Here is a 220,871-nt window from a genome sequence, read left to right on the forward strand (position 1 = left end):
CGCGCTGGCGAATCGCAGCGCGCGCTGCGCAAAGCCGGCGTGCGGTACCGCTACCCGTACCAGATGCGCCACACCTTCGCCTCCCAAGCGCTCAGCGCCGGTGAGAACGTGATGTGGGTGGCTCGACAGATGGGACACCGCGACTGGACGATCACTGCGAAGAAGTACGGCCGCTGGATTCCATCAATGGTTCCGGATGCTGGTGCTAAGACTGCCGAAGTGTGGTTGACCGCTTCTGCAGCAGCCAACCCAGTGTGAGAGGTCCAGCCCCCGGCGGCATTCTTCCGATCTAGTCCAGGTGGAGGCGATTAGCCCTTAGGCCGAAATTGCACCACATTCTCCAGCCGCGGAGGAAGCAACTCTGCAGGAGTCGTTTCCAAAGCACTTGCCAGGATTGGCAGAGGAAGCCGAGCTTCTGCAGCGAACTGATGAAGGGGGATACCCGCCTCAGCTGACAAATAGTCAGCAGCACGACGGAACAGCCGCGAGGTTTCCCTCTGAACATCGTCGCCCGGCTCTGCGCGACTCCAGTTCCTCTGGCGCTTCTGGATGTTCAGATACTTAACCTGATCTTGGTTAAGAATGCCGAGCACCTGAAGCCTTTTAATGATTGCGGCGACGGAGACACCCCACCTCTTCTTCAACAACAGGAGGGCATCCAAAGAGGTGCTATAGACATCCTTTAGAAACGACTCAGCCGGCAGCATCAAGGCACCCGCAAACCGCCAAGCCTGGTCTTCAACCAACCGGAATGTCTCAATGTCGAGCTCACCTTCGACAGAGATCGACTCATGGAGGACTAGATGACCAAATTCATGCGCCACGTTCAAGCGCGAGCGATCCCGCGTCGCATCGGACGAAACTACGATGAAAGGCCTCTCACCATAGTAGGCCGACAGCCCATCCATTCCGTCGGGCAATGGAAAATGCATCACAGGTATCGAGCGGTTCTCCACCAACAGCGTTACATCGGAGATTGGCCCCAATCCCAAGCCAAGCTCTTTGCGGACCGCATTAGCAACCTCTTCAACCTCATCGCCGCTCAGCGATAACGGGTCGACATCCGGCGAGATCTTCGGAATGTCTGCGTCAGCGTAATCCACATGCTCTTGCATCGCATCCATAACCGCAGCAGCCATATCCAAGACCGCAGCTGCACGCTGCTGATCCAGGATTGTGTCACGCGTCCGGCGAAGTGAACGATAGTGAACCAACGAGCGCGGGCTGCGCTCGACAGGCCCCACACCCCTCCAGAAGAACTCGATCGGAAAATCCAGTTCTGCGGCGATTCGCAGCAAGGTCTCAGGCGCGGGCACGCGATCCCCGTTCTCAAACTGGCTCAACCCCTGGCGCGTCACATCCGTGCGCGCGCCCAGATCAGCCAGCGTCATGCGACGCAGCGCGCGGGCCTGCTTCAGACGCCGTGGTTCAAACTTAGCTTGCACGATTGCCCTGCTCTGCGCGCTCTACGGCCTTGCGCTTGAATGCCTCATTCAGCCTATCTTGCACCTCTTCAACAGCTCCCTTCAGAGGGGACTGCATATCCAAAATCAGAGGCGCCAGTCTTGATGCATGCTGATCACGGTTCGGGATCTGCAGCAACACAAATTTTGGCTTGGTCACGCCTGCGTGCACAAGCTGCACGTAGGCACTCTTCTCCACAAGACTCATGTCGGGCTCTTCCCCGGTAGCCGCGAACAGATCAGGCGTGCGCATCACAAGCTCGGCACGCGACGCGGCCTTGCGGACCGCTCGGCTCCCGTTGGCACCTGCGTAATGGGTGGTGAAGATGGTCTGCCCAACTTGGAGTTGCAAGAAGCAGTAGTTGCGATGCCGATTCCACGCAGTAGATGTGAAGAAGAGCCTCGTCTCCGCTGCCTTCGCCTCCAATGCGTGCTGGACTGAGATGTCTCTCAAATAGCTAAGACCTCTTCGACCTTGAACAAAGCCGCCGAGCATCGGAGTGGAGGCAGCCAATTTAGCCAGGGCCGCGTAGGCTTCAGGGACCGCTTGCCCCAGCGCTTCACAGTGACGCTCGGTAACGCCACAGTGCTCCAGAATCTGAACAGTATCCATCAGTTGACAAAACCTCTGGTTTGGAAGGGACTGGTTGACACTCCTAGTGTCCGCAAATTTCCACCAAAGACCCGACTTTGTCAACAAGAACCTTCTGCGATTCTCTTGGAAGCGGCTTTGGTGGGTGTGAGAACTGCGGTCGAAAACTGAATACGCTCACCCCCTGGCCCGTGACTGTTCAGGAAGATTGCCGTACTATCCGTTCCGTTGGGCAGGGTTAGTGCCAGCTTTTTGCCAGCATTGACCCCAAAAGCCTTGCAGCACTTGAAGAAACCGGGGGTGCATTGGTTTCGACGGGGGTTGTGAAGTCGCCTGGCGCATGCCGAGGGGGTAGCTTTCCTCGTAAATCCAGCTGCAAAACTCTAGTTGCCAACGACGACAACTACGCTCTGGCCGCTTAAGGCCTAAGCCTCGAAACCGCTTGTGTCCATGCTCGCGGTGTAGAGTCACTATCATGGAATCGCGCTGGATGGCTGCCTGTCAGTCCGGCACTAGAACACAACAGGCTGGTTCCCGGATGCGCTTTGCGCACCGTGCTGTTCGGGGACGAGATCCAACGGTGAGCTAAGCATGTAGTGCTGGGGATGGAGTGCCTTCGGACGGCGGTTCAATTCCGCCCACCTCCACCATCTGTATGGCCTGTCGAGGCCGCAAGAAGCCGGATCTCCCGTCGAGGGGGTTCCGGCTTTTTTGTGCCTGCTCGTCGTGCGGGAAGCGTGGGGCATAATCGGGATGGAGCTTTCGCTCCATCGCTGCATTGCCCCGGCCTGCTGCCGCCAGAAGGATCTGCAATGAAAACCGCCACAACCACGCTCGTCCTGCTCCTCACCACCCTCGCCGCAGCCTCAGCCACGCACGCTGCGGCGCCGGCCATCTCGCCCCCCGGCACCGCCACGCTGGAAGCGCTGCTGGCCTGCAAGGCCGGCTCGAACTTCAGTGCGGCCGACGCCATCGATGCGCTGCAGGCCGCCGGCCTGGCCAAGAAACCGGGCGGCACCTTCGAGCCGGAGGACAAGCCGGTCGCGCTGTTTGGCGGCACGGTCACCAGTGCCGATGTAAACGTGGCCGAAGGCGAGAAGAGCCTCTTCGTGTACTTGAACGGCGTCGATTCCAAGCGCCTGGCCAAGGCCTGGTCGGTGACCGAGGTCAACGAGCATGCCAACACCGAAGAGCCGTCGTACGTGAAGCGCATCGACAAGCGCCACACCCTGCACGTGATCGCGGGCGACGACTACGAGGGTTATTCGGCTGCGGTGAAGTGCCAGATCAGCCGCTGATGGCGTAGCCGACGCTACAGCCAGCGCGGCACGCGATGACGGTATTGCGCGTACGCCTCGGGAAAGCGGGCCATCAGTGCCCGCTCCTCCGGCAGGATCTGCAGCCGGGTGATGTACACCAGGAACAGCGGCACCACCAGCAGCGCGATCAGGTTCTGCAGGTACACCATGGCGCCAAGCAGGACCAACGCCTGGCCCAGATACATCGGATTGCGCGTGCGGCGGTAGATTCCGCTGGTAACCAGCGCGCTCGACGCCGAAGGTCGCAGAGGATTGACGGTGGTACCGGCGCGCTGGAAAGACAGCTTGGGCAGCAGATTGAGCACGACACCCAGCGTCACCGTCACGCCTGCGAGCAGAACCGGCACCGGCACCCGAAGGTGGAAACCGGGCCACAGCCAGCGTGCTGCAAAGCCCGCAGCGGCGCACAGCAGCATCACCACGGGCGGGGGAATGCGGGTTTCCAGCCAGGCCATCGCGATCACCGTGTCCCTTCCATTCGCCGCAGTGTCACACGGGAATGGCTGAATCGCCCACGGCGGCCAGGCCCAAACCGACCGTTCGGTCTATTCCGCTTTGACAGGCCGGCCGCTAGAGTGACGCCACCGCGCAGGAGCATCGTATGGCTACCACGGGCATGGGCTTCATCGGCCGCACGACCCTCATCATCACCGTGCTGCTCACCCTGGGGGGCTGCGCGACGCTGCGCCAGTTCGGACCGTCGGTGCAGGTCGCCTCGGTCACGCCCGGCCAGTACATCGCGCTCAAGCGCGGTGACATCCTCACCTCCGGCAAGCTCAGCGCGGCGACCACCGAGACCCTGCGCGTGGCCGGGCTCGATGAGGGCGTCTGTGCCAAGCCCGGCCTGCCCTGCATCGAGGCCATGGAAAGCAGCATCGTGGTGCGCGAGGAAGACAAGCGCTCCAGCCTGGCCGAGTTGTGGCTGCAGCATGCGATGACCCTGCCGGCACCGAAGCGCGAGTACTCGGCATCCGGCCGCGCCAAGACCGCGATCACCGAACTGGATGCCGACTTCCAGCCGCGCCTCGATGCGTGGATGCAGGTCGCGCGCCAGGCCTATGCCTATCTGTTCTTCACCGAGCGCACCGCCAATCAGCGTGGTTTCGAGGACCGCCAGACCCAGGTGCGCGACTACTACAACCTGGCTGTGCAGGAAGCCTCGGTGCAGCTGTACAACGCGTACGCCACCGGGCGCGTGCACAGCCAGGCCAGCCATTTCCAGCTGGGCCGCTGGACCTTCGTGCTGGCCCCTTCAGGCGAAGCATCGCCGCTGGACACGCGCACCCCCACCGAGCTGGTACCGGCGGCCTCGCTGTCGTTCACCGGTACGCTGCGCAGCGTGCATCGCCGCGATGGCTTCGGTGCCGAGCTGGTGGCGGTGATGGACGATCCGGCTGGCAGCACGGCCACCCCGCCTTCGGCAGCGACGCCCGCCGCGCAGGCAAGCACCCCGGCCGCGCAGAGCTGGAGCGAGATGCCCTCGCCTTCGATGACGGTGCTGCTGCGCTTCTCGGGAAAGAACCTGTGGGAAGTGCTGCACGACGACGAGCCGGAACTGGAAATCCACGATCCCTACCAGGTCTCGGAAGTAACCCTGCACGGCCAGCAGGTGCCGTTGGCGGCCAACTTCACTGCGGGCTACGCACTGTGGCTGGCGCGCTCCAACTTCAGCCACCAGTCGCTGCGCTCGCTGTTTGGTGGCAAGGGCGGCATCGACGCGCCGCATCTGTACATGATGCAGCCCTACGACCCGAACCGCCGCGTGCTGTTGATGATCCATGGCCTGGCCAGCAGTCCCGAGGCCTGGGTGAACGTGGCCAACGAACTGATGCGCGACGACGAGATCCGCCAGGACTTCCAGGTCTGGCAGTTCTACTACCCGACCAACATGCCCATCGCGATGAGCCACGATGCGATGCGCCACACGCTGGCCGAAGTGCTCAAGCACTTCGACCCCAGCGGCAAGGCGCAGGCCTCGCATGACATGGTGCTGGTCGGGCACAGCATGGGCGGGGTGATCGCGCGGTTGATGGTCTCTTCCTCCGGCGACCACCTGGTCGACACCCTGCTGGCCACCGCGCAGATGACGCCCGCCCAGCGCGAGCTGCTGCGCACCAAGGGCGCGCCAGTACTGACCTTCCTGCCGGAACCGGAAGTATCGCGGGTGGTTTTCATCGCCACACCGCATCGCGGCACCGACGTGGCCGGTACCCGCCTCGGCCGCTGGATCGGCCGCCTGGTACGGCTGCCGCTGACCGTGCTGGAGGACGTGGCGACGCTGGCCAACGACGGCCAGATCGATCGCAACGATGGCAAGCACGGCTACCAGATGAACAGCATCCAGAACCTGGACAAGGACGACCCGTTCGTCCGCGCCGTGGCCGACCTGCCGATGTCACCGAAGGTCCACTACCACTCGATCATCGCCCGCGCCAAGGCCGATGGCCCACTGGAAAAAACCGATGACGGGCTGGTGCCCTACTGGAGCTCGCACCTGCCACACGCCGTTTCGGAGAAGGTGATCGTGTCCGGTCACAGCGTGCAGGAAGCCACGCCGGCCATCGTCGAGCTGCGGCGGATCCTGCATGAGGACATGCAGGAACACGGGCGTACGGCAAAGTAAGCCGCCCGCCCCTGCAGATCAGGCACCGGCCTTATGGCGCGAGAACGTGCCGTGCAGCGCCGCGGGAATCGCGAAGCCTTCCATGCGCACCTCGGGCCGGTAGTCGGCGCTGGGGGTGAAACGGAATTCGCGCGCCAGCAGCGCACACAGCAGTAACAGTTGCGCGTTGCCCACCGCCGATCCCACGCACGAGCGCGTGGGGAAGCCATAAGGCACATAGATGCCGGCGGTGCGCTTGCGCCGCTCAGGCAGCCAGCGATCGGGATCGAACTGCAGCGGGTCATCCCAGTATTTCGCCGAGCGATGCTGGATGAACGAGCTCAGCTCGAACACCGTGCCCTCGGCGATGGCCTGCCCTTCCACCTGCAGATCGCAGGCGGCCACCCGACGGTTGTTGAAGGGCGTGGAATACAGCCGCATCACTTCCTTCAGGAAGCGCATCGTGCAGGGAATCCTGGCCATCGGCAGCGCATGGATCTCCGCATCCGAGAGCGGCGCGAATTCCTCCTCGATGCGCTGGCGCCAGTGTGGATGCATCTGCATCGCCAGCAGCAGGCAGGCGGCCATCATGCCGGGCACCCCGGAAATGGCGATCAGCTGCACGGTGACCAGGTAGGTGACCTTGTCCAGGCCGATGCGCTCGCGAAGGGTCAACAATGACTGCGCGTAGTCCAGCGGCGAACGTCCGCTGCGGACCCGGCGCCTGAGTTCGGCGGCGATCGCCCGCGATTCGCCACGACCGATGAGGAAGTTGCGCAGCAGATGACGCCGATGGATGACCTGCTCGACCTGGGTGGTGTAGCGCAGATGCAGGGCGCGTTCGATGGCCTCGGTACCGCGCGCGTCGAGCCCGTCGATCACCAGTGGCACCAGCGGATGCGCCATCACCTTCCACACGGCTGGCGTGGCATCCAGCTCGCGCCCGCACAGTGCGTCCAACGCCTGCCGCATGCGCGACTGCAGCGCCTCCAGGGTCTGCGCTCCGGTAAGCTCAGCACTGCGGGTCGCGATCAGGCTGCGCACTTCGGTCCAGCGCACGCGTTCGTGCCGGCGGAACAGGTCGGCCAGCGACTCGACCACGAACAGGTGCTCGGAATTCTCCTTGTCGAGCTTGCCGGCCAGTTCTGGGCAGAACACCCCGATACCGCCGGTTTCCAGTTTCAGCACCGGTCCTTCGCGCTCCACCCGCGCAGCCAGGCGCTCGGCAGCAATGGCGCTGCCTTCATTCGACATCCCTTGCATGCAGTGCGTCTCCGGCAGGAAGGGACTCGAAAGACGAGTCCCTTCGTCTTGCTACCGCTCAATCGCGGGGTTGCCCCGCAGGATCAGAACTCGACCCAGAGCGGCCAGGTATTCCACACACTGCTCTTCTCGTTCGGATGGATATTCAGAGTGACGCGCAATGCTCGGGCGAATCTTTTCATTTTCATTCCTTTGCTTGCTGTGTGGTTATGCCGGGATTATCCCGGCACCGGCTAGATAACACGACATAATCCCGCTGTCCAACCGGGCCGGTGGCGCGATGCAGCATCCGGGTGGTGGTCCATTGAGGGGAATCCCTCATCGCGCCTGCGCACGCGGCCTCCTATGCTGGGCTCACTTTCCCCCAACGGAGGTCCGCATGAACACGCAAGAGCCCAGCCGCCAGCCCAGCCCCGATCCGGCCGAGCGCGATGCCTTCTTCCCGTCGCCGTACTCGCTGTCGCAGTTCACCTCGCCCCAGAGCGACCTGTCCGGGGCCGACTATCCGGATGCACGCCGCGACGGCCGCTGGAAGGTGCTGATGATCGCCGCCGACGAGCGTTATCTGCCGACCGCCAATGGCCACCTGTTCTCCACCGGCAACCATCCGGTGGAAACCCTGCTGCCGATGTACCACCTGGACAAGGCCGGCTTCGACATCGACGTGGCGACGCTGTCCGGCAACGCCGTCAAGTTCGAATGGTGGGCCTTCCCGCGCGAGGACCGCGAGATCGGCGCCCTGTACGAACGCTATGAGGCGCGCTTCCGCCAGCCGTTGCAGCTGGATGAGGTGGTGGCCGGCCTGGGAGCCGATTCGGACTATGCCGCCATCTTCATTCCCGGTGGCCACGGCGCACTGATCGGCCTGCCGGAGAGCGCGGCGGTGAAGGCCACGCTGCAGTGGGCCATGGCCGGGCAGCGCCACATCATCACGCTCTGCCATGGCCCGGCGGCGCTGCTGGCGGCGGGCGTCGACGAAGCCGACGGTGGCTCGCTGTTCCGTGGTTACCGCATCTGCGCCTTCCCCGACGCAATGGACCGGCAGACACCGGAGATCGGCTACATGCCGGGGCAGCTGCGTTGGTTCTTCGGTGAACGACTGGCCCAGCAGGGCGTGCAGATCGTCAATGAGGGCATCGATGGCAGCGTGCTGCAGGATCGCCTGCTGCTGACCGGCGACAGTCCGCTGGCCGGCAACGCGTTGGGCAAGCTGGCCGCGCGTACGCTGCTCGATGCACTGGCGGGGCGCTGAGCTAATGCCTGCGCTGGTGCCCGCGGGCTGGAACGCGACGCGCAGCGCGTGTACTGGATCGAGGGTGACTGGTTCGGCGACGGCAGCGATACCGGACTGGCCCGCTACCTGCATGCCTGCCCGGTCAACCGCCATGTACTGGACAGCAATGCGCCGTTCTTCTGGAGCAAGCGCCAGGGCGTGCGCGGCGAACGCTATCAGGTGGTGAAGCAGCCGCGCGGCGATGGCCTGCATGGGTTGCAGGTGCCGGTGTTCGGCCCGACCGGCCTGGAGGGTGCGGTCAGTTTCGCCGGCACCTCGATTGATGCATCCGCCAGCGCGCGCCTGCTGCTGGAAATGGTCGGAACGTCAGCCTTCCGTGCGGCGCGCCAGCTTGCCGAGGCGCCCGCGGATGTTCGCGCAGGCGCGTTGAGCGCACGCGAACGCGAGGTGCTGCGCTGGGTCGCCGCTGGACGGCGCCAGGCGGAGATCGCGGCCACGCTGGGGCTGTCTGCACGCACGGTGGAGAACCACCTGCGGCGAGCGCGACAACGGCTCGGCGTGGCCACCACCGCGCAGGCGGTGCGCGCGGCAGGCCGCCGTGGCGAGATTGAAGACTGAGCCAGGCAGTACAGATGCTGTCAGGCGTGCCGCGGCGTCAGCGTACCGATGAAATCGACCGGAATGGCAAAGCCTTCCAGCTGCATCCACGGTGTGGGCTCATCCTGTACCGTCAACTCGAAATCGCGGGTCACCAATGCGCAGAACAGCAGCAGCTGCGCGTGGCCGACCGCACTGCCGATGCAGGCCCGCGAGGAAAATCCGAAGGGCACGTAGGCCCCCTTGTTGGCCTGGCGTCGCTCCGGCAACCAGCGATCAGGATCGAAGCTGTCCGGGTTCTGCCAGTACTCCGGCGAATGATGCTGGAAGTAGGACGACAACTCGTACGCCCCGCCCTTGCGGATGCACACGCCCTCGATATCGATATCGTGCGAGGCCGGACGATGCAGGGCGAACAGTCCCGGCCACAGCCGCAGGGTTTCCTTGACGAAACGCGACGTGCACGGCAGCGACTTGATCGGCAGCGCATACAACTGCTCCAGGCTCAGCGCCGAGGTTTCCTCGCGGATGCGCGCCTGCCAGTGCGGAAATCGATGCATCGCGTACAGCAGGCTGGCCGCCGTGATGCCCGGCAGGCCCGACATGCCGGCCAGCACCATCGACACCAGATAGGCCACGCGGTCCACCCCGACCCGCTGCACCAGCGGCAGCAGGGATTGCAGGAAGTCCTCGCGTGGCACGGTCTGGCGCGCACGACGCCGGATGTGCCGCGACACCGTGCGCGCCGCGCGGCGGGAAAGATGGAAGTCGATGATCCGCCGCCAGAACGAGAAGTTCTGCAGCACGATGGCGTTGTATCGGGTCTTCTGCTCACCGATGAGCGCATCGACGTCGGATCGACTGAGGCCGTCGATCAGCATCGGCAACAGCGACTGCGAGATCGTCCACCAGCTCAGTTCGCTGAGGTCATGCGGCCTGTCCGCGCGCTGAGCAAGGAAGCCGTGCATGCGCGTGTAGAGGTCGCGCATGTGGCCGGGACTGGCCAGCCGCCCGGCCTGCTCGCTCAGCAACGCCCGCACCTCGCGCCACGCAACAGGGTCCCTGCCACTGCGCAGCCCGAGAAAATCAATCAGTGAATCCGGTACGGTGTGCTGGTCGGTGTTGGCCTTGTCGATCCTGACCGCCAGGGCCGGATCAAAGATGCCGACAACATCATTGTTGAAGCGCAGTACCGGCCCTTCGCGACGCACGCGTTCGAGCAGGTCGTCGATGGAAACCACTTCCGCATCCGCTGCACGCTCATCCATGCCCTGCCTCCAATGCCAGGGAAGATCATCGACCCTCCCTGGCGATGTCATCGAATACGTGGAGTCCTTCCGGTCAGAAGATATTCCAGTAGCGATACTTGGAACGGATGCACTGCGTGGAATTGTCCGAACGCAGGTTCAGCGACACCTGCAGGGCGCGAATCAATCGTGTCATGGCACAGCTCCTTGTGGTTCCGTTGATGGTTGCTGCGGTGCCGGGTTCAGTGGCCGGCAGCGCCGTTCTAGCACGCAGGCCCGCGCGGGCGGGTCAATGCGCTGTCAAGGCCCTGCTGAATACGCCGCGGCGACCGGCGGATACCGCCAGCGCGCGCACAGCCATGAACAGGCAATCCGTGCGATGCTCCATGAAACCGTTTTCATGGAATGGAGGGATTCCACGATGTTGTCGCGTTTCCGTCGCCCTGTACTGTCTGCGCTGCTGGCGCTTGCCCTGCCTGCGACCAGCGCCTGGGCCGCAGCCCCCGCGCCGTTGAAGGTGATGTCGTTCAATGTGCGCACCCCGGCCGATACCGAGCCGGGCAAGCGCTGGCCCGACCGTCGCGACGCGATGGTGAAGGTCATCCTCGATGCGCACCCGGCGGTGATCGGCACCCAGGAACTGGTGCAGGAGCAGGCCGAGTACCTGGCAGGACACCTCCCCGGCTACCGTTGGTTCGGCGAGGGCCGCCGCGGCGGCAGCGGCGACGAGCACATGGGCGTGTTCTACGACAGCAAGGTGCTGGCGATCGAGGAATCAGGCAACTTCTGGTTGTCCGATACGCCCGATGTGCCCGGCAGCATCACCTGGGGCAACCTGTATCCACGCATGGTCACCTGGGCGCTGTTCCGCCGCATCGACGACGGCCGCCGCTTCTACTTCATGAACACCCACCTGCCCTACCGCGACGAAGACGAGCCGCGGCGGGTCAAGGGTGCCGAACTGATCGGCAAGCGCGTGGCCAACCTGCCGGCCGATCTGCCCGTCGTGCTGACCGGCGACTTCAACAGCGAACCCGGCGGCGGCACCTACAAGGCATTCACCCGCGTGCTGCAGGACACCCGTACCCAGGTGAAGGCTCCGCAGGGCCCGCGGCTGACCTTCCACGATTTCACCGGCAAGGCCACCGTGCAGCTGGACTGGGTCCTGGTGCGCGGCTTCCATGCGCGCAGCTTCCTGACCGATGACCGCCGCATCGGTGGCGTGCTGCCATCGGATCATTTCCCGCTGGTGGTCGAACTGGACTGGCCCAGGCACTGAGCAGCCACGGCAGCCGCCGCTACGGCGGTGGCTGCCGCGACAGCAGGCGATACAGCGCCTGATGCTGGTCGCGCGCCTGGCAGATGCGGGCCCCGATCGCCAGGAACACGGCCACGCCAATCAGGCCCAGCCCCAACATCGAATCCTGCAGGCGCAGGAAACCGACCGCCGCCGCCATCGTCGCCAGCACCAGCAGCACCACGACCGCCACTGACAGACCCGCACCGGGTGGACCCGGATCGCCGAACAACATCCGTTGGGTATCCCGCCTTCCATCCGCCATCGCCTGTCCTCCCGAGTGCCTGACCCACTTGTTACACGTCGGGCCGGCATTCCGGCAGAGTCAGAAACGTCACGAAGGTGAAGATGTACGCGGAACGCATCGCGTTACCCTGCCTCCTCCCCCGAACTGCGGAGCAGGACATGGCCCACCAGAGCCGGCTGGCTGGATTCATCATCGACTGCCAGGACCTTCCCGCCGACGCAGGTGCCGGCTTCTGGGCCGCCGCGCTCGGCCTGCAGGCACAGGCGGCGCGTGTCGAAGGGGGCGCCGAGTATGCCGACCTGCTGGGTGCACCGGCGGGCTTGAACGTGGAAGTCCAGCGGGTCGATCACCCGTCACGGGTGCACCTGGACATCGAGAGCGACGACATCGATGCCGAGGCCGATCGCCTGGAGAAGCTCGGCGCGCGCCGGATAGGCTTCGTCAAACGCTGGTGGGTGATGGAAGCACCGACCGGCCATCGCTTCTGCATCGTGCGCATGCGCGAGCGCGAGGTGCCGGCCAATCAGTGGCCCTGAAAGCAGGAGGGGACGGAAGCCACTGCCTCCGTCCCCTGCGGTTACTGCACCTGCGCCACGCTCGGTTGCTGCGGTGATTGCCCCCAGCCGCCCAGCGCCTTGTACACGCCCACCACGCTGACATTGACTTCGGACTCGGCCGCCGCCAGGGCGTCATCGGCCGCCAACTGCGTGCGCTGCGCATCCAGCAGGGTCAGGAAGTCTTCCGAGCCTTCGCGATAGCGGATCTGTGCCAGTGATTCGGCACGCCGTGCGGCCTGTGCCTGCTCGACCACGATCGCCAGCCGTGCCTGCTGCTTGGAATAGCGGGTCAGCGCGTTCTCGGTATCTTCCAGCGCCAGCAGCACGGCCTGCTCGTACTGCGCGGCCACGCCTTCGGCTTCAGCCTTGCTGGCACGCAGGCGTGCACGCACGGTACCGAAGTCGAATGCTGCCCAGCTCAGCGACGGGGTCAGCGACCAGGCCTTGTTGTTGCCATTGACCAGGCCACTGGCATCGCCGCCGAGGAACCCGACGAAGCCGGACAGCGACAACCGCGGGAACAGGTCCGCGGTGGCCACGCCCACGCGTGCGGTCGCAGCCGCCAGGCGACGCTCGGCCGCGCGCACGTCGGCGCGCTGGCGCAGCAGTTCGCGGGTATCGCCCAGCGGCAGCGCCTTGGCGAAGGCCGGCACGTCGTGCGGCGCGAGCATGTCGGTCAGCACTTCCGGGCGCTGGCCGAGCAGCACGGCCAGCCGGTTGCGCGACTGCGCCTCGGCCACTTCCAGCAACGGGATGTCGGCCTCGATCGCCTTCAGGCGGGCGCGGCTGCTCTGCACATCCAGCTCGCTTCCCGCGCCCAGTTCCCAGCGCGCCTCGGTCAGCTTCTGCGTATCGCGCAGGTTTTCCAGCGTGTGCTGGGCCACCGCGATGCGCTTCTGCGTTCCGCGCAGCTCGAAGTAATTGCGTGCCACTTCGGCGGCGACCAGTACCTGCGCATCGGCCAGGTTGGCCTGCTCGGCACCGAGGTCGGCGCGTGCGGCCTCAGCGGCACGGCGCTTGCGGCCGAACAGATCCAGCTCCCAGCCGGCGTCGAAGCCGAGCTGGTAGCTTTCACTGAACACCCGCTGCCCACCCAGCTGCGGATCGGGTTGCTTGCGGCGGTCGTAGCTGCCGCCAGCGGTGATGTGCGGCGCCTGGTCGAAACGGCTTTCGACGAACACTGCGCGGGCCTGGCTGACGCGGGCCACGGCCACGCGGAGGTCCAGGTTGTCCGACAGGGCGCCATGCACCAGCTGTTCCAGCACCGGATCATCGAACTGCGCCCACCAGCTGGCCACCGGCGAAACGCTGCTGAAGACCGGCTGCTGTGCGCTCTGCAGGACCACCGGTTCCTGCACCGGGGCCTTGTAGTTCGGGCCGACGCTGACACAGCCTGCCAGCACCAGGCTGGAGACGGCCATCGCCAACGTGCGGATCACCATGGCAGCACCTCGCCCAGGTAGGTGAAGCTGCCGCTGGCACCGGATTCGCCGATCAGCGCCATCTGCACGCTGGAGCGCGCGCCTTCGGCGATTTCGATTTCGCCGTTGCCGCCGTTCATGTCGGTCTTCACGTAACCCGGATGCACGGTATTGACCTTGATCGGGGTGTTGCGTAGCTCGTAGGCCAGGCTCAGGGTCCAACTGTTCACCGCGGCCTTGGACGCGTTGTAGGCGGGAATCTTGAAGTGGTAGATGCCCGATGAGGGATCCGCGTGCAGGGTCTGCGAGCCGAGCATGCTCGACACGTTGACGATGCGCCCGGACTTGGCCTGCTTGACCAGCGGCAGGAATGCCTGGGTTACTGCGACCAGCGCATACACGTTGGTGTCGAAGGTGCGCTTCCAGGTGTCGAGCGACTGCTCCGACGGCGCCTGCGCCGGGTTCTCGATCATGATGCCGGCATTGTTGACCAGGATGTCGAGGCGGCCGTGACGCTGGCGCACCTGCTCGACCGCTTCGGCGATGCTGGCCGCGTCGGTCACGTCCAGTTGCAGGGCTTCGACCGGCAGGCCTTCAGCCTGCAGCTTCAGTGCCAGCTCCACCGCCGTATCGCGCTTGCGACCGGCCAGCAGCGTATGCACACCTGCCTGGGCCAGCTGGCGCACGGTTTCCAGGCCGATGCCACGGGTGGCGCCGGTGACCAGCGCGATCTTGTTCTGATGGGTATTCATGGATGCATGCCTTGTGGGTGGAAAGCCGCCGCCGGCCAGTGACCGGCGGCGACGGGGTTCCATGTCAGTGGTGGATGGTCGGCTCGCCGTGCTGCACCAGCTGGCCACCGCCGTTGCGGGTGACGAACTTGCGCAGGGCCACGTAGAACACCGGGGTGAGGAACAGGCCGAACAGGGTCACGCCCAGCATGCCGGCGAACACGGTGATACCGGTCACCGAGCGCACCTCGGCACCCGCGCCGTGCGACAGCACCAGCGGCACGGTACCGGCGATGAAGGCGATGGAGGTCATCACGATCGGGCGCAGACGCAGGCGGCAGGCTTCCAGCGCGGCTTCAACGATGCCCTTGCCGCCCATCTCCAGCTCTCTGGCGAATTCGACGATCAGGATCGCGTTCTTGCACGCCAGGCCCATCAGCACCACCAGGCCGACCTGCACGAACACGTTGTTGTCGCCACCGGTCAGCCACACGCCGAACAGCGCGGACAGCAGGGTCATCGGCACGATCAGGATCACCGCCAGCGGCAGCGACCAGCTCTCGTACAGCGCGGCCAGCACCAGGAAGGCCAGCATGATCGCCACCGGGAACACGATGAAGGCCGCCTTGCCCTGGGTCGCCTGCTGGTAGCTCAGGTCGGTCCATTCGGTGGTCATGCCCACCGGCAGCACCTTGCCGGCGATCTCGGTCAGCTTGTTCATCGCCTCGGCCGAGGACAGCAGGCGCGGGTCGGCCTCACCGGCCAGGTCTGCTGCCGGATAGCCATTGAAGCGCAGCACCGGGTCCGGGCCGAAGGTCTGCTTGATGGTGACCATCGAACCGATCGGCACCATCTCGCCGCGGTCGTTGCGGGTACGCAGCTTGCCGATGTCCTCGACCGTCTCGCGGAACGGACCGTCGGCCTGGGCGATCACCTGCCAGGTACGGCCGAACTGGTTGAAGTCGTTGACGTAGGCCGAACCGAGGTAGGTCTGCAGGGTGTCGAACAGCTCGGTGAGCTGCACGCCCTGCGCCTTGGCCTTGACGCGGTCCACTTCGGCATCCAGCTGCGGCACGTTGGCCTGGTAGCTGCTGATCGGGAAGGCCATGCCCGGCGTCTGCGCAACGGTGCCCTGCATTGCCTGCACCGCATTCTGCAGCGCGCCGTAACCCAGGTTGCCACGGTCCTCGATGAACATCTGGTAGCCGTTGCCGTTGCCCAGGCCGAGGATCGGCGGCGGCATCATCGCGAACGCGAAGCCTTCCTGCAGGCCGGCGATCTTCTGGTTGATCTCGGCATTGATCTGTGCGGCGGTGCGGCCATGGCGCTCGGCAAACGGCTTGAGCGGGATGAACGCCACACCGGTGTTCGGCGTGTTGGTGAACTGCAGCGCGTTCAGACCCGGGAACGAGATGGTGTGGGCCACGCCATCGGTTTCCTGGGCGATCTTGGCGACCTTGCGCAGCATTTCATCGGTGCGCGCGATCGACGAACCTTCCGGCAGCTTTACACCGGCGATCAGGTACAGCTTGTCCTGGGTCGGGATGAAGCCCGGCGGCACCAGCTTGAAGATCACGCCGGTACCGACCAGCAGGATCGCGTAGACCACGAACACCGCGCCACGACGGCCGAGGATGCGGGCCACGCCACGCTCGTACTTCTCCGAGCTGGACTTGAAGAAGCGGTTGAACGGACGGAACACCCAGCCGAACAGGCGGTCGATCAGGCGGCTCGGCGCATCCTTCGGAGCACCATGGGCTTTCAGCAGACGCGCGGCCAGGGCCGGCGACAGGGTCAGCGAGTTGATCGCCGAGATCACCGTGGAGATGGCGATGGTGACTGCGAACTGCTTGTAGAACTGGCCGGTGACGCCGGACAGGAAGGCCATCGGCACAAACACGGCACACAGCACCAGCGCGATCGCCACGATCGGGCCGGACACTTCACGCATGGCCTGGTGGGCCGCAGCGGTGGGTGACAGGCCTTCCTCGATGTTGCGCTCGACGTTCTCCACCACCACGATCGCGTCGTCGACCACGATGCCGATCGCCAGCACCAGGCCGAACAGGCTCAGCGTGTTGATCGAGAAGCCCAGCAGGTACAGCGCGGCGAAGGTACCCACCACCGACACCGGCACCGCGATCAACGGGATGATCGACGCACGCCAGGTCTGCAGGAACAGGATCACCACCAGCACCACCAGGGCGATGGCTTCCAGCAGCGTGGAGACCACGGCCTTGATCGAGTCGCGCACGAAGATGGTGGTGTCATACACCGCTTCGTACTTCACGTCGGCCGGCATGGTCTTCTGCATCTCGTCCATCGTCGAGATGACCTGGTCACGAATCTCCAGCGCATTCGCACCGGGCGACTGGAAGATACCGATACCGACCGCGTTCTTGCCGTCCAGCTGCGAGCGCAGGGTGTAGTCACCGGCACCCAGTTCAAGGCGGGCCACGTCGGCCAGGCGCACGATCTCGCCATCGGTGCCGCTCTTGAGCACGATGTCGCCGAATTCCTTTTCGGTCTTCAGGCGGCCCTGGGCGTTGATCAGGGTCAGGAACTGGCTGTTCGGCAACGGTTCGGCACCGAGCTGGCCGGCCGACACCTGCACGTTCTGCTCGCGCATGGCACGCACCACATCGCTGGCGGTCAGGCCGCGCGAAGCCACCTTGTCCGGATCCAGCCAGGCACGCATGGCGTAGTCGCCGCCGCCGAAGATCTGCGCGTCACCCACGCCCGGAATACGCGCCAGCGCATCCTTGACGTGCAGGCGGGCGTAGTTGCGCAGGTACAGGGTGTCGTACTTGCCTTGCGGCGAGGTCAGGTGCACCACCATCAGGAAGGTCGGCGACTGCTTCTGCGTAGTCACGCCCTGCCGGCGCACGTCCTCGGGCAGGCGCGCCTGCGCCTGCGCCACGCGGTTCTGCACCTTCACCGCCGCCGCGTCCGGATCGGTACCGGGGCGGAAGGTGACGGTCATCTGCAGCACGCCGTCCGAGCCGGCAACCGACTTCAGGTACATCATGCCTTCGACGCCGTTGATCGCTTCTTCAAGCGGCGTGGCGACGGTCTCGGCAATGACCTTGGGGTTGGCGCCCGGATACACCGTGCGCACGACCACCGACGGCGGCACCACTTCGGGGTACTCGCTGATCGGCAGGATTGGAATCGTGATCAGGCCTGCGGCGAAGATCACGATCGACAGCACCGCCGCGAAGATCGGCCTGTCGATGAAGAAACGGGAAAAGTCCATGGAGGAATTCCTGGGAAAGGCGTCCGGCGGGCAACAGCCACCCTGCCCCTCGCCGGGATGACGAAGGCAGGGAAGGCTGCCGCTGGCGCCGGCAGCTAAGCGGGGACGCGGATCAGGAGCCGGCGGATCAGTGGTTCAGGGCGGCGGTGGCATCGCGGCCTGGTGCCGGCGCAGCCTGCGGCTGCATCGCCACGGCCTTGGCCTGCACCGGCATGCCCGGCATGAAGACCTTCTGCACGCCGTCGATGATCACCTTGTCGCCGGCGGCAAGGCCGTGCTCGACAATGCGCAGGCCGTCGGCGGTGCGGCCGAGCTGGATGTCGCGGCGCTGGGCCTTGCCATCCTTGTCGACCACGTAGACGTACTTGCGGTCCTGGTCGGTCAGCACGGCCTTGTCATCGATCAGCATGGCCTGGAACTGGCCGCTGCCAAGCAGCTGCACGCGGGCGAACAGGCCCGGCGTGAACTGGCGGTCGGCGTTGTCCAGCAGCGCACGGACGCGGATGGTGCCGGTGCTGCGGGCCACCTGGTTGTCGAGGAAGTCGACCTTGCCCGCATGCGGGTAGCCCTCTTCGCCGGACAGGCCGACCTTCACCGGCAGCGCGCTGTCACGCTCGCTGGGGCGCTCGCCCTTGCGTGCCATCTGTGCATAGCGCAGGAAGGTGCTTTCGTCGGCATCGAAGTAGACGAACACGGTATCCAGCGAGACCAGCGTGGTCAGCACGCTGGCGCTGTCGCCGGCGGTGACCAGGTTGCCGGCGGTGACCATCGCGCGGCCGGCACGGCCATCGATCGGTGCACGCACCTTGGTGAACTCCAGGTTGAGGCGGGCTGCATCCAGCGCCGCCTGCGCGGCCTGCACGGCGGCGCCGGACTGGTCGGCCGCGGCACGACGCTGCTCGGCGGTCTCGGTGGAGATCGCCTGCTGCTCGGACAGCCGCTTGGCACGCTCGGACTCGCTGCGGGCCAGCGTGGCCTGGGTGCGGGCGCGGGCCAGCTCGGCGGCCGCGCGATCGTACTCGGCCTGGTAGCTGCGCGCGTCGATGGTGAAGAGCACTTCGCCCTTCTTCACTTCCTGGCCTTCGACGTAGTTGACCTTGTCGATGTAGCCGGACACGCGCGGGCGCAGTTCAACGCTCTGCACCGCTTCGACGCGGCCGCTGAACTCGTCCCACTGGCTGACCTGCTTGACCAGCACCGGCGCGGCGCTGACCTGCGGCGGCGGCGGAGCACCGGCCTCTTCGGCATGGCCGCCGCTGCAGGCCGCAAGCACGGCCGCGGCGAGGATCGACACGCCGACCATCGCGATGCGATGGCCGAAACGATGTGGGGTGGTATTGGGGGAAGTCATGGCATGCATCCGTACGGAGGGGTGGTACAGCTATATGAGAACGTGTTGCAAAAATCGGCGGCGCATACTGCGACCTCAACCATGGTCGAGGTCAAGCGATGCCCGCGGTATCGCGCCACAGTGGAGGGACATCCAGGTGCAGCAGGCCGCGCGGCAGTTCGGCATCGCTGCTGTCGCAGCGGACGATGGCGCGGTTGTCGCGGCAGCCGTCCAGCAGGGAGACCACACGACGACCGACCAGCAACGAGCTTGGCCACTCGATGCACGCATTGGCCGCGTTGGCCGGGGTGCACACCGGACTGCAGACTTCCAGCATCTGCGCGCGCACACCCAGTGCCTGCGCTTCCTGGTGCACCACCTGCGCGTACATGCGCAGCGCGGCGGTGGTGATCGAGGTCTCGCCGTAGCCCGCCCAGGGCTTGGCGTTGGCGGGGCTGCCGATCATCACGTAGCGGCGTGCATGCACGTTGTCCTGCAGCAGTGGCAGCAGGTGACGCACCGCGTGCACGTGCGGCATCAGGTCGGCCTGCATCGCCCCCAACAGCTCATCGCCATTGCGGTCGGTCACCCGGCCGCGACGGTAGGGGCCACCCATTGCGGCGATGACCGCCGCCAGCGGACGCGGGCGCTGCGCGATGCGTTCGGCCAAGGCACGTGCCGAGCCGTCATCGCTGAGCGAGCCCAGCAGCGTCTCCAGGCCGGGCTCGTCGGCGAACTGCTCATGCAGCGCCGCCAGCCGACCCGGATCGCGGCCAACCACCAGCACCGGGCTGCCGGCTTCCAGCAATGCGCCGACCACGCCCTGGCCGACGGCACCGGTGCCGCCGAGGACCAGGACTTCGGGCGTCAGTATCCCATTCACGGGACATTTCCTCCCAAATCCGGGATAGTCCCGATCCGGCGCAGCCGGTCACCCTTGTGCGGGGCCAGGCGGATGGCACCGCCACGCTGCTGACGCATGGGCGCGGTAAACTCACGAAAGTCCTTGTGTACCAAGGAACTCGGACGGGCTTCGACGGTCATCGCCAGGTCCAGGGTGTTCTGGCCGACATGCCGGAAGCGGGCAAGAATGTTGCGCAGGCTCATGGCGAGGGGGCTCCATTTCACGAATGGCGCCACGATAGACCTCAAACCTTTACTTGATTAGTCCTGATTAAGGGGAATAATCATCCCGCTCCCGGTCCAATCGTTCTGTCACGATTGTCCCATCCCCGACGTCCAGGATCCCCGACCATGTCCCACGATCTCAACGAGACGCTGATCTTCGTCAAGGTGGTCGAGCAAGGCAGTTTCATTGCCGCTGCCAAATCGCTCGGCCTGCCCAAGACCACGGTCAGCCGCAAAGTGCAGGAGCTGGAAACGCGCCTGGGCGCGCGGCTGCTGCACCGGACCACCCGCCGCCTCGGCCTGACCGAAGCCGGCTCGATCTACCACGAGCATTGCCAGCGCATCGCGCGCGAGCTGGAAGAAGCCGAAAGCGCGGTGAGCCAGTTGCAGTCCGGCCCGCGCGGCTGGCTGCGCTTCACCGTGCCCTATTCGATCGGCATCACCTGGATCGCCCCGCTGCTGGGCCAGTTCCATGCGCAGTATCCGGAAATCCGCCTGGACATGCACATGGGCAACGAGAAGCTGGACCTGATTGCCGGCGAAGCGGATCTGGCGCTGCGTGTGGGCGCCCTGCCCGATTCCAACCTGGTCGCGCGCAAGCTGGGCAGCCTGCGCACGCAGGTGTTCGCCAGCCCGGCCTACATCGAGCGCTATGGTGAGCCGCTGCATCCGGAAGAACTGCAGTTCCATCGCATCCTGGCGATGCGCAAGCCGTATCACACTGGCAATTCACCGCGCTTCACCTGGCAGCTGGGCGAGAACGGCGGCGAGCTGCGTGACTTCCCGGTCACCCCGCTGATGACCGCCAACGACATGTCTGCGCTGAACGGTGCACTGGTCTGTGGCGAAGGCCTGCTGCTGACCGGTGATGTGATGGCCAAGCCGTTCGTCGAGTCCGGCATGGTACGGCGTGTGCTGGCCGGCTGGACCGGCCCGGAAGTGGACTTCAACGCCGTGTTCGCCGGTGGCCGCCTGGTCTCGCCGAAGGTGCGGGCGTTCGTCGATTTCCTGGTGGAAAAGCTCAACTTCGACGCCAACTACATGCTGGCGCAGTGCCCGGGTGCGAAGCTGGCACAGCAGCAGAAGGCCCAGGAAGACGCGGCGTTGGAGAGCAGCGGCAAGCGAATCCTGGAGAAGGTCGCCGCCTCGGCGGTGTAACCGGCTTCTGTAGAGTCGAGCCATGCTCGACTGCGGTTGGAACAGCGCCGACCAAGGTCGGCATCTACCAGGAGATGAGTTGCGGCATTTCCTTCCGACTGCGCCGGGCGTCCGGTAGATGCCGACCTTGGTCGGCGCCGTTCGGAGAAGCCGCGAACGGGAACGCTGTCGGCGTGCCGAGCAAGCTCGGCACCCACAAAATGCCGCCTGCAAGGGCGGCATTTTCGTTCCGGCTGCGTGGCTCTCGGTAGATGCCGACCTTGGTCGGCGCCGTTCGGAGAAGCCGCAACCGGAAGCGCTATCGGCGTGCCGAGCAAGCTCGGCACCTACAGAAAATGCCGCCTGCAAGGGCGGCATTTTCGTTCCGGCCAGGCCGGAACAGCAACAACGCTACGCGTTATTGCTTGAGCGGAATCACGCGGATTTCAACGCGACGGTTTTTGGCACGGCCGACATCGGTGCTGTTGTCGGCAATCGGATACGACTTGCCAGCCCCCAGCGTTTCGATGCGCACGCTCTGCACGCCTTGGCCGATCAGGTACTGCGCCACCGAATCGGCGCGTTCCTTCGACAGGCGGTTGTTGACCGCGTCGCTGCCGATGCTGTCGGTGTGGCCCACCACTTCGATCATGGTCTGGTTGTACTCGCGCAGCGTACCGGCCACACCGTTGAGCGAGCCGTAGAACTGCGGCTTCAGGGTGGCCTTGCCGAAGTCGAAGGTGATGCCGTCCGGCAGGTTCAGCATGATGTTGTCGCCCTGGCGCTGCACATCGATGCCGGTGTTGGCGGTGCGCTCGCGCAGCGCGCGTTCCTGGCGATCCTGGTACTGGCCGACGGCGGCGCCGCTGAGCGCACCGATACCGGCACCGATCAGTGCGTGCTGACGACGCTCGGTGGCGCTGTCGCCGGTCAGCAGGCCGGCAGCCACACCGATGGCGGTACCGATCAGCGCGTTGCGGCCGGTACGGTTCTGCTGTTCGGTCGGGTTGCCGTACTGGTCGCTCTGCACATAGGAGCCGCCGGTGGCGCAGGCCGACAGGACGGCCGCACTCATCAGGGCCAGTGCGACGTTGCGGGTGGTGTTGCGGATCATGTGGTTCTCCTTGTTTTCCGGTCGGGTCGGCGGCTTACGGGCGCAGAGAGAATAAACAGCCCGATGCGATGTCGGGATGATGATCGGTCGCGGCAACAGGGCCGCGTTCAGCTAACTGACTGGAACGCTCAGCCCGCGCTTTACCCAGCCCCCGTCTGCCGGTAGGCGGCCAGCGCAGCATCGCGGCCGGCGGCCAGATCCACCAGCGGCGTACGCGGATAGCCCGGGGCATGCGCCGCCAGCAGCAGCGGATGCTGCCACGGCGCGAAGCGCGCCTTCACCGGCAGCGCCGCCAGTTCGGGCACCCAGCGGCTGATGTAGCGCGCCTGCGGGTCGAACTTCTCGGCCTGGGTGACCGGGTTGAACACCCGGAAGTACGGGGCCGCGTCGGCGCCGGTGCCTGCCACCCACTGCCAGCCCATCGTGTTGTTGGCCAGGTCGGCATCGACCAGGGTGTCCCAGAACCAGCGCGCGCCCTGCAGCCAGTGCGCACGCAGGTGCTTGCACAGGTAGCTGGCAACAATCATCCGTACCCGGTTGTGCATGTAACCGGTGTGCCACAGCTCGCGCAGGCCCGCATCGACGATCGGCACGCCGGTGTTGCCGCGCTGCCAGTCATGCAGTTGCGCTGCAGTGGGCGTGGCCCAAGGGAAGCGGTCGAAACGCGGATTGAGGTTGTCGGTCGGCGTCTTCGGGAAGTGATGCAACAGGTGGTAGGCGAAATCGCGCCAGCCCAGTTGCCGCAGATAGCCGTCGATGTCGGCGTCAGTGCCGGCACTGCGCAATCTCTCCAGCGCATGCGCGATGCGCCACGGTGCGATCTCGCCGAAATGCAGATGCGGCGACAGCCGCGAGGTGCCGACCCGGTCCGGCAGGTCACGCTGCTCGCGGTAACCGCGCAACGCGCCGTCCTCGAACACGGACAACGCCTCCAGCGCGCCGGCCTCGCCCGGCTGCCAGTGCTCCCAGAAGCCGGAATCCCAGTCCAGCGTGGGCGCCAGCCGCAGCTCGTCCAATGCGAGGCCGTCGACCGAGTGCGCGGTCAGTGCCTTCGGCGCGGCACTCAGCGTCGGCAGGCGCCAATGACTGAGTACGTTGCGCCAGTACGGAGTGAACACCTTGTACGGCTGACCCTGCTGTGTCGCGATGTCCCAGGGCTCGAACAACAGGCTGCCATTGCAGCTCTGTGCGTCGATGCCCTGCTCGCGCAGCGTGCGTTTGATGGTGGCGTCGCGCGCCTGCGTAGCCGGCTCGTACTTGCGGTTCCAGTACACCGCCTCGGCGCCGGTCTGCCCGATCAGCAACTGCAGGGCCGGCAGGCTGTCACCACTACGCAGCACCAGCGACGAACCGCGCGTGCGCAGGTCGGCGTCCAAGGCACCCAGTGAACGGTGGCGCCACGCATCGGAGGCCGCGCCAGGCACCCACTCGCCTTCCTCGTGCGGCGCGTGGAGATAGACCGGCACCACGTCGTGACCCGCATCCAGCGCGGCCTGCAGGGCCGGATTGTCCTGCAGCCGCAGATCACGGCGGAACCATACCAACGCTACCGACACATGCACCGCCTTCGATGTGGAAGGCGGACATGATAGCCAGGGGCGGTGAAGGTGATGCGCGCGTCCGGCCACCCACCCACGGCGGGGTTCTAGCGCTTGAACCGCTGCATGGCCTCGCGGATCACTGACCGTGCCTCGGCGGCGTTGCCCCAGCCATTTAGCTGCACCGGGTTGCGCCCGGCCGGCAGGTCCTTGTAGACGCGGAAGAACGCTTCGATCCGCTGCCGTTCGGCCTCCGGCAGGTCCGCCAGGTCCCGGATACTGGCGTAGGTCGGGTCGACCTTGTCGGTCGGCACCCCGATGATCTTCTCGTCGTGCTCGCCGCCATCGATCATCTTCAGGTAACCGATCGGCCGGAAACGCACGATCACGCCCGGATGCAGCGGTTCGCGGGTCAACACCAGTGCATCCAGCGGATCGTTGTCGCCGGCCAGGGTGCGCGGCATCGAGCCGTAGTTGGCCGGATAGGCGACCGGCATCGACTGGAAGCGGTCCACGTGCACCAGGCCGTCTTCCTTGATCTCGTACTTGGTGAAGCTGCCGGCCGGGATCTCCACCGCCAGGTTCACCTCCTGCGGGGCCTGCGCCGGCTGGGCGACCAGGAAGGGATGCAGCACGGTATCGGCGGCGGTTACCGCACTGGCCAGCAACAGCAGGGACGCGCCGATGGCAGCCAATGGAATGATGCGGCGGGGTGTGGTCATCGGCGTCTCCTCATTCCCAGCAGCGGTCGGCGCGACCCTTGGCGGTCTGCGCGCGCGGGCAGTCGCGCGGAGCAATGCGGCCTTCGGTCAGCTCCGTGCGCTGCTTTCCACCCTTGGCATCACGACGCAATTCGAAGGCATCGTAAAGACGGCCGGTCACGGTGCGTGCTTCATAGCGCAGGTGCTGCGGGTCGATGTTCAGCACCTGGAACAGCTGGGTGTCCTCGGCCACCGGGTCCATCGTCCTGCGCGCTTCGTCGGAAAGGCGGTACTGCTTCGGTCCGGCCACGGTCACCACATACTGCGGCGTCGCGGCCTGCCCTTCGCCACGGCGGCCATAGGTGTGGTCATGGCCCTGCAGCACCAGATCTACGTTGTGGCGGCGTACCACCGGCAGCAGCACGTCACGCAACGCGGCGTTCTCGCGCCCTTCGCGCGGCGAGTAGAACGGCTGGTGCAGCAGCACGATGGTCCACGCCTGCCGATTGCCGGTCAGCACCTTGTCCAGCCACTGTGCCTGCGCCTTGGCGGTGCCGAGGTCGAGTGCCGATGTGCCATCGACCACGGCCACGCGCACGCCCTGCGCATCGAACCAGTAGCTGGTCTGCTGCGCGGCGGTGGCACCATTGCCCGGCAGCGCGAACGTCACCGGCCAGTGGCGGCCCAGCACGCGGCGCTCCTGCGGGGTGTCCTCGAATTCCTCGAAGTACTCGTGGTTGCCGATGGCCGGCGCCACCAGCGTTTCCTGCGCCAGCCAACTGGTCGCAGCGAACCACTCACCCCACTCGCTGTCATCCATGTTGTCGCCTCCGCTGACCAGGTCACCGGCAAACAGACTCATGCGCGCCTGCGGCGCAGCCTTCTGCGCGGCACGCACCACGCGGCTGACATGGCTGACGTTCTTGTTCTGGGTATCGCCGAAGTACAGCAGGGTCAGCGGCTGATCGGCGCTGGCCAGCGTGCGCAGCTGGTTCCAGGCGCTCCAGCTGCCATTGCCCTGCACACGGTAGACGTACTGGGTATCCGGCTGCAGGCCATCGATATCTGCCCGATGGTGGTGCGACAGACCGTTCTCGGTCTGCAGCGCGCGGGTCGTCGCACGCACCTGGCGGATGCCTTCAATGGCCGGCGAATCTGCGGCCAGCGCGATTTCCAGCAGCGGCGCCTGCACGCTGTCGTCGGTACGCCAGGCCACGGCGAACCCATGGCTGGAATCAACCGCCGGCGAGGCGACGATGCGGTCCGGCACCGTCGTCGCCGCGTAGTGGCGGCTACCTGCCGGCACCTGGGTATTCGGTTCGGCCGCCGCGAACGACAGCGACGGCAGCGCCAGCAGCAGGCCCAGCGCCAGCGCGCGCATTACGCACTGCCCGCTCATGCGCCACACTCCAGCGGCAACGCCAGCTGCTTGGCGATGCTCTCCCAATCGAAGGCCACCACGCCCTGGTCGTCATGTACTGCATACAGCGCACCGTGTGGGAAGCGCGCGCTGGGCTGCTGCATCATCCAGATGCCATCGGTGTTGGCCACGGTATTGCCCTGGAACGCGCCGACCGGCTTCAGCGTGTGCCGGTCGAACAGGTGGAACACGCTGCGCTGCTTGCCCTGTTCGGTGGTGATCCACCAGCCGTCCTTGCCGCAGGTGCGCAGGGTCACGCCTTCGGCCTGGGCCTTGAACACGTCGCGGCCAAAGGTGGTGCCAGTGAAGCGGCCCGCCAGGGTGTAGACCTTGAACTCGCTGGCGTAGCGCTCGTCCTCTTCGGCAATCAGCAGCCGGTCGTTCTCGGGGTCGCCCCAGATCGACTCGACCACGCGCAGTGCACCGGCCTCGGTGGTATCGCCGATGCTGGCCACCAGCTTCGCCTCGACCTTCGCGCCGTCGCGGGTCACATGGTACTGGCGCACTCGCTTGTCCAGCTCGGCCAGCGGCGGCAGGATGTCACGCCCCTGCGCATCCTCGCCGTTGTCCCAGGAATCGGTGACGTAGACGCTGTAGCCATCGGCACGGCGGTCGACCCACAGACCGTACGGCTTGCGCAGGTCGTCCGCAGCGAAGGTCGCCAGCGGCGCGAAGTCCGGCAGGCTCAGCACCTGCACGCGGTGATTGTCGCGCTCGACGATCCACAGCAGGTCGTCGGTCACCGCGATGCCGTTTGGGCGGTCGAACTGCCCCGGTGCGGTGCCGCTGCTGCCGACGTCACGCAGGTGCTGGCCGGTGCTGCCGTCGTAGACCACCAGCTTGTCGGTGGCCTTGGCGGTGGCGATCAGCCACAGCGCGCCGTCCGGCGCGCGCCAGGCCGCCGGCGAGTCGATGTTGTCGGCCGGGGTCATCGGTGACAGGAATGCTTCGGCGATGGTGCTCACCACGCGCTCGCCATTGGCGGCCGGCGCGGCCGCTCCCGCAACCGGATCGTTGCCGGTGGCCGGCGTGCAGCCGGCGACCAGCGTAGCCGCCAGCGCGGCGGCCAGGACAGTGACGCCACGCCCCATCACAGCGCCACCTTCAGGCCCAGCGCATAGGTGCGGCCGTACTCTTCCATCTGCAGGGTGCGCGAGCGGGTGCCCTGGTACAGCTCCAGCGGCTTGTCCAGCAGGTTCTGCGCTTCGAAGTACATGCTCACGCGCGGGGTGAACTTGTAGTCCAGCGAGAAATCGAGCTGGGTGTTGGGTGCCACGTAGATGTCGAATGCACGCCCCTTGCCGATGCTGTCCAGATACTCGCTGCGGTACACGGCCGCCAGACGCGTGCTTACACCGTACTTTTCATAGCCGATGTGTGCGCTGTAGACATGCTTGGAAGCGCGCGGCAGGGTGAAGTCCTCGCCCTCACGTCCCTTGATGCCGGCATCGAACGTGGTGTCCAGCCAGGTGCCACTGGCACCGATCAGCAGGCCATCCAGGCCCTCCGGCAGGAAGGCCAGCTGCTGCTGCCAGTTGAATTCCGCGCCACGCACGGTGGCCTTGCGACCATTGATCGGCTGGGTCACGTCGAATCCGCCGTAGGCCGGATCATTGGTCCGCACGGTCTCCACGATGTAGCCATCGATCGACTTGTGGAACAGGCCCAGCGAAACGATGCCGCTGCTGCCGATGTACTTCTCCACCGACAGGTCGATGTTCTTCGACTCGTACGGATCCAGTTCCGGGTTGCCCAGGCGCACTTCCTCGTCACCGCGGCTGTAACCCACGCGCGGCGAGACGTCGCCGAAGGACGGGCGCGATACGGTCTTGTTGGCCGAGGCGCGCAGCACCCAGTCATCGGCCGCGTCATAGCGCAGATGCAGGCCCGGCAGCACGTTGGTGTAGCTGCTGTTGGCCACGCGCGGGGTGACGGTGAAGCTGCGGCCGTTGGCGGCCACGTCCACCTGGTTGCCGACTGCCTTGAAGCGGGTGTTCTCCACGCGCACGCCGCCGATGATGCGCAGCGCGCCCACATCCCAGGTACCCATGGCATAGCTGGCGAAGATGTCCTCGCTGGCCACGTAATCCTCTTCCAGCGACGTCATCGCATTGCCGCCGACATCCTGCGGGCGGGCGCTGTACTGGCCACCATTGGCGGCCCAGAACGCGCGCATCGCAGCCGAGTCCATGCCATCCCCCATGTTGCCGTGGCGATGCTCCGGCGAAGAGGTGGTCCAGCTCGACAGCACCACCTTCGGGCCGACGCGCAGTTCGCGCTCATCGACATTCACGTCGCGGTCGCGCCAGCGGCCGAGCAGGCCGAACTTGATGCTGCTGCTGTCGCCGTCGAAGCGCACGTTGACCTGCGCGCTGTGTTCCTTGTCGTTCACCTGCTTGGGCGAAAGCACGACGCGGTCGAACGCGTAGTTGCCGTTGTCCAGCCACTGCGGATTGTCGAAGCTGTAGCTGGGCAGGCGGCTGCTCTGGTCCAGGGTGCCATTGAAGGCCTTGCCGTTGAGCTTGAAGCGCGCCTCCATCTCGTCGTTCACGCGCTCTTCGGTACGGGTGTAGCCGATCCGGTAATCGACCACGGCGTTGGTCAGCTTGTTCTCGCCACCAAGACTGGCCGCAAAGGTGTTCTCCTTCTTGGTGCGGTAGCGCATGCGCTTGTCGATCGAGTCCTTCGGCATGCCATCGAGCCGGTACTGGTCGGTGCCGGTCTTGACCATCTTCGCGTCGTCGAAGTTGAAGATCACGCGCTGGCGGGTCTCCGCATCGTCGAACTGGCTGTACAGCGTGCGCAGGTAGTACGTGCTGTCTTCGTTGGGGCGCCAGTCGAGGTTGAGGTTGGCACCGATGCGCTTGCGCTCGATCTCGTACTTGCGGTGCTGCAGGTTGATCGCGGTCACGTCACCGGGGGCGGCATCGTCCTCGCCGTCGTACTCCACTTCGGTGTTGTCCGACTCGAACCGGCGCTTCTGGTAATTCACGCCCAGCGCCACGCCGAACGTGTCGTTGAACACTTCGCTGTAGTTGAAGGCGGCCTTGGGGCTGGTCTCGCCGGACAGCTGCTGGTGGCTGCCCTCGATCTTGCCGCGCAGGCTGCGGCCGTCGCGGTCGAAGGCCGACGCCGATTCCACCAGCACGGCGCCGCCGATGGCATCACCGGGCATGTCCGGGGTCGGCGACTTGACCACGCGCAGGCGCTCGGTGGAGTCCGATGGGATCACGTCCAGCGGCGCGGCGCGGCTGGAATCTTCCGGCGTACCGATGGCGATGCCATCCACGCTGACGCTGTTGAGATTGGCATCCAGGCCGCGAATGACCACGAAGCGGCCTTCGCCCTGGTCGCGGGTCACGCTGACGCCCGGCAGGCGCTGCAGTGATTCGGCCACGTTCTTGTCCGGATACTGGCCCAGGGCATCGGAGGACACCGCGTCCTCGATGGCGTCGCTGCTGCGCTTGAGGTCGACCGCGCGGATCTGCGATTCGAGCTGGGCGCGCACTTCGATACGGTCCAGGTCGACCGCGTCGGCCGCCACGGCGCCGGTAGCGGCTACCGCCTGTTGCCCGGCAGCCTGCAGCGGTGCCGCGGCCCCCATCGCCAGGGTCAGGGTGATGGCAACGGCCAACGGAGTCTTGATATGCACTGGGAATCCCCATTCCTGTTAAGAATGGGTCTGCACGGTATGTCCGCAAGGTTGCATGGCCGTGACATGCGCCTGCACATTTCATGTACATCAGATCCAGGCCCGGTTTGGGGTTCGACACGCCAATCCGGCAAAATGGCCTCCTCTCTCCTTTTCCCCCTTCCCGACCATGAAGATCGTCGAAGTGCGCCACCCGCTGGTGCAGCACAAGATCGGCCTGATGCGCAACGCTGCGCTCAGCACCAAGGATTTCCGCGAACTGGCCAACGAGCTGGGTACGCTGCTGGCCTACGAGGCCACCGCCGACCTGGACACCGAGCCGCACACCCTGCCCGGCTGGGCCGGCCCGGTGACGGTGCAGCGTATTGCCGGCGCCAAGATCACCGTGGTGCCGATCCTGCGTGCCGGCCTGGGCATGCTCAGCGGCGTGCTGTCGCTGATCCCGGCGGCCCGTGTCAGCGTGGTCGGCCTGCAGCGCGACGAGGAAACCCTGCAGCCGGTGCCCTACTTCGAGCGCCTGACCGGCCGCCTGGAAGAGCGCGACGCGCTGATCCTGGACCCGATGCTGGCCACCGGCGGCACCCTGATCGCCACCATCGACATGCTCAAGCGTGCCGGTGCCCGCCGCATCAAGGGCATCTTCCTGGTGGCCGCGCCGGAAGGCATCGAAGCGGTCAAGGCCGTGCACCCGGACGTGGAGATCTACACCGCAGCCATCGATGCCCAGCTCAACGACAAGGGCTACATCCTGCCGGGCCTGGGCGACGCCGGCGACCGCATCTTCGGTACCCGCGTCGGTTGATCCGGTGAACCGGGGTCAGAGCCCTTTCACAGCGAAAGGGATCCCACCCCAACATCGCGGGGGTCGGACCCCTTTCGCAGAAAGGGCCCTGACCCCACCACCCCGCATTCCGGCCTACAGCCCGGCGGCGAAGGCTTCCAGCTGGTCGATGGCGGTGTTCCAGCCGTCGAAGAAGCCCAGCTGCTCATGCTGGTCACGCAGCGCCTTGTCCGGGTGCATCACCCGCGCGGTGTAGCGGCAGCCCTGCCCCTCGTCCTCCATCGTGATCACGGCGGTAAAGCCCAGCCAGGGTGACTGCGGTCGCCAGCCCGCACCCAGCATCGAGGTGAACACCAGGCGCTGCTGCGGCACGATCTCCAGGAAACTGCCCGGATTGTCACTGCTGCCGCCATCGGGGCCCTGCATGAAGGTGTGGAAGGCCCCGCCGGGGCGCAGGTCGAATCCGCGTACCTCGGTGGTCCACGGCTTCGGGCACCACCACTGGCGCAGCAGTTCCGGGTCGGTCCACGCCCGCCACAAGGCGGCGCGCGGTGCGTTCAGCACACGGCTGATCACCAGATCGGTGTCGGGGTTGTTACCTGCGTCTACGGCCATGGGCCTGCTCCTGTCGGTGAAGGGTTTCGACGAAATCGACCATGCGGTCGGAACGCGCTTCCCAAGCCGCACGCTGTTCTGCGAGCCATTGTTCGGCCTGGCCCAGCCGCGCCGGCACCAGTTCGCAGGTGCGTGTGCGCCCCTGCTTGTGGCTGCGCACCACGCCGCTGCGCTCCAGCACGGCCAGGTGTTTCATCAGTGAGGGCAAGGCCATCTCGAAGGGTTCGGCCAGCATCGACACCGTGCGCGGCCCCTGCCCCAGCGCCGCTACGATCGCGCAACGGGTCGGGTCGGCCAGTGCCTGGAAGACATCTTCAATGGCAGGATAATACTTACCCATATAGCTAAGTAATACGCCGGTCTGAACGTTGCCGCAAGCAGGCGCGGCACTGGCGTGATTCTTCACGTGGCCTTGCCGGCCTGAAGCGAATGCTCCGCGCACCCGCCACCCTTGGAGCTCCCGATGAAAGCCTCTTTCCTGCTGGCCGCCGTCCTGCTGGTCGGCCTGCCCCTGGCTGCCAACGCCACAACCCCGCAGCAGCAGCGCATGGCCGAATGCTCGGCCAAGAACAAGGGCTTGAAGGGTGATGCCTACAAGACCGCGCAGAGCTCCTGCCTCAGCGGCCACGCTGCCGAGACCAAGGCGGTCAATCCGCAGCAGGAACGGATGCGCAAGTGCAACGCTGACGCGGGCGCGAAGAAGCTGGCCGGTGATGCGCGCAAGACCTTCATGAGCAGCTGCCTGAAGTCGTCATAATCGTCGCGTCCGGATCGAACGCCATCCACGCATGGCGTGGATCTACCACCGTCAGTGAAAGGCCGGGCATTGCCCGGCCTTTTCATTACCCCAGGGCGCGCGCCTTCAGCTCGCCCTGTTCGTGCAGGGTCACGAAACGTCCCTTGTCATCACGGCCCAGCTGCGCCAGCGCCACCTGCGGGTCGTGGGTGAAGAACAGCCGCACGTTGCGCGCCAGCTTGTCTTCAAGGAACTGCCGCTTCTCGTCGATCAGCAGCTCGGCGTTGCGGTCGTAGCCCATGGTGATCGGCACGTGTACCCATGAGCGCCCCGGGATCAGGTCGGCACAGAACACCACGCCACCATGCGCACTTTCGCCGGCATGCGCGTGACCGACGATCTCGGCCAGCATCAGTCCCGGCGTATGCCCGTCGCTGTAGCTGAAGCGCACGCTGCGGCCAAGTGCCTTCGAGTACTCCCCGTCCACCACTTCCAGCCGGCCACTGGCCTGCAGCAGGCCCGGCAGTTCCGGAATGAAGCTGGCACGGTCGCGCGGATGCGGCTGCACGGCGCGCTGCCAATGCTGCGCACCGACCACATAAGTCGCATTGGGGAACAGCAGTTCCGGCTCTCGCCCTTCGCTCCATGCCGCCAGCAGGCCACCGGCATGATCGAAGTGCAGGTGGCTGAGCACCACCACGTCGATATCCTCGTGCTCGAAGCCGGCTTCGCGCAACGAATCGATCAGTACGTGCTGGCTTTCCTGCACGCCGTAGCGCTCGCGCATGCGCGGATCGAAGAACGCCCCGATACCCGTTTCAAACAGCACGGTCTTGCCTTCCAGCGGACTGGCAAGCAGTGCGCGGCAGGCCAGCTCGATGCGATTGAGCTCGTCCGGCGCCGCCCATTTTTCCCACAACGCACGCGGTGCGTTGCCGAACATCGCGCCGCCATCGAGGCGCTGCGAGTTTCCACGAATAGACCAGAGTTTCATGCGTCGATTATCGGCGCCGGCCCGTTAAATAATCGCTAGAAAGGAAACAGAAAACCCCGCCGGCAAAGGCGGGGTTTCGGTAATCTGCCGGATTGCCGGCCAGCAGCCGGCGCTACCGGATCAGCGTGCCGGCACGACCTGGGCGCTGCCCACCGGGTTGCGGGGGTCGCTGCCGCCGAACAGCTTGTTCGCCTTGCGGTCCCATTCCACGGTCTGCAGGTTGCCCCACACGTGACTGGAACCGCGGCCGCCTGCGGCGACGTCACCCGGCAGGTCGATCTTGTGGCCCATCGCCTGCAACTGCTTCACCGTCGCCGCGTCGAACGCATCGTCCTCGGCTTCGATCAGGTCCGGCAGCCACTGGTGGTGGTAGCGCGGCAGCGCGGCAACCTGCTGTGCATCCAGGCCGTCGTCGTAGCCGAGGATGCCCAGCAGCACCATGGTGATGATGCGGCTGCCACCCGGGGTGCCCAGCACCACGACCTTGTCGGCGTTCTCCATGAAGGTCGGCGTCATCGAGCTGAGCATGCGCTTGCCGGCCTTCGGCGCATTGGCCTCATAGCCCATCACGCCGAACGCATTGGGCGTGCCCGGCTTCAGCGCGAAGTCGTCCATCTCGTTGTTCAGCAGCACGCCGGTGCCCTTGGGAATCAGCCCCGAGCCATACAGCAGGTTGACGGTCTGGGTGGCGCCGACGCGGTTGCCGTCGCGGTCGATGATCGAGAAGTGCGTGGTCTCGTCATCTTCCAGCGGCGTCGGGTTGCCCGACAGCAGGTCGCTGGGCGTGGCCTTCTCCGGATGGATGGTCGCCCGCAGGCCCTGTGCGTAGTCCTTGCTGGTCAGCACTTTCTGCGGGATCTGCACGAAGTCCGGATCGCCGAGGAAGAAGGTGCGGTCGCGGTAGGCGCGGCGCATCGACTCCACCACCAGGTGGGTGCGGTGGGCCGGGTCCATCTTCCTGATGTCCCAGCCTTCCAGGATCTGCAGCATGCTGGCCAGCGCGATGCCACCGGACGACGGCGGCGGCGCGGTGGTGATCTTCCAGCCGTTGTAGTTGAACACGATCGGCTCGCGCTGCTTGACGCGGTAACCGGCCAGTTCTTCAGCGGTCCACTTGCCGCCAGCCTGCTTCACGCCCGCCAGCAACAGCTTTCCGGTCTGGCCCTTGTAGAAGCCATCAAAGCCACCCGCGGCCAGGCGCTCCAGCGTCTGCGCCAGTTCCGGCTGCTTGAACAGGTCACCGCTGGCGATCGGCTTGCCATTGCGCAGGTAGACCTCGCGCGTGCCGGGATAGCGCTCCATCACTTCACGCCGCGACGCGTAGCCCTTGGCCATGCGGTCGTACACCGGGAAACCTTCGCGCGCGATGCGGATCGCCGGCTGCAGCGAGGCCGACAACGGCAGCTTGCCATGCTTGGCCGACAGCTCGACCAGCGCTGCGGGCAGGCCGGGAATACCCGCCGACCAGGCACCGTTGACCGAACGATCACGGTCCAGGTTGCCCTGCTTGTCGAGGAAGGCCTGCGGGGTCGCCGCAGCCGGGGCGGTCTCGCGCGCATCCAGCATCACATCCTTGCCGGTGGCCGCGTCGTGCAGCAGGAAGAAGCCGCCGCCGCCCAACCCGGAACTGATCGGCTCGACCACCGCCAGCGTGGACGACACCGCCACTGCAGCGTCGAAGGCGTTGCCGCCCTGCGCCAGGATGTCGATGCCGGCCTGGGTGGCCAGTGCGTGGCCGCTGGCAATGGCCGCGCCATCAGGGCGATCGGCACGGGCCGGGCTGTCAGCCCAGGCCATGGGGCTCAGCAGCAGGCCGAGCAGCAACAGGGGGCGGACGATCAGCGTCTTCATTCGGATGGGGGCTCCGCGTAGAGTTCGGGGTGATCGTGCTGCAGCTGGCGCAGCTTGGCCAGCAGCTGGTCTTCCGTTTCCACGATCTCCGGGTCCGGGTCGATGCACTCGACCGGGCAGACGACCACGCACTGTGGCTCGTCGAAATGACCCACGCATTCGGTGCAGCGCGCAGGGTCGATCACGTAGATGGTTTCACCCATCGCAATGGCCTGGTTGGGGCAGGCCGGCTCGCATACGTCGCAGTTGACGCAGAGCTCGTTGATTTTCAGCGACACGGCGATACTCCTCGCCCGCGCCCTGGGACAAAGGACCGGCCAGCGCGGGCGCGCGGGCCGGTCAGGTCATCAGCGGCGCCCTTGCAGGATGCCGCCCGGGCCATGCCGGAGCATGGCCGCCATGGCTCGGTATTACTTGGCTTCGACGAAAATGTACTCGGCACCGGTCGGCTGGATCGCAGCCTGCACGCGGGCGTTGTCGGCCGACTGGCCGATGAAGACGACGCGCACGCCCTTCATCGAATCCGGCGACACGTCCTTGAACACGGCCTGGATCATGTCCGCCATCTTGCCCGAGGCCGACGAACCGAAGGCCAGCATGTTGCCCGGCTGCACGCCACGGGCCACGGCCTGGGTCGCGCTCTCGGTCTGGCGCTCGTACTTGGCCTGGAAGTCCGGGTCCGATTCCGGCGAGAGGTAGTACAGGAACGGGCTGTTGGTGATGTTGCCCATGTTCTGGATCGCCACTTCCTGCAGGTACTTCTTCCAGCCTGCATCGTCGTCCTTGGCCGGGGCGACCAGGGCCTGCTTGGCCTCGTCGACCGGAGCGGCCTCTTCCTTCTTGCAGGCGGTGAAGGCCAGGGCCAACGAAGCGATCAGCATCGCGCGCATGGTGGTGTTCATGGGTTTCCTCCCGGAATGGTGCGTGGTGGTGTACGTAATGGGGTGCGGGTACAGCGGGGCTTACGACTGTGCCGACTTCGCTTCGCGGACCTTGCGCAGGGCTTCGAGCACCGCGGCCGGCACGAAACCGGACACGTCGCCGCCCAGGCGCGCGATCTCGCGGACCAGCGAGGACGAAATGAAGCTGTGCTGCTCGGCCGGGGTCAGGAACAGGGTCTCGACCTCGGGGATCAGGTGGCGATTCATGCTGGCCATCTGGAATTCGTACTCGAAGTCGGACACCGCGCGCAGGCCGCGCAGCAGCACCCCGCCCTGCACCGAACGTACGAAATGGGCCAGCAGGGTATCGAAGCCGATGACCTCGACGTTGCCGTGGTGGGCCAGCGCGCCACGCGCCAGCTGCACGCGCTGCTCCAGCGGCAGCGCCGGGCCCTTGGACGGGCTCTGCGCCACGCCGACCACGACCTTTTCGAACAGCGGCGCGGCCCGGCTCACAAGGTCGATATGACCGTTGGTGATGGGGTCGAACGTGCCGGGGTAGACGGCAATGCGGCGATTGGCCACGGTCATGGGCGGATGCAGATGTTCAGATGAGGTCAAAGTGTAGCAGTGGCACGGCGGTACAGGGCAAAGCGCACCTCGCGGGTGCCACCCTCGCGGTGCAGCAGCCAGTCCGGCGGCAGCACCGGCACGTGGCCGGCCGGCGATTCCAGGTACAGCCAGGCGTCGGCGGCCAGGTGCCGCGGCAGCTGGGCCAGCACGTCCTGCCACAGGCCATCGGCAAACGGCGGGTCGATGAAGACCAGGTCGGCCTGCTGCGCCTGCGCCCCTTGCAGCCAGCGCAGGGCATCGGCCTGCACGACGGTGATCTGGTCGCTGGCCTGCAGCCTGGCGACGGCGGCGGTCAGGTTGCGTCCCAGCTGCGCATCGCGCTCGACCAGGGTGGCGTGGGCAGCGCCACGCGAGACCGCCTCCAGGCCCAGCGCGCCACTGCCAGCGAACAGGTCCAGCACGCGGGCCCCGCCGAGCTTGGGCATCAGCCAGTTGAACAGGGTCTCGCGCACGCGGTCGCTGCTGGGGCGAAGGCCCGGCAGGGTCGGCACCGGCAGCCGGGTATTGCGCCAGCGCCCGCCGATGATGCGGACCTGGCCGTCATTGCCACCGCGGCCGCTCATCGGCGCCCCCGGCGGGAGGAATTCGAGAAATTCAGCATGAGCGGGATTGTAGTTCGGCCGGGCGGCGCCCGGCACCCGCAGAAGCCGAAGCAACAGCAACAGCGGGCATCCCCGCGGGATGGCGGGGTGGGTCCGGTTGAGGGGGACGCTGCAAGTACGTCCATGTAAGCTCGGTCGCCGCATCCATGCGGCTCACGCCCCCTCAACCGGACCCACCCCGCCTTCGACAGTTTCCTGCGATCTGTCGGAACGGCTCTTGGGGTCAGATCCGTTTTCCTGCAGAAAACGGATCTGACCCCATTGGATGCACCCCGCCTTCGACAGTTCCCTGCGATCTGTCGGAACGGCTCTTGGGGTCAGATCCGTTTTCCTGCGGAAAACGGATCTGACCCCATTGGATGTATCGATATCTGACAGATGTGTCGACCAAGGTCGACACCTACCAACAGCCGCGGGAAATCTGTCAGAGGCGGGGCGGTGTGGGGTGGCAGGACCGTTGGCGCCATGGATGGCGCCATCGAGCCCCCATGGGTGAGGGCGCTTTGCTTGCGAAGCACTGCTTCGCGAGCGCCCGAACGCACAGCCGCCAGCGGCTGGGCCGGCCCCCGGAGGGGGGTTTACGGCGTGTCCTGCCAACCCACACCGCCCCGCCATCCCACGGATAGCCCGCTGTTGCTGTTGCTGTTGCTTCGGCCTCTGCAGGTGCCGGGCGCCGCCCGGCCGACCAACCCCTTGATTTCGGGACAATCAGCCATACCCCTTGGCGAGGCCGCACGCGCTGGCGCGGCATTGCACATGGAGCCCTATCGATGACCGAGACCACCCAGACCGAAACCCTTGGCTTCCAGACCGAAGTCAAGCAGCTGCTGCAGCTGATGATCCACTCGCTGTACTCCAACAAGGAGATCTTCCTGCGCGAGCTGGTCTCCAACGCCGCCGACGCCGCCGACAAGCTGCGCTTCGAGGCCCTGACCCAGCCGGCCCTGCTGGAAGGCGACAGCGAACTGCGCGTGCGCGTCAGCTTCGACCCCGCCGCCCACACCATCACCATCGAAGACAACGGCATCGGCATGAGTCGCGCCGAGGCGATTGCCCATCTCGGCACGATCGCCAAGTCCGGCACCGGCGATTTCCTGCGCCAGCTGTCCGGCGACCAGAAGAAGGATTCGCAGCTGATCGGCCAGTTCGGCGTCGGCTTCTACAGCGCCTTCATCGTTGCCGACGAGGTCGAAGTGACCTCGCGCCGCGCCGGCCTGGCCGCAGGTGAAGGCGTGCGCTGGACCTCGCGCGGCGAAGGCGATTTCAACGTCGCCACCGTCGACAAGGCCGAGCGCGGCACCCGCATCGTCCTGCATCTGAAGGATGGCGAGCATGATTTCGCCGACGGCTGGCGTCTGCGCAGCATCCTCAAGAAGTACTCGGACCACATCGGCCTGCCGATCCAGATGCCGAAGGAAGGCGAGGAAGGCGCCACCGTCGAGTGGGAGACCGTCAACCGCGCCAGCGCGCTGTGGACCCGTCCGCGCACCGAGATCGGCGACGCCGAGTACACCGAGTTCTACAAGCACATGGCGCACGACCACAGCGATCCGCTGGCGTGGAGCCACAACAAGGTCGAAGGCAAGCTGGAGTACACCTCGCTGCTGTACGTGCCCGGCCGCGCGCCGTTCGACCTGTACCACCGCGATGCGCCCAAGGGCCTGAAGCTCTATGTGCAGCGCGTGTTCGTGATGGACCAGGCCGAGCAGTTCCTGCCGCTGTACCTGCGCTTCATCAAGGGCGTGGTCGACTCCAACGACCTGTCGCTGAACGTCTCGCGCGAGATCCTGCAGTCCGGCCCGGTCATCGATTCGATGAAGGCGGCGCTGACCAAACGCTCGCTGGACATGCTGGACAAGCTGGCCGCCGACAAGCCGGAGCAATACGCCACGTTCTGGAAGGAATTCGGCCAAGTGCTGAAGGAAGGCCCGGCCGAGGACTACAACAACCGCGAGAAGGTGGCCGGGCTGCTGCGCTTCGCCTCCACCCGCGGCGACAGCGATGCGCAGACGGTGTCGCTGGCCGATTACCTCGGCCGCATGACCGAAGGCCAGGACAAGATCTACTACCTGACCGGCGAGAGCTACAGCCAGGTGCGCAACAGCCCCCACCTGGAAGTGTTCCGCAAGAAGGGCGTGGAAGTGCTGCTGCTGACCGACCGCATCGACGAGTGGCTGATGGGCTACCTGACCGATTTCGACGGCAAGGGCTTCGTCGACATCGCTCGTGGCGATCTCGACCTGGGCGCGCTGGAAACCGAAGCGGACAAGCAGGAACAGGAAGCCGCGGCGAAGGACAAGCAGGGCCTGGTCGAGCGCCTGAAGACCGTGCTGGGCGATGACGTGGCCGAAGTGCGCGTGTCACACCGCCTGACCGATTCGCCGGCGGTACTGGCCATCGGCGAACAGGACCTGGGCCTGCAGATGCGCCAGATCCTGGAAGCCAGCGGGCAGAAGGTGCCGGACAGCAAGCCGGTGCTGGAAATCAACCCGGGCCACCCACTGATTGCCAAGCTGGATGCCGAAGCCGATGGCGCGCGTTTCGACGACCTCGGCCGGGTGCTGTTCGACCAGGCCGCGCTGGCCGCCGGTGACAGCCTGAAGGACCCGGGTGCCTACGTGGCGAGGCTGAACAAGCTGCTGCTGGAGCTGTCGGCCTGATCGACAGGGTGGTCGCCGGGCATGGCCCGGCTTACCCGGCGGTGCTCTGGTAGAGGCCGACCTTGGTTGGCGCCCCAAAAGCGTGCCAACCAAGGTTGGCACCTACCGGCGCGGGTGGAGAGTGCCAACCAAGGTTGGCACCCACCAGGGGCGGCGGTTGGCGCCTGCCGAAGGGGTTCAGGCGTCGCGATCCAGCAGCGAACCCAGCATCTGGTCCTGGCGGCGGATCACCGCGGCATTGGCGGCGAAGGCCACCACCTCGGCTTTCGCGGCCAGCAGGTCACCCAGCGGCGCGCCGGCATCGGCGCCGACGGGAATCACCGCGGCCTGCACCCCACCCTGCCCGGCAGCACTGCGCTGCAGCTGCAGGCGCTGGGCATCCGGGGTCGCCAGGTTGGCCACGTTGTGCGCAGCCACCTGCACGCCCTGCTGGGACGCACGCATCCCGCCGAGGGCAATTCCCATCACGTTGTCCATGGCGGTCTCCGGGCCGCACGACGCAGCCCTCCGGACCGGTTAACGGCCGGCGGGCCGCGACCTTGAGTCCACATCGGCCCGACAGGCCCGAGTGGTAGCATATCCCCCTGATTTCAGCGCCTTTTGCCAATGCTCAGTTTTTTCCGCCGCAAGAAGCCCCAGGATGCCCCCGCAGCGGAGGCACCCAAGACCCAGCACTACTCGGCTGAAGAGCTGGCGGCGGCGTTCCCGTCGGCCGCGCCGGTCGAGGACAAAGAGCCAGCACCGGTAGCCGTACCGGCCGCGCCTGCGCCGGCCGAGCCGCCGCCGGCAGCCGTCGTTCCGGTCGCTTTCGAGCCCACCCCGGTGGTTCCGGCTCCGGTGGTTCCGGCTCCGGTCGTTCCCGCTCCGAGCGCTCCGCAATCGGCCGCCCGGATCGACGTCGCCCCGGTGGCGGCCCCGGCCATCGAACCGGCACCCGCACCACTGCCTCAGCCCACCCCGGCACCGGTCACCGACGACCTGCCTGCCGCCGCCTCGATCGATGCCGTTCCGGCGCCTGCCGGCAAGCCCGGCTGGCGCGAACGCCTGCGCAACAGCGTCATCGCGCGCAGCTTCGGTGGACTGTTCTCGCGCAACCCCAAGCTCGACGACGATCTGCTGGACGAACTGGAAACCGCACTGATCACCGCCGACGTCGGCGTGGGCGCCACCACCGATCTGGTCGAGGGCCTGCGCAAGCGCATGAAGTCGCGCGAGTTCGCCGACGCCAATGCGCTGCTGGCCGCGTTGCGCGCCGAGCTGATCGCGATCCTGCAGCCGGTGGCCAAGCCGCTGGTGATCGATCGCAACGCCAAGCCCTTCGTGGTGCTCACCGTCGGCGTCAACGGCGTCGGCAAGACCACCACCATCGGCAAGCTGGCCAAGCGCTTCAAGGACGACGGCCACAGCCTGATGCTGGCTGCCGGCGATACCTTCCGCGCCGCCGCCGTGGCCCAGTTGCAGGCCTGGGGCGAGCGCAACGGCGTAGCCGTGGTCGCGCAGGGGCAGAACGCCGATGCCGCTTCGGTGGCATTCGACGCGCTGCAGGCCGGCAAGGCCCGCGGCACCTCGGTGCTGATCGCCGATACCGCCGGCCGCCTGCACACCCAGTCCGGCCTGATGAACGAGCTGGGCAAGATCCGCCGCGTGCTCGGCAAGATCGACCCCACCGCCCCGCACGAAGTGCTGATGGTGATCGACGGCACCACCGGCCAGAACGCGCTGTCGCAGTTGCGCCAGTTCAATGCCGCAGTGAACGTGACCGGCCTGGTGGTGACCAAGCTGGACGGCACTGCCAAGGGCGGCGTGGTGTTCGCGCTGGCCCGCGAGTTCGGCATCCCGATCCGCTTTGCCGGTATCGGCGAGCGCCCGGAAGACCTGCGCGTGTTCGATCCGGAAGCGTTCGTCGACGCCCTGCTGCCCGAAGCGCTGGGCGCCTGATACACCGCGCAGCCACGCATGGCGTGGCTCTACCGCAGCCTGGTAGAGCCACCCCACGGGTGGCTGCCTCTCTGGAACTCCAATGCCCCGCCAGCCGCACGCCAGCGCCGAAACTGCAGAACGGGACGGTTTCGTCGCCCGCCTGCTGCACTGGTTCGACGACCATGGTCGCCACGACCTGCCCTGGCAGCACCCACGCAGCCCCTATCGGGTCTGGCTGTCGGAAATCATGCTGCAGCAGACCCAGGTAGCCACGGTCATCCCGTACTTCCAGCGGTTCCTGCAGCATTTCCCGACGCTGCCCGACCTCGCCGCCGCCAGCAATGACGCGGTGATGGCGCAGTGGGCCGGGCTCGGCTACTACGCCCGCGCACGCAACCTGCATGCCGCCGCGAAGCGCTGCGTGGAACTGCACGACGGCGACCTGCCGCGCGATTTCGATGCATTGCATGCCCTGCCCGGCATCGGCCGCAGCACCGCAGGTGCGATCCTCAGCCAGGCCTGGAACGATCCGTTCGCGATCCTCGATGGTAACGTCAAGCGCGTGCTCAGCCGTTACCACGGCATCGACGGCTTTCCCGGCCTGCCGGCCATCGAGAAACAGTTGTGGTCGATTGCCGAGGCGCACGTGGCGCAGGTGCCGGCCGGGCGAATGGCTGATTACACCCAGGCGCAGATGGACCTGGGTGCGACGGTGTGCAGCCGCGCCAAGCCAGCCTGCGTGATCTGCCCGCTGCAGTACGCGTGCGTGGCGCGCCGCGAAGGCCGCACCGCCGAACTGCCCACGCCCAAGCCCAGCAGGACCCTGCCCGAGCGCGAAGCCGTGGCCCTGCTGCTGCGCGACGCCCAGCAGCGCGTGCTGCTGCAGAAGCGGCCGGACACCGGCATCTGGGCACAGTTGTGGACGCTGCCGCAGGCCGAGGCCGGCAGCGAACTGCAGGACTGGTTCGACGCGCACGTCGAAGGTTCGCTGGAAGACGCCGAGGAGCTGCCCGTGCTGCAGCACACCTTCAGCCATTACAAGCTGTACCTGCAGGTACTGTCGCGGCAGGTGCACGGCCTGCGCGTGGAAGAACCCACGCTGCGCTGGGTCGCCAACGACGAGCTGCCCGCGCTGGGCCTGCCAGCGCCGATCCGCAAGCTGCTCGACGGCGCCACGACCAAGGCGCCGAAACGAAATTCCAAGAAACCCCGCAACCACGAGTGAGTGCCATGTCCCGAACCGTCTTCTGCCAGTACGAACAACGCGATGCCGAGGGCCTGGACTTCGTGCCCTACCCCGGCGAACTGGGCCAGCGCATCTTCAACAACATCGGCAAGCAGGCCTGGGCCGCGTGGCTCGCGCACCAGACCATGCTGATCAACGAAAACCGCCTGTCGCCGCGCACCCCGGAGCATCGCGCATTCCTTGAGGGCGAACTGGTCAAGTTCCTGTTCGAGAAGGACGCGGAAAAGCCTGCCGGCTTCACCCCGGAAGCCTGACCCAAAGGTAGTGCCGGCCGCTGGCCGGCATCGCGCAGATGCCAGGTTGCCGGCCAGCGGCCGGCACTACCGCGCTATTTCGTATTTTCCTCGCGCTCCTGCACCTGCGCCTGGCGCAGCTCCTGCTCGGAGGCACGCAGTGCCTTCACGTCCAGCTTGCGGATGCTGTTGATGAAGCACGGCATGCGCGGGCCACCGGTCGGGTCGCGCACCAGCACCTTGTCGAAACGCGATGACACGCGGCCCATGCTGCTGGTCAACCCGATGGCGGTGGCGTACGACAGGTCCGGGCACGGACCACTCAGTTCCAGCAGGTAAGCCTCGCTCGGCCGGGTCCACACCGCCAGCGCGCTGTCACCCAGTTCGGTCCAGCCATTGAGGCTGCCGAAGAACTGCATGTCGTTCTGCGGCGCGCCGGCGTGGGCGCGGTACAGATCCAGTTTCTCGGTACTGCTGAGCCGGCCGGTGGTCGCGCAGGCGGCCAGCGCCAGGCAGAGTCCGGCGATCAGGATCGGGGTCTTCATGGCGATCTCCTCGGGGAACCTGCTGCGATCATGCGCCGGCCGATGTGCGACCGGCGCGAGGGCAGGTAAACCCGTTCAGGCGCCGGGAGGCGGCCGTTGCCGGCCGCTCAGACGTCGGCGTGGGCCAGTGCGTGCAGGCGCCCTTCGCGCAGCTCCAGCACCCGGTCCAGGCGCCGCGCCAGGCTGCGGTCGTGGGTAACCAGCACCAGGCTGGTATGACGCGCGCGGTTGAGTTCCAGCATCAGCTCGAACACGGTGCCCGCGGTGCGGTCATCCAGGTTGCCGGTCGGCTCGTCACCGAGCACGCAGGCCGGATGATTGACCAGCGCACGTGCCACCGCGGCACGTTGGCGTTCGCCGCCGGACAGCTCGCCGGGCTTGTGGTCCAGGCGATGGCCGAGGCCGACCGCTTCCAGCAGCGTGGTGGCCCGGCTGCTCGCTTCGGCCACGGCGGTGCCGGCCAGCAGCACCGGCATCATCACGTTTTCCAGCGCGGTGAACTCAGGCAACAGGTGGTGGAACTGGTAGACGAAGCCCAGCGCCTGGTTGCGCAGCAGGCCACGCGCGGTGTCCGACAGCGCGGACATGCGCTGGCCGGTCACGTAGACCTCGCCTGCGGTCGGAATATCCAACCCGCCCAGCAGGTGCAGCAGCGTGCTCTTGCCGGCACCGGAGGCACCGATGATCGCCACGGTTTCGCCGGCGGTCACGGTCAGGTCCAGTCCATCGAACACCGGGGTCTGCATGCGCCCTTCGGCATAGGTCTTGCCCAGTGCTTCGGCGCGGATCACTTCATCGCCGCGGTTGAAGACCTTATTCATAACGCAGGGCCTCCGCCGGCTGGGTGCGTGCTGCCCGCCAGGCGGGATACAGGGTGGCCAGGAAGCTCATCAGCAGCGCGACCACGGTGATCGCCACCACGTCGCCGGTCTGCATGTCGGTCGGCAGGCCGGTGATGTAGTACACATCCTCCGGCAGCAGCTTGACGTTGAACACGCTCTCGATGGCACCGAGGATGCGTTCCAGGTTGAGGGTCAGGGTGATGCCGCCGATCAGGCCGGCCAGCGTGCCGAAGATGCCGATCAGCGAACCCTGCACCATGAACACCTGCATCACCCCGCCCGGGGTCAGGCCGAGGGTGCGCAGGATGGCGATGTCGGCCTGCTTGTCGGTCACCAGCATCACCTGCGAGGACACCAGGTTGAACGCACCCATGGCGATGATCAGCGACAGCAGGATGCCCATCACCACCTTCTCCATGCGCAGCGAGTGGTAGAGGTTGGCGTTCTGCTGGGTCCAGTCACTTACCCGGTACGCACCACCCAGGCTCTGCGCCAGGTCCACGCCCACTTCCAGCGAGCGGTCCATGTCGTGCAGTTTCAGCCGCACGCCGGTGGCGCCGTCGCTGCGCAGCACGCGCTCCAGGTCCTGCATGTTGGCGAAGCCGACGCCCCGGTCGACCTCGTTGTAGCCGGCCTCGAAGATGCCGCTGACGGTGAAGCGTTTCATCCGCGGCACGGCACCGGCAGGCGTGCCCTGCACTTCGGCGAAGGTCACCAGCACCTGGTCACCGACGTCGACGCCGAGCCAGATCGCCAGTTCCTTGCCCAGCAGCAGGTTGAAGCTGCCCGGCGTCAGGCTGGCATAGCTGCCCTTGGTGACCTTCTTGTCGATCACCGATACCTTCGGCTCCAGCGCCGGATCGATGCCCTGGATGATCGCACCCTGCACGCGCGGGCCGCTGATCATCGACTGGATCTCGATGTACGGCGCGGCACCGGCCACGCGCGGATCCTTGCGGGCTACGTCGACCACGCGCATCCAGTCCGGCATCGGCTCGCCGTCGCGGCTGATGGTGGTGTGCGCGGTCATCTGCAGCAGGCGGCTGCGGATTTCCTTCTGGAATCCGCTCATCACCGCCAACGTGGTGATCAGCACCGTAACGCCGAGCGCGATGCCCAGGATCGATGCCATCGAGATGAAGGAGATGAAGCCGTTGCGGCGCTTGGCGCGCAGGTAGCGCAGGCCAATGGCCACGGGAATGGGTTTGAACATGCAGGCACGCCGGTCAATTCAGCTTATGGTGCCATCGTCCGGGGCTGACGGGAAACGGCGCGTGCGGCCACGGCCAGTCGCAGTTCACGTCGCTGCCCGGAATCGAGCACATCCGGCCAGAACAGCAGGCACCGGCGGCGCTGGTCCTGATGCCAACGCAACAGCAGCCACGGCCCGCGCACCACCAGCCGGGGTGCCTCGACGTCCTGCCCGGCCACCCGAATCGGCTCGGGAAGCGGAGGCAGAAGCACCTGCACGCGCGGCCTGCGCTGGCGCCAGGCCAGTTCGGCCAGGCCCGTGCACCAGGCCAGCACCACTGCGGGCATCAGCAGCCGTGAAGGCAGATCCGATGCGCGCAGCAGCCACGGCGCAGCCAGCAGCACCGCCAACTGGGCGGCGGCCTGCAGCCGCGAGGCGCGCCACTCAAGGCTTGAGGGCGAGGATCTTCTGCATGAGGGGGATCGCGTGCGCATGCGGGCAGGCCTCGTAGCCCATGAACCAGCGCCACAACTTATCGTCCTCGCAGTCGAGCAGGAACAGGAAAACCTCGCGCTCTTCGGTCGGCGCAGTGCTCCACTCGTGGTCCAGGTAGCGGCCGAACAGCTGGTCCAGCTCACGCATGCCGCGGCGACAGCGCCAGCGCAGCTTCTTCAGCAGAACGTCTTCTTCCATCGTGTTTCTCCAGATACAGCAAAGCCACGCATGGCGTGGCTCTACTGGGGTCATGCAACTACCCTGCGCCGTGTATCAGGCGCGGCGTTCCATCATCAGCTTCTTGATCTCGGCGATCGCCAGTGCCGGGTTCAGGCCCTTCGGGCAGGTCCGGGCACAGTTCATGATGGTGTGGCAGCGGTACAGCTTGAACGGATCTTCCAGATCGTCCAGGCGCGCACCGGTGTCCTCATCGCGCGAGTCGATGATCCAGCGGTAGGCCTGCAGCAGGATCGCCGGGCCCAGGTAACGCTCGCCGTTCCACCAGTAGCTCGGGCAGCTGGTCGAGCAGCAGGCGCACAGGATGCACTCGTACAGGCCGTCCAGCTTCTTGCGGTCTTCCGGCGACTGCAGGCGCTCGCGGTCCGGAGGTGCCGGGGTCTGGGTGCGGATCCACGGCTTGATCGACGCGTACTGCGCGTAGAAGTGGGTCAGGTCCGGAACCAGGTCCTTGACCACGTTCATGTGCGGCAGCGGGTAGATCGGCACTTCCTTCTTGCCGCAGTCCGAGATGGCTCGGGTGCAGGCCAGGGTGTTGGTGCCGTCGATGTTCATGGCGCACGAACCACAGATACCTTCGCGGCACGAGCGGCGGAAGGTCAGGGTCGGGTCGATCTCGTTCTTGATCTTGATCAGGGCGTCCAGGACCATCGGGCCACAGGCGTCCAGATCGACTTCATAGGTATCGGTGCGCGGGTTGCTGTCGTCGTCCGGACTCCAGCGGTAGATCTTGAAGGTGCGCACATTCTTGCCGCCGTTCTTGACGGGGAAATGCTTGCCCTTCGTGATCTTGGAATTCTTGGGGAGTGAAAACTCGGCCATGGCTGCTCTCGTTGGCTCAGGCGGCCCGCGCCCGTGGGCGCGGATTGCATGGTAGGCGGGGTCGGATCAGTACACGCGCGGCTTCGGCGGCACCACGGACACGTCGTCGGTCAACGTGTACATGTGCACCGGACGGTAGTCGAAGCTGCACTTGCCCTTCTCGTCGACGCTGACCAGGGTGTGCTTCTGCCAGTTGACGTCGTCGCGGTCCGGGAAGTCCTCGTGCGCATGCGCGCCGCGGCTTTCCTTGCGCTGTTCGGCCGAGTTGATCGTCGCCACCGCATTGAGCAGCAGGTTGTTCAGCTCGTAGGTCTCGATCAGGTCCGAGTTCCACACCAGCGAACGGTCGGAGACCTTCACGTCCTGGAACGAGTCGAAGATCTTGTCCATCTTCTCGCAGCCTTCCTTCAGCGTCTGGCTGGTGCGGAAGACCGCCGCGTCGGCCTGCATGGTGCGCTGCATGCGATCGCGGATGACCGAGGTCGGGGTATCGCCGTTGGCGTGGCGCAGCTTGTCCAGCAGGCCCAGCGCCTTGTCGCAGGCATCGGCCGGCAGCGGCTTGTGCGCAGCGCCCGGCTTGATGGTCTCGGCACAGCGGTTGGCCACGGCACGGCCGAACACCACCAGGTCCAGCAGCGAGTTCGAGCCCAGGCGGTTGGCGCCGTGCACGGACACGCAGGCCGCTTCGCCGATGGCGTACAGGCCCGGCACCACGGCATTGTCGTTGTCGCCGACCTTCTGCACCACTTCGCCGTGGTAATTGGTCGGAATGCCGCCCATGTTGTAGTGCACGGTCGGGATGACCGGAATCGGCTGCTTGTGCACGTCGACGCCGGCGAAGATGCGGGCGCTCTCGGCGATGCCCGGCAGCTTCTCGTCGATCACGCCCGGGCCGAGGTGGGTCAGGTCGAGCAGGATGTGGTCCTTGTGCTCGCCGACGCCGCGGCCTTCGCGGATCTCGATGGTCATCGAACGGCTGACCACGTCGCGCGAGGCCAGGTCCTTGTAGTGCGGCGCGTAGCGCTCCATGAAGCGCTCGCCGCTGCTGTTGCGCAGGATGCCACCTTCACCGCGGACACCCTCGGTGATCAGGCAGCCGGCGCCGTAGATGCCGGTCGGGTGGAACTGCACGAACTCCATGTCCTGCATGGCGATGCCGGCACGCATGGCCAGGCCGCCACCGTCGCCGGTGCAGGTGTGCGCCGAGGTGGCGCTGAAGTAGGCACGGCCGTAGCCGCCGGTGGCCAGCACCACGCCCTGGGCGCGGAACAGGTGCAGGGTGCCGTCGGACATGTCCAGGGCCAGCACGCCGCGGCAGGCGCCTTCCTCGTCGAAGATCAGGTCGAGCGCGAAGTACTCGATCATGAAGCGCGCGTCGTGCTTCAGCGACTGCTGGTACAGCGTGTGCAGCATCGCGTGGCCGGTACGGTCGGCCGCCGCGCAGGTACGCTGCGCCGCCGGGCCTTCGCCATACTTGGTGGTCATGCCACCGAACGGACGCTGGTAGATCTTGCCTTCGGCGGTGCGCGAGAACGGCACGCCGTAATGTTCGAGCTCGATGATGGCCGGGATGGCCTCACGGCACATGTACTCGATGGCGTCCTGGTCGCCCAGCCAGTCCGACCCCTTGATGGTGTCGAAGAAGTGGTAGCGCCAGTCGTCCTCGCCCATGTTGCCGAGCGCCGCCGAGATACCGCCCTGGGCGGCAACGGTGTGAGAACGGGTCGGGAAGACCTTGGTCAGGCACACGGTCTGCAGGCCCTTGGCGGCCAGGCCGAACGTGGCGCGCAGGCCGGCACCGCCGGCGCCGACCACGACCATGTCGTACTTGTGTTCGGTGATCTTGTAAGCGGACATCTAATCTGGATTCCTGTGTAGGTGCCTGGGCTCAGGCAACGCCGAGGGCGATGCGGCCCACCGCAAACACACTGACGATCATGCCGAGCACGGCGACGAACTTCACCGCGGTCTGCAGCACCAGGGCCAGCAGCGATTCGTGGATGTAGTCTTCCAGCACGACCTGCATGCCGAGCTGCGCGTGCCAGAACATGGCGATCAGCAGGCCGATCAGCGGCACCGCGTTCCACGGCTTGGCCACGGCGGCGGCGGCGGTGGCGTAGTCCGAGCCCAGCAGGCCCAGCACGAAGACCAGGAACCAGATGCCCAGCACCACCAGTGCGGCGGCGGTCAGGCGCTGGTGCACGAAGTGCTCGGTGCCGGTCTTGGCCGAGCCAAGGCCGCGCACGTTCTTCAACGGGGTACGGAACTTGCTCACGCGGCACCTCCGAACATCACATAGGCCCACACCAGCAGGGTGATCACCAGGCTGCCGATGACCGACAGCCAGCTGCTGCGGATGAAGGCGGGGATGCTGAAGCCGATGGCGAAGTCCTGCACGACGTGGCGGATGCCATTGCACAGGTGATAGGCGAACGACCATGTCCACGCGAACAGGAACACGCGGCCATACCAGGCCCCGGCATGGCCGGTGAAGCAGTTCCAGGACTCGGGCCCCATCATCAGGGCCAGCAGGCCGGCGGCGATGATGAGGGCACCAACAGACAGAAAGACGCCAGTGGCTCGATGCAGGATCGAGGTGGCCATCTGAATCTGCCAGCGATACACCTGAAGGTGCGGGGAAAGTGGGCGTTGTCTGGTCGCCATTCGCTGGGCTCGTTGTCTCGGCTGGGCGGCACACGGCCGCGTTGGCTCAATGCTGATCAGAAATCGATGCAGCGTCCGTTTTTCTCCCAATCGCCATACCGCACCGGATCAAGTCCGCCGCGGCCGCCGAATTCTTCCGCTTTTTCCTGTTCCACGGGCACGGGTGCCGCGGGGACCAGCGGGGCTTCAGATTCGTCGTCGGGAGTGGGGGTTGTTTGGCCTATCATGTTCGGTCTCGCAACGCACAAATTTTAGACCTCGTTCACGTGCCTGACAACCTGCCCCCTGCTTTCGTCGGATATCCGCGCCTGCCCGGCCACCAGCTGCTGAGCCTGCAGGGCCCGGATGCGGCTGTCTTTGCCCACGCCCAGTTCAGCAGCGATGTCACCGCCCTGCCCCTGCAGCACTGGCAGTGGAGTGCCTGGCTGAGCGCCAAGGGCCGTACCCTGGCGGTGTTCCAGCTGCTTCGGCTGGCCGACGACCACGTGATGCTGGTGCTGGCTGACGGCGATGCCGATGCGATTGCGTCGCAACTGCAGCGCTTCGTGTTCCGCCGCAAGGTGAAGGTGCAGGTGCGCAGCGATCTGGCGGCGGCTGGCGCGTTCACCGCGCCCGAGGCCGCCAGCGGCGGGGCGATTGCGCAGACCGCAGGCGACGGCTGGGAGCTGGACCTGGGCAGCGATGCCCTGCCGCGCACCCTGCGCGTTGGCAGCGCCGACGCGTTCGCTGCCGGCAATGAAGCCGATGAGGCCGCTTTCGCCCTGGCCTGGCGCCAGGCCGACCTGCGCTACGGCCTGCCGCGGCTGGAAGAAGGCCAGCGCGAAGTGTGGACCCCCCAACAGCTGGGCCTGGACCGCCTGAACGGCTACAGCGTGAAGAAGGGCTGCTATCCCGGCCAGGAAATCGTCGCCCGCACCCACTTCCTCGGCAAGGCCAAGCGTGCGGTGCAGTTGCTGCATACCGCAGCACCGGCACAGGCCGGCGATGGCGTGCAGCAGGATGGCGCGGGGCTGGGCACGATTGCCAGCGTGGCCGGCGACCTGGCACTGGCGGTACTGCCACTGGAGGCCAGCGACGCTGACCTGCAGGTGGGCGATGCCATTGCGCAGCGCGTGCCGTTGCTGGATGGCCTGGCCCGCTGAAGCAGGCGGGGACCTGCACGGGTGGGTGCAGGAATGGTAGTGCCGGCCGCTGGCCGGCAACCATGCAGGGTTGAGGTTGCCGGCCAGCGGCCGGCACTACCCCTTACAGGCGCGCGCCGGTTTCCGGATTGAAGAAATGCAGGCCCTGCGGGTGGATCGCCACGCGGATCTGCTCGCCCACCTCGGGCAGCGCCTGCGGCGCCACGCGCATGGTCAGCGCGTGCTGGCCACTGCTCAGGTTGACGAAGATCTCGTTACCGACCGGTTCGATGCCTTCAATGCGTGCGACGAACGCATGCGCATCGTCGGCGGCCGCCGGCTGCAGGTGCTCCGGACGCACGCCCACCGCGATCGGCTTCTGCAGCCAGGCCGGATCGATGGTGGCCTGGCCCAGCGGTGCACGCCACTCACCATCGACCACGGTCACGCCACCGGCATCGCCCTGCAGCGTGCCGCGCAGCACGTTCATCGCCGGGCTGCCGAGGAAGCCCGCCACGAACAGGTTGGCCGGGCGGTCGTACAGCGCCATCGGCGTATCGATCTGCTGGATGATGCCGTCCTTCAGCACCACGATGCGCTGGCCGAGGGTCATCGCTTCCACCTGATCGTGCGTCACGTAGATCATGGTGGTGCCCAGCTTGCGGTGCAGCTGCGCGATCTCGGTACGCACGCTGTGGCGCAGCTTGGCATCCAGGTTGGACAGCGGTTCGTCGAGCAGGAACACCGCCGGCTCGCGCACCAGCGCACGGCCCAGCGCGACACGCTGGCGCTGGCCACCGGACATCGCCTTGGGCAGCTTGTCCATCATCTCGGTCAGGCCCAGCGTCTGCGCCGCCTCGGCGATGCGCTTGTCGATGGTCGCCTTGTCGTGACCGCGCAGCTTCAGGCCAAAGGCCAGGTTCTCGGCCACGGTCATGTGCGGGTACAGCGCATAACTCTGGAACACCATCGCGATGTCGCGATCCTTCGGCGCCACGTCGTTGACCACGCGATCACCGATGGTCAGCGTGCCGCCGCTGATCTCCTCCAGGCCAGCCACCATCCGCAGCAGGGTCGACTTGCCACAGCCGGACGGGCCGACCAGCACCATCAGCTCGCCATCGGCGACCTCGAAGCTGGCGTCCTTCACCGCGACCTGGCCGTTGTCATAGACCTTGCGCACACCCTGCAACTGCACTTTTGCCATATCACCTATCCGGTCCGCCCGAAGCCGGGCTGTCTTTTGGGACTGCCTCGGCCCTCCCGATGGCAGTGATGATTGCGCGCTTGCCGCATGACGGCGAGCACTGCAATCGAATACAGTTGCCCATTCTGCCATGTAAACGTTTTCACGTGGCACTATCCGATGATCGGTGCGCACCGATCTGCGTCGGCGGTTGAACGAAGGTTCCGCCGAGGCAGTGGTTTCGAATGGAACGGTCTTCCGCCCCCCCGGAGAACGCCCCTGACGAACCTCGGACAGGCAGTTGCGCGGATGTCCCCCGAACCCAGCCATGAAGCGATTGACAACGATGTCACCCGGATCTGAAACTCGAGCGATGCACGACACCCTCTTCCTGTTCGGTGCCACAGGTGATCTGGCCCAGCGCTACCTGTTCCCTTCGCTGCTTCGCCTGCTTGGCGACGGCCTGCTGCCGGAGGACTTCCGCATCCGTGCGCTGGCCCTGTCCGGGCATGACACCGAAGCCTTCCATGACATCCTGCGGCCGCGCCTGCAGCAGGCCATGCCGATGGCCACGCAGGACGACATCAGCGCCCTGCTGCGTCGCATCGACTACCGCTCTGTGGACCTGCGCGACGTCGACTCGGTTGCCGCCGCGGTCGCCGACCTCGTGCACCGCAAGTGCGTCAGCTACCTCGCCATCCCGCCGGGCCTGTACATCTCCACCTGCGAAGGCCTGGCCAAGGGCGGCGCCCTCGCCGCGCCGGCACGCCTGATGCTGGAAAAGCCGATCGGCAGCGACAGCGAGAGCGCCGAGGAAATCATCAGCACCATCGGCCAGTGGATCGACGAGGACCGCGTGTTCCGCCTCGACCACTACCTGGGCAAGGCCGCGGTGCAGAACCTGATCGCACTGCGCTTCGGCAACACGCTGCTGGAAGCGGTGTGGAACCGCAACTACATCGAATCGGTGCACATCCTGGTGGCCGAAAGCGAAGGCGTGGATGGCCGCGATGCCTATTACGCCCGCTCCGGCGCGCTGCGCGACATGGTGCAGAGCCACATCCTGCAGCTGCTGTGCATGGTGGCGATGGAACCGCCGGCATCGCTGGAAGCCGATCGCATCCGCGACGAGAAGGTCAAGGTGCTGCGCGCCCTGCGCCCGCTCGATGCCAGGCACGCCGCGCGTGACAGCATCCGTGGCCGCTACACCGCCGGCACCATCAATGGCCAGCCGGCACAGGCCTACCAGCCGCCGGAAGGCAGCGACGTGGAAACCTTCGCCGGTGTCACCGCGCATATCGACAACTGGCGCTGGAGCGGCGTGCCGTTCCACCTGGTCACCGGCAAGCGCCTGCCCGAGCGCACCACCCGCGTGGTGGTCACGCTGAAGCCGGTCACCCACTGGCTGTTCGAGCGCCCGCAGCGCGCGCAGGCCGCACCGAACCGCCTGGTGTTCCAGCTGCAGCCGCAGGAAAACATCGAACTGGGCCTGATGAGCAGCCTGGCAGGCCCGGAATGGGGCGCGCTGGAGCTGCATCCGCTGGAGCTGGAACTGTCGGTGCCGACCGGCCTGCACCGCCGTATCGCTTACGAACGCTTGTTCCTGGATGCCTTCAACGGCAACCACACGCTGTTCGTGCGCGATGACGAAGTGCGTGCGGCCTGGGCCTGGATCGACAGCGTCGCCGACGCCTGGAAGGACGCCAAGCTGCCGCTGGAGCCCTACCCCGCCGGCCAATGGGGCCCGGGCAATGCGGGCGGGTTCCTGCCGCAGGACCTGGACGCGCCCGACAGCGGAGCGTCGGCATGAGTGCCAGCTCGCAGCCAGTGCTGGTCGCCGACATCGGTGGCACCAACGCGCGCTTCGCCCTGGCCGACACCTCGCTGGACGCACCGCTGCAGAAGGACAGCATCCGCGAGTACGCGGTGGCGGAGTTCCCGTCGCTGGGTGATGCCGCGCGCCACCATCTGGAACAGATCGGCGCCACGGCAAGCCGCGGCGTGTTCGCCGTGGCCGGTCGCGTGGATGGTGACGAAGCACGCATCACCAACCATCCGTGGGTGATCTCGCGCAGCCGCACCGCTGCCATGCTCGGGTTCGACGAACTGCACCTGATCAACGACTTCGCCGCGCAGGCGATGGCGATTTCACTGCTGCAGCCCGATGACGTGGTCCAGGTCGGCGGGGCTGCCTGGGTACCGGGCAAGCCCGGCCAGCCACGCAACTACGCGGTGATCGGGCCCGGTACCGGGCTCGGCGTCGGCGGCCTGATCATGCGCCACGGCCGTTGCTATCCGCTGGAAACCGAAGGCGGCCATGTGAGCTTCCCGCCGGGAACCCCGGAAGAGATCCGCATCCTGGAGATCCTGTCCGAGCAGTTCGGCCGCGTCTCCAACGAGCGCCTGATCTGCGGCCCCGGCCTGGTCAACATCCATCGCGCCGTGTGCGAGATGGCCGGCATCGATCCGGGCCAGCTGCAGCCGGTGGACGTGACCGCCCGCGCCCTGCACGGCGATCCGCAGGCGATGCGCACCGTGGATGTGTTCTGCGCCGTGTTCGGCGCCATTGCTGGCGATCTGGTGCTGACCCAGGGCGCCTGGGACGGCGTGTTCCTGACCGGCGGGCTGACCCCGAAGATGCTCGATTCGCTGCAGCACTCCGGTTTCCGCCAGCGCTTCGAGCACAAGGGCCGGTTCTCTTCCATCATGGCGCGCGTGCCCTCGTTGGCGGTGATGCATCCCCACGCCGGACTGCTGGGCGCCGCCGCCTATGCCGCCGACGCCGAACGTGACACACCTGGAGTTGCCGCATGAGCCCCACCACCTTCCACGACGACCGCATCGAGTTCATCAACCATGGCGATGCCGATGGCTGGATCGAAGCCGTTGCCGCCGAGATGGCGCACACCCTCAACCACGACATCAACGAAGTGGGCCGCGCCCGCATCCTGCTGTCTGGCGGCACTACACCGGCGCCGGTCTACCAGGCGCTGGCCGAGTTGGACGTGCACTGGGACCGGGTGGAAGTGAGCCTGGCCGACGAGCGCTGGCTGTCGCCGCAGGATCGCGACAGCAATGCCTGGCTGGTGCGCGAGCACCTGCTGAAACGCGCCGAGGGTGCGCATTTCGATCCACTGGTGCGGATCGGCAAGCCCCTGCCCGAATGCGTGTACACCGCCAACCTGCAGGCACAGCACAGCCAGCCGCCGAGCCTGGTGGCACTGGGCATGGGCAACGACGGCCACACCGCCTCGCTGTTCCCGGGCTCGAAGGACCTCGCCCGCGCACTGGAAAGCACCCTGCCCTATGCCGCGCTGGATGCCACCGGCTGCCCGGGTGCGAACCAGTGGCCGCTGCGCATCACGCTGACCCCGCATGGGCTGCGCCAGTGCCGACAGCGCCTGCTGCTGCTGCGCGGCAAGCAGAAGCTGCAGGTGCTGCGCCAAGCGTTGGACAGCAACGACGCCCAGCAGTATCCGATCCTCAACGCGATCAACCTGGAAGGCGCGCGCCTGCGCGTCCACTGGGCTGATTGATGTCGGCGGCGGCGCCCCGCCGCCGCTTGCCTCTCGCCACCTTGAACGCCGGTAGCCAATGAGCCTCCATCCGCAACTGCAAGCCATCACTGAGCGTGTCATCCGCCGCAGCGCCGCCTCGCGTGCCGCCTACCTGGCCGCGATCGACGCCTCCCTGCGCGAAGGCCCGTTCCGCAGCCGCCTGAGCTGCGGCAACCTCGCCCATGGATTCGCCGCCTGTGGCGGTACCGACAAGAGCCGCCTGCGCGGCGGCGTGACGCCGAACCTGGGCATCATCACCGCCTACAACGACATGCTCTCGGCGCACCAGCCGTTCGAGACCTATCCCGAGCAGATCCGCGAGATCGCCCGCGAGCTGGGTGCCACCGCACAGGTGGCCGGCGGCGTGCCGGCGATGTGCGACGGCGTCACCCAGGGCCGCGGCGGCATGGAACTGTCGCTGTTCTCGCGCGATGTGATCGCCCAGGCCACTGCGATCGGCCTCAGCCATGACATGTTCGATACCACCGTCTACCTCGGCGTGTGCGACAAGATCGTGCCGGGCCTGCTGATCGGCGCGCTGGCCTTCGGCCACCTGCCGGCGGTGTTCGTGCCGGCCGGCCCGATGACCCCGGGCATCCCCAACAAGCAGAAGGCGGAAGTGCGCGAGCGCTATGCCGCCGGCGAAGCCACCCGCGAAGAGCTGCTGGAAGCCGAGTCCGCCTCGTACCACGGCGCCGGCACCTGCACCTTCTACGGCACCGCCAATTCCAATCAGGTGCTGCTGGAAGCGATGGGCGTGCAGCTGCCGGGCGCATCGTTCGTCAATCCGGGCACGCCGCTGCGCGATGCGCTGACCCGCGAAGCGACCGAACGTGCACTGGACATCACCGCGCTCGGTGACGACTTCCGTCCGCTGGGCCGGATCATCGATGAGCGCGCGATCATCAACGCGGTCATCGCGCTGATGGCCACCGGCGGTTCGACCAACCACACCATCCACTGGATCGCAGTGGCGCGTGCCGCCGGCATCGTGCTGACCTGGGACGACTTCGACGAACTGTCGCAGCTGATTCCGCTGCTGGCCCGCGTCTATCCGAACGGCGAGGCCGACGTGAACCGCTTCGCGGCCGCTGGCGGACCGGCCTTCGTGTTCGGCGAGCTGATCAGGGCGGGCCTGATGCACGGTGACCTGGTCAGCGTGGCGCGCGGCGGCATGGCCGACTACGCGCGCGAGCCGCAGCTGCGCGACGGCCAGCTGGTCTACCTGCCGGGCCTGCAACACAGCGCCGATGACGAAGTGGTGCGTGGCGTCGACAACCCGTTCGAGCACCAGGGCGGCCTGCGCCTGCTGCGCGGCAACCTGGGCAAGTCGCTGATCAAGCTGTCGGCGGTGAAGCCGCAGTACCGCACGATCGAAGCACCGGCCGTGGTTGTCGATGCGCCGCAGGTGCTGAACAAGCTGCATGCCGGCGGCCTGCTGCCCGAGCACTTCGTGGCGGTGGTGCGTTACCAGGGCCCGCGTGCCAACGGCATGCCGGAACTGCATTCGCTCGCGCCGCTGCTGGGGCTGCTGCAGAACCAGGGCCGGCGCGTGGCACTGGTCACCGACGGCCGCCTGTCCGGCGCCTCGGGCAAGATTCCGGCGGCGATCCATGTGACGCCGGAAGCGGCGCGCGGTGGTCCGCTGGCCAAGGTCCGCGAGGGCGACATGATCCGCCTCGATGGTGAGGCCGGCACGCTGGAAGTGCTGGTGGACGCGGCCGAGTGGGCCGCGCGTCCGCTGGCCCCGAACACGGCGCCTGCCGCGCATGACCTGGGCCGCAACCTGTTCGCGATCAACCGACGCGTGGTGGGGCCGGCTGATCAGGGCGCGATTTCGATTTCGTGCGGGCCGGCGGCGGCCGATGGCGGGCCGTGGGAATACGACGCGGAGTACGAGCTGGGGCACGATGCCGCAGCGGCGGCGGCGCCGCATGAGGCAAAAGACGCCTGAAGCGAAAAGCCGCGGCAGGCTTCCCGGCCTGGGCAGTAGAGCGCCCTGGACAATTCCCGGCGCGTCATTTGCGCTGCGGCCACTGAATCAAGAAGAGCAAAGGCAAGGGCAAAAGCATGGGTATCGAACAACATCAGGTGAAGGCGGCGGAGCTGTTGCGTGCGGCGGGCATCCTGCCGGTGGTGACGATTCATACGCTGGACCAGGCGCGTGCGGTCAGTGCGGCGTTGCTGGAAGGTGGCCTGCCGGCGATCGAGTTGACGCTGCGTACGCCAGTGGCGATGGAAGCATTGGCGATGCTCAAGCGCGAGCTGCCGGACGTGGTGGTGGGCGCCGGCACGGTGCTGACCGTGGAGCAGATGCAGCAGTCGATCGATGCGGGCGCGGACTTCCTGGTGACCCCGGGTACGCCACCGGCGCTGGCCGATGCGCTGGCGGCGGCACCGCTGCCGGTAGTGCCGGGTGCGGCCACGCCGACCGAACTGCTGTCGCTGTATGCGCGCGGCTTCCGCGTGTGCAAGCTGTTCCCTGCCACCGCCGTGGGGGGGCTGGCGATGATCAAGGGTCTGGCCGGCCCGGTTGCCGACCTCAAGCTGTGCCCGACCGGCGGCATCACCGAAAACACCGCCGCCGAGTACCTCGAGCAGAAGAACGTGGTCTGCATCGGCGGTTCGTGGATGGTGCCGGGCAGCTGGATCGCCGACGGTCAGTGGGACAAGGTGCGCGCCAGCGCCGCCGACGCCGCGAAGATCATCAAGCGCGTACGCGGCCACTGAGCCCGACACAGCTGTAGAGCCGAGCCCATGCTCGGCTCCGCGCCCGCAGGCCGGAAAGCAGCCGAGCATAGGCTCGGCTCTACATTTCCTCTATCGGCAGTGACGGCGCACGGAACCTGTCGGTGGCCCTGCGGAGGGCTCAGCCGTTGGCCGAATCCCTTACAGCGGCCGTGCCGGATCCACCAGCCCGTACTGGCTGGCCATGCGCGCCAGCGCGATGTTGTCGTGGATCCCCATCTTCTCGAACAGCCGCGCCTTGTGCGTGTTCACCGTCTTCGCACTCAGGCTCAGGCGCCGCGCGATGTCTTCCTGGCGCAGGCCCTGGGTCAGCAGCAACGCCACTTCCAGCTCGCGCGGCGACAGGCTGTCGAATGGAGAGCCGTTGCCTTCAACGGTCGACAAGGCCAGGTTCTGCGCGATGCTGGTGCCCAGGTAGCGACGGCCCATGGCCACATCGCGCACCGCACGCAGCAGCTCCTGTGCATCGCAGCCCTTGCCGATGTAGCCCGCAGCCCCGGCTTCCAGCAAGCGCTTCGGCAGCGGACCGTCTTCCAGCACCGACACGATCACCACGCGGGTGTTGCGATGGCTGCGGACGATGCGCTCGGTCACCTCCATGCCACTCACGCCGGGCAGGTGCAGGTCGCACAGCACCACGTCCGGCAGCAGCTGGCGGACGTCGCGCAGCGCATCTTCGCCGGTCTCGGCTTCGCCCACCACCTCGATGTCGGTCTCCCCCGACAGGATCATCTTCATCCCGGTGCGGACCAGTGCGTGGTCATCCACCAGGTAGACTCGAATCGTCATTCACGTACCTCTTCGAATGCGGCCATTGCAGGTCAAGCTAGGCAGGGCGCCGATACCCCTGCAAGCGCGTTCGAGATGCGACCCGGGCATTCTGCCTTGCGCATCACAGTACCGCGCGTTGTGCTTGCCCCCTGTCTTGCAGAACCTGCTGCAACGAAACAACTGATCTATTACGTAGACGCCCCGGAGGGGCCATCCACGTCAATCCCCCTGTGATGATGCTTCGCTGGCCGTCGCTGGCGGCGAATCCTGACGTCGCCAAGGATGCCGGCGACTGAACATGACCAGATAGCACCCTACCACCCAAACCAGCGCGGCACACCATCCGGCCAGGATATCGGAGGGGTAATGCACGCCCAGATAGACCCGGGAGACGCTGACCAGCAGGCTGAACGCGGGCGCCAGCAGCAGCACCGGCCAGCGCCAGCGGGTGTTCCAGGCCAGCAGCACCAGGGTCACGGCCAGGGTCATCGAGCCCATCGCGTGGCCGCTGGGAAAGCTGAACGTCGATTCCGGCGCGATCGATTCCCACAGGCTGGGGCGCTGGCGCTGGAAGAAATGCTTGCTGCCCATGTTCAGCAGCGCCGAGCCGACGAAGCTGACCGCCACGAACGTGGCCTCACGCCAACGCCGGTAGCCCAGCAGCACGCCGATGATCAGCACGTCGGCGGGAATCAGGAACCATTCGTAGCCCAGCCTGGAAATGAGCACGAAGAAACGGTCCAGCAGCGGTGAGTGCAGGCCATGCATCTGCCACAGCAGCGGCGCATCGAAATGGAACGATTCAAACTCGTGCACTTCGTCGGCCAGGGCGACGAATCCCGCCAACGGCAGCAGCAGGCCACCGAACAGCAGCACCAGGCGCCAGGCATTGTGCGCCATCCAGTGGCGGAAACCGGAGGCGGACTCCGGCGCAGCGAGGATCGCAGGCTTATCCGGCGCTTCGGACATATTTGTGTTCGACGTAATCGTCGATCAGGGCGACGAACTCCTGGGCGATGTTCTCGCCACGCAGGGTCACCTTCTTCTCGCCATCGACGAACACGGGCGCGGCCGGGGTTTCACCGGTGCCCGGCAGGGAAATACCGATGTTGGCGTGCCGCGACTCACCCGGCCCATTGACGATGCAGCCCATCACCGCCAGGGTCATGTTCTCCGCACCCGGATGGTGGATCTTCCACAGCGGCATCTTCTCGCGCACGTGGTTCTGCACCACCTTGGCCAGTTCCTGGAAGAACTCGGAGGTGGTGCGGCCGCAGCCCGGACAAGCCGTGACCAGCGGCGTGAAGGCACGCTGGCCGGTGGTCTGCAGCAGTTCCTGGGCGACGATCACTTCCTGCGTGCGCGACTGGCCCGGTTCCGGGGTCAGCGAGATGCGGATGGTGTCACCGATGCCTTCCTGCAGCAGCACGCCCAGCGCCGCCGACGAGGCGACGATGCCCTTGCTGCCGATACCGGCCTCGGTCAGGCCCAGGTGCAGGGCAAAATCGGAGCGCTGGGCCAGGTCGCGGTACACCGCGATCAGCTCCTGCACGCCACTGACCTTGGCCGACAGCACGATGCGATCGCGCGGCAGGCCGAGCTCCACCGCCTGCTCGGCCGAATCCAGCGCCGAACGGATCAGCGCCTCGCGCAGCACGCGACCGGCATCCCAGGGCTGCTCGCGCAGGTTGTTCTCGTCCATCAACTTCGCCGCCAGGGCCTGGTCCAGCGAGCCCCAGTTGGCACCGATGCGCACCGGCTTGTTGTAGCGGATCGCGAACTCGATCAACTGAGCGAACTGCAGATCCTTCTTCTTGCCGAAGCCGACGTTGCCCGGATTGATGCGGTACTTGGCCAGCGCTTCGGCACATGCCGGCTCGGCGGTCAGCAGCTGGTGGCCGTTGTAGTGGAAATCACCGATCAGCGGCACGTCGATGCCCATCATCGCCAGCTTGTCGACGATGCGCGGGATCGCCGCAGCGGCTTCCACGGTATTGACGGTCAAACGCACCATTTCCGAACCGGCCCGCCACAGCTCGGCCACCTGCTTCACGCTGGAGGCCACGTCGGACGTGTCGGTGTTGGTCATCGACTGCACCACGACCGGCTTGCCTCCGCCTACGGTGACCCCGCCGATCTGCACGGCATGGGTCTGGCGGCGGGGCCAGGAGGTGGCATCGGAGGGAGGAGTCGGGCGGGTGACGGCGTCGTGCATGGGCGCATTCTACCGCCCGCCCCCGCATTCCGGGTGACTCGCATTCAGCCGGTGGCACGGCTGCGGCCGATTGTCGCAGGCACAGCCGCCCGTGAACGCATACGATGAGCGTGAATGACCGGTCCCGACGCCCCGTTTCTCCGTACCCTGTGCAGCCTGCGCTGGCTTGCCGTAGGCGGCCAGGCCGCCACCATCCTGGTTGCCACCTGGGTGCTGGGCCTGCCGTTGCCGCAGCTGCCGCTATGGGCCGGCGTGGCGGTGCTGGCCCTGTTCAACATCTATACCCAGTTGCGTCCGGACGCGGCTGACACCGCACCGCTGACCGCGTTCGGCCACATCCTGGTGGACGTGATCATCCTGACCTGGATGGTCGGCTGGAGCGGCGGCATGGCCAACCCGTTCAGCTCGCTGTTCCTGATCCTGATCGCGCTGGCCGCGTTCGCCCTGCCCCTGCGCTGGGCATTGGCGGTCGCACTGGCCTGCCTGCTCGGCTACGCCGCCAGCGGCATCTTCGGCCAGCCATTGCCGGACGGTTATTTCCGCGCGCAGGACCTGAATCGCTGGGGCGTGGTCGCCAACTTCCTGATCTCCGCCGCGGTGGTACTGGCCTTCTCCACCCGGCTGGCGCTGGCCCTGCGGGAGCGCGAACTGGAACTGTCGGCACTGCGCGAGCGCTTCGCCCGCAACGAGGGCATCGTCGCGCTGGCCACCCATGCCGCCTCGGTGGCGCATGAACTGAACACGCCGCTGGCGACCATGACCCTGCTCGCCGACGATGTGGCCGAGCGCAGCGAAGAGCCGGAAGTGCGCGAGGACATGGAAACCCTGCGCGAGCTGCTGGTGCAGTGCCGGGAGCGCGTGCTGGCGCTGGCTGCTCCGGCCTCGGCCGACGCACCGGGCCGCAGCCATTCCAGCGCACAGCAGGTGCTGGAGCAATGGCGCCTGGTGCGGCCGACCATCGACCTGCACCGCAACGATGATGCGCCGCTGCGGCTGCCGCTGGACCCGGGCGTAGGCCATCTGCTGATGGTCCTGCTCAACAACGCCGCCGATGCCGGCGAGAAAGCCGGCCGGCCACGCGTGGACCTGGACCTGCGCATCGAAGGCGACGACCTGATCGGCGAAGTCCGCGACTACGGCCATGGCTTCGACGCCCGTGCCGCCGTGCTGCCGGGCAAGCTGTTCGGCAGCAGCAAGAGCGAGGGCATGGGCGTCGGCCTGGCCCTGTCCCATGCCACCATCGAACGCCTCGACGGCGAGATGTGGATGCGCCCGGCCCAGGGGGCCGGCAGCCGCGTCGGCTTCCGCCTGCCGCTGGCCCCACGCGAGGACACCCCATGAGCCTTCACCATTCCACCCTGGGCCTGCTGGTCGACGACGACGAGCTGTACCTGCGTACCCTGCAACGCAGCCTGGCCCGCAAGGGGCTTGAAACGCAGACCGCACAGGATGCCGCCAGTGCGCTGGCGCTGGCCCGGCAGCATCCACCGGCGTTCGCGCTGATCGACCTGAAGCTGGGCAGCGATTCCGGCCTGGCACTGATCCAGCCGCTGCGCGCGCTGCGCGCGGACATGCGGATCCTGCTGGTGACCGGCTACGCCAGCATCGCCACCGCGGTGGAGGCGATCAAGCTGGGTGCGGATGATTACCTGCCGAAGCCGGCCACGGTGCCGATGATCCTGCGCGCCCTCGGCGAGGAAGACGACGGCCCGGCCGACGATGGCGAAATGGAAGTGCCCGATGCGATGACGCCGATCAGCCGCCTGCAGTGGGAACACATCCAGCAGGCGATGCACGAGACCGGCGGCAACGTGTCAGCGGCCGCGCGCCTGCTCGGCATGCACCGGCGCTCGCTGCAGCGCAAACTGGCCAAGCGGCCAAGCCCGGAGCGCGACCCGAGCCGGTGATGCGGTAGTGCCGGCCGCTGGCCGGCAACCCATCTGCTGCGGTAGTGCCGGCCGCTGGCCGGCAACCCATCCGCTGCGGTAGTGCCGGCCGCTGGCCGGCAACCCATCTGCTGCGGTAGTGCCGGCCGCTGGCCGGCAACCTCATGAACGATTGAAGCATCACCTGGATGCCGGCCAGCGGCCGGCACTACCAGAGCATCAGCGCTTCAGCTGCGCCAGGATCTCGCGGGTCATCGGATCGGCAACCGCCACATCCTCGCCCTGCAGCGCCGGCAGCAGGCCACTGGCCAGTTGCTTGCCGAGCTCGACACCGAACTGGTCGAACGCGTTGATGTTCCAGATCACCGACTGCACGTACACGGCGTGTTCGTACATGGCGATCAGCGCACCCAGTGCCTGCGGGGTCAGCGCGTCGAGCAGGATCAGCGTGCTCGGCCGCCCGCCCGGGTAATCACGGTGCGGATCGTCGCTGCTCTGGCCATTGGCCAGCGCCTCGGTCTGTGCCAACAGGTTGGCCAGCAGGGCCTGGTGATTGATCGTGTAGGGATCATCGTTGTGCACACAGCCGATGAAGTCGGCCGGAACGACGCTGGTGCCCTGGTGCAGCGCCTGGAAGAAGCTGTGCTGCACATCGGTGCCTGCCCCACCCCACCACACCGGCACGGTGTCGGTGGTGACCGGCGCACCATCACGCTGCACGCGCTTGCCCAGGCTTTCCATCACCAGCTGCTGCAGGTAGGCCGGCAGCAGCGCCAGACGCTGGTCGTAGGTCATCACCGCATGCGTGGCATGGCCCAGCAGGTTGCGGTTCCAGATGTCGGTCAGGCCATGCAGCACCGGCAGGTTGCGCTCCAGCGGTGCATCCAGCGCATGCGCATCCATCTGTGCGGCGCCTTCCAGCAGCTGCTCAAAGCGCTCGAAGCCGATCGCCAACGCGATCGGGAAACCGACCGCCGACCACAGCGAATAGCGGCCACCCACCCAGTCCCACATCGGCAGTACGCGATCGGCGGCGATCGCGAAGGCCTTGGCGGCGCGATCCGGATTGGCGCTGACTGCATACAGGCGCTCGCTGCCGCCCAGCCAGTCGTGCAGGATCTGGCCGTTGAGCAGCGTTTCCTGCGTACCGAAGGTCTTGGAGATGAGGATGCCGGCGGTCTTGGCCGGATCCAGCGTGGCCAGCGTGCGCTGCATGGCGGCGCCGTCCACGTTCGAGACGAAATGCACGCGCAGGCGCGCACCGCTGACCGGACGCAGCGCGTCGGCGACCAGGCGCGGGCCAAGGTCGGAACCACCGATGCCGACGCTGACCACATCGGTCACGCCACTGTCTTCCAGCGCGCGCACCAGCACGCCCATGCGCTGGCGGATCGCGCGCGCGGTGGCATAGGCCTCGGCCGCCACCGGCGCATCGACCACATCGCCGCGCAGCGCGGTATGCAGCGCGGCGCGCCCTTCGGTCAGGTTGACCTGTTCGCCGCGGAACAGGCGCGTGATGGCACCACCGACATCACGCTCGGCAGCCAGCGCCAACAGCGCCTGCAACGCCGCGGCATCGTATTTCTGCCGGGCGAAATTGACGTACAACGGACCGACCCGCAGCGCCAGCTCCTGTACACGGCCGGGTTCGGCGGCGAGCAGGCTGGGAATGCTTGCGCCCTTCAGGCGCTGGGCGTGGGAATGCAGCGAGTCGAATCCGTTGTTCGTTGTCATGCGGCCTGGGTCGGGATCGTGTCGTTGGTGTGGGTGATCTGGTTGTTGCCATCAACGTACACCAGCTTCGGCCTGAAGCTGTCAGCTTCCTGCTCGGTCATGCTGGCGAACGCGGCGATGATGATGATGTCACCGACCTGCACGTGGCGCGCGGCGCCACCGTTGAGCGAGACAACGCCGCTGCCGGCTTCGGCGCGGATGGCATAGGTCGAGAAACGCGCACCATTGGTCACGTCCCAGATGTGCACCTGCTCGAACTCGCGGATGCCGGTGGCAGCCAGCAGGTTGTCATCGATGGCGATCGAGCCTTCGTAGTTCAGCTCGGAATGGGTGACGGTGGCGCGATGGATCTTGGTCTTGAGCAGGGACAGGTGCATGGGGGCGCTGCAACGGCAAAGGAAAGAGCGGATTCTAGCACCCGCGCAGCGCGGGGCATCACGGCCGGCAACCTGTTCAGGTAGCCGGTGAAACCGGGGTCAGAACCCTTTTCCCCTGGAAAAGGGATCTGACCCCATGCATCGCGCGGCGCCGCCGGAACTCAGAACTCCAGGTTGTCGATCAACCGGGTGGTTCCCAGGCGCGCGGCAATCAGCGCCACGCGGCCACCGCCGTCGAAGGTCGGCTCGGCCAGCTCCGGGGTGCGCAGCACCGCGTAGTCGACCTGGAACCCGGCTGCCTGCAATGTGGCCGTGGCGTCGGCTTCGATGCGATCACGTGCCTGCCCCGCCACGTAGCCCTCGCGCATGCCCAGCAGGGTGCGGTGGATGGTGGTCGCGACCGGGCGCTGTTCGTCGCTCAGGTACTGGTTGCGCGAACTCTTGGCCAGGCCATCCTCGTCGCGCACGATCTCAGCACCGACGATCTGGATCGGGAACGACAGCTCGGCCACCATCTGCCTGATCACGGCAAGCTGCTGGTAGTCCTTGCGGCCGAACACGGCCACGTCCGGCTGCACCTGCAGGAACAGGCGCGCCACCACCGTGCAGACGCCATCGAAGTGCCCCGGGCGGCTGGCGCCTTCCAGCACTTCACTGACACCCGGCGCGTGCATGCGCGTGGTCCTGTCCACGCCCAGCGGATACATCGTCTCCACGCTGGGCAGCCACACGGCATCGCAGCCGACCTGCTCCAGCCCGGCCACGTCGGCCTCGGGCGTGCGCGGGTAGCGACTGAAATCCTCGTTGGGGCCGAACTGGGTCGGATTGACGAAGATGCTCGCCACCACCTTGTCGGCGTACTGGCGGGCCAGGGTCACCAGCGAATGGTGCCCCCCATGCAGGTTGCCCATGGTCGGCACCAGCGCCACGCGCAGGCCCTCACGCTTCCACTGGGCGATCTGCTCGCGCAACGCGCCGAGCTCGTTGAAGGTCTGGATCATTGGGCGTAGGCGTGCTGTTCGTCGGGGAAGCTGCCGTCGCGCACCGCGTCGGCAAAGGCGCGGGTGGCACCGGCCACCGAGCCACCTTCGGCAAGGAAATCCTTGACGAACTTGGGACGGCGATGGCCACTGTCCAGGCCGAGGAAATCGTGCAGCACCAGCACCTGGCCATCGCACTGCGGGCCCGCGCCAATGCCGATGGTCGGCACATCCACCGCAGCGGTCACTTCGGCAGCGACCGGGGTCGGCACGCATTCGAGCACCATGATGCTGGCGCCTGCGGCGGCCACGGCCCTGGCGTCCTCCACCAGCTGGCGCGCAGCATCGCCGCGGCCCTGGATCTTGAAGCCGCCCAGTCGCAGCACCGACTGCGGGGTCAGGCCGAGGTGCGCGCAGACCGGAATCTCGCGCTCGACCAGGTAGCGGATGATGTCGACCTTGAAGCCGGCACCTTCGATCTTGACCATCTCGGCACCGGCCTGCAGCAGCTGCAGCGAGGCATCCAGCGCGCGTTCCGGGGTGGCATCGGCGCCGAACGGCAGGTCGGCCACCAGCAGCGCACGCTGCAGCACGCGGGCCACGGCCCGGGTGTGGTAGACCATGTCGGCCACGGTCACCGGCAGGGTCGAATCATGACCCTGCACGACCATGCCCAGCGAATCGCCGATCAGGATCAGATCGACGCCGTTGGCATCGAAGGTGCGGGCGAAGCCGGCGTCGTAGGCGGTCAACATGACCAGCTTCTGGCCATTGCGCTTGGCCTCGGCCAGGGCGGGAACGGTCCAGGGCTTGCTGTCTGCGTGGGTGCTCATGTGCTGATAACCGGGGGAGATAACCCGGGCATTATCACCCTATCGGCGCGATCCCGCAGGCATCGACCCGCATCACTGCATCCTGCACGCGTCCATGGCCAGGAATTGTAAGTTCCGGCGCGATTTCGGCCAGCGGCACCAGCACGAAGGCACGCTCGTGCAGGTACGGATGCGGCACCTTCAGCCCAGGCTGGTCGAGCGCTTGCGCGCCATACAGCAGCAGGTCCAGGTCCAGCGCGCGCGGGCCCCAGTGCACTGCCGGATCACGCGTGCGACCGAAGCGCTGCTCCAGCGCCAGCATGGCCTGCAGCAGCTCATCGGCCGGCAAGGTGGTTTCGACCGAGGCCACCGCATTGACGAACGGCGGCTGGTCTTCATTGCCCCAGGCCGGCGTTGCGTAAAGCCGCGAGGCCTGGCGCAGCCGGGTCCCGGGCAGGCCGTCCAGCGCGGCAATCGCCGCGCCGACGGTGGCGGCCGCGTCGCCGAGGTTGGCGCCGAGGCCGATCCAGGCGAGGGTCATCGCTTACTCGCCCGCTGCACCGGCCGCGGCACCCGGACGACGGCGGCGACGGCGGCGCTTGCGCGGCGCTCCGCTCTCGTCATCGCCATCTTCGCTGTGCATCGCATCTAGCGACGACTCCAGCTCACGACCGGACTGCGCCTGCGCTTCGCGCCAGAACTCGACATCGGCGGCGTGCTCGGACGACGCCACCTGGCGCAGGCTGAGGAAATCGAACGCGGCACGGAAGCGCGGATGGGTCAGGGTGCGGAACACGCGCTTGCGCTGGCGCGAGCTGAAGCGCGACTGCAGCAGCCAGATTTCCTGCATCGGCAGCGAGAAGCGGCGCGGCAGCGCGATGGTGCTCAATTGCTGCACGGTGACGCGGTCGGCGGCGCGGCGCTGCGCCTCTTCCGGTGCCACGCCCTGCTTGAGCAGGGTCGCCTGTGCACGGCAGAACGCCGGCCACAGCAGCAGCGCGAACAGGAACGCCGGCGAGACCGGTTCGTCGTTGGCCACCCGCGCATCGGTATTGGCCAGGCCCTCGACCAGCATGCGGCGCAGCGCGCCGGTGCGGTTGGCTTTCAGCGCCTTGGCGCTTTCCGGGAACAGCACGTCGAGCAGGCCGTAACGCTCAAGGCCTTCGAAGCTGGCCACGCCGTGTCCGGACAGGAACAGCTTGAGCACTTCCTCGAACAGGCGCGCTGGCGCGGCTTCGTTGAGCAGGCCGGCCAGGTGCGGGATCGGCGCGGCAGTACCCTCTTCGATCTGGAAGCCGAGCTTGGCCGCCAGGCGCACCGCTCGCAGCATGCGTACCGGGTCTTCCTGGTAGCGCTGCACCGGGTCGCCGATCAGCTTCATCAGGCGCGCCTGCACGTCCTCGAAACCACCGGTGTAGTCGCGCACCGAGAAGTCCTCGATGGCGTAGTACAGGGCGTTGCAGGTGAAGTCGCGGCGGATGGCGTCGTCTTCGATGGTGCCGTACACGTTGTCGCGCACGAGCATGCCGTTTTCCATCTCGCGGTCGCCGCTGCCGTCATCGCTGTTGGCACGGAAGGTGGCGACTTCGATGATTTCGCGACCGAACACTACGTGGGCGAGGCGGAACCGGCGGCCGATCAGGCGGCAGTTGCGGAACAGCTGCTTGACCTGCTCGGGCGTGGCGTCGGTGGCCACGTCGAAATCCTTGGGTTGGCCATTGACCAGCAGATCGCGCACCGCGCCGCCGACAAGGTAGGCGCCGAAGCCGGCATCGCGCAGGCGGTAAAGCACGCGCAGGGCGTTCGGGCTGATGTCCTTGCGGGAGATCGTGTGCTGGTCGCGCGGGATGACGCGCAGGCTGAACGGTGATGTAGCAGAGGAAATGATGTTGGCGCTTCCGGTTGAAGTTTCGGGATTGCCCAATGGCATCGAGGTGCATATACTAGCGCTCCTGCCTCGGCAGCGACACAGTTACGCTCCCTTCGTCTAGTGGTTAGGACGTGGCCCTCTCAAGGCTAAAACAGGGGTTCGAGTCCCCTAGGGAGCGCCAGTCGCCGCAGCAGGAACCGAAAAAGCCCGCCTTGTGCGGGCTTTTCTGTTTTTCGGGATTGCAGTGATTGCGGTCGGGTTGGTCGCTTTGGCGCCTCCCTGCAATCGGCTCGAGCCGGTGGGGTCACCCAGGGCAGGACACGCCGTGAACCCATCCATGGGGGCTCGATGGCGCCATCCTTGGCGCCAACGGTCCTGCCCTGGGTGACCCCACCGACTCTGGACGGTTTCCCGCCAGCTGCGGCAACAACCGACCAGCGCTTCGCCGCATCCGCACGCACCATGAAACTGTCAGGAGGGGGCAGGCCGCCCTCTCCAGGACCGTTGGCGCGATGGGTTGGGCGCATGCGCCCGACGGGTTGGGCAGGAGCCCAAGCCTGGTCTTGCCGAGTGCGCAGGACAGCGCACGCGAGCAAGGCGCCATCGAGCACCATGGATGGGCTCTTGCGTGTCCTGGAGAGGGCGGCCTGCCCCCCACACTCTGGACAAGCAGGCGCCAACGGAACGCAACCGAAGCCAGTCGCCGTCAGCCTTCCATCTGCTCCAGCTCCTTGCCCTTGGTCTCGCGTACGTAGCGGACCACGAAGACGATCGAGAGGATCGCCGCGACCGCGTAGATGCCATAGGCGCCGGCCAGGCCGATGCCGGCCAGCAGCATCGGGAAGGTCACGGTGATCGCGAAGTTCGAGGTCCATTGCGCCGCACCCGCCACCGCCAGCGCCGGGCCGCGGATCTGGTTGGGGAACATCTCGCCCAGCATCACCCACATCACCGGGCCCCAGGACATGTTGAAGAACACCACGTAGACGTTGGCGGCGACCAGCGCCAGCCGCCCCATGCCATCGGACAGCTGCAGGCGCCCGCCGGCCAGGCTGCCGCTGGCAAACGCCACCACCATCAGCACCAGCGCCACCGACATGCCGACCGAGCCGACCCACAGCAGCGGCTTGCGCCCGATGCGGTCGATCAGCAGCACGGTGAGCAGGCAGGCGCCGATGCTCAGCGCGCCGGACAGCACATTGATCAGCAGTGCGTCGCTTTCAGAGAAGCCCACCGCCTGCCACAGCACCGCGCCGTAGTAGAACACCACGTTGATGCCGACCAGCTGCTGGAACATGGCCAGGCCGATGCCCACCCAGAGGATCGGGCGCAGCCTGCCGGTAGCCCTGCTGCGCAGGTCGCCGAAGCGCGGCTTGTGCTGGTCCTGTTCCAGGCTGGCTTCGATCTCGGCCTGCTTGGCCCGGGCAGCGGCCTCGCCGTACAGTCGCGACAACACCGCCCTCGCCTGCCCCTGGCGGCCCTTCAGCACCAGGAAGCGCGGGCTTTCCGGAATCACCAGCAGCAACAGCAGGAACAGCGCGGAGGGCAGCGCCTGCATCCAGAACATCCATCGCCAGGCTTCGTGGCCCAGCCACAGCGGCTCGGTCGAGGCGCCGGCGGCGCGGGCCAGCAGGTAATTGCTGAGGAAAGCCGCGAACAAACCGCAGATGATGGCCATCTGCTGCACCGTGGCCAGCCGGCCGCGATAGCGCGCCGAGGCGACTTCGGCGATGTAGGCCGGTGACATCACGCTGGCCGCCCCCACCGCAAAGCCGCCCAGCACGCGGGCCGCGATGAACAGCCAGGACGCGTGGGCCGCCCCGGCGCCCAGCGCCGAGACCAGGAACATCAGCGCGGACACGATCAGGACACCACGGCGCCCCAAGCGGTCGCCCAACCAACCGGCCAGGAAGGCACCGATCGCGCAGCCCAGCAGCATCGAGGCAACTTCGAAACCCAGCGCCGCCTCGCTGGAGTTGAAGGCCTGGCGCAGGCCATCGACCGTGCCGTTGATGACACCGCTGTCGAAGCCGAACAGGAAGCCACCAAGCGTGGCCACGCAACTGATCAGGACGATGAACGCCGTGTTTTCACCACCGTGGGAGGCGGTGCGGGACGGGGCCTGGGACATGGACGATCCTGCTGGGAAGGGAGCCCGGCCACCAGGACCGGTTGTCGCGCAGCCTCGCACACGCCCTGCCGTGCCGCCAATGGCCGCGCCTGCCAGACGCCCGTTTTCCGTCCCATCCCGACACCGGGGGCCAACCTGTTCTAGAATTGGCGGGTTCAGGAATCGATCCACCCCCAGCCCATGCCCTTTGTCGTCACCGAAAACTGCATCAAGTGCAAACACACCGATTGCGTGGAAGTGTGCCCCGTGGATTGCTTCCACGAAGGCCCGAACTTCCTGGTGATCGACCCGGATGAGTGCATCGACTGCACCCTCTGCGAGCCGGAGTGCCCGGTCAACGCGATTTTCCCCGAGGACGACGTCCCCGCCGGCCAGGAAGGCTTCGTTGCCCTCAACGCCGAGCTGGCGAAGGAGTGGCCGGTGCTGACCGTGCGCAAGGACCCGCCCGCCGACGCCGGCGAATGGGACGGCAAGCCGGACAAGCTGAAGCTGCTGGAGCGCTGAGAAGCGCCCGCGGCGGCAACGGAAAAGGGCGCCCATGGCGCCCTTTTCTGTTCTCGGTAGGTGCCAACCTTGGTTGGCACAAAAGCGCCGACCAAGGTCGGCCTCCACCAGGGCGGCCCTTACTGAGCCAGCTTCGCCTTCAGCGCGGCGATCAGCTTCACCGGCGCTTCGGCGGTGGCCGGCAGGCCACGCGGGTCGACCGCGGAGATGTAGGCACCTGCATCAACCGCCACCACGCGGACCAGGAAGTTGCTGCCTTCGTAGGCCACGTCGTACGAGCCCAGCAGCTGCGCGCGGCTGGCGATGGTCACGCCTTCGACGCCTTCCAGCGCGGTACCGACCTTGGCGAAGGCTTCATCCTTGCCACCGGCAACGGTGAAACCGGTGTTGCCCACCGCCGGGGCTGCGGCGACCGGCGCCGCCGGCTTGGTGGCCGAGGCCAGTGTCGGCACCTTGTTGTCGGTGGTGGCGTTGGGCAGGTTCAGGTCCGGCGGTACTTCCAGCGGGCGCATCTCCGGGGCCAGGGCGTAGTCGCCCTTGACGCCACGCTTGAAGCAGCCGGTGGTGCCGGCCGCAACAGCTACAGCAAGCAGGGCGTAGGACAGCACGCGGACAGTGGAAACGGATTGACGCATGTGAATCTCCTGGGTCAGACCAAGACGGAAGGTCAGTGGCTGGAAAGGGCTTCGAGGGCGGCGATGTCGCCGGCAAGGTGGTCGGCCGCGGGATGATGTGCTGCCGACAGCGGCAGCAGCGGCAGGCGCAGGTCATGGCCGATGCCGATGCGGCGCAGCAGCGCCTTGACCGGGATCGGGTTGGGTTCGACGCCACAGAAATCATGGAAGGGATGCAGGCGCGCGTCCCACGACTCGGTGGCTTCGTGGTCGTGCGCGGCAGCCAGCTCGCACATCCGGCGATACGCGCCCGGAAGCACGTTGGAACCGACCGAGATCAGGCCATCGATGCCGGCCCGGATCGAACGCGCGGCGGTGCCGTCGTCGCCACTGAGCACCGCGAACGTCGGGCTGCGCAGCGCCAGCAGCGCCTGCACCCGGCCGGTGTCACCCACCGCTTCCTTGATGCCGACGATATTGGGGTGGCTGGCCAGTTCGGCCACGGTCTCCGGCTGCATGTCGCAGCCGGTACGGCCGGGCACGTTGTACAGCACGACCGGCAGCCCGCCCTGGTCGGCCACCGCGCGATAGTGCGCGATCAGGCCAGCCTGGGTCGGCCGCACGTACGGCGGGGTGACCACCAGTGCGTGGCTGGCGCCAAGGGCGGCGGCACGGCGGGTCTGTTCGATGGTCTTGGCGGTGCCCGACAGGCCGGTGCCGGCCATGACCGGGATGCGGCCGCCGATGCGTTCGACGGCGCTGGCCAGCAGCTGGTCGTACTCGGCATCGGTCAGGGTCGCCGCTTCGCCGGTCGAGCCAGCCACGACAACGCCATGGACGCCACCCTCCAGTTGCAGGTGCAGCAGGCGCTGCCAACCATCGGGATCGAGGGCGCCGTCGGCCCGGAACGGGGTCGCCAGCGCGGTGATGAGGCCGGAAAGGGACAAGGACGTGCTGCTCTTGGCTGGGAAGGGAAACGCCCGCCACGAAAGGCTGGGGGCGGCCTGAATGTTACTTGCGGCGCGAAAGCACGGGCAAGTATGCTGGACACCGGTGGATCCCCGCCTCTGGCGGGCATTCAGACTCACGCATGCATTACCCGGAATCGCCTTGACCGACACCACCCCGCGCCCCGCGCCGAGCGAAAACCACCTCCTGATCAACGCCTATACGACGCATCCGGAGTCCCCCCTGCTGTCCGTCACCCGCCGCATCGCCGACAGCGGCTGCAACCTGGTGGACGCACGCCTGGCCACGGTCGGCCGCGATGTCTCGGTCACCGCCCTGGCCACCGGCTCCTGGGACTCGGTGGCCAAGCTCGAGGCGATGCTGACCCGGCTGGAGCGCGAGGAGGGCCTGAAGCTGGTCTGGTACCGCACCGCCGCCAAGCAGGCGCAGTCCAACCTGCTGCCGTACATCGTCGAAGTGATCGCCGCCGACAAGCCGGGCATCCTGTTCCAGCTGGCCGACTTCTTCGACCGCCAGGGCATCACCATCGAGAACCTGCAGAGCACGCGCTACCGCGCCATGCAGACCGGTGCGGAAATGTTCAGTGCACAGGTCACCATCGGCGTGCCGGCCAACATGCACATCGCCGCGCTGCGCGACGATTTCCTTGAGTTCTGCGACCACCTGAACCTGGACGCGATCATGGACCCGATGAAGTTCTGAATGAATTCCTGATTTTTCGCGCGCCTCTCACGGGCGCGTGGCGTTTCATGCAATTGTCTTGGAAAGAACCCAGGCTCGACAGAAGGACCTCATGAACAACGGCGATACCCTGGACAGCACCACCCTCTCCCTGCCGCTGGCGCTGTCCGGTGGCGACCAGGCCACCCTCGGCGACTATGCCGGCCAGTGGCTGGTGCTGTACTTCTACCCCAAGGACAGCACTCCCGGCTGCACCACCGAAGGTATCGACTTCAACGCGCTGCTGCCGAAGTTCAAGAAGGCCGGCGCGGTCGTGCTGGGCGTCTCGCGCGATTCGGTGAAGTCGCACGACAATTTCTGTGCCAGGCAGGGCTTCGGCTTCCCCCTGGTCAGCGATGGCGACGAAGCGCTGTGCAGCGCCTTCGACGTGATCAAGATGAAGAACATGTACGGCAAGCAGGTACGTGGCATCGAACGCAGCACCTTCCTGATTTCCCCCGACAGCCGCATCGTGCAGTCCTGGCGCAAGGTCAAGGTCGCCGGCCATGCCGATGCCGTTCTCGCCGAACTGAAGGCCTCCCAGTCCAAGTGAGTCCCACTGCCTACTGTGTCTGCCATCACCCTGCCCGGCAGCAGGCCGTGGTGGTTTTTCCCTGTCCGTAACCAGGAATCGACGATGACCCGAGGCAAGCGCATCTACGTGCTGGATACCAACGTGCTGATGCACGATCCGACCGCGCTGTTCAAATTCGAGGAGCACGACGTTTACCTGCCCATGCAGGTGATCGAGGAGCTGGACAACGGCAAGAAGGGCACCTCCGAAGCGAGCCGCAACGCCCGCCAGGTGAGCCGCTTCCTCAACGAGCTGGTGCAGGCCTCCGGCCTGGACAACCTGGCCGACGGCATTCCGCTGCAGCGCCCGAATGGGCTGCAGCTGCGCGGCAAGCAGAGCGCCGGCAAGCTGCGCTTCCAGACCAGCCATTTCGACGCTGGCAAGAGCTTCGGCAAGGTGATCCCGGACAACGCCATCCTCGGCGCGATCCTGGCCCTGAAGGAAGAAACCCCCGACCTGCCGGTGGTGTTCGTCTCCAAGGACATCAACCTGCGGATCAAGGCCGCCATCGCCGGCATCGTGTCCGAGGACTACGAGAACGACCGCGCGCTGGACGATTTCAGCCTGCTCTACACCGGCGCTACCGAGCTGCCGGAAGACTTCTGGAAGCGCCACGGCGACGACCTGCGCAGCTGGAGCGACAAGGGCCGTACCCATTACGAAATCCAGGCGCAGGACGGCGAGGAGTGGTACCCGAACCAGTACGTCTACCTGCCCGGCGAAGATGAAGTCGAGCTGCGCGTCAGCCGCGTGGTCGGTGACGGCAAGGTGGTGCTGTCGCTGGTCGATGATTTCCGCCACGGCAGCCACGCCGTGTGGGGCATCAGCGCACGCAACCGCGAGCAGAACTTCGCCCTCAACGCACTGATGGATCCGGAGATCGACTTCGTCACGCTGCTGGGTACCGCCGGCACCGGCAAGACCCTGCTGGCGCTGGCCGCCGGCCTGGCGCAGACGATGGACCAGCAGCGCTACCGCGAGATCATCATGACCCGCGCCACGGTCAGCGTCGGCGAGGACATCGGTTTCCTGCCCGGCACCGAAGAAGAGAAGATGACGCCGTGGATGGGCGCGCTGACCGACAACCTGGAAGTGCTCACGCACAACCAGGAAGGCGGCACGTGGGGGCGCCAGGCGACCAACGACCTGCTGGCCAGCCGCATCAAGATCCGCTCGATGAACTTCATGCGCGGCCGCACGTTCCTGTCGCGCTACCTGATCCTGGACGAGGCACAGAACCTCACCCCGAAGCAGATGAAGACGCTGATCACCCGCGCCGGCCCCGGCACCAAGATCGTCTGCCTGGGCAACGTCGAGCAGATCGACACCCCGTACCTGACCGAGACCACCTCGGGCCTGACCTACGCGGTGGATCGCTTCAAGAACTGGCCGCATAGTGCACACATCACCCTGCGCCGTGGCGAGCGTTCGCGCCTGGCCGATTACGCTTCGGAGGTGTTGTGAACCGCCGCACCCGCCTGCTGCTGCCCACGGCTGCAATCACCCTCGCAGCCGTGCTGGGCGCCTGCACCACTACGCGCGGCCCGGCCAGTGTGCCCACCGCCGAGCGCACCGGCCAGTCCTGGGTGGTCACCCGCCCGATCATCGCCGCGCAGGTGCTCGACACCTGCTCGCGGCCCAGCCCCGGCCGCGAGGCCGGGCGGGTCAGTGGCTACTGGGCACCCAGCCGGCAGCAGATCGACCAGCTGGAAGCGAACCTGTCTTCGCTGGAGGCCCAGGTGCCGAAGGTGCTCGACTTTGACCGGCAGTACGTCGGCATCGAAAGCGCAGGCCGACGGCTGATCTACATCAATGCCTTCCACCTGCCCGACGACAGCGGCATCAATCCGGCCCGCGAAGCGATCCGCGTCTGCGATGGCGGCGCGCAGTTCTGGGGCGCGGTGTTCGACCCGGCCAGCAACACCTTCAGCGAGCTGCAGTTCAACGGCGGCTTCGGCGGGCCCTGAGGGGCCCCGCCGATGGGAATACGCCTGCCCACCTGGGTCTGGATCGGCGCGGTCGCGCTCTCGTGCGTGGCCGGCATGGTCAACGTGGTCGGCTTCCTCGGTTTCGAGCACCAGGCGGTCAGCCACATGACCGGCAGTACCAGCCAGCTCGGCATGGCACTGGCCCAGGGTGACTGGCGCGCGGTCGGACACCTGTGGGGACTGCTGATCGCGTTCTCGCTGGGCGCAATGCTCAGCGGCCTGCTGATCCAGGACAGCACCCTGCAGCTGGGCCGACGCTACGGCGTGGCGCTGGCGCTGGAGTCAGCACTGTTGCTGGTAGCCATTCCGCTGTTCGAACGGCACCAGATATGGGGTGCACTGGCCGCTGCCATGGCCTGCGGCCTGCAGAATGCGATGGCCACCACCTTCAGCGGCGCGGTGGTGCGCACCACCCACCTCAGCGGCATGTTCACCGACCTCGGCATCGGCTTGGGCCACCTGCTGCGCGGGTTGCCACTGCAGGTACGGCGACTGACCCTCAGCGGCCTGATCATCAGCGGCTTCCTCGCCGGCGGCATCCTCGGCGCCTGGCTGTTCGTGCGCTGGCAGTACGACGCCCTGCTTGCCCCCGCCCTGCTGACCGGCCTGACCGGACTGGGTTATGTGCTGTACCAGCAGTGGGCGCGTTGGCGGCATTGAGGGCGGCGCTCCGGGGGGTCAGATCCCTTTTCCTGCGGAAAAGGGATCTGACCCCATCTATCAGCGGCGGCGCTACCTCCTTTACGGTGACCACGGCACAATCGCTGGATGAGCCCGACCACTCCCGTTTCCGCCCTCACCATCGCCGGCTCCGACTCCGGTGGTGGCGCCGGCATCCAGGCCGACCTGAAGGCCTTCGCCGCACACCGCGTGCATGGCCTTTCCGCGATTGCTGCACTGACCGCGCAGAACACCCGCGGCGTCATCGCCGTGCATGTGCCGCCGATCGATTTCCTGCGCGCGCAACTGGACGCCTGCTTCGACGACTTCGACATCCACGCGGTGAAGCTCGGCATGCTGGCCAACGCCGAGGTGATCAATGCCGTCGCCGATGCATTGGAGCGCCATCGCCCGCCACACGTGGTACTGGACCCGGTGATGGTCGCCACCAGCGGCGCGCGCCTGCTGGAAGACAGCGCCCTGCAGGCGATGCGCGAGCGGCTGATCCCGCTGGCCACGCTGATCACCCCGAACACGCCGGAAGCAGAGCTGCTGGTCGGACGGAAGATCGGCAACGGCGATGACGCGGAGCGCGCCGCTTCCGCCCTGCTCGACCTGGGCGCCGGTGCGGTGCTGCTCAAAGGTGGCCATCTGCAGGAAGGCAACCGCGTGATCGACCGCTACTTCGACGGCGTCAGCAGCGAAGAATTCATCCATGCCCGCCTGCCGCTGGACGCACATGGCACCGGCTGCACGCTGGCCTCGGCCATCGCCGCGCAACTGTGCAACGGCTTGAGCCTGGCCAATGCCTGCGAAGCCGGTATCGACTACGTTGCACGCGGCCTGCAGCAGGGCTATGCCCCCGGCCGCAGCGAGGTGCTGGTGCTCGATCACTTCGGCGCGGCACCCCACGCATGAGCCTCACACCGGACGTCCTCGCCGTGCAGTGCGCTGATGGCCATCGCTACGAAGTGATTGCCTGCGTGCCTGCACAGCCCATCGCGCGCCTGCTGTGGCTGCCGGCACTGGGCGTGGCCGCGCGCCACTACCTGCCGCTGGCGCAGGCGCTGGCGGCGAAGGGCGTGGCGGTGTACCTGCACGAGTGGCGCGGCAATGGCAGCAGCTCACTGCGGCCGTCGCGCACGCAGGACTGGGGCTATCGCGAGGTACTCGAACAGGATCTGCCCACCAGCCAGGCGGTCCTTGTCGCGGCGGATGACGAGGCCGGCGCGCTGCCCTGGATCATCGGTGGCCACAGCCTCGGCGGTCAGCTGGCCTGCGTGCATGCCGGCCGCAATCCGCAGCACTTCAACCGCTTGTGGTTGGCGGCCAGCGGCTCACCGTTCTGGCGCGGCTTCCCGCCACCGCGGGGCTGGCTGCTGCCACTGGTCTACCGCTTCCTGCCGTGGATCGCACAGCGCCAAGGCGTGCTGCATGGCCGGCGCCTCGGCTTCGGCGGCACCGAAGCGCGCGGACTGATCGCCGACTGGGCGCGCGTGGGCCTGAACAACCACTATGCCGCGGCCGGCATGGACGAAGACCTCGACGCACAGATGGCGCGCGTGCATGGCAGCGCGCAGGCGGTGTTGATGGAACACGACTGGTTGGCACCGACCGGATCGATGCAGACATTGCTGGCCAAGCTGCCGAATGTTGACGCGCAGCTGCGCGTGCTGTCGGCGCAGGAACTGGGCACGCGTGCGGATCATTTCGCCTGGTTGAAGGCCCCTGACGCTGTGGCAGACCGCTTTTTCATTCAGTTGGATGAAAATTTTCACAAAACTGTTGACGGTACGCGCCGACATCCGCATAATTCCGCTCCTGTCGCAGGGCGCCCGTAGCTCAGTTGGATAGAGTACCTGGCTACGAACCAGGCGGTCGGGAGTTCGAATCTCTCCGGGCGCACCACTCGACAGGTTTTCAGCATCCGCCGCTGGAAATGCAGTAAAATTTGATTGTGTACCGCGCGCCCGTAGCTCAGTTGGATAGAGTACCTGGCTACGAACCAGGCGGTCGGGAGTTCGAATCTCTCCGGGCGCACCATACACAGTCAGCACAACAAGTTTATGTAATTGGCGCCCGTAGCTCAGTTGGATAGAGTACCTGGCTACGAACCAGGCGGTCGGGAGTTCGAATCTCTCCGGGCGCACCATTACACCGAAACAGCAGGCCTCGGCCTGCTGTTTTTTTTATGCGTGTTTTTCGGCAGGGCTGCGCCCTGCACCCCTGGTAGTGCCGGCCGCTGGCCGGCAACCTCAACGGCAACAGCAGAAGCTGGCATTCCGGGGGTTGGCGGGGCGGTGTCGGAGTGCGGGGACGCCGCAAGTACGTCCATGTAGCAACTGTGTTGATGGAGGGGCTTGGCCCCTCCATCAACACAGTTGCTACATGGCGATCGTCGAGATCCAGGCTTACACGGCGGCCCACGCCGGCTCTCGACACCTACGCTGCCAGATTCCGATCAGATAAGGCTTGGCAGCCGCTTGCTCGTGTGCGCTTTCCTGCGCACACGGCAAGACCGGGGTTGGGCGTCCTGCCCAACCCGCCCGAGGCATGCCTCGGGCCCATGCGGCTGACACCCCGCACTCCGACACCGCCCCACCTTCGACAGGTTCACGCGGCTGTTGGTAGGTGTCGACCTTGGTCGACGCATCTGTCAGATATCGAGTGAATTCATCCACGCATGACGTGGATCTACCGTGTCGACCAAGGTCGACACCTACCAGAGCAGTACGCCGCTCCGACAGATCGCGGACAACTGTCGAAGGCGGGGTGGGTCCGGTTGCGGGGGCGTGAGCCGCATGGATGCGGCGACCGAGCTTACATGGACGTACTTGCAGCGGCCCCCGCAACCGGACCCACCCCGCCATCTCACGGAATGCACGCTTTTGCTGTTGCTGTTGCTGTTGCTGTTGCTTTGGCCTCGGCGGGTGCAGGGCGCAGCCCTGCCAAACCCCTACCCCTTGGCCATTGCCTGCCACCACTGCGACAGCAGCTCCGGCCTGCGCAGGCGCTCGCGCCACCACCGCAGTGCCGCGCCGTCCTCGCCGGTGCGCCAGGCCAGCCAGAACGTTTCCTCCGGCTTGTGTTCCTCCACCTCGCGGATCACCAGCTGGCCACGCGCCACTGCAGCACGCGCGCACGGCTCGGGCAGGAAGCCGAAGCCCACACCTTCGCATTGCAGCTTCAGTTTGCTGGCCATGTCAGGCACGGTCAGCATCTCCTGCCCCATCAACAGGCCCACCGTGCGCGGCAGCAACCGCCGCGCCGAATCAGAAACGGCGATCGCGCAGTGCTCGACCAGCTGCTCGCGACCGAGCACGCCCGGCACCTTGGCCAACGGATGATCCGGTGCGACCGCGAACACGAACTCCACCGTGCCCAGCGGCTCGACCACGTAACCACCGCCACTGGGCCCCTCGCCCGGCGCCCCGACCAGCAGGTCGGCGCGCCGGTCCAGCAGGGCCTCCCAGGTGCCGGACAGGGCCTCGCCGATCAGCCGCAGCCGGGTCGGCGCCTCGGCCTCACGAAACGCGGCGATGTCCGGGCCCAGCAGCCAGGTCGGGAACACCGAGTCCACCGCCAGGGTCAGTTCGGTCTCCCAGCCCGACGCCACCCGGCGCACCCGCAGCTCCAGCTCGCGGGCCGCACGCAGGAGATGGCGCCCCTCGTCCAGCAGGGCGCGTCCGGCCTCGGTCGGTTCGGCACGCGGGCCGACCCGGTCGAACAGCTGCACGCCCAGGTCCTCCTCCAGCTTGGCCACAGTGTAGGAAATGGTCGAGGGCACCTTGTGCAGCGCCTTGCCGGCGCCGGCAAAAGAGCCGCGGCGGTCGATGGCATCCAGGATCTGCAGGGCATCGAGGCTGAGCTTGAGCATTCGAATTTTTCGATGATGGCCGTCAAAACTATCCGTTTTTCAAACCCCGGGCGCAAGCAGATACTTCTCTCCAACGGGGAAACACGGCAACTACCGCCTCACCCCGCCCCATCGAAACCATCGAACAAGGAGATTCCATCATGCTGCAGATCCGCAAGAGCGCTACCCGTGGCCTGGCCGAGCATGGCTGGCTGTCCTCGCGCCATACCTTCTCCTTCGCCAACTACTACGACCCCCGCTACGTCAGCTTCGGCCCGCTGCGGGTGATCAACGAAGACAAGATGATCGGCGGCCAGGGCTTCGGCACCCATAGCCACAGCAACATGGAGATCGTTTCCTATGTGCTGGGCGGCGCGCTGGAGCACAAGGACTCGATGGGCACCGGCTCGGTGCTGCGCTACGGCGACGTGCAGCGCATGAGTGCCGGCAGTGGTGTCAGCCACAGCGAATTCAACCACTCGGCCGACGAGACCGTGCACTTCCTGCAGATCTGGATCTTCCCGGACCGCGAGAACATCACGCCGTCCTACGAGGAGACCCACTTCGCCCCGGAGACCAAGCGCGGCCAGCTGCGCCTGATCGCTTCGCCGGACGGTGCCGACGGTTCGCTGCGCATCCACCAGGATGCCCGCATCTTCGCCACCATCCTCGATGGCGGCCAGAAGCTGCACCACGCGCTCGGCAATGGCCGTGGTGCCTATGTGCAGGTTGCCCGAGGCCAGCTGCAGGTCAATGGCATCACCCTGGAAGCCGGTGATGCACTGCAGGTCAGCGACGAAGCGCAGCTGACCCTGGAGAACGGCAACGACGCCGAAGTGCTGGTGTTCGACCTGCCGCTGTAACCACAACGCCCGCGATGCCGCAAAGCATCGCGGGCGCATTTCCGTAGAGCCGAGCCCACGCTCGGCTGCGGTGTGACAGCCAGCCGAGCGCGGCCTCGGCTCTACAGGACCCGCGTCAGAACCTGTACGTCATCGCCAGCCGCACATTGCGCGGCTCACCCCAGCCGACAGGCGATCACTGAATTCATAACGCGCCATCGCATCCAGCAACCAATACGGTTGGGTGCGATGTACCACCTTGGCCTGCGTGGCCGGGTTGGTGATCTCGCCGAAGGTGGAATCCTGTCGTGCGGTGCGACGCGCCGCGCAGGCTCAGCCGCCGATGGCGGCGCAGGCCTCCAGGATCAGCGCGGTCACTTCCTTCGGCTGCGAGGCCAGCGAGGCATGGCTGGCATCCAGCTCCAGCAATCGCTTGGGCTGGATGCGCGTGGCCATGGCCTTCTGGTTGTCCGGCGCGATCATGCGGTCCTGGCGGGACAGCTGGTACCAGCTCGGCTTGTGCTTCCAGGCCGGATCGCTGACCGCATCACCGAAGGTGCTCGCCAACGGCGCCTTCTGGGTCACCGCCATCACCCGGCCCTCGTCGGCGCTCAGGTCCTGGCAGAAGCTCTCATGGAACCTGTCCGCACGCAGCCACAGGTAGCCATCGCTGTCCGGTGCCAGGTTCGGCGCTGCCTCCGGCAGGTGCTGCTGGGTGATGCCACCGGGGCTCTCGCCGGCATCAGGCGCGAAGGCAGCGATGTAGACCAGGCCCTTCACGTTGGGCTCGCTACCGGCCTGGCTGATCACCGCGCCGCCGTAGGAGTGGCCGACCAACAGCACCGGCCCGTCGATCTGCCGGATCATTTTCCGGGTGCGTCCTGCGTCGTCGGCCAGCGAGGTGAGCGGCAGTTCCACCGCCTGCACGCGGTCGTGGCCGTTGCGATGCAGTTCCAGGATCACCTTGGCCCAATGTGCGGCCCCGCCCCAGAATCCATGGACAAGGAGGATGGTCGGTGTCGTGCTCATGTACAGGTCTCCGGCAGCGGCCGGCGGAATGCCGACTGTGCAGCCACTGCCCGTGCGTGGCGTTAATCGCTGGTGACGCAATCGGGTCACTGCAATCGTATGCGTCGTTTGATGTCGTGCATGGCACTTGCCGACCTGGCCTGATAACGATTTCATGGAGCTCTCCCGGAGCTTCGCATCGCGCATGACGCCTTCATCCCCACGTGCCCAGCAGCACGCCACCCGTGCCGCCTTCTTCATTCCCGGCTTCGCCACCGCCGCGTGGGCGCCGATGGTCCCCTACGCCAAGGCCAAGGCCGGGCTGTCCGACGCCAGCCTCGGTGCCGTGCTGCTGTGCCTCGGGCTCGGCTCGCTGCTGGCGATGCCACTGGCAGGTGCGCTGACCGGACGGCTGGGATGCCGTCGGGTGATGGTGATCACCTGCGCGATGATGCTGGGCGCCCTGCCCTTGCTGGTGCTGGCACCCTCGCCCGTGGCGCTGGGCGCAGCGCTGTTCGTGTTCGGCGCCGGCGTCGGTGCATTGGATTGCGCGATGAACATGCAGGCCGTGGCGGTCGAGCGCGACGCCGGGCGCGCGATGATGTCCGGCTTCCACGCCTTCTACAGCATCGGTGGATTCGTCGGCGCCGGCTGCATGACCGGGCTGCTGATCCTCGGCACGCCGCTGTGGCTGGCCGCGCTGCTTTCGGTGGCCGCGCTGCTGCTGGTTGCCGTGCTGTCGGCACCGCACTGGCGTCCGCAACGGATCCTGCACGAAGGCCCGCTATTGGCGCTGCCGCACGGCGTGGTCCTGTTCATCGGCGTGCTGGCCTTCGTGGTGTTCCTTGCCGAGGGCTCAATGCTGGACTGGAGTGCGGTGTTCCTGGCGGAAGTGCGGCAGGTACCGCGCGACCAGGCCGGGGCCGGCTTTGCGTTGTTCACCCTGGCGATGACCGCGATGCGCCTGTTCGGCGACGGCATCGTCGAGCGCCTCGGCCGGACCCGCACGCTGGTCATCGGCGGCATCACCGCTGCGGCGGGCTTTACCCTGGCCACGCTGGTGCCCTCGTTCCCGGTGGCGTTGGCCGGCTACGTACTGGTCGGGCTGGGCTGCGCCAACATCGTGCCGGCGCTGTTCTCGATGGCGGGCCAGCAGCGGGTGATGCCGGAGAGCATCGCCATCACCGCGGTGACCACACTGGGTTACGCCGGCATCCTCGCCGGTCCGGCAGCGATCGGCGCACTGGCGCATGCCACCAGCCTCGGTTTCGCCTTCCTGTGCGTGGCCGCGCTGCTGCTCGGCGTCGCGGCGTCTGCCCGCGCACTGGCACGACGCGTGGCCTGACAGAAAAAGGGGACGGAGGGGATTAAGTCGTTTCCCGCACACCTGGCCTGGAAACGACTTAATCCCCTCCGTCCCCTTTTTCTCAGCTGCGCGCCAGCCACTCAGCCTGGGCCGGCAGCTGCGGTGCCGGGCACGCGCTCTGCGGATGGTGCTCGTCGCGCGCCATCCAGTCATCGACCACGCCCGCCAGCAGGTCCAGCCGCAGCGGCAGGGTGATGTGGTCCTCGCCGCGCATTTCGATGTAGTGCGCGCGCGGATTGGCCTGGGCCAGTTCGCGGCCCTGGCTGACCGGAATGTGCTGGTCGCCCTGCCCGTGCAGCAACAGCACGCAGGCGCGGGTATCGGCCAACGCACGCGCGACGTCCACGCGGTCCAGATCGACGTCGATGCGGCGGCTGGCGGCGGCGATCACCTGGTTGATGTCCTGGCCGCCGTAGCGCCAGCGCGCGTACGACGCCACCGCCTGCGCCTTCAGGCCTTCCGGCTGGAGCCCCATCAGGTGCGGGATCATGGTGCGGATCGCCACGCCGGCATTGGCGAACGATTCCATCGCCACCACGCCTTCGACCTGGTCACCCAGCTTGTCGGCGGTGAACACCGCCGTGGCCGCACCATAGGACACACCGAACAGGTACAGGGGCCCGGTCACTTCGCCGCGCGCGCGCAGCTCGCCGATCACATCGACCACGTCATCCGACTCATAGGTGCCATAGCCGGACGGGCCGGTGCCGGACTGGCCATGGTTGCGCAGGTCGAGCGTGACCACGCGGTAGCCGGATTCGGCCAGCTGCAGCGACCATGGCAGCATCGAATCACCGTTCATCATCCACCCATGCAGCAGCACCACGGTGCCGCGCGGCGCCTGCGCGCGGAACGGCTGCGGCACGGCCAGGCTCAGGCCGGTATCCAGCGGCAGGCCGTTCTCGTGGCGCTGCGGCAGGTAGCGGTAACGCGCGCCGTAGTCGCCCGGATCGAATACGCGCCAGAAGATCGGCACGCCATCGCGGCCCGCCGCGAAGCCATGGCGGTTGGGCAGTTCGGCGATGGCCGCGGCGATGCGCGGACGATCGAGCAGGGTCGACACGCCGCCCGGCGCGATCAGCTGATCGGCGAGTGAGGTGGACGAGGCGTTGATCGAGGATGAGCATGCGGCCAGCCACAGGCCGGCGCACGCCAGCAACAACAGCAGCAGGCGCTTCATATCACGTCATAGGGGTGAATCAGACAGATTGGGACGGTAACGCCCGATAGACCGGCCATCTATCGCGCACGGATGACGGCTTGATGACAACGCAGGAACGATTCAGTTTGGTGTAAAAGCTGTATCCGTTCAGTCATTGATCCGGATCAATGAACGCGCGCCCGGGAATGCCCACAGTGCCGCCATGCGCATCTCGTTCAAGCTCGCCATTGCCCTGGCCGCCACGGTGGCCGCCGCCTACGGCATCGCCCGCAGCACGCCCTACTGGTTCGCACCGCGACAGACTGCGCAGGTCGACATCCACGATCCGGCGCTGATCGCGCAGGGGCGCTACCTGTCACGTGCCGCCGACTGCGCGGCCTGCCACACCGCGCCGGGCGGCAAGCCGTTCGCCGGTGGCCTGGGCATGCAGACGCCGATGGGCACGATCTATTCGACCAACATCACCCCCGATCCGGACTCCGGCATTGGTGCCTACGACTACGCCGATTTCGAACGCGCGGTCCGCCGCGGCATCCGCCACGACGGCCAGCCGCTGTATCCGGCGATGCCGTATGCCTCGTACGTGATCGCCAGCGATGCCGAGATCAAGGCGCTGTATGCCTATTTCATGGGCTCGGTGCAGCCGGTGAAGCAAAGCAACGCCGACAGCACGATTCCATGGCCGGCCAACATGCGCTGGCCTTTGGCATGGTGGCAGCTGCTGTTCGCGCGCCCGCGCAGCTTCAACCCGGATCCGTCGCTGGATGTGGGCCAGCAGCGTGGCGCTGAGCTGGTTGAGGGCCTGGCCCACTGCGGCGCCTGTCATACACCACGTGGGCTGGCGTTCCAGGAGAAGGCGATGGCCGACGATGGCAGCCGCCAGTTCCTGTCCGGCTCGGTGCTGGAAGGCTGGTATGCGAAGAACCTGCGCAATGAATCGACCGGCCTGGCCAGCTGGAGCGAGGGCGAGATCGTCGACTTCCTGCGCACCGGGCGCACCGATCGATCGGCAGCCTTCGGTGGCATGGCCGACGTGGTCGAGCACAGCACGCAGTACCTGTCCGACGCTGACCTGCTGGCCATGGCGCGCTACCTGAAGCAGCTGCCGGCGCGTGAGGGACGCAGTGCGCAGTGGTCGCCTGGTACCGACACCACCACCGCCGCGCTGCGTAGTGGCGACTATCGCGTGGCCGGTTCGCTGGCCTATGCCGAGCACTGCCAGGCCTGCCACCGTGCCGACGGGCGCGGCATGCCACGCGTCTATCCTGCCCTGGCAGGCAACTCGATCGTGTTCGCCGACGATCCCAGTTCGCTGGTGCAGGTGACCCTGATCGGGGGTCGCACCCCGCACACCCCGCACGACCGCATGGCCTTCACCATGCCCGGCTTCGAGCAGCTGCCGAACGCGCAGCTGGCACAGATCCTGACCTTCATCCGCAGCAGCTGGGGCAACCAGGCCAGCGCGGTGAGCGAGGTCGAGGTGGCACGCATGCGCCGGGTGGTGCGTGACAAGCCGGTGCACTTCGTTCCGCAGGAGGCCGCACGATGAAGCGTTCGCGCAAACGTTCCCGCCTGCTGCTCGGTAGTGCGATCACCGTGGTGCTGCTGGCCGGTGCGGGCACCCTCGCCTATCGTCACCTGCACCCGGGCCTGGATGCCGCCGTAGCCAGTACGATCGATATCCTCGAAGCACAGGGCAAGGTGGTCGCCCACTACCACGCGCCCAGTGCCGAGGAGATCGCCGGCCTGGGCAATGCCGAATCGGTGATGCTCGGCCGGCGCATCCTCAACGAGACCGCGCGCCTGCTTCCGGACAACGTCGGCAACGATCTGAACTGCAATTCGTGCCACATGGCCGAGGGCAAGCGACCGTTCGGCAACCACTACTTCAATACCGGCGGCGGTGCCTATCCGCGCTACATGCCGCGCCCGGGCAAGGTGATCGGGCTGACCGAGCGCATCAATGGCTGCCTGCAGCGCTCGATGAACGGCAAGCCGCTGCCGAAGGACGCACCGCAAATGCGCGCGATGCTCGACTACATGGCGTGGCTGAGCAGCCCGGTGCCAGAGGGTGCAAAAGTGGCCGCGCCCAGTGAGGGCCCCATCGACAGCACGCTGACTCCGGACCCGGTCCGCGGCCAGGCGCTGTATGCCGTGCAGTGCGCCGCCTGCCATGGCGACAACGGCGAAGGCCGACGCGATGCCAGCGGTGACATCGCCTTCCCGCCGCTGTGGGGCGACCGCAGCTTCAACATCGGTGCCGGCATGGCGCGCCTGTACAAGGCGGCCGGTTTCATCAAGCACAACATGCCACCGGCAGTGACCCGCGCACCGCCGCTGGGGCAGCAGGTGATGCCGGACCAGGATGCGGTGGACATCGCCGGCTATTTCATCAACCAGCCGCGGCCGGACTTCGCCAACAAGGGCAAGGACTGGCCGCGTGACCCGAAGCCCAAGGACGCACGGTACTGAAGCAGGCGGCGGGTGCCGGCCGTCGCAGAACACGATTCCTGCATCGCCACGTCATGCCGATGTCATTGGCGCTGCCGACACTCCGGGGCTTCCCTGCTCTGAAGGTCCGGTCTCGATGCGAACGTCTGCGCGCTTTCCCCGTGTCTCGCTGCTTGCCCTGCTGATCGCTCCCGCACTGGACGCCCTGGCCGAAGCACCGCAGGGCGATGCCGCTGAAGCGCGCAGCAGTGAGGCCCGCACCCTCGACCAGGTGCAGGTGATCGGCCAAGCCACCAGCTATGCCAAGACTTCCGTGCGTGCGGAAACGCTGAACCGGCAGACCGTGATGAGCAGTGTCAACGACGCGCTCAACGAAGTGCCCGGCGTGGTGGTCAGCGAGGCCGATGCCACCGGCTCGTCGGTGTGGGGCACGCAGATCAGCATGCGTGGCTTCGTCACCAACCGTGATACCCAGCAGATCGGCACCACTATCGACGGCCTGCCCAATGGTGGCTCGGGTTACGGCGGCGGCTCGCTGGCCAACCGCTACATCGACACCCTCGACCTGGAAACGGTGGAAGTCAGCCAGGGCACTGCCGATATCTCCTCGCGCTCGAACGAGGCCCTGGGCGGCACGCTCAACTTCCTCACCAGCGATCCGCTGCAGGACAGCCGCCTGCGCTTCGTGGTCGGCGCCGGTGACAACGAGGCGCGCAAGTACTACGTGCGCTACGACACCGGCCTGCTCGGCGGCCACACCCGCGCCTGGGTCAGTGCCTCGTCGGCGCGCGTGCATGACTGGATCGATGGCAGCGGCAAGACCAGCAATGACCACATCGCCGGCAAGTTCATCACCGAACTGGATCGCTGGACCCTGACCGGCTACCTGTCCTACAACGATGCGGACGAGCCGGAGTACACCAGCGTCTCACCGAAGGGCTTCGCGACCAATCCGGATCGCGACAACCTGGTCGGTACCCTCACCGGCATTCCCTACCTGGACCAGAACTACCGTTCCGGCTCGCGTGCGCTGCGCGAGAACACCTTCGGCTACCTGCGCGCGGCCTTCGACGGTGGCAACGGCTTCAAGGCCTCGGTGGCCGCCTACGGGCACCGCATGCAAGGCCGCGGCGACTGGCTGCCACCGTATCTGGCGCAGGTCAGCGATGACGGAGCCGGTCGCCCGGAGTCGGAATACCTCGGTGGCAAGACCGTGTACGGCGGCAGCAACCGTGGCCAGATTTTCTTCGTCAATCCCGATGGCAGTGCCGCGCAGCGCCTGGCCAGCTGCAGCCCGCGCCTTGGCTTCACCGCCGAGTACGATCCGAACTGCTACGCCGGCAACGTGCTGGGCGCGCAGTCGTATCGCCACACCCACTACGACAACGACCGCATGGGCGTGACCGCCGACGTCGAATGGCGCCAGACTTTCGGCGCAGTCGACAACACGATCCGCGGCGGCCTGTGGGTGGAGAAGCTGGACCGTTCGGCACGCCGCGACTGGCATCGCCTGCTCAACGTCGGCCAGGACATCGCCTTCGACCACCAGCCGTACTGGGTACAGTTCGAGGACAAGTACAAGGTCGACGAACAGATGTACTACGTCGAGGACGTGGCCCGCTTCGGCCCGTTCAGCGCGCGCCTCGGCGTGAAGCAGTTCTTCGTGGACCAGTCGCGCCGCCGCGTGATCGGTGCCAGCGAGCACGTCACATCCGACTCCAGGTCCGATCCGCTGCTGTCCACCGGCTTCACCTGGGCGCCCGGCGTGGAAGGCATGGAGCTGTTCGCGGGCTTCTCGCAGAACTTCGCCGCCATCCCCTCCGGCGTGCTCGGCGAGACCGTCCCGCAGCGCTTCCGCAACGTCGAGCCGGAGACCGCCGACAACATTGAAATGGGCATGCGCATCAGCCGCTGGCCCCTGACCGCCTCGGTCACGCTGTACAACATCAAGTTCGACAACCGCATCGTCTACCTGCCGGCCGGCTTCGTCAGCGGCATCGACTACCTGGGCGAGACCGACGGCGTCTACGAGAACTTCGGCGGCGTGGAAAGCAACGGCCTGGAAGCGGCGTTCGGCTATGGCTGGGACAACGGCTGGCGCCTCAACGCCGCCTATACCTACAACCGCTCCAAGTACCTGGGCAGTGGCGATGCCGCGCGTGATACCCAGCTGGGCATCGTCGACGGCGCCAAGGTGATCGGCCAACCCGAACAGACCCTCGTACTCTCGGCGGACTGGCAGGGCGAGAACTGGAACTTCGGCCTGTCCGGCCGTTACCTGGGCACCCGCTACCTCGACGCCGCCAACGTCAACAAGCTGCCCTCGGCCACCGTGTTCAACGCGAACATCGGCTTCGACCTGCAGGGCCTGTCGCCGCGCCTGAAGGGCATGGGTGCCAACCTGGTGGTGAGCAACCTCACCGACAAGCGGTATCTTGCGGGGGTGGACGGCCGCGACAACGCCTTCATCGGCGCTCCGCGCACCGTCGGCATCTCCTTCCGTGTGGACCTGTGAGGAGCCCGTGACCGATATCGGCCGACGCCGGTTGTTGCAGGCCGGCGTTGCCGCCGGCCTTTCCCCGCTGCTGCCCAGCATCGCCCGGGCCGCCGCGATCGCCCCCGCCGCGCAAACCCGCAGCCTGGAAGACCTGCAGCACATCGTGGTGTTCATGCAGGAGAACCGTTCGTTCGACCACTACTTCGGCACGCTGCCGGGCGTGCGGGGTTTCGGCGATCGCTTCGTCGCTCCGGCGCAGGCACTGCAGGCCGGCGCCCGCGCGCGCAGCCTGTGGCTGCAGCCCGATGCCAGCGGCAAGCGCGCGATCGCGCCGTTCCCGCTGGATACCGCCGCGCACTTCGGCTACATGCGCGTGGAAGGCACGCCGCACACCTGGCCGGATGCACAGCGGGCCTGGGACCACGGACGCATGGGGCAATGGCCGAAAGCCAAGCAGAACCACTCGATGGGCTACTTCCAGCGCAGCGACCTGCCCTTCCAGTTCGCCCTGGCCGATGCCTTCACCATCTGCGACGCCTACCACTGCGCGATGCAGGCCGGAACCAACCCGAACCGGGTGTTCCTGTGGACCGGCCACAACGATGCTGCCGCCCGCGCCGGCGGCCCGGTGATCGCCAACTCGCACGACAACTTCCCCGAGCACGGCGGGCATCCTGCGTCGTACCGCTGGGCCAGCTATGTCGAACGCCTGCAGAAGGCGGGGGTATCCTGGCAGATCTACCAGGACATGGCCGACAACTTCACCGACAACCCGCTGGCCGGCTTCGAGGCGTTCCGCCAGGCCTACCGCGCTGCGCCGGGGCATGACCCGCAGCTGCGCGCACGCGGGGTCAGCACGCGTGGCCTGGCGCAGCTGCGCCAGGACGTCATCGACGGACGCCTGCCGCAGGTCAGCTTCATCATCGCCGACGCGGCCGGCAGCGAGCATCCCGGCCCCTCCAGCCCGGCCCAGGGCGCGGCCTATACCGCACGCGTGCTGGATGCACTGACCGCCGATCCGCAGGTGTGGAGCCGCACCGCCCTGCTGCTGATGTTCGACGAGAACGACGGTTTCTTCGACCACATGCCACCACCGGCACCGCCTTCGCCGGTGGACGGCGGCTGGGCGGGTGCGTCCTCGGTCAGCACTGAAGGCGAGTACCACCGCCATCCGGCACCGGGAGATGAGAAGTACGACTTCGCCGAACTGCGCGGCCGCCCGTACGGTCTGGGACCGCGCGTGCCGCTGTACGTGATCTCGCCCTGGAGCCGCGGTGGCTGGGTCGATTCGCAGGTGTACGACCACACCTCGGTCATTCGACTGATCGAACGCCGCTTTGGTGTGTCCGCGCCGGACATCTCGCCGTGGCGCCGCGCGGTCTGCGGCGACCTCAGCACTGCGTTCGACTTTGCCCAGCGCGATACCCGCCCGTTCGTCCGCGGCCTGCCCGACGTGAGCGCGGTGGCCGCACGCGCCGCTGCTTTGCCGGGGCGCACCGTGCCCGCGCTGCCAGAGGGGCTGAAGCCAGCGAAACAGGAAAGCGGTGTACGCCCGGCGCGCGCCCTTCCCTATCGACCGCAGGCATCGATTGCTGCGGTCGACGTCGCGGGCGTTGACCTGGCGTTGTCCTGCGAGGGCGCAGCGGCAGTGCTGCATGTCTACGATCGGCTGCGGCTGGAGGCGGTGCCGCGCCGTTACACGCTGCTGCCGGGCATGCCGCTGCGCGAGCGTTGGCCGCTGGACGCCCAGGGCCGCTATGACCTGTGGCTGCTCGGTCCGAACGGCTTCCACCGCCACTTCCAGGGTGCGGCCAAGGCTCCTGCCGTGCAGGCTTCAATTGATCGCGCGGATGGCCAGCTGCGGCTGCACCTGCGCAATCTGGGTGACAGTGCACAGCAGGTGCGCGTGCATGGCGGCGCCTATGCAGGACACATGCCCGAACAGACATTGGCGCTGCCCGCACATGCGCAGACTTCATTGGCGTGGGATGCAACGCCTACCGCCGGCTGGTATGACCTGCGCATCAGCGCGGGTGGGAGTGTGCTGCGTTTGGCCGGCCGCGCCGAGGATGGTCGCCCCGGCACCAGTGACCCGGCGATGGGCACCGAGCCGCTGCGGTTCGAGCACGATTGAAGAATCCCTGTAGAGCCGAGCCCATGCTCGGCTGCTTTCGCCCCGGTCGCATTGCCCCGAAAGAAGCAGCCGAGCGTGGGCTCGGCTCTACAGCGCAGACCGCTAGATTCAGGCCTCCTGCAGCCCCGGCCGGCCGTGCTCCACCGCATAGCGCTTCCAGCTCTGCACGGTACCGTTCGGTCGCATCACCGTATCCAGCGTCTTCATGTCGCCGATCCACGCATCACGGGTGACATCGCACAGCACATAGCCACGCTTGTCGGTGGTCGCCTTCAGATTGGGGCTGTGCGCAAGCTGGTTGCGGGCGTAAGCGTCCACGCCCTGGCCATCGGCCCCCGAAGTGATCGAAGTGGCAAGGAACTCGCTGGAGACCACGCCCGAATCACGATGGTCCTGCACCAGGTCGCTGGCGTAATGCCGGTGCGCGTCGCCACAGGCGGTCACCACGTTGCCGAAGCCGACCTTCTGGATGTGGTCGAGCAGGCGCCGACGGCTGTCCAGGTAACCCGACCATTGGTCATCGGACGACTGCACCACGCCGTCCTTCTCGCGCATGTAGTTGCCCAGCGCAACCTGGTGGGCGATGGTGTGCCAACGCGGTGCGGCATCAGCCAGGCCATCGAACAGCCAGCGCTCCTGCTTCGCACCGACGATGCTGCGCTCCGGCGATTCCACGTCCTCACGCAGCGCCATGTTCACCTGCTTGCTGCGGTACTGGCGTGTGTCGAGCAGGTGCAGGTCCATCAGCGTTCCGTAGCGTGCGCGCCGGTACAGCTGCATGTGGCCATCGCGCGGGAATGCCGAACGGCGCAGCGGCATGTTCTCGTAGTAGGCCTGGAACGCCTGTGCGCGCCGCAGCAGGAACACTTCGCTGGGCGTATCGTCCTGGTCTTCGGCGCCGGCCCAGTTGTTGTCCACTTCATGGTCATCGAAAGTGACGAACCACGGTGCCGACGCATGCGCGGCCTGCAGGTCGGCATCGCTCTTGTACTGGGCGTAGCGGCGGCGGTAATCATCCAGCGTGTAGGTCTGCGGGCCGACGTGGTTGCGCAGGTTGGTGAACGGCTGGCCGTTCATCTTCCGCAGGCCAGGCTGGCTTTCACCTTCGTAGATGTAATCACCGTAGTGGAAGACGAAATCCAGCGGCTCCTCGGCGATGCGCCGCCACGCGCTGTAGTGGCCTTCTTCGTAGTGCTGGCAGCCGGCCACCACAAAGCGCACGCGATCCACCGCTGCCGCGGCTGCCGGCAGCGTGCGGGTACAACCGACTGCACTGGCGTGGCCACCCACGGTAAAGCGGTACCAGTAGGGCCGTCCGGGCGCCAATCCTTCCAGTTCCACGTGCACCGCGTGGCCGAGTTCGGGATGCGCGAGCGCCGAACCCTGGCGTACCACCTTGCGCATGCCTTCGTCCGCCGCCAGCTGCCATTCGACCACCATCGGCCGGGTCGGCATGCCACCGCCGAACACCAGCGGCTCGGTCGCCAGCCGCGTCCACAGCACCATGCCGTCGGCCGTGGGATCACCCGAGGCCACGCCCAGGGTGAAGGGCGTGCTGGCAAAGCGCGGCTTGGCCAGCAGGTTGCGCGGGTTCAGCGTGGTGGCATCGGCCTGCGAGGCCAGCGCGCGTGCCGTGCCCATCCAGGCGCCGGCAGCGGACAGGCCGGCCAGGGCCAGGAATCGCCTGCGATTGATCGTCTCCACGGCTGTGCCCTCAGTTGTAGATGATGTGGAAGTAGAAGAAGCGGCCGTAGTCGTCGATCTCGGTACGGAAGCGCCCGTTCGGGCCGGTGCTGTAGGTCGGCTGGGTGTTGAACAGGTTCTTGGCTTCGTACTTCAGCGTCACGTGCCTGCTGACCTTGTGGCTGAAGGCCATGTTGAAGGTCATGTACGGGTCGTAGTACGAGTCCAGCCACTGGGTGTCGCCGAAGTCGACCAGCATCCGGCTGCGGTAGGTTCCGGACAGGCGCAGTTGCGAGTTCTTCCACGGCATGCGCCAGATCACCGAACCATTGAGCGACCAGTCCGGCTGGTACAGCAGCCGGTCCAGGCGTCGCTCGGTGCCATCGGTGATGCGGTAGTTGGTCCTGCCTTCCAGCCGCGTGGCGTTGAAGTACATGTCGAAGCGCTGGCGGCCCCATTGCAGGTTGCGGTTGGCCACCGCGAACTCGACGCCGCGCAGCCTGGACTCATCGGTGTTCATCGGTTGGGTCACCCGGTAACGGGTATCGCCCACGTTCTCGAAGGTGGTCAGGGTGTAGATGTCGTCCTTGACTACCTTGTCGAACAACGCCACCGAGACCAGGCCGTTGTTGCCGTTGAAGTACAGGTCCCATGCAAGGTCGATGTTGGTGGAACGGCGCGGCTGCAGGTTCGCATTGCCCTGCTTGATGGTGCAGAAGCCCCTGCCCTCCTCGTCATCGCCACAGCTGGTGCTGGTGGCCTGGGCAATGTTGCTCGGCGTCGGCCGGCCCAGCGTGCGGCTGGCGGAGAAGCGCAGGCGCTGGTCCTCGCTCAGCTTGAACGTCGCATTCAACGAGGGCAACAGGTTGTTGTAGCCACCGCTCGTGTTGCGGAAGGCGGAGGTATAGGTGGTGCCGCCATCATTACTGAACGGGCTGTAGGCATCGAAGCGGGTGTGGTCATGGCGCAGGCCACCGATCAGCAGCAGCCGGTCCCAGGCGTAGTGCGCGGACACGTACGCATTGGTGATGTCCTCCACGTACCTGTAGTCACTGGTGAAGTTGGCATTCGGATACGCCGCATTGTTGTTGCCCAGTTTCGGTAGCAGTTCCTCGTTCCACTTGCGGTTGTCGATCAGCGGGAAGCCCGGCACGCTGCCCAGCAGCGTCGATCCCGGATACAGGTAATCGTTGAGCGTGGCGCTGCTCCTGAAGTAGTCGAAGTCGATGTCCTGCCAGATCTTCAGGTGGCGGTATTCGGCGCCGGTGGCCAGGCCGAAGCCACGCGCATCGGCGTCGATGTTGTAGCTGAAGTCGGCGCGCAGGTTGTCGATGCTCTCCTTGGCATCGCGCGGGGAGACATAGGCCTGCGCCGGATTGAGCTTGAAGGCCGAGCTGGTCAGCAGGCTGGAATCTGACACCGCCACCGCGTTGGGGAAACCGTGGCTGTCGTTCTCGTAGTCGACGAACAGGCTGCTTGGGTAGGCGCGCACACCCCAGTAGACCTGGTTGTTGTGGAAAGTCTCTTCGGTATGGCCGCCGCGCAGGCTCAGCCGCGAACGGTCGCCGATGTCCCAGTTGAAGCTGGCGATGGCGCCGCGGTTGCTGCGGTCCCATCGGTCGTGTCGGTTCTTGATGTAGATGCTGTTGATCTGGGTGGTGCCGCTGTCCTCGGTCTGGTTGCGGATCGGAAACTTGGCGTTGCCGTACAGGTCGGTCTTGTTCATCGTCGAGTTCTCGTAGAACCGGTACGAGTACAGCAGCAGCGATGCGTAGGACGGATCGTCCGACGGCTTCCATTCCAGCTTGGCCGAGCCGCCGAAGTTGGTGATGAAGTTGGTGTAGGTGCCGGTGCTGAAATTGCCGGGCGCACGCAGCCCGTTCCAGCCCTTGGCCTCATCCGGCCCGGTGGTGCCGTCGGTGAGGTACTTGCCGGCGTCGTTGTAGTAGTAGTTCGACTCCACCCAGCGCTTGACGCTGTTGCGCGAACGCTGCTCATAGCGTGCCACCGCGACGATGCCGAACTCCTGCCCGGCGCCGAACTGGTTGGAGAACACCATCTTGGCGCTCTTGCCGAAGTGGCCCAGGGTTTCGTGGTTGCCGCCAGCGCTGCGCTCGACGTTGGTCTCGGCCGTGGAATAGATACCTGCCACGTCGGCAAACACGTACTTGCCGGACCGGTCGAAGGCACTGCGGCTGATGATGTCGATCACGCCGCCGATCGCATCCGGTGCCTGCTCCGCACTGAAGCTCTTGTAGATGTCGGTACGAGTGCCGATGTCGCTGGGAATCAGCTGCAGGTTGTTCATGCGTTCGCCGGAGCCACTGCCACCCACGCTGGCAATCGCGATGCCATCGATGGTGGTGTAGTTGAGATTGGCCTGCACGCCGCGCACCGTCACGTAACGTGGCTCGCCGGCATCCTCCACCGCACTCAGGCCTGGAGCGGCCATCAGGCTCTCGGCCAAGGTCTCGTCGCCGTAGCTGTCCATTTCGTCGTAGACCACCGAATCCTTGATCACCGGTGAGGTCTTCTTCTGGTCGATCACCTCGTGCGCGGCAATCACCTTCACCGTGTCCAGGGTCGGCGCCACCACCGCCTCGGCCTCGCGCGGCTTCGGTGCGCCGGGCTTTGGCGCGTTGCGTACCGGTGCCGGATCGATGGCGATGACATTGCCATCCACCACGGTGTAGCCCAGGCCGGTACCGGCCAGCAGTGCATCCAGCGCCTGCCTGACGGTGGCACCGCGCGGCACCGCACCGGCCATGCGGGCATCGCCATCGGCCGAGTACAGGAACTGCACCCCGGAACTGCGTGACAACTGCTCCAGTGCACGCGCCAGCGGCTGTGCCGCGATCGGCGTGGACACACGCGCCTCCAGGCCATCGGCGGCGGCGGCGAAGGCCAATGGCATGCTGCCGGGAGACAGGGCGAGGATGATCGACAGGTAGAGCGTGTTGCGCATCACGGGTCCTTGGAAGAGAGAAGGCAGCAGGCGCCGCTGCGCGGATCGGCAGCGGCTTCTCCCAAGTAAGAGCCCGCATCCACCAAAGTGGAGAACGCGGATTCAATGAATTTTTTCTGACAGTCCACTGCCACCTCGGCCTCAGCGGCTGCCAACCCGCACTGTGTCGCCCTCGCGGCTCACCACGAAGCGCGGGTCACGTTCGAGGAAGGCCTGCAGCGCACCGATGCGATGCGCATCGAGGCTGCCGGACAACCGTGCCGATGCCGCGCCCTCGTCCAGCACGCGCACCTGCACCTGGTTGTGCCGGTTGAAGGCAGCAGCCACTTCGTCCAAGCGTTCGTCAAGGAAGGACACTTTGCGCTGCTGCCAGTCCAGCAGCATCGACAGTGGCATGTCCAAGGACTCCACCGCATGGCTGCGCGCGTCGACCTGCACCACCCGGCCCTGCCCCAACTGGGCCAGGCGGCGGGCACCCGCGCCTTGGCTCCAGACCTCGACCTCGCCGGAAACCACACCGATGCGCGTGCTCTGCAGGCGTCGCGACACGTCGAAGACTGTGCCGATGTCCCGGATCTCCAGGCCGTTCACCTGCACCTCGAACGGGCGGCGGTCGCGTGCGATGTCGAACGTCGCCTCGCCCTGCAGCAGTTCCGCCTTGCGACTGAACCAGCCCATGCGTACCCGCAGGCGGCTGTCCGCGTTGAGCCGCACCTGTGTCCGGTCAGGCAGCACCAGGTCACGCAGTTCACCGTGGTCGGCGCTGTACAGCTGTTCGGTGGGCATCAGCTGCGGAACCAGGCCCACGCCGAGCAGGGCGATGCAGGCTGCGGCAGCCATCACCCACCCGCGCGTGCGGCGGCGCAGCGGCGCGGCGTGCGGCGCGGCGGGGGCACTATCGAACAGAGGCACCACTTTGGCGGCCGCCTGCCGTGGCGGCGCCGGCGCCTCTTCCGGCAACGGCGATTGCAGTGCCTCGCCGACCTGCCGGTGCAGCGCGAGGGCGTGCATATAGGCGCGCACGTGCTCGGGCGAGCGCTTCATCCAGTCCAGGAACGCAATCCGCTCGGCCTCGTCCAGCACTCCCTCGCGATTGCGCAGGAACCAGTCCATTGCCTCGCAGGCGAGCGTGTCGTCGACCATGGGCGATGCGTTCCGGTTCATGCGTGCTCCCTGGCGCCCAGCGCCTTCCTGCAGGCCTCCAGACCTTTGCCGATGTGCTTGCGCACCATGTGCACCGACACCTGCAACTGCTGGCTGACTGCCGGGCAGTCCAGCCCGTCGCGGTAATGCAGCTCCATTACCCGTCGCGTGGTCGCCGGCAGACGTGCGATGGTGCTGCGGATATCGTTCCAGCGCTGCGCGCGCTCGAACTCGCCCTCGATGTCTTCTTCGCTTTTCAGCACTTCGGCCAGCTGATCCACGTCTTCCAGCGGCGGCAGCGACAAGCGCGCGCGCGCGTGCTCGCGTGCCAGGTTGGCCGCGACCGTGAACAGGTAGGCCTCCGGGTTCTCGATCGCTGCGGCATTCTCGCCGGTGGCCCGCAGCAGCCGCAGGTACACCTCCTGCGCCAGGTCCTCGGCGTCTTCGCTGGCAGAACCGCGACGCAGGAAGAAGCCACGCAGCAGCCGTCGGCGCAGCGCGTAGCTCTTCTCCCAGATCCTCACGCTGTTCACGGCCGGCCAACACCCCGAGGCTGGAAAGCCCCGCAGGGTGACGGCCATCGATGACAGTGGCGTTGCAGCAGGCGGCCATGCCAGGCACTCTCCGCCCGGCACATTCGCCCATGATATGGCGCACCGTGCCAACCCTTGCTTGCCAGAGACCCAAGCCGGGCCCGCCTATCGAAGCCGCGGGGCCAGGCCTACGCTTGCCTCCCCGGTGGCCGCCACGGTCGCCCTTCGCGTCACGGCCCCGCCATTGCGACCCCGCTCCAGTGCTGTGCGCCCTGCCGGTGTTGTCGCCCAGGCAGAGTCGGCGCCCTCTGGAGACAGTCATGAACCAAGCCCTGACCCCCTTCGATACCGACCCGCTGGAAACGCGGGAGTGGCGTGAATCGCTGGAGGCGGTGATGCAGGCCGGTGGCCGGCCACGCGCGCATTACCTGATCGACCAGCTCAGCGAGCTGGATGCGCAGCGGCACGGCGATCTGCATGCGCGCGCGTGGACCGCCTACGTCAACACCATCCCGCCGGAGCGCCAGCCGGCCTACCCGGGCGACCTGGCCATCGAGCGCCGCCTGAACGCGATGATCCGCTGGAATGCGATGGTGATGGTGCTGCGCGCCGGCAAGCACTCCAACGTCGGCGGCCACATCGCCACCTACCAGTCGGCGGCGGTGCTGTACGACGTGGGCTTCGACCACTTCTTCCGTGGCCGTACCGACACCTTCGACGGCGACATGATCTACATCCAGGGCCATTCCGCGCCGGGCATCTATGGCCGTGCGTACGTGGAAGGGCGCATCGATCCGGCACGGATGGACAACTTCCGCCGCGAAGCCGGTCGTGACGGCCTGTCTTCGTATCCACACCCGCGCCTGATGCCGGAGTTCTGGCAGTTCCCCACCGTGTCGATGGGGTTGGGCCCGCTGACCGCCGCCTACCAGGCGCGCTACATGCGTTACCTCGAGTACCGCGGCCTGAAGCAGCACCAGGACCGCAAGGTCTGGGCCTTCCTCGGCGACGGCGAGATGGACCAGCCCGAATCGCTGGCGGCGATTTCGCTGGCCGGCCGCGAGCGGCTGGACAACATCGTGTTCGTGGTCAACTGCAACCTGCAGCGCCTGGACGGTCCGGTGCGCGGCAACGCCAAGGTCATCCAGGAACTGGAAGGCACGTTCCGCGCGGCCGGCTGGAACGTGATCAAGCTGATCTGGGGCAGTGGCTGGGACGACCTGCTGGCCCGCGACCACAGCGGCCTGCTGCGCCAGCGCATGATGGAATGCGTGGATGGCGACTACCAGACCTTCAAGTCGCAGAGCGGTGCTTACGTGCGCGAGCATTTCTTCGGCCGTTACCCCGAGCTGCTGGAGCTGGTCGCGCACATGAGCGATGACGACATCTGGGCGCTGGCACGTGGTGGCCACGATCCGCAGAAGGTGTACGCCGCCTACCAGCAGGCGGTGAACACCCGCGGCCGGCCGACGGTGATCCTGGCCAAGACGGTCAAGGGTTTCGGCATGGGCGAAGCCGGCGAAGGCCAGAACATCAACCACCAGCTGAAGAAGATGAGCGCCGATGCAGTACGCGCCTTCCGCGACCGCTTCAACCTGCCGGTCAGCGACGAGCAGCTGGAGGAGATGCCCTATCTGCGCCCGGAACCGGGCAGCGCCGAGGCCGCCTACTTCGCCGAACGCCGCCGCATCCAGGGTGGGCAGCTGCCGGCGCGCCTGGCCAAGGTGGATCCGCTGCCGCTGCCGCCGCTGTCGATCTTCAACACCCAGCTGCAGGGCAGTGGCGATCGCGGCCAGTCCACCACCATGGGCTTCGTGCGCATCCTCACCAGCCTGCTGAAGGACCCGGATCTGGGCAAGCTGGTGATTCCGATCGTGCCCGATGAATCGCGCACCTTCGGCATGGATGGCCTGTTCCGCCAGATCGGCATCCACTCCTATCTGGGCCAGCTGTACACCCCGCAGGATGCCGGCCAGCTGAGCTATTACAAGGAAGCCAAGGACGGTCAGATCCTGCAGGAAGGCATCAACGAATCCGGTGCGATCTGTTCATGGATCGCCGCCGGCACCGCCTACAGCAACCACGGCCTGGCCACGATTCCGTTCTACATCTTCTATTCGATGTTCGGCCTGCAGCGCGTCGGTGACCTGGCCTGGGCCGCTGCCGACGCGCGTACCCGCGGCTTCCTGCTCGGTGCGACGTCGGGCCGCACGACGCTGATGGGCGAAGGCCTGCAGCACGATGACGGCCACAGCCACGTGCTGTCGTCGGTGATTCCGAGCTGCGTGTCCTACGACCCGACCTACAACTACGAACTGGCGGTGATCATCCACGACGGCCTGCGACGCATGTATGTCGACCAGGAAGACATCTACTACTACATCACCGTACTCAACGAGAACTACCCGCAGCCGGCACTGCCCGAAGGCACCGAAGCCGGCATTCTGAAGGGCCTGTACCTGCTGCATCCGGCAGCCGCCGACAACGCCTTGCAGCCACGCGTGCAGCTGATGGGCAGCGGCTCGATCCTGCGCGAAGTGGAAGCCGCGGCAGACCTGCTGCAGCAGGACTTCGGCATCGCCAGCGATGTGTGGAGCGCGACCAGCCTGACCGAACTGCGCCGCGACGGGCTGTCCGCCGAGCGCTGGAACCTGCTGCATCCGGCCGAAGAACCGCGCGTGCCCTACGTGCAGCAGTGCCTGCAGGGTCATGAAGGCCCGGTGGTGGTGGCCACCGACTACATGAAGATCGTCGGCGACCAGATCCGTCCCTTCATCAACGACCGCCGCTTCACCGCATTGGGCACCGATGGCTTCGGCCGCTCCGACACGCGTGAATCGCTGCGCACGTTCTTCGAAGTGGATCGCCACTTCATCGTACTGGCGGCCCTGAAGTCGCTGGCCGACGAAGGCCGCATCGAACGCTCGCGGATGCAGGACGCGATCGACAAGTACGGCATCGACACCGGCAAGCGCGATCCGGCCGCCGCCGTGTAAGGCCGTTGCATTCACCACGCCTGCCCTGCGGGCGTGGTGAATGCAGCATCGCTACGGCATGCGCTTGAACAGGTTGGTCTGCAGGATCGGCGTGCCGTCATGACCGTAGAACGCCTTGGTCTCGGTCATCGTCGCCTGGTCATCCGCCACGGTGTAGATGCGGGTGGAGGCCGGCGTGCCATGGTCCACCAGCTGCATCACCAGCGTGTTCGGTGCAGGCAGTTTCAGGTTGGCCTTGTCCGCGCCATAGGTGCCGGACAGGGCGCCGGGCGTGCCATCCAGGGCCAGCTTGCCGTCGGATTTCATGGTCTTGCCGTCGTGCAGGACGATGTCCACGTGCGAGCTCCAGCGGCCACCACCGGCGTCCTTGAACTCGAGCACCACGTGCTTCGGGCGCTGCGCTTCGGGTAGCGCAGACGTGGCGATATCCAGCGACCAGCGCCCCAGCAGGGGAGAAGGCGAAGTCTCCACTGCCAGCGCCGGAACGGCGGGGAGTGAAAGCGCAGACAACAACACAGCGGACAACAGCTTCATACGTTGCTCCGTTCCAGTGAAGAAGATTCTGCGTGACGCGTTGTGGGGCGCAGCGCCTCGGATCGTGCACAGCATCGGCGCCCGGCGCAAGGCGGGGCGCTGAACACGCGGCAACCTCATTCGCGCCCCCGCGATTTCGGTCTGGCGGCAAGGTCTCATCCGTCCTTGCCGATACAAAGAGTTACGTTATAACATTTCACTTCGCCTTCACGAGTCCTGCCATGCGTCGCCACCTGCTTGCTGCTGCCATTCTGTTCGCCGTCCACACCGCCCAGGCCGCGGACGAACCCACCCTCCCCACCCTCCAGGTCCAGGCCTCCCAGCCCTCGCGCATCGACAGCCGGGTCACCGTCGACAATCCGCAGGCGCAGAACCGCACCCTCGGCGGCCTGCTCGAACACGTCTCCGGCGTGCAGAGCACCGCCTTCGGGCCGAACGCGGGCGCCCCGGTCATCCGCAGCCTCAGTGGCAACCGCGTGCAGATCCTGCAGGACGGCCAGTCCATCCTCGGCATGAACGCGATCAGCGGCGACATCAACATTCCGTTCGATCCACTGTTCGTGCGCAGCGTCACCGTCAACAAGTCCTCGGACACGGTGCGCTATGGCGGCAATGCGATCGGCGGCAGCGTCGAGATCGATTCGGGCCTGATCTCGCGCAGCATGGAAGACAAGGACCAGTCGATGGAACTGGTCCTGCGCAAGGGCTTCAATGCCGCCGATGCGCAGGGCTTCCGCATGAACTTCAACAACCAGCGCAACCTCTCGACCAACCTGCAGGTCTCGCGCCAGCGCATCTCGCACTACGACATCCCCGGCAACAGCAAGGCCCGTGTCTGCAACACCCGACTGTTCCCGCCGACCGGCGGCGTCAACTCGGCGCTGGCCGACAGCTGCCAGAAGGAAGCACGCGTACAGCAGATCTACAACAAGGCCTCGCATCCTTACATCGACCAGTTCATGACCGAGAATCCTGACTGGGCCGATGGTGAATTCTCGTTCTACACCAACAACCCGACCTCGGTCTGGCAGCGCCGCACCTATATCAACCCGGTCAATCCTGCCTATGTCGCCGGCACGCCTTCATACGTGCAGAAGCAGATCAACAATGATGTGACGCCCGACTACCATCATCGGCTGGGCAACAGCCATGCGCGCAACGCGCAGGTGGCCTTCGGCTCGACCCTGTTCTTTGACCGCGGCTACGTCGGTGTCAGCATCGATGCCAAGGACAGCGAGTACGGCGTGCCGGGCTTCTCGATGCAGAACCTGTCGTTCGGTTCCAACCATGCCGATGGCCTGCCGGTGGGCGTGGTGATCAAGCAGCAGCGCTACGCGCTGGAAGCCCTGCTGCGTGATCCGCTGCCGTGGTTCGAGCGCGCGGAACTCCGCGTGTCCAGGCGGGACAACACTTCAGGCGAGCGGCTGGGTACCACCAGGGCAAACGACTACGATTTCGAGAGCACCCAGGCCGAGTTGCTGCTCAGCCATCAACGCGTCGGCCCGCTCAGCGGCCTAGTCGGTTTCAGCCACCAGTCGCGTGATGTCAGCGGCAGCGGCTCGCAGCGCTACCTGCCGGACGTGGACACCCGCAGCAATGCGGTATTCCTGAAGGAAACGGTGGACGTCGGCTGGGTTACCTTCGATGCTGGCGTACGCCACGAACGGGTCGACCACGCACTACAGCCCAGCCGCTTCAAGACCGCGCGCAATGCCGCCAACACGAAACTGCAGGACCGCGACTACCGGCTCAACAGCTACAGCCTCGGCTCGTACGTCGAGCTCGGCCCCTTGTTCGCGGCCAAGGTCCGTTACTCATCCTCACAGCGCGCCCCGGAGATCAACGAGCTGTATGCCAGCAACGCGCACTATTCGGTGATGACACAGGAAGAAGGCAACCAGAACCTGGAACCGGAGCGCGCGAAGAACCTGGAACTGACCGGCCTGTTCCACCTCGGCGGTTTCGAGCTGTCCGCCACCGCGTACCGGATGCGGTACGAGAACTACCTCTATCTCGGCTATTCCGGCCTGCAGACCGCCAACCGCCTGCCGCTGAAGTACTGGAAGCAGACCGACACCACGGTGAAGGGCTTCGAGATCGACGCGTCGCAGGCATTGGACCTGGGCCGCTATGGCACGTTGAACGTCTCCGCCTTCGCCGACCTGGTGAAGAACAAGGCCGACCACCCGGATTCGCTGCGCGCCCACAACGACGGCGAGTATCTGCCGAACATGCCGACCAACCGCTACGGCGCCAACCTGCAGTGGCAGCGCGAAGGCTGGAAGGCACAACTGTCCAGCACCTACTACGACGCGCAGAAGTACCTGGGTCGCAATGTCAGTGAGGAAATTCCGCTCGACGCATTCAACCTGGTCGACCTGCAGGTCAGCCGCGAACTTCCAGTGCGCAACAGCTACATCGCAGGCGTGGAAGTGTTCGTCAATGGCAGCAACCTGCTCAATGAAGAAGCGCGGCCGCACAACTCGCCGCTGAAGTACATCGCGCCCCTGCCGGGGCGGGGCTTCCAGGTCGGCGTGACGATACGGCTCTGAAGGCCGGCCATAAAGAAAAACGCCTGCAGATCGAGGATCTGCAGGCGCTTCTTTGTATCTGGCGGAGTGAGAGGGATTCGAACCCTCGATAGAGCTTTTGACCCTATACTCCCTTAGCAGGGGAGCCCCTTCGGCCACTCGGGCATCACTCCGGGGTATTCTCCGCGTCTGGTGCGTTGCACCTCAGCGGGGCGTGAATCATAACGTTAATCGAGTGCGAAGGTAAAGCGTTATTCGGCAGAATTTTCGCTACCGGTGCCACCGGCTTCATCACCACGCTGGATGCGCTGGTAGATCTCTTCGCGATGCACAGCGACGTCCTTCGGCGCAGTGATGCCGATACGCACCTGGTTACCCTTGACGCCAAGCACGGTGACGCTCACCGAGTCACCGATCATCAGGGTTTCGCCGACGCGGCGAGTCAGGATCAACATTTTTGTAAGTCTCCATGGAACCGTGTGGAAGGGTATCCCCCACCGGCTTGACGCTCCGTCAAGAAGCGCTACCACGACAAAGGGAAAAGATTCGCAATGGTACCGTCAGCCGTCCCGCTCCTACAAGGAGGGGGACGGCAGGGTTCATCACAGGCGGGGGCTGACCCATTCGACGACTGCAGCCAGCGCAGTGGCAAGGGCGGGCCCGTCCTCGCCACCACCCTGGGCGAGGTCCGGGCGTCCGCCGCCCTTGCCCCCGATCTGACCGGCGATATGGGACAACAGTTCCCCGGCCTTGACTTTGCCCATTGCGCTGCCGTTCACACCCGCGACCAGGGCGGCCTTGCCGTCCTGGGCACCGGCCAGCACGATCACCGCGTCGCCCAGCTGCTGCTTCAGGCGGTCCATGGCGTCACGCAGGGCCTTGGCGTCGAAGCCCTCCAGGCGGGCAGCCAGCACCTTCACGCCGGCGACCTCGACGGCCTGGCCGGACAGGTCGGCCGTGGCACCGGCGGCGACCTTGGCCTTCACCGCCTCCAGTTCGCGTTCCAGCTGCTTCTGGCGCTGGCCGAGGGCACGGATCTTCTCGACCACGTCGGCAGCGCTGCCACCGAGCAGTTCAGCGGCCTCGGCCAGGCGGGCCTCTTCGGCGTCCACGTAGTCCAGGGCACCCTGGCCGGTAACCGCCTCGATGCGGCGCACGCCGGCGGAAACACCGCCCTCGGAGGTGATCTTGAACAGACCGATGTCGCCGGTACGGTTGACGTGGGTGCCACCGCACAGCTCGGTGGAGTAGTCACCCATCTTCAGCACGCGCACGTGCTCACCGTACTTCTCGCCGAACAGGGCCATCGCGCCGAAGTCCAGCGCTTCCTGCATGGCCATGGTGTGCACTTCAGCGGCGTTGTTGGCACGCACCTGCTGGTTGACCTTGCGCTCGATCACCGCCAGCTCTTCCGCGCTGATCGGCTGGAAGTGCGAGAAGTCGAAACGCAGGCGGTCCGGCGCGACCAGCGAGCCCTTCTGCTGCACGTGGGTGCCCAGCACTTCGCGCAGCGCGGCGTGCAGCAGGTGGGTGGCCGAGTGGTTGAGGATGGTGGCGCCACGGCGCTCGCCATCGACCTGGCCGGACAGCACATCGCCGACCTTCAGGCCGCCTTCGGACAAGGTGCCGACGTGGCCATGGAACTGGCCGGCGAACTTCTGGGTGTCCTCCACCGCCAGGCGCACGCCGTTGCCGGCCAGCACGCCGGTGTCACCGACCTGGCCGCCGGATTCGGCATAGAACGGGGTCTGGTTGGTGATGACGATGACCGAATCACCGGCATCGGCCGACTGCACCGGACGACCGTCCTTGAGCAGGGCCAGCACGCTCAGGCCGTCGGCCTGAAGGCGGTCATAGCCCAGGAACAGGGTCGGGCTCAGCGTTGCCACCAGCTCGGCCGGCAGGGTCACGCCGCCGCCGAACTTGCCGGCCGCCCGTGCGGTTTCGCGCTGCTGTTCCATCGCGGCATCGAAGCCGGCGATGTCGACGGTCAGGTCGCGCTCGCGCGCGATGTCCTGGGTCAGGTCGAGCGGGAAGCCATAAGTGTCGTACAGGCGGAACGCGTCAACGCCCGGGATCACGCCATTGCTGGCCTTGCCGGCCACGTCCTCGAAGATCTTCATGCCGGCGTCGAGGGTTTCGGCGAAACGCTCTTCTTCGGCCTGCAGCGCACGGGTGACGGTGTCCACCGCCGCCGGCAGCTCTGGATAGGCCTCGCCCATCTGCTCGACCAGGGTCGGCACCAGCTTGCTGAAGAACGGCTGGCGCACGCCCAGCATCCAGCCGTGGCGCAGGGCGCGGCGGATGATACGGCGCAGCACGTAACCGCGGCCTTCGTTGGACGGCAGCACGCCATCGACGATCAGGAACGAACAGGCACGGATGTGGTCGGCAATCACGCGCAGCGACTTGTTCTCCAGGTCGGCGGTGCCGGTCAGCTCGGAAGCCTTGCGGATCAGCGCCTGGAACAGGTCGATCTCATAGTTGGTGTGCACGTGCTGCAGGATCGCCGCCAGGCGCTCCAGGCCCATGCCGGTATCCACGCACGGTGCCGGCAGCGGCACCAGGGTGCCGTCGGGCTGGCGGTCGAACTGCATGAACACCAGGTTCCAGATCTCGATGAAACGGTCGCCGTCTTCGTCCGGGGAACCCGGGGGACCACCGGCAATATGATCACCGTGGTCGTAGAAGATCTCGGTGCACGGGCCGCAAGGACCGGTGTCGGCCATCTGCCAGAAATTGTCCGAAGCGAACGGCGCGCCCTTGTTGTCGCCGATGCGTACGATGCGCTCTTCCGGAACGCCGACCATGTCGCGCCACAGTTCGTAGGCTTCGTCGTCGGTCTGGTACACGGTGACCAGCAGGCGTTCGGCCGGCAGCTTCCAGACCCGGGTCAGCAGCTCCCAGGCCCAGGCGATCGCGTCCTTCTTGAAGTAGTCGCCGAACGACCAGTTGCCCAGCATTTCGAAGAAAGTGTGGTGGCGCGCGGTGTAGCCGACCTGGTCGAGGTCGTTGTGCTTGCCGCCCGCGCGCAGGCAGCGCTGCACGTCGGCCGCGCGCACGTAGCTGCGCTTTTCCGCGCCAAGGAACACGTCCTTGAACTGCACCATGCCGGAGTTGGTGAACAGCAGGGTCGGATCATTGCCCGGCACCAGCGGCGCCGACGGCACGATGGTGTGGCCTTTACCCTTGAAGAACTCAAGGAAGTCGCTGCGGATCTGGGATGTCGTGAATTTGGCGGATGCGTTCATTGGGGGCTGGCAGTCTGCGGGCCGGCGGACCCGGACCACCGGCCGCGTTGGCCAGGGTCGCGAGGGACCGCCGAAAACCTAAAGGGTATCAGGCCCGGCGCCGCCAGTCTCAGTCATCCGGGTCGTAGCGGGTCGCGCGGCGGATGCTGTCGCCGTCGAAGCCCCGCCGGGCCAGCAGATCGGCAGCCTTGCGCCGCTGCGTCAGGTCCTGCGGACCGGCCTCGCCAAAGCGTCGGCGGACCAGATCACGGGCGTTTTCCTGCCAGTCGCCTTCGTAGCTGTCCATCGCTGCGGCAATCGCGGCACTGTCCAGGCCATGGGTCCCCAGCTCGGCGCGGACATGGATCGGCCCATAACCGGTGTTGGCGCGCATCCTCACCAGGTTCTCGGCAAAACGGGTGTCGTCCTGCCAGCCGGCCTCGGTCAACTTGGCGACAGCGGCCTGCGCGGCTTCGTCTTCGATGCCACGGGCCGTCAGCTTGCGGGTGAGTTCCTTGCGCGAGTGCTCGCGGCGGACCAGCAGGCCCAACGCCCGTTGCACGGGGGTCTGCTCACGCGGCCGGCGCTTGCGGCCGGTCGGAATGTCTTCGGCGTCGGACATGGGTACTCCAAGGGTGGCGCCATCCGTGGCGCCCAGCCCATCCCTGGGCGATTCGAACCTGCGGGACAGGGCGACGTCACTGACGGCGCCACCCTGCCCCACAGCAAGCCTTATTCGTCTTCGCCTTCGTCGTCGCCTTCCTCGCGGGCCGCTTCGGCCGGCTGGAATTTCTCGCGCAGCTCGGCCTCGAGCTTGGCGGCGACAGTCGGGTTGTCGCGCAGGTAGCCGCGGGCGTTGTCCTTGCCCTGGCCAATGCGTTCTTCACCGTAGCTGTACCAGGCGCCAGCCTTCTCCACCAGCTTGGCATCCACACCCATGTCGATCAGCTCGCCTTCACGGCTGATGCCTTCGCCATACAGGATTTCGGTGATGACCTGCTTGAACGGAGGTGCCAGCTTGTTCTTGACGACCTTGATCTTGGTCTGGTTACCGATGATCTCGTCACCCTTCTTGATCGCGCCGATACGGCGGATGTCCAGGCGGACCGAGGCGTAGAACTTGAGCGCGTTGCCACCGGTGGTGGTTTCCGGGCTCTGGCCCGGCATCATCACGCCGATCTTCATGCGCAGCTGGTTGATGAAGATCACCAAGGTGTTGGAGCGCTTGATGTTGCCGGTCAGCTTGCGCAGCGCCTGGCTCATCAGGCGGGCCTGCAGGCCTGGCAGCTGGTCGCCCATCTCGCCTTCGATTTCGGCCTTCGGGGTCAGCGCGGCAACCGAGTCGATCACCAGGATGTCCACCGAACCCGAACGGACCAGCATGTCGGCGATTTCCAGCGCCTGCTCACCGGTGTCCGGCTGCGACAGCAGCAGGTCGTCCACGTTCACGCCCAGCTTGGCGGCGTAGATCGGGTCCAGCGCGTGCTCGGCGTCGATGAAGGCCGCGGTGCCGCCCATCTTCTGGCATTCGGCGATGGCCTGCAGGGTCAAGGTGGTCTTGCCCGAGGATTCCGGCCCGTAGATCTCAACGACACGGCCCTTTGGCAGACCACCAATGCCCAGCGCGATGTCGAGCATCAGCGAACCGGTCGGGATGGCTTCGACGGGCTCGACCACGCGGTCGCCCATGCGCATCACCGAGCCCTTGCCGAACTGCTTTTCGATCTGGCCCAGAGCTGCAGCGAGGGCGCGCTTCTTGTTCTCGTCCATCGGATTGGTCCTTGCAGAGGTCGTGTCGTTGGAGGTGCTGTCTTTGGGGGTCTTCTTTGCCATGGGCTCACTTTAAGTCGGACGTATCGCACAGGCTGAGATTCTGCCCGGCGCTCTGAAAAGAATTATCGGACATCCGTACCAACCTCAGTGGAACCAGAGAATCGCCACAAAAGACCGCGGGGTAATGCGCTACGGAACGGGTCAACGGTTGGGCCGCAACAGGCCGCAATAGAGGCCCTCGATCGCGAAGTCCTGATCCGGCAGCACCTCGATCGGCTTGTAGTCGGGATTGCGCGGCAGCAGGCGGATGCGATCCTTGGCGATCTTCAGCAGCTTGACCGTGATCTCGTCATCGATGCGGGCCACCACGATCTGCCCGGAATGGGCGTCGCGGGTGCGGTGCACGCCGATCAGGTCACCGTCGAAGATGCCCTCATCGATCATCGAGTCGCCCTGCACCTTCAGCAGGTAGTCCGGCGCCGGCGAGAAGAACACCCGGTCCAGCACCACGAAATCGTCCGAGCCGATGTCGGCGCCGATCGGCAGGCCGGCCGCAACCCGGCCCAGCACCGGCAGCCGCAGCACGCTGTCGGCCAGGCCCGGCTCGGCCAGCTTCTCGACCGGCGGTGCCTGCACCAGGCGGATGCCGCGGGCCTGACCCGGGATGCGACGGATCGCACCGGCCTGCTCCAGGGCTTCCAGGTGGTACTGGGCCGCGCGCACGCCCTTGAAGCCGAATGCGCGTGCGATTTCAGTCTGCGACGGCGGTGCGCCTTCGCTCTCGATACGCTCGGCGATCAACTGCAGGATCGCCTGCTGGGTGTCGGTCAGGTCCATGGTTAGTAGTATTACTACTAATATGCGCGACTGCAAGTGCCGGGGCGATCGGGGTGGTGCGGGCTTGTTGGGCCGAGGCATGCTCGGCAGTCGCGCGAATGACGGGGCCGACCCAGGCAAGAGCAGCCGAGCATGGCTCGGCTCTACAGGAATCGCTGCGCGATTCTGCGGTTCCTGTGGAACCGCAACAGGCGCACTTCGTGCACCTGCCTACGTGTGCTTGCCGCTTCTCCATATCGAAACCAGGATCCATACGCCGCAGAAGCCGGCGCCGATGAATCCGCACACGCCCAGCGCCAGCAACCAGCGGCTGGAAACCCCGCCGACGCTGTGCATCACGATCGACGAGCCGATGATCAGCGCGGCCGTGATCACGCCCACCACCAGTCGGTTCGCGGCCCGGTTCACCTGCTCGCCAAAGCCCTGCAGCGCGGTGGTCTCCACCTTCAGCTGGAGGCGCCCACGGCGCGCTGCCTGGACCAGCTTGCGCAGGTCGCGCGGCAACTCGCCGGCGAAGTCGACCAGGCCCAACAGGCTGCGCCGGCCGCGCTTGAGCAGCGCCCTGGGCGCATAACGCTGCAGCACCACGCGCTCCAGGAACGGGCGGGCGGCGCTGGCCATGTCGAAATCCGGATCCAGCTGCCGGCCCATGCCTTCCAGGGTCAGGAAGGCCTTGATCATCAGTGCCAGGTCGGCCGGCAGGGTCAGGCTGTAGCTGCGCAGCAGCTGGGTGATGTCGCCCAGCATCAGGCCGATGCGCAGATCCTTCAGCGGCACGCCACGGTACTGGTCGACGAACTGGCTGATGTCGTGCTGCAGCCGGTTCTCGTCCACTTCCACGCCGCCGGCCCAGTCCAGCAGCACGTCGGCCACGCCCTGCGGGTCCTGCTCGACCAGGCCGTGCAGCAGTTGCGCGACCTGGAAGCGGCGCACTTCGGACAGCGCACCGACCATGCCGAAATCGATCACGCCGATGCGGCCGTCACGCAGGTAGATGATGTTGCCGGGGTGTGGATCGGCGTGGAAGCTGCCGTCCTCCAGCACCATCTTCAGCACGATGCCGGCACCACGCCGCGCCAGCTCGCGCCGGTCCAGGCCCGCCGCATCGACGCCGGCCAGATCGCGGCCGGGAATGCCGTCGACGAAGTCCTGCACGTTCAGGCTCTCGCAGGTCCACTGCCAGTGCACCTTCGGAATCAGTATGTCGTCGCGGCCGCTGAAGTTGCGCGCGATGCGTTCGGCATTGCGGCATTCGGCGGCAAAATCCAGCTCGCGGCGCAGCGATACGGTGAACTGCTGCACGACCTCGGCCGGGCGATAGCGACGCAGGTCCGGCAACCGGGCCTCGACGATCTCGGCCAGCCGCGCCAGCAGCCGCAGGTCGGCCTCGACCACGTCGCGGATGCCGGGACGCCGCACCTTCAGCACCACCTCACGACCATCATGCAGCCGCGCGCGATGGGCCTGCGCCAGCGAGGCGGCGGCCATCGGGGTTTCGTCAAGGAAGGCGAATACCTCCGCCGGCGACGCGCCCAGGTCGGCTTCGAGCTGCCCGCGGATCTCGGCGTACGGCAGGGCCGGCACCGCGTTCTGCAGTTCGGACAGCTCGGCAATCCACTCCGGCGGCAACAGGTCGACGCGCGTTGCCAGCACCTGGCCAAGCTTGACGAAGGTCGGGCCAAGATCCTGCATCGCACTGCGCACGCGCACCGGTGCGGTCATCCGCAGCAGCTCCTGCCGGTCCTCGTTCCAGTGCAACAGGCGCCCTGCCCGCTCCAGCGTGCTGGCCAGGCCGATGCGCCGAACCACGTCGCCGAAGCCGTAGCGGATCAGGACAACGGCGATTTCCTGCAGTCGGCCCAGGTCACGGACCGTGCCCAGCGTTTCCCACATCATGCGTGCTCCGGACGGTTACCGGAGCAGCATGTCACAGCTGGGCGTCGATACCGTGCAATGCCGCCGCCACGGTTTGCCGGCGGATGGCTTCGCGGTCGCCATCGAACTGGAACAACTCGGCGCGGGCGTAACCACCGCGGCGCTTCCAGCCGATCCAGACACTGCCGACTGGCTTGTCCGGACTGCCACCGCCGGGGCCGGCGATACCGGTCACCGCCACGGCGATGCCGGCACCGGAATTGACCAGCGCACCGGACACCATCTCCAGAACGGTTTCGCGACTGACCGCGCCGAACTGTTCCAGCGTCTGCGCACGCACGCCCAGCAGGCGCTGCTTGGCTTCATAGCTGTAGACCACCATGCCGCAGTCGAAGAACGCCGAAGAACCGGCGATGTCGGTCATGCACTTGGCGATCCAGCCGCCACTGCAGCTTTCGGCCGTGACCAGCTGCAGCGAGGCCTGTTGCAGGCGCTGCCCGAGCGCGGCGGACTGGGCATTGAGATCGGCGTCGGTGGGGATGGACATCGGCATGACGGTGGGGTGAAGAACCCCGTTGTACCGCAGATGACAGCCGGATGTCGCGCCCCTCCGGCACGATTGCGTTGCCGGCCAGCGGCCGGCACCACCAGCCATGGGCCGCTAGCTCACCACTCCGGCAGTTTCTCCGGCAGCAGCGCCCGGATCGGCGCGCCATCGGCACTGGCGGCCAGCTTCTCGGCTTCGGCAATCGGCAGGTCCACCTGCAGCAGCCAGCCCTCTTCATCGGCCTGTTCGCTGCGGATCACTTCCAGCTGGTGCAGGCGCGCACGCAGGCGGCCGGCATCCGGCGGCAGGCGCAATTCACCGGTCACGTGCTGCAGGCCAAGGCGCTTGCCCAGCACTGCCTGCAGCAGCTCAAGGCCCTGCCCGTCACGCGCGGAAATCCAGACACGTTCACGACGCGACTCGTCGGGCACGCCATCCTGGCCATCGTGGCGGACGTCGGCACCGTCGATGCGGTCGATCTTGTTGAACACCAGCAGCTGCGGCAGGTCACCGGCACCGACCGCGGTCAGCACCTCGTCCACCTGCGCGATGCGCTCCTCGCGGTGCGGATCGGCGGCGTCGACCACATGCAGCAGGAAATCGGCCTCGCGTGCCTCGGACAGCGTCGAGCGGAACGCGGCGACCAGATCATGCGGCAGGTCGCGGACGAAACCGACGGTGTCGGCCAGCACCACGCTGCCGCCCGGGACCGCGATGCGGCGCACGGTCGGGTCCAGCGTGGCGAACAGCTGGTCGGCGGCATAGGCCTCGGCGCCGGTCATGGCGTTGAACAGGGTCGATTTGCCGGCGTTGGTGTAGCCCACCAGGGCCACGCGCGGCAGCTCGCTGCGCACACGCGCACGGCGCATCTGGGTGCGCTGCACTTCAACCTTCTCCAGGCGCTTCTGCAGCTGCTCGACCCGCTTCTGCAACAGGCGGCGGTCGGTTTCCAGCTGGGTTTCACCCGGGCCACGCAGGCCGATCGAACCGCCGCGCTGGCGCTCCAGGTGGGTCCAGCCGCGAACCAATCGCGTGGCCAGGTGACGCAGCTGCGCCAGCTCGACCTGCAGCTTGCCCTCGTGGCTGTGTGCACGCTGGGCAAAGATGTCCAGGATCAGACCGGTGCGGTCGATCACCCGGCGCTCGAGGAAGCGTTCCAGGTTGCGCTCCTGACCCGGGCTCAGCGCATGGTTGACCAGGATCAGGTCGGCGCCACTGGCATCGGCCGCGGCCTTGATCTCGTCCAGCTTGCCGCTGCCGATCAGGGTTGACGGATTCGGACGGTCCAGGCGCGCGGTGATCGTCGCGGCGATGCTGGCCCCAGCCGAGCGGGCCAGATCACCGAACTCTTCCAGCACATCCTCTTCCAGCTTGCCGAAATGGGGCTGGATCAACAGGGCGTGTTCGCCCTTTTTCGAGCGGTCAAACATTCACCGCTCCGGTATTACTCGTCTGCTTCATCACCTGCCTGACCACCTTCACCCGACTGCACGTAACCACCGCCCGGACCGACCTTCACGTTGCGTGCCGGAACCACCGTGGAAATGGCGTGCTTGTAGACCATCTGACTGACCGTGTTGCGCAGCAGGACCACGAACTGGTCGAACGACTCGATCGTGCCCTGCAGCTTGATGCCGTTCACCAGGTACACCGAAACCGGCACGCGCTCGCGCCGCAGTGCGTTCAAGAAAGGATCCTGCAGCGATTGCCCCTTGGACATTGCACACTCCTGATTATTGTTCTTATTGGGTTGCCGACGGTTGCCACGGCCCCCGAGCCGCCCGCCGACCGATGATGTTACACGGCTGGCGGGGGTTCAGCGTGCGACGAAGGCCGACACCGCGCCGGCAAGGCGCTCCTGGTCGATATGGGGGTCGAACCAGCGCGCATCAAGCTCGCCGCGCAGCCACGTCAGCTGGCGCTTGGCCAGCTGGCGGGTGGCGAAGATCGCCTTGTCACGGAAACGGGCGGCATCACCCTCCCCGTCCAAGTACTCCCAGGCCTGGCGATAGCCGACCGCACGCACCGCCGGCAGGTCCAACGGGGCCTCCACGGCGGCCATTTCCGGCATCGCGCGCAGTGCCCGCACTTCGTCCAGGAAGCCCTGCGCCAGCATGGTGTCGAAGCGCGCCTCGATGCGCTGGTGCAGTACCGCGCGGTCACGCGGGGCCAGGATCAGCTTGAGGGTGCGCACCGGCAGCGGCGCCACGCCCGGACGGCGCTGCCATTCAGTGATGGGCGTGCCGGTCAGGCGATAGACCTCCAGTGCCCGCTGGATGCGTTGCGGGTCGGTGGCATGGATGCGTGCGGCGGCGGCCGGATCGACCTCGGCCAGCTCTGCGTGCAATGCCGCCCAGCCCCGCTCGGCCGCCTCGGTGCTGAGTGCTTCGCGCATCACCGGGTCGGCCTCCGGCATCGGCGACAGGCCCTGCAGCAGGGCCCGGAAGTACAGCCCCGTGCCACCTGCCAGGATCGGCGTTTTGCCGCGTGCCACGATGTCGGCCACGACCCGGCCGGCATCGGCGGCGAACTCGGCCGCCGAATAGGTCTGCCAGGGATCGCGCAGGTCCAGCAGATGGTGCGGCGCCTGTGCACGCTCGGCCGCATCAGGCTTGGCCGAGCCGATGTCCAGGTGGCGGTATACCAGCGCCGAATCGACGCTGACGATTTCGCCGTCCAGTTGCTGTGCCAAAGCGATTGCGGTGGCGGTCTTGCCACTGGCGGTCGGCCCCATCACGGCGATCGCCAGCGGCCGCCGATCGACGCCCATCAGTCTTCGTCCGGCCAGCGGATCGTCGGCGCAGCGTCGGCACGCGGCGTCGGCACGGCCTCCACTGCCTGCCAGATCTTCAGCGCATCGACGGTGGCCGCCACGTCATGCACGCGCACGATGCGCGCGCCACGTTGGACCGCGATCAGGTGCGCGGCCACCGAAGCCGCCACGCGTTCGGAGGGCGTGTCGCGGCCAGTGAGTTCTCCCAGGCTGCGCTTGCGTGACAGGCCGGCCAGCACCGGCACCCCCAGTTCCAGGAAGCGCTCCGAACGCGCCAGCAGGGTCATGTTGTGGGCGGTGCTCTTGCCGAAGCCAAAACCAAGGTCGATCAGCAGGTTCTTCTTCGCGATGCCCGCCATCTCGGCAGCGAACAGGCGCTGCACCAGGAAACCATGCACCTCGGCGACCACGTCGTCGTAGTGCGGATCGGCCTGCATGTGGCCCGGCTCGCCCTGCATGTGCATCAGCACCACCGGCACGCCGGTTTCAGCGGCGGCGTCCAGCGCCCCCTCCTGACGCAGGCCGAAGATGTCGTTGATCATGCCGGCGCCAGCGGCCACCGCCGCGCGCATCACCTCCGGTTTGAAGGTGTCGATGCTGATCGGCACCCGGGTGCGTGCGGCCAGCTGCTCGATCACCGGAATCACCCGGCGCAGCTCCTCCTCGACCGAGACCGGCGCAGCGCCCGGCCGGGTCGATTCGCCGCCGATGTCCAGCAGGTCCGCGCCCTCCTCGACCAGCTTGAGGCCATGTGCGACCGCGGCCTCGGTGGTGTCGTGCGCACCGCCATCGGAGAAGGAGTCCGGGGTGACGTTGACGATGCCCATGACCCGGGCACGGTCGAGGCGCAGGATGCGGCCGGCGCAATCGAGCTGGGGCGAGGTATCGAACATGGGCAATCCTGCAGGGACGACGGCGGGTAGTTTAGTTCGGCAGGGCGGCGCCCTGCACCCGCAGAGGCCCGGGCTACAGCAACAGCGGAAGCAACAGCCGAAGCAACAGCCGAAGCAACAGCAGGTGTACTGAGGGATGGCGTGGGGTCAGATCCGTTTTCCTACGGAAAACGGATCTGACCCCGAATTGATTCGATATCTGACAGAGATTCATCCACGCATGGCGTGGATCTACCGTGTCGACCAAGGTCGACACCTACCAACAGCGGCCGGAATCTGTCAGAGGTGGGGCGGTGTCGGAGGGCGGGGTGTCAGCCGCATGGATGCGGCTGCCAAGCCCCCATGGATGGGTTCACGGCGTCCCCGCCCTCCGACACCGCCCCACCAAATCGCGGAATGCAGCTGTTGCTGTTGCTGCTGAGGTTGCCGGCCAGCGGCCGGCACTACCGCGGGTGCAGGGCGCAGCCCTGCGGACACCCCTCAACGGCGGCGGCGCTTGCGGTCCACGTACAGGGTTCTGGCGATGCTCAGCACGATGCCGACACCGATACCCACCACGCAGCCCAGCAGCAGGTTGTCGGCGCCCAGCCCTACGCCCACGCCGACCACGGTGGCGATGATCATTTCGGCGGTGTGGGAAATCGGTTCGGGCTTCGGGGCGGACATGCAGGCTCCAGCATCAGTTCGGTTCGGAAGGGGCCGAAGGCCCGGAAACGACAAGGCCGGGTTTCCCCGGCCTCGTCTGGTGTTACGTGCAGCGGGCCGTCAATGCGATTCGGCCGGGCCTGCGATCGGCGGCAGCGGGCGGGCGTCGCCGCCCTTGTCGTTGCCACCGTCCTTGTTCGACTTGCTCCAGCCCGCCGGCGGCGGCGGATCGCGGCCTTCCATGATGGCGTCGATCTGCGGTGCGTCGATGGTCTCGTACTGCAGCAGCAGCTGCGACATCGCATGCAGCTTGTCGATGTTCTCGGTCAACAGCTGGGTGGTGCGGGCATAGGCCTTGTCGAGGATGTTGCGCACTTCCTCGTCGATCCGGCGCGCCGTGTCGTTGGACACGCTCTTGTGCTGGGTGACCGAACGCCCCAGGAACACCTCGTCGTCCTCTTCGCCATAGGCGATCGGGCCGAGCTGCTCCGACAGGCCCCACTTGGTGACCATGTTGCGGGCCATCTTGGTTGCGCGCTCGATGTCGTTGGAGGCGCCGGTGGTGACCTTGTCCTCGCCGAAGATCAGCTCTTCGGCGACACGGCCGCCGTACAGGGAGCACAGCTGCGACTGGATCGCCACGCGGTTCATCGAGTACTTGTCGCCTTCCGGCAGGTACATCGTCACGCCCAGCGCACGGCCGCGCGGAATGATGGTGACCTTGTAGACCGGATCGTGCTCGGGCACCAGGCGGCCGACGATGGCGTGACCCGCTTCGTGGTACGCGGTCAGGGTCTTCTCGTCCTCGCTCATGGCCATCGAGCGGCGCTCGGCACCCATCAGGATCTTGTCACGGGCACGGTCGAAGTGGTCCATGCGGACTTCCTTCTCGTTGCCGCGCGCGGCGAACAGGGCCGCCTCGTTGCAGAGGTTGGCCAGGTCGGCGCCGGAGAAGCCGGGGGTACCACGTGCGATCACCATCGGCTCGACATCGTCGGCCAGCGGCAGCTTGCGCATGTGGACCTTCAGGATGTGCTCGCGGCCCTTCACGTCCGGCAGGCCGACCACCACCTGGCGGTCGAAACGGCCCGGACGCAGCAGCGCCGGATCCAGCACGTCCGGACGGTTGGTCGCGGCGATCACGATCACGCCTTCGCCGCCTTCAAAACCGTCCATCTCGACCAGCAGCTGGTTCAGGGTCTGCTCGCGCTCGTCATGACCGCCGCCCAGGCCGGCGCCACGGTGGCGACCGACGGCATCGATTTCGTCGATGAAGATGATGCACGGGGCGTGCTTCTTGGCCTGCTCGAACATGTCACGCACGCGGCTGGCGCCCACGCCGACGAACATTTCCACGAAGTCCGAACCGGAGATCGAGAAGAACGGCACCTTGGCTTCGCCGGCAATGGCCTTGGCCAGCAGCGTCTTGCCGGTACCCGGCGGGCCCACCATCAGCACGCCGCGCGGAATCTTGCCGCCCAGCTTGGTGAACTTGGACGGGTCGCGCAGGAAGTCGACCAGCTCGCCCACTTCTTCCTTGGCCTCGTCGCAGCCGGCGACGTCGGCGAAGGTGACCTTGATCTGGTCCTCGCCCTGCAGCTTGGCGCGCGACTTGCCGAAGGACATCGCGCCCTTGGCACCGCCGCCACCGCCCTGCATCTGGCGCATGATGAACAGCCAGAAGCCGATGATCAGGATGACCGGCAGGAAATTCATCAGGATCGCGCCCAGGGAGATGCCGCTGGACGGCTCCTCCTGCACGATCTCCACGTTCTTGGTGCGCAGCACGTTGATCAGGTCACGATCGAACGGCGCGGTGATGGTGGACGACTGCCCACCGCGGGTGGTGTAGGTCAGCTGGCTGGTGCCGCCGCGCATGTCGCCGCCGAAGGCGACCTTCTGCACGTTGCCGCTGTCCACCTGGTCCAGGAACTGCGAGTACGACGCGCCCTGCGCGCCGGCCCCGGAGGACTTCGGCGAGAAGCTCTGGAAGACCACCATCAGCACGACGGCGACGACCACCCATAGCAGGAGGTTCTTGGTCAAGTCGTTCATCCTCATTGGCTCCGGTGTTCCTCTCAGTGCTGGCGTTGCGTTGGGGTCGAACTTGCGTACGTTGCGAGCTTACTTCATGTGGGCGCGTTTTCCCTGACCCAAGGCATACACCTCGGGAGAGCGCTTGCGCGACGCCTCCGGCTTGCGGATGGAGACCTTGTCGTAACGGCGGCGCATGTCGCGCACGTAGTCGTCAAAGCCCTCACCTTGGAACAGCTTGATCAGGAACGCCCCACCGGTCTTCAGGTGGTTGTCGGCAAAATCCAGGGCCAGCTCCGCCAGGTGCATCATCCGCGGCTGGTCGACCGCGCCTACACCACTCTTATTGGGGGCCATGTCCGACAGCACAAGGTCTACCGGCTGATCCCCGAGCATGGCTTCAAACTGCGATAGGACGGCTTCTTCCCTGAAGTCACCATGAAGGAACTCCACGCCGGCCAGCGGCGGCATGTCCAGGATGTCCAGCGCCAGCACGCGACCGGTGTCGCCGATCTGTCTCCGGACCTGCTGAGACCAGCCACCGGGGGCCGCGCCAAGGTCGACCACCACCATGTGCGGCTTCAGCAGGCGGTCACGTTCGAGCAGCTCCTCGAGCTTGTAGGCGGCGCGCGAGCGCATGCCCTCGGCCTGCGCCTTCTTCACGAAGGGGTCGGAGAAGTGTTCCTTGAGCCAGCGCTGGCTGCTTTTGCTGCGGGTAGCCATTGAAAATAGGGGCTGATGGGGTCCTCATGATACCCTGATCGTCCCATTCAACCGTGTTTTCCTGCATGTCCATCGCCCTGACCGCCTCCCAGACCCGTTTCCTGCGCGGCCAAGCCCACGACCTGAAGGCCCTGCTGCAGACCGGCGGCAAGGGTGTGACCCCAGCCTTCATCGCGGAGCTGAACGAAGTGCTGGAGCGCCACGAACTGGTCAAGGTGAAGGTCGCCGCAGAGGATCGCGACGCCCGTGATGTGATGATCGGCGAGATCGTCGAAGCCACCGAAAGCGCGCTGGTGCAGCGCATCGGCCACGTCGCGGTGCTGTACCGCCCGAGCAAGGAACAGCGCCAGATCGTGCTGCCGCGCGGCTGATCGTCCTACCGTCATGCAGCTGAACCACGAACCGCCGGATTACGCCTACAGCCTGCGTGCCGCAGATGGCCGCTCGGCCAAGGTGAATGACCAGGTGCTGGGCGGCAGTTTCTTCCTCACCCCGGACCAACTGGTCACGCACTGGCCGGTGGCAAGTGCCGCCGCGCTGCAGTTGGCGGACCTGGAGCCGATCCTGGCGCTGAATCCGGCGCTGATCGTGCTCGGCACGGGAGACCGTCAGGTATTCCCGCCCGCGGTGGTGATGGCCGCCTGTCTGTCGCGTGGCATCGGCCTGGAGGTGATGAACAATCCGGCCGCCGCGCGCACCTTCAACATTCTGGCCGGCGAAGGCCGCAAGGTCGCGGCCGCCTTCATCCTGGAAGGCTGAGTTCGAGCCGCCGGGTGCGCCCGGGCACTAGCTGCCCGAAGGTGTGCAGCGGAACGCGGAGAACGCCTGCAGCCGACCGATCAGGTTGCCACCCTGCCCCCAGCGGATATCCATGACCTTCCAGTCCGGGCCCTGCCGCTGCAGCAGGACCCGGTCGGTCCAGCGATAGTCGCCCACGGCCATGTCGACATGGACCCAGGTGGCGTCACCGCTCGATCCTGGCGCTCCCACCGTTATCGTCTCCGGCCGGTCCGGCGCCAACAGATACGGGCTCTGGTCGAGCATGTGCGGCTTCTCGTCGGGCGCGGCCAGTGCGGTGCAGGCCTGTTCATATGCACGCTGCGCATCGATGGCTGAGCGGAGGGCATCACCCAGCAGCGGAGCAATCGCCGTTTCGTTCGACTGCGGCGCCTGGATGGCGTCGTAGAGGCGGGTGACCACGTCACGTGGATCGCTGGCGGCGGTCGCCAACGGCGCGACGATGAGCAGCGCGAAAAGGGCTGTTGGGCGAGACATGCGGCACCGGATCGGGAGGCTGGTTCCGTTGAAGCATGCCGCTTCCCTGGCTTGTCGGGAAGCTTGAGATGTGCCACTCAAGGTCGCAAACGGCCACCCACGGCGGCCAGCGTACAGTGAGTCGAGCACGGCTCGACGCTACAGGTCGGGAACGCCGAGCATTGCCCGGCGCCACCCGATCCCACTGCCTCAACGCGCCGGCAGGTACTGCTGCGGGTCGACCGGCTTGCCGTTGTAGCGGGTGAGCCGGCGGTGTTTGCGGCCCATGGGCCGCACCGTCGGCGAACGCCCGGCGCGCTGCGCCGGGCCGGGGATCCGCCCGGATTATGAATCGACGATCAGCGCGCCGGCAGGTATTGCTGCGGGTCGACCGGCTTGCCGTTGTAGCGGGTGAGCCGGCGGTGTTTGCGGCCCATGGGCCGCGCCGTCGGCAAACGCCCGGCGCGCTGCGCCGGGCCGGGGATCCGCCCGGATTATGAATCGACGATCAGCGCGCCGGCAGGTACTGCTGCGGGTCGACCGGCTTGCCGTTGTAGCGGGTGAGCCGGCGGTGTTTGCGGCCCATGGGCCGCACCGTCGGCGAACGCCCGGCGCGCTGCGCCGGGCCGGGGATCCGCCCGGATTATGAATCGACGATCAGCGCGCCGGCAGGTACTGCTGCGGGTCGACCGGCTTGCCGTTGTAGCGGGTGAGCCGGCGGTGTTTGCGGCCCATGGGCCGCACCGTCGGCGAACGCCCGGCGCGCTGCGCCGGGCCGGGGATCCGCCCGGATTATGAATCGACGATCAGCGCGCCGGCAGGTATTGCTGCGGGTCGACCGGCTTGCCGTTGTAGCGGATCTCGAAGTGGACCATGTCGCGGTTCGCACCGGTGCGGCCCATCTCGGCGATCTGCTCACCGGCCTTCACGCTCTGCCCCTCATTCACCAGGCGCTTGCGGTTGTGGCCATAGGCCGACAGCCACTGGTCGCTGTGCTTGATGATGATCAGCTCGCCGTAGCCGACCAGGCCGGCGCCGGAGTACACCACCACACCGTTGGCGGTGGCCTTGACCGGCTGGCCGCTGGTACCGGCGATGTCCACGCCCTGCTTGGTCGCATCGCCGGCAACGTAGCGGCCGACGATCGCGCCATCGGCCGGCCAGCGCCAAGCGATGTTGCTCTTCACCGGACCGGCCGGCGCCGGAGTTGGCGCCGTGCTGCCGGCGCTGCTGCCACCCGAGCGCGGCGCGGTGACCACCGTGGTCGGCGCGCGGCCGCCGCTGGCACCGGCCGGATACAGCCGGATCACCTGCCCCGGATGGATGGTCGAGGGGTTGTCCAGGCTGTTCCAGGCAATCAGGTCGGCCGGGGTAATGTCATGGATGCGGGCCAGCGCATAGATGGTGTCGCCCTTGCGCACCACCACGGTCTGCCCGGGCTTGGGCACCGAGGTCTTCGGCGTGGTCACGCCACCACCGGTGCTGCCACCACCAGGACGAACCACAGTGGCGGTGCCGCAGGCGGCCAGGGTGGAAACCAGCAACGCCAGCGCGCCGATGCGCACTCCCTTGCTCAGACGATCAGGACTCATGCGAACTTCGACCTCCATACAAGCCAGGCGATCAGCACCACCACCAACGCGGTGGCGATCCAGCCCAGCGGTTCAATCCAGCGACGCAGTGCCGCTTCAGCACGCGCACCACCGATACGGATGACCGCAGCCAGCACGAACACGCGCTTGCCGCGACCGATCAGCATGCTCAACAGGTACTGCGGCATCGGTACGCCGACGATACCCGATGCCCACGTGAAGACCTTCATCGGGATGGGCATGAAGCCGCCCAGCACCAGGAAGGTGAACACCGCCCACGGCGATTCGGCCATCTTCGCCTGCACGGTGGTGATGCCCTGCTCGATCGCCGGCAGCATGCCCAGCACTTCAAACAGCGGCTTGATCGCCTCGAAAGCGTAGTGACCCAGCGCGTAGCCGACCAGCGCACCGACCATCGAGCCGGCCAGGCTGAGGGTGGCAAACCACCAGCCGCGCTTGGGCTGGGCCACGCACATCGGCGCCAGCATCACCTCCGGCATCACCGGGAAGATGATCGCCTCGAAGAAGCTCAACACCGTCAGATAGGTCGGCGCGCGTTCGTGCGCCGCCCACTTCATCGCCCGCTCGTACAGCGGCCCGAAAATCTTCATGCAACCCTGCTCCGTGGATTAGTCGAGCATGCCAGACAGCAGCGGCACGAACGTGACCGGCGCCAGCACGTGTTGTTCGATGCTGCCGTCGGCCTTGCGGTCCAGCTGTACCAGCGACTGCGCCCCAGGGCCACCGACCGGCGCCACCAGGCGGCCGCCTTCGGCCAGCTGCTCGATCAGGGCGTCGACCAGTGCCGGCGCCGCCGCAGTGACCACGATGGCATCGAACGGGCCGTGCTCGGCCCAGCCGACGCGGCCGTCGTCGTGCTTGGTGCGGATGTTCATGCCCAGCGCACGGAAGCGCTTGCGGGCCTGGCGCAGCAGATCACCAATGCGCTCCACGGTGTAGACCTCCAGGCCCAACGCGCCAAGGATGGCGGCCTGGTAACCGGAACCGGTACCGACTTCCAGCACCCGCTTCGGCGCGACCTGGAGCACTGCCTCGGTCATCCGCGCAACCACCCAGGGCTGCGAGATGGTCTGGCCATGGCCGATCGGCAGCGCGGTGTCTTCATAGGCACGCGAGGCCAGGGCTTCATCGATGAACAGATGGCGCGGCACCACCCGGATCGCGTTCAAGGTCGGCTCGTCGACGATGCCGGCTTCGCGCAGGCGGTCGACCAGGCGGTCACGCACGCGCTGCGAGGTCATGCCGATACCGACGGCTTCCGGCTGCAATCGCAGGCGTGGGCTCATGCCGGCTGGTCCAGCGCGGCGCTGAGGCCGCCGACCCAGCTGGCGACCTTCTCCAGCGCCTGGTAGCGGGTGAGGTCGACCTGGATCGGGGTGATCGAGATGTGGCCGGTGCGCACCGCGTGGAAATCGGTACCGGGACCGGAATCCTGCTCACGGCCGGCAGGGCCGATCCAGTACACCTCGTTGCCGCGCGGATCCTTCTGCGCGATGCAGCCTTCGGCACGATGGCGGTTGCCGAGGCGGGTGACCTCGAAGCCCTTGACCTCGCTCCACGGCAGGTCCGGCACGTTGACGTTGAGGATGGTGTCGGCCGGCAGCGGATCGGCCTTGAGCCGGGCGACAATCTCCACCGCAGCACGCGCGGCGGTCTCGAAGTGCTTCGGATCGTGGTTGCGGCTGACCAGCGAGACCGCCACCGCCGGCAGGCCGAGGAAGCGACCTTCCATCGCCGCCGAGACGGTGCCGGAATAGATCACGTCGTCGCCGAGATTGGCGGCGTTGTTGATGCCGGACACGACAATGTCAGGCTCGAATTCAAGCAGGCCGGTCAGCGCCAGGTGCACGCAGTCGGTGGGTGTACCGGCCACCGAAACGGTGTAATGGTCGATGCGCTTGAGCCGGATCGGCAGGTCCAGGGTCAGCGAGTTGCTGGCGCCGGAGCGATCGCGGTCGGGCGCAACCACCGTGACTTCGTGACCGGCCTCGCGCAGGACCGCGGCAAGCATCCGGATGCCTGCGGCGTCGACACCATCGTCATTGCTGACCAGGATTCGCATCTTCGATTTAACCGCTTGATTTTCCAAGAATTCGATTCCATCACCGTGCAGTGTGGGCGGGACCGTCGCGCTCCCCTGCGGAAGCGGTCGACCCTGCAAGGGCATCGTCTATTGTGCCGCATGCGGGCCGCCGGTCCTACCCTGTCAGCGGTCACGGCCGACATCGAACCGTCATAGGCAGACCTGCGCCGGCGGTTTACCCTGTGCGCATGTCGCACCCTGATGACGAAGATCCGGCCGCCTTGTTCCGTGCGGCCATCGGCGAAGTGAAGCCGCTGCGCAAGGATGCCGAGCCGGCACCTGCCGCGCCCCGGCCGAAACCGCGTGCGCGCATGGCCGAACGTGACGAGGCCGAAGCGGCCGGCGAGTTCGCCCGGCTGCTGCGCGACAGTGCGCCACTGGAAGCCGGCGACGTGGCCAGCTATCGCCGCGACAACCTGCCACCACGCCTGTTCCAGCGCCTCAAGCGCGGCCAGTACTCGGTGCAGGACGAACTGGATCTGCACGGCGCCACCGCCGCACAGGCCGAAGCCCTGCTGCGCCAGTTCCTGCTGGAAGCGCATGCACACGAGTACGGCTGCGTGCGCATCATCCACGGCAAGGGACTGCAGTCCGATGGCGGCGCACCGGTGCTGAAGAACCTGGTCGATCGCCTGCTGCGGCTGCGCAACGACGTGCTGGCATTCCATTCGGCACCGACCGGACAAGGCGGCACCGGCGCGGTACTGGTGCTGCTGGCGCGGCGTTGAAAAGGGGACGGAGGGAATTAAGTCGTTTGTGCCACAAACGACTTAATTCCCTCCGTCCCCTTTTTTTATGTCAGGCCTGCGAGGCGTCTTCGACGGGGCCGAGTTCGTGCAGCACGGCGGTGGCGTAGCAGCCTGGCGGCAACGCGAACGACAGTTCCAGCACGTCGTTGGCCAGCCACTGGTGCTGCAGCAGCGCCGGACGCAGGCGCAACGCGCGGCGCTCCTGCTTCAGGCGCGCGTCTTCCAGGCCGGCCCGCAGTGCTTTCGACTCGTCGTCGTCCAGCGCGGCCAGCTCCAGCTCACGTGCCGCGTCGGCACTGCGCAGCTCGCCTTCGCCCCACAACGGCGCGCTGGGATGGATGTCGAAACGCGCCAGCCGCTCGGCCAGCACATCCGTGTACGGCTCGGGGCCGAACACGCTGCGACTGCCATCGAGCATCCAGACTTCGCCATCGAGCGGCTGGTCCCAGCTGCCCTGCTCCACGCGCGCGGCCAGCACGCGGTTGAACAGCGCCGAACGGGCTGCAGAGAGCAGCAGCGAACGCTGGTCCTTGCGCATGCGGCGGCCACCGAACATCGCCAGTGCAGCCGGCACGTTGCCACCGTCGCGGCCGAAACGCTGTTCACCAAACCAGTTCGGCAGGCCGCGCGCGGCAATCTGCTGCAGGCGCTCGCTGATCGCGGCGGGATCGCCCTGCACCTCGCGCAGCACCAGCTTGAAGCGGTTGCCGGCCAGTGCGCCGCGCTGCAGCTTGCGGTTGTGCCAGGTTGCCTCGATGACTTCGATTTCGTCACTGGCCAACTCGGCCAGGTCCGGCGCAATGCGCTTGGGCAGGTGCACGCTGAAACGCTGGGTGGTGACCGCGTGGCGGTCTTTCATCCCGGCGTAGCTCACCGCCATTTCCGGCAGGCCCGCCCATTTTGCCAGCACCTTGGCCACATGCACGGTGTTGGCGCCGCGCTTGCGGATGTGCAGCAGCAGATGCTCGCCTTCACCGCTCGCCTCGAACGCCGGCAGTTCATCCACCTGGAAATCGTCCGGCGTGGTGCGGATGCGCGCCGTCAACAACGGCGCACCAAACGCCAACGGCAGCGGGATCATGCCGCCACCAGCAACACGACCGCCTGCGCGGCGATGCCTTCACCACGGCCGGTGAAGCCCAGCTTTTCCGAGGTGGTGGCCTTGACGCTGACCGCATCCAGCGGCAACTGCAGCAGGCCGCCGATGCGCTCACGCATCGCCAGCGCATGCGGGCCAACCTTCGGCCGCTCGCAGATCACGGTGATGTCGGTGTTGCCGACGCGCCAGCCGCGCTCACGCAGCAGGCTGTCGCAGTGGCGCACGAACTCGCTGCTGTCGGCCCCCTTCCAGCGGTCGTCACTGGGCGGGAAATGCTGGCCGATGTCGCCCAGCGCCAGCGCGCCGAGCATGGCATCGCACAGGGCATGCAGGATCACGTCGCCGTCGCTGTGTGCGAGCACGCCGCAGCTGTGCGGCACGTTCACTCCGCCAAGCATGATGTGGTCGCCTTCACCGAAGGCATGGACGTCGTAGCCCTGGCCGATGCGGACGGGCGGGAACGGTGCGGTGCTCATGGATGCAACCCTTGCTGCAGGGCCGCGCGGACGGTCAGCCGGCGCGGCGGGAAAGTACGAATTCGAACCGGTCCAGATCGGCCGGGGTGGTGACCTTGAAGTTGTCCTCGCTGCCCTCGACCAGCAGCGGGCGCTGGCCCTGGCGCTCCATGGCCATGGCCTCATCGGTGACTTCAACACCGGCGGCGGCGGCTTCGGACAGCGCGCGGCTGAGCTGGTGGCGGCGGAACAGTTGTGGTGTCAGTGCGCGCCACAGCCGCTCGCGCGGCTCGGTGCCATCGATGCCACCGTCGTCGCCCGCACGCTTGAGGGTGTCACGCACCGGTGCGGCCAGGATCGCCCCGACCGGATCGGCACGACCGACTTCAAGCAGGCGGCCGAGATCGACCAGGGACAGGTTCGGCCGCGCGGCATCGTGGACCAGCACGAATTCATCAGCGCGCACCGTCTCCGGCAGCGCCTGCAGGCCAGCCAGCACCGAAGCGGCACGGGTCGCGCCACCGATGCAGGTCAGCACCGGCTTGCCCGCCCACTCGTTCCAGCCCGGCCAGTCGGCATCGTCCGGGCCGATCACCACCATCGCCCCGGCCACGGCCGGGTGCGCCAGCAGGGCGTCCAGGGTATGGGCAAGCAGGATCTGCCCCCCTGCCTGCAGGTACTGCTTGGGCAACGGCGCGCCAAAGCGGGTGCCACGGCCAGCAGCCGGAACCACGACCCAGATCGCCGCACTCATGGCACGTCCGCCGGGTGGTCGCCAACCTGCGCACTGACACCTGCCGCAGGCTGCGCCGGGTGCACCGGCGCATCCTCGACCACGCGATAGAACTTCTCGCCGGGCTTGATCATGCCCAGCTCGCTGCGCGCGCGTTCCTCGATGGCGGACTGGCCTTCCTTGAGGTCCTTCACTTCCGCAGCGAGCGCATCATTGCGCTGCTGCAGGCCCTCATTGTCCCGCTCCTGGTTGGCGACCTGGGCTTCGAGCATCATCACTTCACCCGAATTGCCCGGACCAAACCAGAAGCGGTACTGCAGCCAGCCCAGCAACAGGGCCAGCACCAGCAGCATCCAGCGCCAGTCGCGCATCGGCTCAGCGCTTCAGCGAAACGAACGCGTCACGACCGGCGTAACGCGCGCCGGCGCCGAGGGCTTCCTCGATGCGCAGCAGCTGGTTGTACTTGGCCACGCGATCGCTGCGGCACAGCGAACCGGTCTTGATCTGGGTGGCGGTGGTGGCCACTGCGATGTCGGCGATGGTGGTGTCTTCGGTTTCGCCCGAACGGTGCGAGACCACGGCGGCGTAGCCGGCACGATCGGCCATGGCGATCGCTTCCAGGGTTTCGCTGAGGGTGCCGATCTGGTTGACCTTGATCAGGATCGCATTGGCAGTGCCCGAGTCGATGCCTTCCTGGAAGATCTTCGGGTTGGTCACGAACAGGTCGTCGCCAACCAGCTGCACCTTCTTGCCGATGCGGTCGGTCAGCAGCTTCCAGCCGGCCCAGTCGTTCTCGGCCAGGCCATCTTCAATCGTGATGATCGGGTACTGCGCGGCCCAGTCGGCGAGGAAGTCGACGAACTGCTCGGAGGTCAGGCGCTTGTTCTCGCCGACCAGGTTGTACTTGCCGTTCTCGAAGAACTCGCTGGAGGCCACGTCCAGGCCCAGCAGCACGTCTTCACCGGCGGTGTAGCCCGCCTTGCCGATCGCTTCGAGAATGGTGTCCAGCGCTTCGACGTTGCTGCGGAAGTCCGGCGCGAAGCCACCTTCGTCGCCGACCGCGGTGCTCAGGCCGTGGCCCTTCAGCACCGACTTCAGCGAATGGAAGATTTCGGTACCGGCACGCAGCGCTTCGGAGAACGAGGTGAAGCCGACCGGCAGCACCATGAACTCCTGGAAGTCGACGTTGTTGTCGGCATGCGCGCCGCCATTGATGATGTTCATCATCGGCACCGGCAGCGCCGGGGTCACGCCGGTCCTGGCGGCCAAGTACTGCCACAGTGCCTGCTTGTTCGATGCAGCGGCGGCATGCGCGGCGGCCATCGAAACACCCAGCAGCGCGTTGGCACCCAGGCGGCCCTTGTTCTCGGTGCCGTCCAGATCGATCAGGCGACGGTCGAGGCCGGCCTGGTCGGTAGCCTCAAAGCCCTTCAGCGCGGCGGCAATCGTGGTGTTGACGTTGTCGACGGCCTTGCGCACGCCCTTGCCCAGATAACGGGTCTTGTCACCGTCACGCAGCTCGACCGCTTCCTTGGTGCCGGTCGAGGCGCCCGAGGGAACCGCGGCACGACCGAACGAACCGTCCTCCAGGATGACTTCGGCTTCCAGCGTGGGGTTGCCACGGCTGTCAAGGATTTCACGGGCGTGGATGCTGCGGATCGTACTCATGGTCGGGCCGGTTACCTGTCTGGAGAGGGGGCGACAAAACGAATGCCGCGTGATTATCCCCGGCTGCCCGCCACTTGCCAAATGGCCTGGGCGGCATCAGCCCCAGCTGGACCCGATCACGATCAGGGCCAGCGACACCAGCATCACCAGCAACGCACCGGCCACCGCCGCCGCGACGGGTCCACGACGGCGTCGCCAGGCGAGCACCATCGCCACCAGGCTGCCGACGAAAGACACACCCAGCGCGACCAGCGCGGCCACGATCCAGTACTGCATGGCCTGGATGCCATGGTTTCCGTCACCCGGCGAGCCGAAGCTGGCCGCAAAGGCCATTACTCCCAGCAGCAGGGACGCCCAGGCGAGCACGGACAGCCCCAGCGCGACCAGGCCCCAGGGCCAGCCGCGCGCCGACGTGCTCGTATTCATCAAAGCAATCCGTAGAACAGGGCGCCGAGCCACAGCGAAAGCAGGATGATCGCAAAGCCAGCCGCCACCTTGCCGCGATTCAGCCGCCAGGCCAGCACCGCGGCCGCGAGGCAGCCCGCGGCACCGAGCAGCTCCGCGACCAGCAGCGCAATGAAATACGCACGCAGATCAAGCGCGCTGCTGCCATCACCCGGGGGGCGCACCGACGCCGCACCGATCAGCACCAGGCCAAACATGCCCACGGTGAACAGCACGGCCAGGCCCAGTGCGATCAGGCCCCAGGGCCACTGTTTCCAGTGCCGGCGATGACGCTGGGCTTCCAGCGCCACCCTCGGGTCACGACTCACGCGAAGCGCGAGAAGCCGTGCTTCTTGGTCACCGCGTCGAGCTCCATCAGGGTCTCGAGCAGCGCTTCCATCTGGTCCAGCGGCCACGCGTTGGGGCCATCGGACAGGGCCTTGGACGGATCCGGATGGGTCTCGGCGAACAGGCCGGAGATGCCCACCGCGACGGCAGCACGGGCCAGCACCGGCACGTGCTCACGCTGGCCACCGGAACTGGTGCCCTGCCCGCCCGGCAACTGCACCGAGTGGGTGGCATCGAACACCACCGGGCAACCGGTATCGCGCATCACCGCCAGCGAGCGCATGTCGCTGACCAGGTTGTTGTAGCCGAAGCTGGCACCGCGCTCGCAGACCATGATCTGCTCGTTGCCGGTGGCCTTGGCCTTCTCCACGACCGGCTTCATGTCCCAGGGCGCCAGGAACTGGCCCTTCTTGATGTTGACCGGCTTGCCGGCCGAGCACACCTTGCGGATGAAGTCGGTCTGGCGGACCAGGAACGCCGGGGTCTGCAGCACATCCACCACCGAGGCCACTTCGTCCATCGGGGTGTACTCATGGACGTCGGTCAGCACCGGCACGCCGATCTGCTTCCTGACCTCGGCCAGGACCTTCAGGCCCTCTTCCATGCCCGGGCCGCGGAACGCGGTGCCCGAGGTGCGGTTGGCCTTGTCGAAGCTGGACTTGAAGATGAAGTTGACGCCGAGCTTGTCGGTGACTTCCTTCAGCTTGCCGGCGGTATCGAGCTGCAGCTGCATCGACTCGATCACGCAGGGGCCGGCGATCAGGAACAGGGGCTGGTCCAGCCCGACCTCGAATCCACACAGTTTCATGGCGTTTCCTTGTTGTCCGCAGCACCGGCCGGGCCGGTGCGCTGGGGGTTGAAGCATGCAGGATGGGGGCCGAAGCCCCCATTCACAAGTCAGGCGCGCGCTTCGGAAAGCAGCTTGCCGCCGGCCTTGCGCTCGCGCGCGGCACGGATGAAACCGATGAACAGCGGGTGGCCGTCACGCGGCGTGGACAGGAATTCCGGGTGCGCCTGGCAGGCCAGGAACCACGGATGCGCGTCGCGCGGCAGTTCGACCACTTCCACCAGGGTGTCGTCCATCGACTTGCCGGCAATCACCAGGCCGGCATCTTCCAGCTGGGTGCGGTAACGGTTGTTGAACTCGTAGCGGTGGCGGTGGCGCTCGGCGACGACGTCCTTGCCGTACAGCTCACGGGCCAGCGTGCCCGGCTTCAGGCGCTGTTCCTGCAGGCCCAGGCGCATGGTGCCGCCGAGGTCGCTCTTGTCGTCACGCTTCTCGACATCGCCGGTGGCGGTGCGCCATTCGGTGATCAGGCCGATCACCGGGTTCGGCGACTGGCGGTCGTTCTCGGTGCTGTTGGCGCCTTCCAGGCCGACCACGTTGCGCGCGTAATCGACGACGGCCGCCTGCATGCCGTAGCAGATGCCGAAGTACGGCACGTGCTGCTCGCGGGCGAACTTCGAGGTCAGCACCTTGCCTTCGAAACCACGGTCACCGAAGCCACCCGGCACCAGGATGCCGTCGACATCGGCCAGTGCGGCCATGTCGGTGCCTTCCAGATCCTGTGCTTCCAGCCACTTCAGGTTGACCTTGGTGCGCTGGCGCAGGCCGCCGTGCTTCAGTGCTTCGCCGACCGACTTGTAGGCATCCTGGTGATCCACGTACTTGCCGACCACGGCGATGGTCACTTCATCCAGCGGATGCAGGGTCGCATCGACTGCGTCCTCCCACATCGACAGATCGACCGGACCGGCCTTGTCGGCCAGCTTCAGCTGGTTGACCACGATCTCGTCCAGGCCCTGCGCGTGCAGGCCCGACGGAATGCGATACAGCACGTCCACGTCCGGCACGCTGATCACTGCGCGCTCGGAGACGTTGGTGAACTGGGCGATCTTGCGGCGCTCCGAATCCGGCACGGCCTGCTCGGAACGGCACAGCAGCACGTCCGGCTGGATGCCGATCGAACGCAGTTCCTTCACCGAATGCTGGGTCGGCTTGGTCTTCAGCTCACCGGCGGCGCCGATGTACGGCACCAGGGTGAGGTGCATGAACAGCGCCTTCTCCGGGCCACGCTCGGTGCGCACCTGGCGGATCGCTTCCAGGAACGGCAGCGACTCGATGTCGCCGACGGTGCCACCGATCTCGACCAGCGCCATGTCGTAGCCTTCGGTGGCTTCGTCGATGCAGCGGCGGATCTCGTCGGTGATGTGCGGAATGACCTGCACGGTCGCGCCCAGGTAGTCGCCGCGGCGCTCCTTGCGGATCACGTTCTCGTAGATGCGGCCGGTGGTGACCGAGTTCTTGCGGCTCAGGCGGGTGCGCACGAAGCGCTCGTAGTGGCCCAGGTCGAGGTCGGTCTCGGCGCCGTCATCGGTGACATACACCTCACCGTGCTGGAACGGGCTCATGGTGCCCGGGTCGACGTTGATGTAAGGGTCGAGCTTCATCATCGTGACCTTCAGGCCCCGGGCTTCGAGAATGGCGGCCAGCGACGCGGCGGCAATGCCTTTGCCGAGCGAGGACACCACGCCGCCGGTTACGAAAATCAAGGGAGTCATGGCTGCAAGCATCCTGTCTGGAAATGGAACACGGCAACACCACGCGCACCCGGAGGGCGGGCATGGTGCTCGGAGGGGGTTTTCCGGTTCGCTGGGACAGCGAGGGAGGTGCGGATCCGTGCGGCGGCAGGCGCCGGACGGGGACCATCGTGCGAGGTCGGGGCGGCCGTGCCGGCCAAATCGACCGTCACCTGCGACCCGCCATGCTGGAAGCCACGCTTGGCCGCTCCAGCCCATTCGCAAAGGGTGGACACGCACTTACTCCCGGAAAGCCATAGTTTACAGATTGATGGCCGCCAACCCAAGGGGCAGACGCCACGTTCCTAAAAAGAAACGCCCCGCTGAGCGGGGCGTTCCGTTGCGCACCCCTTGTCGCAAGGGCGCTTGGCAGGTTGCGGGATCAGCGCTTCTTGCGCGCTTCTTCCTCTTCTTCCTTCTGCGGGGCCGGCTGGCCCTGCGCCTTCATTTCGGCATTGGCCTGGGCACGACGCTTGGCCTTGGCATCGGCCTCGGCCTGCGCCTTGTCGGCCTGGTCACCCTGCTGCGGGGCCGGCTGGCCCGCGTTCTGCGCCACCACCAGCGGCACTGCAACGGCGGCAGCGGCCAGGATTGCAACGGTCAGCAACTTCTTCATGAGGTCCTCCTCGCGGTATGGCTTGGATGTTTCGACCCGATGGGGCCGCCGGCGTTCAGATTCCAGCGGCTGCCATTTTACCCCCTCCCCGGCGCCGAGGCTGAACCGCAGGCGTGCAAAATCGCCGTCCAGACCGCACACTTGCGCGTCGCTCCGCGCTTTAGAAGATAGATGAACGCCCGCTATAACGCCGCCGATATTGAAGTCCTGTCCGGCCTTGACCCGGTCAAGCGCCGTCCCGGCATGTATACCGACACCGCGCGCCCGAACCACCTGGCGCAGGAAGTGATCGACAACTCGGTGGACGAGGCCCTCGCCGGCCATGCCCGCTCGATCGAGATCACCCTGTACAAGGACGGCAGCGTGGAGGTCAGCGATGACGGCCGCGGCATGCCGGTGGACATCCATCCGGAAGAGAAGATCCCGGGCGTCGAACTGATCCTCACCCGCCTGCATGCAGGCGGCAAGTTCAGCAACAACAACTACACCTTCTCCGGCGGCCTGCATGGCGTCGGCGTCAGCGTGGTCAACGCGCTGTCGACCCTGGTGGAGGTGCACATCAAGCGCGAAGGTGCCGAACACCGCATCACCTTCCGCAATGGCGACCGCGCCACGCCGCTGGAGGTGGTCGGCACCGTCGGCAAGAAGAACACCGGTACCCGCGTGCGCTTCTGGCCGGACCCGAAGTACTTCGACACGCCCAAGTTCGCGGTGCGCGCGTTGAAGCACCTGCTGCGCGCCAAGGCCGTGCTGTGCCCGGGCCTGACCGTCAAGCTGACCGACGAAGCCACCGGTGAAGTCGATACCTGGTACTACGAAGACGGCCTGCGCGACTACCTGAAGCTGGAACTGGGCGAGCGCGAATCGCTGCCGGCCGACCTGTTCGTCGGCAACCTCAAGAAGGACACCGAGGTGGTGGACTGGGCCGTGGCCTGGCTGCCGGAAGGTGAGCTGGTCCAGGAAAGCTATGTCAACCTGATTCCGACCGCCCAGCATGGCACCCACGTCAACGGCCTGCGTACCGGCCTGACCGAGGCGCTGCGCGAGTTCTGCGACTTCCGCAACCTGCTGCCACGCGGCGTCAAGCTGGCCCCGGAAGACGTGTGGGACCGGGTGTCGTTCGTGCTGTCGCTGAAGATGACCGACCCGCAGTTCAGCGGCCAGACCAAGGAACGCCTGTCCTCGCGCCAGGCCGCCGGCTTTGTAGAGGGCGCCGCGCACGATGCGTTCAGCCTGTTGCTGAACCAGAACGTGGAGCTGGGCGAGAAGATCGCGCAGATCGCCATCGAGCGCGCCAGTGCGCGCCTGAAGACCGAGAAGCTGGTCGTCCGCAAGAAGGTCACGCAGGGCCCGGCCCTGCCTGGCAAGCTGGCCGACTGCATCAGCCAGGACCTGTCGCGCACCGAGCTGTTCCTGGTGGAAGGTGACTCGGCAGGCGGCAGCGCCAAGCAGGCGCGCGACAAGGATTTCCAGGCGATCCTGCCGCTGCGCGGCAAGATCCTCAACACCTGGGAAGTGTCGTCCAACAGCGTGCTGGCCTCCGAAGAAGTGCACAACCTGGCCGTGGCCATCGGCTGCGACCCCGGAAAGGACGACATCACCGGCCTGCGCTACGGCAAGGTGGTGATCCTGGCCGACGCGGACTCCGACGGCCTGCATATCGCCACCCTGCTGACCGCGCTGTTCCTCAGGCATTTCCCGGCGCTGGTCGATGCCGGCCACGTGTTCGTGGCAATGCCGCCGCTGTTCCGCATCGACGTGGGCAAGCAGGTGTTCTACGCCCTGGATGAGGAAGAGAAGCGTTCGATGCTGGACAAGATCGAGCGCGAGAAGATCAAGGGCGCAGTCAACGTCACCCGCTTCAAGGGCCTGGGCGAGATGAACCCGAACCAGCTGCGCGAGTCGACCATCCATCCGGATACGCGCCGCCTGGTGCAGCTGACCGTGGACGATGGCGAGCAGACCCGTTCGCTGATGGACATGCTGCTGGCCAAGAAGCGCGCGTCCGACCGCAAGGGCTGGCTGGAGTCGAAGGGCGATCTGGCCTCGCTGGAGGTCTGATCCGGAGCGGGGTCGGATCCCTTTCCGCAGGAAAGGGCTCTGACCCGGTTGGCGGCAGTGGGGTCAGAGCCGTTTCCTGTCAGGAAACGGATCCGACCCCATGCGCTCCGACCCCATCCGCCCCCATCGGCAAACCCGGCAGCGCCATAATGCGCGTCCACCCGTGTGGACCATCGTATTGGCCAGCCACTCGCTGCTGTTCCCCGGCCTGCCGCTGCACAGTGCACGGCTGGTCCTGAGCCCGATCCGTCGTGACGACGCCGCCGCGCTGTTCACGCTGCAGTCCAACCCGGATGTCATGCGATGGTGGAACCATCCAGCCTGGACGCGACTGGCCGAAGCGCGCGAGCAGATCGACGATGACCTCGCCGCCCATGCCATCGGCACCCAGCTGAAGCTGGCCGTACGCGAGTCGCTGGAAGGTCCGCTGCTGGGCATCTGCGTGGTATTCGCGGTGGACCGCGATGCGGCGCGCGCCGAGATCGGCTACCTGCTGGCACCCGATCGCCAGGGCCAGGGCTATATGCACGAGGCCCTGCAACAGGTACTGGCCTACCTGTTCCGCACCCTGCACCTGCATCGGGTGGAAGCCGAGATCGACCCGCGCAATGCGCCGTCCGCGCACGTGTTGGAACGCCTGGGCTTCCACCGCGAGGGGGTGCTGCGCCAGCGCTGGCGCATCCAGGGGCAGCTGGCCGACTCGGCCGTCTACGGCCTGCTGGCCGACGACGCCGCCGCAGCCACCCTCCCCGCTTGACCCAATCTGGCCAGTAGCGGGCTCAACGCACGGCCATGCCTTTGGACACATACGGCATGGCCCGCCACCGGCCTAGCATCGGAACCCCCTTCCGCTGCCGAACCGGTGCCATGAAGTCCCTGCTGCACACTGCCGCGCTCTGCGTCGGCCTGCTCATCGCCCCTGCCAGCGTGCTGGCCGCGTCCGACGCCGAGGGCAAGCCCGACCCGAAAGACGACAAGACCGAAGCGCCTGCGCTGCCCGCCGACGCCTCGGCCCGCCAGAGCATGCGCCTGGCCGGCCGCACCCTGGACTACACCGCCACCGTCGGCACCCTGCCGGTACGCGATGCCAAGGGCAAGGTGATCGCCGATGTGGTGTTCACCGCCTACACGATGCCGGGCAAGGACCGGCCGGTGACCTTCGCGCTCAATGGCGGCCCCGGTGCGTCGTCGGTGTACCTCAACATGGGCGCGATCGGGCCCAAGGTGGTGACCTTCGGCTCCGAGGGTGACAGCGCATCGGCGCCGGCCACCCTGCACGACAACCCGGGCACCTGGCTGGACTTCACCGATCTGGTGTTCATCGATCCGGTCGGTACCGGCTTCAGCCGCGCGCGGATCGGCGACGATGAAGCCAAGAAAGCGCTCTACAACCCCAGTGCCGACGTCGAATACCTGTCGCGCTCGATCTACGACTGGCTGCTGCGCAACCAGCGCATGGCCTCGCGCAAGTACCTGACCGGCGAGAGCTACGGTGGCTACCGCGGCCCGCGCATCACCCACTTCCTGCAGACCCGGCTGGGCGTGGCAATGAACGGACTGGTGCTGGTCTCGCCCTACCTGAGCCCGACCCTGGAAGACAACGCCGATGTCTCGCCGATGGCGTGGATGCAGACGCTGCCGTCGATCGCCGCGGCGCACCTGGAGCGCCAGGGCAAGCTGACCGATGCGGCGATGCGCGAGGTGGTGGAGTACACCCGTGGCGATTACGCCACCGCGTTGATGAAGGGCCGCAGCGATCCGCAGGCTACGGAAGCCATGCTGCGCCGGGTCACCGCGCTGACCGGACTGGACCCGCAGTTCGTGCGCCGCGCTGGCGGGCGCCTGGAGACCCAGGCCTACCTGCGTGAAGTGTTCCGCGACAAGGGCACGCTGGGCAGCCGCTACGACTCCAACGTGACCGCGTTCGATCCGTTCCCGAATGATCCGGAGCAGCGCGCCAACGATCCACTGCTGGACAGCATCATCGCGCCGACCACCACGGCGATGGTCGACTTCGTGACGCGCGTGGTCGGCTGGAAAGTAGATGCGCGCTACCAGGCGCTGAACTACGACGTGAACCGGCTGTGGGACCGCAATGGCGAACTGCGCCAGGGTGCGGTGACCCAGCTGCGCCAGGCGGTGGCGATCGACCCGCATCTGCAGGTGCTGATCGTGCATGGCTGGAACGACCTGTCGTGCCCGTTCATGGGCTCGATCCTGACCGTGGACCAGATGCCGACGATGGGCAGCAATCCGGACCGGGTGCAGGTGCGCAGTTATCCGGGCGGGCACATGTTCTACAGCCGGGCGGACAGCCAGGCGGCGTTCCGCAAGGATGTACAGGCGTTGTTCCAGCGTAATTGAAGGGGTTTGGCCGGGCCTGCGGCCCGGCACCCGCTGACAGCCACGGCAACGGCAACTGCAAAAGCTGGCTTCCTGAGGGCTGTTGGTGGGTGCCGACCGTTGGTCGGCACGGGGGCGGATCCCGTTGCTTGGCAACGGGCTCTGACCCTGGTTCTGCTCTGGCAGGTGTCGACCTTGGTCGACACGGTGGGTGCGGAAAATTCTTGCCCATGAAAAAGCCCGCCTGATACGGCGGGCTTTTTCGTTTGCAACCTTGGCGTGGCGATCAGGTCCAGCCGAACAGCTCGAACAGCTTCAGGATCAGGTACGCACAGCCACCGGCCGCCGGGATGGTCAGGATCCAGGCCCAGACGATGCGCTCGATCACGCCGAACTTCAGCGAGCGCGGGTTCTTGGCGAAGCCGACGCCCATGATCGCGGTGGAGATGCTGTGCGTGGTCGAGACCGGCATGCCGAAGTGGGCCGCCAGGGTCAGGATGGTTGCCGAGCTGGTCTCCGCGGCGAAGCCGTGGATCGGGTGCAGCTTGACCATCTTGTGGCCCAGGGTCTTGATGATCTTCCAGCCGCCCGAAGCGGTACCGGCCGCCATCACCACCGCGCAGGTCAGCACGATCCACATCGCGATGCCATCACCGGCATGCGCGTCCGGGTGCATGAAGGCCAGCCAGGACGGCAGGTCGTTCAATGCGCCGGTGGCTTCGGCACCGATCAGGGTCATGGCGATGATGCCCATGGTCTTCTGCGCGTCGTTGTGGCCGTGGGCGAAGCCCATGTAGGCCGCCGAGGCGATCTGCGCCTTGCCGAAGAAGGCGTTGACGATGCGCGGACGCGCCAGGCGGCCGATGGCACCACCGATCTTGGCCAGGCCGGCGATCAGCGCCCACAGCAGCACCATCACCACGATGCCGAGCAGGAAACCGGCAATCGGCGAGGTGATCATCGGCACGAACACCTTCCACAGCAGGCCCTTGTTCTGCGCCCAGCTGCCCAGGCGCTCGGACCAGATCAGCGCGTCCCAGTTGTTGTGGGCGGCAGCCAGGCCGGCGCCGCAGAGGCCACCGATCAGGGCGTGCGAGGACGAGGACGGCAGGCCCTTCCACCAGGTGATCAGGTTCCAGATGATGCCGCCCAGCAGGGCGCACAGGATCACCTGCGGGGTGACCTCGACCACGTTGGTGTTGAGCAGGCCCGAGGCGATGGTCAGCGCCACCGCGGTACCGGTCAGTGCACCGATGAGGTTCATGAAGGCGGCCAGCATCACCGCCCAGCCGGGCGAGAGCACCTTGGTCGCCACCACGGTGGCAATGGAGTTGGCAGTGTCGTGGAAGCCGTTGATGAACTCGAAGACGAGCGCGGCCAGGATCACCACCAGGACAAGGGTCAACATGCGGCGGCGTCCGTCAGCTGTTCTTCAACACGATCTGGTACGCCACCACGCCAGCCTCGCGGCAGCGGTCGATGGCCTTTTCCAGGATCTCGAAGAATTCCTTCAGCAGGAACATCTGCAGGTTGTCCAGGCGGCCCGAATAGATGTCGCGGTACAGCTCGAGCATCAGGCGGTCGGCCTCGTTCTCCAGCGAGCGCAGCTTCTCGTTGAGCGCGGTCATCCGGTCCAGGTTCATGTGGCGCAGGTCGGCCACCATCTCCACCACCACGCCGGCGGCCTGTTCGAGCATCGCCGCGCGCGGCGCGAAGTCGATGTGCTCCAGGTGCGTCGTGGCCAGCGAATAGCGGTCGGCGAACTTCTCGATCTGCTTGGGAATCTTGTACAGCGCCGAGCCCAGCGCTTCGATGTCTTCGCGCTCGATCGGGGTCATGAAGCTGTCTACCAGCGCCTGGCTGATCTTGTCCGAGGCCGCGCGTTCGCGCAGGCGGGCCAGCTTGAAGGCGTCCAGCGCGGGCTGGCGGTCGGCCTCGCGCAGCATGGAATGCAGCGCCTTGGCGGCGTCGGAAGCCGCGACGGCAGCCTCATCGAGCAGGGTGTAGAACTGTTTGCCGGAACCGAAAATGGTCTGCAGAGAGAACATTGAGAAACCTGTCAGCCGTCGCGGGAAGGACGGCACCAGATGGAATTATGACGGCTAGATGACCATCACGGGTATCCCCGCCCCCTTTCGAGGCCTTGGAACCCCCAACCTGAACAGGCGGTTGCCACCCTGCCATGCCCCTTTGCTAAGATGCCAGCGCGCCTTCGGGCGCACCTTATGGACGACGACCCTTATCCCCCTGCGCCGCGCCGGATCCCGTTCCTGAGCGCCTGCCGCCATCGCCAGCACCCGCCCTCCCTGCCACCAACCGGGGACGACGCCCGTGTTTGAAATGATCCTGATTGTCTTCGCGCTTGTTCTGCTGAACGGCTTCTTCGCCATGTCCGAGATGTCGGTCATGACCTCGCGCAAGAGCCGCCTGAAGCAGATGGCTGCCACCTCCAAGCGCGCGGCCAAGGCGCTGGAGCTGTCCGAGAAGCCGGAGAGCTTCCTGTCCACCGTGCAGATCGGCATCACCGTGATCGGCGTGCTGACCGGCTACCTCGGCGGTGAGGCGCTGGGCGAGGCCTTCGCCGGCTGGATCCAGGGGCTGATGCCGGGGTTTGCGTACGCGGGCAACATCGGTACCGCGCTGGCCGTCAGCCTGATCACCTTCATCACGCTGATCTTCGGCGAACTGGTGCCCAAGCGCCTGGCGCTGACCCGCTCGGAGGCCATTGCCGGCCTGGTCGCGATGCCGATGAGCTGGCTGGCCAAGCTGGCCCTGCCCTTCGTCTGGCTCCTGTCCAGGACCACCCAGCTGGTGCTGCGCCTGTTCGGCCTGGGCAAGGATGAAGTCGCCTCGGTGACTGAGGAAGAGATCCGCATGCTGGTGGCCGAGAGCCACGAAGCCGGTGTGATCGACGCCCACGAGCGTGACATGATGAACCGCGTCATGCGCCTGGGCGACCGCACCGCCGACAGCCTGATGACCCCGCGCAACCGCATTGCCTGGCTGGACACCCAGGCCGGGCTGGAGCGCAACCTGGAAATCATGGCCGAGCACGAGTTCTCACGGTACCCGGTGTACCGCGACAACGACATGGACGTGGTCGGCGTACTTGAATTGAAATCGCTGGCCACGCGCATGGCGCGCGGCGACAACGCGCTGTTCCAGACCCTGCGCGAACCGCTTTACGTGTCCGAATCGACCCACGCGATGAAGCTGCTGGAGATCTTCCGCGAGGAACAGCAGTCGATGGCGCTGGTGGTGGACGAGTACGGCGAGATCCAGGGCCTGGTGACCATCAGCGACTTGATGGGCGCCGTGGTCGGCCGCCTGCAGGCGGTGGAGAATGCCGATGAAGACGCGCTGGTGGTGACCCGCGAGGACGGCTCGCTGCTGGTGGATGGCTCGCTGCCGATCGAAGACCTGCGCGAGCTGATCGGCAGCAACGAGCTGCCCGATGCCGAGGACGGCGATTACTACACCCTGGCCGGCATGTGCATCCACTACTTCGGCCGCATCCCGCACGCAGGCGAGTACTTCGACTGGGCCGGCTGGCGCTTCGAAGTGGTCGACCTGGACGGTGCGCGGGTGGACAAGCTGCTGCTGCGCACGCTGTCCGACGAGCAGGCCGATGAGCTCACCGCCTGAGGCCGGCCAGGGTCCAGGCGCCGAGCGCCCGGCCTACCGCAACGAGGGCATCCGCACCCTGCTGGAGATGTTCGCTTCCGGCGACCCCGCCGAGCACATGCCGCTCGGCCAGATCCTGAGCAACCTGCAGCAGAGCGCGTTCGGCGTGTTCCTGTTCGTGGCGATCCTGCCCTCGTTCATCCCGATCCCGGGCATGGGTGGCGCGGTCAGCGGCCCACTGGTGATCCTGATCGGCCTGCAGATGCTGTTCTGCCTGCGCCGGCCGTGGCTGCCCGGCTTCATTGCCCGCCGCGGACCCAAGCGCGGCACCATGCACCGTTTCCTGGACCGCATCGACCGCCCACTGCGGCGCCTGGACAGGATGCTGAGGCCACGCCTGCCGCAGCTGTTGACGCCCCTCCCCGCCCACGCCTTCAGCGGCCTGCTGCTGGTGCTGCTGGGCCTGCTGCTGTCGTTGCCGATTCCCTTCACCAATTTCCTGTTCGGCTTCCAGCTGCTGCTGTTCTCGCTGGCGCTGCTGGAACGCGATGGCGCGCTGATGCTGTTCAACTGGATCGCCGCGTTGGCGGCGATCGCCTTCTTCGGCTTCAGTTCGGGGCAGCTGGTGGGTTACACGGTGGACCTGTTCCAGCGCTGGTTCTGAACCGGAATCCGGTAGAGCCGGCCGCTGGCCGGCTGCCACGTTTCCAGGTCTGCCGGCCAGCGTCCGGCACTACCAATACCGGACATCGATCCTCACCGAAGATCGATGAAGCCATTGTCGGCCAATTGCGCCGGCTCGTCCTGCACCGCCGACAGCACGAAATTCAACGCCTTGCCCAGCAGCGTGCCCGGACCATCCCAATACTCGGCCGAGTCGGCCCGCACGTGGATCAGGCGCAGGTTCGGGTCGTCCTTGCCGCCCGGGAAAAACAGTTTCATCGCCGGCGACCACAGTTCCTCGATCTTCGCGCGGTCATCAACGATGCGCGCGCGCCCTGCCACCGATACGTAGGTGTTCTTCGACGGCGAGGCATAGGCCACGTTGACGTGCGGATCAAGCGCGATCTCGGCAACCTTCGGGCTGTCGGCGGTGATGACGAACCACAGGTCACCGTCGAAGGTGACCTGCTGGGTGGCCAGCGGCCGGCTGTAGAGTCGTCCGTCGACGCCGGTGGTGGTGAACATCGCCACCTCCACGTCCTTGATCAGTTCGGCCAGCTGGGCGATGTGTTCGGCGCGGGTATCCGCCATGGGAGGCTCCAATGGGAAGAGCCCCCATCAGACCCGTCGCGGCTGCAACGGGCCGTGACGCCATTGTTCAGCCCGCGTGGCGGGCATGCCAGGCCTGCATCGCCAGTTCGAACGAACGCAGGCGCGCACGGTGGTCATGCAGGTTGGCGGTGAGCATCAGCTCGTCCGGCGAGTGACGCTCAACGAACGCGGCGATGCCATCGGCCACCTGCTGCGGATCACCGAGCACGGTGCAGGCCAGGGCCCGCTCCACGCCGAGCTTTTCGTGCGGCTCCCAGAAGGCTTCGATGTCGTCGATCGGCGCCGGAATCTTGCCCGGCCGGCCGCGGCGCAGGTTGACGAAACTCTGCTGCTGGCTGGTGAACAGGCGGCGCGATTCGGCCTCGCTGTCACTGGCGACGACATTCAGGGCCAGCATCGCGTGCGGCTGCTTCAACGTGGCCGAGGGGCGGAACTCGCGGCGGTACACTGCCAGCGCCTCGTCCATGGCATCGGGCGCAAAGTGCGAGGCAAACGCATAGGGCAGGCCCATCGCGGCGGCCATGCGCGCGCCGAACAGGCTGGACCCCAGGATCCAGGTCGGCACCCGCAGGCCACCGCCCGGAACCGCCTGCACCGCCTGCCCGGGCTGTACCGGCTCGAAGTAGTGCAGCAGTTCGCGCACGTCCTGCGGGAACTGGTCGGCGCTGTCGAAGTAGCGGCGCAGTGCACGCGCGGTGGGCTGATCGGTGCCCGGCGCACGGCCGAGGCCGAGATCGATGCGGTCCGGATACAGCGAAGCCAGCGTGCCGAACTGCTCGGCCACCTGCAGCGGCGCATGGTTGGGCAGCATGATGCCGCCGGCACCGACGCGGATACGCCGGGTGCCGCCCGCGACGTGGCCGATCAGCACGGCCGTGGCCGCGCTGGCGATGCCGGGCATGTTGTGGTGTTCGGCCAGCCAGTAACGGCGGTAGCCCAGCGCATCGGCGTGCTGGGCCAGTTCCAGCATGTTGGCGAAGGCGGCGGTGGTGTCACTGCCCTCGCAGACCGGGGCCAGGTCAAGGATCGACAACGGGATCATCAGCGGTTTTCCGTCTCAGGATCTCCCCTGCATGGGGTCGGCCAGGCGCAGCGGCCAGTGACGGTGGCGGGATGCTGATTCCCGCGGAGCCGGTTCAGGGCCTGCCGGACCGTGTACAGCCGAGCCCATGCTCGGCTGCTGTTGATCAACAAAAGGCAGCCGAGCATGGGCTCGGCTCTACAGAAGCGTGTCAGAACGCGCTGGGGCGCGGCTCCGGCAGCGGCTGGTCGACCATCGGCTTCAGTTCGGCATCCAGCGCCACGCGCTCGTCGAACACGAAACAGCGGCCTTCATAACCTTCGCCGCCGACCTCCTCGAAGTAGCCGAGGATGCCGCCATCGAGCTGCAGCACGTTGTCCATGCCATCGTTGGCCATCCACAGTGCGGCCTTCTCGCAGCGGATGCCGCCGGTGCAGAAACTGACCACGGTGCTGTCCTTCAGCGCCTCGCGATGCGGCGCCAGCGCCTCGGGCAGGTCGGTGAACTTGTGGATGGGCAGTACCAGCGCATCCTTGAACGTGCCGTACTCCACTTCCTGCAGGTTGCGGGTATCGAGCATCACCACCGGCTTGCCGGCGTCATCGTGGCCCTGCCGCAGCCAGCGCTGCACGGTGGCCGGATCGACCGCCGGTGCACGCGGATAGTCCAGCGGCTGGCCGTCATCGCGGCGGAAGCTGATGATCTCGTCCTTCACCTTGGCCTTCAGCCGCGCGAACGGCTGGTGCTCGCTCAGGCTGGTCTTGACCCGCATCCCGGCGAAACGCGCATCGGCATGCAGCGCGGCGTAGAAATCCTCGACCGCCTCCGGCGCGCCGGCCAGGAACAGGTTCAGTCCCTCGCCCGCCACCAGGATCGTGCCCCGCAACCCGGCCGCCTGGGCACGCGACAGCAGCTGGTCGCACAGGGCCTGGGGGGCGTCGATGACGGCGAAATGGTAGGCAGCGGTGTTGGCGATCATCCTGCCATTTTAGCGCCTCCAGCCCGCACAGACAGATTCAGGGGGGGCAGAGCCCTCTGCGCAGCAGAGGGATCCGACCCCGGCAGCCACCCGGAACCTGTCAGGGGTGGGGCAGTGTGGGCAGGCGGGGGCGCAGAGCGCCATGGATGGCGCTCTACGAGGCACGCAGGAGCAGCTTTTGCCGTCCCCCGCCTGCCCACACTGCCCCACCCTCCCACTGAAGCCCGGCTTTTGACGTTGCCGTTGCCGTTGCCGTTGCATCGGCGGGTGCCGGGTGCAACCCGGCCAGAAGCCCCTTACCCCCGCAACAGCATGAACGGCAGCAGCACCAGCGCCGCCGCAGCGGCCATGCCCAGCAGCACCAGCACCACGAACACCGGCCGCCGCCGGAACAGGCTGCCAAAGGTCTCCGCCGTGCCATCCCGCAACGCCTGCTCACGCTCGGCCCGCACGCGCACACCGCGCGCCGCCTGGTACCCGGCCATCAGCGCCTTCGCGCGCGGATGATCGGCGTCCTCGCGCAGCCACAGGCCACCGTTGGAAATGCCCCAAGGGCTGGGTTCGGTGCGGTACCAGGCGATGCCGTGCTGGTCGAGCAGCGTGCAGACATCGGCATATTCGTCGTCGCCGACATTGCGCAGATTGAGCAGGAGTTTTGCCATGCCGCCATGATACCCGGCGCCGATGCGCTACCCTTGCCGCCCTCGCCCTGCGCCCTTCTGGAGACGCCCGATGCGCCGCCTGCTGCTTCCCCTGCTGCTGTCCCTCGCCGCCGCTGGCTGCTCGAGCGAGCCCTCCGGTCCGCCGCCGGGCGGCACCCTGACCACCTTCGAGCGCATCGATACCGTCGCTGGCACCGGCACCGAAGCCGTTCCCGGCAGCAAGGTCACCGTGCACTACACCGGCTGGATCTACGACAACCGCACCGAAACCAAGCACGGCAAGACCTTCGACAGCTCCTTCAAGCACGGCCAGCCGTTCACCTTCGCGCTCGGCGCCGGCCAGGTCATCCGCGGCTGGGATGAGGGCGTGGCCGGCATGAAGGTCGGCGGCAAGCGCACGCTGATGATCCCGCCGGATTACGGCTACGGCGACCGCCGGGTCGGGCCGATTCCGGCCGGTTCGTCGCTGGTGTTCGATGTCGAGCTGCTCGATGTCAAGCCGTAATACCGCATTGCCCCATCGGGTCGCCGTCATCGGCGGTGGCCCGGCCGGCCTGTTCGCCGCCGAGCGCCTGCGCGCCGCGGGGCTGGACGTGGACCTGTACGAGGCCAAGGGCTCACCCGGCCGCAAGTTCCTGATCGCCGGCAAGGGCGGTCTCAACCTCACCCATTCCGATCCGCGGCCGCTGTTCGACAGCCGCTACCGCGAGCAATCCACGGCCGTGGGCCGCTGGCTGGATGGCTTCGACGCGCAGGCGCTGCGCGACTGGGCTGCCGGCCTTGGCGTGGAGACCTATGTCGGCAGCTCCGGCCGCGTGTTTCCGGTCGACCGCAAGGCTGCGCCGCTGCTGCGCGGCTGGGTGCGCCGACTGAAGGAACAGGGCGTGCGCCTGCATGCCAACCACCGCTGGATCGGCTGGGGCAACGACGGCGCGCTGCGCTTCGCCACCGAAGCCGGCGAGATCGATGTCCACGCCGATGCCAGCGTGTTGGCGATGGGTGGCGGCAGCTGGCCGCAGCTGGGCAGTGATGGCGCCTGGGTCGCCCCCTTGCAGGCACGAGGCGTGGACATTGCGCCGCTGCAATCGGCCAACTGCGGCTTCGACATCGACTGGACGCCGTTCTTCGCCCAGCGCAATGCAGGCGCACCGTTGAAGCCGGTGGTCGCGCACTGGCTCGACCTGGCCGGACAACCGCAGTCGCTGCAGGGCGAATGCGTAGCCAGCGAGTACGGCATCGAAGGCAGCCTGATCTACGCGCTGGCCGCAGACCTGCGCGAGACCATCAACCGTGATGGCCATGCCATGCTGTGGCTGGACCTGGTGCCGGGACGCGATGAAGCACGCCTGCTGGCCGATCTTTCGCGGCCGCGCAAGGGTCGCAGTTTTGGTGAGCATCTGCGCCGCCAGGCCGGCCTGGATGCGGTGAAGGCCACCCTGGTGTTCGAGATCCTTGGCAAGGATGCGGGCCACGACCTGCCTGCCGTGGCTACCACGCTCAAGCGCCTGCCGTTGCGCCTTCTGCGTCCACGGCCGATGGCCGAGGTGATCAGCACTGCGGGCGGCGTGCGCCTGGATGCGCTGGATGATGGCCTGATGCTGCGGGCAGTACCCGGCGTGTTCTGTGCCGGCGAGATGCTGGACTGGGAGGCCCCCACGGGGGGCTACCTGCTGACGGCGTGCTATGCCAGTGGCCTGCGCGCCGCCGAGGGCGTGATCGGGTGGCTGGCTGGGCGGTGACACCCGCATTGTGGAGTTTAGCCATGCTCAACTGCCTTTGATTCAGGCGATGAAGCAGTCGAGCATGGCTCGACTCTACAATCCCCGGGCGCTCACCACGGCCTGCGCATGCTCACCGAAGCCAGCGCCACGCCGCTGGGATGCGGGTAGGCTTCCTCCCGCACGGCAATGAATCCCTGCCGTTGGTAGAACGGCACGGCGTTTAGCGAGGCTGACAGCACCACCTCGCGCTCACGATCGGCCATCGCCAGCAGACGCTGCATCAGCGCCTGGCCGATGCCCGTGCCGCCACGATCCGGATCGACGAACAGCGCATCGACTTCATTGGCGTCGGTATCAAACACGCCGAACCCGAGCAGGACACCCTGCCCGTCCTCGGCCACCACGCAGCCTCCCTGCCCCAGCAGCCGTGCGTACTGCGACGGCGGCGGCGAAGCAGACCACGGATCGATCACCTCCGCCGGGTAATGGCTGCTGCACGTCTCGCGAACGCAACGCGTGCGCAGTGCCCACAGCGTGGCGACATCGTCGATGGTGCCGGTCCTGAACCGCATGACATCCCCCTGTAGGGCCGAGCCCATGCTCGGCTCGGCTGTTCTTCGTTCCAACATCGCGATGAGAGAAGCAGCCGAGCATGGGCTCGGCTCTACAGCAACACATTATCGCGACTTGCTGGCGCGCAGCGCCTGGATCTTCGGCGGCGGCTGGAACGAATCGCTGCGTGCATCGGCCCAGAATGCATGGAACACCGCATGATCCGGCACCTTGTGCAGCAGCTCGCCCGGTTCCAGGTAGCGGTACAGCGACGCCAGCGAGCGGATCTCGACAGGCGAAACACGACGCAGGATGTGCTCCGGCCCCAGTTCGGCCGGATCGTTCAGGCCGGCCGCACACAACAGCTCCTTCAGGGCGTGCAGCGTGTGCTCGTGGTAGCTGTACACGCGGGTGGCCTTGTCCGGCGCATCCAGGTGCTTCCAGCGCGCCCGGTCCTGGGTGGCGATGCCGGTCGGGCACTTGTCGGTATGGCAGCTCAGCGACTGGATGCAGCCCAGCGCGAACATGAAGCCACGGCCGGCATTGCACCAATCGGCACCCAGCGCGATGGTGCGCGCGATGTCGAAGGCGCTGGTGATCTTGCCCGCCGCGCCGATGCGGATCCGCTCGCGAAGGTCCAGGCCGACCAGCGTGTTGTGCACCAGCAGCAGTGCTTCGTGCATCGGCACGCCGACATGGTCGACGAACTCCGCCGGTGCTGCGCCAGTACCGCCTTCGGCACCGTCGACCACGATGAAGTCCGGCAGCAGGCCGGTTTCCTGCATCGCCTTGGCAATGCCGAACCACTCCCACGGGTGGCCGATGGCCAGCTTGAAACCGACCGGCTTGCCGCCGGACAGTTCGCGCAGACGGGCGACGAACTGCAGCAGTTCGACCGGCGTCGAGAACGCCGAGTGACGCGACGGCGATACGCAGTCCACGCCCATCGGCACGCCACGGGTGACCGAGATCTCAGCGGTCACCTTTGGCGCCGGCAGCACGCCGCCATGACCGGGCTTGGCGCCCTGCGACAGCTTGATCTCGATCATCCTGACCTGATCATGGGTGGCGTTGGCGACGAAGCGCTCTTCACTGAAACCGCCCTTTTCGTCACGGCAACCGAAGTAGCCCGAGCCGATCTCCCACACCAGATCGCCGCCCATCTCGCGGTGGTATGGCGAAATCGAACCTTCGCCGGTGTCGTGGTAGAAGCCACCGCGCCGCGCGCCTTCGTTCAGTGCGCGGATCGCGTTGGCCGACAGCGAGCCGAAGCTCATCGCCGAAATATTGAACACGCTCGCCGAATACGGCTTTGCACAATTGGCGCCGATCAGCACGCGGAAATCGTGCTTGGCGATGGCGGTCGGCGCCAGCGAGTGGTTGATCCACTCGTAATCCACCGCGTAGGTGCTGCGCAGGGTGCCGAACGGCACCGTGTCCATCTCGTTCTTGGCCCGCTGGTAGATCAGTGCACGCTGCTGGCGCGAGAACGGCACGTCCTCCAGGTCGCTCTGCACGAAGTACTGGCGGATTTCCGGACCGATCGATTCCAGGCCGTAGCGGAAGTGCGCCATCACCGGATAGTTGCGGCGCAGCGTGCTGCGCTTCTGCAGCAGGTCCCAGGTCCCCAGTGCCACCATCGCGGCGGTCAGGCCGACGCCCCAGTACCAGGCCGGCCAGATCGTGGCCAACCACAGGCAGATGGGGAACATCAGGATGGCGAGCAGGTAGACGATATACCGGTGCATGGCGTTCCTTGGTTGCAACTGCCTGCGAGTCTACCGTGCTGCCCGCCGCCCGGGTTTACAGGCGATCGTCAACCACGTTGCGTGGCCAGGCCGATTTGACGTCGTAGACCAGGCCGCCCGGCGCCAGCAGCGACCGGATACCGGCCTCGTCCATCGCCTTGAAGCGGGCATGGGCAACCGCCAGCACCACCGCGTCATAGGCCCCTGCCACGGGTTCGGCCAGCCACTGCACGCCCTCATCGGCCAATGCCGCCGGGCCGACCCAGGGATCACTGACCTCGACCTGAGCGCCGGCATCACGCAGGCGCTGCGCCAGCTCCAGCGCGCGGCTGTTGCGCAGGTCCGGGCAATCCTCCTTGAAGGTCACACCGAGCACCAGGATGCGCGACTGCACTGGTTCGCGGCCGCGTTCGGCCAGCATCGCCAGCACCCGCGACGCCACATGCTCACCGACGCGGTTGTTGACCTGCCGCGCGGTGTGGATCAGGTCCGGGTGGTAGCCCACGCTCTCGGACTTGTGCAGCAGGTAATACGGGTCCACGCCGATGCAATGGCCGCCGACCAGGCCCGGCCGGAATGGAAGGAAGTTCCACTTGCTGCCGGCGGCATCGAGCACATCCTGGGTATCGATGCCCAGCCTGTCGAAGATCAGCGCCAACTCATTGACCAGCGCGATGTTCACATCGCGCTGGATGTTCTCGACCACCTTGGCCGCCTCGGCCACGCGCATCGATGGCGCGGGGAACGTGCCGGCGGCAATGATGCGCTGGTACAGGCCATCGATCACCGCAGCCACTTCCGCTGTCGACCCCGAGGTGATCTTGCGGATGTCAGCCAGGCGCCGCTGGCGGTCACCGGGACTGACCCGCTCCGGGCTGTAGCCGCAGTAGAAGTCTTCGTTGAAGCGCAGGCCCGAGCCTTCTTCCAGCAGCGGCACGCAGACTTCTTCAGTGGTGCCGGGGTACACCGTGGATTCGTAGATCACCAGGTCACCCGCGCGCAGATGGCTGGCGATCAGCCGCGTCGCCGAACGCAACGGCTCCAGATCGGGCTGCTCATAGGCATCGATCGGCGTCGGCACGGTGACGATGTAGACGTTGCATGCATCAAGCAAGGCCGGATCACTGCCGTACTGCAGCTGCCGAGCACTGGCCAGCTCGTCGGCCTCCACCTCCAGCGTATGGTCCTGGCCATCGCGCAGCTCGGCGATGCGATCGGCATCGATGTCGAAGCCCAGCGTCGGCCAGTGCCGACCGAAGGCCACCGCCAACGGCAGGCCGACGTAGCCCAGGCCGATCACCGCAAAACGCGGGGTCTCCGCTGCCGCAAGGGACGCGCTCACTGGCATGTCCCGCGCAACGGCATGCATGCCGCCATGGATTCGGCCGACCTGCTCATTCGCTGCACCACTCCGTGTAATTCCACGCCAGAAAGGCGACAGCGTAACGGCCCGGGCGCCTGCCCGCCAAGATGGGATCAGGAGCCCAGTGCGACCGCGGCCGGTTCCAGTTCGCCATCGGCGCCGGTCCAGGCCTGCCGCAGGCGCTCGAAGCCACCGCTGCCAAGCAGGAAGCCCGGCCACGCCGATTCAACGATCTGTGCCAGCAGCTCCGCATCAATGCGCCGGGTTCCCATCGACCAGCGCGGAAACGCCCGCTGCGCCACCGGCGCGCGGCACAGCACCTTCAGCTGGCCGTGGCTGCGCGCATTGACGATGCGCTGGTACACCGAATCGATACCGTCCTCCGGGCCTTCCAGGTACTGCAGGAAACGGCTGCCATCGAACATCAGCACACCGGTGACACCGGCTACACGGTTGAATGCCGTGGCATCGGCCAGCAGGCGGTCAAGATCGGTTGTCTGCAGATCGGCGCGGGCCTCACTGGCATAGGCAATCGCGTGCAGCGACATCGTGCGGCTCCCCCCCTGGGAACGATGGTTGGGACTATGACATGAATGGGAGCGACAGTTAAACACGCTGCCGCTCCACGGCAATCCGGCTGCGATTCTGCAGCTGGGCTACAATCGGCGCCGCGCTGCAGGCCCGGATGGCGAAACTGGTAGACGCATCGGACTTAAAATCCGCCGGGGGCAACCCCATGCCGGTTCGATTCCGGCTCCGGGCACCAACGCATGTTTTGGGGAGCCAACGTGTTCGCCACGATTCACCCCAATTCGGCACGGAATCAAGCACTTAGGGCGATCCGAATTCCCGCGATCACCACGATTTGCCCGGACTTGCCCGGCTACTCTCCCCAAAAATTCCCCATATGATGCGGCCATGGCCAGCATCCAACGATCAGGGAACAAGTGGCGCGTGCAGGTGTACGTGGCCGGCGTTCGCGACTCCACTACCAAGCCACAAAGCAAGAAGCCGCGAAGTGGGCTCTTGAGCGAGAGGCAGAACTTCGAGGTGGGAAGCTGCCAGATAAGTCGCTGCGCGAGGCCATGCGCCGCTACGTCAAGGAAGAGGCGCCCAAGCGAGCTGGCGAACGTTGGGAGTCGGTCCGCATCGCTGCGTGGGAACGGACGCTTCCGCTCTTGGACCGGCGAATCGCGGCAATCGACAGTTCGGACATCATCGTTTGGCGAGATGGAAGGCTCAAGCAGGTCAAGCCTGGGACGGTTGCTCGCGAAATGAACCTGATGCGGTCCGTATTCGAGACTGCGCGCCGGGAATGGAAGTGGATCAAGCAAAACCCCATGTCGGACGTTCGCTGGCCGCAGCAGCCTAAAGGCCGGGCACGACGCGTATCTCCAACTGAGGAAGCCGCCCTGATCGCTGCGTTCGGGCTCGATAAGGGTCTGTCGGCGGAGACGGCCACCCAGCGGACAGGCTTGGCTTTCCTGCTCGCCCTAGAGACAGCCATGCGGTCTGGAGAAATCCTGTCACTGACATGGCCGAACGTGCATCTGTCCGAGCAGTACGTGCACTTACCGAAAACGAAGAACGGCGATGCGAGGGATGTGCCGCTTAGCCGGCGGGCCTGCGAGATCCTGAAGACACTTCCCCTTGGCTTCGGGCCCGTCTTCCAGCTCAATTCTGCCATGCGAGATGCGCTTTGGCGCAAAGTCCGAGACTCGACGGGCCATCGGGAAGTGCACTTCCACGACAGCCGCGCCGAAGCCATCTGGAGACTCTCGAAGAAGCTCGACATCCTGCAGCTGGCTAGGATCATCGGGCACCGAGATCTGAAGTCTCTGATGATCTACTACCACGAACCTGCTTCAGAAATCGCTCGTCAGTTGGGGTGATGGTCAACGTCACGCCCATTGGGCAGAACTTCAATGGTCTTTGTCCACGTCGGCTCCGGGTTGCCACGCTCATAGACCGAAATTACGACCTCGCCAAGGCGCTCAAAGTGGATTGCCAGTTCCGCCGGACCTCCTCGAGCGACAAAATTCTGAGTCGGCCCGAACAGGTCTGTACCCTTTTGATACTCCCTACCTCTCCAGTTCAGTGGCGCAGGCGCAGTTCTGTAGAACCAAGCCGCCATAGAGCCAAGACCACTCGTTGGCGGAATACGGCCCGGCCCACTATCTGAATACTCCGGCTGCGCCTTCTTTGAGAGCTTGACAAGCAGCTCAGAAGCTTCCGGGACAACTGCGCTCATGCCAACCAACTCCCCCAGCTTCACCGACGACACCGTCGGATGGAGGATGTTAACCCCCTCCTCGGCAGTGCTCGGATAGCGGAACGAGCCGTACTTGCCAACCAGCTTCCAAACGAAAGCCGCGCAACCAAAAAGTCCGCCGCCAATGGCGACAACGTAACCACCAGCCTCCAGCCACTGCATTAGCGTCCAGTCCATAGCCCCCCCGCTTCCTGTGAAGTCACATTGTGGCACTTCCTCCGGAGGAGACAATATGGAAAAAGCCGCTTCCGCCGTACGCCCCTCCACCCCATTCTCAGCACGTCCCCCTTCGCGCCAATGGTGCGAACGCTACCCGCCCCTTGTCTTCAGCTCTGTACTTCGGCCCGGAAGGCAATCTCAATCAACTGCTCGGGGAAGGCCAGCGCCGAAACTCCAATCAGATTGCTGGTCACCTGCGGCATCGGTTGGCCATACACGGCCGGCCGGACCTTGCCACTTGCCGCGAAGGCCGCCGGGACGTCGATGACGAACAGCGTTTCCTCGACCACATCTGCGAGCGACCCTCCCAGTTCTGCCAGCAGCACCTGCGCGTTCTCGTAGGTCCGCCTCATCTGGGCTTCCATGGTGTCGAAGTTGGCGGGCTTGCCGTCAGCTCCCAGTTCTGCCGGCGCGACCAACTGACCCTCCGGCGTGTGCGAGAGCTGGCCGGACACGAAGATCGTGTTGTTGACGCGGACGGCCTGTACGTACCCGTAGGCCGACTCCCACGGCACAGGTGAGCGTATCTGCATCAGGATCATGTCGCCGCGGCGCGGCTCGCCCTGGATGACCGCGAAGCCCTCCGCCTGCAGCCGGTGCAGGCTGTAGAGGTCCTGCCCCTTCTCCCACCAGTCGTCCTCCCGCTCGTACTGACTGAGCTGGATGCCCAGCTCGCGTGCGTAGAAATCACGCACCAGGCTGTAGCAATCCAGCACGCCGTGGGCGAACTGCCGGCCCACCAGCGGCGCCTCGTAGCCGCAGGGCACTATGGTCTGCAGGTCGCCACATTCGGGATCAGCCCCAACGCACTGCCCCACGCTCACGATGTGCCACGGCCGGCCGCTGGCCTCGCACATGACGCGGTCGGCATCAGAGGCAGCCGCAGACGCGTTCGGGTGGCCATCTTGCCGAGGTCGTCCACATCGCCCTGGCGGATATCAGGCAGCTTCGCCTTGATTTGCGCCTGCTGCTCCTTCGTCAGGAAGCCGGGATAGATGATGTATCCACCAGTGAAGCCCCCCTTGCGCATGAAGCGGGCTGACCAATCCTGCGCAGCGCGCGCCAGGCCGACTTCCCCATCAGAGCGGCGATGCGCTCCTCTATAGGCCGCTTGTCAGTGCTCATCTGGATACTCCGATTACGATCTTGGTGACGTTGTGCTTGCGACGAAGACCCGCCTCAACTCTCTGAAGCCATGCTCCGGGATCTCCGGCCGCCCCCATTCGGTCAAGCGAAGCCTTTGCGGCGAGACAACGATCTTTCCAGTCTCCGGTTAGGAATCCGGCGGCCGTCAGATCGCCGCTCAGGAAGGCACCTATAGCCCTGGCAGCTACCTCGGCTTTGGCTATTGAGCTATCAGCTCGCGCCATTCCTGAAACTAGATCACGCTGTCCCTTTCTCGAACCAGTTGCAATCAACCTGTCCGCATCGTTATAGAGCTTGAGAAGCGCTCGCAGCTCTTCTGATATAGGCGTGAGGTAGAACGGCTTGCACACCCCAATGGATGCGATGGGTGGCAATGTGATGGATACGACTCTGGCATCCTTAATGACCTCGCCTTCGTCGTCCAGTTCCGCCGGTGTTCGCCCCTCGACCACAACCTCACCTGAGGTCCTGGCGAGCTCCTCAAGCCTGGCTTGGTTCTTGCGACCCACGGATTCCATGAAGTCTTGAAGCGCGCGACGCCGTTGATCCAGCGCTCCCATCGCAGCCACTAATCGATCCCTAGCTTCATCCCTTCCAGCCAAGAGTTCGGCCAGCCTCTCCATAGCAAGCTCTTCGTCAACGCCTTTCTGCGCCGCACTGATGTCCCGCATGATGATGCTATCGGCATCGTACTTCTGCTTCGCGCAGTCACCACCGATGATTGTGACAGCGCCTCCGGCGACCTTCGCCACCCATCCCTTTTGGTGAGGCGTATTGCACAGCGTGCCCGTGCTCCTGAGCGAGCAACAGTGCATTTCCTTCTCTTCTAGGGCGTACCACCCCAGCAAGCCGCGGTAGGTCTCCAAGGAAATCGGATGTTCCTTCTCGAACCCCGGCAGGGCAACGACCTCGTCCCGACTTTTGAATCGCTTCATGATCGAACTGCTCCTTGTGAGCGGCCTCTGGAGACCAGAAATGGCAGATGTTCTGGCGAATCTACTGCTCATGGTTGGTGTATCCACTGTCGGCTCCTGGGACAAGCATTGAAAGACGCTCATCGGCCGATCCCCCCATAGGTCTTACGGCCAGGCCCATAGCTGGCGCGGCGCAGCGGTTGGTCGTCGTTCGCTGCCTCCGGTTTACGCGGCATCGGCCCGTCCCAATTGTCGATTCGCATCTGATCAAAGCGGTTCTGCAAGCTGATCCGCTCGCCGGCACGGATGTTTCGACCCTTCGCAAAGTGCATCTCCACGACACCCTGCAGATGGGTCTTTTGCTCTGGAGTGTCGTAGTAGTCCTCCCGGTGAAGCAACACCACAACGTCGGCCTTCTGTTCCAGCTCGCCCGATTCACGCAGGTCTGACAGGGTCGGTCGCTTCTCGTTCCGCCCCGTGACGCTGCGATTCAGCTGAGCCAAGGCCACCAACGGAATCTTCCACTCCTTCGCCAGGTCCTTGCCCTTCTGGAGGATGCGGCCGTACTCAAATCGGGCCATGCGCGGGTCCACGTCGAAGTCGTGGATGTGGTCGATGACCAGCAGTTGCAGGGGCTTGCGCTGGTGCATGCGCCGGGCGCGGGCCTCGAACTGACGGACGTTTAGGGAGGCAGTGTCATCGATGTACAGAGGCGCCGCCTTCAGATCACGAATCGCCGGGGTCATACGGCTCTGGTAGATCTCGCTGTCCTCACCGGAATGCCTTGGCCTCGTGACCCACTCGTGGGGAATGTGCCCGACAGACGCGACGTTTCGATCATGGCAGTCGTCGATGCTCATCTCGAGGCTGAACAAACCGACCGTTATCCCCTTGAGCGCGCAGTAGACGGCAACATTCAGCGCCGCGATGCTCTTGCCCATACTCGGCCGGCCAGCGATTAGATAGGCGGTGGACGGCTGAAGGCCATGCGTTACGCGGTTGAATTCGGCCCATGGGGTTTCCAGTCCGGTCAGGCCGCCAGCGGCGTGATAGCGGTCTTCCCAGCGCTTGTACCACCCGTACATGGTTTCCCCGGCAAGCCGAAGACCGCCGCGCTGGGCCGGCTGCAACCCGGCAATGTCCTGCGTCAACTCCGCCAGGAGCTCAGGGAACTCGCGGCCATCCTGCTGCCGGGCAGACTCCATCGCCTTGCGGCCGACCTCGGCCAGTCGTCGCCGGCCGGCGTACTGCACCACGATCTCCGCATACGCAGCCACGTTGGCAGCCGATGGCGTCGTGCTAGCCAGCTCCGTGATGTAAGTGCCATCGCCGACCAGGTCCAATTTTCCGCGTGACTCGAACCACTCGCCGATGGTCACCGCGTCGAACAGGCGTTGCTTCTCCGCAAGCGTGCGAATCGATTCGAAGATCAGCTGGTGATCGTGACGGTAGAAGTCCTCGGCTGACAGCGTGTCGGACACCAGAGGCCAAGCTTCTGGAGCCAGCATCAAGCCACCCAGGACAGCCTGCTCCGCCTCAACGCTATGCGGCGGCAGATTGGGGTCAAAGCGCATCAGCCCTGGCCCCCGTTGCGGTTGTTGTGGTAGGTGCCTTCTACGACCTTCAGCAGGTTCTCTTCAGACTTGATCAGCCACGGCAGGGACACCTGGAAGCTGTTCACCTTGCCCATGAGGTAGTCGCTTTCCCGCATCCACTCGAACAGTCCACGCCACCACTCGAGCGTCTGCCTTGTGGGGTCCGCCTTCCAGCGCGCGCGCAGGTGCTTCTGCCGGCTGTCACTCCACCCTTGGACAACCGGACAGTTCGGAAGCTCCTTGTGGTAGGCAGCGATGATCGCCTCGTGAGGGCAGCCGGTGGTCGACTTGCCACCGAGCAGATCTGCCTGCTCATCCGCTTCGTCAGCGGCGCCCTCGTCACCGGCAGGTGACCCATGGGTTTCTTCTTGATGGTTATATGATGGATTGGCTGCAGCTGCTGCACCCCGTTCTGCAGTCAGCTGCACCCCGTTCGTGCCGTCAGCTGCACCCCGCGCCTCTTCACGGGCTGCAGCTGCTGCATCCCGTGACATGACCAGATCGTAGACAACCGGGCGCCGATCGGCCCGATTGATATAGACGGCAGCGAGAGCTTGATTGCCCTTCACGGTCAGGCCTGCCTCAACCAGCTGAACCAGCTTGAGGCGTACCGTACGTACCGACAGACCCGTGTCTTGGGAGAGGCTATCGGCCGAGGGGAATGCTCCCCTGCCATCCTTGTCCGCATAGTTCGCAAGACACAGCAGCACATGCCTCGCCGCCGGGTCCCCGATGCGCCTCTGATCCATTGCCCACGCCATTGCCTGCACGCTCATGCGGGTTCTCCTACCTTGAGCGTGTACGCATTGGGCAAGTTCGTGCCCTCATCCACCCGGAACTCGACTGAAATCAGGTCCATCGCTACGAGCTCTGGAAGCGCGCGCTTAACGCTGTCGATGCTCATGCCACACAGCACAGCAAGCTTCCGACGGGAAAGCGCGCAGCAATGGGTCTCCCTTGCAGCATGGAACGCCAGCATGATCAGCAAGAGTTTTTGCTTTGCCCCCAACCGCTGCTGGACTGCCCAGTTCATTGCTTCGTGACTCATGCGGAGGCTCCCGAGACTTCCGGGAAAGCAGCCAACATCAACGTGGCGAAGGCCCCCAGGTGCTCCGTGGTGATCCAGCGCTTGCCGGACATCTGCTGGATCCACTCCAGCGCCTGCTGCGGGCCGGAGCAGTAGAAGTCGTAGGCAGGCTCATCGCCCCCACGACTGCGATCGTAGACCTCCACGGCAATGCGGCCGTCAGGCAAGCGCTCCTGCAGGCGGACCAATGGCCTCGCCTGGCGCTCCCTGATCTTCTCAACGGCATCGTTCATGACCGCGCTGATGTGGCGCGGACCGGATTTCGGGTTTTCCCGAGAAGTTGCGTGTGGCATAGTGGCCTCGCTCTGAACGAAGCCTCCGCATCTGTCTGCCCGACAGCGGGGGCTTCGTCGTATCTGGACATTGGGTTGTCCCCCGAGCGCGTCACGCTCGTAGCGCCAGACACCCACATGGCCACTTCCTCATGCAGGGTGGTCGCCGTCCTTGCCCCATCGCACCCGATCCTTCGGGCGAGCAAACGCGTTGCGCCGCGTCAGCGGCGGCAGCTACTGATGAGTCACGTATCGGCGCGCACCTCCTCCGCGACTATTACCTTGCCCGTGGGGTCGAACTTCTCCGGGTACTTCGCCAGGAAGAACAAGGCCCAAGGACGTGGGATTCCCCGCTTCCGCCACTGACTGATGGAGGGTGCGCGGACTGAACACAGAGCAGCGACCTGCCCGGTGCCACCGAGGGCATCGATAAGCGCAGAAGCCTGTTCAGCATCTTTGGTACAGGAGATTAGGGCGGCCATGCGACCAAATTAGCAACTCCTAATGTACTTTGCAACGAGATCGTGCGTAACATTGCCTAATCCAATTCGCAGACCCTAATGATGGATCTCTCCAACCGGCTTCGAACCGCCTTGTCCCGCTCTAACGTCTCCCAGCTCGAACTCGCCAAAGCAGTGGGCGTTTCAGCGCCCAGCGTAAGCGGTTGGCTAAGTGGCAAGTCGCGATCGATCCGAGGCGATGCCCTTGTCAAGGCAGCAAGGTTGCTGGGCGTCTCCGCGCTCTGGCTCGCCACTGGAGAGGGTTCAATCGACGACGTCCCCGACTCGCACCCGCTTTCCGTCCGTGAGACACCGCCAGGCTACCTTCGCCTCGAGCTAATGGATGGGGCAGCAGGCATGGGAACAGGGGTCTTTAATGAGGAATTCCCGGAAGTGATCCGGAGCATGGAATACGCAGAGTGGGATATCCGGCAGCGCCTTGGATTCTTGCCCCAGCCTGGGCGCCTTAGGCTGATCACCGGCCGAGGCCCTTCTATGGCGCCGGTCATCAATAACGGCGATGTGGTGATGGTTGATACCGCCGTGGACTGCTTCGATGGTGATGCCATCTACGTAATCAACATCGGCGGCGAGACGCAGATCAAGGGGCTACAACGCAGGGCGGACGGCGTCTACATCGTAAGCGCCAACTCGCTGTTCCCGCCCTACTTGGCTCCCGCCGACCTCTTCATCGCCGGCAAAGCGGTTGTGCAATACAGCGCGCGCCAGATCGCGTAAGGCGTCTGGCTTCAGTTACGCACGAATTGCCTGCGTTGGGCGCCGCCGGCGTGCAACTGCCGACGGCGCGTTTTACCTCAGTGCAGCAGAAGCTGCGCCTTGGCCATCTCAACAGTCTGGACGGTCACACCAATCGCGCAAGGTCCTGGTCCTGGGGCCATTCTGAATGTGGCCAGTGCACCTCCAATGGTGGTGCCGACAAGCGAGTTGGCCCGCGGGTCATGCGGAACCTGAAGAACCAGCAGATTAGGATACTGCGACAGAAGAGTTCGCGTCGAGATGCAGCCTCCGCGAAGGTCGAATGAAAGCTCTTCCAGCTTTCCCGCAGGATCGAGCTGTAGCGCAACATTTGTGCCAGTGAGTCGATCACCGATAGCCAGATCAGATACTTCTCCGCCAGGCAGACGGCCGTGCTCCAGCGCTACAGCACGCTTGACGCTGTCCGCACCAGCCACGGCGGCAAATGAGAGTTGTTCCACCCTCTTCCACAGAGCTTTTTGGTCTTCACGAGAAGCTGGCTCTGAGGCTTTCGGAATGGGTAGATCCGTGCCTGCCCCTCGCACGTGCAAAGGCGCTACATGGAGTATCACCAATGCCGACATGGCGGCGAAAATTTTGGTCTTCATAGTTCAGACCTCCGTGCCATAAAGGGACTGTGGGCCCACGTTCTCGTCGTACCATTTCCCGTAGAAGGTGCGATAGTTTTCGCCTGTCAATGAGTTGGTGTTGTTGTCGCAGAAGCTGCTTCCAACCCTTTCGTCAAGCTTCTCGCCGCCGGCCAATATGATTGCCTGTAGCTGTGAGGCATTCGAAGCGATAAGTGGAATTTCAGCCGTCCCCTCTGATGTATCCAAGATCTCTGATCGGGCTTTCCAATTGTTCAGGACAGCACGCCCCTCATCCGTGCACATGCGCTTGACGAATGCATCCTTGGGTCCTGCCAAGGATGCCGGCGCATCAAAAAATGCATGCCCCATCTCATGTGAGACCTGGCCCACGGCTCCATAGAGGCCATGAAGATTTTCCGAAGAACAGGTGTAGTTCATCACGTAAACCACCTTGTTGTCCTTATCTATCCATGAAGAGCTCGAGTACGCAAAGGTGTAGGGAGCCGTGTTCACCTGATTTGTCAATGTAGGCGAAGCGTAGATTATGAAATCTACGCAGTCACCCAATCCTGTCTGCGGGGGCATCTGCTGCGCTTTTGTTGGCGCGCTTACTACTAAAGCCAATAGCAGTGTCCCAGATATGACCAACTTCATGCATGCTCCTTTGCGAGAAAGTGGGATCCCCCCTGCAACGCCACAGCGCTGCGATTCCGATCCTAGTGGGGCATTTCTCAATAAGCAAAGCGTGACGCACGTTTCATGAGCGCATCCGCGAGCGATAAGAGCGGGGAGGCTGGCCAAGGCCTGAAGCATGAGACAAAGCGACTTCCTGAATCCGTTAAGAAAACAGGCAAGCTGAATTAGCAATTCCTATTGCAAGCGATATTAGCAATCCCTAATATCACACACATCAGGTCGATTCCGCCGGCTGAGTGGGAGCACAGGATCCAGACTTCTCACCGATCACGTGCAAGCCCTGCTGTGGCAAGGCATGCGAGATGCCGATGGCAAGGACGTGTCGTTCGGGTACGACGAGGTTGTGACGATGGACTTCCTTCTCGAGATTGCGACCGGGCTGTATCGAGCCGCAGGAGCCGAAGCATGAGCATCTTCGATGACCTGGTCGATTTGGCCCACCTCGAGGCCGAACCCGACTACCAGATCTCCGCCAAAGCAGTCAGGGACATCCGACGCGCAATCACGTTTGGGATCTTCGCCGCTGCCGAAGGAGCCAAGATTAACCAAGCGCGCGCATCGGCACAGATGATGGGGCAGGAATGGCCGGACGTCGCCCATTCGGTGGCGCCTGGAGACTCCTTCGAGCAGACCATCCAAGAAATGGCCGGGGCACTGCTGTGGCTGGAGTACGCGTCGCACCTGCGCAAACCTACCGCGGCTCCGACCATCTTGGATTCGGCTGAGGAGGCGCCGTGATCGAACCGACTGCTCCCGACCCGACTATCACGGTCCTGGCCGCGATGATCGAGGGCGAACGCTGGCTCAGCGCGGATTCCTGTGCCGTCCTCTTGGGCCTGACGACGCCGGACGGGAAGCCCAACCGGCGTGGCTTCCTTGAAAGGCTTGCATGCCGTACCAGCTCCCCTGCCCCACTTCAGATCGGAAACGAGAAGAAGTGGAAAAGATCGGAGCTACTGCAGTGGGCGGATGATGAGAGAAAGATCACCCGCCGGTAGCATTCTCGGCTAGTGCTTCGGCGATGACAGCCTTCCCAAGTTCAGACTCCGTCTTCTGCCGCCTAAATATTGCCACCAGTCGCTCACGGAATCCCGGGACACTGCGGACGGCCAAGTGGAGCTCTTTGGATGTCAGCAGCTCATGGAATGGGCTGCCCGACACTTGATCCTCCACCAGCCTCAACGGAATCTCATCGAGCCTACTCATCGCGATAGAAAACAACTGAGCTTCGAGAACATCGTCCAAGCGCGCTGCCTCGGCACGATAGCCCTCGTACGCTGCGGCCAGTGCTGCCTTGTACGCGTAGTCCTCAGACAGCCTAAATCGTTGACCGGTTTGCTTGGTGGCAACCCAGGCCAGCCAAACGGGAGCCGCTAAAGACAGAGTGGCCAGCGCAACTTGCGCCACGAGGAAGGGCCAGCCGCCGTTGGTCACCTTCGTTGCAGCATCCAAGATTGTTGGGAATCGCACGAACCCGATGACGATCGCCGAAATCAGAGCAAGAACGAGTACACCACCCCACACGTAAACCGATTTCCCCAAAGATCGAGCCTTTGAGTCGAAAGATTTTGCGAGTCCCTCAGATGTTGCAGCAGCGTAGGCGGCGCCAACCTTCTTCATCATAAGCTCTGCTTCTTGCATGAGCTCATCCATCCTCGCCTTGCTGTCGGAGGCGCCCCCCACGGCCTCGGCCGCAGCGCCTTCGCATTTCAGCGCATTCTCTTTGGCCGCCTTCGCGTCATCCAATGCCTGCTCTAGATCCTCGCGCGTTGCATCCAAATTTGCCGCGACGTCATAAGCGGACGCGATCCTCTCAAGCTTGCGGTCAATGTCCTCCAAGCCCCAGTTCGCCTTTTCCAACCGTCTTCTAGCAGTATCAACGTCCCGCTTGAGGCCTCCAGGGAGACCCCAGATCTGCCCTACTACTTTAGGATCCAGGAAGCTCTGGAGCTGCACATCCAGCGTCATCATCAGCCCCTGCAGTGAACCGATGACTTGCGGATCACTCTGTAAATGTGGCAAGAGCCTAGTGCGCGCTTCGTCGATCTTCTCCTTCAGGTCCGGCAGATACACTGCGGCCCTCTCGGCATCAACCGTTGACCAGTCATAGTCTTTGTAGCGCTTACGAATGATGTCAAAGTTAGCTCGAATGTCCCCCGCATCTATCACGGGGCCATAAGTGCCGTAACTGACGAATTTCGTCTCAGACCACTTTTGAGTGAATTCATCAACAAGCTGCGCCAACGCCTCAAAAAGGCGACTCGCTCCATCGACTGGGTCGAAATCTTCCGTCATAAGCCCCCCTACTGTACGAGGATGCTAGGCGGTTGCGGTTTATGAATGCAAGCCAACGGCGATCAGCTGCGCCGGAAAGGGCCGCCCGCAGCGCAAATGTCGCGTGATCTGCCCGCGTCGCCGCCTCCCAGAATCTCCCCGCTAATTGCAAAATCCCTTGCGGCACAAGGGATTACGATTCCGGCTCCGGGCACCAACCGCGCTGCGCGAGTACACCTTAGATTGCACGCGAGTAACGCGGCTGTTCATGCGCCGCGCGCAGGTAGGGGTCGAAACACATCGCCAGCAGCCGCAGCAGCGGCCGACCCGGCTCGCTGGCGCGCACTACACCGTCGCGGTATTCGGCCAGGCCGTCTTCCTGCAACCGCTGCACCGAACGCAGGTCCTCGGCGAAGTACTGCTCGAAATCGACGCCATGGCGCTGGCCCAGCACGGCACCGTCCACCTCGCCCTGGCACATCAGCTGCTGGATGAGTTCAGCGCGCAGCTGGTCGTCGGCGCTCAGTGCCACGCCGCGCCAGACCGGCAGCTGGCCCTGGTCCACCGCGTCCTCCCACGACGGCAGGTCGCGCGGATTCTGGCTGTAGGTGGCACCGATATGACTGATCGCACTCACGCCCAGGCCGAGCAGGTCGGTATCGGCGTGGGTGGTATAGCCCATGAAGTTGCGATGCAGCTGGCCGGCACGCTGCGCGCGCGACAGGTCCTCTTCCGGCAGTGCGAAATGGTCCATGCCGATGTACTGGTAACCCGCAGCAGAGAGCTTCTCCACCGCCAGGCCCAGCAGCGCCAGCTTGTCTTCCGGTGAAGGCAACCGGCGCTCGTCGATCTGCTTCTGCGCACGGAACAGGTGTGGCAGGTGTGCGTAGCCATACACCGCCAGGCGATCCGGTCGCAATGCCAGCACTCGTTCCAGGGTGCGGCCGAATCCCTGCAGGCTCTGTCCAGGCAGCCCATAGATCAGGTCGACGTTGACAGAGCGCATGCCGCTGTCGCGGCAGGCATGCAGGATGTCCAGCGTCTGCTGCACGCCCTGTATGCGGTTGATCGATTCCTGCACATGCGGATCGAAATCCTGCACGCCCAGGCTGGCCCGGTTGAAGCCCAGCCGCGCCAGCATGGCGACATCGCGGGTATCGATGAAGCGCGGATCGAGTTCGATCGAGAAATCGCGCTGCGGCGAATCGCTGAAATCGAAGCGCCGGCGCAGCCCCTCCACCAGCGTGGTCATCGCCTCGGCCTCGAGGAAGTTCGGCGTACCACCGCCCAGATGCAGCTGGATGACCTCACGGCCGTCCTCGAACTGCGGCGCCAGCAGGTCGGCCTCGGCCAGCACGCGCGCGACGTAGCTGTGGCCCCGACCGCGGTCGCGGGTGATCACCCGGTTGCAGCCGCAGTAGAAGCAGGGGCTGGAGCAGAACGGCACATGCACGTACAGCGACAGCGCGCGCGCCAGCTGGTTGCTGTCGGCGATCGCCTGGCGCAGCGCCGGCGCGTCGAAGCCATCGTGGAAGTGCGGCGCGGTCGGATACGAGGTGTAGCGCGGCCCCGGCCGGTCATGCCGGCGCAGCAGGTCGGGGTCGAAGGTCCAGGCCAGGCCACCGGCGGCGGGAGAGAACGTGTCCATGCCGCCAGCATCGCGCCGGACGGCCATGACCGCCTTGACCCAGATCAATCGCGGGTGGGGATTCCCAGCACCGGCAGGCCCACCTGCGGCCAGCGCAGCATCTGGTAGCGCTTCCAGAAGGTGTCACCGATGCGCGCGGCGACATCGTTGGCCAGCTCCTGCATCGGCGGGTTGCCGCACTCGGCGGTGGTGATCCGGAACAGCACCAGCCAGCGATCGAACAAGTCCTTGTCCAGCTCGATGGCCATGTGCTTGGACATCGGCGAGCCCTTGAAGCGGCGCGTGCCGCGCAGCATCGCCGACCAGAAATCGACCAGCTGCGCCAGATGTTCCGGCCAGTCGTGGACATGCGCCTGGAACACCGGCCCCAACCGCTCTTCCTCGCGCACGCGCGCATAGAAGTCGTGGACCAGGCGGGTCACTTCCTGCTCGGTGCACAGCCCGGGCGAGGCGACGGGCAGGACAGGTGGCGGTATTGCGTTCATCGGGGTACCCAAAGCGTGCCGGCAGTGTGCCGCAGCCGGCCGGCACCGCCGTTGATCCAGATCAATGTCGGCGCAGTCCGCTGCACCTAGGCTGCCACGATTGCAGGAAGCATGCCCTGCGGATGCTGCGCCGGCCTCGGCGGAGTATACGCGCCGCCCTCATTCCGATCCGGGACAGCATGAACAGACCCTCTCCCAGCCGCCGCCAGCAGCTGATCCAGCACTGGGGCGCCATCCTCTGGCCCAGCTTCATCGCTGCCGGCCTGGCCAGCGTGGTGTTCTTCGCCTTCGTCGACCCGCTGCGGTTGCAGGCGATCAGCTTCCCGGGCAAGGCGATCAGCCGTGAACTGGGCTATACGACAGGATTCTTCATGTTCTGGTCGGTGACCGCACTTTCCAGCGCAGTCACCTGGTACCTGCAGCGGCCCCTGCCGAGCGATGACGACGACGAGCTGCCGCTGGGATGAGTACGCCCTGTACCGGAACCGGAACCCCACGCCCCTGGCGTTGGCGCGGCGCGCTCAGCGCGCTCTTGCTGATTCTGTTCTATGCCCTGCCATGGCTGCGCTGGAATGGACACCAGGCCCTGCTGCTGGACATCAACGCACGGCGCTTCGACCTGTTCGGCTGGACGTTGTGGCCCGGCGATGTCGGCGTGCTGATCGGGTTGCTGGCGGTTCTGGCGGTGGGCCTTGCGCTGCTCACCCACCTCGCCGGCCGCATCTGGTGCGGTCATGCCTGCCCGCAGACGCTGTGGCGTCGTGCCTTCGACTGGATCGCGCACGGCATGGCCAAGGTCTTGCCAGTGCCAGCCGTGCGCCCGGCCACCCAGGTCGCCTGGGGGTTGCTGTCGCTGTGGACTGGCATCACCTTCGTCGGCCTGTTCAGCCCGATCGCCGGACTGCTGGCCGCCGCTCCGCATGCCGGCTGGAGCGGCTGGGAAACATTCTGGGTGCTGTTCTATGCCGCCGCCACCTGGGGCAATGCCGGCTTCCTGCGCGAGCAGGTGTGCCGTTCGCTGTGCCCGTTCGCGCGCATGCAACCACTGCTGATCGATCCACATACACCACGCATGCTGTACGACGCGCGCCGCGGCGAACCGCGCGGCATGCGCCCTCCGGGCATGGGGGGCGTGCTCGGACGCGGACGCGGCCTGCTCGACCCGACCACCGCACAGGACTACGTGTTCCGCGCCGCACATCCGCTGCTGGCCGGACCGATGCCCACCTTCAGCGCCGATCGCCTGGGCGACTGCACCGACTGCGCCGCGTGTGTCAGCGCCTGCCCGATGCAGCTGGACATCCGCCAGGGACCGCAGGCCGATTGCCTGGCCTGCGGCGCCTGCCTGGACGCCTGCTCGCGGCAGCAGAACCAGGCCGGTTTCGGCCCGGGGCTGGTGCGCTACTGCAGTCCGCAGGCCATGGCCGGGCAACCGCGGCAATGGTGGCGACCGCGGACCCTGGCACTGCTGTCGATGCTGCTGGCGCTGTTGGCCTGTGGCGCCTGGCGCCTGCTTTGAATCAACGGGTCAACGCGGCCCGTTGGCGTGCGGCGGCACCAGCTGCGCACGTCGGACGATGCCGAGCTGTTCGATGATCAGCGCCATTTCATTGGTGACTTCGGTACGCTCGGTCCCCTGCGGGACCAGGCGGTCCAGCACCTGCTGGTAGGTATCCCAGAACGCCGGACCGCATCCGTGTTTGTGATAACTGGCTTCCAGTTCGCGGCGTACCCGTTCAGCCAAGCCATGCATGCCGTATTCCATACGACCTCCGTTGGACTTGTTCTGCATCGTTGACGGTCTACCGACTCACTTGCGAGCTACTGAAAGACTCCCGGGCTTCACGCCCGGTTGATGCCAATTAGTCATAGATTTCACGACAGGTCAATTACATGCAGCGACTTTCGTGATCGAAATTATTAATCGTTCACGAAACCACATACGGGATGACAGGCTTCCCGGATGGGCCGGAGCCGACAACCTACCCGATTCCTCCAGCCTCTGCCCTGGTAGGCCTCATCGATAGCCCGACCCCGTTCCATCGAAATTTCCTATGTTGCTAAGCATACTTAGCAAATGGCACTTAGAGTGCTATATGCGACAAAAGGCGGCGCAGTTGAGGCTTATTCGCCCTGCGTGGCTTCAGTTGCCGGGAACAGGTTGGGGTAGCGCTGATGCAGGATGTATTGGCGTAACGCAGGAATAGGGAAATCCTTGGGCCATTGCGACACTGCAGATCGGCTTATGCCAAAGAAGCGCGCCAGTTCGGCATCGGTGCGGAAACCCAGCCGGGAGCGCACCTGCCCCTTGCTCCAGAATTCGGTCACGGTCGGTCCTTCTGTTAACCAGACTTATTCTTGGAACAAGGGATCTTTGCGATCCACGCGTTAAGCTGGCTTGCATAGATGAATACTCTCGGCCAACGACTCGCCATTGCCATGAAGAAAGCCGGGCACCCTCGCCCGGCCGATCTGGCCCGCGCCGCCGATTCGACGACGGCAACCATCAGCAACTGGCTCAACGACCACGTCAGCCCCGCCCATGTGAAGGCCGAACAACTGTTCCGCATCGCCGATGCGGCCAAGCTGGACGCGCGTGAACTGCTGTATGGCGTGAGCGGGCTTGGCGTCGGTGAGCGGGGCAATACCTATATCCCCAGCCAGGCCCACCTGGATGTCTGGCAGGACGCCTACGAACTGGTCAGCCACCTGGTGGAAGAGAAGGGCCTGGAGATCGACCACCGCCGCCACGCGGCCCTGGACCTGCTGGCCTTCGAACTGCTGATGGACGGCTTCAGCCGCAGCAAGGTCATCCGGGTGCTGACGACCTCGATGACGTGAATGCACTACCGCTGGTAGCATGGTCGCCGATGGGGATGGGGCTCCCCCGATAACCGCCTGAAAGGGCTGATGGCTCCTGCCAGGACGAACCGGCGTTCGTCGACGGCAGGCCGTGCCTGCCCTCGGCGTTCGCCATCGAATCAGCGAACCCGTACCCGAGGCACGTGATGCACGCATTGAACAACTACTTGCTGGTCTTCATCGGCGGCGGGCTCGGCGCCTGCCTTCGCCATGCCTGCAACCTGATCGGTACGCGGGTGGCAGTCGGCAGCCCGTGGCCATGGTCGACCTTCCTGATCAACATCAGCGGCGCGCTGCTGATGGGCGTGCTGGTCGAAGCCTTCGCCCTGCGCAATGGCGCCTCGCCGCAGCTGCGCCTGCTGCTGGCCACCGGCGTTCTCGGCGGCTACACCACGTTCTCCACCTATGCGCTGGAAATCGGCGTGCTGCTGCAGCGCGGCCAGCACGGCCTGGCAGCGTTGTACGCCGGCGGTTCGGTGGCACTGGGCCTGGTCGGCCTGTTCGGTGGCATGAAACTGGCCCGGCTGGCGCTGGGCTGAGACTCAGGCCGCGCCGGCGCGGGCCTGCCCGCGCCACTCGCGCGGCGACTGCCCGGTGTGCGCCTTGAATGCGCGCGACAGCGCGGCTTCGCTGCCGTACCCCACATCGTCGGCAATCCGCTTGAGCGGTCTGCCCTGGCGCAGTGCCTGCTGCGCCAGGCCCACCCGCCAGCCCTGCAGGTATTGACCGGGCGTGGTGCCCATCGCCTCACGGAAACTGGCAGCAAACACGCTGCGTGACATGCCGGCGACCTCGGCCAGGTCTTCCAGGGTCCAGGACTGTGCGGGCGCTTCATGCATCGCCACCAGCGCCAGCCGCAGCCGCGGATGCCCCAGCCCGGCAAACAGGCCACCACGCATTTCGCCCCCTTCCATCAGCTGCCGCAGCACCTGGATCATCACCACCTCGAACAGCCGGTTGACCATCGCCGCACGCCCGCAGCGCTGCTCGAAGGCTTCCTCGAACAGCAGTTCCAGCGCTGCGTTGCCGCCGTACAGATCGGCCAGCGGCAGGCAGATGAAATCGGGCAATGCGGCGCTGATCGGGTTGAGCCGTCCACCCTCGAAATGCAGGTTGGCGCAGGCCATGTCGGCGCCGTGCTGCGGATCGGTGCTGAACCGATGCGGCATCGGCCGCGGGTACAGCAGCAGGCTCGGCACCTCGACCTGCACGGTCTGCTGGCCGTGGCTGACCTGCAGCGGGCCACGTCGCACCAGGTGCAACTGCCCGGCTTCATCCTCGCCGTCCAGCGTGTTGATGCCGCACAGCGCGCCGGCATGGAACACCGAGGCGGTGACCGAAAAACGTTCCAGCAGAATGGCGAGACGGTCGACCATGACGGGACTCCGGATCAAGCGAGACGAACTCAATGCGACAGATCGTATCGGATTCGGCGGTTGAGGGGGCGGCACTGGCTGAGTGATCCGTCTCGAATTCATGCAGCTGCGCCAGCATGACGACGGCCGCCTGGTGCTGCGCTACGCCGGGCCTGCCTCGGTATAGCGCATCACCACGAAGCGCTCTTCCGCGGCCGGTGCAACGAAGTGGCGGGTGATACGTTCGAACTCCTCGTCGCTGGCCTGGAACGGATGTTCGCCGAGAGCATTGCGCGCGCGCAGCCGCGCCTTGCAGACCTCATCGGCAATGTCGAGGAAATGCAGTTGATGTGCAGCGCCAACCGGCGAGAACACTTCACGTGCCCACGCGCGGCTGGCTGGCGTATTGAATGGAAAATCGAGCACCACCGAAACACCGGCCTGCAGCAATGTGCGCAGATGATCGGCCAGCACATTGCGCAACGTGGCTGCACGCTGCAGATAGTCGGCAATGGAATGGATTTCGCCCGGATACAGCGCCGCCAGCCACGTGTCTTCGCTGATCAATACGTGGCGCGGCTTCAACGCCAGCTGCTGCGACAGGGTGGATTTGCCGGCACCGATCTTGCCGCACACCAGGTGCAGCGTCGGCGCAGCGTCGTTCGATGAAAGGTCGTGCATCTGCATTCTCCTTGGTGGATTCATTACCCGGGAGAGCGCTGCATGCAACCCGCCTTCCCGGGCAGGTTGCTTGGCCGTGATGACCGCGCGCTACCCCGCCTTCCCGTGGGGAATGCGGATAATCGACGCGATGCTGTGCAGGGCCATGGCGCCAGCGTAGAGCGCGGCACCGCCGACCGGCAATGCCCTGCGGCAGTGCAGCGCGCGCAAGGTGGTGCAGGGATCTATGCTCGGCGCCATTCCCGCATGGAATGACCCCGATGCGACCCTTGCTTCGATGCGCACTTGCCCTCTGCCTGCTGCCCTGGATGACATCGCTGGCTGCACCGCCGCCAGCAGCGCGTACGCTCAGCGGCGAGCGGCAGGGCGCACCGTGGCGGCTGGATGTGCCTGCCGACTGGAACGGCGACCTGGTAATGCTGGCCCATGGCTATGAACCGGTCGGCGTGCCGCGCACCGCCCCCATGGCGGCCAATGACAGCACCGCACCACTGCTGGCAGCAGGTTACGCCGTCGCGCAGAGCGCCTATGCCAGCCAGGGCTGGGCGGTGGCCGATGCGATCACCGACATGGAACGCCTGCGCCAGCAGGCAGTGGGTGAACTCAAGCATGTCCGCCACACCTGGATGCTGGGATTCTCGATGGGCGGTGCCGTGACCATCGGAAGCCTCGAACGCTTCCCGCAGCACTACACCGGCGGTGTATCGCTGTGCGGCGCCAATCTCAGCGGCGAACAGATCGCGACCGATCTGCTGACCACGCTGGTCGCGTTCGATTACTTGTTCCCCCAGGCTGATGGGCTGCCGCCCACCGGCCTGCTATCGCGCGAAGCGGCGGCGCTGCCGCAGGGCGAGTTGTACCAGGGCATCGCCAATGCACTGCAACGTGATCCGGCGCACGCCGCAGTGCTGGCACGGCGGCTGCAGGTCTCCGCTGATGCACTGGCCGGCACGATCAGCCTGCACGCGCTGGTCCTGCATGAACTGGCTGCACGGAGCGGCGGCATGCCGATGGGCAACATCGGCGTGGTCTACAGCGGCTTTGGCGATGACACCGCGTTCAATGCCGGCGTGCAGCGTGTCAGCGCTGTTCCCGCGGCGCAGGCGCATGTCCGCAACTCGCTGGCAATCACCGGCGCACTGAAGCGACCGCTGGTGATCCAGTTCAACCACAACGACCCGACCATCGTGCCGCACATGCAGACGGTGTATCCGCAATTGGCCGTACGGGCTGGCGCACGCCCGCTGCCACGCGTGTTGCCGCCGGTGGGCGAAGGACACTGTGGTTTTTCTGGGGCACAGGTGGTCGACGCCTTGAAGGCCGTGCAACGCTGAGTCCATCGCGTGCCGCAACGCATCACCACCGTGCCGGAAGGGGCTGCTCGGGTGGCGTGTCTTGTTCAGCCGCCAAGGCCTCGGCCTGACCAGCATGGTGCTGCACGATGCACGCCGCCCGATCGGCATGCAGGGCCAGGCGCTGACCGTGCGAGCGCAACCATGACGGGCCCAGTCAGCCGCCCAGCGTGCCCATCGTGAAGGTGTAGCCCGAGCTCATCAGGAATTCGCGCATGCGCATTTCCGCGCGCCGCGGTGAGGCCAGGCTGGCCGGCGCATACAGCGCATACACCAGGCCCGATCCCTCGATATGCTCGCGGCGGACCTCGCAGCGGGCGGTTTCCGAGGCAATCACCCATCCGTCCTTCAGCCGCTCCGGCCCGATGGATTGCCCGTTCTTCAACCGAAAGGTCAGCCAACGCACATCTGCCATGACTTTGCTCATTTCCGTTTCGCTCCGTGGCTGAAGCGACGCGTGATGTCCTTGCTCGACATTGCGGCTCCCTGAGACGTGGAACCCGACCATAGCGCCTTTCCATGTCGTGGCCGGCTGAGACTGGCGGCCGCGGCATGCGAGCTGCCGCACGGGTTCCCTCGCGGCGTCGGAAATGGCGCCGGCAGGGAGCGTCCTGCCGGCGCAGTTCACAGGCAGGGAACCCGACTCACGCAGCGCGGTCGCTGCCCTGGTTCAAGGCGTGCAGCGCATCGGCCAGCGCCTGGATTTCGGCACGCAGGGCCAGCCGCTGCAACCACCGCCCGGGGATTCCGCGCGCACCATGGAATGCGCCCGCCAGCTGCCCCGCGATGGCGGCCGTGGTGTCGGCGTCCTCGCCAAGATTGGCCGCCTCGAGTACGACGGCTTCAAAGGTGTCGTGGCGATCAAAGCACCAGAGTGCAGCTTCGACACTGTCGACAACATAGCCATTGCCACGGATCTGCTCACGCGCGGCACCGCGGTAGCCGCCCGCCGCGATCTGCTGCAGCCGCGCGCTCTCGACGGGGACATTGCTGAGATCCAGCACCGCGTCACGGGTGCCACCTGCCAACGCCCGCTCCAGCGCGACCGCCAGCAAGCGGCACGCCTCCAGGCACTCCTGCGCAGCGTGCGTCGTTCGCGAACTCAGCTCGGCCATTGCCTGCAGGTCGGGGGTCCCGGCGTAGCGCAATGCCACCGGCGCCAAACGCATGATCGAGCCATTGCCAGCGCTGCGTGGGTCGTCACTACCCGCCAGCGGATGGCCATCCTGCAGGAACCGGTCGATCGCAGCCCGCGTTGCCATACCGATATCGAAGCACTCGCCGGTCGCACTCCAGTACCCATGCCGGTACCAGTTGGCGTAGCGGTTCATCTGATCGTGCACATCGAAGGTGTCACAACGCACCAGGCTCTCGGCCAGGCACATCGCCATGGAGGTATCGTCGGTCCATTGCCCCGGCTGCAGCTGGAACGGCCCACCACCCACCATGTCGGTGATCGGGGTGAAGCTGCCACGAGGCTTGAACTCCAGCGTGGTACCGACGGCATCGCCGCACGCGAGGCCGAGCAAGGCGCCGCGGAAGTGATCAATCTGGTTCATCAGACCAGTGTAGCGCCACCGGATCCGCCATGACTGGCCGCCAGGCCGCGCAACGATCGCGCAAGCGGGAAAGCAATCGTAGCCAACAAAAAAGCCCTGACCGGAGTCAGGGCTTTTCAATTGGAGGCCTCAAGCGGAATCGAACCGCTGTAAACGGATTTGCAATCCGGTGCATAGCCACTCTGCCATGAGGCCAACGTACTGCGCGCCAGGAACGGAACCCTGACAAGACAAAACCCCATGATGGGGCCTGTCGGAACATGGAGCGGGAAACGAGACTCGAACTCGCGACCTCAACCTTGGCAAGGTTGCGCTCTACCAACTGAGCTATTCCCGCGTAAGCCGACATGCTACCGGAAATCCGGAAAACACACCAGCGATTTCACCTTTCTGACTGCGCGCAAAGCCTTGCGGCTCAACGTGCCCCGCCTTGCCATGGCGGGAGAAAAACAAGGCCCCTACCGGGGCCCTGTAGAATCTGGAGCGGGAAACGAGACTCGAACTCGCGACCTCAACCTTGGCAAGGTTGCGCTCTACCAACTGAGCTATTCCCGCAGATTCCGTTCGACCTGCGTCGAAGGAGCGCTATTGTGTCCAAATTCCTTCACGCCGTCAACAGTCTTCACATCATGCGGTCACGGGCGTCCGCACTGGGGTACGCTGCCCCGCCCAGCCCCATGCGCCCATGTTCCTTCGCGGCAAACCCTTGTTGATCGCCCTGCTGCTGCATCTGCTGGTGGCGCTGCTGTACTGGGCACTGATTCCGCTGGGAATGAACTGGTATCGCGACCATTTCGGCTTCACCGCCCATCGCGACATCGGCCTGGGCATCGCCCAGTTCCATCTGTTCTGGATGTTCATTGGCGCCCAACTGCTGATCGCAGTGTTGCGGCCATTGTTCGCCAAGCTGCTGGTGCTGGCGGCGCCGCTGGCGTTCGCCAGCTGGACGCTGATGCACGACCATCCGCTGCGCCTGGTGTACTTCACCGTTGGACCTGGCCTGCTGGCACTGGCCGCAATCGCCGCAAGCCTGCGCTATTCGTCGCGGGCAACCTCCCGCTACACCACGGACACCACCGATGCCTAGACGTTACATCCGCCTGTTCTGGCTGCTGGTCGCGCTGACCTGGCTGGCGCTGATCGCCGCACTGGTCAATGCCGGCTTCACTCCGGACTACTGGCTGCTGCACCACCTGGAAGGCGCCGAACTGCCCTACCCGACCAGCACCGTCATCGTCTTCGCGTTGCTGGGCACGGTCGAACTGGTGGTAGCCGCCTTGATCGTGCGGCCGTGGAGACTGAAACGCCTGTGGCTGCGCCTGCTGATCGCCTTCGCCCTTCTGCTGCTGTGGTCGGTGCCGTGGATGCTGTCGGCGATGCATCAGCCGCCGGTACAAGGCATGCATCTGCTGTGGCTGCTGCTGTTGGACGTGGGCCTGCTGCTGGCGCTGTGCATGGTGTCGGCGGTGAGCGCGTGGCGGGCGTTCAGGCGTCGAGGGCGCGCGGATGCGCCCCCGTTGCAGCACTAGGCCTACTTCCGGAACTCCACCCGCACATGCTGGCCGAAGCGCGCCTTGGCCTCGCCATCGAACTCCAGCACGCACTCCACCACCTTGGCCACGCCACGCCCCGCGTCTTCAGGCAGGCGAGCCTGCGCGAACACCGGGCTGATGCGTACCACGCGTGCGGGCGGCAGCGTGCTGGCGTTCTCGGCACCATCGCTGTCTGGCACCACGGTGGCCCTCATGCCCACCTGCACGGCATCGGCGTAGGCCGCGCTGAGTTCGGCACGTACCTGCAGCGGGCGCGCCGGCAGCAGTGATATCGCCGGCTTGCCGGCCTGCACGAAGGCGCCGAGGCCCGGTACCTGGCCGACCACGGTGCCGGCTTCCGGCGCGCTCAGCGACATCTGCTGCAGTTTCAGCCTGGCGTGTTCCAGCTTGTGCTGGGCCATGTCGACCTGCGCACCGGCCACGTCGACATCGGCGCGTACGCCAGCCAGCTGCTGCTTGGCCGCATCGGCCTGCTGGTTGGACGACACGCCTTCGCTCGCACCCGTGGACAGGCGGGTGGCATTGCGCTCCAGTTCGCGCAGCTGCGCCTGGCTGCCCTTCAGGCGGTCATTGGCCAGTGCGAGATCAGCGGTGGCCATCGCCACTTCCTGCTGCAGCAGCGCACCGTCCAGCGACAGCAGAAGCTGCCCCTTCTTCACCGTGGCGCCCTCCTTCACCAGCGCGGCGGTGATCGAACCATCCACCGGCGGCGCCAGCGCGATCAGGCCACCCTCGACATCGATGATGCCGCGCGCCACCGCAACCTTGCCGGCGGTGGCAGTGCTGGCTTTACCTGCAGGTGCCTGGGCGGGCGCGTCCCTGGAACAGGCGCAAAGCAGCAGTGCCGCGGACAGTACCAGGCTGAGGGGAAGCAGGTGCGACGTCTTGGTCATGGGGCGGACTCTACGGTTTCGTTCTGGCGGCGGTCATCACGGACCATGCCGTCTTCCATGGCGATCACCCGATCGGCATGCCGGATCAGGCGCGGATCGTGGCTCACGCACAGCACGGTGGCGCCATGCGCACGTGCGTAGCGGTGCAGGATGTCGATCACGCGCTGGCCGTTCTCGGCGTCCAGCGCGCTGGTGGGTTCGTCGGCGAAGATCAGCGTCGGCGACTTGGCGAAGGCACGGGCGACGGCCACACGCTGCTTCTCACCGCCGGACAACTGCGCCGGGCGCATGTGGCTGCGGTGGCTGAGGCCCACTTCTTCCAGCGCCTTGCGCGCCAGCGGCTCGCTTTCGCGATTGCGCATTCCGCGGTAGCCCAGCGGCAGCTGCACCTGCTCCAGCGCAGTCAGTGCCGGGAACAGGTTGAAGCCCTGGAACACGAAGCCGACATGGTGCAGGCGGAAGCGCTCCACCTCCCCGCGGGTCATGTGCCCCACGTCCTGGCCCAGCGCGTGCACGCGACCGCCATCCGGCGCGGACAGGCCCGACAGCAGCGACAGCAGCGTGCTCTTGCCGCACCCCGAAGGGCCCGAGACCAGGGTCAACTCGCCCGGATAGATGTCCAGCGACAGGCCGCGCAGCACCGGCACCTGTACATCGCCGGACATGAAGCCTTTTTCCAGTGCGTCGGCCTGCAACGTGGGGGCGACGGCATGTTTGGAGGTCATCGGCCGGTCCTCAACGCAGCAGCAACGATGGATCGGAGCGGACCACACTGCGTACCGCCATGATGCTCGACAGCATGGCCATCACCGCGACCAGCGCCACGCAGCCGATGATGACCATCGGCGTCAGCTGCACCGGCACGCGCTGGGACTGTGCGATCAACAGCACGACGGTACTGAACGCCGCCGCCAGCAACATGCCCACGCCACCGATCAGCAATGCCTGCTCGAATACCACCCGTGCCAGCGCGTAGCGACCTGCGCCGAGCGCGTTGAGCGTGGCGTACTCGCGCACCGAACCAGCCACCACCGAGGCGAACGACTGGTTGGTGATCACCGCGCCGACGAAGCAGACGATGACGGCCATGAACAGCACCGCGATGCCGGCGCCGGTGTCGAACAACCAGTACTGCTGCGAACGGCTGGCGAACGCCGGCGCGGTCCAGAACTCGACCGGCGTGGCTTGGCCCATCGACGCAGCGAGGCGGTCGCGCACGCGGTCGGCCAGGTCCGGCGAGCGCAGGCCCGCCACGAAATAGGTACTACCCTCGTGCGGATCGGTACCGGCGATGGCACGCGCGGTATCCAGCGAGGCCAGCACGTTGACGCCACCGAGGCCACGCAGGCCGGGTTGCGCGGCGACCACGCGCACCGCCTTGCCATTGATCCATGCACGGTTGCTCTGCAGGTCCACGCCCAGCGTATCCAGGTCGGCGCTGTCGACGATCACCGCCCCCGGCTCGCGCAGCTGCGCGCGCAGGTCGGCAGGCAGGATGCGCGCGAACATCATTGCGTCATCGCCGGTGGAGATGCCGGACAGGTACACCGACACGTTGCCGGTACCCTGCGCGCCCGAGCGCCATTCGCCATCGACCCACTCGTAGGATTCGACGCGGGTGACATCCGGGTCCATGCGCAGGTGGCTTTCGACGTCGGCGCTGATCGCATGGCCGTAGTTGACGCTCTGGGTGCCGGGGAAGCCGGCCCAGATGTCGGCCGAGGACGCTTTCACGTAGATCGCAGCGGTACCGAAGATGCCCAGCACCAGTGCCGCCTGCACGATCAACAGCACACCGGCGAAGCACATCGCCAGCACCACCGGCAGGAACCGGCGCCACTCATAGGCCAGGGTCTTGCGGGCCAGCGCGATCATTGCGAGTCGCCCTCACCCTCGACAGGCAACGGAGCACCACCGAGGGCGCGGTAGAGCGACGCAAAGGCCAGCACGCGCGCACCCTGTGCACCGATCAGGTCGGCCTGCGCGGCGAGTGCCGCACGCTGCCCGTCAAGCCCGTCGAATTCGCTGGACAGCCCCAACTGCACCTGCCGCGCCTGCCGCTTGACCTGTTGCCCGGCGGCATCATCGGCCGCGCGCAGCGACTGGATGCTGCTGTCCTGGCGCGCCAGGCTGCCGAGCGCGCCTTCCACTTCGCTCACGCCTTCCAGCACCGCCTTGCGGTAACCCAGCAAGGCGGCATCCAGCTGCTTTTCATCGGCATGGAAGCGTGCGCGGCGCTGGCCCCAGTCCCACAGCGGAATATCGATGTACGGGCCGATGGACGGGCTCGAATCGGAATTGGAGCGGGCGTTCTGGGTGAGGTTGTAGGCGTACAGGATGGAGCCACCGAGGCTGACACGCGGATACATCGCGGCGCGTGCCGAACCCTTGCTGGCAGCAGCCTGCATCACCTCCGATTCGGCCAGCAGGATCTGCGGCCGATGGCGCAGCAGATCGGCCGGGACCTGCTGCAGCGAGAACGCACCCAGCGTCGGCGGCGTGCGATAGGCACGCCAAGCCGGGTCCGGGCCATCGCGTCCCAGCAGCAAAGCCAACGCACGGGCAGCGTTGTCCGCGTTTTCCCGTGCCTGCGCCGTGGCCGCGCGGGTGGCGGCCTGGCGTGCACGCAGGCGATCAAGTTCGCCGGGCTCATCAAGGCGCAGGCGCTGGCGTACCAGGGCCAACTGTTCGCCGCGATCGTCCACCGCCTGCTGGCGGGCCAACAGGTCCTGCTGGGCCTGCGCCACGGTCAGATCCAGATAGCTGCGCACCACGTCGGCGATCACCGCGACCTGCGCGGCACCACGCAGCGCCTCGGCATTGCCGGCCGACGCCTGTGCACTCAACTGCGCGCTCTCGGCGGCGCCGAACAGGCCCAGGTCCCAGATCGCTTCGATACCCGCGTGGAAGTAGGTGTCGACCGCAGCGGCATCCTGCACCTGCTTGGCGCTGGCCGTGATTTCCGGCAGGAAGCGCGAATCGGACGTGCCGGCGACAATCCGCACGGCCTGCAGGCGCAGCGTGGCCTGCTGCAGGTCGAGGTTGCCGGCGATGGCCTGATCGACCAGTCCATCCAGCGCTGGGTCGGACAACACTTTCCACCACTGTTTGGCGTCCACCGCCACGCCTTGGCCCTGCGGCACCTGGGTCCAGGTGCTGGGCGTGCGATCAGGCAGATCCGGAACCGGCACCGACATGCAGCCCGCCAATGCGAGACTTGCGAGCAGCGCGCCGGGTCGCAGCACTGCCTGCAGGGAGAGTCCGCGCCCCGTCCTGGGCACTGCCACTGAAGTGATACGCCTGACCACCAGCCCGCCAACGTGTAGAAGGAGCATGAAGGCTACCGTGCGATTGTGGAGCGAACATGGAGAAATGGTCCGAAAAAGGTCACAGCACCCGTGCGGTTCAGGCAACGCCGGCGCAGGCCTTTCGCCAGCCTTTCAGTGCCTGCAGCAGGCGGAACACTGGTGCGGATTCCAGGTCATTGCGTCTGTTGCAGCCCCTCGTGCCAGGTGCTTCCGATCGTCCCCACGATCGCTGCGCCCCCCGTCATGCCGATTGCGACACCAATGTCGGAATCGCCCCCAGCTGCAGACTTACCACGCCCACCATGAAAATGTCGTGGCCCGCCTGTAGCGACCCGCCTGGCCAACGTCATGACAAACGAAAAACGCCCCCTTGCGGGAGCGTTTTTCTGATTCTGGAGCGGGAAACGAGACTCGAACTCGCGACCTCAACCTTGGCAAGGTTGCGCTCTACCAACTGAGCTATTCCCGCAGATTCCGTTCGACCTGCGTCGAAGGAGCGCTATTGTGTCGATATTGCTGCACGGCGTCAACAGGAATTTTCACGTGAACCGAAGGACGGCGTTCAGGCGCCCCTGCCTGCTCGCTTTACGTGCGCAGGCCACGGCGGTGGAAGTAGACCTGCTCGGCGATGCGCCGCGTGGCCCCCGTGTGCAGCAGTGCGTTGAGCGGCCAGTCGGCCTGCAGATGGTCCATCGCCCAGCGCAGCAGGCGCTTGCCATGGAATGCCGGCGCCACCTGCCGCGCCACCCGTTCCGCTTCCGGCCCTTGCCCACGCAGATGGCGGGAAATCGCCTCGCCGACCGCCCAGCCGTGCCGCCACGAGGAGTGGATGCCGCCGGCGGACAGCGGCGAGACGATGCCTGCCGCGTCGCCGGTCAGGATCACGCGTTGGCCGGTGAAGGGCCCATCCGGCCGGCCGCACGGGACCAAGCCGGCGCGGGTGGCCGAGGGACGCGCCGAAGGCGGAATGCCGACCACATTGCGCACGTGGTCGAGGAAGCCATCGATATCCGGCGGCCGTACCTGTTGCGGGTCATGACGCAGCGCCAATCCCACCTGCAGCCCGGTCGGATTCTGCGCGACCCAGCCGATGTAGCCCGGTGCGTAGCGCTTGCTGACGAAGCAATGCAGTGCATCGCCCTGCGACACCTGCAGGCCGGCGAACTCACGCTCGACGCCGTAGAGGCTGTCACGCACCTGGCCAAGCCCGGTGCGTTGTGCCACGCGTGAGCGTGCGCCGTCAGCGCCAACCAGATAGGCGCATCGCCCTGCCCCATCCACCTGCCAGCCGTCACCACTGCGATGGGCGTCGGTAAAGGACTGCTGCAGGCGCAGGTCGACGCCGTTCGCATGCAGCTCGCTGGCCAGCCAGCGCATCAGGTTCGGCGTATCGGTGGTGAGGAAGTAATAGCCCGGTGCGGCCAGCAACACGCTGCGAAGGTTCGGCGCATACAGGCGCACGTTTGCGACCCGGTCCACCAGATGTTCGGGCATGCGCCCCAACCAGGTCTCCTCCATCGCTTCTTTCACCACGATACCGGTGGTGTGCAGGCGCTCGCCGGGGTCGACCTTGCGTTCCAGCACGCAGACGCGCAGACCGTACTGCGCGGCGGCCAAGGCGCAGGCGGCACCGGCGAAACTGGCGCCGACGATGACCACATCGTGGTCGTAAGCAGAGGATTGATGAGGCATCGCGGCATCGCCGGGCTGGAACGGAGATACAGCTTCGCGAGCACGCGTGGTGAGGCGATGGGGTGGCGGTGAAGCAGGGATGAAGTGCCCTGCACACAAACGAAAAAACGCTCCCTTCCGGGAGCGTTCTTCTTGAATCTGGAGCGGGAAACGAGACTCGAACTCGCGACCTCAACCTTGGCAAGGTTGCGCTCTACCAACTGAGCTATTCCCGCTTGGGAGGCGAAATTCTACCTGTTCCAAGGATGGCGTCAAGCGGTTTTTCCGGGGCCTGCGAGGCGCCTTGCACCGCGTATCCATGCATGGCGTGGATCTACCACGGCATCCCCGCAAACCGATGGATCCGCACCATCCGTGGACGCAGCATTTCCAGTAGGTCCACGCCATGCGGGGATAGGCGCATCGATGGGGTCAGAGCCCTTTCCTTCGGAAAGGGATCCGACCCCGGGGCTCAGACCCCGGGCTCAGTTGCCCAGCTTCTTCTGCCGCGCACGCTCGCGCGCAGCGCGCTCATCGTCGCGCAGGCTCGGCCAGGCGGCGTGCAGGTACTGCAGGCCCGACCACAGGGTCAGCACGGCGGCAATGGCCAGAGTCCAGTCGCCGATATGGAACACCGGCCAGCCCATCCAGATGTCTTCCACCGGCACGTTCGGGGCCACCGAATACAGCAGGCACAACAGCGCGACCATCTGCGCGGTGGTCTTGACCTTGCCGATCATCGCCACGCGCACCTTCGCGCGCTGGCCCAGCTCGGCCATCCATTCGCGCAGCGCCGACACCGCGATCTCGCGGCCGACGATGACCGCCGCCCAGAACGCCATCCACGGCGTCGGGTGACCCTGCACGATCAGGAACAGCGCCACCGCTACCATCAGCTTGTCCGCGACCGGGTCGAGGAAGGCGCCAAAGGCCGACTCCAGCTGGTAACGGCGTGCGATCCAGCCATCGAGCCAGTCGGTGATCGCGGCCAGGCCGAAGATCGCCGCCGAAGCGAAGTTGGTCCAGGTGTAGGGCAGGTAGAACACCAGCACCAGCACCGGGATCATCACGATCCGCAACAACGTCAGCCAGGTGGGCAGGGTCAACTTCATGCTTGCGTGCTTCTCTCTCTACTCGGCCGCATCAGGCGTGGCCAACCCGTGCAGGTTAGCGTAGATACGTGCCGCGAGGGCGTCATTGATGCCTTCCACCTTGGCGATTTCCGCTTCGCCAGCGGCTTTCAGGCCCACCAGACCGCCGAAATGCTTGAGCAGGCTGGCGCGGCGGCGCGGCCCGATGCCGGGGATATCCTCCAGCTTGCTGGTCATCCGCGCCTTCTGGCGGCGCCCCCTGTGGCCGGTGATGGCGAAGCGATGCGCCTCGTCGCGCACCTGCTGGATGAACTGCAGCGCCGGGCTGGCCGCGCCCGGGCGCAGCTCGCGGCCATCGGGCATCACCAGCGCTTCGTGGCCGGCACGGCGCTCCACGCCCTTGGCCACGCCCACCAGCAGCACGCCTTCCACGCCCAGATCGGCCAGTGCGGCCTGGGCCTGCGACAGCTGGCCGGCGCCACCGTCGATCAGCAGCACGTCCGGCAGCACGCCCTGCTCTTCCACTGCGCGGCGGAAACGGCGGTCGATGGCCTGGCGCATGGCGGCGTAGTCGTCGCCCGGCTCGATGCCGCTGATGTTGAAGCGGCGGTACTGCGCGCGCACCGGGCCGGCGGCGTCGAACACCACGCACGAGGCTACGGTGGCCTCGCCCAGGGTGTGGCTGATATCAAAACACTCGACACGCTTGACCGGCTCGGCCAGGCCCAGCATCTCGCGCAGCGCATCGCTGCGCGCGTGCTGCGCATTGCGGCTGTTGAGTTCGGTGGCCAGGGTCAGCTGCGCGTTGCGGCTGGCCAGTTCCACATAGCCGGCGCGCTCGCCGCGCACGTTCCACTTCAGCTGCACCTTGCGCTCGGCCGAGGCCGACAGCGCGGCGACAAGGAGGTCGGCATCGGGAATCTCGCGATCCAGCAGGATTTCGCGCGGTGGCTCGAATTCGATGTAGTACTGCGAAACGAAGGCCGCCAGCACTTCCTCCGGGCTTTCCTCGCCATTGGTGCGCGGGAAGAACGGGCGGGTACCGAGGTTGCGGCCATCACGGAAGGCCAGCAGCAGCACGCAGGCCTGCGAGCCCTGCATGGCCACGGCCAGCACATCGAGGTCCGCGGCGCGGCCATCCACGTACTGGCGGGTCTGCATGCTGCGCAGCGAGGAGATCAGGTCGCGCAGGCGCGCGGCCTGCTCGAACTCCAGCGCCTCGCTGGCGGCCTGCATCTGCTCGCCCAGTTCGCGGGTCAGCTCGTCACTCTTGCCTTCCAGGAACAGGGCGGCGCGGCGCACCGACTCGGCGTACTCCGGCGCCGGGACCAGCTCCACGCAGGGCGCGCTGCAACGCCCGATCTGGTATTGCAGGCACGGTCGCGAACGGTTGCGGAACACGCTGTCCTCGCAGCTGCGCAGCTTGAACAGCTTGTGCATCAGGTTCAGCGTCTCGCGCACGGCGGTGACGCCGGGATACGGCCCGAAGTAGCGCCCGGGAATGGCACGCGGGCCACGATGCAGTGCGATGCGCGGCCAGTCCTCGCGGGTCAGCAGCACATGCGGGTAGGTCTTGTCGTCACGCAGCGAGACGTTGTAACGCGGCGACAGCGACTTGATCAACTGGTTTTCCAGCAGCAACGCCTCGGCTTCCGAGCGCGTCACGGTCACGTCCATGCGCGTGATCTGCGAGATCATCGACATGATCCGCGCGTTCTTCGGGCTGCCGTTGAAATAGCTGCCGACACGGTTGCGCAGCGCGCGCGCCTTGCCCACGTACAGCAGGGTGTCGTCGGCGGCGTACATGCGGTACACGCCAGGGGCGGTGCTGAGCTGGGCCGCGAAGGCCTTGCCGTCGAAGGCCGGGGCGGGAACGTCGGTCATTCGCTGATCGGGACTTCGCTGAGCACGCCGCTGTCGGGGTCGAATCGCAGCACGGCATGGGCGTCAGTCTCGGCGATCCACACCGCACCGGCGCCCACCGCCAATCCGGCCGGGCCATGCAGGCGGCGCGGCAGCGGCTGGGTGGTCAGTTCACCGCCGCCCAGGCGCAGCGTGCGCAGGCGACCGTTGCCGGTATCGGCAATCCACAGCAGCGGAGCGTCCGCGCTCAATGCGATCGCCTGCGGATACTGCAGGCTGGCCTGCGCACGCGGGCCGTCTTCGCTGCCGAAGCGCCAGGGCCCCTGCCCGACCAGCGTCTGCACCAGGTCGCCGCGCAGTTGCAGTGCACGGATCGAGGATCCCAAGGCGTCGGCGACGTACAACACCTGCTGCACCACGGCCAGCGCAGTCGGTTGGGCAAAGGCAGCCAGGTGGCCGCTGCCGTCACGCTCGTCGATGGAACCACTGCCGGCGCGCCATTGCAGGCTGCGCTGGCCCAGGTGGTAGCTCCAGATGCGGTTGTCGCCGGCCATCGCGATGTGCAGCTGGTTGTCGGCGATGGCCAGGCCGACAGGATGGTCCAGCGAGACCTGCCGCGCCTGCGCCACCGGACCTTCCATCGGCGCACCGGGACGTCCGTTGCCACACAGCGTGTCGACGATGCCGGTCAGCAGGTTGATGCGGCGCACCGCATGGTTGCCGGTGTCGGCGACGTACAGCGAATCGCGCTCCAGCACCAGCGCCTGCGGGCGGTGGAACGCCGCTTCGGCCAGGTTGCCGTCCATGAAATCGGCGGTACCGAGGCCGAACTGGCGCAGGATGCGGCCGCCATGGCTGCATTCGAGAATGCGGTGGTGGCCACTGTCGGCGATGTACAGGCGTTCGGTGCTGACCGCCAGGCCCAGCGGGAACCGCAGCGCCTGGCGTGGTTCCGGATGCAGTTCGCTGCCGCCGCGCGGCGGCGCCGAAGGCGCGCCCTGGCACAGCGTGTTCAGGGCGCGCTCCAGTTCACCGGGTGCTCCCTGCCCGACCAGCCGCTGCTGCTCGCGGCCCTGCGCGTCCAGCAGCACCACGGTCGGCCAGGCGGTAACGCCGAAGCGGCGCCAGCCATCCCAATCGGCATCGAGCAGTACGGGCATGGCCAGGCCCTGGCGGCGCAGCAGCTTCAGTGCGGCACTGGCGTCGCGCTCGAAATCGAAGCGCGGCACCTGCAGCACCAGCGGCTGCAGCTTGCCGGGGTGGCGCGACAGCCATTGGCCGAACTCGGCCAGGCGTTGCGCACTCCAGGCGGAGGCCGCATTGACGAACAGCAGCGCGACCGGCCGGCCGCGCAGTTCGGTCAGGGTGCAAGGAGTGGCATTGAGCCAGGTGGCGAACTCGGGCAGGTCCGGGACGGGCTGGACGTTCATGACCCGATTATGCCGGAGTCGGCGTCATGCAACAGTCGTGCCACCGCACGTTTTGCAGCATCGTCGACCAGCGACCAGACCTGTTCGAAATGATCGCTGCCGCCGGTGTAGGGGTCGGGGATGGCTACCCGCCCCTGAACGCCCGACCAGGGCAGGTACAACGCCAGCCGTTCACGCTGGGCCGCCGACGCCAGGCGCCCGGCATCACGCAGGTTGGCCTCGTCGGCACACAGGATCCAGTCGAAACGGTCGAAATCCACGTCCTGCAGCTGGCGTGCGCGCAGGCCGCCGATGTCCACGCCGTGCCCGGCCGCGCAGGCGATCGCGCGGCGGTCCGGCGGCTCGCCCACGTGCCAGTCGCCGGTGCCAGCCGAATCAACCTGCACCCGCCCGGCCAGCGGCGAGGCATCCAGGCGTGCGCGCAGCGCGCCTTCGGCCATCGGCGAACGGCAGATGTTGCCGAGGCAGACGAGCAGCAGCCTCATCGCGCGGTCGTCGCCTGCAGCAACGCCTCGGCCCGTTCCAGGTCCTCGGGCGTGTCGATGCCCGGCGGGAACGGTTCGGGCGAGATCGCCACGCTGATCGGGTAGCCTGCCTCCAGCACGCGCAGCTGCTCCAGCGATTCGACCTGCTCCAGCTGGCCCGGCGGCATCGCCGCGAACTGCTGCAGGAAGCCGGCGCGATAGCCGTAGATGCCGATGTGGCGCAACCAGTGGTGGCCGTCCGGCAGCGTGTCGCGGCTGCGTGCGAAGCCGTCGCGGTGCCAGGCGATCGGCGCGCGGCTGAAGTACATCGCCTCGTTGCGCACGTTGCGCACCAGCTTCACCACGTTCGGGTCGAACAGGGTGTGCGCGTCCTCGACGGTCGTGGCGAGAGTCGACATCGTCGCAGTGCCTGCGACCAGCGCATCGGCCACCGCACGGATACCGGCCGCCGGTGCGAACGGTTCGTCGCCCTGCAGGTTGACCACCACCGTGTCATCGGCCCAGCCGGCAATGCGTGCGCATTCGGCCAGGCGATCAGTGCCGGAGGCGTGCGTGGTCGCGGTCATCGCCACCTTCACTTCGGCCAGCCCGGACAGCGCATCGGCAATGCGCTGATCGTCGGTCGCTACCCAGACTTCACGGGCACCGGCCTGCAGCGCGCGGCGCGCCACATGCAGCACCAGCGGCTCGCCGCCCAGCGGGCGCAACGGCTTGCCCGGCAGCCGCGAGGCGGCATAGCGGGCCGGAATGGCGACGACGAATTCAGTCATGCAGGCGGTACTCGGCAGGCTCGTTACAACGGGAATGCGGGCAGCAGCGCGTGAATGCAAGCGCCGCCGCGCCACTCAGTTCGGCCGCAGCTTGTCCAGGCGATCGGTCAGCGCCACCCAGAACGCCGCGGGCAGCTCGGCGCGCAACGGAACCGCGTAGTGCCAGTCGTTGCCGAACGCACGGCATTTCACCGCGTCCTTCTCGGTCATCAATACCGGCAGCTGGCTGCCGAAGGACAGGTCCTGCGGCTGGTAGGCCTGGTGGTCGGCGAACGCATGCGGCACCACGCCGATCCCGCGCGCGCGCAACATGTCGAAGAAGCGCTGGGGATGGGCAATGCCGGCCACCGCATGCACGCGCTGGCCCTTGAAGTACGCCAGCGGGCGAGCGCGGCCACCGGCCAGCGGCTGTGCACTGTCGATGTGCAGCGCCATCGGCCACTGGCCGAAGCCACAGGCCTGCGCTGCGGTTTCCTCATCGGCCTGGCCGAGGTTGACCACCCGGAAATCGCATTCGCTGGCGCGGCTGACCGGCTCGCGCAACGGCCCGGCCGGAATCATCCGGCCATTGCCATAGCGACGCTGCGCATCGACCACTTCGATCTCGATGTCGCGCGCCAGGCGGTAGTGCTGCAGGCCATCGTCGCAGACGATCACATCGCAGCCGGCCTCGACCAGCGCCTTGCCGGCGGCGACACGGTCGCGGTCCACGCGCACCGGCACACCGGTCTTCCAGGCGATCAGCACCGGCTCGTCACCGCCCTTGGCAGTTGGCGTGTCGGCCTGCACCCACAGCGGCTTGTCGGCGTCTTCGCGACCATAACCACGGCTGGCCACGCCCGGCTTCCAGCCGGCCGCGCGCAGGCGCTCGACCAGGGCAATGGTCAGCGGCGTCTTGCCGGTACCACCGGCGGTGATGTTGCCGACCACGATGACCGGCACCGGCAGCGAGTGGCGCTTGCGCCAGCCACGCCGATAGGCGCGCCGGCGCAGCGCGGTGACACCTGCGTACAGCGGCGCCAGCAGGCGCATCGTCCACGGAACGGGGCTGCCGTCGTACCAGTACGCCGGGGTCTGGGTACCCTTGCCGGCCATCAGTCCTGCCTTTCGCGGAACTGCATGCTGTGCAGATGCTGGTAAAGGCCGCCCAGTTCGAGCAGCTCCTTGTGGGTGCCACGTTCAACGATGCGGCCATGGTCCATCACCAGCACCTGGTCGGCATGCTCGATGGTCGACAGGCGGTGCGCGATGACCAGCGTGGTGCGTTCCGGCATCAGGCGCTGCAGCGCATCCTGCACCAGGCGCTCGGATTCGTTGTCCAGCGCCGCAGTGGCTTCGTCGAGGATCAGGATCGGCGCGTCGCGCAGGATCGCGCGGGCAATCGCCAGGCGCTGGCGCTGGCCACCGGACAGCAGCGCGCCATTCTCGCCGACCGGGGTCTGCAGCTGCTGCGGCATGCGTGCGATGAACTCCCAGGCATTGGCCGCTTCGGCCGCCGCACGGATCTGCTCATCGGTCGCCTCCATGCCGTAGGCGATGTTGGCCGCGATGGTGTCATCGAACAGCATCACCTTCTGCCCGACGATCGCCACCTGCCGGCGCAGGTCGGCCAGCGGATAGTCATCCAGGGCCACGCCATCGAGGGTGATGACGCCGCCACTGGGCTCGTAGAAGCGCGGAACCAGCCGGATCAGGCTGGTCTTGCCGCTGCCGGAACGGCCGACGATGGCCGTCACCGTGCCCGGCCTGGCAACGAAACTGATGTCGTCCAGGGCAATGCCGCTGTCTTCGCGGTAGCGCAGCATGACGTGGTCGAACGCCAGTTCGCCGCGCACGCGCTGCACTCGGTGCTGGCCCTCATCACGCTCCACCGGCATGTCGAGGATGCCGAACAGGCGCTCGGCGGCGGAGACGCCGCGCGAAATCGAGGTCTGTACGCTGGTCAGTCGGCGCAGCGAGGGAATGATGGCCATCATCGAGGTCATCAGGCCCATGAACTGGCCGGCATTGAGGCGGCCGGCCAGGGCTTCGCGGGTCGACACCCAGACAATCACCGCCAGCGCCAGTGCGGCCAGGAACTGCACCACGCTGGACGCGGCGGCGCGGGTGACCTCGACCTTCATGTTCAGCGCCAGCATGCGGTTGGCCAGGCGCGAGTAGCGCGAGATCTCATGCTGCTGGGTGCCGTGCACCTTCACTTCCTGCTGCGCGGCCAGCGACTGCTCGGCAGTCTGCGCCATCGTGCCCATGCCGTCCTGGATGCCGCGGCTGATGCGACGGTAGCGCTTGCCCACGTAGGACACGATGCCGCCGATCAGCGGCACCACCAGCAGCATCGCCAGGGTCACCTTGACGCTCATCTGCAGCATCACCGCCAGCATCGCGATGATGGTGAGGGTATCGGCGACCACGGTCTTCAGCGCGTCGGCACTGGCCTGGGTGACCTGTTCCGTATCGAAGTTGAGGCGGCTGACCATTACCGGCGTCGCTTCGGTATCGAAGTGCGACGACGGCAGGTGCAGGTACTTCTGCAGCACCTGCTCACGCAGGTCGCGGACCACGCTGCGGCCGGTCTTGGCCAGCGTGTAGTCGCTGACCCAGGTGGCCAGGCTGCGCATCAGGAACAGGCCGAGGATGGTCAGCGGCAGCACCACGGCCGCGCGCGGCTGCGGATCGACGAAACCTTCGTTGACCAGCGGCTCCATCAGCTTGGTGAAGTGGTAGCCGGCGAGGGCTTCGACCACCATGGCGATGACCGCGCCCACCATGAACACCCAGTAGGTGCGGGTGTAGCCCAGCAGACGTTTGTAGATCGGCCACACCGGCGCGTGATGGGAACTCATGGACGCACCTCTGGCGCAGTTGCAATGGCGATACGACGGAAACCGAGCTGACCGAGCGCGTCCTGCGCAGTCACCACGGCCTGGTAGGGAGTACGCGCGTCGGCGCGCAGCAGCACGGGCTGGCTGCGATCACTGCCGGCGACGGCGGCGATGGTCTGCTTGACGGACTCGACATCGCTGCGCAGCACTTCCTGGTCATTGATGAAATAACGGCCTTCGGCGTTGATCAGCACGCTGAGCGAACGCGGCGGCTCGTTGTTGGGCTGCTGGCTGGCGGTGGGCAGCTGCACCTGCAACGTCGAGCGCGCATCGAAGGTGGTGGTGACCACGAAGAAGATGATCAGCACCAGGATGACGTCGATCAGCGGGACCAGATCGATATGCGGCTCATCCTGGGATCGGTCATTGCCGATACGCATCGATCAGGCCTTCGCCGCAGCGGCGTTGGCCGGGCGCGCCGACGGGGACGGGTTCATCACCCCCGGGCGGCCGTCGAGCGTATCCAGCAGGGCGCTGGCCTCCTGTTCCATCTCCACCACGTAGCCGTGGATGCGGCCCTTGAAGTAGCGATGGAACATCAGTGCCGGGATGGCCACGATCATGCCGGTGGCGGTGCACACCAGGGCCTTGCCGATGCCACCGGCCAGCTGGTTCACATCACCCACGCCATGGTCGAGGATGCCCAGGAACATCTGGATCATGCCGATCACGGTGCCGAGCAGGCCCAGCAGCGGGCCGGCCGAAGCGATGGTGCCCAGCGCGTTGAGGAACCGCTCCATGCGGTGCACCAGGTGACGGCCGGTATCCTCGATGCGCTCGCGGATCTGGTCGCGCGGGCGGTTGCGGGCTTCCAGCGCGGCCGCCAGCAGCGCGCCCAACGGCGAGTTGGCACGCAGGGTCTGCAGGTGCGCCGGGTCAAGCTTGCCGCGCGCGGCCCAGTTGCGCACTTCCTGGCCGAGGCCGGGCGGCAGCACCTCCGTTCGCCGCAGGGACCAGAAACGCTCCAGGATGATCGCCAAAGCCAGTACGCCCAACAGCAGCAGCGGCACCATCGGCCAGCCACCGGCCTTGACCAGTTCCCACACGTTTCAACCCTCCGGCCCAACGGCCGCTTGTTCGATCGGCGATAGGATAGCAGCCGACCGCGCCCGCCCAGCGGCATCCCACCACCGGGATGCATGGATGCGCTGTTCACGCAGCTGCAGCCCTTGTGCACCAAGCCATACGCGGATCGCCCCGGACTCCGCAGTGGACACCACCTCGGCGCCCTGCGCCTGCCAGCGCCGGACCACGTCCTTGCGCGGGTGGCCGAAACGGTTCTGGTGGCCGGCCGAGACCAATGCCAGCCGGGCTGACACCGCCGCCACCCAGGGCGCGCTGGAGCTGCCGCCACTGCCATGGTGCGGCACCAGCACCACATCCGCCTTCAGCGCCGCCGCAGACGCCCGCAACAGCGCCTGTTCGGCCGGACGGCCGATGTCCCCCGGCAACAGGACCACGCCATGGGCACCGGCCACGCGCAGCACGCAGCTGTCTTCGTTTTCGGCCCGCTGGCTGCCGGCATCCGGGTGCAGCACCTGGAAATCGACGCCATCCCAGTGCCAGCGCAGGCCGCGCTGGCAACGGCCGGCCCCGGCGATCGTACTTCCCGGCGGCGCCAGCAATGGCAGCCCCGGCAGCTGAAGACGCAGGCTCGGCAGGTTGCCGGCATGATCGAGATCGTCGTGGCTGAGCAGCACCCGCTCGGGCGGCGCCTGGCCCAGGGCCCGCAGTGACGGAACCAGGACCCGCTCGCTGCCCTCGCCCCCGTTCGGCGGCCCCACGTCGTACCAGAGGGCATGCCGCGCAGTACGCAGCAACACCGCCGTGCCCTGGCCGACGTCATGCACCAGCAGCTCCAGCTCCCCCTCGGCCGGGCGCTCACGCGCCGGCCACAGCAGCGGCAGGCACAGCAGCAGGCCAGCCAGCCAGCCCCCGGCCCCCCGTGGCAGCAGCCACCAGAACACCCCCAGCAGCGCCGCCGGCACCGCCCAGGCCGGCGCCTCGGCCAGCCACCACATCGCCTGCGGGTGCGCCGCCAGTGGCTGCAGGGCCTGCCAGCTGATCTCGAACAGCCACGCCGCCGCGCGCCACGCCCAGCACCCAGCACCGTCGTGCAGCGCCTGCAGGGCGGTGCCCAGCAGCGACAGGGGCACCACCAGCAATGTCCACCACGGGATGACCGGCAGGTTCACCAGCGGCCCCAGCCAGGCGGTGCCACCGAACAAGGCGATGCCCAGCGGCAACAGGCCGACGCTGGCCACCCCTTGTGCGGCCAGGAACCCGCGCAGGTTGGCGGCCACCCCGCGCGGACGTCCCTGCGGCAAGCACCACACCAGCCACAGTACGCCGCCGAAGCTGAGCCAGAAGCCCGCTGACAGCACCGACAGGGGCGCCGGCAGCAGCAGCGCCAGCGCCGCCAGCGCAAGCCCCTGCACGAGACCGAGCGGGCGCCGCCCGCTGCGCGCCAGGGCCACCAGCCCGATCATCAGTGCCGTGCGCACGGTCGGCAATTCACCACCGGCCAGCACCGCATAGCCCGCTGCGGACAGCGCCGCGGCGCAGGCCGCCGCCTGTGGACGTGGCCAATGCCGGGCCAGCAGGGGGCACAGCCACCACAGCCCTCGGCACAGCAACGCCCCCAGCCCCGCCACCACCCCGACATGAAATCCGGAAATGGCCACCAGATGGGTCAGCCCCAGCGCCCGCAGCTGATCCCAATCGGTGTCGGACAGGCCACGCGTGTCGCCCAGGGCGAGCGCCTGCACGAAACGGGCGGCCGGATGGGCCACTTGCATCGCGATGGCGGCGCTGGTGCGCTCACGCCATGCAGGCAGGCCATGTCCGGCCTGCAGCTCACGCGCGCTGGCCGGCGCCCTCACCGTTCCAGTGCCGGCTACGCCACGCAGCAGCGCATGACGCTCACTGTCAAAACCCCCGGGATTGATCCGCGAGCGAGGGGCCCGCACACGCAGCGCCAGCTGCCACTGCGCACCGGCCAGGACCTGCCTGCGCCGCCCCTCGGCAGCGGCGCTGGACCTGCCTTGCCAGCCGTCGTTCCAGGTGACCTGCAGGCGCTTGCCGCGCAGCGATGGCAGTTCGCGGCTCTCGCTGACCTGCAGCAGGAAGCGGGTGTGCGCGGCCCGATGATCCGGCAGATCGATGACCCGGCCACTGACCACTACATCCCGAGCCGGTTGGCCCGGTGGCAGCTGGTCCTGCATTGCCCAGTGCCCGTGCATCGACGTCCATCCGGCACCGAGCAGCATGACCGCCGGCAGGCGCCCCCGCCATCGCAGGCCCCACCCGGCCATGCCAAGCACGATCATCACCGTGCAGACCCACAGCGGCGGCAGCTGCGACAGCTGCACGCAGCCCAACGCCCCCAGTGTGAGCGCCCCAGCGGTGCCACTGCCCAGCAAGGGAGACGGGGAGCGCTCGATGGCCATGAGGCCAGCCTGCCGCTGCCGGCGGCAGGTTGCCTATCGGGACTTGCCCCGCAAACGCGTCAGCGCCGCGCGCTGCCGCGATGGAAATTGACCCGGAAGCTTGCGCCGCCGCCCGCGGCCTCACCGACACTGACCGAGCCGCCATGGTGCTGCACGATCTCCTTCACCAGGTGCAGGCCAAGGCCACTGCCGCTGCCCGCCGCGCGCAGGCGATGGAACGGCTCGAAGATCGCCTCGCGGTCGCCTACTGGAATGCCCGCGCCCTGGTCGCTGACTTCCAGCAACCCGCGCGTGTCCAACCGCACACAGATGGTGCCACGGCCACCACCATGCACGATCGCGTTGTGTACCAGATTGGCAATCACCCGCCCCAGCGCCAGGCTGTCACCGTGGATCCACACCGGCGCTTCCGGCGCGTCCACTTCGAATCCATAGCCGGCGCCCACCACCAACGGCGCCAGGTCCGCGGCTGCCTCACGCACCAGCAGGGCCAGGTCCAGCCGCTGCAATGCGCCGACATTGCGGTCAAGCCGCTGCAGATCAAGCAGGTGCTCGGCAACATTGCCCAGCCGCGCCACGTCGGTCAGCAACTGCGATTTCAGCTCGCCCTGCGGCAGCTGCGACAGGCGCGCCTGCACCACGGCGATCGGCACGCGCAGCTCGTGCGCTGCGTCGGCAAGGAACTTGTCGCGCGCGGCGTAGCCCTGCTGCACCTTGTCGATGGCATCGTTGAACGCTTCCACCAGCGGCGCCACTTCCGTGGAGACCAGCCGCGCATCCAGCCGCGCACCGGGCTGGCCGATGTCCAGCTCCTTGGCCTGCTGCGCGGAACGGCGCACACCGCGCATGGCACGGTGGATCACGGTCGGCATCACCAGCAGGGTGACCACGATCAGTGGCAGGAAGAACCACAGGCCGATCAGGCGCAGCACCATCAGCGCACCGTCCAGCAGCCCGCCCTTGGGTGCTCCACCGACCATCACGGTGATGCGGCGCCCATCCTCGTTGCGGATCATCACCCGCGCCACGTCCAGGTAGGGCGGTACCAGCGAACCCAGCTCGGTGGCACCCACGGTCGGCAGCCGCGCGAGCATCGGCGCGTGGATCGCGGGGATGGTGCCGCGCTCGAGCCACATGCCCTTGTCATCCACCGCGGCGAACCAGAGATTTCCCCCGGCGTTGGCATCGAGCTTGTCCCAGCGCGCCTGGTCCAGCACCAGGCGGCCGTCTTCGCTGTGCACCGCCTTGGCCACCGCCTCGGCAACGAACATGTCCATGCCCCAGGAGTCCTTGTCACCCCAGGTCAGGATCAGCGCGACCACCGCGAACAGTACGGTGAAGGCCTGCGCCAGGAACAGGCGCCAGGCCAGGCCAAGGGTGATCGAACGGATCGGACGGGCCATCTCAGGCCTCCGCCAGCAGGTAGCCGACGCCCCGTATCACGTGGATCTCGACGCCGGCACCGGCCTGCTGCAGTGCCTTGCGCAGCTTGGAGATGTGCGCGTCGAGCGCATTGGACTGGATCTCATCGTCGAAACCGTACACCGCAGCCTCCAACGCACTGCGGGTGACCGTGCGCCCCTGCCGCATCGCCAATGCCTGCAGCACCAGTACCTGCCGACGTGGCAGCGCCAGAGGCTGGCCCTCCACCTGCGCCTGCAGCGATTCGAAATCGAACTCGAGCCGCCCCAGCCGCAGGCTCGGTGTCACCATCGCCGAAGGCCTGCGCGATACCGCGCGGATGCGCGCCATCAGTTCCTCGATCGCCACCGGCTTGACCAGATAGTCGTCGGCACCGACGTCCAGGCCTTCGACCTTGTCCGACAGCGTGCCCTTGGCGGTCAGCATGATCACCGCCAGGTTCGGCCGCAGCGCACGCGCCGTCGCGACGAATCCGGCGCCATCGCCATCGGGCAGCTGGCGATCGAGCAGCAGCAGCTGGTGCACCGGTTCGCGCAACGCGAGCGCGGCCTCGGCCAGGCTGCCGACCACGTCGGCGACCACGCCCTGCCGCTCCAGGCCCGATTGCAGGGCGCGGGACAGATCAGGATCGTCTTCGACCAGGAGGATGCGCATCAGGAACTCGTCTGCCGGAAACGCTGCCGATCATAGTGCCTGGCGCCAGGGTTTTGCGCCCATGCGTGCCGATCACGCGGGCGCAATGTTCTGACAATGTTGCCCCCTCACCATGCGCAGCCATCCTCCGCAACGTGGCTGATCGATGCCGTCGCTGTCCCCGACCCTGCTGCGCCCGCTGCTGTTCACCGCTGCCCTCGGCGTGCCGTTGCTCGCCCACGCTGCCGAGCAGAACCCGGGCGTACAGGCCGGCATCAGCGCTGGCGCGACCTCCGGTGCGTACGCGCACTACGACGTCAAACCGCTGGTGGTACCGGCCATTGCCTGGCAGGGCGAGCGCTTCTTCGCCAGCCCCGGCTCGCTGGGCATGTACCTCTACAAGGGCCAGGGACTGCGCCTGTCGGCGGCGGTCACGCCCTACACGCTGCGCTTCAAGACCGACGACGTGAACGATGCTCAGCTGCGCCGCCTGCACAGCCGGCAGATGTCGGCCATGGCCGGCATCAACGGCGAGTACAGCGCCGACTGGGGCATGGTCGAGGCCAGCGTGATGCGCGAAGTGACCGGCCATGGCGGCGGTTTCGAGTCGCGCCTGCATTACAGCTACCCGATCCAGGCGGGTCGCTTCACCTGGGTGCCGCGGGCGGGCGTGGTGCACTCCAGTGCACGGCTGCTCGACTACTACTACGGCATCAGCGATGAAGAAGCCCTGCGCTCGGGCCTTGCCGCCTACCGCCCCGGCAGCACCACGTCGCCGAGCCTGCAGATCACGGTCAGCACGCCACTGGGCACCAAATGGCGCGCCACCGGCGTGGTGGCCAACCAGTGGTTCGGTGATGCAGTGAAGGACAGCCCGATGGCACGACGTGGCACGCAGACGTCGGCCTTCGTTTCCCTGATGCGCTCGTTCTGAGCGAGCGCCCCCCTACGGACAAGGACCCCCATGGCCTCCGTCTCCTCCGCCACCGAAGCCCACGCGATCCTGCGCGCGCCCGACCTGGACAGCGCCGAGCGCGTCTATCTGGGACTGATGCCCGACCTCGAACATGTGAATGCACTGGCACGCCGTGCAGTGGGCCTGTCACGCGTTGCGGACGCGGCACGCGGCTATGCGTTGTCGATGACCCTGGTTGGACTGCGCCTGCAGGAACTGGAGATGGGCGAGCCGACGGCCAGGGAACACCGCCAGGCAACCCTGCGCAGCCTGCGCCAGGCCTTCAGCGCCTGACGGCACATGCACGGACACTGCCGCCGCACCCTTGCCGCGGCACCCGTATTCACTGCATCAGCAGCCAAGCCCACGCGGTAGCGTCGCTCAGCGCAGCGTGGTCCACGCCAGCAGCGCGCACAGGATCGCCACCCAGATCACTGCCTTGAACGTGCCTTCCAGCATGTTGCCGCCGAACAGGCGTTCCAGGAACGGATTGGGCCTGGACACCGGGGCGTGATCGCTCATGCGGCAGCTCGCTGAAGTGACGGCGCGGTTGCGCGGTAGCGCCGAGTCTACGCCTGCGCGTCCCGGATTCATCGCCGCCTGCCCGCCTTTGGCGGCGCAATCCCCGTCTTCGTCGCAGGCCGGCTGCGGTGCCCGGCCGGCCATGCCAGCCTGCACGCACTTTCCCGCTGGAGCACCGTGCCATGCCGATGCTTGCCCTGGTCCTGCTGTTCTCCAGCCTGTTCGGCGACGGCAGCGGGCCCACCGAGGATGCCCTGCGCAGCCAGATCCTGCGCACCGAAGGACCGCAGGACACGCATGAAGCGCTGCCCCTGCAGCTCTATCACCTGCGCCAGGACCGCGTGCTGCGCCTGGGCAGCCAGCAACTGGCAGGCGACCATGGCGGCAGCCCGCACGCTGCGCTGGCCCGGGCAGGTGTAGCGCAGCTGTGGGAACGCGTCGATGGCCACTGGCGGATCCAGCGTTCGATCACCATCACCCACTGATTTCACGCCACTGAACCTGCAGGAATGTGGCTTCGCGGGAACGCCGGGGTCCTGCCCCTGGAAAGAAAAAAAGCCGGCCCCAGGGCCGGCTTTCATCGTTTCCACCGCTTCACCGGCAACGCCGGGAACAGGTGGTGGGCGGTACAGGGTTCGAACCTGTGACCCCTACCATGTCAAGGTAGTGCTCTACCGCTGAGCTAACCGCCCATCTTGTTCTTGCCGCCCGAAGGCTGGCCTTGTTACGTAAAAACCCGGCGCCAGGGCCGGGCTTTGCAGTTCACGAGAGCCCTTTTGCGAGGACTTCGTGGTGGGCGGTACAGGGTTCGAACCTGTGACCCCTACCATGTCAAGGTAGTGCTCTACCGCTGAGCTAACCGCCCGTTTTGCTTCTGCATTTCCGCGATTGCGTCGGTGCAGGCCGCGTATATTACGGATGCCGGCAGGGAAGCGCAACACTTTTGTGAAGATGATGCTGCACTGCCGCGTTCAGCCCAGGCTGGCTTCCTTCAGCTGGCGGATCTGGTCACGCACGCGCGCGGCATCCTCGAATTCCAGATCCTTGGCGTGCTGGTACATCTGCTGTTCCAGCGCCTTGAGACGGACAGCCAGCTGCGCCGGCGACAGCGAACGATAGTCGGTCGCCTCTTCGGCCACGCCCGCCCGGCCCTTGCCCTTGCCCTTGCCCTTCTTGGCTTCCTTCTCCGCGGCATCCGAACGCGCGCCCTCGAGGACGTCGACGATCGGGCGCGCCACCGAACGCGGCACGATGCCATGTTCTTCGTTGTACTCGACCTGCTTGGCGCGGCGGCGGTCGGTTTCATCGATCGCCGCCTGCATCGAACGGGTGATCCGGTCGGCATACAGGATCGCCTTGCCGCGCACGTTGCGCGCGGCGCGGCCGATGGTCTGGATCAGCGAGCCGGTGGAGCGCAGGAAACCCTCCTTGTCGGCATCGAGGATCGCCACCAGCGATACCTCGGGCATGTCCAGGCCTTCGCGCAGCAGGTTGATGCCGACCAGAACGTCGAACTTGCCCAGGCGCAGGTCGCGGATGATCTCCACACGCTCGACAGTGTCCACGTCCGAGTGCAGGTAACGCACGCGGATGCCATGCTCGGTGAGGTATTCAGTCAGGTTTTCAGCCATGCGCTTGGTCAGCGTGGTGACCAGCACGCGGTCGCCCGCCTTGATGCGTGCGTTGGCCTCGCTCATCAGGTCGTCGACCTGGGTACCCACCGGCCGGATCTCCACCACCGGGTCGATCAGGCCGGTCGGGCGCACCACCAGTTCGGTGATCTCGTCTCCGGCCTCGCGGTATTCATACGGACCCGGCGTGGCCGACACGTAGATGCTGCGCGGGCAACGCTCCTCCCATTCCTCGAAACGCAGCGGACGATTGTCCAGCGCGGACGGCAGGCGGAAGCCGAACTCGACCAGGGTTTCCTTGCGCGAGCGATCGCCCTTGAACATGGCGCCGATCTGCGGAATGGTCACATGCGATTCGTCGATGACCAGCAGCGCATCGGCCGGCAGGTAGTCGAACAGGGTCGGCGGCGGCTCGCCGGCGGCCTTGCCGGTCAGGTGCCGGGAGTAGTTCTCGATGCCGTTGCAGTAACCGACCTCGGCCATCATCTCCAGGTCGAACTGGGTGCGCTGCGCCAAACGCTGCGCCTCCACCAGCTTGTTCTGCGCGTACAGCTGCTCCAGCCGCTCCTTCAGCTCCACCTTGATCGTCTCGATCGCCGCCAGCACGCGTTCGCGCGTGGTCGCATAGTGGGTCTTCGGATACACGGTGAAGCGCTGCATGTTGCGCAGCGTCTCGCCGGTCAGCGGATCGAACAGGGTGATCTTCTCGACCTCGCCATCGAACAGCTCGAGGCGCAGCGCTTCACTGTCCGACTCGGCCGGGAACACGTCGATCACTTCGCCGCGCACGCGGAAGGTGCCGCGCTGCAGTTCGTACTCATTGCGCGTGTACTGCAGCTGGGTCAGGTGGTTGATCAGGTCGCGTTGGTCGATGCGCTCGCCCTTGGACAGGATCAGGCGCAGCGACAGGTAGTCTTCCGGCGCGCCCAGGCCATAGATCGCCGACACCGTCGCCACCACGATCGCGTCCGGGCGCGACAGCAGGGTCTTGGTCGCGGCCAGCCGCATCTGCTCGATATGTTCATTGATCGAACTGTCCTTCTCGATGAAGGTGTCCGACGACGGCACGTAGGCTTCCGGCTGGTAGTAGTCGTAATAGCTGACGAAATACTCCACCGCGTTGTGCGGGAAGAACGCCTTGAATTCGCCATACAGCTGCGCCGCCAGCGTCTTGTTCGGCGCCATGATCAGCGTCGGCTTCTGAATGTTCTGGATGACGTTGGCGATGGTGTAGGTCTTGCCCGAGCCGGTCACGCCCAGCAGGGTCTGCTTGGCGATGCCGGCCTCGAAGTTGCTGGTCAGCTTCGCGATGGCATCGGGCTGGTCGCCCGCCGGCGAATACGGCGAGACAAGTTCAAAACTGTCGCTCATGGTGTTGCCAGTTCCCGGGAAGGATGAGTATACGGGGCGAGGGGTGACGGCTGGCTGAGGGGTGGCCGGGCAGCCCGCCACGGGGATTCCCGATGGCGGCCGCGCAGCCGGGCGCGGAGGCTGGATGCATGCACCCGACCCATGCCCCCTGCCCCCTCGGCCCCCGCTCTGCGCGGGGCGTGCACCTGACCGAACTGCTGGTGGTCATCGCCGTGCTGGCGGTGCTGCTGGCGGCGTCCTGGCCGGCGCTGCAGCCTTTGCTGCTGCGGCAACGCGCCGATGCACTACAACTGACCCTGCACGCCAGCCTGGCCGGCGCGCGCAGCGAGGCATTGCGCAGACGCGAGCTGATCGGCCTCTGCGCCAGTATCGACGGCCTGCACTGCAGCGACGACTGGAGCGCCGGCTGGATCATCTACCGCAGTGGCGACCAGCGCGGGGAGCCAACGTCGCCGGAGGCGATCCTGAACCATCACACCGGGCGCTCGGACATATCGATCCTTGCCCAGGCCAGCAGCGGGCGGCCCCAGCTGTTCTTCCAGGCAGACGGACGCAGCCCGGGGGCCAACCTGACCCTGCGCATCTGCGCGGGCAACCGGCTGCACGGTGCGTTGATCGTCAACAATGGCGGCCGCGTGCGAAGTGAACGCGTGGACCGCGATACGCCCTGCTGACTGCCTGCGCAGAAAAGCAAAAGCCGCGATTTCTCGCGGCTTTTGCAGTGTCTGGCGCCCGAAGTTGGACTCGAACCAACGACCCCCTGATTAACAGTCAAGTGCTCTAACCGGCTGAGCTATTCGGGCGGGGAGGCGCATTGTACTGGTCGATTACAGGAAGATCAACACCTGTTTCACCAGCAACTGGCAACGCCACCGTCGGCCGTCTTGCGGTTGGCCTGGTCCACGCTCATCGTGCCGCAGCTGTCCTTGGCCTGCGTGCCCTGCGGGGTGGCGGTGATGGTGAAGCTGGTGCCATCCCCCTTGTAGTCCAGGTTGTAGCGCACGGTACCGCCATCACGGGGCGACACCTTGGTCGGCAGCGCGTAGCCGGTGTAGGAGTTGTTGCTGGTGTGGTAGCGCTCGGCGCGCTGTGCGTACTCAGCCAGGTCCGCCTTCACCACGGCACGATGCGATCGGCGCACGTATTCCTGATAGGACGGAATGGCGATCGCCGCCAGGATGCCGATGACGATCACCACGATCATCAATTCGATCAGCGTAAAGCCAGCCGCGCGGCGAGGCATGTGAGTGTGCAGCATGAGCGTGGATCCTCGCACTGGGGTTACTGGAGCTGGCGCCAGGACTGGCGACCGCAAGGGTAAGGCAGATACAGCGACTGGCTGCCCGCCGCGCCGACGGCCATCCAGCAGGAGCTGCCTCCGGGCGGCGCCTTGTTGTCCGTCGGACGCGGCAGCACCGACAGCGAAACGTCACGGACCGGCGCAGTTCCTCCGGTCTTCAACGCGATGGCGGCGGTCGCTGCCCCGGGCCGGCTGCCGGTCGGCGAGCCATAGCGCACGTTCTCCAACATCGGCAAGCCGCTGATCGACGACAGCCCGAACAGCCAGTTCGAACCGCTGGTCGAACAGCCCACCGACTGCATGTTGGGCACGTAGGTCGGCATGAAGACGATGCCACTGACCAGGATCGGGTTGCCCACCGCACGCTCGCCATTGCCGGCAGGCAGCTGGATCATCCAGCCCCGGGCATTTGCCGGGGCCGTCCCCGCCGTGATCTTGCGTTCATCAACGCCTGCAGTGGCGGCCGCGGCCGTGTACGGAACCAGGTTGGCAGCGGTCACCGTCGAGGTCACTGTCTTCCCCGACAGATCGTTCACGGCGTACAGCGCCTGCTGCGCCTTGTCATCCTTGTCGCTGGTGAAGGAGAAGCTGCCGGTGCCGAAATAGAGCATCACGCCGCCCGAAGGACCGGTGGCAGCAGTCATGCCACCGGTGATCGGCTGGCGGTAGGTCTTGGTGGAGGAGTCCTGGGCAACCTGGCTGGTGAACATCGGCACGGTCAGCGTGGTGTTCGCACTGCTGGTCAGGTCGAACTTCCACACGGCGCCACGCTGATCGGCGGCATAGACGGTGTCGGCCAGTCCATCACGGCCGCGCGCATCCTGGTTGGTACCGGTCCAGCGATCGACAACCACAACATTGCCCAGTCCGTTACTCCCGGAGATGCCGGCGCCTGACGTACCCTCGACGGCTTCGATCATCCGGATGTCGCCACTGGCCATGTCGACCACGAACAGCACCGCCTTGCCATTGGCGCTGCCGTACCCATTGCCGAAGATCGCCTTCCAGGCGACGCCGGTGCCGCTCTTCACCGGCACGATCACCGGCTTGCCCAGCACGAATCCGATGTTGTTGCGCACCTCGTCCCTCAGCGACGCGTTGATGTCGCTGATTTCCCACAGCACGTTGCCGGTGCCGAAGCTGCCCGGCGTGGTGACGTCCAGCGCGAACACCGAACGGCCACCTGCACCCGTGGTGCCCACCAGGCTGGTCTGCCACGCGGTGCCGTTGTAGGTATCGGCCACGGCAATCGGGCCATCGACGTAATAGCGGTGGCGGAAGGTCTGGTCGGCCGTATCGGACTTGTAGGGGAACAGCAGGTTGGCCATGTGCCCCAGCGCGGTGGCCGGGATGTAGGCAAAGCTCTCCGTGCCGCCGGTGCCGTCCTGCTTGGCATCGGCCTTCATGCCGCCATCGAAGGCGTGCAGCATGCCGTCATTGGCACCGACATAGACCATGTACCGCTGGGACTTGGCCTTGGTCGCCAGGTAGTCGGTGTAGCTCTTGGCGTAGGTGCCGCCGAGCTGGCGGTACCCGTAGTCGTCCAGCGGCGAGCTGACCACCGGCGCCGAATTGACGATGTCACCCAGCGGCGTGGTCCGGTCACGATACTTGCCGCCGTTGCGGACCTCGGTGGAGCTGTCGGCACTGAGATAGTTGATGGCACTGGCCAGATCGGCCTTGATCGTCGTCAGCTTGTCGGTGGAGCAGACCAGCATCGACGCGTACTTGCCGTCGGGTTTGCTGCACAGATCCTGCAGGCTGATACGGGCACTGTTGAAGTCCACCGGCGAACCCAGCTTGTTGGCCACGATCCGGCGGCCGGACGACGTCAGGCGGCTGGAGGCTTCCCACACCTCGGTGAGCTCCGCGACCTGGTCGGCGTTGACCTTGACGCTGGCCGCAGTCAGCTTGCTCGACCAGTCGGTGCCGCTGTTGGTGATGTCATAGCGTGGGGTGACCGCCAGTGAGCCGGTGCCGATGCGCGCACCACTGATACCGATCGTGCCTGAAGGCGACGCACCACCACTGATCGAGGACAGCACCCGACGCATGGCCTCGGTGACGTCCGCCGGGGTCTGCGCGTTGATGAATTCGCCACGGCTGTTGACGGCCGCATGCCACAGCTCATCGATGACGGTACCGTCATCGACGTCCAGCGGATTGCCATTGCCGGCCCAGTTCGGCGCCGTCTTGTACGGATCGGCGGTTGCGGCCTGGTTGACGCCGTAGATCTTGCCCTGCGCGCCCAGGGTCACGCCGTAGAAGTTCATGTGCAGGTCGGTCTGGCAGTCCAGGCGCTTCCAGTCCGGGCTGCTCTTGTCCAGGGAGCTGCACTTGTCACTGACCGGCACCTGCCCCGCCGGGAAGCTGGTCCCGGTGCGCAGGGGGGTCCGGGCGCCTGCATAAGCCGCCGCGGCGATGTCGGCGATGGTATTGCTGTAGCCGTCGGAGAACGGAATGGACGGCAGGTGGGTCGAGTTCACCGAGTCGGCGTCACCGAAGGACGCGCTCGGTGCATTGCCGGAGTTGGTGTAGCCATCGGTGAACAGCATGCCGCCATTACGCTGGCAGGCCAGCTGCACGGGGGCATCGGCGTCGGTACGACGGAACTGGTCGACCAGATACTCCACCGCGCGACGGTTGGGCGTGCCGCCGTTGGCCGTCAGCGCATAAATCTGCTTGTAGAGGTCAGCTCGGTTGGTGACCATGTCATACATGGTCGCGTTGCTGAGCTTGTTGATGGTGAAGTAGCCCACCCGCATCGTATCCACGCTCACCAGGGCGGCGGTCGACGAACCGACGATGGCCAGCACGCGGTTGCGGTGATACTGGAACCAGTTGGCGAAATTCTGGATCGCGGCGTTGTAGGCGGCCGGACTCGAGTAATTGCCCGGCTTGATCTGGTAGCGACGCAGGTTGCAGCCCGGACCACAGGCACCGGTAATCACCGGGCGACTGGCGTCGTCGGTCTTGTATCCGTCCGGTGCAGGCGCTGCAGCCGGCAAGTAGAAGGTCGCCGGAAAATAACTGATGGAGTATGTGGTATTGCCGGTGTTGCTGATCGCGGCGGTCTTCCATCCACCATCCCACCAGCTGTCGACATAGTATTCATTGCCGGTACCGGAAAGGTCGGGAATCCGCATACCGTTGACGAACTGGAACTTTTCCGACGTGTCGGCCCGATTGACGGTCATGTTGTACACGGCGTTGTAGCCGCGCTGGCCGGACCGGGGATCGGCGCGGGTCTGGGTGATGGAGGCATCTGCCCACAGCGTGCCATCGGCATTGGTCCACGGCCGATAGGTCACTGCCGGGTTGAAGTAACTGGCGTTGTAGACATGCGAACGCGCGAAGCCGTAGATATCCAGCGGCGGAATGGCGCGGCCTGGCGAGTATTCCTTGTTGAACTCCGCGTGCGGATACAGGTAGAGGTAACAGTCCACCGAGTTGCTGGCGCACGCCGAGCCCACGCTGAAGAAGCTTCCATCGTTGTTGAAGAAGCTGTTGGTGTTGCTGTTCCAGCGCATGCGGCCGTCACCACCGGGGAACATGCGTTCGAAGTTCATCGAACCCGAATCGTCCACCGCCATGATGAACGCCGGTGTCGCGCGCGTCTGCACGTTCATCGGCTCCTGTGCCAGCACGCCCTGCGCCTGTGCGGCAAACAAGGTATGCGCCAGATAGCCGCCAGCGGCCAAGACGGCAAGGCCAACGCCTGCCAGGATCCTGCGGTTGCGAGTGTTCATGGGCTCCCCACCCTCACAGCTTGAATACGGTATCGATCGCCGCACGCGACGTCGCATCACTGGTGGTATCACCGGCATAGGTCGTGATCTGGTAGACCGGCGTCGGCTTCTCCACCGACTTGCCCATGTCCAGCGCACCCTCCCCCTGGATGCAGCCCTGGATCTCACGGACATAGATGGCCGGTTTGCTGCCCAGCTTGGTTTTCGCGACCCAGGCCGAGGGGTCGAAGCCGTCATCGCACTGCTGGTTGATGTCGGAGGAGGCCACGGCCGGATTGGCGCCGGCATCCTTGCGGTTGGCGATGTTCTCCACGGCGTTCTCGGCGCTGCGTGCCGCGCCTTCCGCGTTCTGGAGCGCCATGTTGGTCGCCCGGTAGCCGGCCGCCATGCGTTCCTGCATGCCGGCCACCTGCATGCCGATCACGCCCAGCAGGGCCAGCAGCACCAGCATGATCAGCGCGACATAGAGAACGGCACCCTGCTGTCGTGCCTGGGCAACGAAGGGACGGCGTCGGGAGGAAGGATGAGTGCGCATGGTCGTCAGTTCCCGAACAAGCGGTTGCGCAGCGCAACGGACGCTTCATAGGCGCCACGATGGCGCTGGTCGTAAGGATCGGCCGGGGCAAAGCCCACCCCGAGGATGGCCGGATACGTGGCCGCACTGCCCGGCGCTTCGGCCGACGCACGCTGCGGACTGCGCGCCAGCAGGCCGACCTGCACCATGCCGACGCGGCGCCACTGCCCTGCGGCGGTGGCATCGGTACCGGTACTGACCGCACTGGCCACGCGCTGGTCGACGATGCGACCGGTCGGCGGCGTGGGCAGGGCGATATCCGGGGTGGCATCCAGTCCGTACAGGAACTGCATGTTCTCGATGCCTTCCACCAGCTCCTCGCCATCGGCGTAGCCGCCGGCGCCATTCGCGCGTGCCCGGTAAAGCGCCGGCTCGCCATTGGGATTGGTCGCGATGTAGTACGCCATGCCATCGGCGCGATACAGCATGGTCATCGCGTTGTTGATCGAATAGTTGCTCAGGTCGACCTTGTCCACCTTCAAGGTCGAACCGCTGATGGTGGCGGGGAAGACGTCGGCACGGGTGCAGTCGGCTATGCCGAAGACCGTCGGCGTACCTGCGGCGTTGGCCTTCAGTCGGGCCATGCCATCACTGGAGACGGTCAGCGTGGTCGCACCCGCGGCCACGGAGATGCCGGTCACCACGGCCCCTTCCGGACTCATCAGGCGCAGCACAAGGATGTCGCTGCCAGGCAACGGCGCCGGCTTGAGGTTGGTGATGCTCTTCGGTACCGACTGCGCCGCGCTCCACGCACGGCCCAGCGTCAGCGTGGCGCCCGGCGCCGTACCTGCTGCCTCATACCCCTGCACCGGAACCGAGAAATCCTGCGGGTCGCCACTGCCCGAGCTGATGCCCAGGTGATAGCCGATATCGCCGGTGTTCTTGACCACGTGGGCCTGGTCGTTGACGCAGCCGAAGTGGCCGGCCATGCGCAGGTCACGCTGCAGGAAATCCAGCGCGAAGCGCGCGTTCTCCTGGGTACGGGCCGCGCCTTCGGACAGCCGCGACGCCGCACGCGAGGCGATGAAGATCTGGGTGACGCCCAGCATCAGGACCAGGCCGATGACCATGGCAATCATCAGTTCGATCAGCGACAGGCCTCGGGCTCGCGAAATTGGACTCATGGGCGCGTTCACAGGAAGGTCGTCAGGCCGAACGTGGTAAGGCTGTCGGGATCCTTCGGATCCCAGCGCTGGTCACCCCAGCTGATGGCCACGGTGACCTGGCCGGTGCTCTGCACGAAGGTCACCTGCGCGCTGGCCTTCTCGCCCAGCGTGCGCGCGACCTCGCACTGCCAGCGCGCCACGTTCGTCTTCGGCGTCACGGCAGCGCCGGTCGGCCAGGCGCAGACGCCGCTGGGCTTCACCGAGCCGGCCGAGAACGAGGCCGAGGAGTAGGCGCCACCGGCCAGGGTATCGGTGCGCTGGGCGCGCATCAGTTCGATCAGGTCGTTGGCCAGGTTGGTCGCCTGGGTGCGGTAGTTTGCGCTCTGCACGAAGCGGACGTTGGTGGTCTGCAGCAAGGCAAAGCCCAGCAGCCCGAACGCCAGGATCAGCACCGCCACCATCACTTCGATCAGGCTGAAGCCACCCTGCGACGAGCGCGGGCGGGCCAGGTTGCGGCGGCTCATGAGCAGGCTCCCTTGGTCACCCGGACCTGGCCGGATTGGTTGATCGTCAACGTGCTTTTCGATTCACCGGCCTTGCACGCATCCGGCGACAGCACCAGGGTCTGATCAGCGACCGCCCTGCGCCGGCCGCGCCCGTCGAAGGCGATGACCGCGCCCGGTGGGCCGACTACGCTCAGCTGCGGATTGCCCTGAGAAAAGCGCAGCGCGACGTCATTGCTGCCCATCTGGCCGTCGCCATCCAGGTCCGACCAGGCCAGTACACCCTTGGACCAGTCGCCATCACAGGCCTTGCCATCGGCGCTGCCACAGACACCGCCACCGTTGCTGTTGCGGATGCCTTCGCTGCGGGCCAGGTTGGCCAGCGCGATCAGTTCATTGTTGGCGGTCGCCAGCCGGTTCGAGCGGATCATCCCGCGGAAGCTCGGATAGGCGATCGACGCCAGGATCACGAAGACGGCCAGCGTGACCATCAGTTCAACCAGCGTGAAACCGTTTTGCCGGCGCAAAGACATTGGACGCTCCCCAGCGTGTTGGTGGCCACGATGGGCCATCGTCCCGCCACCGGCAAGCGGCGGCAGGATGAACGGTCAATCCGGGGCGACGGGCGTCAAAGGCTTGACGACCCGCCCTCCCCTGCCAGTGCCGGCGCGATCCCCATCGCGCCGGCCCGGGTTCAGGCCAGCACCTGGTAGCAGGGCTGGTATTCGCCGGAGATCTTCATCCGGCGCTGCTCGACGAAGGCGCGCAGCAGCGCATCCAGCGCCTGCATCATGTCCGGGTCGCCGTGGATCTGGAACGGCCCGAACTGCTCGATGCGGCGCATGCCGTCCTCCTTCACGTTGCCGGCGACGATGCCCGAGAACGCCCGGCGAAGGTCGGCCGCCAGCGCGTGCGGCGCACGCCCGTGGTGCAGGTCCAGCGCGGCCATCGCCTCGTGGGTCGGCACGAACGGCTGCTGGTACTCCCACGGGATCTCGATCGACCAGTTGAAGAAGAACGAGTCCTTCTGCGCCAGGCGGTGCTCGCGCACGCGCTTGATGCCGTTGGCCATCTTCTTGGCCACCGCGACCGGGTCACCGATGATGATCTCGTAGCGCTCGGCAGCCTCATCACCCAGGGTCAGGCGGATGAAGCGGTCGATCTGCTCGAAGTACGGCGCCGCCACGGTCGGGCCTGTAAGGATCAGCGGGAACGGCAGGTCCCTGTTCTCCTCGCGCAGCAGGATGCCGAGCAGGTACAGGATCTCTTCGGCAGTGCCGACGCCACCGGCGAACACGATGATGCCGTGGCCGATGCGGACGAAGGCCTCAAGGCGCTTCTCGATGTCCGGCATGATCACCAGGTGGTTGACGATCGGGTTCGGCGACTCGGCCGCGATGATGCCCGGCTCGGTGAGGCCGATGTAGCGCGTGACGGTGCGGCGCTGCTTGGCATGGGCAATGGTCGCACCCTTCATCGGGCCCTTCATCGCGCCCGGACCGCAGCCGGTGCAGATGTCCAGGCCGCGCAGGCCCAGCTCGTAACCCACCTGCTTGGTGTACAGGTACTCGTCGCGCGAGATCGAATGGCCGCCCCAGCACACCACCAGGTTCGGATCGCCCGGGTTGAGGATGCGCGCATTGCGCAGCAGGCCGAACACCGCGTTGGTGATGCCCTCGGACGACTCCAGCTCGGCCGCGTAGGCCGGGCCCATCTCGATGGCCATGTAGGCCAGGTCGCGCACGACGGCGAACAGCAGTTCGGCGACACCGCGGATGATCTCGCCGTCGACGAAGGCCATCGCCGGTGCGTTGACCAGGTCGATGCGCACGCCGCGATCCTGCTGCGCCACCTGGATGTCGAAATCAGGGTAGAGGTCGCGCGCCGCGCGCGGATCGTCCGAAGCGCTGCCGCTGGTCAGCACAGCCAGCGCGCAGCGGCGCAGCAGCTCATGCATGCCGCCGGCGGAGGCATCGCGCAGGCGTGCGACCTCGGCGCGCGACAGCACATCCAGCCCACCGCGCGGGTAGATCCGCGCATCCTGCACCGGCAGTGCACGGGCTGATTTTTCGTTCGTGGTCATATCCAATTTTTCGCTTCCTTCAAGGTTTCCGACTGTACTGCCGCCCCCTTAAAAAGCAAAACGGCCGGGAAGCCCGACCGTTGGATGTGTGCTGCCCGCGTTCGCCTGTCCGGGACCGCATCGGCGGCATTGGCACCGCGCACATTTCGAGATGCTACGCCGTTGCCCAGCACCCCGCAAGGACTTTCGCCTGAACGGGAAACGGCCGGGTTTCCCCGGCCGTTTCCGTTTACAGCAGCGCTACGTCAGTGCATCAGAACTGGTAGCGGAAGCCCAGCTGCAGCGACCACTGCGAGACACCGACGTCGAAGCCGTCTGCGTCGTTGTTGGCCACCGTCGGCAGGTCAGCACCGCGGAAGTTGTAGACGTACTTGCCGTCCTTCATGCCCTGCAGGGTAGCCACACGCGCATCGGCGAAGAAGCCGTAGTCGTAGATGTTGCCCCACTTCTTGTTGAGCATGTTGCCGACGTTCTGGATGTCCAGCCACACTTCCGACTTGTGACCCTTCATGAAGCCCGGCAGCTGCTGGCTGATGCGGATATCGAAGGTGTTGATCCAGCCGGTACGGAACTGGTTCGCCGGAGCGTAGCCACCTGCGTACTTGGCCAGCTGCGGGTTGGCGGCCAGCCATGCGTAGAACGACTTCTCCATTTCCGCATCCGGGGTGAAGGTGCTGCCCGCCAGATTGCCGAACAGAACCTCGCCCGGGTTCGGCACGTAGAACAGGTCATTCGCGGAGCGGCCGTCGCCGTTGGCATCGTTCGAGTACACGTAGCTGTACGGACGGCCGCTACGGCCCTCATACACCAGACCGACCTTGGTTTCGTAGTCGCCGAAGAACTTGTGCTTCCAGTTCAGCGAGCCCGACAGGCGGTCACGGATCTGGTAGCGCGAGGTGTTCTCGGTTTCGCTGTTGGCGTTGAAGGCGTACTGGTAGTTCCAACCCGAGCTTGCGGTGGAGCTGGTCAGCGAGCCCACTTCGGTCGCGTCGGTGTAGGTGTAACCGATGTTCCAGGACCAGTCACTGGCGTCCGACCACGGCTTGCTCAGCGACACGGTGAACTGCGAGGTGCGGCCCTTGTCGGTGTTGGCGATTTCGTAGACGGCGTCGTAGCCGCGGTTCCGCCCGAAGCGGGCATCGTTGTTGGTCCACAGGTTGCCGTTGCGCGACGCAGCGTAATAGAGCTCACGACCGTCCGGACCCAGCTGCTGCACCGGGCCCAGGTTCAGGTTCCTGTAGTACAGGGCATCCTTGACCTTGGTGACCAGCAGCTCTGCCGAAGCCACGATGCCGTACCACGGCGTTTCATGATCGAAGGCCAGGTTGGCCTTGTACACCGACGGCATCTTGAAGTCGCTGCCGACGAAGTTGACGTTCTGACGGTTCGAGCCCGGGGTGGTCGGGACCGGCTGGCTGTCCTTGTTCGGGTTGAACGGCAGCGTGCGATCGTAGGCAGTGTAGGCGTACACCGAATTGTTGAAGCCGGTGGCCGAGTAGCTGTTGCTCAGCCACACCTGCGGCGCATCACCCTGGAACAGGCCCACGCCGCCGCGCAGCTGCGTCGGACGCTCGCTGTCGAAGGTGTAGTTGAAACCGACGCGCGGCTGGATCAGGAACTTGTTGCTCAGCACTTCGCTGTTATCGCGACCGAAGAAGGTCGACGCCGCAGCGTTGTAGGCCGGGGCCGGGCTGGTGTCGGCACGGTCGGCACGCACACCCAGGGTCAGAGTCAGATTGTTGTTGACATACCAGGTGTCCTGCACGAACAGGGCCAGGTTGCTGTACTTGTAGTCAGCCGGAATCGAGCCCGGGGTGCGCTCCGGATTGTAGTTGTAGCTGCTCCAGCGGCCAGCGGCGAAGTTGTCCAGGCCGTAGAAGGTGTAGGCACCCCACGAGTTGGCGCCGAAGTAGTTGTAGATGTCGTTGGTGTCGTACGACGCACCGAACTTGACGTCATGGTCACCCAGGGTCCAGGTAGCTGCGGCGTAGTAGTTCCACGCCTTGGTTTCCAGGATGTTGTTCTGCGAGTTGACTTCGGTACCCAGGTACAGCGAGTCACCCGACGGTGCAGCCTCGTTGCCGCCGAAGAAGATGCGGATGCTCGGTGCATCGGTGGACACGTTGCGGATCGCCGAGTACTCGCGGTACGACGCCTTCAATTCGGTCGAGAAGTTCGGGGTCCAGTCGCTGAACAGCTGGGCGACGTAGCTCTCGTTGGTCTTGTCATGCTGGTACCAATAGGAGCTCAGCGAGGCCGAACTGGTGGCCATGCCGTTGATGCGCAGCTTGCTCTGGTCGATCTTGCTGTAGCGGATGTTGGCACGGTGGTTCTCGCTGATGTTCCAGTCCAGCTTCAGCGCGTACTCTTCCATCTCCGTGTCGCCGTTGCTTTCCAGGCCACCGGCGTTGATGCCGTAGCCCTGCGCGATCTGCTGCGCGCGGGTCACGTCGGCCAGGGTGAACTGCGGGTTGGCCTTGCCCAGCGCGGTGCCGCTCAGGTCGGCGCCCGGGGCGGCCTGCTTGAACTTTTCGTAGTTGGCGAAGAAGAACAGCTTGTCCTTGACGATCGGGCCCCCCAGGGTCATGCCGTAGGTTTCTTCCTTGGTGAAGCCCTTGAACGGCTGGCCTTCCGGGTTGTCGCCGAACCAGTCGCCATCACGGTAGGTGCCGTACACCGAGCCGTGGAATTCATTGGTACCCGACTTGGTCACCGCGTTGACGGTGGCACCGGCGGCGGCAGCGATGCTGACGTCGTAGTTGGACAGGTTGATGTCCAGCGCTTCGATGGCTTCCATCGCGACCGGCTGGCGGCGGGTCGGCATGTTGTTGCCTTCCAGGCCGAAGGTGTCGCTGGCCGAGACGCCGTCGATGTTGATCGAGTTGAAGCGCGGGTTCTGGCCGCCGGCCGAGATCGAGCCCGAGGCGCGATCGATGAAGGTGACGCGCGGATCCAGGCGCATCAGATCCTGGATGTTGCCGCCGACGGACGGCGCAACTTCGATCTGCTGCTGGCTGATGTTGGTGCCCGAGCCCATCTTGGTGGCGCTGAACACTTCCGAGCCGCCGCCGACGGCGGTGACCTGCACGGTGTCCAGATTGGTCGCGCCGGCCAGATCGCCGGTCAGCGTCGCGTTGATGGTGCCGGTCTGGTTCACGCCCAGGTAGACGCCATCTTCGGTCTTGGTGCCTTCACCCGGCTTGGTGATGGTGATGCTGTACGGGCCACCCACGCGCAGGCCGCGTGCGTTGTAGCGACCGGCCGCATCGGTGGTAGCACGCGAAACCGTGCCCGACTCGGTGTGGGTGATGGTGACTTCAGCACCAGCGACGGGCTGGCCGCCGCGGGTCACGACCTGGCCACCGACACCAGCGGAGGTGCTCTGGGCGAAGGCGGGAGCGGCAGCAAGTGCAGCCACGAGACCAAGGGTAAGCTTGGACATCCGGAGTGGGTGGGTCATTTTTCGGTAGCCTCGATGCGAGTTGGCGATGGCGGAAAAAAAAGCGCATCCAAACAGCCCTGCGGGTGGCTGGTCGGAGAGTTATCTGGGGTTCCCTACCGCTCGGCTGAAGGCAGCCCTAACGGTTAACACTAGATTAACACGCTACGCCATCAATGTGACGGTTGTGCGACAAACGGCACCGGTTCGCAACGCAATCGTGACGGGTTCTTCACTCCGCCTTTCCACGGGACTCACTTTTCCCGGGGCATCCCACTGGCATCAAGAATCTGTCCGCGCCAAGCGCTCCCGGCCCCGGACAACAGGGTCACCGCCGCTGCCGCTGCGGCTTCCGTGCCTTGCGCAGCCGGGTCCTGATCGACGGAATAGGCGCGGGCACGCAGGGCCGTGCGCAGGGGCCCCGGGTACAGGCCGCTGACCCGGACCGGGCTGCGGCCCAGCTCATCGTGCAGGCTCGCGATCAGGCCACGCAGGCCGTGCTGGGCCACGCCATACCCGCCCCAGTAGGCCTGCCCCACCCGTTCGGGGGCATCGACCGCGAACACCAGGGCAGCATCCTCGCGCTGCCGCAGCAGCGGCAGGCAGGCCTGGGCCAGCCAGGCCGGGGCGGTCAGGGTGACATGGACCGCACGGGCGAAACTGGCCGGGTCGGCCAGCTCGAACGGGGTCAGGCCGGGGAAATGCGCGGCGCAGACCAGCAGGCCATCCAGCCGCCCCAGCTCACGCTGCAGGGCCTGGGCCAGTTCGGCATAGTCATCGGGGCCGGCACCCTCCAGGTCCATCGGGTACAGCAGGGGTTCCGGGCCGACCGCCTGGACCTGGGCATAGACCCGGTCCAGCCGGCGCGGCTTGCGCCCCAGCAGGACCACGGTAGCCCCGGCCGCCGCAGCGGCAATCGCCGCCGCACTGCCCAGCCCGCCGCCGGCACCGGCAACCAGCACCACGCGGTCCTGCAGCGGGCGGCCATCGAGCGCCCCGTCAGTCGGTGACGTCGACGGCCAGGCACTCATCCCTGGGTCGCCTCTTCGACGATGCGCTTGAGCTCGCCGGATTCAAACAGTTCCATGACGATGTCGCAGCCGCCGATCAACTCGCCGTTGATGAACAGCTGCGGGAAGGTCGGCAGGTTGGAGAAGCGCGGCAGGTTGGCGCGGATCTCCGGTTCTTCGAGCACGTTGACGGTGCGCAGGGTGACGGCGCCGGCAGCCATCAACGCCTGCACGGCGCGGCTGGAAAAGCCGCACATCGGGTACTGCGGGGTGCCCTTCATGAACAGCACGAGCGGGTAACGATCGACCTCGGCCTGGATTTGCTGCATCACCGCCACAACCACACTCCTTGCTTCGCCGGACAACCCGACCGTGATGGTCGGCTAGACTGCCCACGGTAGCCGCCATTGTAAGCGGATGGAACAGGCTGCCGCCGTCCCCTGGCCACGAACCTGCACATGCCCGTCGAATTGCCCGCCCTGCCCTACCTCTCCGGCTCCCTGCAGCCCCACCTGTCCGCGCAGACCGTGGAACTGCATCACGGCCGCCACCACCGCGCCTATGTCGACGCGGTCAACGCCGGCACCCTCGGCACCGAGTGGGAGGAGGCGTCACTGGAAGAGATCGTGCGCCATGCCCAGGGCACGCTGTTCGATGCGGCCGCCCAGGCCTGGAACCACGGCTTCTACTGGCAGTGCCTGCGCCCGCGCGGCGGCGGCGAACCACAGGGCCGGCTGGGCGAGCTGGTCAAGCGCCAGTTCGGTGACGCGCAGCGCCTGCGCGAGGAATTCAACCGCACTGCACTGGGCCTGTTCGGCTCGGGCTGGGTGTGGCTGGTGCAGCACCCGGGGGGCCAGCTGGGCATCCAGGCCACCCGCAACGCCGGCACGCCCCTGACCGGCGACAGCACCCCGCTGCTGTGCTGCGACGTGTGGGAGCACGCGTACTACACCGACTACCAGAATGACCGCGCGCGTTACCTGGACGCGTTCTGGCAGATGGTCAACTGGGAATTCGCCGAGAGCCAGCTGCGCTGACCCCCTGTAGAGCCGAGCCCATGCTCGGCTGGCCGGACAGCAGCCGAGCATGGGCTCGGCTCTACAGATGAAGCTTCACGCGCTCTCGTGCGCGGCCACCGCATCCATCACCCGCGCCGAGTACACCAGCGCGGCCCCGGCGTTGAGCGAGACCGCCACGCCCAGCGCCTCGGCGATTTCCTCGCGGCTGGCGCCATGCTTCAGCGCCGCGTCCACGTGCACGGTGATGCAGCCGTCACAGCGGGTGGTCACCGCCACCGCCAGCGCGATCAACTCCCGGGTCTTGGCATCCAGGTGGTTGGTCTGGGCACCGGCATTGGCCAGGGTGGCGTAGCCCTTGACCGTATCCGGCGAGAGCTTGCCGATCTCGCCGATGCGGCCCTTCAGTTCCTTGCGGTAGGCATTCCAGTCGAGCATGGTCGTGACTCCTGTGAAAGGAGCTCCACGCTACCACCGGGAATGTTGTGCCGATGGCTGCACCGGTGCGCCACACCGTTGCACTGCCGGCCAGCGGCCGGCACTACCGGACTCAGCGGTTGCGCAGCGCGTGCACCGCCGGTGCCACCTGGGCCTGGCGGTCCAGTTCCAGGCCCACCTGGTCCAACGCGTCGGCCAGTGCTGCGGCATCGTCATCGCGCAACGTGGCATGGCCGACCTTGCGGCCTTCGCGCGACTCCTTGCCATAGTCATGCCAGTGGCCACTGGCCTGGGCCAGCACCGGCAACGGGTCGGGCATCCGGCCCAGCCAGTTCAGCATGCAGGCATGGCCGAGCATGCGGGTGCTGCCCAGCGGCAGGCCCAGCACGGCGCGCAGGTGGTTCTCGAACTGCGAGGTCTCGCTGCCTTCGATGGTCCAGTGCCCGGAGTTGTGCACGCGTGGCGCCATCTCGTTGGCCAGCAGCTCGCCATCGCGGCAGAACAGTTCCAGCGCGAACACGCCGACGTACTGCAGGTGTTCGGCGACACAGCGTGCATAGCCGATGGCTGCCTGCTGCTCGGCGGCGGACAGCACGGCCGGGGCCACGCTGGCCGACAGCACACCGTCGACATGCCAGTTGCCGGTGATCGGCCAGGCTTCGAAACTGCCATCGCGGCCACGCACGGCCACCACGCTGACCTCGCGCTGGAAGGCCACGAAGCCCTCCAGGATCAGTCCGGTGCGCTCGACCTGTGCACCCAGCGCATCCCAGGCGGCATCAATGTCGGCTTCGCTGCGCAGGCGGAACTGGCCCTTGCCGTCGTAGCCCAGGCGGCGGGTCTTGAGGATGCACGGCAGGCCGAATTCGGCGGCCTTCGCCGCCAGCTCGTCGCGGCTGCGGATATCAGCGAAGGCCGGCAGCGGGATGCCCAGCTGCTGGAACAGGGTCTTCTCGCTCAACCGGTCCTGGGCCACCGCCAGCGCGGCCGGCGGCGGGTAGACCGGCACGCGGTCGGCCAGGAACTGTGCACTGTCGGCGGGCACATTCTCGAAATCGAAGGTGACCACATCGACCTTGGCAGCGAAGTCCGCCAGCGCCTGGCGGTCGTCGAAGGCACCGACGGTGAGCGGCGCCAGCGGGCCGCTGCAGGCGTCGGCCGCCGGGTCATACAGTTCGAAGCGCAGCCCCAGCGGCGCACCGGCCAGGACCATCATGCGGGCGAGCTGGCCGCCGCCCAGGATGCCGACGGTCAGGCTCATTGGCGCGGATCGTCGTGGGCCATCACGTCTTCGGTCTGGCGTGCACGGAAGGCGTCGAGCGCCTGGCCGATCGCCGGCTGGTCGCTGGCCAGCATCGCGGCGGCGAACAGCGCCGCGTTGGACGCGCCGGCATTGCCGATGGCGAAGGTGGCGACCGGGATACCGGCCGGCATCTGCACGATCGACAGCAGCGAATCCATGCCGTTGAGGGCCTTGGACTGCACCGGCACGCCCAGCACCGGCACGGCGGTCTTGGCGGCGATCATGCCTGGCAGGTGGGCGGCCCCGCCGGCACCGGCGATGATCGCGCGCAGGCCACGCGGGCCCGCCTGCTCGGCGTAACTGAACAACACATCCGGCGTCCGATGCGCGGACACCACCTTCACTTCGAACGGAACACCCAGGGCTTCAAGCTTCTGGGCGGCGTGCTGCATGGTTTCCCAGTCGGAACGGGAACCCATGACGATGCCGACAAGCGGCGCGATCGGGTTGGGGGTCATTGGCCGTCACCTGCCTTAAAGACGTATTCTAGCCATCTTCCACGCAAGACGAAGAACCATGGATCGCAAGCTGCTCGACCTGCTGGTGTCGCCTGACACCCGCCAGCCCCTGTCCCTGCTGGATGGCAAGGGCCTGGAAGCCCTCAACAAGGCCATTTCCGCCGGCGCGGTGAACAAGGCCGATGGCAACCCGCTGGCGCAGCCGCTGCGCGAAGCGCTGGTCACCCGCGACCGCAAGCAGGTCTTCCGCGTCGACGACGGCATCCCGGTGCTGCTGGCCGAGGAAGCCATCCCGACCGCCCAGATCGCCGATTTCCCGACCGCATGAGCACGCTGCCGACGCCGGATGCGGCCGTTGTCGCCGCCGATGTCGCGCGTGCACTGGCCGAGGACCTGGGCAGCGGTGATGTCACCGCCGCCCTGCTGCCCGACCAGGCCGACAGCGCCTACCTGCTGTGCAAGCAGGACGGGGTGATCGCCGGCCGCCCCTGGTTCGACGCCACCCACCGCGCGCTCGACCCGGACGTACGCATCGAATGGCAGGTTTCCGACGGCGACGCGGTCACCGCAGGCACCGTGCTGGCCCTGCTGCATGGGCGCAGCCGCAGCCTGGTCAGCGCCGAACGCACCTCGCTCAACTTCCTGCAGACGCTGTCCGGTACGGCAACCACCACCGCCCGCTACGTGGCGGCGGTGGCCGGTACCGGCACGCGCATCCTCGACACCCGCAAGACCCTGCCCGGCCTGCGCCTGGCTCAGAAGTACGCGGTGCGCTGCGGCGGTGGCGAGAACCATCGTTTCGGCCTGTACGACACGGTGATGCTGAAGGAAAACCACATCCGCGCTGCCGGTTCACTGGCCGACGCCGTGGCGGGCGCACGCCGGCAGTGGCCTGCGCTGCCGCTGGTGGTCGAGGTCGAGGATCTGGCGCAGCTGCGCCAGGCGCTCGACGCTGGTTGCGAACGCATCCTGCTGGACGACTTCAGCCCCGACCTGCGCCGCGAGGCGGTACGCATCACGGCCGGCCGCATTCCGCTGGAAGTGTCCGGCAGCGTCGGCCTGGGTGGCCTGCGCTCGATCGCCGAGGATGGCGTCGACTGCATCTCCATCGGCGGCCTGACCAAGCACGTGCAGGCCGTCGATCTGTCGTTGAAGCTCGGCCCACCGCCGGGCTGAGGCCTGCAGGACTTGTAGAGCCGAGCCTACGCTCGGCTGCTTGTCGATTTGCGGCACGCCCTGCGCGCGCTTCGCGCGATGAGCCGAGCATGGGCTCGGCTCTACACGACCCGGGACGCCTTCACGGCTCGGCTACGGCCGCCTCTGCGACGCTGCCGGCATCCCCCACAGGAGCCGCGCATGCGCCGGATGCTCTTGCTTGCCTGTCTGCTGCTGGCCGCGGCCCCCCTGTCCGCAGCGGCGGCCGAAGCCTGCGATGTGCCACCGCGTTTCGGCCTGAGCCCATTGGCGGTGGCCATCCGCAATACTGCCTGCAATGAACACCGGCTCTGGTTCCGGCCTTTCATCGATCGCGATGGCCGCGCGGCGAGCCTGAGTGTCACCGAGGCCGAGAACGAACATCTGGCCGACAACGGGCTGATTGCCTGGCAACGCGTGGCCGGCTACTGGCGCAACAGCGGCACGCTCAACGCGATGGGCAGCATCGCCGGCGCCAGCAGCTGTCTGGCACCACTGGGCACGCGCTACACCGACAGCGACTGCCGCACCTTCCTGATCGACAACCCGTGGTCGGCCGCGTTCATTTCCTGGGTGATGGTGCAGTCCGGCGTCCCCGGCTTCAACGCGTCGCCACGCCACATCGACTACATCCGTGCCGCGTACCAGGGCGGACCCTCGGGCGTGCCGTACCGGCTGGTCGATCCCGCGACCGCAAAGCCCGCACCGGGCGACCTGCTGTGCTTCCTGCGCGATCGCAGCACCACGCTCAGCTACAGTGGGCTGGTGCAGGCACTGGGCAACGGTTCGGTGGGCCACTGGAAATCACATTGCGAAGTAGTGGTGGCCGCCAACCTGGGGGGCGACCAGACCCTGTACCTGGTGGGCGGCAACGTGATGAACACGGTGGCGATGCGACTGCTGCCGCTGGACCGCACCGGGTTGATCAAGCTGCCGCCGGCGCGCGAACGCAACAGCACCGGCATCGAGCCCAGCTGCACGCCGGGCCGCGAGGACGAATGCAGCTTCAACCGCCAGGACTGGGCAGCGCTGCTGCAGCTGACGGCGACCGCGCCATTGGTGATGCCTTCGCCCTCCGCCGCGCCGATGCAGACGGTGCCGGCGACGGCGCCGTCTAACGTGCCCGCATCACCGATGTCCAGCGAACCGCAGCCACGGCGGTGAGTGCAGCGCTTGATCCAGCGCGCGTTCGCCGCCATCTTTGCCGGATCCACCTCTGACGGCTGACGCCATGCCCACCCTGCTGTTGTTGCTGATTGCCGGCGGAATCATCTATTTCTTCTGGAATGCGGCGCGTTCGGCCGCCGAGCGCGCGGTCGAGCTGGGCCGCAATGCCTGCCGCGCTGCCGACGTGCAGTGGCTGGATCAGGCGGTACATGCCACCGGCCTGCGACTGTCGCGTGGCGAGGACGGACGGCTCGGTTTCGAGCGCACCTTCAAGTTCGAGTATTCCTACGATGGCATCGATCGCCACGTGGGCCGCATGGTGCTGCGCGGCGACCAGCTGATCTCGTTCACCGGCCCCGGTGCCGCGCGGATCAGCCAGATCCGGCCGGATGTGGAGGATGCCGAGGATGTGTAAGAACTGAAGGTGTGCCGACCAACGGTCGGCACCCACACAATTCCGGCACCCACCGGTAAAACCTGCAAAGGAAGACGCCGCCCATCGGGGCGGCGTCGGAATGGTTACTTGACCACGCGCAGGTTCGGGCGGCCCTTGGGCGGCGGACTGGCCGGTGGCGTATCGTCCGGCGGCGTGCCGTCCTCGTGCAGCAGTTCGTCACTGGTCGGCGCGGTCTCGCTGCCCGGTATGTCATCCGGCAGCGCCATGCCCTGCCCGGTCTCGCGGGCATAGACCGCCAGCACGGCGCTGATCGGTACCTGCACCGGGTAGCTGTTGCCGGAGAAGCGGGCCGAGAAGCTCACCATTTCGTTGTCGATCATCAGCCGCACGACGGCGCGTTCGGCGATGTTGAGCACGACCCGGCCATCCTTGACCGCCGAAGGCGGCACCTGCACGCCGGGGACGCCGGCGTCGACCAGGATGTGCGGGGTCAGCTGGTTGTCGTTGATCCATTCCACCAGCGCCCGCAGCAGGTACGGGCGGTGGCTGGTCATGTGGAAGAAGTCTTCGGTCATGCGTGAAGTGTACGCGCCCGGCGCCCCGCCGGGGCGGATCGCCTGCACGCCGGTCGGCGTGCAGACGGGTTACGCAAGGTCGGATCAGACCGGCAGATCGCGCAGCTTCTTTTCCTGGTCGGTCAGGCTGCGGACGAAACCCGGGTGACGGAAGATGCGGTTGCCATAGTCCTCGATCGCCTTGCCGTCCTTCGGCAGCGGCACGTCCAGCGACTGCAGGCGCCAGATGATCGGTGCCATTGCACAGTCGGCCAGGCTCATTTCCGGATTGAGGAAGAACTTGCTGGCCTTGAACAGCGGCAGCGAGGCGGTCAGCAGTTCCTTCAGGCGCTTGCGGCCGGCCTCGGCCTGGGTCTTGTTGCCCAGCTGGATGGCCTGCACCTGCGGTACCCAGTCGTGCTCGATGCGCAGCATGGCCAAGCGGATACGCGCACGCGAGAGCGGATCGACCGGCATCAGCGGAGGATGCGGGTAGCGTTCGTCCAGGTATTCGCTGACCACCGACGCGGCGTACAGCACCAGCTCGCGCTCGACCAGGGTCGGCACCGAGTGGTAGGGGTTGAGATCGATCAGGTCTTCAGGCGGGTTCTGCGGATCGACCGGGACAAAGTCGAAGGTGACCCCCTTGGCCGCCAGCACCAGGCGTACCCGGTGGCACAGTACGTCGTCGTTCGAGGAAAACAGCGTCAGTGTATTGCGCATGCGTACGCTCGCCGCCATCAAAGGCTCTCCCACGACAGGAGACCGCCTGCCGCATCGGCGCCGCCGGCACCGTGCCAGCGGTCGACTCCTCCCCGAGTGTGCAACCGACCATCACAAAAGCCAATAGGCCCGTGCGATGGCCGGCGGCAGAATCAGTGGACGTCCTTCCAGTATTCCTTCTTCAGCAGGTACAGCAGGAACGTCAGCAGGGCCAGGAACAGGATCACCCATACGCCCAGCTGCTGGCGCTTGAGCGCGGCCGGTTCACCGGCGTATTCGAGGAAGTTGGTGATGTCCCGAACGGCCTGATCGTACTGGCCGGCATCGACCGACCCGGGCGTTTCGATTTTCAGGCCGGTCACCGGCGGGTCCATGCCGGGCGCTTCCGCCTTGCCGTGCACCGCATGCTGCAGGCCCTGCATCTCCCACAG

At 66.3% G+C, this 220,871-nt stretch carries 217 protein-coding genes, 14 tRNA genes, 1 other RNA gene, 1 pseudogene and 1 riboswitch (2 of these 234 only partly in view); of the genes and pseudogenes, 74 read left to right on the forward strand and 159 right to left on the reverse strand.

Going from position 1 to position 220,871, the window contains the following annotated elements; translation table 11 throughout:
• A protein-coding gene (locus tag ACUVWL_RS09070) for a site-specific integrase (protein ID WP_445979165.1) crosses the window boundary here: on the forward strand, positions 1–112 show its final stretch. Its footprint begins 674 nt before the window's first position; 112 of the gene's 786 nt are visible here — the last part of the coding sequence; its start codon lies off the left edge, out of view; the stop codon is at positions 110–112.
• Between the two features lie 196 nt (positions 113–308).
• Here ACUVWL_RS09070 and ACUVWL_RS09075 read toward each other — a convergent pair whose 3' ends face one another.
• Positions 309–1,445: a helix-turn-helix domain-containing protein gene (locus ACUVWL_RS09075; RefSeq protein WP_065195845.1), complete on the reverse strand. Its 1,137-nt coding sequence runs from the start codon at positions 1,443–1,445 to the stop codon at positions 309–311.
• Positions 1,435–2,076: a hypothetical protein gene (locus tag ACUVWL_RS09080; RefSeq protein ID WP_229295571.1), complete on the reverse strand. Its 642-nt coding sequence runs from the start codon at positions 2,074–2,076 to the stop codon at positions 1,435–1,437. The genes ACUVWL_RS09075 and ACUVWL_RS09080 overlap by 11 nt, the downstream gene beginning before the upstream one ends.
• Positions 2,077–2,351: 275 nt before the next feature.
• Here ACUVWL_RS09080 and ssrA point away from each other — a divergent pair.
• Positions 2,352–2,705, forward strand: a transfer-messenger RNA (tmRNA) gene (ssrA, locus tag ACUVWL_RS09085).
• A 162-nt stretch (positions 2,706–2,867) separates the two neighbouring features.
• Entirely contained in the window at positions 2,868–3,353 is a 486-nt protein-coding gene (locus ACUVWL_RS09090; RefSeq protein WP_445979111.1) for a hypothetical protein, read from the forward strand.
• 14 nt (positions 3,354–3,367) lie between these two features.
• Here the strand turns inward: ACUVWL_RS09090 and ACUVWL_RS09095 are convergent, their stop codons facing one another.
• Complete coding sequence (locus ACUVWL_RS09095; RefSeq protein WP_049420521.1) at positions 3,368–3,829, reverse strand: methyltransferase family protein; 462 nt, start codon at positions 3,827–3,829, stop codon at positions 3,368–3,370.
• Positions 3,830–3,975: 146 nt separating this feature from the next.
• On the opposite strand from ACUVWL_RS09095, the gene ACUVWL_RS09100 reads away from it, so the two are divergent.
• Positions 3,976–5,997 (forward strand): esterase/lipase family protein, encoded by a 2,022-nt coding sequence (locus tag ACUVWL_RS09100; protein ID WP_049439207.1) that lies wholly within the window; start codon positions 3,976–3,978, stop codon positions 5,995–5,997.
• Between the two features lie 18 nt (positions 5,998–6,015).
• Here ACUVWL_RS09100 and ACUVWL_RS09105 read toward each other — a convergent pair whose 3' ends face one another.
• Positions 6,016–7,239, reverse strand: a complete 1,224-nt coding sequence (locus ACUVWL_RS09105) for a cytochrome P450 (RefSeq protein ID WP_229653748.1) — start codon at positions 7,237–7,239, stop codon at positions 6,016–6,018.
• Between the two features lie 379 nt (positions 7,240–7,618).
• Here ACUVWL_RS09105 and hchA point away from each other — a divergent pair, with 379 nt between their 5' ends.
• On the forward strand, positions 7,619–8,491 hold the full coding sequence (gene hchA / locus ACUVWL_RS09110) for a glyoxalase III HchA (protein WP_049404683.1): 873 nt from the start codon (positions 7,619–7,621) through the stop codon (positions 8,489–8,491).
• A gap of 12 nt (positions 8,492–8,503) precedes the next feature.
• Positions 8,504–9,091, forward strand: a pseudogene (locus ACUVWL_RS09115) (PA1136 family autoinducer-binding transcriptional regulator); the annotation flags it as partial.
• A 20-nt stretch (positions 9,092–9,111) separates the two neighbouring features.
• On the opposite strand, the gene ACUVWL_RS09120 reads toward ACUVWL_RS09115, so the two are convergent.
• On the reverse strand, positions 9,112–10,338 hold the full coding sequence (locus ACUVWL_RS09120; protein ID WP_049404686.1) for a cytochrome P450: 1,227 nt from the start codon (positions 10,336–10,338) through the stop codon (positions 9,112–9,114).
• A gap of 400 nt (positions 10,339–10,738) precedes the next feature.
• Between ACUVWL_RS09120 and ACUVWL_RS09125 the strand changes: the two genes are divergently transcribed.
• Entirely contained in the window at positions 10,739–11,596 is an 858-nt protein-coding gene (locus ACUVWL_RS09125; protein WP_262224636.1) for an endonuclease/exonuclease/phosphatase family protein, read from the forward strand.
• A 19-nt stretch (positions 11,597–11,615) separates the two neighbouring features.
• On the opposite strand, the gene ACUVWL_RS09130 is transcribed toward ACUVWL_RS09125, so the two are convergent.
• Positions 11,616–11,879, reverse strand: a complete 264-nt coding sequence (locus ACUVWL_RS09130) for a hypothetical protein (RefSeq protein ID WP_032959134.1) — start codon at positions 11,877–11,879, stop codon at positions 11,616–11,618.
• 140 nt (positions 11,880–12,019) lie between these two features.
• On the opposite strand from ACUVWL_RS09130, the gene ACUVWL_RS09135 reads away from it, so the two are divergent.
• Entirely contained in the window at positions 12,020–12,397 is a 378-nt protein-coding gene (locus ACUVWL_RS09135) for a VOC family protein (RefSeq protein WP_014646791.1), read from the forward strand.
• A 41-nt stretch (positions 12,398–12,438) separates the two neighbouring features.
• Here ACUVWL_RS09135 and ACUVWL_RS09140 read toward each other — a convergent pair whose 3' ends face one another.
• The 6 genes from ACUVWL_RS09140 to ACUVWL_RS09165 all read right to left on the reverse strand — a co-directional run bounded on the left by ACUVWL_RS09140 (position 12,439) and on the right by ACUVWL_RS09165 (position 20,263).
• Positions 12,439–13,860 carry an efflux transporter outer membrane subunit gene (locus tag ACUVWL_RS09140; protein WP_049404691.1) on the reverse strand — a complete coding sequence of 474 codons (1,422 nt, stop codon included), beginning with the start codon at positions 13,858–13,860 and terminating at the stop codon, positions 12,439–12,441.
• Positions 13,854–14,591, reverse strand: a complete 738-nt coding sequence (locus tag ACUVWL_RS09145; RefSeq protein ID WP_049439198.1) for an SDR family oxidoreductase — start codon at positions 14,589–14,591, stop codon at positions 13,854–13,856. Before ACUVWL_RS09145 ends, ACUVWL_RS09140 begins: the two co-directional genes overlap by 7 nt.
• A gap of 64 nt (positions 14,592–14,655) precedes the next feature.
• Positions 14,656–17,826: an efflux RND transporter permease subunit gene (locus ACUVWL_RS09150; protein ID WP_053495139.1), complete on the reverse strand. Its 3,171-nt coding sequence runs from the start codon at positions 17,824–17,826 to the stop codon at positions 14,656–14,658.
• Between the two features lie 127 nt (positions 17,827–17,953).
• On the reverse strand, positions 17,954–19,177 hold the full coding sequence (locus ACUVWL_RS09155) for an efflux RND transporter periplasmic adaptor subunit (RefSeq protein ID WP_014646787.1): 1,224 nt from the start codon (positions 19,175–19,177) through the stop codon (positions 17,954–17,956).
• Positions 19,178–19,268: 91 nt separating this feature from the next.
• Entirely contained in the window at positions 19,269–20,039 is a 771-nt protein-coding gene (locus tag ACUVWL_RS09160; protein ID WP_014646786.1) for an SDR family NAD(P)-dependent oxidoreductase, read from the reverse strand.
• On the reverse strand, positions 20,036–20,263 hold the full coding sequence (locus tag ACUVWL_RS09165) for a hypothetical protein (RefSeq protein ID WP_041863314.1): 228 nt from the start codon (positions 20,261–20,263) through the stop codon (positions 20,036–20,038). Before ACUVWL_RS09165 ends, ACUVWL_RS09160 begins: the two co-directional genes overlap by 4 nt.
• 147 nt (positions 20,264–20,410) lie before the next feature.
• Between ACUVWL_RS09165 and ACUVWL_RS09170 the strand changes: the two genes are divergently transcribed.
• Positions 20,411–21,442: a LysR family transcriptional regulator gene (locus tag ACUVWL_RS09170; protein WP_032959145.1), complete on the forward strand. Its 1,032-nt coding sequence runs from the start codon at positions 20,411–20,413 to the stop codon at positions 21,440–21,442.
• 397 nt (positions 21,443–21,839) lie between these two features.
• Here ACUVWL_RS09170 and ACUVWL_RS09175 read toward each other — a convergent pair whose 3' ends face one another.
• From ACUVWL_RS09175 to ACUVWL_RS09200, 6 genes are all read right to left on the reverse strand, one after another.
• The gene (locus ACUVWL_RS09175) at positions 21,840–22,535 is read right to left on the reverse strand and encodes an OmpA family protein (protein ID WP_445979112.1); all 696 of its coding nucleotides are present in this window, start codon (positions 22,533–22,535) and stop codon (positions 21,840–21,842) included.
• Positions 22,536–22,675: 140 nt separating this feature from the next.
• Positions 22,676–24,091: a cryptochrome/photolyase family protein gene (locus ACUVWL_RS09180; protein ID WP_032959146.1), complete on the reverse strand. Its 1,416-nt coding sequence runs from the start codon at positions 24,089–24,091 to the stop codon at positions 22,676–22,678.
• Positions 24,092–24,180: 89 nt separating this feature from the next.
• Positions 24,181–24,795 (reverse strand): inorganic diphosphatase, encoded by a 615-nt coding sequence (locus ACUVWL_RS09185; RefSeq protein WP_014646782.1) that lies wholly within the window; start codon positions 24,793–24,795, stop codon positions 24,181–24,183.
• A 10-nt stretch (positions 24,796–24,805) separates the two neighbouring features.
• On the reverse strand, positions 24,806–26,173 hold the full coding sequence (locus tag ACUVWL_RS09190) for a purple acid phosphatase family protein (protein ID WP_014646781.1): 1,368 nt from the start codon (positions 26,171–26,173) through the stop codon (positions 24,806–24,808).
• Positions 26,170–27,285, reverse strand: a complete 1,116-nt coding sequence (locus ACUVWL_RS09195; protein ID WP_032959149.1) for a phytase — start codon at positions 27,283–27,285, stop codon at positions 26,170–26,172. Before ACUVWL_RS09195 ends, ACUVWL_RS09190 begins: the two co-directional genes overlap by 4 nt.
• Positions 27,285–29,798 carry a TonB-dependent receptor gene (locus tag ACUVWL_RS09200; protein ID WP_425604835.1) on the reverse strand — a complete coding sequence of 838 codons (2,514 nt, stop codon included), beginning with the start codon at positions 29,796–29,798 and terminating at the stop codon, positions 27,285–27,287. The genes ACUVWL_RS09195 and ACUVWL_RS09200 overlap by 1 nt, the downstream gene beginning before the upstream one ends.
• Before the next feature lie 217 nt (positions 29,799–30,015).
• On the opposite strand from ACUVWL_RS09200, the gene upp reads away from it, so the two are divergent.
• Positions 30,016–30,648, forward strand: a complete 633-nt coding sequence (gene upp / locus ACUVWL_RS09205) for a uracil phosphoribosyltransferase (RefSeq protein WP_005409099.1) — start codon at positions 30,016–30,018, stop codon at positions 30,646–30,648.
• A gap of 114 nt (positions 30,649–30,762) precedes the next feature.
• Here the strand turns inward: upp and ACUVWL_RS09210 are convergent, their stop codons facing one another.
• On the reverse strand, positions 30,763–31,242 hold the full coding sequence (locus ACUVWL_RS09210) for an SRPBCC family protein (RefSeq protein WP_346601850.1): 480 nt from the start codon (positions 31,240–31,242) through the stop codon (positions 30,763–30,765).
• Positions 31,223–31,648, reverse strand: a complete 426-nt coding sequence (locus ACUVWL_RS09215) for an ArsR/SmtB family transcription factor (RefSeq protein ID WP_229653747.1) — start codon at positions 31,646–31,648, stop codon at positions 31,223–31,225. The genes ACUVWL_RS09210 and ACUVWL_RS09215 overlap by 20 nt, the downstream gene beginning before the upstream one ends.
• Positions 31,649–31,705: 57 nt before the next feature.
• Here ACUVWL_RS09215 and ACUVWL_RS09220 point away from each other — a divergent pair, with 57 nt between their 5' ends.
• Positions 31,706–31,999 (forward strand): PsiF family protein, encoded by a 294-nt coding sequence (locus ACUVWL_RS09220; protein ID WP_046430010.1) that lies wholly within the window; start codon positions 31,706–31,708, stop codon positions 31,997–31,999.
• Between the two features lie 85 nt (positions 32,000–32,084).
• On the opposite strand, the gene ACUVWL_RS09225 is transcribed toward ACUVWL_RS09220, so the two are convergent.
• The 6 genes from ACUVWL_RS09225 to rsmD form a co-directional block, all read right to left on the reverse strand.
• A complete protein-coding gene (locus tag ACUVWL_RS09225) occupies positions 32,085–32,972 on the reverse strand; it encodes an MBL fold metallo-hydrolase (protein ID WP_019338337.1) in 888 nt (295 codons plus the stop codon).
• Positions 32,973–33,092: 120 nt separating this feature from the next.
• Entirely contained in the window at positions 33,093–34,823 is a 1,731-nt protein-coding gene (gene ggt, locus ACUVWL_RS09230) for a gamma-glutamyltransferase (protein WP_014646774.1), read from the reverse strand.
• Positions 34,820–35,101, reverse strand: coding sequence for a YfhL family 4Fe-4S dicluster ferredoxin (locus ACUVWL_RS09235; RefSeq protein ID WP_004153175.1), 282 nt, complete (start codon positions 35,099–35,101; stop codon positions 34,820–34,822). Before ACUVWL_RS09235 ends, ggt begins: the two co-directional genes overlap by 4 nt.
• A gap of 132 nt (positions 35,102–35,233) precedes the next feature.
• Positions 35,234–35,725, reverse strand: coding sequence for a hypothetical protein (locus ACUVWL_RS09240; protein WP_005409092.1), 492 nt, complete (start codon positions 35,723–35,725; stop codon positions 35,234–35,236).
• A 60-nt stretch (positions 35,726–35,785) separates the two neighbouring features.
• Positions 35,786–36,295: a pantetheine-phosphate adenylyltransferase gene (coaD, locus tag ACUVWL_RS09245; RefSeq protein ID WP_014036814.1), complete on the reverse strand. Its 510-nt coding sequence runs from the start codon at positions 36,293–36,295 to the stop codon at positions 35,786–35,788.
• Positions 36,296–36,321: 26 nt separating this feature from the next.
• The gene (gene rsmD / locus ACUVWL_RS09250) at positions 36,322–36,900 is read right to left on the reverse strand and encodes a 16S rRNA (guanine(966)-N(2))-methyltransferase RsmD (RefSeq protein ID WP_014646773.1); all 579 of its coding nucleotides are present in this window, start codon (positions 36,898–36,900) and stop codon (positions 36,322–36,324) included.
• An 809-nt stretch (positions 36,901–37,709) separates the two neighbouring features.
• On the opposite strand from rsmD, the gene htpG reads away from it, so the two are divergent.
• Complete coding sequence (htpG, locus tag ACUVWL_RS09255; RefSeq protein ID WP_445979113.1) at positions 37,710–39,599, forward strand: molecular chaperone HtpG; 1,890 nt, start codon at positions 37,710–37,712, stop codon at positions 39,597–39,599.
• A 177-nt stretch (positions 39,600–39,776) separates the two neighbouring features.
• On the opposite strand, the gene ACUVWL_RS09260 is transcribed toward htpG, so the two are convergent.
• On the reverse strand, positions 39,777–40,076 hold the full coding sequence (locus tag ACUVWL_RS09260) for a hypothetical protein (RefSeq protein ID WP_014646771.1): 300 nt from the start codon (positions 40,074–40,076) through the stop codon (positions 39,777–39,779).
• Positions 40,077–40,205: 129 nt separating this feature from the next.
• Here ACUVWL_RS09260 and ftsY point away from each other — a divergent pair, with 129 nt between their 5' ends.
• The 3 genes from ftsY (at position 40,206) to ACUVWL_RS09275 (ending at position 43,019) form a co-directional block, all read left to right on the forward strand.
• Positions 40,206–41,537 (forward strand): signal recognition particle-docking protein FtsY, encoded by a 1,332-nt coding sequence (gene ftsY, locus ACUVWL_RS09265; RefSeq protein ID WP_046429948.1) that lies wholly within the window; start codon positions 40,206–40,208, stop codon positions 41,535–41,537.
• An 82-nt stretch (positions 41,538–41,619) separates the two neighbouring features.
• Positions 41,620–42,744 (forward strand): A/G-specific adenine glycosylase, encoded by a 1,125-nt coding sequence (gene mutY / locus ACUVWL_RS09270; RefSeq protein ID WP_142234579.1) that lies wholly within the window; start codon positions 41,620–41,622, stop codon positions 42,742–42,744.
• A 5-nt stretch (positions 42,745–42,749) separates the two neighbouring features.
• The gene (locus ACUVWL_RS09275; RefSeq protein WP_004153160.1) at positions 42,750–43,019 is read left to right on the forward strand and encodes an oxidative damage protection protein; all 270 of its coding nucleotides are present in this window, start codon (positions 42,750–42,752) and stop codon (positions 43,017–43,019) included.
• Positions 43,020–43,093: 74 nt separating this feature from the next.
• Here ACUVWL_RS09275 and ACUVWL_RS09280 read toward each other — a convergent pair whose 3' ends face one another.
• The 10 genes from ACUVWL_RS09280 to ACUVWL_RS09325 form a co-directional block, all read right to left on the reverse strand.
• Entirely contained in the window at positions 43,094–43,543 is a 450-nt protein-coding gene (locus ACUVWL_RS09280; protein ID WP_032958624.1) for a DUF6491 family protein, read from the reverse strand.
• A gap of 107 nt (positions 43,544–43,650) precedes the next feature.
• A complete protein-coding gene (gene lolD, locus ACUVWL_RS09285) occupies positions 43,651–44,364 on the reverse strand; it encodes a lipoprotein-releasing ABC transporter ATP-binding protein LolD (RefSeq protein WP_014036806.1) in 714 nt (237 codons plus the stop codon).
• A complete protein-coding gene (locus tag ACUVWL_RS09290; protein WP_032958619.1) occupies positions 44,357–45,598 on the reverse strand; it encodes a lipoprotein-releasing ABC transporter permease subunit in 1,242 nt (413 codons plus the stop codon). The genes lolD and ACUVWL_RS09290 overlap by 8 nt, the downstream gene beginning before the upstream one ends.
• A gap of 23 nt (positions 45,599–45,621) precedes the next feature.
• A complete protein-coding gene (locus ACUVWL_RS09295) occupies positions 45,622–46,071 on the reverse strand; it encodes a hypothetical protein (RefSeq protein WP_445979114.1) in 450 nt (149 codons plus the stop codon).
• Positions 46,022–46,270 carry an FAD assembly factor SdhE gene (locus tag ACUVWL_RS09300; RefSeq protein ID WP_005409080.1) on the reverse strand — a complete coding sequence of 83 codons (249 nt, stop codon included), beginning with the start codon at positions 46,268–46,270 and terminating at the stop codon, positions 46,022–46,024. The genes ACUVWL_RS09295 and ACUVWL_RS09300 overlap by 50 nt, the downstream gene beginning before the upstream one ends.
• 75 nt (positions 46,271–46,345) lie before the next feature.
• Entirely contained in the window at positions 46,346–47,131 is a 786-nt protein-coding gene (locus ACUVWL_RS09305) for a succinate dehydrogenase iron-sulfur subunit (protein ID WP_005409079.1), read from the reverse strand.
• A gap of 66 nt (positions 47,132–47,197) precedes the next feature.
• Entirely contained in the window at positions 47,198–48,988 is a 1,791-nt protein-coding gene (gene sdhA, locus ACUVWL_RS09310; RefSeq protein WP_014646765.1) for a succinate dehydrogenase flavoprotein subunit, read from the reverse strand.
• Positions 48,989–49,019: 31 nt separating this feature from the next.
• Positions 49,020–49,406, reverse strand: coding sequence for a succinate dehydrogenase, hydrophobic membrane anchor protein (gene sdhD, locus ACUVWL_RS09315; RefSeq protein WP_005409077.1), 387 nt, complete (start codon positions 49,404–49,406; stop codon positions 49,020–49,022).
• Positions 49,403–49,795: a succinate dehydrogenase, cytochrome b556 subunit gene (gene sdhC / locus ACUVWL_RS09320; protein ID WP_024958620.1), complete on the reverse strand. Its 393-nt coding sequence runs from the start codon at positions 49,793–49,795 to the stop codon at positions 49,403–49,405. Before sdhC ends, sdhD begins: the two co-directional genes overlap by 4 nt.
• A 56-nt stretch (positions 49,796–49,851) precedes the next feature.
• A complete protein-coding gene (locus tag ACUVWL_RS09325) occupies positions 49,852–50,022 on the reverse strand; it encodes a DUF1674 domain-containing protein (RefSeq protein WP_005409075.1) in 171 nt (56 codons plus the stop codon).
• Between the two features lie 39 nt (positions 50,023–50,061).
• On the opposite strand from ACUVWL_RS09325, the gene ygfZ reads away from it, so the two are divergent.
• The gene (gene ygfZ, locus ACUVWL_RS09330) at positions 50,062–50,937 is read left to right on the forward strand and encodes a CAF17-like 4Fe-4S cluster assembly/insertion protein YgfZ (protein ID WP_241886685.1); all 876 of its coding nucleotides are present in this window, start codon (positions 50,062–50,064) and stop codon (positions 50,935–50,937) included.
• A gap of 103 nt (positions 50,938–51,040) precedes the next feature.
• Here the strand turns inward: ygfZ and ACUVWL_RS09335 are convergent, their stop codons facing one another.
• Entirely contained in the window at positions 51,041–52,123 is a 1,083-nt protein-coding gene (locus tag ACUVWL_RS09335) for a sn-glycerol-3-phosphate ABC transporter ATP-binding protein UgpC (RefSeq protein WP_197561835.1), read from the reverse strand.
• A 352-nt stretch (positions 52,124–52,475) separates the two neighbouring features.
• On the opposite strand from ACUVWL_RS09335, the gene zwf reads away from it, so the two are divergent.
• The 5 genes from zwf (at position 52,476) to ACUVWL_RS09360 (ending at position 58,389) form a co-directional block, all read left to right on the forward strand.
• Complete coding sequence (gene zwf / locus ACUVWL_RS09340) at positions 52,476–53,912, forward strand: glucose-6-phosphate dehydrogenase (protein ID WP_014646761.1); 1,437 nt, start codon at positions 52,476–52,478, stop codon at positions 53,910–53,912.
• Positions 53,909–54,916, forward strand: a complete 1,008-nt coding sequence (gene glk / locus ACUVWL_RS09345) for a glucokinase (protein WP_445979115.1) — start codon at positions 53,909–53,911, stop codon at positions 54,914–54,916. The genes zwf and glk overlap by 4 nt, the downstream gene beginning before the upstream one ends.
• Positions 54,913–55,638, forward strand: a complete 726-nt coding sequence (pgl, locus tag ACUVWL_RS09350) for a 6-phosphogluconolactonase (protein ID WP_014646759.1) — start codon at positions 54,913–54,915, stop codon at positions 55,636–55,638. Before glk ends, pgl begins: the two co-directional genes overlap by 4 nt.
• Before the next feature lie 58 nt (positions 55,639–55,696).
• Positions 55,697–57,613 carry a phosphogluconate dehydratase gene (gene edd, locus ACUVWL_RS09355; RefSeq protein WP_032958604.1) on the forward strand — a complete coding sequence of 639 codons (1,917 nt, stop codon included), beginning with the start codon at positions 55,697–55,699 and terminating at the stop codon, positions 57,611–57,613.
• 116 nt (positions 57,614–57,729) lie between these two features.
• Positions 57,730–58,389: a bifunctional 4-hydroxy-2-oxoglutarate aldolase/2-dehydro-3-deoxy-phosphogluconate aldolase gene (locus tag ACUVWL_RS09360; protein WP_014646757.1), complete on the forward strand. Its 660-nt coding sequence runs from the start codon at positions 57,730–57,732 to the stop codon at positions 58,387–58,389.
• A 159-nt stretch (positions 58,390–58,548) separates the two neighbouring features.
• Here ACUVWL_RS09360 and ACUVWL_RS09365 read toward each other — a convergent pair whose 3' ends face one another.
• From ACUVWL_RS09365 to ispG, 3 genes are all read right to left on the reverse strand, one after another.
• Positions 58,549–59,196, reverse strand: coding sequence for a response regulator (locus ACUVWL_RS09365; RefSeq protein WP_005416124.1), 648 nt, complete (start codon positions 59,194–59,196; stop codon positions 58,549–58,551).
• Between the two features lie 201 nt (positions 59,197–59,397).
• Positions 59,398–60,147, reverse strand: a complete 750-nt coding sequence (locus ACUVWL_RS09370) for a phosphatase PAP2 family protein (RefSeq protein WP_445979116.1) — start codon at positions 60,145–60,147, stop codon at positions 59,398–59,400.
• On the reverse strand, positions 60,128–61,393 hold the full coding sequence (gene ispG / locus ACUVWL_RS09375) for a flavodoxin-dependent (E)-4-hydroxy-3-methylbut-2-enyl-diphosphate synthase (RefSeq protein ID WP_041863307.1): 1,266 nt from the start codon (positions 61,391–61,393) through the stop codon (positions 60,128–60,130). The genes ACUVWL_RS09370 and ispG overlap by 20 nt, the downstream gene beginning before the upstream one ends.
• A 114-nt stretch (positions 61,394–61,507) precedes the next feature.
• Between ispG and ACUVWL_RS09380 the strand changes: the two genes are divergently transcribed.
• Entirely contained in the window at positions 61,508–62,734 is a 1,227-nt protein-coding gene (locus ACUVWL_RS09380) for an ATP-binding protein (RefSeq protein WP_032960817.1), read from the forward strand.
• Positions 62,731–63,300 (forward strand): response regulator transcription factor, encoded by a 570-nt coding sequence (locus ACUVWL_RS09385; RefSeq protein WP_012510702.1) that lies wholly within the window; start codon positions 62,731–62,733, stop codon positions 63,298–63,300. Before ACUVWL_RS09380 ends, ACUVWL_RS09385 begins: the two co-directional genes overlap by 4 nt.
• A gap of 198 nt (positions 63,301–63,498) precedes the next feature.
• On the opposite strand, the gene pgi is transcribed toward ACUVWL_RS09385, so the two are convergent.
• From pgi to pcnB, 6 genes are all read right to left on the reverse strand, one after another.
• Positions 63,499–65,013 carry a glucose-6-phosphate isomerase gene (gene pgi / locus ACUVWL_RS09390; RefSeq protein ID WP_049442316.1) on the reverse strand — a complete coding sequence of 505 codons (1,515 nt, stop codon included), beginning with the start codon at positions 65,011–65,013 and terminating at the stop codon, positions 63,499–63,501.
• On the reverse strand, positions 65,010–65,390 hold the full coding sequence (panD, locus tag ACUVWL_RS09395; RefSeq protein ID WP_014646751.1) for an aspartate 1-decarboxylase: 381 nt from the start codon (positions 65,388–65,390) through the stop codon (positions 65,010–65,012). The genes pgi and panD overlap by 4 nt, the downstream gene beginning before the upstream one ends.
• A 161-nt stretch (positions 65,391–65,551) precedes the next feature.
• Positions 65,552–66,391 (reverse strand): pantoate--beta-alanine ligase, encoded by an 840-nt coding sequence (panC, locus tag ACUVWL_RS09400; protein ID WP_046429939.1) that lies wholly within the window; start codon positions 66,389–66,391, stop codon positions 65,552–65,554.
• Positions 66,388–67,203 carry a 3-methyl-2-oxobutanoate hydroxymethyltransferase gene (gene panB, locus ACUVWL_RS09405; protein ID WP_014646749.1) on the reverse strand — a complete coding sequence of 272 codons (816 nt, stop codon included), beginning with the start codon at positions 67,201–67,203 and terminating at the stop codon, positions 66,388–66,390. The genes panC and panB overlap by 4 nt, the downstream gene beginning before the upstream one ends.
• Positions 67,204–67,237: 34 nt before the next feature.
• The gene (folK, locus tag ACUVWL_RS09410) at positions 67,238–67,723 is read right to left on the reverse strand and encodes a 2-amino-4-hydroxy-6-hydroxymethyldihydropteridine diphosphokinase (protein WP_032960824.1); all 486 of its coding nucleotides are present in this window, start codon (positions 67,721–67,723) and stop codon (positions 67,238–67,240) included.
• A 3-nt stretch (positions 67,724–67,726) separates the two neighbouring features.
• Complete coding sequence (gene pcnB / locus ACUVWL_RS09415; RefSeq protein WP_032960826.1) at positions 67,727–69,106, reverse strand: polynucleotide adenylyltransferase PcnB; 1,380 nt, start codon at positions 69,104–69,106, stop codon at positions 67,727–67,729.
• A 52-nt stretch (positions 69,107–69,158) separates the two neighbouring features.
• Here pcnB and ACUVWL_RS09420 point away from each other — a divergent pair.
• Positions 69,159–69,233: transfer RNA gene (locus tag ACUVWL_RS09420), tRNA-Glu, on the forward strand.
• 525 nt (positions 69,234–69,758) lie between these two features.
• Here the strand turns inward: ACUVWL_RS09420 and ACUVWL_RS09425 are convergent.
• On the reverse strand, positions 69,759–71,183 hold the full coding sequence (locus ACUVWL_RS09425; RefSeq protein ID WP_197605878.1) for a sugar porter family MFS transporter: 1,425 nt from the start codon (positions 71,181–71,183) through the stop codon (positions 69,759–69,761).
• Positions 71,184–71,363: 180 nt separating this feature from the next.
• Between ACUVWL_RS09425 and fdxA the strand changes: the two genes are divergently transcribed.
• Entirely contained in the window at positions 71,364–71,687 is a 324-nt protein-coding gene (gene fdxA, locus ACUVWL_RS09430) for a ferredoxin FdxA (protein WP_005409054.1), read from the forward strand.
• A gap of 119 nt (positions 71,688–71,806) precedes the next feature.
• Here the strand turns inward: fdxA and ACUVWL_RS09435 are convergent, their stop codons facing one another.
• A complete protein-coding gene (locus ACUVWL_RS09435) occupies positions 71,807–72,322 on the reverse strand; it encodes a hypothetical protein (RefSeq protein WP_049442314.1) in 516 nt (171 codons plus the stop codon).
• A 32-nt stretch (positions 72,323–72,354) separates the two neighbouring features.
• Positions 72,355–73,248 carry a 4-hydroxy-tetrahydrodipicolinate synthase gene (gene dapA, locus ACUVWL_RS09440; protein WP_032960833.1) on the reverse strand — a complete coding sequence of 298 codons (894 nt, stop codon included), beginning with the start codon at positions 73,246–73,248 and terminating at the stop codon, positions 72,355–72,357.
• A 163-nt stretch (positions 73,249–73,411) separates the two neighbouring features.
• Between dapA and ACUVWL_RS09445 the strand changes: the two genes are divergently transcribed.
• The 10 genes from ACUVWL_RS09445 (at position 73,412) to ACUVWL_RS09490 (ending at position 79,364) form a co-directional block, all read left to right on the forward strand.
• Complete coding sequence (locus ACUVWL_RS09445) at positions 73,412–73,972, forward strand: glycine cleavage system protein R (protein WP_005409051.1); 561 nt, start codon at positions 73,412–73,414, stop codon at positions 73,970–73,972.
• A gap of 91 nt (positions 73,973–74,063) precedes the next feature.
• Positions 74,064–74,543 carry a peroxiredoxin gene (locus tag ACUVWL_RS09450; protein WP_014646743.1) on the forward strand — a complete coding sequence of 160 codons (480 nt, stop codon included), beginning with the start codon at positions 74,064–74,066 and terminating at the stop codon, positions 74,541–74,543.
• 84 nt (positions 74,544–74,627) lie between these two features.
• Positions 74,628–76,028 (forward strand): PhoH family protein, encoded by a 1,401-nt coding sequence (locus ACUVWL_RS09455; RefSeq protein WP_014646742.1) that lies wholly within the window; start codon positions 74,628–74,630, stop codon positions 76,026–76,028.
• Positions 76,025–76,531, forward strand: a complete 507-nt coding sequence (locus tag ACUVWL_RS09460) for a hypothetical protein (RefSeq protein ID WP_014646741.1) — start codon at positions 76,025–76,027, stop codon at positions 76,529–76,531. The genes ACUVWL_RS09455 and ACUVWL_RS09460 overlap by 4 nt, the downstream gene beginning before the upstream one ends.
• Before the next feature lie 12 nt (positions 76,532–76,543).
• Positions 76,544–77,212 (forward strand): YoaK family protein, encoded by a 669-nt coding sequence (locus ACUVWL_RS09465; protein WP_032957720.1) that lies wholly within the window; start codon positions 76,544–76,546, stop codon positions 77,210–77,212.
• A gap of 108 nt (positions 77,213–77,320) precedes the next feature.
• Complete coding sequence (gene thiD / locus ACUVWL_RS09470) at positions 77,321–78,130, forward strand: bifunctional hydroxymethylpyrimidine kinase/phosphomethylpyrimidine kinase (RefSeq protein ID WP_046429932.1); 810 nt, start codon at positions 77,321–77,323, stop codon at positions 78,128–78,130.
• Positions 78,127–79,053, forward strand: coding sequence for an alpha/beta hydrolase family protein (locus ACUVWL_RS09475; protein ID WP_142234573.1), 927 nt, complete (start codon positions 78,127–78,129; stop codon positions 79,051–79,053). Before thiD ends, ACUVWL_RS09475 begins: the two co-directional genes overlap by 4 nt.
• A tRNA-Arg gene (locus tag ACUVWL_RS09480) sits at positions 79,044–79,120 on the forward strand. Before ACUVWL_RS09475 ends, ACUVWL_RS09480 begins: the two co-directional genes overlap by 10 nt.
• A gap of 58 nt (positions 79,121–79,178) precedes the next feature.
• Positions 79,179–79,255 (forward strand) — tRNA-Arg (locus ACUVWL_RS09485).
• Between the two features lie 32 nt (positions 79,256–79,287).
• Positions 79,288–79,364, forward strand: a tRNA-Arg gene (locus ACUVWL_RS09490).
• Between the two features lie 804 nt (positions 79,365–80,168).
• Here ACUVWL_RS09490 and ACUVWL_RS09495 read toward each other — a convergent pair.
• The gene (locus tag ACUVWL_RS09495) at positions 80,169–81,089 is read right to left on the reverse strand and encodes a LysR family transcriptional regulator (RefSeq protein ID WP_046429929.1); all 921 of its coding nucleotides are present in this window, start codon (positions 81,087–81,089) and stop codon (positions 80,169–80,171) included.
• A 140-nt stretch (positions 81,090–81,229) separates the two neighbouring features.
• Between ACUVWL_RS09495 and ACUVWL_RS09500 the strand changes: the two genes are divergently transcribed.
• Entirely contained in the window at positions 81,230–81,931 is a 702-nt protein-coding gene (locus ACUVWL_RS09500) for a pirin family protein (RefSeq protein WP_445979117.1), read from the forward strand.
• A 312-nt stretch (positions 81,932–82,243) separates the two neighbouring features.
• On the opposite strand, the gene ACUVWL_RS09505 is transcribed toward ACUVWL_RS09500, so the two are convergent.
• Positions 82,244–82,939 carry an alpha/beta hydrolase gene (locus ACUVWL_RS09505; RefSeq protein WP_014646735.1) on the reverse strand — a complete coding sequence of 232 codons (696 nt, stop codon included), beginning with the start codon at positions 82,937–82,939 and terminating at the stop codon, positions 82,244–82,246.
• A gap of 184 nt (positions 82,940–83,123) precedes the next feature.
• Between ACUVWL_RS09505 and ACUVWL_RS09510 the strand changes: the two genes are divergently transcribed.
• Positions 83,124–84,263, forward strand: a complete 1,140-nt coding sequence (locus ACUVWL_RS09510) for an MFS transporter (RefSeq protein WP_032957729.1) — start codon at positions 83,124–83,126, stop codon at positions 84,261–84,263.
• A gap of 82 nt (positions 84,264–84,345) precedes the next feature.
• Here the strand turns inward: ACUVWL_RS09510 and ACUVWL_RS09515 are convergent, their stop codons facing one another.
• Positions 84,346–85,464, reverse strand: coding sequence for an alpha/beta fold hydrolase (locus ACUVWL_RS09515; protein ID WP_014646733.1), 1,119 nt, complete (start codon positions 85,462–85,464; stop codon positions 84,346–84,348).
• Positions 85,465–85,648: 184 nt separating this feature from the next.
• Here ACUVWL_RS09515 and ACUVWL_RS09520 point away from each other — a divergent pair, with 184 nt between their 5' ends.
• The 4 genes from ACUVWL_RS09520 (at position 85,649) to ACUVWL_RS09535 (ending at position 92,528) form a co-directional block, all read left to right on the forward strand.
• Complete coding sequence (locus tag ACUVWL_RS09520; RefSeq protein ID WP_014646732.1) at positions 85,649–86,995, forward strand: c-type cytochrome; 1,347 nt, start codon at positions 85,649–85,651, stop codon at positions 86,993–86,995.
• A complete protein-coding gene (locus tag ACUVWL_RS09525) occupies positions 86,992–87,918 on the forward strand; it encodes a c-type cytochrome (protein WP_445979118.1) in 927 nt (308 codons plus the stop codon). The genes ACUVWL_RS09520 and ACUVWL_RS09525 overlap by 4 nt, the downstream gene beginning before the upstream one ends.
• Before the next feature lie 115 nt (positions 87,919–88,033).
• Positions 88,034–90,412, forward strand: a complete 2,379-nt coding sequence (locus tag ACUVWL_RS09530) for a TonB-dependent receptor domain-containing protein (RefSeq protein ID WP_445979119.1) — start codon at positions 88,034–88,036, stop codon at positions 90,410–90,412.
• A 7-nt stretch (positions 90,413–90,419) separates the two neighbouring features.
• Positions 90,420–92,528: a phosphocholine-specific phospholipase C gene (locus ACUVWL_RS09535; protein WP_069117229.1), complete on the forward strand. Its 2,109-nt coding sequence runs from the start codon at positions 90,420–90,422 to the stop codon at positions 92,526–92,528.
• A 108-nt stretch (positions 92,529–92,636) separates the two neighbouring features.
• Here the strand turns inward: ACUVWL_RS09535 and ACUVWL_RS09540 are convergent, their stop codons facing one another.
• The 4 genes from ACUVWL_RS09540 to ACUVWL_RS09555 all read right to left on the reverse strand — a co-directional run bounded on the left by ACUVWL_RS09540 (position 92,637) and on the right by ACUVWL_RS09555 (position 98,852).
• Positions 92,637–94,232: an alkaline phosphatase D family protein gene (locus ACUVWL_RS09540; RefSeq protein WP_445979120.1), complete on the reverse strand. Its 1,596-nt coding sequence runs from the start codon at positions 94,230–94,232 to the stop codon at positions 92,637–92,639.
• A 10-nt stretch (positions 94,233–94,242) separates the two neighbouring features.
• Positions 94,243–97,176: a TonB-dependent receptor gene (locus ACUVWL_RS09545; RefSeq protein ID WP_445979121.1), complete on the reverse strand. Its 2,934-nt coding sequence runs from the start codon at positions 97,174–97,176 to the stop codon at positions 94,243–94,245.
• Between the two features lie 141 nt (positions 97,177–97,317).
• Positions 97,318–98,340, reverse strand: a complete 1,023-nt coding sequence (locus tag ACUVWL_RS09550) for a FecR family protein (RefSeq protein ID WP_445979122.1) — start codon at positions 98,338–98,340, stop codon at positions 97,318–97,320.
• Complete coding sequence (locus ACUVWL_RS09555; protein WP_041863300.1) at positions 98,337–98,852, reverse strand: RNA polymerase sigma factor; 516 nt, start codon at positions 98,850–98,852, stop codon at positions 98,337–98,339. Before ACUVWL_RS09555 ends, ACUVWL_RS09550 begins: the two co-directional genes overlap by 4 nt.
• A gap of 320 nt (positions 98,853–99,172) precedes the next feature.
• Here ACUVWL_RS09555 and aceE point away from each other — a divergent pair, with 320 nt between their 5' ends.
• Positions 99,173–101,848: a pyruvate dehydrogenase (acetyl-transferring), homodimeric type gene (gene aceE / locus ACUVWL_RS09560; protein ID WP_445979123.1), complete on the forward strand. Its 2,676-nt coding sequence runs from the start codon at positions 99,173–99,175 to the stop codon at positions 101,846–101,848.
• A 51-nt stretch (positions 101,849–101,899) separates the two neighbouring features.
• Here the strand turns inward: aceE and ACUVWL_RS09565 are convergent, their stop codons facing one another.
• Entirely contained in the window at positions 101,900–102,382 is a 483-nt protein-coding gene (locus ACUVWL_RS09565) for a LuxR family transcriptional regulator (RefSeq protein ID WP_445979124.1), read from the reverse strand.
• Between the two features lie 221 nt (positions 102,383–102,603).
• On the opposite strand from ACUVWL_RS09565, the gene ACUVWL_RS09570 reads away from it, so the two are divergent.
• Entirely contained in the window at positions 102,604–104,934 is a 2,331-nt protein-coding gene (locus ACUVWL_RS09570; RefSeq protein WP_445979125.1) for a TonB-dependent receptor, read from the forward strand.
• Positions 104,935–104,993: 59 nt separating this feature from the next.
• On the opposite strand, the gene ACUVWL_RS09575 is transcribed toward ACUVWL_RS09570, so the two are convergent.
• The 15 genes from ACUVWL_RS09575 to rlmE form a co-directional block, all read right to left on the reverse strand.
• A tRNA-Ser gene (locus tag ACUVWL_RS09575) sits at positions 104,994–105,086 on the reverse strand.
• Positions 105,087–105,164: 78 nt separating this feature from the next.
• Positions 105,165–105,368 (reverse strand): carbon storage regulator CsrA, encoded by a 204-nt coding sequence (gene csrA / locus ACUVWL_RS09580; protein ID WP_004152909.1) that lies wholly within the window; start codon positions 105,366–105,368, stop codon positions 105,165–105,167.
• A gap of 147 nt (positions 105,369–105,515) precedes the next feature.
• Complete coding sequence (alaS, locus tag ACUVWL_RS09585; RefSeq protein ID WP_445979126.1) at positions 105,516–108,164, reverse strand: alanine--tRNA ligase; 2,649 nt, start codon at positions 108,162–108,164, stop codon at positions 105,516–105,518.
• A gap of 109 nt (positions 108,165–108,273) precedes the next feature.
• Positions 108,274–108,765, reverse strand: a complete 492-nt coding sequence (gene recX / locus ACUVWL_RS09590; RefSeq protein WP_005409024.1) for a recombination regulator RecX — start codon at positions 108,763–108,765, stop codon at positions 108,274–108,276.
• A 110-nt stretch (positions 108,766–108,875) separates the two neighbouring features.
• Positions 108,876–109,913: a recombinase RecA gene (gene recA / locus ACUVWL_RS09595; RefSeq protein WP_005412937.1), complete on the reverse strand. Its 1,038-nt coding sequence runs from the start codon at positions 109,911–109,913 to the stop codon at positions 108,876–108,878.
• A gap of 204 nt (positions 109,914–110,117) precedes the next feature.
• Complete coding sequence (gene lexA, locus ACUVWL_RS09600) at positions 110,118–110,753, reverse strand: transcriptional repressor LexA (protein ID WP_032962190.1); 636 nt, start codon at positions 110,751–110,753, stop codon at positions 110,118–110,120.
• Between the two features lie 210 nt (positions 110,754–110,963).
• Positions 110,964–112,646 (reverse strand): 2-polyprenylphenol 6-hydroxylase, encoded by a 1,683-nt coding sequence (gene ubiB / locus ACUVWL_RS09605; protein WP_032962195.1) that lies wholly within the window; start codon positions 112,644–112,646, stop codon positions 110,964–110,966.
• A gap of 34 nt (positions 112,647–112,680) precedes the next feature.
• Complete coding sequence (locus tag ACUVWL_RS09610; RefSeq protein ID WP_329857532.1) at positions 112,681–113,175, reverse strand: CinA family protein; 495 nt, start codon at positions 113,173–113,175, stop codon at positions 112,681–112,683.
• Between the two features lie 119 nt (positions 113,176–113,294).
• On the reverse strand, positions 113,295–114,605 hold the full coding sequence (gene hflX, locus ACUVWL_RS09615) for a ribosome rescue GTPase HflX (RefSeq protein WP_445979127.1): 1,311 nt from the start codon (positions 114,603–114,605) through the stop codon (positions 113,295–113,297).
• Positions 114,606–114,619: 14 nt separating this feature from the next.
• The gene (gene hfq, locus ACUVWL_RS09620) at positions 114,620–114,895 is read right to left on the reverse strand and encodes an RNA chaperone Hfq (protein ID WP_004152891.1); all 276 of its coding nucleotides are present in this window, start codon (positions 114,893–114,895) and stop codon (positions 114,620–114,622) included.
• 96 nt (positions 114,896–114,991) lie between these two features.
• Positions 114,992–115,945, reverse strand: coding sequence for a tRNA (adenosine(37)-N6)-dimethylallyltransferase MiaA (miaA, locus tag ACUVWL_RS09625; protein ID WP_014646715.1), 954 nt, complete (start codon positions 115,943–115,945; stop codon positions 114,992–114,994).
• Entirely contained in the window at positions 115,945–116,841 is an 897-nt protein-coding gene (folP, locus tag ACUVWL_RS09630; protein ID WP_197621514.1) for a dihydropteroate synthase, read from the reverse strand. The genes miaA and folP overlap by 1 nt, the downstream gene beginning before the upstream one ends.
• 480 nt (positions 116,842–117,321) lie before the next feature.
• Positions 117,322–117,507, reverse strand: a complete 186-nt coding sequence (locus ACUVWL_RS09635; RefSeq protein ID WP_014646713.1) for a hypothetical protein — start codon at positions 117,505–117,507, stop codon at positions 117,322–117,324.
• 99 nt (positions 117,508–117,606) lie between these two features.
• The gene (ftsH, locus tag ACUVWL_RS09640; RefSeq protein ID WP_005409015.1) at positions 117,607–119,541 is read right to left on the reverse strand and encodes an ATP-dependent zinc metalloprotease FtsH; all 1,935 of its coding nucleotides are present in this window, start codon (positions 119,539–119,541) and stop codon (positions 117,607–117,609) included.
• 69 nt (positions 119,542–119,610) lie between these two features.
• The gene (gene rlmE / locus ACUVWL_RS09645) at positions 119,611–120,243 is read right to left on the reverse strand and encodes a 23S rRNA (uridine(2552)-2'-O)-methyltransferase RlmE (RefSeq protein WP_005409014.1); all 633 of its coding nucleotides are present in this window, start codon (positions 120,241–120,243) and stop codon (positions 119,611–119,613) included.
• 65 nt (positions 120,244–120,308) lie between these two features.
• On the opposite strand from rlmE, the gene yhbY reads away from it, so the two are divergent.
• Positions 120,309–120,614 (forward strand): ribosome assembly RNA-binding protein YhbY, encoded by a 306-nt coding sequence (gene yhbY / locus ACUVWL_RS09650; RefSeq protein ID WP_004152868.1) that lies wholly within the window; start codon positions 120,309–120,311, stop codon positions 120,612–120,614.
• Between the two features lie 13 nt (positions 120,615–120,627).
• Positions 120,628–121,002, forward strand: a complete 375-nt coding sequence (locus ACUVWL_RS09655) for an Mth938-like domain-containing protein (RefSeq protein WP_014646710.1) — start codon at positions 120,628–120,630, stop codon at positions 121,000–121,002.
• A gap of 27 nt (positions 121,003–121,029) precedes the next feature.
• Here the strand turns inward: ACUVWL_RS09655 and ACUVWL_RS09660 are convergent, their stop codons facing one another.
• The 5 genes from ACUVWL_RS09660 to surE form a co-directional block, all read right to left on the reverse strand.
• Entirely contained in the window at positions 121,030–121,518 is a 489-nt protein-coding gene (locus tag ACUVWL_RS09660) for a hypothetical protein (protein ID WP_046429909.1), read from the reverse strand.
• A 785-nt stretch (positions 121,519–122,303) separates the two neighbouring features.
• Positions 122,304–123,089: a peptidoglycan DD-metalloendopeptidase family protein gene (locus tag ACUVWL_RS09665; protein WP_032959180.1), complete on the reverse strand. Its 786-nt coding sequence runs from the start codon at positions 123,087–123,089 to the stop codon at positions 122,304–122,306.
• Positions 123,086–123,700 carry a YqaA family protein gene (locus tag ACUVWL_RS09670; RefSeq protein WP_014646707.1) on the reverse strand — a complete coding sequence of 205 codons (615 nt, stop codon included), beginning with the start codon at positions 123,698–123,700 and terminating at the stop codon, positions 123,086–123,088. The genes ACUVWL_RS09665 and ACUVWL_RS09670 overlap by 4 nt, the downstream gene beginning before the upstream one ends.
• An 18-nt stretch (positions 123,701–123,718) precedes the next feature.
• The gene (locus ACUVWL_RS09675) at positions 123,719–124,396 is read right to left on the reverse strand and encodes a protein-L-isoaspartate(D-aspartate) O-methyltransferase (RefSeq protein ID WP_010485977.1); all 678 of its coding nucleotides are present in this window, start codon (positions 124,394–124,396) and stop codon (positions 123,719–123,721) included.
• Positions 124,393–125,172, reverse strand: coding sequence for a 5'/3'-nucleotidase SurE (gene surE, locus ACUVWL_RS09680; RefSeq protein WP_032959183.1), 780 nt, complete (start codon positions 125,170–125,172; stop codon positions 124,393–124,395). Before surE ends, ACUVWL_RS09675 begins: the two co-directional genes overlap by 4 nt.
• 209 nt (positions 125,173–125,381) lie before the next feature.
• On the opposite strand from surE, the gene ACUVWL_RS09685 reads away from it, so the two are divergent.
• Positions 125,382–125,921, forward strand: a complete 540-nt coding sequence (locus tag ACUVWL_RS09685) for a Smr/MutS family protein (RefSeq protein WP_032959185.1) — start codon at positions 125,382–125,384, stop codon at positions 125,919–125,921.
• A 70-nt stretch (positions 125,922–125,991) separates the two neighbouring features.
• Here ACUVWL_RS09685 and truD read toward each other — a convergent pair whose 3' ends face one another.
• The 10 genes from truD to ACUVWL_RS09735 all read right to left on the reverse strand — a co-directional run bounded on the left by truD (position 125,992) and on the right by ACUVWL_RS09735 (position 133,885).
• Entirely contained in the window at positions 125,992–127,023 is a 1,032-nt protein-coding gene (gene truD / locus ACUVWL_RS09690; RefSeq protein ID WP_445979128.1) for a tRNA pseudouridine(13) synthase TruD, read from the reverse strand.
• Positions 127,020–127,517 carry a 2-C-methyl-D-erythritol 2,4-cyclodiphosphate synthase gene (gene ispF / locus ACUVWL_RS09695; RefSeq protein WP_014646702.1) on the reverse strand — a complete coding sequence of 166 codons (498 nt, stop codon included), beginning with the start codon at positions 127,515–127,517 and terminating at the stop codon, positions 127,020–127,022. The genes truD and ispF overlap by 4 nt, the downstream gene beginning before the upstream one ends.
• Positions 127,518–127,551: 34 nt before the next feature.
• Entirely contained in the window at positions 127,552–128,250 is a 699-nt protein-coding gene (ispD, locus tag ACUVWL_RS09700; protein ID WP_049405812.1) for a 2-C-methyl-D-erythritol 4-phosphate cytidylyltransferase, read from the reverse strand.
• Positions 128,247–128,600, reverse strand: a complete 354-nt coding sequence (gene ftsB, locus ACUVWL_RS09705) for a cell division protein FtsB (protein ID WP_005412924.1) — start codon at positions 128,598–128,600, stop codon at positions 128,247–128,249. The genes ispD and ftsB overlap by 4 nt, the downstream gene beginning before the upstream one ends.
• Positions 128,601–128,604: 4 nt before the next feature.
• Complete coding sequence (gene eno / locus ACUVWL_RS09710) at positions 128,605–129,897, reverse strand: phosphopyruvate hydratase (protein WP_014646700.1); 1,293 nt, start codon at positions 129,895–129,897, stop codon at positions 128,605–128,607.
• 96 nt (positions 129,898–129,993) lie between these two features.
• Complete coding sequence (locus ACUVWL_RS09715; protein ID WP_049442298.1) at positions 129,994–130,323, reverse strand: hypothetical protein; 330 nt, start codon at positions 130,321–130,323, stop codon at positions 129,994–129,996.
• Positions 130,323–130,670, reverse strand: coding sequence for a hypothetical protein (locus tag ACUVWL_RS09720; protein ID WP_032959194.1), 348 nt, complete (start codon positions 130,668–130,670; stop codon positions 130,323–130,325). Before ACUVWL_RS09720 ends, ACUVWL_RS09715 begins: the two co-directional genes overlap by 1 nt.
• Positions 130,667–131,497, reverse strand: a complete 831-nt coding sequence (gene kdsA / locus ACUVWL_RS09725) for a 3-deoxy-8-phosphooctulonate synthase (RefSeq protein ID WP_005408999.1) — start codon at positions 131,495–131,497, stop codon at positions 130,667–130,669. The genes ACUVWL_RS09720 and kdsA overlap by 4 nt, the downstream gene beginning before the upstream one ends.
• 89 nt (positions 131,498–131,586) lie before the next feature.
• Positions 131,587–133,251 (reverse strand): CTP synthase, encoded by a 1,665-nt coding sequence (locus ACUVWL_RS09730; protein ID WP_445979129.1) that lies wholly within the window; start codon positions 133,249–133,251, stop codon positions 131,587–131,589.
• Between the two features lie 400 nt (positions 133,252–133,651).
• On the reverse strand, positions 133,652–133,885 hold the full coding sequence (locus ACUVWL_RS09735; protein WP_014646695.1) for a hypothetical protein: 234 nt from the start codon (positions 133,883–133,885) through the stop codon (positions 133,652–133,654).
• A gap of 171 nt (positions 133,886–134,056) precedes the next feature.
• Between ACUVWL_RS09735 and parE the strand changes: the two genes are divergently transcribed.
• The 3 genes from parE (at position 134,057) to ACUVWL_RS09750 (ending at position 138,310) form a co-directional block, all read left to right on the forward strand.
• Positions 134,057–135,946: a DNA topoisomerase IV subunit B gene (gene parE, locus ACUVWL_RS09740; protein WP_032959196.1), complete on the forward strand. Its 1,890-nt coding sequence runs from the start codon at positions 134,057–134,059 to the stop codon at positions 135,944–135,946.
• A 178-nt stretch (positions 135,947–136,124) separates the two neighbouring features.
• Positions 136,125–136,703 (forward strand): GNAT family N-acetyltransferase, encoded by a 579-nt coding sequence (locus ACUVWL_RS09745; protein ID WP_111205705.1) that lies wholly within the window; start codon positions 136,125–136,127, stop codon positions 136,701–136,703.
• Positions 136,704–136,813: 110 nt separating this feature from the next.
• Complete coding sequence (locus ACUVWL_RS09750; protein WP_046429900.1) at positions 136,814–138,310, forward strand: S10 family peptidase; 1,497 nt, start codon at positions 136,814–136,816, stop codon at positions 138,308–138,310.
• 265 nt (positions 138,311–138,575) lie between these two features.
• Here ACUVWL_RS09750 and ACUVWL_RS09755 read toward each other — a convergent pair whose 3' ends face one another.
• Positions 138,576–139,697, reverse strand: a complete 1,122-nt coding sequence (locus tag ACUVWL_RS09755) for an inorganic phosphate transporter (protein WP_014646691.1) — start codon at positions 139,695–139,697, stop codon at positions 138,576–138,578.
• Positions 139,698–139,710: 13 nt separating this feature from the next.
• Positions 139,711–140,337, reverse strand: coding sequence for a DUF47 domain-containing protein (locus ACUVWL_RS09760; protein ID WP_004152833.1), 627 nt, complete (start codon positions 140,335–140,337; stop codon positions 139,711–139,713).
• A 292-nt stretch (positions 140,338–140,629) separates the two neighbouring features.
• Here ACUVWL_RS09760 and ACUVWL_RS09765 point away from each other — a divergent pair, with 292 nt between their 5' ends.
• Together ACUVWL_RS09765 and ACUVWL_RS09770 are read left to right on the forward strand one after the other, a co-directional pair.
• A complete protein-coding gene (locus ACUVWL_RS09765; RefSeq protein ID WP_041863295.1) occupies positions 140,630–141,934 on the forward strand; it encodes a hemolysin family protein in 1,305 nt (434 codons plus the stop codon).
• Positions 141,918–142,577 (forward strand): exopolysaccharide biosynthesis protein, encoded by a 660-nt coding sequence (locus ACUVWL_RS09770; RefSeq protein WP_014646689.1) that lies wholly within the window; start codon positions 141,918–141,920, stop codon positions 142,575–142,577. The genes ACUVWL_RS09765 and ACUVWL_RS09770 overlap by 17 nt, the downstream gene beginning before the upstream one ends.
• Positions 142,578–142,669: 92 nt before the next feature.
• Here ACUVWL_RS09770 and ACUVWL_RS09775 read toward each other — a convergent pair whose 3' ends face one another.
• From ACUVWL_RS09775 to ACUVWL_RS09790, 4 genes are all read right to left on the reverse strand, one after another.
• Complete coding sequence (locus ACUVWL_RS09775) at positions 142,670–143,167, reverse strand: pyridoxamine 5'-phosphate oxidase family protein (RefSeq protein WP_014646688.1); 498 nt, start codon at positions 143,165–143,167, stop codon at positions 142,670–142,672.
• A gap of 67 nt (positions 143,168–143,234) precedes the next feature.
• Positions 143,235–144,230, reverse strand: a complete 996-nt coding sequence (locus tag ACUVWL_RS09780; RefSeq protein WP_014646687.1) for an LLM class flavin-dependent oxidoreductase — start codon at positions 144,228–144,230, stop codon at positions 143,235–143,237.
• 190 nt (positions 144,231–144,420) lie between these two features.
• Positions 144,421–145,188, reverse strand: a complete 768-nt coding sequence (locus ACUVWL_RS09785; RefSeq protein WP_134808711.1) for a sulfurtransferase — start codon at positions 145,186–145,188, stop codon at positions 144,421–144,423.
• 296 nt (positions 145,189–145,484) lie between these two features.
• On the reverse strand, positions 145,485–145,850 hold the full coding sequence (locus tag ACUVWL_RS09790) for a DUF6164 family protein (protein WP_032959288.1): 366 nt from the start codon (positions 145,848–145,850) through the stop codon (positions 145,485–145,487).
• Positions 145,851–145,920: 70 nt separating this feature from the next.
• Between ACUVWL_RS09790 and ACUVWL_RS09795 the strand changes: the two genes are divergently transcribed.
• The gene (locus ACUVWL_RS09795) at positions 145,921–146,355 is read left to right on the forward strand and encodes an FKBP-type peptidyl-prolyl cis-trans isomerase (RefSeq protein ID WP_014646684.1); all 435 of its coding nucleotides are present in this window, start codon (positions 145,921–145,923) and stop codon (positions 146,353–146,355) included.
• A complete protein-coding gene (locus tag ACUVWL_RS09800; protein ID WP_046429894.1) occupies positions 146,342–147,589 on the forward strand; it encodes a TIGR03862 family flavoprotein in 1,248 nt (415 codons plus the stop codon). The genes ACUVWL_RS09795 and ACUVWL_RS09800 overlap by 14 nt, the downstream gene beginning before the upstream one ends.
• A 92-nt stretch (positions 147,590–147,681) precedes the next feature.
• Here the strand turns inward: ACUVWL_RS09800 and ACUVWL_RS09805 are convergent, their stop codons facing one another.
• The 4 genes from ACUVWL_RS09805 to ACUVWL_RS09820 form a co-directional block, all read right to left on the reverse strand.
• On the reverse strand, positions 147,682–148,143 hold the full coding sequence (locus tag ACUVWL_RS09805) for a GNAT family N-acetyltransferase (protein ID WP_329768063.1): 462 nt from the start codon (positions 148,141–148,143) through the stop codon (positions 147,682–147,684).
• 105 nt (positions 148,144–148,248) lie between these two features.
• The gene (locus tag ACUVWL_RS09810) at positions 148,249–149,871 is read right to left on the reverse strand and encodes an FMN-binding glutamate synthase family protein (RefSeq protein ID WP_014646681.1); all 1,623 of its coding nucleotides are present in this window, start codon (positions 149,869–149,871) and stop codon (positions 148,249–148,251) included.
• Between the two features lie 55 nt (positions 149,872–149,926).
• Positions 149,927–151,213, reverse strand: a complete 1,287-nt coding sequence (locus ACUVWL_RS09815; protein WP_014646680.1) for a nucleotide sugar dehydrogenase — start codon at positions 151,211–151,213, stop codon at positions 149,927–149,929.
• Positions 151,214–151,347: 134 nt separating this feature from the next.
• A complete protein-coding gene (locus tag ACUVWL_RS09820) occupies positions 151,348–151,782 on the reverse strand; it encodes a BLUF domain-containing protein (RefSeq protein ID WP_014646679.1) in 435 nt (144 codons plus the stop codon).
• 131 nt (positions 151,783–151,913) lie between these two features.
• Here ACUVWL_RS09820 and ACUVWL_RS09825 point away from each other — a divergent pair.
• Both ACUVWL_RS09825 and ACUVWL_RS09830 read left to right on the forward strand, forming a co-directional pair.
• Positions 151,914–152,000: transfer RNA gene (locus ACUVWL_RS09825), tRNA-Leu, on the forward strand.
• A 319-nt stretch (positions 152,001–152,319) separates the two neighbouring features.
• Complete coding sequence (locus ACUVWL_RS09830; RefSeq protein WP_445979130.1) at positions 152,320–153,126, forward strand: site-specific integrase; 807 nt, start codon at positions 152,320–152,322, stop codon at positions 153,124–153,126.
• Here ACUVWL_RS09830 and ACUVWL_RS09835 read toward each other — a convergent pair.
• From ACUVWL_RS09835 to ACUVWL_RS09865, 7 genes are all read right to left on the reverse strand, one after another.
• The gene (locus tag ACUVWL_RS09835) at positions 153,114–153,683 is read right to left on the reverse strand and encodes a hypothetical protein (protein WP_414611793.1); all 570 of its coding nucleotides are present in this window, start codon (positions 153,681–153,683) and stop codon (positions 153,114–153,116) included. The two genes, ACUVWL_RS09830 and ACUVWL_RS09835, sit on opposite strands and share 13 nt — an antisense overlap.
• A 149-nt stretch (positions 153,684–153,832) precedes the next feature.
• The gene (locus tag ACUVWL_RS09840) at positions 153,833–154,582 is read right to left on the reverse strand and encodes a Rid family hydrolase (RefSeq protein ID WP_445979131.1); all 750 of its coding nucleotides are present in this window, start codon (positions 154,580–154,582) and stop codon (positions 153,833–153,835) included.
• Positions 154,583–154,846: 264 nt separating this feature from the next.
• Positions 154,847–155,806: a hypothetical protein gene (locus ACUVWL_RS09845; protein WP_414611790.1), complete on the reverse strand. Its 960-nt coding sequence runs from the start codon at positions 155,804–155,806 to the stop codon at positions 154,847–154,849.
• A gap of 119 nt (positions 155,807–155,925) precedes the next feature.
• Complete coding sequence (locus ACUVWL_RS09850; protein WP_445979132.1) at positions 155,926–157,359, reverse strand: replicative DNA helicase; 1,434 nt, start codon at positions 157,357–157,359, stop codon at positions 155,926–155,928.
• Positions 157,359–158,156, reverse strand: a complete 798-nt coding sequence (locus ACUVWL_RS09855; protein ID WP_445979133.1) for a helix-turn-helix domain-containing protein — start codon at positions 158,154–158,156, stop codon at positions 157,359–157,361. Before ACUVWL_RS09855 ends, ACUVWL_RS09850 begins: the two co-directional genes overlap by 1 nt.
• Positions 158,153–158,428: a helix-turn-helix domain-containing protein gene (locus tag ACUVWL_RS09860; RefSeq protein ID WP_414611787.1), complete on the reverse strand. Its 276-nt coding sequence runs from the start codon at positions 158,426–158,428 to the stop codon at positions 158,153–158,155. Before ACUVWL_RS09860 ends, ACUVWL_RS09855 begins: the two co-directional genes overlap by 4 nt.
• Complete coding sequence (locus ACUVWL_RS09865; protein WP_414611786.1) at positions 158,425–158,700, reverse strand: hypothetical protein; 276 nt, start codon at positions 158,698–158,700, stop codon at positions 158,425–158,427. The genes ACUVWL_RS09860 and ACUVWL_RS09865 overlap by 4 nt, the downstream gene beginning before the upstream one ends.
• Before the next feature lie 602 nt (positions 158,701–159,302).
• On the opposite strand from ACUVWL_RS09865, the gene ACUVWL_RS09870 reads away from it, so the two are divergent.
• Positions 159,303–159,977, forward strand: a complete 675-nt coding sequence (locus tag ACUVWL_RS09870) for a LexA family transcriptional regulator (protein WP_445979134.1) — start codon at positions 159,303–159,305, stop codon at positions 159,975–159,977.
• Positions 159,978–160,054: 77 nt separating this feature from the next.
• Here ACUVWL_RS09870 and ACUVWL_RS09875 read toward each other — a convergent pair whose 3' ends face one another.
• Positions 160,055–160,603 carry a hypothetical protein gene (locus ACUVWL_RS09875; protein WP_414611784.1) on the reverse strand — a complete coding sequence of 183 codons (549 nt, stop codon included), beginning with the start codon at positions 160,601–160,603 and terminating at the stop codon, positions 160,055–160,057.
• 3 nt (positions 160,604–160,606) lie between these two features.
• Positions 160,607–161,239 carry a hypothetical protein gene (locus ACUVWL_RS09880; RefSeq protein ID WP_414611783.1) on the reverse strand — a complete coding sequence of 211 codons (633 nt, stop codon included), beginning with the start codon at positions 161,237–161,239 and terminating at the stop codon, positions 160,607–160,609.
• Positions 161,240–161,552: 313 nt separating this feature from the next.
• On the opposite strand from ACUVWL_RS09880, the gene ACUVWL_RS09885 reads away from it, so the two are divergent.
• Positions 161,553–161,690, forward strand: coding sequence for a hypothetical protein (locus tag ACUVWL_RS09885; RefSeq protein ID WP_414611782.1), 138 nt, complete (start codon positions 161,553–161,555; stop codon positions 161,688–161,690).
• The gene (locus tag ACUVWL_RS09890; RefSeq protein ID WP_414611781.1) at positions 161,687–162,019 is read left to right on the forward strand and encodes a hypothetical protein; all 333 of its coding nucleotides are present in this window, start codon (positions 161,687–161,689) and stop codon (positions 162,017–162,019) included. Before ACUVWL_RS09885 ends, ACUVWL_RS09890 begins: the two co-directional genes overlap by 4 nt.
• Positions 162,020–162,265: 246 nt before the next feature.
• Here the strand turns inward: ACUVWL_RS09890 and ACUVWL_RS09895 are convergent, their stop codons facing one another.
• The 3 genes from ACUVWL_RS09895 to ACUVWL_RS09905 form a co-directional block, all read right to left on the reverse strand.
• A complete protein-coding gene (locus ACUVWL_RS09895) occupies positions 162,266–163,576 on the reverse strand; it encodes a hypothetical protein (protein WP_414611779.1) in 1,311 nt (436 codons plus the stop codon).
• Between the two features lie 217 nt (positions 163,577–163,793).
• Positions 163,794–165,203, reverse strand: a complete 1,410-nt coding sequence (gene hemN, locus ACUVWL_RS09900) for an oxygen-independent coproporphyrinogen III oxidase (RefSeq protein WP_041864131.1) — start codon at positions 165,201–165,203, stop codon at positions 163,794–163,796.
• A gap of 44 nt (positions 165,204–165,247) precedes the next feature.
• Positions 165,248–165,688 carry a group III truncated hemoglobin gene (locus ACUVWL_RS09905; RefSeq protein WP_041863293.1) on the reverse strand — a complete coding sequence of 147 codons (441 nt, stop codon included), beginning with the start codon at positions 165,686–165,688 and terminating at the stop codon, positions 165,248–165,250.
• Between the two features lie 179 nt (positions 165,689–165,867).
• On the opposite strand from ACUVWL_RS09905, the gene ACUVWL_RS09910 reads away from it, so the two are divergent.
• Entirely contained in the window at positions 165,868–166,155 is a 288-nt protein-coding gene (locus tag ACUVWL_RS09910) for a hypothetical protein (protein WP_111205968.1), read from the forward strand.
• Complete coding sequence (locus ACUVWL_RS09915; protein ID WP_126411908.1) at positions 166,152–167,207, forward strand: 4Fe-4S dicluster domain-containing protein; 1,056 nt, start codon at positions 166,152–166,154, stop codon at positions 167,205–167,207. The genes ACUVWL_RS09910 and ACUVWL_RS09915 overlap by 4 nt, the downstream gene beginning before the upstream one ends.
• A gap of 9 nt (positions 167,208–167,216) precedes the next feature.
• Here the strand turns inward: ACUVWL_RS09915 and ACUVWL_RS09920 are convergent, their stop codons facing one another.
• Complete coding sequence (locus ACUVWL_RS09920) at positions 167,217–167,453, reverse strand: hypothetical protein (protein ID WP_005416001.1); 237 nt, start codon at positions 167,451–167,453, stop codon at positions 167,217–167,219.
• A gap of 359 nt (positions 167,454–167,812) precedes the next feature.
• The gene (locus ACUVWL_RS09925) at positions 167,813–168,016 is read right to left on the reverse strand and encodes a hypothetical protein (RefSeq protein ID WP_126411907.1); all 204 of its coding nucleotides are present in this window, start codon (positions 168,014–168,016) and stop codon (positions 167,813–167,815) included.
• Between the two features lie 111 nt (positions 168,017–168,127).
• On the opposite strand from ACUVWL_RS09925, the gene ACUVWL_RS09930 reads away from it, so the two are divergent.
• Positions 168,128–168,529 (forward strand): helix-turn-helix domain-containing protein, encoded by a 402-nt coding sequence (locus tag ACUVWL_RS09930; protein WP_005415999.1) that lies wholly within the window; start codon positions 168,128–168,130, stop codon positions 168,527–168,529.
• A gap of 22 nt (positions 168,530–168,551) precedes the next feature.
• Positions 168,552–168,615: riboswitch (Fluoride riboswitch) on the forward strand.
• An 81-nt stretch (positions 168,616–168,696) separates the two neighbouring features.
• A complete protein-coding gene (crcB, locus tag ACUVWL_RS09935) occupies positions 168,697–169,089 on the forward strand; it encodes a fluoride efflux transporter CrcB (RefSeq protein WP_445979135.1) in 393 nt (130 codons plus the stop codon).
• Between the two features lie 3 nt (positions 169,090–169,092).
• On the opposite strand, the gene ACUVWL_RS09940 is transcribed toward crcB, so the two are convergent.
• Positions 169,093–169,926: an AraC family transcriptional regulator gene (locus tag ACUVWL_RS09940; protein ID WP_032959295.1), complete on the reverse strand. Its 834-nt coding sequence runs from the start codon at positions 169,924–169,926 to the stop codon at positions 169,093–169,095.
• 141 nt (positions 169,927–170,067) lie between these two features.
• On the reverse strand, positions 170,068–170,586 hold the full coding sequence (locus tag ACUVWL_RS09945; protein WP_111205971.1) for an AAA family ATPase: 519 nt from the start codon (positions 170,584–170,586) through the stop codon (positions 170,068–170,070).
• Positions 170,587–170,846: 260 nt separating this feature from the next.
• Here ACUVWL_RS09945 and ACUVWL_RS09950 point away from each other — a divergent pair, with 260 nt between their 5' ends.
• Positions 170,847–171,920, forward strand: coding sequence for an alpha/beta hydrolase family protein (locus ACUVWL_RS09950; protein ID WP_445979136.1), 1,074 nt, complete (start codon positions 170,847–170,849; stop codon positions 171,918–171,920).
• A 175-nt stretch (positions 171,921–172,095) separates the two neighbouring features.
• Here the strand turns inward: ACUVWL_RS09950 and ACUVWL_RS09955 are convergent, their stop codons facing one another.
• From ACUVWL_RS09955 to ACUVWL_RS09975, 5 genes are all read right to left on the reverse strand, one after another.
• A complete protein-coding gene (locus ACUVWL_RS09955) occupies positions 172,096–172,365 on the reverse strand; it encodes a hypothetical protein (protein ID WP_032959304.1) in 270 nt (89 codons plus the stop codon).
• A 217-nt stretch (positions 172,366–172,582) separates the two neighbouring features.
• The gene (locus ACUVWL_RS09960) at positions 172,583–173,497 is read right to left on the reverse strand and encodes an ADP-ribosylglycohydrolase family protein (RefSeq protein WP_014646667.1); all 915 of its coding nucleotides are present in this window, start codon (positions 173,495–173,497) and stop codon (positions 172,583–172,585) included.
• 121 nt (positions 173,498–173,618) lie between these two features.
• Positions 173,619–173,692, reverse strand: a tRNA-Cys gene (locus ACUVWL_RS09965).
• A 66-nt stretch (positions 173,693–173,758) separates the two neighbouring features.
• Positions 173,759–173,834, reverse strand: a tRNA-Gly gene (locus ACUVWL_RS09970).
• A 142-nt stretch (positions 173,835–173,976) separates the two neighbouring features.
• Positions 173,977–174,052 (reverse strand) — tRNA-Gly (locus ACUVWL_RS09975).
• 130 nt (positions 174,053–174,182) lie between these two features.
• Here ACUVWL_RS09975 and ACUVWL_RS09980 point away from each other — a divergent pair.
• Both ACUVWL_RS09980 and ACUVWL_RS09985 read left to right on the forward strand, forming a co-directional pair.
• Complete coding sequence (locus tag ACUVWL_RS09980) at positions 174,183–174,584, forward strand: hypothetical protein (protein ID WP_046429875.1); 402 nt, start codon at positions 174,183–174,185, stop codon at positions 174,582–174,584.
• Positions 174,577–175,026, forward strand: a complete 450-nt coding sequence (locus tag ACUVWL_RS09985; protein WP_014646638.1) for a hypothetical protein — start codon at positions 174,577–174,579, stop codon at positions 175,024–175,026. Before ACUVWL_RS09980 ends, ACUVWL_RS09985 begins: the two co-directional genes overlap by 8 nt.
• A 2-nt stretch (positions 175,027–175,028) precedes the next feature.
• Here the strand turns inward: ACUVWL_RS09985 and ACUVWL_RS09990 are convergent, their stop codons facing one another.
• The 19 genes from ACUVWL_RS09990 to ACUVWL_RS10080 form a co-directional block, all read right to left on the reverse strand.
• Positions 175,029–175,943, reverse strand: coding sequence for an HlyD family secretion protein (locus ACUVWL_RS09990; protein ID WP_014646637.1), 915 nt, complete (start codon positions 175,941–175,943; stop codon positions 175,029–175,031).
• Entirely contained in the window at positions 175,940–176,668 is a 729-nt protein-coding gene (locus ACUVWL_RS09995; protein WP_032959314.1) for an ABC transporter ATP-binding protein, read from the reverse strand. Before ACUVWL_RS09995 ends, ACUVWL_RS09990 begins: the two co-directional genes overlap by 4 nt.
• A 10-nt stretch (positions 176,669–176,678) precedes the next feature.
• Positions 176,679–177,818, reverse strand: a complete 1,140-nt coding sequence (locus ACUVWL_RS10000; RefSeq protein ID WP_111205961.1) for an ABC transporter permease — start codon at positions 177,816–177,818, stop codon at positions 176,679–176,681.
• Positions 177,815–179,278 (reverse strand): efflux transporter outer membrane subunit, encoded by a 1,464-nt coding sequence (locus ACUVWL_RS10005; protein ID WP_142234491.1) that lies wholly within the window; start codon positions 179,276–179,278, stop codon positions 177,815–177,817. The genes ACUVWL_RS10000 and ACUVWL_RS10005 overlap by 4 nt, the downstream gene beginning before the upstream one ends.
• A 366-nt stretch (positions 179,279–179,644) precedes the next feature.
• Positions 179,645–179,720, reverse strand: a tRNA-Gly gene (locus ACUVWL_RS10010).
• A gap of 116 nt (positions 179,721–179,836) precedes the next feature.
• Positions 179,837–180,943, reverse strand: coding sequence for an NAD(P)/FAD-dependent oxidoreductase (locus tag ACUVWL_RS10015; RefSeq protein ID WP_014646633.1), 1,107 nt, complete (start codon positions 180,941–180,943; stop codon positions 179,837–179,839).
• A gap of 139 nt (positions 180,944–181,082) precedes the next feature.
• A tRNA-Gly gene (locus ACUVWL_RS10020) sits at positions 181,083–181,158 on the reverse strand.
• Positions 181,159–181,407: 249 nt separating this feature from the next.
• Entirely contained in the window at positions 181,408–182,034 is a 627-nt protein-coding gene (gene pgsA / locus ACUVWL_RS10025; protein WP_012510614.1) for a CDP-diacylglycerol--glycerol-3-phosphate 3-phosphatidyltransferase, read from the reverse strand.
• A gap of 18 nt (positions 182,035–182,052) precedes the next feature.
• Positions 182,053–183,897: an excinuclease ABC subunit UvrC gene (gene uvrC / locus ACUVWL_RS10030; RefSeq protein WP_014646611.1), complete on the reverse strand. Its 1,845-nt coding sequence runs from the start codon at positions 183,895–183,897 to the stop codon at positions 182,053–182,055.
• Positions 183,894–185,306: a hypothetical protein gene (locus ACUVWL_RS10035; RefSeq protein ID WP_014646610.1), complete on the reverse strand. Its 1,413-nt coding sequence runs from the start codon at positions 185,304–185,306 to the stop codon at positions 183,894–183,896. Before ACUVWL_RS10035 ends, uvrC begins: the two co-directional genes overlap by 4 nt.
• Positions 185,303–185,791: a low molecular weight protein-tyrosine-phosphatase gene (locus ACUVWL_RS10040; protein WP_445979137.1), complete on the reverse strand. Its 489-nt coding sequence runs from the start codon at positions 185,789–185,791 to the stop codon at positions 185,303–185,305. Before ACUVWL_RS10040 ends, ACUVWL_RS10035 begins: the two co-directional genes overlap by 4 nt.
• On the reverse strand, positions 185,788–186,561 hold the full coding sequence (kdsB, locus tag ACUVWL_RS10045) for a 3-deoxy-manno-octulosonate cytidylyltransferase (protein WP_445979138.1): 774 nt from the start codon (positions 186,559–186,561) through the stop codon (positions 185,788–185,790). The genes ACUVWL_RS10040 and kdsB overlap by 4 nt, the downstream gene beginning before the upstream one ends.
• A 75-nt stretch (positions 186,562–186,636) precedes the next feature.
• Entirely contained in the window at positions 186,637–187,656 is a 1,020-nt protein-coding gene (gene lpxK / locus ACUVWL_RS10050; RefSeq protein WP_049406353.1) for a tetraacyldisaccharide 4'-kinase, read from the reverse strand.
• A complete protein-coding gene (gene msbA / locus ACUVWL_RS10055; RefSeq protein ID WP_014646606.1) occupies positions 187,656–189,404 on the reverse strand; it encodes a lipid A export permease/ATP-binding protein MsbA in 1,749 nt (582 codons plus the stop codon). Before msbA ends, lpxK begins: the two co-directional genes overlap by 1 nt.
• Positions 189,401–189,823 carry an ExbD/TolR family protein gene (locus ACUVWL_RS10060; RefSeq protein ID WP_014036620.1) on the reverse strand — a complete coding sequence of 141 codons (423 nt, stop codon included), beginning with the start codon at positions 189,821–189,823 and terminating at the stop codon, positions 189,401–189,403. Before ACUVWL_RS10060 ends, msbA begins: the two co-directional genes overlap by 4 nt.
• Before the next feature lie 3 nt (positions 189,824–189,826).
• Positions 189,827–190,489 carry a MotA/TolQ/ExbB proton channel family protein gene (locus ACUVWL_RS10065; protein ID WP_014646605.1) on the reverse strand — a complete coding sequence of 221 codons (663 nt, stop codon included), beginning with the start codon at positions 190,487–190,489 and terminating at the stop codon, positions 189,827–189,829.
• Between the two features lie 3 nt (positions 190,490–190,492).
• Complete coding sequence (locus ACUVWL_RS10070; protein WP_445979139.1) at positions 190,493–192,892, reverse strand: DNA internalization-related competence protein ComEC/Rec2; 2,400 nt, start codon at positions 192,890–192,892, stop codon at positions 190,493–190,495.
• A 59-nt stretch (positions 192,893–192,951) separates the two neighbouring features.
• The gene (locus tag ACUVWL_RS10075; protein WP_014646603.1) at positions 192,952–194,295 is read right to left on the reverse strand and encodes a sensor histidine kinase; all 1,344 of its coding nucleotides are present in this window, start codon (positions 194,293–194,295) and stop codon (positions 192,952–192,954) included.
• 1 nt (position 194,296) lies between these two features.
• Entirely contained in the window at positions 194,297–194,968 is a 672-nt protein-coding gene (locus tag ACUVWL_RS10080; RefSeq protein ID WP_005415973.1) for a response regulator transcription factor, read from the reverse strand.
• Positions 194,969–195,113: 145 nt separating this feature from the next.
• Between ACUVWL_RS10080 and ACUVWL_RS10085 the strand changes: the two genes are divergently transcribed.
• Entirely contained in the window at positions 195,114–195,881 is a 768-nt protein-coding gene (locus ACUVWL_RS10085) for a MipA/OmpV family protein (RefSeq protein WP_197621242.1), read from the forward strand.
• Positions 195,882–195,911: 30 nt separating this feature from the next.
• Complete coding sequence (locus ACUVWL_RS10090) at positions 195,912–196,196, forward strand: hypothetical protein (RefSeq protein ID WP_014646601.1); 285 nt, start codon at positions 195,912–195,914, stop codon at positions 196,194–196,196.
• 87 nt (positions 196,197–196,283) lie between these two features.
• Here ACUVWL_RS10090 and ACUVWL_RS10095 read toward each other — a convergent pair whose 3' ends face one another.
• Positions 196,284–196,424 carry a hypothetical protein gene (locus tag ACUVWL_RS10095; protein WP_445979140.1) on the reverse strand — a complete coding sequence of 47 codons (141 nt, stop codon included), beginning with the start codon at positions 196,422–196,424 and terminating at the stop codon, positions 196,284–196,286.
• Between the two features lie 182 nt (positions 196,425–196,606).
• Here ACUVWL_RS10095 and ACUVWL_RS10100 point away from each other — a divergent pair, with 182 nt between their 5' ends.
• The gene (locus tag ACUVWL_RS10100) at positions 196,607–196,909 is read left to right on the forward strand and encodes a hypothetical protein (RefSeq protein WP_046429817.1); all 303 of its coding nucleotides are present in this window, start codon (positions 196,607–196,609) and stop codon (positions 196,907–196,909) included.
• Positions 196,910–197,041: 132 nt separating this feature from the next.
• Here ACUVWL_RS10100 and ACUVWL_RS10105 read toward each other — a convergent pair.
• From ACUVWL_RS10105 to uvrB, 3 genes are all read right to left on the reverse strand, one after another.
• Positions 197,042–197,116 (reverse strand) — tRNA-Val (locus ACUVWL_RS10105).
• Between the two features lie 98 nt (positions 197,117–197,214).
• A tRNA-Val gene (locus ACUVWL_RS10110) sits at positions 197,215–197,289 on the reverse strand.
• A 106-nt stretch (positions 197,290–197,395) separates the two neighbouring features.
• On the reverse strand, positions 197,396–199,426 hold the full coding sequence (gene uvrB / locus ACUVWL_RS10115; protein WP_134808684.1) for an excinuclease ABC subunit UvrB: 2,031 nt from the start codon (positions 199,424–199,426) through the stop codon (positions 197,396–197,398).
• Between the two features lie 128 nt (positions 199,427–199,554).
• On the opposite strand from uvrB, the gene ACUVWL_RS10120 reads away from it, so the two are divergent.
• Positions 199,555–200,100, forward strand: coding sequence for a GspH/FimT family pseudopilin (locus tag ACUVWL_RS10120; protein ID WP_051007154.1), 546 nt, complete (start codon positions 199,555–199,557; stop codon positions 200,098–200,100).
• 52 nt (positions 200,101–200,152) lie between these two features.
• On the opposite strand, the gene ACUVWL_RS10125 is transcribed toward ACUVWL_RS10120, so the two are convergent.
• From ACUVWL_RS10125 to grxD, 11 genes are all read right to left on the reverse strand, one after another.
• A tRNA-Asn gene (locus tag ACUVWL_RS10125) sits at positions 200,153–200,229 on the reverse strand.
• A gap of 47 nt (positions 200,230–200,276) precedes the next feature.
• Positions 200,277–200,684, reverse strand: a complete 408-nt coding sequence (locus ACUVWL_RS10130; protein ID WP_014646597.1) for a type IV pilin protein — start codon at positions 200,682–200,684, stop codon at positions 200,277–200,279.
• Positions 200,685–200,707: 23 nt separating this feature from the next.
• Positions 200,708–204,475, reverse strand: a complete 3,768-nt coding sequence (locus tag ACUVWL_RS10135; RefSeq protein ID WP_049407951.1) for a pilus assembly protein — start codon at positions 204,473–204,475, stop codon at positions 200,708–200,710.
• A gap of 13 nt (positions 204,476–204,488) precedes the next feature.
• The gene (locus ACUVWL_RS10140) at positions 204,489–205,010 is read right to left on the reverse strand and encodes a pilus assembly PilX family protein (RefSeq protein ID WP_046429812.1); all 522 of its coding nucleotides are present in this window, start codon (positions 205,008–205,010) and stop codon (positions 204,489–204,491) included.
• A 5-nt stretch (positions 205,011–205,015) separates the two neighbouring features.
• Positions 205,016–206,173, reverse strand: a complete 1,158-nt coding sequence (locus ACUVWL_RS10145; protein ID WP_046429811.1) for a PilW family protein — start codon at positions 206,171–206,173, stop codon at positions 205,016–205,018.
• An 8-nt stretch (positions 206,174–206,181) separates the two neighbouring features.
• On the reverse strand, positions 206,182–206,679 hold the full coding sequence (gene pilV / locus ACUVWL_RS10150; protein WP_046429810.1) for a type IV pilus modification protein PilV: 498 nt from the start codon (positions 206,677–206,679) through the stop codon (positions 206,182–206,184).
• Positions 206,676–207,191 carry a pilus assembly FimT family protein gene (locus tag ACUVWL_RS10155; protein WP_041863227.1) on the reverse strand — a complete coding sequence of 172 codons (516 nt, stop codon included), beginning with the start codon at positions 207,189–207,191 and terminating at the stop codon, positions 206,676–206,678. The genes pilV and ACUVWL_RS10155 overlap by 4 nt, the downstream gene beginning before the upstream one ends.
• A 161-nt stretch (positions 207,192–207,352) precedes the next feature.
• On the reverse strand, positions 207,353–208,741 hold the full coding sequence (gene ppnN / locus ACUVWL_RS10160) for a nucleotide 5'-monophosphate nucleosidase PpnN (RefSeq protein ID WP_075075696.1): 1,389 nt from the start codon (positions 208,739–208,741) through the stop codon (positions 207,353–207,355).
• A gap of 253 nt (positions 208,742–208,994) precedes the next feature.
• Positions 208,995–212,201: a TonB-dependent receptor gene (locus ACUVWL_RS10165; protein WP_229653743.1), complete on the reverse strand. Its 3,207-nt coding sequence runs from the start codon at positions 212,199–212,201 to the stop codon at positions 208,995–208,997.
• Positions 212,202–212,434: 233 nt separating this feature from the next.
• Positions 212,435–213,211 carry an SDR family NAD(P)-dependent oxidoreductase gene (locus tag ACUVWL_RS10170; RefSeq protein ID WP_445979141.1) on the reverse strand — a complete coding sequence of 259 codons (777 nt, stop codon included), beginning with the start codon at positions 213,209–213,211 and terminating at the stop codon, positions 212,435–212,437.
• Positions 213,208–213,528 carry a Grx4 family monothiol glutaredoxin gene (gene grxD / locus ACUVWL_RS10175; RefSeq protein WP_005415957.1) on the reverse strand — a complete coding sequence of 107 codons (321 nt, stop codon included), beginning with the start codon at positions 213,526–213,528 and terminating at the stop codon, positions 213,208–213,210. Before grxD ends, ACUVWL_RS10170 begins: the two co-directional genes overlap by 4 nt.
• 120 nt (positions 213,529–213,648) lie before the next feature.
• On the opposite strand from grxD, the gene ACUVWL_RS10180 reads away from it, so the two are divergent.
• A complete protein-coding gene (locus ACUVWL_RS10180) occupies positions 213,649–214,227 on the forward strand; it encodes a superoxide dismutase (protein ID WP_014646588.1) in 579 nt (192 codons plus the stop codon).
• A 75-nt stretch (positions 214,228–214,302) separates the two neighbouring features.
• Here ACUVWL_RS10180 and ACUVWL_RS10185 read toward each other — a convergent pair whose 3' ends face one another.
• From ACUVWL_RS10185 to purE, 3 genes are all read right to left on the reverse strand, one after another.
• The gene (locus ACUVWL_RS10185) at positions 214,303–214,644 is read right to left on the reverse strand and encodes a carboxymuconolactone decarboxylase family protein (RefSeq protein WP_004152082.1); all 342 of its coding nucleotides are present in this window, start codon (positions 214,642–214,644) and stop codon (positions 214,303–214,305) included.
• A gap of 112 nt (positions 214,645–214,756) precedes the next feature.
• Positions 214,757–215,905 carry a 5-(carboxyamino)imidazole ribonucleotide synthase gene (locus tag ACUVWL_RS10190; RefSeq protein ID WP_049442243.1) on the reverse strand — a complete coding sequence of 383 codons (1,149 nt, stop codon included), beginning with the start codon at positions 215,903–215,905 and terminating at the stop codon, positions 214,757–214,759.
• Positions 215,902–216,405, reverse strand: coding sequence for a 5-(carboxyamino)imidazole ribonucleotide mutase (purE, locus tag ACUVWL_RS10195; RefSeq protein ID WP_005412808.1), 504 nt, complete (start codon positions 216,403–216,405; stop codon positions 215,902–215,904). The genes ACUVWL_RS10190 and purE overlap by 4 nt, the downstream gene beginning before the upstream one ends.
• A gap of 58 nt (positions 216,406–216,463) precedes the next feature.
• On the opposite strand from purE, the gene ACUVWL_RS10200 reads away from it, so the two are divergent.
• From ACUVWL_RS10200 to ACUVWL_RS10215, 4 genes are all read left to right on the forward strand, one after another.
• The gene (locus tag ACUVWL_RS10200; protein WP_014036599.1) at positions 216,464–216,733 is read left to right on the forward strand and encodes a Trm112 family protein; all 270 of its coding nucleotides are present in this window, start codon (positions 216,464–216,466) and stop codon (positions 216,731–216,733) included.
• A complete protein-coding gene (nadC, locus tag ACUVWL_RS10205) occupies positions 216,730–217,581 on the forward strand; it encodes a carboxylating nicotinate-nucleotide diphosphorylase (RefSeq protein WP_445979142.1) in 852 nt (283 codons plus the stop codon). The genes ACUVWL_RS10200 and nadC overlap by 4 nt, the downstream gene beginning before the upstream one ends.
• Positions 217,582–217,761: 180 nt before the next feature.
• Positions 217,762–218,763, forward strand: a complete 1,002-nt coding sequence (locus ACUVWL_RS10210) for a DUF2272 domain-containing protein (protein WP_445979143.1) — start codon at positions 217,762–217,764, stop codon at positions 218,761–218,763.
• 67 nt (positions 218,764–218,830) lie between these two features.
• On the forward strand, positions 218,831–219,181 hold the full coding sequence (locus tag ACUVWL_RS10215; RefSeq protein WP_005415950.1) for a DUF3301 domain-containing protein: 351 nt from the start codon (positions 218,831–218,833) through the stop codon (positions 219,179–219,181).
• A gap of 104 nt (positions 219,182–219,285) precedes the next feature.
• Here ACUVWL_RS10215 and ACUVWL_RS10220 read toward each other — a convergent pair whose 3' ends face one another.
• The 3 genes from ACUVWL_RS10220 to ACUVWL_RS10230 form a co-directional block, all read right to left on the reverse strand.
• The gene (locus ACUVWL_RS10220) at positions 219,286–219,738 is read right to left on the reverse strand and encodes a ClpXP protease specificity-enhancing factor (protein WP_445979144.1); all 453 of its coding nucleotides are present in this window, start codon (positions 219,736–219,738) and stop codon (positions 219,286–219,288) included.
• A gap of 84 nt (positions 219,739–219,822) precedes the next feature.
• Positions 219,823–220,458 carry a glutathione S-transferase N-terminal domain-containing protein gene (locus tag ACUVWL_RS10225; RefSeq protein WP_005408842.1) on the reverse strand — a complete coding sequence of 212 codons (636 nt, stop codon included), beginning with the start codon at positions 220,456–220,458 and terminating at the stop codon, positions 219,823–219,825.
• A 134-nt stretch (positions 220,459–220,592) separates the two neighbouring features.
• Positions 220,593–220,871 carry the end of a cytochrome c1 gene (locus ACUVWL_RS10230; RefSeq protein WP_032960911.1) on the reverse strand. Its footprint extends 471 nt past the window's final position, so the window shows 279 of its 750 coding nt (coding positions 472–750); the start codon falls outside the window, past its right edge — the gene reads right to left on this strand; its stop codon occupies positions 220,593–220,595.

Source organism: Stenotrophomonas muris, from assembly GCF_052751275.1.

Excerpts from the sequence above, each read along its gene's own strand:
- ACUVWL_RS09810 (WP_014646681.1), bottom strand. The coding sequence starts at position 149,871 with ATGCACCGGTATATCGTCTACCTGCTCGCCATCCTGATGTTCCCCATC.
- ACUVWL_RS09735 (WP_014646695.1), bottom strand. The coding sequence starts at position 133,885 with ATGAAGAAGTTGCTGACCGTTGCAATCCTGGCCGCTGCCGCCGTTGCA.
- purE (WP_005412808.1), bottom strand. The coding sequence starts at position 216,405 with ATGACCCCCAACCCGATCGCGCCGCTTGTCGGCATCGTCATGGGTTCC.
- lexA (WP_032962190.1), bottom strand. The coding sequence starts at position 110,753 with ATGGACCTGACCGACACCCAGCAGGCGATCCTGCAGTTGATCGCCGAG.
- ACUVWL_RS09730 (WP_445979129.1), bottom strand. The coding sequence starts at position 133,251 with ATGACTCCCTTGATTTTCGTAACCGGCGGCGTGGTGTCCTCGCTCGGC.
- ACUVWL_RS09500 (WP_445979117.1), top strand. The coding sequence starts at position 81,230 with ATGCTGCAGATCCGCAAGAGCGCTACCCGTGGCCTGGCCGAGCATGGC.
- uvrC (WP_014646611.1), bottom strand. The coding sequence starts at position 183,897 with ATGACCGACGTTCCCGCCCCGGCCTTCGACGGCAAGGCCTTCGCGGCC.
- ACUVWL_RS09945 (WP_111205971.1), bottom strand. The coding sequence starts at position 170,586 with ATGCACGACCTTTCATCGAACGACGCTGCGCCGACGCTGCACCTGGTG.
- ACUVWL_RS09100 (WP_049439207.1), top strand. The coding sequence starts at position 3,976 with ATGGCTACCACGGGCATGGGCTTCATCGGCCGCACGACCCTCATCATC.
- ACUVWL_RS09830 (WP_445979130.1), top strand. The coding sequence starts at position 152,320 with ATGCGCCGCTACGTCAAGGAAGAGGCGCCCAAGCGAGCTGGCGAACGT.
- ACUVWL_RS09995 (WP_032959314.1), bottom strand. The coding sequence starts at position 176,668 with ATGACCTCCAAACATGCCGTCGCCCCCACGTTGCAGGCCGACGCACTG.
- ACUVWL_RS10170 (WP_445979141.1), bottom strand. The coding sequence starts at position 213,211 with ATGAGTGCCTGGCCGTCGACGTCACCGACTGACGGGGCGCTCGATGGC.
- ACUVWL_RS09715 (WP_049442298.1), bottom strand. The coding sequence starts at position 130,323 with ATGAATACGAGCACGTCGGCGCGCGGCTGGCCCTGGGGCCTGGTCGCG.
- ACUVWL_RS10210 (WP_445979143.1), top strand. The coding sequence starts at position 217,762 with ATGCGCCGGATGCTCTTGCTTGCCTGTCTGCTGCTGGCCGCGGCCCCC.
- ACUVWL_RS09985 (WP_014646638.1), top strand. The coding sequence starts at position 174,577 with ATGCCTAGACGTTACATCCGCCTGTTCTGGCTGCTGGTCGCGCTGACC.
- folP (WP_197621514.1), bottom strand. The coding sequence starts at position 116,841 with ATGTTCGATACCTCGCCCCAGCTCGATTGCGCCGGCCGCATCCTGCGC.
- ACUVWL_RS09510 (WP_032957729.1), top strand. The coding sequence starts at position 83,124 with ATGACGCCTTCATCCCCACGTGCCCAGCAGCACGCCACCCGTGCCGCC.
- ACUVWL_RS09300 (WP_005409080.1), bottom strand. The coding sequence starts at position 46,270 with ATGGAAGAAGACGTTCTGCTGAAGAAGCTGCGCTGGCGCTGTCGCCGC.
- ACUVWL_RS09145 (WP_049439198.1), bottom strand. The coding sequence starts at position 14,591 with ATGAATACCCATCAGAACAAGATCGCGCTGGTCACCGGCGCCACCCGT.
- panC (WP_046429939.1), bottom strand. The coding sequence starts at position 66,391 with ATGATCCAGACCTTCAACGAGCTCGGCGCGTTGCGCGAGCAGATCGCC.
- ACUVWL_RS10145 (WP_046429811.1), bottom strand. The coding sequence starts at position 206,173 with ATGAGTCCAATTTCGCGAGCCCGAGGCCTGTCGCTGATCGAACTGATG.
- ACUVWL_RS10080 (WP_005415973.1), bottom strand. The coding sequence starts at position 194,968 with ATGCGCATCCTCCTGGTCGAAGACGATCCTGATCTGTCCCGCGCCCTG.
- aceE (WP_445979123.1), top strand. The coding sequence starts at position 99,173 with ATGAACCAAGCCCTGACCCCCTTCGATACCGACCCGCTGGAAACGCGG.
- ACUVWL_RS09845 (WP_414611790.1), bottom strand. The coding sequence starts at position 155,806 with ATGAAGCGATTCAAAAGTCGGGACGAGGTCGTTGCCCTGCCGGGGTTC.
- eno (WP_014646700.1), bottom strand. The coding sequence starts at position 129,897 with ATGAGTACGATCCGCAGCATCCACGCCCGTGAAATCCTTGACAGCCGT.
- nadC (WP_445979142.1), top strand. The coding sequence starts at position 216,730 with ATGAGCACGCTGCCGACGCCGGATGCGGCCGTTGTCGCCGCCGATGTC.
- ACUVWL_RS09550 (WP_445979122.1), bottom strand. The coding sequence starts at position 98,340 with ATGAACCGGAACGCATCGCCCATGGTCGACGACACGCTCGCCTGCGAG.
- ACUVWL_RS09865 (WP_414611786.1), bottom strand. The coding sequence starts at position 158,700 with ATGAACGATGCCGTTGAGAAGATCAGGGAGCGCCAGGCGAGGCCATTG.
- ACUVWL_RS10035 (WP_014646610.1), bottom strand. The coding sequence starts at position 185,306 with ATGAACGTCCAGCCCGTCCCGGACCTGCCCGAGTTCGCCACCTGGCTC.
- ACUVWL_RS10220 (WP_445979144.1), bottom strand. The coding sequence starts at position 219,738 with ATGACCGAAGACTTCTTCCACATGACCAGCCACCGCCCGTACCTGCTG.
- ACUVWL_RS09755 (WP_014646691.1), bottom strand. The coding sequence starts at position 139,697 with ATGTTGACCCTTGTCCTGGTGGTGATCCTGGCCGCGCTCGTCTTCGAG.
- ACUVWL_RS09505 (WP_014646735.1), bottom strand. The coding sequence starts at position 82,939 with ATGAGCACGACACCGACCATCCTCCTTGTCCATGGATTCTGGGGCGGG.
- hflX (WP_445979127.1), bottom strand. The coding sequence starts at position 114,605 with ATGTTTGACCGCTCGAAAAAGGGCGAACACGCCCTGTTGATCCAGCCC.
- ACUVWL_RS09905 (WP_041863293.1), bottom strand. The coding sequence starts at position 165,688 with ATGAACGCAATACCGCCACCTGTCCTGCCCGTCGCCTCGCCCGGGCTG.
- ACUVWL_RS10130 (WP_014646597.1), bottom strand. The coding sequence starts at position 200,684 with ATGCTGCACACTCACATGCCTCGCCGCGCGGCTGGCTTTACGCTGATC.
- ACUVWL_RS09240 (WP_005409092.1), bottom strand. The coding sequence starts at position 35,725 with ATGAACACCACCATGCGCGCGATGCTGATCGCTTCGTTGGCCCTGGCC.
- ACUVWL_RS09655 (WP_014646710.1), top strand. The coding sequence starts at position 120,628 with ATGCAGCTGAACCACGAACCGCCGGATTACGCCTACAGCCTGCGTGCC.
- ACUVWL_RS09760 (WP_004152833.1), bottom strand. The coding sequence starts at position 140,337 with ATGTTCTCTCTGCAGACCATTTTCGGTTCCGGCAAACAGTTCTACACC.
- ACUVWL_RS09210 (WP_346601850.1), bottom strand. The coding sequence starts at position 31,242 with ATGGCCGTAGACGCAGGTAACAACCCCGACACCGATCTGGTGATCAGC.
- ACUVWL_RS09295 (WP_445979114.1), bottom strand. The coding sequence starts at position 46,071 with ATGCGCACGCGATCCCCCTCATGCAGAAGATCCTCGCCCTCAAGCCTT.
- ACUVWL_RS09960 (WP_014646667.1), bottom strand. The coding sequence starts at position 173,497 with ATGAACCAGATTGATCACTTCCGCGGCGCCTTGCTCGGCCTCGCGTGC.
- rlmE (WP_005409014.1), bottom strand. The coding sequence starts at position 120,243 with ATGGCTACCCGCAGCAAAAGCAGCCAGCGCTGGCTCAAGGAACACTTC.
- ACUVWL_RS09425 (WP_197605878.1), bottom strand. The coding sequence starts at position 71,183 with ATGTCCCAGGCCCCGTCCCGCACCGCCTCCCACGGTGGTGAAAACACG.
- ACUVWL_RS09800 (WP_046429894.1), top strand. The coding sequence starts at position 146,342 with ATGTCAAGCCGTAATACCGCATTGCCCCATCGGGTCGCCGTCATCGGC.
- ftsB (WP_005412924.1), bottom strand. The coding sequence starts at position 128,600 with ATGCGCGACTGGCGCTGGATGCTGCTGGTGCTGGCCCTGTTGCTGGGC.
- recA (WP_005412937.1), bottom strand. The coding sequence starts at position 109,913 with ATGGACGAGAACAAGAAGCGCGCCCTCGCTGCAGCTCTGGGCCAGATC.
- ACUVWL_RS10140 (WP_046429812.1), bottom strand. The coding sequence starts at position 205,010 with ATGCGCACTCATCCTTCCTCCCGACGCCGTCCCTTCGTTGCCCAGGCA.
- ACUVWL_RS10155 (WP_041863227.1), bottom strand. The coding sequence starts at position 207,191 with ATGTCTTTGCGCCGGCAAAACGGTTTCACGCTGGTTGAACTGATGGTC.
- ACUVWL_RS09475 (WP_142234573.1), top strand. The coding sequence starts at position 78,127 with ATGAGCCTCACACCGGACGTCCTCGCCGTGCAGTGCGCTGATGGCCAT.
- ACUVWL_RS09260 (WP_014646771.1), bottom strand. The coding sequence starts at position 40,076 with ATGGACAACGTGATGGGAATTGCCCTCGGCGGGATGCGTGCGTCCCAG.
- yhbY (WP_004152868.1), top strand. The coding sequence starts at position 120,309 with ATGTCCATCGCCCTGACCGCCTCCCAGACCCGTTTCCTGCGCGGCCAA.
- ACUVWL_RS09305 (WP_005409079.1), bottom strand. The coding sequence starts at position 47,131 with ATGGCCGAGTTTTCACTCCCCAAGAATTCCAAGATCACGAAGGGCAAG.
- ACUVWL_RS09570 (WP_445979125.1), top strand. The coding sequence starts at position 102,604 with ATGCGTCGCCACCTGCTTGCTGCTGCCATTCTGTTCGCCGTCCACACC.
- ACUVWL_RS09140 (WP_049404691.1), bottom strand. The coding sequence starts at position 13,860 with ATGGTGATCCGCACGTTGGCGATGGCCGTCTCCAGCCTGGTGCTGGCA.
- kdsA (WP_005408999.1), bottom strand. The coding sequence starts at position 131,497 with ATGAAACTGTGTGGATTCGAGGTCGGGCTGGACCAGCCCCTGTTCCTG.
- ACUVWL_RS09915 (WP_126411908.1), top strand. The coding sequence starts at position 166,152 with ATGAGTACGCCCTGTACCGGAACCGGAACCCCACGCCCCTGGCGTTGG.
- ppnN (WP_075075696.1), bottom strand. The coding sequence starts at position 208,741 with ATGACCACGAACGAAAAATCAGCCCGTGCACTGCCGGTGCAGGATGCG.
- ACUVWL_RS10005 (WP_142234491.1), bottom strand. The coding sequence starts at position 179,278 with ATGCTCCTTCTACACGTTGGCGGGCTGGTGGTCAGGCGTATCACTTCA.
- lpxK (WP_049406353.1), bottom strand. The coding sequence starts at position 187,656 with ATGGCCGGCAAGGGTACCCAGACCCCGGCGTACTGGTACGACGGCAGC.
- ACUVWL_RS09530 (WP_445979119.1), top strand. The coding sequence starts at position 88,034 with ATGCGAACGTCTGCGCGCTTTCCCCGTGTCTCGCTGCTTGCCCTGCTG.
- ACUVWL_RS10100 (WP_046429817.1), top strand. The coding sequence starts at position 196,607 with ATGCCGATGCTTGCCCTGGTCCTGCTGTTCTCCAGCCTGTTCGGCGAC.
- panD (WP_014646751.1), bottom strand. The coding sequence starts at position 65,390 with ATGCACCTGTCCCTGCTCAAGACCAAGATCCATCGCGCCACCGTCACC.
- ACUVWL_RS09365 (WP_005416124.1), bottom strand. The coding sequence starts at position 59,196 with ATGACGATTCGAGTCTACCTGGTGGATGACCACGCACTGGTCCGCACC.
- ACUVWL_RS09380 (WP_032960817.1), top strand. The coding sequence starts at position 61,508 with ATGACCGGTCCCGACGCCCCGTTTCTCCGTACCCTGTGCAGCCTGCGC.
- ACUVWL_RS10215 (WP_005415950.1), top strand. The coding sequence starts at position 218,831 with ATGCCCACCCTGCTGTTGTTGCTGATTGCCGGCGGAATCATCTATTTC.
- pgl (WP_014646759.1), top strand. The coding sequence starts at position 54,913 with ATGAGCCCCACCACCTTCCACGACGACCGCATCGAGTTCATCAACCAT.
- ACUVWL_RS09290 (WP_032958619.1), bottom strand. The coding sequence starts at position 45,598 with ATGTTCAAACCCATTCCCGTGGCCATTGGCCTGCGCTACCTGCGCGCC.
- ACUVWL_RS09120 (WP_049404686.1), bottom strand. The coding sequence starts at position 10,338 with ATGGATGAGCGTGCAGCGGATGCGGAAGTGGTTTCCATCGACGACCTG.
- ftsY (WP_046429948.1), top strand. The coding sequence starts at position 40,206 with ATGCTCAGTTTTTTCCGCCGCAAGAAGCCCCAGGATGCCCCCGCAGCG.
- ispD (WP_049405812.1), bottom strand. The coding sequence starts at position 128,250 with ATGAGTGCGGCGATCTGGGTCGTGGTTCCGGCTGCTGGCCGTGGCACC.
- ACUVWL_RS09665 (WP_032959180.1), bottom strand. The coding sequence starts at position 123,089 with ATGAGTCCTGATCGTCTGAGCAAGGGAGTGCGCATCGGCGCGCTGGCG.
- ACUVWL_RS09280 (WP_032958624.1), bottom strand. The coding sequence starts at position 43,543 with ATGAAGACCCCGATCCTGATCGCCGGACTCTGCCTGGCGCTGGCCGCC.
- truD (WP_445979128.1), bottom strand. The coding sequence starts at position 127,023 with ATGATCCCGCTGCCGTTGGCGTTTGGTGCGCCGTTGTTGACGGCGCGC.
- hemN (WP_041864131.1), bottom strand. The coding sequence starts at position 165,203 with ATGGACACGTTCTCTCCCGCCGCCGGTGGCCTGGCCTGGACCTTCGAC.
- ACUVWL_RS09930 (WP_005415999.1), top strand. The coding sequence starts at position 168,128 with ATGAAGAAAGCCGGGCACCCTCGCCCGGCCGATCTGGCCCGCGCCGCC.
- ACUVWL_RS09195 (WP_032959149.1), bottom strand. The coding sequence starts at position 27,285 with ATGGGGCGTGGCGTCACTGTCCTGGCCGCCGCGCTGGCGGCTACGCTG.
- ACUVWL_RS09950 (WP_445979136.1), top strand. The coding sequence starts at position 170,847 with ATGCGACCCTTGCTTCGATGCGCACTTGCCCTCTGCCTGCTGCCCTGG.
- ACUVWL_RS09940 (WP_032959295.1), bottom strand. The coding sequence starts at position 169,926 with ATGGTCGACCGTCTCGCCATTCTGCTGGAACGTTTTTCGGTCACCGCC.
- msbA (WP_014646606.1), bottom strand. The coding sequence starts at position 189,404 with ATGAGTTCCCATCACGCGCCGGTGTGGCCGATCTACAAACGTCTGCTG.
- ACUVWL_RS09155 (WP_014646787.1), bottom strand. The coding sequence starts at position 19,177 with ATGACTTCCCCCAATACCACCCCACATCGTTTCGGCCATCGCATCGCG.
- ACUVWL_RS09895 (WP_414611779.1), bottom strand. The coding sequence starts at position 163,576 with ATGACGGAAGATTTCGACCCAGTCGATGGAGCGAGTCGCCTTTTTGAG.
- upp (WP_005409099.1), top strand. The coding sequence starts at position 30,016 with ATGAAGATCGTCGAAGTGCGCCACCCGCTGGTGCAGCACAAGATCGGC.
- ACUVWL_RS09840 (WP_445979131.1), bottom strand. The coding sequence starts at position 154,582 with ATGTGCGAGGCCAGCGGCCGGCCGTGGCACATCGTGAGCGTGGGGCAG.
- ACUVWL_RS09670 (WP_014646707.1), bottom strand. The coding sequence starts at position 123,700 with ATGAAGATTTTCGGGCCGCTGTACGAGCGGGCGATGAAGTGGGCGGCG.
- ACUVWL_RS09455 (WP_014646742.1), top strand. The coding sequence starts at position 74,628 with ATGACCCGAGGCAAGCGCATCTACGTGCTGGATACCAACGTGCTGATG.
- ACUVWL_RS09165 (WP_041863314.1), bottom strand. The coding sequence starts at position 20,263 with ATGAGCCTGCGCAACATTCTTGCCCGCTTCCGGCATGTCGGCCAGAAC.
- ACUVWL_RS09175 (WP_445979112.1), bottom strand. The coding sequence starts at position 22,535 with ATGATCCGCAACACCACCCGCAACGTCGCACTGGCCCTGATGAGTGCG.
- ACUVWL_RS10180 (WP_014646588.1), top strand. The coding sequence starts at position 213,649 with ATGCCCGTCGAATTGCCCGCCCTGCCCTACCTCTCCGGCTCCCTGCAG.
- ACUVWL_RS09565 (WP_445979124.1), bottom strand. The coding sequence starts at position 102,382 with ATGAAGCTGTTGTCCGCTGTGTTGTTGTCTGCGCTTTCACTCCCCGCC.
- folK (WP_032960824.1), bottom strand. The coding sequence starts at position 67,723 with ATGACCCTCGCCTGGATCGGCCTCGGCGCCAACCTCGGCGACGCGGCC.
- ACUVWL_RS09385 (WP_012510702.1), top strand. The coding sequence starts at position 62,731 with ATGAGCCTTCACCATTCCACCCTGGGCCTGCTGGTCGACGACGACGAG.
- ACUVWL_RS09910 (WP_111205968.1), top strand. The coding sequence starts at position 165,868 with ATGAACAGACCCTCTCCCAGCCGCCGCCAGCAGCTGATCCAGCACTGG.
- ACUVWL_RS10015 (WP_014646633.1), bottom strand. The coding sequence starts at position 180,943 with ATGCCTCATCAATCCTCTGCTTACGACCACGATGTGGTCATCGTCGGC.
- ACUVWL_RS09335 (WP_197561835.1), bottom strand. The coding sequence starts at position 52,123 with ATGGCAAAAGTGCAGTTGCAGGGTGTGCGCAAGGTCTATGACAACGGC.
- ACUVWL_RS10200 (WP_014036599.1), top strand. The coding sequence starts at position 216,464 with ATGGATCGCAAGCTGCTCGACCTGCTGGTGTCGCCTGACACCCGCCAG.
- ACUVWL_RS09185 (WP_014646782.1), bottom strand. The coding sequence starts at position 24,795 with ATGACCACACCCCGCCGCATCATTCCATTGGCTGCCATCGGCGCGTCC.
- thiD (WP_046429932.1), top strand. The coding sequence starts at position 77,321 with ATGAGCCCGACCACTCCCGTTTCCGCCCTCACCATCGCCGGCTCCGAC.
- ACUVWL_RS09495 (WP_046429929.1), bottom strand. The coding sequence starts at position 81,089 with ATGCTCAAGCTCAGCCTCGATGCCCTGCAGATCCTGGATGCCATCGAC.
- csrA (WP_004152909.1), bottom strand. The coding sequence starts at position 105,368 with ATGTTGATCCTGACTCGCCGCGTCGGCGAAACCCTGATGATCGGTGAC.
- pgi (WP_049442316.1), bottom strand. The coding sequence starts at position 65,013 with ATGACAACGAACAACGGATTCGACTCGCTGCATTCCCACGCCCAGCGC.
- ACUVWL_RS09685 (WP_032959185.1), top strand. The coding sequence starts at position 125,382 with ATGTCGCACCCTGATGACGAAGATCCGGCCGCCTTGTTCCGTGCGGCC.
- panB (WP_014646749.1), bottom strand. The coding sequence starts at position 67,203 with ATGAGCACCCACGCAGACAGCAAGCCCTGGACCGTTCCCGCCCTGGCC.
- mutY (WP_142234579.1), top strand. The coding sequence starts at position 41,620 with ATGCCCCGCCAGCCGCACGCCAGCGCCGAAACTGCAGAACGGGACGGT.
- kdsB (WP_445979138.1), bottom strand. The coding sequence starts at position 186,561 with ATGACTGAATTCGTCGTCGCCATTCCGGCCCGCTATGCCGCCTCGCGG.
- ACUVWL_RS09875 (WP_414611784.1), bottom strand. The coding sequence starts at position 160,603 with ATGAAGACCAAAATTTTCGCCGCCATGTCGGCATTGGTGATACTCCAT.
- ACUVWL_RS10185 (WP_004152082.1), bottom strand. The coding sequence starts at position 214,644 with ATGCTCGACTGGAATGCCTACCGCAAGGAACTGAAGGGCCGCATCGGC.
- pgsA (WP_012510614.1), bottom strand. The coding sequence starts at position 182,034 with ATGAAGTTGACCCTGCCCACCTGGCTGACGTTGTTGCGGATCGTGATG.
- ACUVWL_RS09820 (WP_014646679.1), bottom strand. The coding sequence starts at position 151,782 with ATGTCGCTGCACGCGATTGCCTATGCCAGTGAGGCCCGCGCCGATCTG.
- ispG (WP_041863307.1), bottom strand. The coding sequence starts at position 61,393 with ATGCACGACGCCGTCACCCGCCCGACTCCTCCCTCCGATGCCACCTCC.
- htpG (WP_445979113.1), top strand. The coding sequence starts at position 37,710 with ATGACCGAGACCACCCAGACCGAAACCCTTGGCTTCCAGACCGAAGTC.
- ACUVWL_RS09990 (WP_014646637.1), bottom strand. The coding sequence starts at position 175,943 with ATGACCAAGACGTCGCACCTGCTTCCCCTCAGCCTGGTACTGTCCGCG.
- ACUVWL_RS09795 (WP_014646684.1), top strand. The coding sequence starts at position 145,921 with ATGCGCCGCCTGCTGCTTCCCCTGCTGCTGTCCCTCGCCGCCGCTGGC.
- ACUVWL_RS09520 (WP_014646732.1), top strand. The coding sequence starts at position 85,649 with ATGCGCATCTCGTTCAAGCTCGCCATTGCCCTGGCCGCCACGGTGGCC.
- rsmD (WP_014646773.1), bottom strand. The coding sequence starts at position 36,900 with ATGAGCGGCCGCGGTGGCAATGACGGCCAGGTCCGCATCATCGGCGGG.
- ACUVWL_RS09635 (WP_014646713.1), bottom strand. The coding sequence starts at position 117,507 with ATGTCCGCCCCGAAGCCCGAACCGATTTCCCACACCGCCGAAATGATC.
- ACUVWL_RS09125 (WP_262224636.1), top strand. The coding sequence starts at position 10,739 with ATGTTGTCGCGTTTCCGTCGCCCTGTACTGTCTGCGCTGCTGGCGCTT.
- ACUVWL_RS09080 (WP_229295571.1), bottom strand. The coding sequence starts at position 2,076 with ATGGATACTGTTCAGATTCTGGAGCACTGTGGCGTTACCGAGCGTCAC.
- ACUVWL_RS09525 (WP_445979118.1), top strand. The coding sequence starts at position 86,992 with ATGAAGCGTTCGCGCAAACGTTCCCGCCTGCTGCTCGGTAGTGCGATC.
- ACUVWL_RS09660 (WP_046429909.1), bottom strand. The coding sequence starts at position 121,518 with ATGTCTCGCCCAACAGCCCTTTTCGCGCTGCTCATCGTCGCGCCGTTG.
- ACUVWL_RS09450 (WP_014646743.1), top strand. The coding sequence starts at position 74,064 with ATGAACAACGGCGATACCCTGGACAGCACCACCCTCTCCCTGCCGCTG.
- ACUVWL_RS09780 (WP_014646687.1), bottom strand. The coding sequence starts at position 144,230 with ATGATCCCGTTGTCGATCCTTGACCTGGCCCCGGTCTGCGAGGGCAGT.
- sdhC (WP_024958620.1), bottom strand. The coding sequence starts at position 49,795 with ATGGCGACCAGACAACGCCCACTTTCCCCGCACCTTCAGGTGTATCGC.
- pilV (WP_046429810.1), bottom strand. The coding sequence starts at position 206,679 with ATGAGCCGCCGCAACCTGGCCCGCCCGCGCTCGTCGCAGGGTGGCTTC.
- ACUVWL_RS09920 (WP_005416001.1), bottom strand. The coding sequence starts at position 167,453 with ATGGAATACGGCATGCATGGCTTGGCTGAACGGGTACGCCGCGAACTG.
- ACUVWL_RS09370 (WP_445979116.1), bottom strand. The coding sequence starts at position 60,147 with ATGTCCGAAGCGCCGGATAAGCCTGCGATCCTCGCTGCGCCGGAGTCC.
- parE (WP_032959196.1), top strand. The coding sequence starts at position 134,057 with ATGAACGCCCGCTATAACGCCGCCGATATTGAAGTCCTGTCCGGCCTT.
- ACUVWL_RS09860 (WP_414611787.1), bottom strand. The coding sequence starts at position 158,428 with ATGAGTCACGAAGCAATGAACTGGGCAGTCCAGCAGCGGTTGGGGGCA.
- uvrB (WP_134808684.1), bottom strand. The coding sequence starts at position 199,426 with ATGAGCGACAGTTTTGAACTTGTCTCGCCGTATTCGCCGGCGGGCGAC.
- ACUVWL_RS09775 (WP_014646688.1), bottom strand. The coding sequence starts at position 143,167 with ATGGCGGATACCCGCGCCGAACACATCGCCCAGCTGGCCGAACTGATC.
- ACUVWL_RS10135 (WP_049407951.1), bottom strand. The coding sequence starts at position 204,475 with ATGAACACTCGCAACCGCAGGATCCTGGCAGGCGTTGGCCTTGCCGTC.
- ACUVWL_RS09435 (WP_049442314.1), bottom strand. The coding sequence starts at position 72,322 with ATGCGTCAATCCGTTTCCACTGTCCGCGTGCTGTCCTACGCCCTGCTT.
- ubiB (WP_032962195.1), bottom strand. The coding sequence starts at position 112,646 with ATGTGGGAAACGCTGGGCACGGTCCGTGACCTGGGCCGACTGCAGGAA.
- ftsH (WP_005409015.1), bottom strand. The coding sequence starts at position 119,541 with ATGAACGACTTGACCAAGAACCTCCTGCTATGGGTGGTCGTCGCCGTC.
- ACUVWL_RS09955 (WP_032959304.1), bottom strand. The coding sequence starts at position 172,365 with ATGAGCAAAGTCATGGCAGATGTGCGTTGGCTGACCTTTCGGTTGAAG.
- ACUVWL_RS09980 (WP_046429875.1), top strand. The coding sequence starts at position 174,183 with ATGTTCCTTCGCGGCAAACCCTTGTTGATCGCCCTGCTGCTGCATCTG.
- zwf (WP_014646761.1), top strand. The coding sequence starts at position 52,476 with ATGCACGACACCCTCTTCCTGTTCGGTGCCACAGGTGATCTGGCCCAG.
- ispF (WP_014646702.1), bottom strand. The coding sequence starts at position 127,517 with ATGAGCACCGCACCGTTCCCGCCCGTCCGCATCGGCCAGGGCTACGAC.
- ACUVWL_RS09835 (WP_414611793.1), bottom strand. The coding sequence starts at position 153,683 with ATGGACTGGACGCTAATGCAGTGGCTGGAGGCTGGTGGTTACGTTGTC.
- ACUVWL_RS09880 (WP_414611783.1), bottom strand. The coding sequence starts at position 161,239 with ATGAAGTTGGTCATATCTGGGACACTGCTATTGGCTTTAGTAGTAAGC.
- ACUVWL_RS10085 (WP_197621242.1), top strand. The coding sequence starts at position 195,114 with ATGCCGTCGCTGTCCCCGACCCTGCTGCGCCCGCTGCTGTTCACCGCT.
- crcB (WP_445979135.1), top strand. The coding sequence starts at position 168,697 with ATGCACGCATTGAACAACTACTTGCTGGTCTTCATCGGCGGCGGGCTC.
- ACUVWL_RS09360 (WP_014646757.1), top strand. The coding sequence starts at position 57,730 with ATGGGTATCGAACAACATCAGGTGAAGGCGGCGGAGCTGTTGCGTGCG.
- ACUVWL_RS10060 (WP_014036620.1), bottom strand. The coding sequence starts at position 189,823 with ATGCGTATCGGCAATGACCGATCCCAGGATGAGCCGCATATCGATCTG.
- ACUVWL_RS09130 (WP_032959134.1), bottom strand. The coding sequence starts at position 11,879 with ATGGCGGATGGAAGGCGGGATACCCAACGGATGTTGTTCGGCGATCCG.
- ACUVWL_RS09765 (WP_041863295.1), top strand. The coding sequence starts at position 140,630 with ATGATCCTGATTGTCTTCGCGCTTGTTCTGCTGAACGGCTTCTTCGCC.
- ACUVWL_RS09890 (WP_414611781.1), top strand. The coding sequence starts at position 161,687 with ATGAGCATCTTCGATGACCTGGTCGATTTGGCCCACCTCGAGGCCGAA.
- ACUVWL_RS10095 (WP_445979140.1), bottom strand. The coding sequence starts at position 196,424 with ATGAGCGATCACGCCCCGGTGTCCAGGCCCAATCCGTTCCTGGAACGC.
- ACUVWL_RS09515 (WP_014646733.1), bottom strand. The coding sequence starts at position 85,464 with ATGAAGCGCCTGCTGCTGTTGTTGCTGGCGTGCGCCGGCCTGTGGCTG.
- ACUVWL_RS09785 (WP_134808711.1), bottom strand. The coding sequence starts at position 145,188 with ATGATCGCCAACACCGCTGCCTACCATTTCGCCGTCATCGACGCCCCC.
- ACUVWL_RS09675 (WP_010485977.1), bottom strand. The coding sequence starts at position 124,396 with ATGAGCCCACGCCTGCGATTGCAGCCGGAAGCCGTCGGTATCGGCATG.
- ACUVWL_RS09135 (WP_014646791.1), top strand. The coding sequence starts at position 12,020 with ATGGCCCACCAGAGCCGGCTGGCTGGATTCATCATCGACTGCCAGGAC.
- ACUVWL_RS09465 (WP_032957720.1), top strand. The coding sequence starts at position 76,544 with ATGGGAATACGCCTGCCCACCTGGGTCTGGATCGGCGCGGTCGCGCTC.
- hchA (WP_049404683.1), top strand. The coding sequence starts at position 7,619 with ATGAACACGCAAGAGCCCAGCCGCCAGCCCAGCCCCGATCCGGCCGAG.
- ACUVWL_RS09190 (WP_014646781.1), bottom strand. The coding sequence starts at position 26,173 with ATGAGCGGGCAGTGCGTAATGCGCGCGCTGGCGCTGGGCCTGCTGCTG.
- coaD (WP_014036814.1), bottom strand. The coding sequence starts at position 36,295 with ATGACCGTGGCCAATCGCCGCATTGCCGTCTACCCCGGCACGTTCGAC.
- ACUVWL_RS10165 (WP_229653743.1), bottom strand. The coding sequence starts at position 212,201 with ATGACCCACCCACTCCGGATGTCCAAGCTTACCCTTGGTCTCGTGGCT.
- ACUVWL_RS09855 (WP_445979133.1), bottom strand. The coding sequence starts at position 158,156 with ATGAGCGTGCAGGCAATGGCGTGGGCAATGGATCAGAGGCGCATCGGG.
- ACUVWL_RS09150 (WP_053495139.1), bottom strand. The coding sequence starts at position 17,826 with ATGGACTTTTCCCGTTTCTTCATCGACAGGCCGATCTTCGCGGCGGTG.
- alaS (WP_445979126.1), bottom strand. The coding sequence starts at position 108,164 with ATGAACGCATCCGCCAAATTCACGACATCCCAGATCCGCAGCGACTTC.
- lolD (WP_014036806.1), bottom strand. The coding sequence starts at position 44,364 with ATGAATAAGGTCTTCAACCGCGGCGATGAAGTGATCCGCGCCGAAGCA.
- ACUVWL_RS09095 (WP_049420521.1), bottom strand. The coding sequence starts at position 3,829 with ATGGCCTGGCTGGAAACCCGCATTCCCCCGCCCGTGGTGATGCTGCTG.
- ACUVWL_RS09545 (WP_445979121.1), bottom strand. The coding sequence starts at position 97,176 with ATGCGCAACACGCTCTACCTGTCGATCATCCTCGCCCTGTCTCCCGGC.
- glk (WP_445979115.1), top strand. The coding sequence starts at position 53,909 with ATGAGTGCCAGCTCGCAGCCAGTGCTGGTCGCCGACATCGGTGGCACC.
- ACUVWL_RS10190 (WP_049442243.1), bottom strand. The coding sequence starts at position 215,905 with ATGAGCCTGACCGTCGGCATCCTGGGCGGCGGCCAGCTCGCCCGCATG.
- ACUVWL_RS10120 (WP_051007154.1), top strand. The coding sequence starts at position 199,555 with ATGCACCCGACCCATGCCCCCTGCCCCCTCGGCCCCCGCTCTGCGCGG.
- ACUVWL_RS10000 (WP_111205961.1), bottom strand. The coding sequence starts at position 177,818 with ATGATCGCGCTGGCCCGCAAGACCCTGGCCTATGAGTGGCGCCGGTTC.
- recX (WP_005409024.1), bottom strand. The coding sequence starts at position 108,765 with ATGTCCGACGCCGAAGACATTCCGACCGGCCGCAAGCGCCGGCCGCGT.
- ACUVWL_RS09105 (WP_229653748.1), bottom strand. The coding sequence starts at position 7,239 with ATGCAAGGGATGTCGAATGAAGGCAGCGCCATTGCTGCCGAGCGCCTG.
- ggt (WP_014646774.1), bottom strand. The coding sequence starts at position 34,823 with ATGAAGACGCTGATCGTCCGCCCCCTGTTGCTGCTCGGCCTGCTGCTG.
- ACUVWL_RS09805 (WP_329768063.1), bottom strand. The coding sequence starts at position 148,143 with ATGCGGTTCAGGACCGGCACCATCGACGATGTCGCCACGCTGTGGGCA.
- fdxA (WP_005409054.1), top strand. The coding sequence starts at position 71,364 with ATGCCCTTTGTCGTCACCGAAAACTGCATCAAGTGCAAACACACCGAT.
- ACUVWL_RS09610 (WP_329857532.1), bottom strand. The coding sequence starts at position 113,175 with ATGTCCATCCCCACCGACGCCGATCTCAATGCCCAGTCCGCCGCGCTC.
- ACUVWL_RS09170 (WP_032959145.1), top strand. The coding sequence starts at position 20,411 with ATGTCCCACGATCTCAACGAGACGCTGATCTTCGTCAAGGTGGTCGAG.
- ACUVWL_RS09200 (WP_425604835.1), bottom strand. The coding sequence starts at position 29,798 with ATGGGGGCCGCGGCACCGCTGCAGGCTGCCGGGCAACAGGCGGTAGCC.
- edd (WP_032958604.1), top strand. The coding sequence starts at position 55,697 with ATGAGCCTCCATCCGCAACTGCAAGCCATCACTGAGCGTGTCATCCGC.
- ACUVWL_RS10075 (WP_014646603.1), bottom strand. The coding sequence starts at position 194,295 with ATGGCCCGTCCGATCCGTTCGATCACCCTTGGCCTGGCCTGGCGCCTG.
- surE (WP_032959183.1), bottom strand. The coding sequence starts at position 125,172 with ATGCGAATCCTGGTCAGCAATGACGATGGTGTCGACGCCGCAGGCATC.
- ACUVWL_RS09870 (WP_445979134.1), top strand. The coding sequence starts at position 159,303 with ATGGATCTCTCCAACCGGCTTCGAACCGCCTTGTCCCGCTCTAACGTC.
- ACUVWL_RS09275 (WP_004153160.1), top strand. The coding sequence starts at position 42,750 with ATGTCCCGAACCGTCTTCTGCCAGTACGAACAACGCGATGCCGAGGGC.
- ACUVWL_RS09750 (WP_046429900.1), top strand. The coding sequence starts at position 136,814 with ATGAAGTCCCTGCTGCACACTGCCGCGCTCTGCGTCGGCCTGCTCATC.
- hfq (WP_004152891.1), bottom strand. The coding sequence starts at position 114,895 with ATGTCCAAGGGGCAATCGCTGCAGGATCCTTTCTTGAACGCACTGCGG.
- ACUVWL_RS09850 (WP_445979132.1), bottom strand. The coding sequence starts at position 157,359 with ATGCGCTTTGACCCCAATCTGCCGCCGCATAGCGTTGAGGCGGAGCAG.
- sdhA (WP_014646765.1), bottom strand. The coding sequence starts at position 48,988 with ATGTCCGCTTACAAGATCACCGAACACAAGTACGACATGGTCGTGGTC.
- ACUVWL_RS09325 (WP_005409075.1), bottom strand. The coding sequence starts at position 50,022 with ATGATAGGCCAAACAACCCCCACTCCCGACGACGAATCTGAAGCCCCG.
- ACUVWL_RS10090 (WP_014646601.1), top strand. The coding sequence starts at position 195,912 with ATGGCCTCCGTCTCCTCCGCCACCGAAGCCCACGCGATCCTGCGCGCG.
- ACUVWL_RS10040 (WP_445979137.1), bottom strand. The coding sequence starts at position 185,791 with ATGAGGCTGCTGCTCGTCTGCCTCGGCAACATCTGCCGTTCGCCGATG.
- ACUVWL_RS09225 (WP_019338337.1), bottom strand. The coding sequence starts at position 32,972 with ATGAAACTCTGGTCTATTCGTGGAAACTCGCAGCGCCTCGATGGCGGC.
- miaA (WP_014646715.1), bottom strand. The coding sequence starts at position 115,945 with ATGGGCGTCGATCGGCGGCCGCTGGCGATCGCCGTGATGGGGCCGACC.
- ACUVWL_RS09090 (WP_445979111.1), top strand. The coding sequence starts at position 2,868 with ATGAAAACCGCCACAACCACGCTCGTCCTGCTCCTCACCACCCTCGCC.
- ACUVWL_RS09770 (WP_014646689.1), top strand. The coding sequence starts at position 141,918 with ATGAGCTCACCGCCTGAGGCCGGCCAGGGTCCAGGCGCCGAGCGCCCG.
- ACUVWL_RS10225 (WP_005408842.1), bottom strand. The coding sequence starts at position 220,458 with ATGGCGGCGAGCGTACGCATGCGCAATACACTGACGCTGTTTTCCTCG.
- ACUVWL_RS10070 (WP_445979139.1), bottom strand. The coding sequence starts at position 192,892 with ATGGCCATCGAGCGCTCCCCGTCTCCCTTGCTGGGCAGTGGCACCGCT.
- ACUVWL_RS09790 (WP_032959288.1), bottom strand. The coding sequence starts at position 145,850 with ATGGCAAAACTCCTGCTCAATCTGCGCAATGTCGGCGACGACGAATAT.
- ACUVWL_RS09220 (WP_046430010.1), top strand. The coding sequence starts at position 31,706 with ATGAAAGCCTCTTTCCTGCTGGCCGCCGTCCTGCTGGTCGGCCTGCCC.